The following is a 182,817-nucleotide window of genomic DNA, read 5'->3' as shown; positions in this document are numbered from 1 at the left end:
TTCCAGGGACACGCCACGAAACGCTCCGCCGTCACAGCTGTCCGGCGATGATATCCGCGGGCCAGCGCAGCACCCGCGATATACAACTCACCCGCTACACCGACCGGTACGGGTTGCAGCCGCTGATCCAACACCCATTCTGAGAAGCCGCGAATCGGGCCGCCGATCGTTACCAACTCACCCGCCACCAACGGAGTGCTGTGGTTCGTCATGATCGTGGCCTCGGTCGGACCGTAAGCATTGAAGAACTCACGACCGTCGCCCACCCAGCGTCGCACCAGCTCCGGCGGGCAAGCATCACCGGCAGAAACGACGACTCGCAGGTTGTCGAGCCCGTCCGGATCCACCGAAGTCAACGCTGCCGGCGTGATCACGGCGTGGGTCACCCGCTCGCGGCGCAGCAGCTCAGCCAGCTCCGCGCCGCCGTAGATGCCGGGCGCGACGATCACCATCGTGGCGCCGGAACCCACCGCAAGCAGCAACTCCCAGACCGAGGCATCGAAGCTCGGCGACGCGAAATACAGGGTCCGCGAAACCGCGGTCACCGCATAGCGTTCCCGCTGTTCGGAACCGAGCGCGGCTACCCCGGCATGCGTCACGGTCACGGCCTTCGGCACACCCGTGGAGCCCGAGGTGTAGATCAGGTAGGCCGGATGCTGCGGCCGGAGCGGGGTTGTGCGTTCAAGATCGGAGATCGGCTGGGCACCGAAGTCCTTGTCGAGGTTGTCGGGTGTCAGCCAGTCGATGGTGTCGGGGAGTTGTGCTCGCACGGATGGCACGGTCAGGCCGATGGCGGCTTTGGAATCGGTCGTCATGTGGGTGATGCGTTCGGTGGGGTAGGTCGGGTCGATCGGCAGGAAGGCGGCTCCCGATTTGGTGACTGCCCATATTGCGAGTACGGAGTCGGGGGAGCGTGGAATGCCGATCGCGACAATGTCTTCCGGGCCGATACCTCGCTGGATGAGTAGTCGGGCCAGTCGGTTCGAACGCTCGTCGAGTTCCCGGTAGCTCAGCTGTTGCCCGTCGGAGACGATTGCTGTGGCGTCGGGATTCTGTGCGGCTGCGTTGGTCAGTAGGTCGGCCAGGGTGGTTGGCGCTGCTGTGGGCGCGCCGGAGCGTGTCAGCAGATCGATTCGTTCGGCGGGTTCGAGTACCTGGATCGTGCCGACCGCGACGGTGGGATCGGTGGCAACCGACTCCAACACCCGGATCCACCGGTGCACGAGAGAATCGATGGTCGTCGTGTCGAACAGATCCGTGGCATAGGTGACCGACACCGTCATACCGTCGCTGTCACCGCTGTCCGACAACACGAATGCCAAGTCGAAGCGAGACATCTCGGTGGGCAGGTCGACCACCGACACCACCAGGCCGGGCAGTTCGAGCTCCACTCGTTGCAGATTCTGGAATGCCAGCAGCACCTGGAACAACGGGTGCCGGGACTGGGATCGCTGCACATCGAGTTGATCCACCAACTGCTCGAACGGAACATCGGCGTGTTCGAAGGCGTCCAGGTCGACCTGCCTGACCCGGCTGAGCAGGTCGGTGAACGATTCGTCGAGGTCGATGTCGGTCCGCAGCACCAGGGTGTTGACGAACATGCCGATCACGTCGTCGAGCGCGGCGGCACCGCGCCCGGCGATCGGTGTGCCGATCGGAACATCGGTGCTACCACTCAACCGGGCGAGCAGGACCGCCAGCGCACCGTGAATCACCATGAACAACGATGAACTCTGCTGCCGCGCAAACCTTTCCAACGCCTGAACCAACTCGGCATCCACCGTGTAGCTGGTAGTGGCACCTCGGTGAGACATCACCACCGGCCGCGGCCTGTCGAACGGCAGACAAAGCTCCTCGGGAAGGTCCGCGAGCGTGGCGCGCCAGAACGCGAGGTTCTCGCGGCGGTGCCGGACCCGCGCGCCGTGGCGGACGCTGCCGGGGTGGACCTGCCCGAGATCAGTGCCCGGTGCGGCGGCAGTGAACGCATCGAGGAACTCCACAAATCCGGTGCAATGTGCCGACAATTCGGGGCTGGTATAGAGGTTGGGATTGGCTAAGAAGTAGAGGATCGTCCGCGGCGGGTCTCCGGTCTGATACAGGTCGATCAGCAAATCCTCGACCGGCCCCGAGCTCAGGATATGGAATTCCCCGGTCACCGATCCGAGCTGGATCTTCTGGGGAAAATACATGACATTCACCAACGGTCCCGCGAAACGCCATTGCCCGCTTTGTCCGGTATATCCGGTGGCCGCGCGAATATCGGTGAGGCCGCACCGCTGATGCCGCAGGGTGCCTACCAGATCGGACTGCACCTGCCGCACCAGCGTCGCGACCGTGTCCTCCGGGCCGACCACGATCGGAAGCGGTGTGACGTTGACAAACATCCCCCCGGACCGCCGCAGCACGGCATTTGTGCGACCCGACATGGGGATATTGACCAGGACGTCGTCGCGGCCGGTCATCCGGGCCAGATAACATCCGAATGCGGCGATCACCACCGCGGCCGGACTCGCATCCAATGCTTGCGCACAGTGATCGATCCGCCCCACCGCCGCCGTTGACAGTTCGGCGGTTGCGGTCACACTGTCCGCGCGCGCAGGTGCGTGCCCAGCCGCCAGGCTGGACTCTTCCCCGACGCCAGCCAGTTTGCGCACCCAATATGCCTGGTCGTCGATGAACCGCTTCGACTCCCGATAGCTGCGGTCGGCCTCGTAAAGAGTACGCAGGTCGGCGGCCCGGTTCGGCTCTGCCGGCCGGTCCTGCACCGCCGCCGTGTACAGCGCCGCCATCCGGTTCACGATCATCATCGCGGCATAGCCGTCCAGCGCTACATGGTGGATCTTGCTGTACAACAGATAATGCCGATCCCCGACCTGCACAATCGCCGATGTGACCAACCGGTCCCGGTTCATATCCAACGGCGTGGTGCACTCGCGATGCATCCACTGCAAGCCTGCCGCGACCGGATCCCGTTCACCACGCATGTCGATGACCGGCCCCGCCGACTCCAGCGACGGGTCGTACAACTGGTACGGTTCGCCGTCGATCTCCAGCAGTCGCACATACCCCGACTGGAACTCCTGGCCAGCTTGAATCGTCGTCGCACGCAACAGATCGACGTCCAACTCCCCACGGAACTCGATATACAGTGCCTCGCATACCGGCACGTCCGGACTCAGTTGCTGCGCCAGCCACAGCCCTCGCTGCCCGGCACACAGCGGCACTGTCTGCATCGCTGACATGTCCGGCTCGGCATCTGTACTCAATCCCCGGTCGGGATGAGGTTGCTGTCGTTGAACGGTCATATCTACCCCTGCCCAAACCCCATTGAAGCACAGCGGTTCGTTTGCGTACACCCCGAGCCAATAATCGAACCCAAAGTTGAATGGGCAATGGGTTTTTAGACTTTCTATGGCTGTTGACGGCGTGCTATTCGCCCTTTGAGATACCGCAAGCCAGGCTTATGGTTTATCGATAGCCATCGTGCGGCCGGCCAACGCCGCGTACCGATGTGCGCTGTCGCATTACAGAGGATGGTGTCCATCAGCTCGATGGCAATCAGCGCGGACGGGCCGGTTGCTCCGGACGCGTGTCAACCGAGTCACGTCGGATCGACCGCAGCCACGACTGCCGGAGGTGGGGATCTGTGGTCCTGTGCTTGGTGCGAGCGAACCCGCCAGCCAGGCCCCTGCCTCCTCGATCCGGCGCCGTTGTGCTCAGCGCGCGGGCGAGGGGGCGCACGGCGGTGCTGGCGGGGCCGCGGGACTGCCCCGGCTCGGTTGACTCCCGATCTTAGGAGACTGGTCGGTCTTCTCTGTGAGAGCGTGCGTCACTGTGCATCGCACCGCCGACGAGGGCAAGCTCTCCCTATAAGTGTGTGCTGTGAAGGATCTGTGGTTCAACCGCATCGTCGGCTACAGCATCGACGAGCGGATGACCTCGTCGCTGGCGTGCTCGTCGCTGCGCAACGCGATTCGCCCTGCGCGACCCGGCCGGAACGATTGTGCATTCCGGCCGCGGCAGCCAGCCGGTTCCGGTCGCGGAATTCCTGTAAACTGTTGTCACGCAACAGGTTACGCGGCTCGATGGGCCGCGTCGAGGCGTGTGGCGACAACGCCGCGATGGAGTCCTGGTTTGCACTGCTGCAACGTAACGTGCTCGACCGGAAACGTTGGGCGACATCGTGAACCCCATCAGTCTGTACGCGCTGGTGCGTTCGCGAGCATGGGCGGTGAGGTGGGTCATCAGGGTGGGGGAGGCAGGTTGCCGGCGGTCGATTCCATCCTTCTCGCGGAGGTAGAGCAGGCATTGCGTGGTGTCGAGGTCGTGGGTGCGCATTTTCCCTGGTCACCTCCGTGTGTTCGAGTGCGCTCGAACACACGGCACGCAAACCCGGCAATCCTGCCGGGAATCTGTGCGCGAGAGGGGACTTGAACCCCCGGGTGCGGCAGATTTGCCTGAACCACATATTCGACGACATCTAATATAGGCAATTGCGATGTTCGGTTCAACGCAATCGGTGGAGTGTTTCTACCGTAATAGGCTGCAGCCGAGCGTCTTTCATCTCGACTGCACTGGTAGGTGGCTGTCATGTGTCGTGTCACGGCTTCGAGGGACTCTCTACATCATTTGCGTAGTGACATCATATTGGCGGTTCTTTGAAGAATCACGCGGTGACCACCCTCTACCCGGCTACGACACGCTCAGACATTGCTGGCGTCCGGTCGTACCCCATCCTGCTGGACTCAACCGGCTTGGTCACCGGTGTGAGCAGTAGATCGCTGATGGCTTGTGAGCCAGTCCGACGATCCAATTCTCGCCGCGTTCCGGATACGTTGCCGGGCAACTGGGAAACGCCTGGTCGTCATCGGCATTCGGTCAGCGATCTTGTCGGCCGGCGGAGCGGTTGTGTAGCCTCCCGGAGTGACCGCTGCCCATCCGCAACGATCTGCGGAATTCCCTGACATCGGCGTGTAGGGGCGGGGCGGGTGTGACGGGTTCAGAGTGCGGGCCGACTGCTCGGGCGTAATGCTTGGCTCTCGTTGCGGAGGTGCGCTGGTGGTTTCGGTGTCAAATAATGGAAGAGGCGAGTCGGAGGGGTCGTTCGAGACTACCGACAATGTGTTGCTGCCGGTGTCCGTGATGCGCCATGCTGTCGCCGCCGGGCTCGAACCGGACAGGCTCGCACGCGAATCGGGATTACCCAGCTGGACGATCACAGGCAACGAGGAGTATCGAGTTCACAGTGCACAGTATGTACGCACATGGGAAGTGGTGGAGCGCGGCCTCGATGACGAGAATGTGGCGGTACGGATAGCCGAGCGGTACGTGGTCGGCCAAGTCGGTTTGTACGACTACCTTTTCAAGACCGCGCCCAGCCTCGGCGCGGGCCTGGCACTATCCGGTCCGTTCGTGGGCGCGATCAGCACGAACTTCCGTTTCGAGCCGGGCCCGGAGACCGAGCGGGAGGTCAGTTTCGAAGTTTCGATGATCAACGGTGATGGCCGCGGCCGGGATCTCGCGATGCAGTGGGCGCTGGCGGCCATCTTCACACGCAGCCGGCTGGTTACCGAGGCCCCAGTGAATCCCGTGCGTGTTGCCTTCCGTCAGCGGGCCCCCCGAAACCATGACGGCCTGGTCGAAGTGTTCGGTACGAACGATATCGAATTCGATGCACCTGTGGACCGGATCGCCATCCTCAAGGCCGACCTGGAACTCCCGCTGTCTACCGCTGACGCGCAGCTTGCCGCGATCCTGCAACGCTACGCTGCCACGCAGCCCGTTCCTCCGCCTCGCGCCACGACCTGGTTGGATCATCTGGCTGCTGTCATATCGTCTGCCTTGGACGACGATTCGGCCACGGTCGACCGTGTGGCCGCCCGCATGTTCATGAGTCGTCGCTCACTGCAAAGAAGACTGGCTGAGAACGGTACGAGTTGGCGCACCGAACTCGACCGGGTACGGCGACACCGCTTCGAGGAGGCGGCAGCAGAGCGGCCGCTTACCCGGTTGGAGCAGGCTGGGCTGCTGGGGTATAAAGATCAGCGTTCCGCTCGGAGCGCTGTGCAGCGTTGGGCCAACTGACAGCAAGTCTCCGAAGTTGGCACGTTTTTGCCTTGTGGTAGGCACATTCGATCCTCCTTGTCACGGCGAGCATGCGGTGAAACTGGCGTATGAGTGCGGTTGCCCCGCATCTGGATCGGTGGTGAGTGAGGAACGCGTGGTACAGATAATGCTCCTGGGTGAAGTGGGGATTTCGACGACGGACGGGACTTCGCAGCGGGTAGGCGGTCCGCGTGTTCGGTTGTTGCTGGCCTTGCTCGCGCTGCAACCCAGCCGTCCTGTGCGCTGCGCTACGCTGATCAGCGCGATCTGGGATGGCAGCCCGCCGGCAGAGCCGACGAATGCCTTGCACACATTGGTGAAACGGTTGCGTGCCATGCTGCCGCCGAGTGTGTCGGTCGAGTCGAGCGCCGGAGGCTATCGATTACGGGCCGAGATCGACGACATCGACGTCCATCGGTTCGCCCATTTGGTCGATGAAGGTGTCAGCCAAGCGGCGGCCGGGGAATCTGGTCCTGCTGCGCGGACGCTCGATACCGCCCTCGGCCTTTGGCGGGGCGAAGCATTCGCCGATCTGGCAGATATTCCTGACCTGTGCTGGCACGCGGATCGATGGAATGAGCTGCGGCTCGATGCAGTCGAGGCGCGCGCTGACGCCTATCTTTCGCTGGGCCGCGGGTGCGAACTCGTCGCATCGCTCGCGCGGGAACTGCAAGATCGGCCGTTGCGGGAATCCATGGCGGCCAGATTGATTCAAGCCCTCGCGGCCAGCGGTCAACAGGCCCGTGCCCTCGAGGTGTTCGACACCACGCGGGATCTGCTGCGCACCGAACTTGGGGTGTCGCCGTCGCGGGAGCTGGCGCAGGCTCGGGCCCGAATCGCCAGCGGCGCACACGTTTCCGCTCCACGTTTGCCGGTGCGCATTACCAGCTTCATCGGGCGGGAACCAGATCTGGAAAGGCTCGGTCCGACGTTGGGCTCGATCCGACTGCTGACCTTGACCGGACCCGGCGGAGTCGGAAAGACCAGCCTCGCAGTCGAAGCCGCGAACCGCATGGCGTCACAGTGGTCTGGCGGATGCCGACTGGTCGACCTGGCCGCGGCCGGCCACTCGGAGGTCGCGGGTGAGGCCATCCTGGCCCAGCTCGGAAGCCTGAAATCGACTCGGAGCCGACTTGACCTGCCGGTGGGGACGCGCATCGGGCGTCGAGAGCTGCTGCTGATACTCGATAGCTGCGAGCATGTGCCCGACCTCGCCCCATTGGTCTCGGAGCTGCTCAAACGGTGCCCGAATCTTACGATTCTCGCGACCAGCCGGGAGCCGCTCGGTGTCGACGGGGAAACGCTATTTCCGGTTCAGCCGCTGGCATTGCCGACGCGCGGCTCGACCTCGGCCGCTGTCCTCGAATCGCCTGCGGTTCAACTATTTCTGGACCGCGCGCGAGCGGCGCGATCAGGTTTCGTGCCAACCGGCGCCAACTGTGAAACGGTCGGTGCCATCTGTCGCAGACTCGACGGCATCCCGCTGGCTTTGGAGCTGGCCGCCGCCCGTGTCCGCTCCTTGTCGCCCGAGCAGATCCTCGATCGGCTCTCCGACCGCTTCCGCCTCCTGGTCGGCAACCGGGCCGCCGTGGAACGGCATCGCTCGCTCCATGCCGCTATCATGTGGAGCTGGGAAGCGCTCAATACAGATGAATGTGCAGTGGCACAACAACTTTCGACTATGCCGGAGGGTGCGTCACTGGAGATCCTGGAGGAGATCTGTACCGGCGAGGTGATCGAGCCGTTGACCGCGCTCGTGAACAAGTCACTCGTGGAATTCGATGGTCGGCGCTACCGAATGTTCGAGACTATCAGGGCATTCGCCAGCGAAACCGTCGCTGCCGAGCATCACGTGGCGTAACGGCCACGGTGCATGCCGAGGAACGTTCAACCAGCACGCCTGCCTTCGCGCTCCCCAGGTGACCGCGCTGGCACTATGCTTCCGCGTCCATCGCCCAAGCTGCTGACCGTCTCGCGATCGGTGCGGTGGTAGTCGCCAGTGGATGTGCGACAACGTCGGTGAGCGGGCAGAAATCGTGACCACCCCTGCCGAGCAGCCGCCCGCTGTGGGCGACACCGCGCAGACGACTACGACCGTCCAAGTGGGCACCGGCACCGATCTCGGCAGTGCCTGCATCGCGCGATAGGAAGTCGTCCGATGCCCGGTAAGTGGTGACGCGGCAACGAGATCCGTGTTTGCCGTGCAACACATATCCAGACACATCAGCGAGAACCCATGAATCTCTGTCAGATCATCGTCCTGTACACCCAGCAGGCGTGACCGCGCGGTGGTCTGGCATTCGGCTGCCAGCGGACTGTCAGCGGGGCCGGGCACGCTGTCTGCCGACCCGGCATCCGTGCGAGAGGTCTCGGGTGAGCCACCGTGTCGGATCGTAGGAAAGATCTTGAAGGCGAGTAACCAATGACGTTCGAGGAAGTCCCGCCACGCGCGGGCCGGAAGGAATGGACCGCGCTGGCGGTACTGATCCTGCCGCTGCTACTGGTGTCGATGGATGTGTCGGTGCTCTATTTCGCGGTGCCTTTCATCGTCCGAGACCTGGATCCCAGTGCGACACAACAGCTGTGGATATTCGACATATACGGGTTCGTGCTGGCCGGGCTGCTGCTGACCATGGGCGCGATCGGTGACCGCATCGGCCGGCGGCGACTGCTGCTCGTCGGCGCGGTGGGGTTCAGTGCGGCCTCGTTCGCGGCGGCGTACGCGCCGAATGCGGAGGCGCTCATCGGGGCTCGCGCGGTGCTGGGTGTGGCGGGTGCGACACTCATGCCGTCCACGCTGGCGCTGATACGCAATATCTTCGCCCACGACGCCGACCGCACCAAGGCGATGGCGGTTTGGGCCGGTGTGATGAGTAGCGGTGTGGCTATCGGCCCGGTGCTCAGTGGCGCACTGCTGCAATACTTCTGGTGGGGGTCCGTGTTTCTGATCAACATCCCCGCGATGGCACTGCTATTGGTGCTGGCTCCGATGCTGCTACCGGAATATCGCGGCGTGCGCACCGGCCGGTTCGACGGCATCAGCGCGATCCTGTCGCTCGCGACGGTGATGCCGATCATCTATGGCATCAAAGAATGGGCCGCGAACGGATTCACGATGGCTCGCTTGGCTTCTCTGACCATCGGCCTCCTGATCGGTGCGTTGTTCGTCGTGCGTCAGCGAAGAGTTCCCGATTCGGTGCTCGACGCGAGCTTGTTCACCCACCGCGCCTTCACAGCGTCGGTGGTTGCTCAACTGCTCGGTATGTTCGCCCTCGTCGGCAATGCCGTTTTCGTCACGCAGTATCTGCAGTCGGTGCTCGGTATGAGCCCGTTTGTCTCCGCGGTGTGGAGCCTCGCCCCTGCCGTACTGGTAGGCGGCGCCGCCCCGCTGACTGCCGTGCTGGCCCCGAGAATGGGGGTCTGCCCGGTGGTGACGGCCGGATTCCTCATCGCCGCATCGGGTTTCGTGGTCATGGCACTGATCGGCGTGCACGCACTGGTCCCGGTCCTGATCGGCGCCGCCCTACTGGGGGCGGGATTGGTGATGGTGATGACCCTTGTCACCGATCTTGCCGTCGGTGCGGTGGCCACCGATCGCGCCGGAGCCGCATCCGCGGTGTTGGAGACCGGCGGCGAATTCGGCGGCGCGCTGGGCATCGCAGTTCTCGGCAGCATCGGCGCGGCCGTCTATGAAAGCCGCATCGACACGGCCATCTCCACGGATCTACCCGCGCAGACCGCCCACACCGTCCGTGAAACCCTCGGCGGTGCGGTCGGAGTCGCTGCCCACCTGCCCGCCGCCACCGGTGACCCGCTCCTCGCGGCCGCCCGCGCGGCCTTCACCGACGGCCTCAACATCATGGCTATCGCCGGTGCGGTGGTCATGACCCTCGCCGCCCTCGCGTGCGGCGTCCTGCTGCGGCCGAGCCGACTGGCCGAGTCGGCGGATTGTCCTACCAACCAGCGCTTTTCAGGAGCATCGAAATGAGTATCGTGTCCGGACCGATCTTCCAGGTGGCGTGGGTGGTCCACGACCTCGACTCGGCAGAGAAGGAGTTCGGCGAGTTCTACGGCGTTGAGAGGTGGGCGCGGGTGCCGGGCATCCATTTCGGCCCGGACTCGTGTCGCTACCGCGGCGAGCCCGCCGATTTCACCATCGATTCCTCGCTTGGGTACGCCGGCGGACAGCAGGTGGAACTGATCGTTCCGGTCTCGGGGGAGAGCCTGTATACCGAAGCGCTGGACCGGTCCGGCCCGGGCCTGCATCATATCGCCTGGGTTCCCGACGATTTCGACGCCGCACTGGCCGAGGTCCAGGCGGCCGGATCGCAGATCCTGCAGCATGGCACCTTCGCCGAGATCGGCATGGAGTCCGTCTATTTCTCCGGCGGCCCGCTAGGGTCGTATATCGAGCTCCTGCGGTTGTCGCCGCAGGTGCGCGCGATGTTCGACGACCTGGTTCCCGAGGGGTACCGGAATCCCTGGCAGCCGGTCTGATCCTTATGGGGGGCTGCAGCTCGTTGCCGCCCCCCATTCGCCCATCGCCAACCAGGAATAACCCGCCGCTTCGGCGCCGGACACCAGCAGCCAATATGCTGAACATCAGCGTTTAGTTCAGCTCAACGATTGGCATGCATGATCAACCGTCTCGAACTCGAGGCTTTCCTCATCCTCGCAGAGGAGCGACATTTCGGTCGAACAGCGCAGCGTCTGTACGTGACCACCGGCCGCATCAGCCAGACCATCCGCAACGTCGAACGCGATGTCGGCGCACCGCTTTTCGAGCGGACCAGCCGCAAGGTGCAGCTCACACCGCTCGGTTCGCAGCTGCGCCAACGGCTCCGTCCTGCATGGGATCAGATCGTGGCAGGTCTGGAGGAAGCACGTTCATATGCCCGCGGCTCCTGCGGGGTGCTCCGCGTCGGTTTCGTCAGTTCGGCGGCGGGCCAATTAGCCATCCAGGCGTCCGGCCTGTTCGAACAGCGGCTTCCCGGCTGGCATGCCGAGCCGAAAGAGGTGACTCCGACCGACTGTCTGAAGGTGCTGCGCGAGCGGGACATCGATGTCCTGATCGTGGCCCTGCCACACGATGAGCCCGATATGGTCACCGGCCCCACGCTGTTCCGCGAGAACCGGGTGTTGGCCGTGGCGCGTACCCATCCGTTCGCCGCGCGCCAGGCCGTCAGGCTGAGCGACATCGCCGAGATCGGCCTGCTGCGCATGACATCGACAGGGAATTTTCCGCACGGCTGGCGCGACGATCGTCTGGAGCAGGACGCCGGCGATCGCTTCGATACTGTTTCCGAGGCGCTCGGACTGATCGGAGCCGGCCGTGGCGCGTATATCTTCGGCGCACAGATGTTGCACTTCCACGCCCGTCCCGATGTCCGCTACATCCCAGTTCTCGACGCACCGCCGGTGGTCTGGGTACCGACCTGGCTGGCCGCCCGCGACGGTGACGCCATCCGAGGTTTCGTCGAGGCTTCGGTCGACACTCCGATCATCGATTACGGTTCCGGCCCGCTGCCTGATCGTTGAGCGCCGTTACACGCTCATGTCAAGTATCGTGCTTGTTCCGGTCCTGCGAACGGCCCAAGCTATGAGGGGGCAAACACCGCGCCCTCGGCAGGCACGGTCGCGGCGCCCCGGTGATCAGGTGAGCAAGCGGGGTTTCGATGCAGGTACGACTCTTGGGCACGGTGGGGCTCGTCCCCGACGACGGATCGTTCGTTCCGGTCGGTGGTCCGTTGGTCCGCAAGCTCCTCGCCCTGTTGGCGTGGGAACCCGGCAGGACAATCGGCTACGACCGGCTCGCGGACAGTATCTGGGGTGACCAACCGCCGGCCAATACCGCGAATGCGCTACAAACGCTGGTGAAGCGGCTACGACCGACACTGGCCCCGGAGTATCGGATCGAGGCCGTCGGGCCGGGATACCGGCTCGTCGCGGATCCGGACCACATCGACGCGCACCGGTTCACCCGATTAGCGGCGGAGGGAACATCGTTGTTGTCGGGCGGTCAGCTCAGCTCGGCGGCTACCGCACTGGATGCCGCTCTCATGCTCTGGCAAGGTCCGGCGCTGGCCGATGTGCCCCGCGATCCGGTCCTGGATTTCCGTGTCACCCAACTGAACGAGCAGCGACTCGCCGCGATCGAGGCACGCGCCGACGCCTACCTGGCGCTGGGACGCGGCACCGAACTGGTCGACGCGCTCGTCGCCGAATCGAGCGCGAACCCATCCCGAGAGACGTTGGCCGCCCGCTTGATCGAAGCCTCGGCCGCCGCACAGCGTCAGACGGCTCCGACCCTACCGGTCCGGCTGACCAGCTTCGTCGGCCGCGATGCCGACGTCGACCGAGTGGTCGAACTACTCAGCGAGGCCCGGCTGCTGACTTTGACCGGGCCCGGCGGCTCCGGCAAGACAAGTCTCGCTATCGCCGCCGCGACGGTTGCGTGCTCGCGTCAGGACGGCGGGTGCCATCTGATAGAGCTGGCGTCCATCGCGGATCCCGGCACCGTTGGCGACCACATACTCTCCGAACTGGGCATTCCGATGAACCGCGACGCAGAACGCTGGGATCCGCTGCGACGCCTCGTAATCGGTATCGCCGACCGCCGTCTGCTGCTGATCCTCGGCAACTGTGAACACCTGCGCAGTGTGCCCGAACTGGTAATCGGAATGCTCCAGAGCTGTCCGCGGGTGACCGTACTGGTCACCAGCCGCGAGCCGCTCGGCGCCGCAGGCGAACTGCTCTATTCGGTACCGCCGCTCGAGCTCCCGCCACCGCGGGCGGGACGTGCTGATGCTCTGAGAGCGCCTGCGGTGCAACTGTTTCTGGATCGCGCGCGGGCAGTGCGCGCAGATTTCACCCTGACCGACGAGAACTGCGCCGCCGTCTGCGCCATCTGCCATCGACTCGATGGTATCCCGCTCGCGTTGGAACTCGCGGCGGCGCGAATCCGCGTACTGGCCGTAGGCGCGATTCTCGAGCGCCTCGATGATCGCTTCAGCCTGCTGACGGGTTTTCGCGCTTCGGTGCCACGCCATCGCACCCTGCACGCCGTGGTCGCGTGGAGCTGGGAGCTGTTGTCGGACGCCGAACGGACACTTATTCAGCAACTCTGTGTATTCGCCGGTGGTGTCACACTGGACAGCGCCCAGCAGGTATGTGTCGACGATGTCACCGACCTGCTCATCGCACTGGTCGACAAGTCATTGATCGAGTTCGACGGCCGGCGGTACCGCATGCTCGAAACAATCCGGGCCTTCGCCTACGAATCACTCGCTGCACCGGACCGCATTGCTTTCCAGCGGCGGCACGCCGACCACTACTTGCATCTGGTCGAACTGGCCGAGCCTGCCCTGCGGACGCCTGCCCAGCGCAGCTGGGTGCCGAAACTGGCGATCGAGCACGACAATATCGTCTTCGCTCTCGGGTGGGCTGTCGCGGCACACGACGTCGATCGGGCATTGCGGTTGTGCGGCAATATGATCTGGTACTGGATCCTCTGCGGGTACCGGGCGGAAGCGCTGATCTGGCAGCGCCGGGTGCTGGATCTGGTCGGTGACGAGCCGCCGGTCGGCCTGGCAGCTGTCTACCTTGCGTGCTCCTACGCCGATCGGTTGCCGGAATACTTCGAATTGATCTCTCTGGGGATGGTCCGCGACGACACCGAGCGCTATTGCGCGCTCGTTACCCGAGCCCGCGGCGAGAAGCGACAGCCACACCCCGTCTTCGTCATGCTTCCGGCGTTGCGCGAACTGAGGCGAGGTTGCCCCCAGGAAATCGAGAGCTGCATCGATTCCGGTGACCCGTGGCTGGCGAACAATTCGCTCACCCGGCGCGGGCTGGAACGGCTCGTCACGGGTCAGCCCGCCGCCGGTGCAGCCGATCTCGAGGCCGCCGCCGTACGCAGTCGAGCGACCGGGGAAACCCGGGCGTTGTGCCGTATCCTGCTGACCCTCGCCACCTACCGCGCGGGTGCGTACGGCGCTGCGGCAATTCGACCACTCTTGGACGAGGCGGCCGGGCTGGTGTCCTCCTGGGTCGGTGCAAACGAGGTGGTCGCGGTGCACACCTGGATCGGGCAGTTGCGAGCCTGGACCGGCGATGTCACCGAGGCGCGCACGCATGTCACCGAGGCGCTCGGGCGCATAGATTCGACGGTCCGGGCGGGCACCGTGTGCTGGCTTCGTGTGGTGGAAGCCGACATCGCGCGGCACACAGGCGACCGCGAGGCGGCCCTGTCGCTGTACCGGCAGGCGATCAACGAACTCACGGCCTTGCGACTGGCGGGGCAGCCGTACAGTCACACTGCCAATGGTGCGGAGGTCTGGGGCCGCGCCGGGTACGCGATCACGCTCGCCGAAGCCGGTGAATACACAACAGCCGGTGCCGAGTCCGCCACGGCGAGAGCGCTTTTGGATGGCCCCGGCTACCTCGAGCAGCACGCTCACCTCGGGACCGCTCACGCCGCCATCGCGCTTGCGAGCGGGCATCCTCGCCTCGCACTGACCATCATCGGCGGATGTGACACCCTGCACACGGGACAGCCGAACCAATACCGGGTACCCGACGCACAGCGCATCGTCGACGCAGCACGAGCCACCCTGAGCTCGGACTCGGTTCACCGGGCCATCACCGCCGGACACGACCTTACTCCGGCCCGGTTCGCCATCCTGCAGGGCTGTGCCGAACATCCGGATCCAGCCGATGACCCGCGAAGCCGAATCGCGTCGTAACTCGATCACTCGGATCGCGCCGCAGGCGAGTGCGTTCCACCGTGCGCCCGCGACCCGGGAATCCATACCAGGCCGAAGGCCGCCTGCCGCACTGGCAGTGCTTTGCCAGCGTATTGCCAGTACGGGCGCGGATTCTTGACTGCGCAGGATATGAATTCGTCTCTGGAAGGACCCTCTATCATGGCTGTTCTCTGCACTCTCGATGTACACGGCATCACCACCGAGCAGTACAACGCGGTTGTCGAGCGCATGGGTGTCGAAGGGCACGCGCTGGGCAGCATTTACCTACACCTGGCCGCGGTAACCGAGGACGGGCTGCGGATCATCGAAATCTGGGACGAGAAGCAGGAATTCGAAACGTTCCTCGAAGAGATCCTATTTCCGACCATGAAGGTGCTCGGGATCGAGCAGACCCAGACTGTCACCGTCTCCCCGCTCCATAACGTGTTCACGCCTCGTCTCGAAGAGCTCCCGGGTCTCAGCCGCATGACCCAGGTCCCCTGATAGGTGCTCAGTATGCGTCTCACGCTATTTTCCAAACGCGCCTGCCTTCTGGTGGCCGCGCTGACTGCTGCCACGTCCCTCACTACATCTTGCTCCGAATCCGCGCCCTCCACCTCCACCGTATCGGCAGCTGCTGAGCCGTTGCCCGGGTTCCACGATGGAACAATCGATCACGACGGGATCGCGGTCCACTACATCTCCGGTGGCCATGGCCCGGCGATCGTGCTGCTGCACGGCTGGCCCGAAAACTGGCGAGCCTGGTCGAAGATCGCCCCCAGCCTCGCCCGGGATCACACCGTCTACGCGATCGACTTACGCGGCTACGGCGATTCCGGGTTGGCGAAATCCGATGAGGGTTACCAGGCGCTCGCGGTGACCACCGATATACACGCACTGGCGCAGCAGCTGAACCTGGGTCGCTTCGACCTCGTTGGTCATGATTGGGGCGGCGCGATCGCGCTGGCCTACGCGACCCAATACCGATCCGACATTGCCCATCTGGCCGTTCTCGAAGCACCCCCCAGCAGTGACTATCTCCATCTCGTGCAGACCAAACCCGATGTGTTCTGGTGGGATTGGCTGGCCAAAGGCCCCAAGGGCGAATTGCCCGAGGACCTGATCGCCGGCAAGGAAGCTCTGTTCTACGGCCACTTCTACGATGAAGCCGACGGTGCGATAGACAGCAGCGAACGCAATCAACTGATAGCTGCGCTGAGCAAGCCCGGCCGAACCCACGCCGCGCTCGAATACTTCCGACAACAGGACGTCGGAGAAAGACAGGTCGACGACCTTATCGCTCGCGACGGCAAACTCACCATCCCGGTGCTGGGCGTCGGTGGCGAACACAGTTTGGGTTCGGCCATCGGCAATCTACTCAACCGCGTCGCCGACCACGTCACCACCGACGTCGTGCCCGGGGCCAACCACTGGGTGCTGGAGGAAAACCCCGACTACGTTTCTGGCAGCCTGCGCACATTCCTCACCAGCTGAAAACCTCGGATTCCCGGACCAGCGTGTGGCTGCCGATGCTCGGGTCGGATTCGAGTTCGCAGCGCTGCTCGAGCCACCTCGGCTTCCGCGGTTACCCGCCCTCCCAGCGTGCCGGGAGGGCGGGTAACCAACGCGGAAGTACGCCGGCGAGATCCCGTCGTCCGCCCCGCGGCGACATCTGCGGTGAACAACCCGATTCGATCTCAGCGATGATGTCGCTCAGATACCGCCGAGGGCCAGGTACTTCATCTCGAGAAACTCCTCGATGCCATGGTGTGAGCCTTCCCTTCCCATACCGGACTGCTTCACGCCGCCGAAGGGCACGCTCTCCACCGAGATGAATCCGGTGTTGACGCCGATCATTCCAGCCTCGATGGCCTCGCCCACGCGCCATGCGCGACTGTTGTCCCGGGTGTAGAAGTAGCTGGCCAGGCCGTACTCGGTGCTGTTGACCGCCTCGATCACCTCCGCCTCGGTGCCGAACCGGAACAGCCCGGCGACCGGGCCGAAGGTCTCCTCATGGGAGATCAGCATGTCGGTCGTGACGTCGGCCAGCACCGTGGCCTCGTGGAAGGTGCCCTCCAGGGCGTGGCCGCCGGCCAGCAGCCGGGCTCCGTGCGCGAGGGCGTCGGCTACATGCGCCCGCACCTTCTCGAAACCCTGGGTATCGATAAGCGGGCCCAGGTTCGAGTCCGGATCGGTGTACGGGGCTACCCGCAGCGCGGCTGCGCGTTCGGCGAAGCGGTGGGCGAAGTCCTCGTACACGGCGTCGTGGACGAAGAATCGATTGGCGCCCACGCACGACTGGCCACCATGACGGAACTTGGCGGTGATCGCCCCCTCGACCGCGGCGTCGAGATCAGCGTCCTCGAACACCACAAACGCGGCATTGCCACCCAATTCGAGTGTCATGCGCTTCACCGTTGGCGCGCACTGTGCCGCCAGAATCCGCCCCACCTCGGTCGAGCCGGTGAAGGTCAGCTGCCGCACCAGCGGATTCGCGCACAGTTCACCACCGATGGTCGGAGCTGCCGCGTCGTCACCGGTGACGATATTCAGCACGCCCGCCGGGACACCGGCCTCAACGGCCAGTTCGGCAATGGCCAAGGCGCACAAAGGCGTCTGTTCCGCAGGCTTGAGCACCACAGCGCAGCCCGCCGCGATGGCGGGCGCAGACTTCCGGGTGACCATGGCCGCGGGGAAGTTCCAAGGCGTGATCGCGCCGACCACGCCGACGGGCTGCTTCAACACCAGGATCCGAGTGTCGGTGCGGTGCGCCGGAATGGTCTCGCCGTACACCCGGCGCGCCTCGGCGGCGAAGAAATCGACAAACCCGATGGCATAGGCGACTTCGGCGCGAGAATCGCTGAGCGGCTTGCCGTTCTCGGCCGACAGTAGGACCGCCAACTCTTCGCTCTTCTCGGTGAGCAGCGCCGCCCAGCGATCGAGAATCTTCGAGCGATCCCCGGCCGTCCGCTCCGCCCAGGCGGGTTGCGCCACTTGGGCTGCCTCGATCGCCCGCCGGGTCTCGGCTTCCCCCATCTGGGGGACCTCGGCCAGCACCCGGCCCGTTGCCGGATCGGTCACGGGAAATGTTGCCCCGGAATCGGATCCGACGAACTTACCGTCGATGAGCGCCCGATCCTGCGGCACTACAACAGTGGAGGTCATTTCCACACTTGACATTCGTAACTCAACCTTCTGGGCATGGTGCCCGGACTCATTTCGAACGACGGATGAATCGGTGATGGGCCGCCAGCATTCGTGGGACCACGAGGTACACAGCCAGCGGTACGACCACGGCCGTCAGGGCGAGTGCGCGCAGCACTAGCGGCCAATGACCGACAAACGGAGCCATAACGACCATGCCGATAGCCACCATCGGGAAGATGGCGAGCCAGGTGATCACGGCCCGGATGTGCACCGAAGGCGCCGGGGTGGGTGGGTTTTCCATGGATGTCACGGTCTTTCGAGACGACTGAGTGATCGTCCAAATCATGAACGGTCGTGCTGGCAAAGTGCTGGTACATGTTTGCCAGCGGCGTCTGTCGCCTCGCCCGCCGAAGCGCTCGCCTCCAGGGCCGTAGCAGAGTGCCCCGTGTCCTCATCGATGGTCGATCCTGGCGGATCTGTTAGAAGTTGTCGCAGGTGGGTGCGCATTTTCCCTGGTCACCTCCGTGTGTTCGAGTGCGCTCGAACACACGGCACGCAAACCCGGCAATCCTGCCGGGAATCTGTGCGCGAGAGGGGACTTGAACCCCTACGTCCGTTAAGACACTGGAACCTAAATCCAGCGCGTCTGCCTATTTCGCCACTCGCGCGTGCTTGGTACGACCGTCCAAACTCTACCGGGCGCGATCGCCAGAGCGAAGCTCTGGATGGGTGTTTCGTACTCATGGGTAACCCCACCAGGTATTATAACGATTTGGTTACGGACAATGTGAGGAACCCTCGAGTTCTCGCCTGGAAGCAACCGGCCGGACCAGCGCGTTCAAACGTGAGGGAGGGTCATGTTTGGAGCCGTTCTTGTACGTGCGTACGGAAATACTCGCGGGTAGCGGGAGGGTGCGGAGGAAACGTGAGGATTTCCTCATGATTTTGTGCCATCCTCGGCAGAGATCAGTCCTCAGGGCCGAGGAGTGCCTGTGCACGCCTGGTGGCCCTCTCGCGAGGCGAGCCACCACGAGTAGGAAGTCGAACGTCTTGACGATCAACGAGAGCACCGGAACCGGAGCCAGGGCCAACATGGTTGGGGGAGTTTCGGATACGGGAATCAAGTCGTCGCTGGTGGACCGTCTGCAGGCCGGGCAGCCCTACGTGCTGGCCTTCGGTGGACAGGGGGCGCAGTGGCTGGGTGAACTCGAGGAGATCGGGCGTGACAGCGCCCTCGAGCCCGAGCTCACCGCCCTGGTGAACGAGGCCGCCGCGCTGCTGGCGCCGATTGCCTCGCAGTTGCTGGTGGTCCGGCCGATGGGCTTCGACCCGATCGCGTGGATGCTGGAGGACGAGCTCGCCGATACCGACGCCGGCGAGGTGTCCGCCGCCCCGGCCCCCCAGGTGCTGCGCTCGGCCGCCATCTCCATGCCAGGGGTGTTCCTGAGCCAGGTCGCCGCGCTGCGCGCGCTGCGGCTGCAGGGGCTGGATCCGGCCGAGCACGCGCCGGCCGCGGTGATCGGTCACTCCCAGGGCCTGCTGGCCGCGCGCGCCGCGCAGGCGAACGGCGCCCGCGACGCGGAGCTGCTGGGGCTGGCCCAGTTGATCGGCGCCGCAGCGACGCTGGTGGCCCGGCGACGCGGCCTGATCCCGGTCGGCGAGAAGTCGCCGATGGTGGCCGTCTCGCACGTGGATCCCGAGCAGCTGAAGGCGATCGTCGCCGAGGTCTCCCGGGGCGTCGATCCCGCCGCTGCCGCCGTGGTGTCCATCCGCAACGGCCGTCGCCGCGCGGTGCTCTCGGGCACCGTCGCCCAGCTGGACCGGGTTCGTCAGCGCTGCGCGGAGATCCACGACGAGCAGACCCGCGCCCGCGAGGCCAAGAAGCGCGGCGGCGCGGTGTTCGCGCCCGTCTTCGAGGATGTCGAGGTCGAGGTCGGCTTCCATCACCCCGCGCTGGCCGAGACCGTCGACATGGTGGTCGGCTGGGCCAAGCAGTGCGGCATCGAGGAGCAGCTCGCCGCCGACCTCACCCGGGCCATCCTGGTGGATCCGGTGGACTGGGTCGCGATCGTGGACGAGGCGATTTCCGATGGCGCGCAGTGGATGCTGGACCTGGGTCCCGGCGACCTGCTGAGCCGGCTGACCCAGGGCTCGCTGCGCGGCACCGGGGTCGGGATCGTGGCGGCCTCGACCCGCACGGGCCAGCGCGCCCTGTTCACCCCCGGCGCGGCGCCGGAGGTGTCCCCGGCGTGGGAGGCCTTCGCCCCCAAGCCGATTCGGCTGCCGAACGGGCGCGTGGTCGTCGAGACCGCGTTCACCCGGCTCACCGGCCGCTCCCCGATCCTGCTGGCGGGCATGACCCCCACCACGGTGGATGCGAAAATCGTTGCGGCCGCGGCGAATGCGGGCCACTGGGCCGAGCTGGCCGGCGGCGGGCAGGTCACCGAGCAGATCTTCGCCGATCGCGTCGCCGAGCTGAAGACGCTGCTGCACCCGGGCCGCGAGGTGCAGTTCAACTCGCTGTTCCTGGACCCTTACCTGTGGAAGCTGCAGCTGGGCGGCAAGCGCCTGGTGCAGAAGGCCCGCGCGGCCGGTGCGCCGTTCGACGGCGTGATCGTCACCGCGGGCATCCCCGAGCTCGACGAGGCCGTCGCGCTGATCGAGGAGCTGACCGAGGTCGGTATCGCGCACGTCGCGTTCAAGCCGGGCACGGTGGCGCAGATCCGCGCCGTGCTGCGCATCGCGGACGCGGTGCCGGACTACCCGGTCATCATGCACATCGAGGGCGGCCGCGCGGGTGGTCACCACTCGTGGGAGGACCTGGACGACCTGCTGCTGGACACCTACGCCGAGCTGCGCAACCGCGCCAACGTGGTGGTCTGCGTCGGCGGCGGCATCGGTACCCCCGAGCGCGCCACGGAGTACCTGACCGGCGAATGGGCTGCCGCGCACGGCTATCCGGTGATGCCGCTGGACGGCGTGCTGGTCGGCACCGCCGCGATGGCGACCCTCGAGGCGACCACCGCGCCCGAGGTCAAGCAGCTGCTGGTGGACACCCCCGGACATCCCGAGTGGGTCGGCGCGGGCACCGCCGTGGGCGGAATGGCCTCGGGCCGTAGCCAGCTGGGCGCGGACATTCACGAGATCGACAACGCCGCCTCCCGCACCGGCCGCCTGCTGGACGAGGTCGCGGGCAATGCCGACGCCGTCGCCGAGCGGCGCGAGGAGATCATCGCCGCGCTGAACGTCACGGCCAAGCCGTATTTCGGCGATGTCGCGGCCATGAGCTACCTGGAGTGGCTCGAGCGCTACGTCGAGCTCGCGGTGGGTCTGGATCGCCGCACCGACTTCGACTGCGGCGCGGACTTCTCCGAGGCCATCGCGGATGCCACCCGCTCGGTGTGGCTGGACATCACCTGGCGCGACCGCTTCGCGGAGATGGTGCGCCGCACCGAATCCCGCCTCAACCCGGCCGACCGCGGCGAGATCGCCACGCTTTTCGCCGACGACGCCGCGTTCGAGGCGCCCGTGCAGGCGATCTGCACGCTGAAGGAGCAGTACCCGGCCGCCGCGGACACCGTGCTGCACCCGGCCGACGTGCCGTTCTTCGTCGCGCTGTGCAAGACCCCGGGCAAGCCGGTCAACTTCGTACCCGTCGTCGACGGCGACGTGCGCCGCTGGTGGCGCTCGGATTCGCTGTGGCAGGCCCACGATCCGCGCTACGGCGCCGACCAGGTCTGCATCATCCCGGGCACCGTGGCCGTCGCGGGCATCACCCGCGTCGACGAGCCGGTTGGCGAGCTGCTGGACCGCTTCGAGCAGGACACCGCCCACACCCTCATCCGCGGCGGCGTGACGCCGCTGGCCGTGGATGGCCGCCGCCGCGCCGAGGTCACCGCGGGCGTCATCGACCTGGTGCTGGCCGCCCCCGACGTGCAGTGGGCCGGGCGCACCACCCTGAACCCGGTGCACCGCCTGGGCGATCTGGCCGAGTGGGCCGTGGACGGCCAGGGCGCGCACCACCCGCCGACCGGCGCCACCCTGGTCTCGATCGAGGGTCCCGACACCGACAACGCCTACGTCGAGCTGACCGTTCCGCTGCTGGGCGCCAACGCCGTTCGCATCCGGATCACCGTGCCGGCCTCGGCGTACAACGGTGGCGCGCCGGTCATCTCGCAGGACGACGCCGAGGCCGCCATGTCGGCGCTGCTGGCCGTCGCCGCCGGGAAGTCGCTGCCGGAGGTGAAATCCGGTGTCGCCCATGTGAATTTGGCCTGGAGCCCGGATCTGATCGCCGACCACGCCGGTGTCACCGGCTCGGGCCTGCCCGCGACGCTGAGCACCATCGGCCGCACCGTCCCGGACGTGCTGGTGGGCGCCTGCTGGCCCGCGGTCTTCGCGGTGCTGGGCGCGACCCGCACCGAGGCCGGGCAGCACGTCATCGAGGGCATGCTGGACCTGGTCCACCTGGACCACCGGATCGAGCTGGCCGGTGAGCTGCCCGCCGAGCACGCGGTGCTCGCCGTGCGCGCGGAGGCCGGCGAGGTCGTCGACACCGATATGGGCCGCGTCGCCGAGGTGCGCGTCACCGTCGGCGTGATGCGCGACCACGGCCTGGATACCCCGGCGGTGGCAAAGCTGACCGAGCGCTTCGCGATTCGCGGCCGCAACGGCGGCGGCGAGCTCTCCGACCCGCCACGCGCGGCCGGGACCGTCTCCGAGAATGCCATCGACACCCCGCGCCGCCGTCGTCGCGACGTGGTCGTCACCGCGCCCCGCGCGATGGCCGCGTTCGCCGCGGTGTCCGGTGATCACAACCCGATTCACACCTCCGCCAACGCCGCCAAGCTGGCCGGGCTGGGCAGCCCGATCGTGCACGGCATGTGGCTCTCGGCCGCCGCGCAGCACGCGGTGTCGGCCGTGGACCCCGAATCCGCCCTGCCCCCGCGGACTCTCACCGCCTGGACCACCCGGTTCCTGGGCATGGTCCGCCCGGGCGCGGAGATCGACGTGCGCGTGGAACGTGTTGCGGTGGACCAGGGTTCGGAGATCGTCGAGGTATCCTGCCGGATCGAGGGCGATCTGGTGATGACCGGCACGGGACGGCTGGCTGCGCCGAAGACCGTGTACGCATTCCCGGGCCAGGGCATTCAGACCAAGGGGATGGGTCTGGACGCCCGGGCGCGGTCCAAGGCCGCCAAGACGGTCTGGGAGCGCGCGGACAAGCACACCCGCGAGGCGCTGGGCTTCTCGATCCTGGCCGTCGTGCGGGACAACCCGACCTACCTCAAGGCCCGCGGCGTGGAGTACCGCCACCCGCACGGCGTGCTGCACCTGACCCAGTTCACCCAGGTCGCGATGGCGACCCTGGGCGTGGCGCAGGTGGCCGAGCTGCGCGAGGCCGGCGCCTTCGTCGAGGGCGCGATGCTGGCCGGGCACTCGGTCGGTGAGTACAACGCCCTCGCCGCCGTGGCCGGGGTGCTGCCGCTCGAGGCGGTGCTCGAGGTGGTGTTCCAGCGCGGTTCGGCCATGCACGAGCTGGTGCCCCGGGATGCCAAGGGCCAGAGCGACTATCGGATGGCCGCGATCCGCCCCTCGCAGATCGGGCTGCCCGACGCCGAGGTCACCGACTGGGTCAAGAGCATCGGCGATCGGGCCGGTGAGTTCCTCGAGGTCGTGAACCTGAACCTGCGCGGCGCGCAGTACGCGATCGCCGGCACGGTCAAGGGGCTCGAGGAGCTCGAGGCCGAGATCGAGCGCCGCCGTGCGGAATTCGGCGGCAAGCGGGCGTTCATCCTGGTGCCCGGCATCGACGTGCCGTTCCACTCGACCGTGCTGCGCAAGGGCGTTCCGGAGTTCCGGAACAAGCTCGAGGAGCTGCTGCCCGAGGAGCTGCATCCGGAGGTGCTGATCGGGCGCTACATTCCGAACCTGGTGCCCAAGCCCTTCTCGCTGGACCGCGATTTCGTGCAGGAGATCGCCGATCTGGTTCCCTCCGAACCGCTGTCGAAGGTGCTGGCCGACTTCGAGAACTGGGCGCAGCGCCCGTCCGAGCTGTGCCGCGTGGTGCTGATCGAGCTGCTGGCCTGGCAGTTCGCCAGCCCGGTGCGCTGGATCGAGACCCAGGACCTGCTGTTCGGCGACCCGGCCCAGGGCGGGCTCGGGGTCGAGCGGTTCGTCGAAATCGGCCTGGCCGCAACGCCGACCGTGGCGAACCTGGCCTCCAACACTCTCAAGCTGCCGCAGTTCGCCACCGCCAAGGTGGAGGTGCTGAACATCGAGCGCGAGGCCGGGGTGGTGTACTCCACCGACACCGATCCCGCGCCGGTGGACGAGCCGGAGGAGACCCCGGCCGAGACCGCCACCGCCGCAACGACTCCCGCTGCCGCGGCCCCCGCGGCCCCCGCGGCGGCCCCGGCGGCCCCGTCCGGCGGCCCCCGCCCGGACGACATCTCCTTCACCGCCGCCGATGCCACCCGCGTGCTGATCGCGCTGTGGACCAAGCTGCGGATGGATCAGATCGGACCGGTCGACACCATCGAGGGCCTGTGCGACGGCGTCTCCTCGCGCCGCAACCAGCTGCTGGTCGACCTCGGCTCGGAGCTGTCCCTCGGCGCGATCGACGGCGCGGCCGACGCCGACATGGGCGCGCTCTCCGCGACGGTCGAGCGCCTGGCCCGCACCTACAAGCCGTTCGGCTCGGTGCTCTCCGACGCCATCGGCGACCACCTGCGCAAGGTGTTCGGCCCGTCGGGCAAGCGCCCGGCCGCGATCGCCGAGCGCGTCAAGAAGGTCTGGGAGCTCGGCGACGGCTGGGCGCACCACGTCACCGCCGAGGTCTCGCTCGGCACCCGCGAGGGCGCCAGCATTCGCGGCGGCGACCTGGGCGGGCTGGTGTCCGGCGCGCTGGGCGACGGTGCGGCGGTAGACGCCGCGATCGACGCCGCGGTGCAGGCCGTGGCCGCACGCCGGGGCGTGGCGGTCTCCCTGCCCGCCGCCGGTGGTGGCGGGGGCGCGACCGTGGACGCGGCCGCGCTGGGCGAGTTCACCGAGCAGATCACCGGCCGCGACGGCGTGCTGGCCACCGCGGCCCGGGTTGTGCTCGAGCAGCTGGGCCTGGCCGAGCAGGTGTCCGCGCCCGAGGCGACCACCGACAACCTGGTGAATCTCGTTGCCGCCGAACTGGGTTCGGACTGGCCGCGGCTGGTCGCGCCCGCGTTCGACGCCCGCAAGGCGGTGCTGATCGACGACCGCTGGGCTACCGCCCGCGAGGATCTGGCCCGGCTGTGGCTCGCCGACGACGCCGACGCCGCGCAGGATTCGGTGCAGGGCTTCCTCGGCGCGGGCAAGGCCGTTGCCGCACAGGCGAACTGGTGGCGTCAGCGCGCGATGAGCGAGGCCCGCTCGGTGCTGGCCGGACGGTACGAGCGCATCGCCGAGGCCGCGCTGAGCACCGATAAGGCCGGCGAGTGGTCCAGCGACATCGCCGTGATCACCGGCGCCAGTAAGGGTTCCATCGCCGCCTCGGCCGCCGCGCGGCTGCTCGGCGGCGGCGCGACGGTCATCGTCACCACCTCCACGCTGAACGACGCCCGCCTGGGCTTCTACAAGCAGCTCTACCGCGACAACGCCCGCCGCGGCGCCGCCCTGTGGGTGGTGCCCGCGAACATGGCCTCCTACGCCGATGTGGACGCGCTCATCGAGTGGGTAGGCACCGAGCAGGTCGACAATGCCGGTGGCGCAAAGGTTCTGCTCAAGGAGGCGATGACCCCGACGCTGCTGTTCCCGTTCGCCGCGCCGCGCGTGGCCGGTGACCTCTCCGATGCCGGCGCCCGCGCCGAAATGGAGATGCGGGTGCTGCTCTGGTCGGTGGAGCGGCTCATCGGCGGCCTGTCCGCGATCGGCGCGGACCACGATGTCGACGCGAAACTGCATGTGGTGCTGCCGGGTTCGCCCAACCGCGGCATGTTCGGCGGCGACGGCGCCTACGGCGAGTCCAAGGCCGCCCTGGACGCGGTGGTCGGCAAGTGGCGCGCGGAGAAATCCTGGGCCGCGCGGGTGACCCTGGTGCACGCGCTGATCGGCTGGGTGCGCGGCACCGGCCTGATGGGCGGCAACGACCCGCTGGTCGAGGCCGTGGAGAAGGCCGGGGTGCACACCTGGTCCACCGACGAGATGGCCGATGAGCTGCTGAAGTGGTGCACCGGCCGGGCCCGCCTGGTCTCCGGCACCGGACCGCAGCAGATCGACCTGACCGGCGGCCTGGCCGGGGCGAAGCTGGATCTGCCCGAGCTGGCCAAGCAGGCCCGCGAGCAGGCCGCGGCCGACGACGACGCGCAAGACGTTGCGGCGCCCACGATTGCGGCGCTGCCCGCCCCGCCGACGCTGAGTTCGAAGCTGCCGACCCCCGAATGGGGTTCGGTCACCGCGGATCTCGCCGACATGGTCGTGATCGTCGGCGCGGGCGAGCTGGGCCCGTGGGGTTCGGCGCGCACCCGGTTCGAGTTCGAGGTCGAGGACAAGCTCTCGGCCGCGGGCGTGCTGGAGCTGGCATGGACCACCGGCCTGGTCGCCTGGGAGAACGATCCCAAGCCGGGCTGGTACGACGTCGAATCCGGTGAGTACGTCGAGGAATCCGAGATCGCCGAGCGCTACCACGACACCGTCGTGGAGCGGTGCGGCGTGCGCCGCTACGGCGACGACGGCGCCATGATCGACAACGCCGCGCCGCTGCTCACCTCGGTATTCCTGGACAAGGACCTGACCTTCGTGGTCAGCGACGAGGCGCAGGCCCGCGCGTTCCACGCCGCGAACCCGGAGCAGACCGTCATCACGCCGGTCGAGGGCTCGGGCGACTGGCAGGTGACGCGCAAGGCGGGCACCGAGATTCGCGTGCCGCGCAAGGCCAAGCTCTCGCGCACGGTCGGCGGTCAGATCCCCACCGGCTGGGATCCGACCAAGTGGGGCATCTCCGCCGACATGGCCGCCTCGATCGACCGGGTGGCGCTGTGGAACATCGTGTGCACGGTGGACGCGTTCCTGTCCTCGGGCTTCAGCCCGGCCGAGCTGATGAGCTGGGTGCACCCCTCGCTGGTGGCCAACACCCAGGGCACCGGCATGGGCGGCATGAGCTCGATGCGCTCGCTGTACATCGACAACCTGCTCGGTGAGCCGCGCGCCAACGACATCCTGCAGGAGGCCCTGCCCAACGTCGCCCTGGCGCATGTGGTGCAGTCCTACGTCGGCAGTTACGGCGGGATGATCCATCCGGTCGCGGCGTGCGCGACCGCGGCGGTCTCGGTCGAGGAGGGCGTGGACAAGATCCGCCTCGGCAAGGCCGATGTCGTGGTGGCCGGTGGCTACGACGATCTGGGCATCGAGGGCATCGTCGGCTTCGGTGACATGTCCGCCACCGCGGACTCGGCGGCCATGAGCGCCAAGGGAATCAGCGACCGCTACTTCTCCCGCGCCAACGACCGTCGCCGCGGCGGATTCGTCGAATCCCAGGGCGGTGGCACGGTGCTGCTGGCCCGCGGTGACGTCGCGGCCGAGATGGGCCTGCCGGTGCTGGGCGTGATCGCGTTCGCGCAGTCGTTCGCCGACGGCGTGCACACCTCGATCCCGGCCCCCGGGCTGGGCGCGCTGGGTGCGGGTCGCGGCGGCCGGGAGTCCAAGCTGGCCGCGGCGCTGGGCAAGCTCGGCGTCACCGCGGACGACATCGCGGTGATCTCCAAGCACGACACCTCCACGGGCGCAAACGATCCCAACGAGTCCGAGCTGCACGAGCGGCTCGCCACGGCCATCGGACGCTCCGAGGGCGCGCCGCTGTTCGTGGTGTCGCAGAAGTCGCTCACCGGCCACGCCAAGGGCGGCGCGGCGGCCTTCCAGATGATCGGCCTGTGCCAGGTGCTGGAGCAGGGCGTCATCCCGCCGAACCGCAGCCTGGACTGTGTCGACGAGAAGATGGCCGAGTACCCGCACCTGGTGTGGGCGCGCGAGCCGCTGCGCTTCGGGGACCGGTTCGCGCTCAAGGCCGGCCTGGTCACCTCGCTGGGCTTCGGCCACGTGTCGGGCCTGCTGGCGATCGTGCACCCGCAGGCGTTCCTGGCCGCGATGGACCCCGAGCGGCGCGAGGACTACCAGCGCCGGGCCCAGCAGCGTCAGCTGGACGGGCGGCAGCGGTTCACCGAGGCGATGTGCGGCGGGGCGCCACTGTACGAGCGCCCGGCGGATCGTCGTCTCGGCGGCGAGGGCACCCCGGCCAAGGAGTCCCGTCAGCTCGAGGCGGACGTGCTGCTGTCGGAGCAGGCGCGGCTGGGCTCCGACGGGCTGTACCTGGCTCAGGGCTCCTGCAGCACAGGCGAACTCGCGCAGTAGATGAACACCAGGCGGCGCCGCTCACCAGACAGTGGGCGGCGTCGCCGTGCATGTGTACCGCGGCCCAGCGCCGATCCCGTAGGGTCGGTTACGGGCCGCGGCCGGAACCGACCCGCACAACCCTGTGTTGCTGCACCACCCCCGCATCACACATCCGTACCCAGACAAGGAGCTTGTACGCCTTGACGATCCTCGGTATCGGCCTGGATTTGGTCACCATCTCCGAATTCGCCGAACAGCTCGATCGCGCCGGCACCACCATGCTGCGCGAGAGTTTCACCGCCGGCGAGCGACGCTACTGCCAGAGCAAGGGCACCGACCCCGCGCGCAGCTACGCCGCGCGCTGGGCGGCAAAGGAGGCGGTGCTGAAGGCGTGGGCCACCTCCCGCTTCGCCCGGAGCCCGCAGATCGGCGACAACCCCTATCCGCTGATCGAGGTCGTCAACGACGCCTGGGGCCGGCCCAGCATCAAGCTGCACGGCCTGGCAGCGGACTTCCTCCCGCGCGTTCGCGTCCATCTGTCCCTCACCCATGACGGCGATACCGCCGCCGCCATGGTGGTCCTGGAGGATCCGGGCGAGCTGGCCGACCTGATCCCCTGAGCCCGGCCGGGTGCCCCGTTCAGTCGTGGTCCGGGTCGGACGCGGATGATCCCGCGGCTGCCTCGGCGCACGCGGCCATCGTGATCGGCCGCATCCGCGGGTAGTCATACCCATAGCGCACTGCTTTAGCCGAACAGCACCAGGCCGCTCGGGATGATGACGAGGGTTGTTGTTCCCACTCAGTACACCAGATCGTCCCAGGGGATCCGGATAGGGAAAGGATGGATCGTCTCGATCGCGTCATGGGTCTCGGGTGCCCATTCGTCGACCTGATAGTAGTTGGCAGGATGCAGAAGAGTGACCCCCGCTGGCAACGGGGGAGCGCCTACCGCACGGGTATAAGCGCGGACCTTCTCGATGCGCCGAGGGCCGTGGCCGATGACCACCTCCCAGTACCAGGGGATTCCACCGGCAGCGTAGCGCGCCTTCTTTTCCTCGATCTTGACTTGTGTGTTCGCTGGGGAAAGCACCTCGCCGACGAGGACGACATCCTGCGCGTAGATCCAGTCGAATTCATCATCCAGGCATCGAAAGGCCATGAAATCGGGCGTTACGAAGCTGGATCTGTCCTGGTTGAAGAAGATGTTCGATTCTCCGGTGGCTCGCCAGCATGGCCCCAGTGACTTGGCAGTAATGTGCCGGGTGATCGTACGAAGTGCCTGGACAAAATTATGCGAATAGACCTGGTGCTCATCAGTTGAACGATGCGCGATGATCTCGTCTGCGATCCAGACCGGACGACCATCCTGCAGTTCGATGTATTGCGCAATCTCCTCCGGCAGAGCCTCATAGGCTGTCCAGGTCATCATCTCGGGAAGGTCCGGCGATGCGAGGTGCGGGATCGGCATGGCCTCATGCTAGCGAGCTTCACCGACACCTTCCGCGTGTCAGGCCTGCGGCTCGCGCTGTCCCCCCGACCGGGACTCCTTCTCCGCGACCAGCAGATACGCCACCATCAACCGCTTGAGTTCGCCCACCGCGTCCTCGTGCCGCAGCCCGTCCTGCACGGAGAAATTCAGCATCGAATACACCACGTGCACCAGCACCTGCGCCATCATCGAGCGGCGGCCGCGGGGGGTGCGGGGCATCAGGGGGCGCAGCATCCCCTGGACGACCTCGGCGAATTCCTTCTCGTGGATGGTGCCGGTGGCCCGGGTGGACGGGGTGGACTGCATCGCCAGCCACACCTCGCGCCGGGACGGGTCGGTCATCCACAGGTCGGCCATGTGGTCGACGAATCGGTTCATGTGCCGCAGCCAGTCCATGGACGGGATTTCGCCGTGGAAGTCCGACAGCTCCCTGGTCACCGCGACCAGATCCTGGCGGTTCAGCTCACACACGATCACGTATTTGTTGGCGAAGAACTGGTAGAGCGTGCCGATCGGTACCTCGGCGCGGGCGGCGACCTCCTCGCAGGTGAACGACTCGAATCCGACCTCTACCAACAATTCTCGCGACGACTGGAGCAACGCGTCGAACTTGCGCTTGCTGCGTTCCTGGGTGGGGCGGCGCCGGGGCATGAGTTCCTGCGGATCGTCCTGTAACTCCAACGCGGGGTCCGGACGTCGGTTCGACCTCGTTGCCGCTCGCGCTTCCACCACGACTATCAGGCTAGCGGTAGCGACACGCTGATGACACGCGGCTGCGCCGTCGGATACCGGTTTTGTTGCACCCGGGTACCCATCCGGACCGCAAACCGCGACGAAGACATACCGAGTAGGCGTACCTCTGCGCACATTTCACCAGCACATCGAAAGGCGTGATCTGTGGTTGCTCGATCCGTGGTGTCCTTCGGTGTTTCCACCGAACGCGGCACCGTCCACGCGGTGGCACTATCCGACGACGAGGCCAAGCTGCCGGACCGGCTGGTCATCCAGCGCACATTCCGATTCGGCGGGGGCCGGGCCAACCTACCGCGGGCGGTCGAGGCGGCCCTGGAGGCCCTGGCCGACGAGATCGGCCCGGACCGGGAGATCGCCGGGGCGGCAGTGACATACCGCGATGCCGCCGAGCGCCGCACGATCGTCACGGGCCTGGCCGAGGGCCCGTGGCGGACGGCCTCGCTGGTGTCGGCGAAGTCGTCCCATCTGGCGCTGGCCCGGGCGATGCCGTGGACGGCCGAATTCGATCATCTGCTGATGTGCGAGGCGGTGCCGGGCTATCAGTGCTTCACGCTGATCTCGCCCGAACGCGATCGGGTGGTGGCGGCGATCACGGGGACCGGCTCGATGGTCAGCGAGGAGACGATGCGTCCGGCGGTCACGGCGGCCCTGGATCAGTTCGCGGCGGCCGGCGTGGAGCCCGAGGCCGTGGTGATGATCGGTTCGGCGGCAAGCGATCCGGTGGTTACGGCCGCGCTGATGTCGGGGTTCGGCGTGCCGATCATCCCGAGCAAGGTGGCCTCGGCCGCGGCGGCGGTCGGTGCCGCGCTGATCGTGCAGCCGGCGTCGGTGGATCTGTTCGAGCAGGAGCGCTCGCGGATGTCGCGGGGCGTCGGGGCCCTGGTCACGGCGGCGAGCGTGCTGGTCGGCGGCGCGGTCGCGGGCGGCATCTACGAGGCGACGGCGGGCTCGCATCCGGCCACCGCCCCGGTTGCCGACGCCCGGGCCGCGGCGCAGTCCGACCGGGTGGCGCCGGTGGAGCAGCCCGCGCCGCAGTCCGAATCCGAGGCCGACCAGGGCACACGGATGCGGTCTCCGGCGGCGAAGGCACCGGGTCGGCGGGCGAAGGTCCCAGGCACGAGCGAACCGGCCACCGTGGCGTGGGGGCCGAACGGCCGGCATTCGCACGGGCTCGAGCTGGGCAACGCGGCGTCGGACCAGGCCGCGGGCACGCGGACCTCGGGTGCATCCGGTTTGGTGGTTCCCGATCCGATGAACCCGGTGGGGCCGCTGAATCGGTCGCTGCTGTTCAAGGGCGAGTCCGCGCCGCCGCAGCTCGGCTCGCCGCAGTTCGCCGGGTGGTGGGACAACCACTGGCGGATGATGGTGCTGTGGGCCGCGGAGATGATGCCGCGCGCCTGAGCGGGAGGTGGCCCGGCCCCGTCGAAGGGGCCGGGCCGCACTGCCTTTCGGCTCGGATTACACCGCTACCCCGGCTACACCGACAGGTCGCGGCGCAGCTTGGCGACGTGGCCGGTGGCGCGCACGTTGTATTGGGCGACCGCGATCTTGCCCTCCTCGTCGACGAGGAAGGTGGAGCGGATCACGCCGGTGATCTTCTTGCCGTACATCATCTTCTCGCCGAAGGCGCCCCAGGCAGTGAGCACCTCGCGGTCGGGATCGGACAGCAGCGGGAAGGTGAGCTGCTCGTTGTCCCGGAATTTGGCCAGCTTGGCCGGCTTGTCCGGGGAGATGCCGACGACGTCGATGCCGGCGCCGTCCAGCTCGGCCAGGTTGTCGCGGAAGTCGCACGCCTCCTTCGTGCAGCCGGGGGTGCTGGCCGCGGGGTAGAAGTAGACGATCACCTTGCGGCCGCGGTAGTCGGCCAGGGACACCGGCTTGCCGTCGGCATCGGGGAGGGTGAAGGCGGGCGCGGTATCGCCCGGACTGAGTCGAGAGTTCTCGGTCATGCCCAGCACGGTAGCTCACCGCGCCGACATGATCGGTCAGGGTGCGCCTCGCACCGGCGGGCCCGGAGGAGGCAGCGAAGTGTAACCACGCAGGGCCCTCGGAAGCGGCGCCATCGGACACCGCGGAGGCAGCGGAGCGTAACCACGTAGGCCCCCGATCATGTCGGCATGGGTACGGCCACGGATAGACTCGTCGCCAGCCAAGGCACGCCCTACCGGACGAATTCAGGAGATAACGTGGCGAAGGATACCGAGAGCATCGAGCGGGAGATCGAAGCCGCGCGTAACCGGCTCGCGAACACACTCGACGAGCTCGCGGTTCGGGCCGACCCCCAGCGGATCGCCGACAAGACCAAGCATGCCGTGCTCGCAAAGCTCAACGAGCCCAAGGTGAAGTACAGCCTCATCGGCGCGGGGGCCGTGGTCGTCGGATTGACGCTGTACCGGATCTTCCGCCGCTGACACGGCGCGATGCCGCCTAGCGGAAAACAACGGCCCCGAAACAGCGGCCCGAAAACACAACACCCGGTGTGGCGCAATATCGCCACACCGGGTGTTGTTTGTTCAGGGCCGGATTACCGCGTCGGGCAGGCCATTCCGGTGTTGTTGGGGTCGAGGTACGGCGCGTAGCCGGGCTCGCCCTTGAACAGCGGCGCCTTACCGGCCCTGCGGACCTCGTCGCAGTTCTTGTAGACCGGTCCGCCGACGGATCCGGTCTGAGTCAGGCTCGACGAGCCGAAGGAGCCGATGAGATCGTCGATGCTCGACGATCCGGTACCGGCCGAACCCGAGGGGATATTGGGTGAGGCGGCGAGTGCGGAGGGGGCGAGCGGGGCGGCGATGGCCATCCCCGCGCCCACGGTCACGATGAGCCTGCGAACGTTCATGTATTCCTCGTTGTATTTTTTGTATTTGCTGCGGTTGACGGGGCGGACCAACCGGCACTCCCCACGGTGCTCGGGCCGGAACCACCGAGTCTACTGTTCTGATGGCGTGCCCTGTTGTCAACCGCAGCCTACCGGGGCGGCTATTCTCCCAGCCCTTTCCCAGACAGGTGCACCGCCGGGATCGTGCCCATGCGCCCGGCGTTGAAATCCTCGATGGCCTCGATGATTTCGCTGCGCGTGTTCATCACGAACGGGCCGTACTGGACGACGGGTTCACGGATCGGTTGCCCGCCGAGCAACAGTGTCTCGAATGCGCCGGACGGGGTGTCCTGCCGCTCGTCGGCGGTCACGGTGATCGACTCGCCGGGTCCGAAGACCGCGAGCTGTCCCTCCCGGATCGGCACCCCCTCCGCGCCTGCGGTCCCGCTGCCGGACAGCACGTAGACCATCGCCGAATACGGTTGCGGCCAAGGTGTTTCCAGCCGCCCGCCGGGCGTGATCGAGGCGTGCGCGTACACGATCGGGGTGTGGGTCGAGCCGGGCCCGTCGTGGCCGCCGAGCTCACCGGCGATGATCCGCACCAGCGCGCCGCCGTCGTGCGAGCTGACCAGCGTCAGTTCACTCGCCCGCAGATCCTGGTAGCGCGGCGCCGACATCTTCTGTGCGCGAGGCAGATTCACCCACAGCTGGATGCCGTGGAATTCTCCGCCCGCGATGACGAGGTCCTCGGCGGGCAATTCGTCGTGCAGGATGCCGGACCCGGCGGTCATCCACTGGGTGTCGCCGGGGCCGATGGTCCCGCCGCCGTCGTTGGAGTCGTGGTGGACCATGGTGCCGTCGAGCATGTAGGTGACCGTCTCGAAGCCGCGGTGCGGATGCCACGGCGCGCCCTTGGCCTCGTAGGGCTCGTAGGCGACCGGGCCCATCTGGTCGAGCAGGATGAAGGGATCGGCCGAGCGCAGATCGACGCTCGGGAACGGGCGGCGTACCTCGAAGCCCGCGCCCTCGCGCTGGCGGTGGGCGGTGGTGACGGTGCGTACGGGGCGCTGCCGCGCGGGCTCGGCGGGGCGCGGCAGCCGGGGGAGTACCAGGATATTGTCGACGGTGATGGCTGGCATGGTGCCCTCCTCGGTGCAGTTAGTGTCCATGTCAACCAATTGCTCGCTAGGATAATTCCCATGGTGCGGTGGCTCGACGACGACGAACAGACGACCTGGCAGGCGTACATCCGGCTGCGGCAGCGGATGGACTCCGCGCTCGCGGCCGGACTGGCGGGCGACGGGGTATCGGCGCCGGACTACGAGGTGCTGGTGGCGCTGTCCCAGGCACCGGACGATCGCCTGCGCGCACGGGATCTGGGCGCGGAGATCTGCTGGGACAAGAGCAGGCTGTCCAAGCACCTGGCCCGGATGGCCGCGCGGGGGCTGGTCGAGCGCACCCCCGCCGCCGACGACGCGCGCGGGGTCCTCGTATGCCTGACCGCGCACGGCCGCGAGGTGCTGCAGCGCGCGGCACCCAACCATGTCGAGCTGGTGCGGCGGCTGTTCATCGATGAGATGAGCGATGAGGAGGTCAAGGCGCTGCGTTCACTGGCGGACCGGGTGAGCGCGGCCGCCGAGGAGAGGTCCGAGGTCGACCTCGGATGAATGTCGCGCCCGCGCGCCCGATACCGGCCTCGGCGCGGCGCGTGGATTGCCCGGGATCGCCGGTGGCGCTGAGTGTTACCTCCGCGCCGGGCCGTCGTCGGTCCAGGGTTTGACCGGCGGCTTCACCCACAGGATCTTCTCGTCGGTGTGATCGCGTTGCGCCGCGGGATGATTCGGATTGCGGGCGGCCCAGGCATCCTTCTCGTCCAGCAATTGCGCGGCCGCGGACCAGGTTTCGCCGGTGCTCGGGGGATTGGTGTCCGCGGCCCGGGCCAGCTTGCGCCGGACCGGGTCCGGCATGGCCAGCAGCTCGGCCCCGGTGACGCCGCGCTGCCAGATGTAGGCCGCCAGGCGCCGCGCCTTCTCGGCGCGGCCCTTGGCCGCGAAGTCGGAATGCGCGTAATCGGGCATCTGAGGCCGTATTTCAGGGTTGTGCCAGGCCGTGGCGGTAGGCGTAGCGGACGGCGTCGGCACGGTTGCGCGCGCCGATCTTGGCGAAGACGTTGTTGATGTGCGTCTTGACGGTCGTCTCCGAAATGTAGAGTGCCCCGGCGATTTCGGCGTTGGACAGGCCCTGTCCGATCAGGCCGATCACCTCCGCCTCCCGCGCGGTCAGCCCGTCCGGCCTGGGTGTCCGGGGCTTCGGCGTTGCGGACGAGGGGTTTTCGCCCGCGGATTCGCCGTCGGAGCGGGGACGGTGAGCCGACGGAGCTTGCGGAGTCGGTGGGGTGGGTGGGCTCAGCGCGGCCACCAGCCGCTGCAGGACGGTCGCGTCGAAACTGGACTGCCCGGCGGCCGCGGCCCGGATGGCCGCGGCGATCTCGGTGCGCCCGGCATCCTTGGTGAGATATCCGCGTGCCCCCGCCCGCAGCGCGCCCGCGATGGACGCATCGTCGGAATAGGTGGTCAGCACGATCACCCCGGTGCCCGGATGCTCGGTGGTGATCCGGCGGGTGGCCGCCACCCCGTCCAGCACCGGCATGCGCAGATCCATGAGTACGACCTCGGGGGTCAGCTCGGCCACCGCGCGCACGGCCTCCTCGCCGTTCCCGACCGCGCCGACGACCCGCACGCCGTCGACCAGACCCAGCAGCGCGACCAGGCCCTCGCGCATGACCTGCTGGTCGTCGGCGACGAGCACCCGGATCTCGGTGCCGGGCTGAGTCATTCGGGTACCTCCGCGGTCACCTGCCAATCGCGGCCGTCGCGTCCGAGTCCGGCGGACAGGGTGCCGCCGACCAACGCGATTCGCTCGCGCATTCCGGTCAGACCGTACCCGCCGCCGCCGTTCGCCGCGCGGATTGCCCCCGCGCTACTCGCACCGTCCACGATCGGATTGCGCACCGACAGCCGCACCTTGTCCGGTGCGAAGGTCAGCGCGACCGTCACCGGCGCGCCGGGCGCATGCTTGCCCGCATTGGTCAGCGCCTCGCGCGCGGCCCGCAGCAGCGACACCACCGCCGCGGAGGGCAGCGCCCGCGCCTCGCCGTCGACCAGGCACTCCACGGTCAGCCGGTGGTCGCGGCGGTAGCTCTCGACCAGCCCGCGCACCGCCTCGGGCAGCGGCGGCACATCCTCGCGCAGGGCGGCCACCGCGCCGCGGGCCTCGATCAGGCCGTCCAGCGCCAAGCGGTGCGAGCGGCGCACGTGGGTCAGGGCGGCGGCCACATCGCCCTTCTCGCTGAGCAGGCCCTCGGCGACCTCGAGCTGCACGGTCAGCGCGCCCAGCGAATGCGCCAGCACGTCGTGCATTTCGCGGGCGATGCGGGCGCGCTCGTCCAGTGCGGCGGCGCGCGCGTGTTCCTGCTGGGCCAGGCGGGTCTGCTCGAGCAGGAGCTCGGTCTGGTATGCCCGCAGCCGGTACTGACGGCGGTAGAGCCCGGCCAGCAGGCCGATGGCCCCGGCCCCGACTGCGGTCAGGATGTGGCTCGCCGTCAGCCCGGCGAGCAGGCAGCTGACGATCAGGACCCCGGCGGTCGCGGCGACGATCGAGAGCACCACCTTCGTGCGCACCACGATCTGCTGGGCGAGCAGGCTGACGGCCACCCACAGCTGGATGACCGGGGCGCTGACGTTGGCGGGGTCGGGCCACCTGCCCGTCGAGACGGCCGAGAGCAGCGCGCAGCCGATCAGGGCGCCCGCCGCCAGCCGATGCCAGTTGCCCTCGCACAGTGCGTACAGCAGCCAGCAGGCGAACGCGGCGCCGAAGGTGATCCACAGCCACAGCGGTACCGGGTCACGGTGGTTGTACATCAGGTTGAACGCGAGCAGTACCGTCCCGATCATCCGCAGCAGCGGGCTCGTCTCCGGATCGCTGCCGAGTAGCAGCCGTGCGTTGCGCCGTAGCGTGTGCGTCATCGCGCTCCTCGTGGATGGGTGCGCCCCGTATTCTCGCCGCCGGCCGCCGGGATCGCAGGCATGGAAGGCGGTCGTGCGGTCGGGACGGTGAGCCGATGGAGTTTGCGGAGTCGGTGGGCGGGGGCAGCGCTGGGGCAGGGGCGGGATCGGGTGGACCCGTCGACCCTATGCCGCGCGCGAGGGCGTGGAACCAACCGGCGATGGAAGTCCCGAGGTGGAGATCGGGTGTCTGGACCCCCGGGTGGAGATCGGCGATTCCATCTTCGCGCCGACGCCGCGCGAGCTCGACGGAAATAGCGTTCACGGCATACCTACTTCAGCGTTCAGGGGAGCATCCGATGTCCGAAATCGCAGGCGCCGCAGCAATTCCGGTGGTGCCGCGCACCGCCCGATTGCGGTCGGCGGCGCCCATGGCGGCCAATGTCGCACTGCCGGTGGCGATTTACTACGTGCTCGTCGGGATCGGGTTCAGCAGCTTCGCCGGGTTGCTGTGGTCGACGGTGGTCTCGGCGCTGTGGGTGATCGTGCCCGCCGTGCTGCGCCGCCGGTTCGACGGCCTGTCCGCATTCGTCTTCGCGGTCAACGCCCTCGGGCTGGGGCTGGCGCTGCTGAGCGGCAGTGCGCGCATGATGCTGGCCAAGGATCCGATCATCGATGTCGTTATCAGCGCGCTGCTGCTGGCCAGCTGCGTGTTCGGGCGACCGGCGATGTTCGGCATCTCGCGGCGCCTGCACGCGCCCGGGCCGGATTCCGCGCACAGCTGGGATGCGTTGTGGCGCAACAATGCCCATGTGCGCCGCGTGTTCATGATTTCGACGCTGGTGTGGACCACGGCCTTCGCGCTGGTGGCGGTGCTGCGTTTCCTGGTGATCTTCACGCTGCCGGTCTCGGTGGCGGTCGCGCTGACGAATCCGGTGGAGTACGCGGTGCTGGGGGTCGTGTTCGTCTGGAGCATGCGAAATCGCAAGCGGATGAACATCAGTGGGCTGCTCACGAATCAGTGATTGCCGCATTCCGGGGCCGGGCCGCATGGTCCGGCCCTGCTCGGGTGCTCACTCGGGTATTCACCACGCGGCGGGGCGAACCCTCCCCGGGGTGACGACATGGGCCAGGGCGTTGCGCAGCGCGGTAACGGTTTCCGGGCCGAGCGCTGCGGTCCAGCGTTCCGCGAACGCGGCCAGCGCGGCGTCGGAAGCGCGGGTCGCGGCCCAGCCGCGCTCGGTGAGGGTGATCAGCCGGGCGCGCGCGTCGTGCGGATGCGGATTACGTTGTGCGTAGCCCTTTTTCACCAGTTCCTCGACCAGCTGGCTGGCGGCCTGCTTGGTGACGGCGAGGTGTTCGGCGATCTCGCCGACCGTGGCGCCGTCGGGGGCCATCCGCACGAAGGCGAAACCGTGCGCTGGGCGCAGATCGGTGAAACCGGCCGCATGCACGCCGGCGTTGGCGGCGTCGGTGACCTCTGCGGCGGCCGCCAGGAGCAGCAGTGGCAGGTCCGGGGCGAGCGGGTAGGCGGGCATGGGGTGAATCTTGGCACTTGACAGATTGGTCAACAAGCTTGACTATTATGGTCAAGTAGATTGACCAATTGAAGGAGAGTTTCGATGCCCGTCATTCGTGCCGCCGAGGCCGAGGTCCATCAGATGCACAACGCCCGATTCACCTCCTACGCCCGCCCCGGCACCGGCAGTGCCGAGCTGTGCGTGTGGCGGCTGGATATCGATCCGGAGTCGCAGGGGCAGCCGCACCGCGTGCTGCGCGAGGAGGTGTTCGTCCTGCTCGAGGGTGAGGTGGTGATGACGATCGACGGTGTGGCGAATTCGCTGGGTGCGGGGGATGCCGCCATCGCGCCCGCCGGAGCGGTGATCCGTGTGGACAACCCGGGTGCGGGGCGCGCGGGAGTCCTGGTGACCGTGCCGGTCGGGTTCTGGGGTGAGCTCCCGGACGGCACCCGCATCACACCGCGCTGGGTGAGCTGAGTCCGTCCGGCGGCGGTGCGCCCCGCCGGCGCATCCGTGCGAATATTTCTTTCATTGAAACCCCTTGGGACCATCTTTCTATTTCTTTGAATAATCTCGGTGTTTCAATGAAAGAAATGCGCGATGCAATCAATGAAATCTCGTCCCCATTGTTGGGAAATGTTAAACTTTCGGACACGAATCATTATTCAAATTTCACTGTTCTGAAATATTTGTGCGGCCGAATGAATCGGCAACAATCGGTGCCGCCGTGCCGTCTGTGCGGTGGCACCGTGGGTCAACGAAAGGTTCTAGGTCGTACCTGATGAGGAAATTTACCGCGTGTGCAGTGCTGGCGGTCGCCGCCGTCGGCATCGCCTCCGCGCCCGCATATGCCGCACCGCCCGCACCGCCCGCACCGGCGACGCCGGCCGCCCCGGCCCCGTTCTTCAAGAATATTCCGGCGTCTCAGACTGTCGTCGTCAATGGCGTGCACTATGAGCTCGACCGTGCCGCTGGTTCGGCGGTCCTGAAGGCGGCCGACGGCACCTTCGCGCGCCAGGGTGACAGCCTGACGATCGCCGATGCCAAGGGGCAGGTCGTGGACTCCGTTCCCCTGGTGTACCGCAAGGACAACACCCAATTCCCGATCAACGCGGACATCTCCGCCCATGCGGTGCGTCTGACTCCGCAGACCACGGGCGGCACTCCAGTGGCTCAGCCGATCTCGGCGGATGCGCTTGCCCACCTGAGGCCGGTGTCGCAGGTCAAGCCGAAGGACCTCGACGCGAAGGCCGTCGACGAATCCTTCAGCCCGCGTGACCAGCAGGAGCTTTCGGCGTTCGGTAGCCGCGCGACGATCTCCAGCCTGGTCGGCGCCGTCGTCGGCGCACTGATCGGCGTGACGGTCGGCTGTATCGCCGGCGCCGTCGCTGTCGGCGCCATCTCGGCCGCGGTTTCAGCGCTGCTGGCGGGTCTGCCGGGTGCGATTATCGGTTGCGTCGCGGGTGTCGCCACTGTGGGCAGCGCCGGCGCGCTACTCGGCACCATCCTGGTCGGGGGCCCGATGATGCTGTGGTCGGCGTACCAATACTTCAGCACCATCAACTCGCCGTGCACCACCCCGGGTGGGTTCTGCACGAACCCGCAGTTTCCGCCGGCTCCCGCTCCGAAGCACTGATGCCGCTGTGGTGACGCCGTAACCAGTTGCGGTGACAACGATGGGCGGGCTCCTGGAAGGGGGCCCGCCCATCGCGGTACCCGAGGCCGGACCGCCGGGCTCGCCCGATGAGGTCACTGAAACCGCCACCTGTAACCCCTCTCGCTATCTACTGTTAGGCGTGGTCATGCGCTGGAGGTGGATGCGGAAGGCGGCGGCAGATGGCCGGACGGCCGGAATCCGGCGAGGATCCGCGGGCCCGGGAGCTGCGCTTGGTGGCTGGTGAGACCTACCGGGACTGGGAGTCGATCTACCGCGACAACGCGACCTGGGTGTACGCGTTGATGGTGGGCAAGGTCGGCAACCGCCCGGATGCCGAGGATCTCACCGCGGAGGTGTTCACCGCGGCGCTGCGGCCGCTGCGGGTGCAGGCCAGCGTGCCCGAGGTGCGGGCGTATCTGCGCGCGACCGCGCGGACGGTGCTGGCGGAGTACTGGCGGACCCGGATGGGCCGCGAAATCACCACGATAGACCCCGATTTCGCGCCGGAGCCGCCGCCCGAACCAGCGGAGCAGGAGGGTGTGCGGGCCGCGGTCCGGGCCCGCGCGCTGCTGGACGGGCTGCCCGAGCGCTATCGGCGCATCCTGGAATTACGCTTCCTGCAGGGACTTTCGGTCCGCGATTCGGCGGACGAACTGGGTGTGAGCGTCGCCAACGCGAAGGTGCTGCAGCATCGGGCCCTGCATATGGCGGCGCAGGAGAGTGCGGGAGGTGCACGGTGACCGGTCGAGACATCCGGCGATACGTGGAGGATCTGCTGTCCGGGCGCCGTCCGCGCGGCTTCACGCCCGGCGAGGAAGAGGCCGAGCAGATGCGGGTGGCGATCGCCCTGCGTGCGGCCCGGTTCGGCGCGGATGCCCCGAGCGAGGAGTTCCTGGCCGGACTGCGGCAGCGGCTGGCCGGTGAGTTCGGCGAATCCTCCCGTCCCCCTGAGACTTCCACGCCACCTCCGCGGCGCCGGCAGGTGCTGATCGGCGGTTCGATCGCGGCCGCGGCGGCCACCGTCGGCGGCGTCGTCGACCATGCCCTGACGTCCGGGGGGCACGGGCCCGCGACCCCGTCGCAGGCGCAGCAGACGCTGGTACCCAGGAACGGGGCGTGGCGGCCGGTCGCCGCCGCCGAGGACGTGCCCGAGGGCGCCACCGTCGCCTTCGATGCAGGCACCGTCAGCGGATTCGTGCACCGCCGCAACGGAATCCCCTATGCGCTCTCGGGCATCTGTACCCATCAGGGGTGCAAGCTGTGGCTGGACGGTCCGGCCGACCGCCTGCGGTGCCCCTGTCACTCCACCTCCTTCGGTATCGACGGCGCGGTGCGCACGCATCAGCTCCCCATCGCCCCCGCGCCGCTGCCGCGGCTGGAGATACGTGAAATCAACGGCACGATAGAGGTTTTCGTGCCCGCGGAACCGGCCTGAGTCGCCCCGTGTAACCCGGGCCCGTATCTCCTAGTGACAGCGTTTCGCGACGAGGCGGACGCTCACCGTCGACCGGTGCCCGCAGCGGTGCGGGTGTCTTCGTCCCACGATGGAGAACTCGGATGAGACAATTCGCGAACAACCGGCGGGTCCTGGTGGCCGGCCTCGGCGCGATCGCGCTGGTGGCGGCCCTGGGCGCCTGCGGATCGAGTGCCACCGGCCCCGCCGCGGAATCCACACTGGCCTTCCCGCCGGGCACGGCGACACCGGGCTTCGTGCCGAACGGCAGTGCCGCGCCCCTGCTTCCGGCCTCGGGCATGCCGAGTATGCCGGGAATGCCCACCGCGACAACGGCTTCCGCGCCCGTCAGGGGTACCGCGGTGGCGATCCAGAACTTCGCCTTCGCGCCCGCCACTTTGTCGGTAAAGGTGGGTACGACGGTCACCTGGACCAATCGCGACGAGGAGCCGCATACCGTCAGTGCGCAGAACGGCAGCTTCCACTCGCCCGGAATGGGCACGGGCGCAACCTATTCCTTCACCTTCACCCATGCGGGCAGCGTCGACTACGTGTGCACGATTCATCCGTTCATGCACGGCACCGTGGTGGTGACGCCGTGAACGAGAAGGATCCCCAGACGATGACACGGCGCCAATTGATCAGGCATTCGGCCTGGTTCGGTGCGGCGGTGGGCCTGGCCGTGGTCGGCGGCGAGGTCGTCTCCCAGGTTGCCGGTGCGCCGGAGGCGATCGCGGCCCCGCGCCCGGACCTGCGCTTCGCCCAGATCAGCGACAGCCACATCGGTTTCCAGGGCACGGCCAACGCGGATGTCGCCGCCACCTTCACCGAGGCGATCGGGCAGGTCAATGCGCTGGGCTACCAGCCCGATTTCGTCATCCACACCGGCGATCTCACCCATCTGGCCACGCCCGCGCAGTTCGATCAGGTGTATCAGATGCTGAACGGCCTGCACACTCCGCACGTGTTCACCGTTCCGGGAGAACACGATTCGACCGACGACGCCGGGCAGAAGTATCGCTCGGTCTTCGGCCGGGGTACTCGCGGCGACGGCTGGTACAGCTTCGATATCGCCGGAGTCCATCTGATCGGCCTGGTGAACACGCTGAATCTGCGGAACCTCGGGCATTTGGGCCCGGACCAGCTGGATTTCGTCCGCAAGGATGTGGCCGGCCTGTCCTCGGACACGCCGATCGTGGTATTCAGCCACATCCCGCTGTTCGCCATGTATCCGCAATGGGGCTGGGGCACCGACGATGCCGCGCAGGTGCTGAGCTATCTGCGCCGGTTCTCCTCGGTCACGTGCCTCAACGGCCATGTGCACCAACTGTTCACCAAGACCGACGGCAACATCACCTTCTACAGCGGCACCACCACGGCCTATCCGCTGCCGAATCCCGGCGCCGGACCCGCGCCCAAACCGGTGACGCTCCCGTCCGGGAAACTGCATGCGGCCCTGGGGATTCGGGAGGTGACGTTCCAGCGGGGGCAGCATGCCCTGGCGATCAAGGACGAGCGCCTGGCCTGACCCTTCCCGCCGCCGGTCCATCACCCGGGAACCCGCAAACCGCGGAGGGGGTTACGGCCGTAGCGTACCGCAACGTCCTGGGCTGAGAAGGACAGGCACGAGGGGGCTGGACCGGCATCCGCATGCCCGAGCGAGTCTGGAGGCCGGGTGGCGATGCGACCGTACGCTAGCATCACGCAATAGTTGTTGTTTGCACTGCCGGATCGAGGTGCGGATTCGGAGCGGGCGGCCAGCCGGGTGCGATGCCGCCCGCCGCGAACAGGCAGGATGGTGGTACCCGGTATCGGCGACGAAGGGTTTTGCTATGCAACATAGCGGCGGGGTGGCGGTCGAATCCGCCGACGAGATCACCGATGCCCTGCTGACGGCCTCGCGGCTGCTGGTGGCGCTGTCGGCGCGCTCGCTGGCCCAGGTCGACGAGTCGATCACCATCGCCCAGTTCCGGACGATGATGATCCTGTCCTCCCGCGGCCCGGTCAAGGTCGCCGCGCTGGCCGCGATCCTGAATGTGCAGCCCTCTACCGCGACCCGGATGGTCGACCGCCTGGTGGCCGCCGAGCTGATCGACCGCCGGCCCAACCCGAATTCCCGCCGCGAATTGATCCTCGAGCTGACCGCGCGCGGCCGCGAGATCGTCGACGCGGTCACTGCCCGCCGCCGCGAGGAGATCGCCGCCGTGGTCGCGAAGATGCCCGAGGCCGACCGCCACGGGCTGGTGCATGCCTTGACCGCGTTCACCGCGGCCGGCGGGGAGTTGCCCACCGCTCTCGAGGCCGAGGGATACCAGGTCTAGCGCGGCCCGGGAGCGTCGAGGGGCTACTTCTCGTCCAACTCGATGGCCAGCGCCGGGCACACCCGGGCGGCCTCGCGCACGGAATCATGGAGTGCGACAGGCGGTTCGGCCTGTAGCAGCAGTACGATTCCGTCCTCGTCCCGCTGGTCGAAGATGTCCGGAGCGAGCATGACGCACTGCCCGGATCCGATGCATTTGTGCTGATCCACAACAACTTTCATGGCCGAGCTCCTTACCAGGTGACGGGGAGCGAGTGGACGCCGTACACGACCATCTCGTGTTTGAACGACACGTCTTCGAACGGAATCGCCAGCGCCAGTTCGGGTATCCGCCGGTACAGCGTGCCGTAGACGACGTGCAGTTCCATCCGAGCCAGCGGCTGGCCGAGGCACTGATGCACGCCGTACCCGAAGGCCACATGATGGCGAGCCCGGCGGTGGATGTCGAGGCGGTCCGGATCCGGAAACGCGGTGGCGTCGCGGTTTCCGGCGTCGTTGGCCAGGATGATGCCCTCGCCAGCCCGGATCGTGTGCCCACCGACCTCGACATCTTCGGTGGCTACCCGGCGCCGGCCGGTGTGCACGATGGTGAGATACCGCAGCAGTTCCTCGACCGCGTTGGTGATCAGCGCCGGGTCGTCGGTCTCGCGCAGCTCCGCGAGCTGATCCGGGTGCTGGAGCAGCGCCAGGGTGCCCAGCCCGATCATGTTCGCGGTCGTCTCGTGCCCGGCGACCAGCATCAGCAGCGACATGTCCGCGACCTCGGCGGCGGTCAGCTCGCCGGCCGCGAGCTGCTCGGAGACCAGGTGGCCCATCATGTCGTCGGTCGGCGACTGCCGTTTGGCCGCAACGAGATCCGACAGGTACGAGCGCAGTTGATCGGTGGCCTCGATCGCCTCCTCGACGGGGGTGGTGGTGTCGATGAGCTTGCGGCTGCACGACTGGAAGAATTCGTGGTCGGCGTACGGCACGCCGAGCAGTTCGCAGATCACCAGCGAGGGCACGGGCAGCGCGAATGCGGTGACGAGGTCGGTCGGCCTGGGCCCGGCGAGCATGTCGTCGATCAGTCCGTCGACGATCTGCTGCACCCGCGGGCGCATCGCGGTGATCCGCTTGACCATGAAATTCCGGGTGAGCATCATGCGCAGCCGGGCGTGCTCGGGATCGTCCATCGCGATGAACGAGCGAAAGCTGCGGCGCCGCTGGGCGATCGAGGCGGACTGGAGCGGATATCCCGGCGTGAGCGCGTCGGCGCTGAATCGCGGGTCGGCCAGCACGGCCCGCTGTTCCTCGTAGCCGGTGACCAGCCAGGGCGTGTCGCCGTTCCAGATCCGCACCCGGTCGACCCGGTCGCGTTCGCGCAGCGGCGGGGGCGGATCGAACGGGCACTTCGCGGCCCGGGACATGGGGAAGGTGGGTAGGGATTCGGTCATCGGGGACCCCCAAAAGTTACCAAACGAATGTTTACTAACATTGGTCAGAATAGTCAATCCGGTTCTGTTGAGCAATGATTCGTGACGCGTGCACGATCCCTGGCGGGCCGGACCGGTCAGTCGACGACCAGGGAGACGAGCTCGTCCACGAACGCCATGATCTGCTCGTCCTGGTCCTCGCCGCCGCTGGTGTGCTGCAAGGCGACTCGTCCGTGCACGCCGACGAATACGATCACCGCGGCCCGGCTCGGTGGTACCCGCATCCGGATCCCCTCTCGTTCACCGCGTTCCAGCAGATCGATGATGCTCCGCACGATGTCCGCCAGCGGGCCCGTGGGCCGGGACGGAGTGGGACGGAGCTTGATGATGAGCCGGTAGTGGCCCGGATTCTCCAGTGCGAAAAGGCAGTACGCCTTCATTCGCGCCCGGACCCGATCCAGGATCGCCTCGGGCGGATACTGCGCGTCGGCCTCGGCCATCGCAGCGGCCAGCTGCGCGTAGATATGGGCGATGAGGCCCTGTACCAGCGCGGATTTGTCGCTGAAATGCTGATAGATGCTGGCGGGGGAGATGCCCGCGGCCCGGGCCACCCCGCGGATCGTCAGGCCCTGCTCGCCGTCCAGCTCGGACAGCAGCCGCGCGGCGGCGCGCAGAATCTCCGCTCGCAACCGCTCGCCCTGACCCCAGGGATTGCGTACGCGCGGTGAGGTTTCAGCCACGCGTTGCAGCGTAGCCGCCGGTGCACTGGCCCCGCCCCATACCGGCGTGCGGCCCCGCCCGATGGCGAGGCGAGGCCGCCGACGGATCATTCGAAACCGGGCGGCGGGGTGAATCCGCCGAACTCCTGCTCGATCAGCTCCGCGAACCGCAGCGTGGTGTGGTCCTCGAGGTAGGGGCCGATGATCTGCATGCCGAAGGGCAGGCCCTCGGGAGAGCGCCCGATCGGTGCGGCGGTCGCGGGCAGCCCGAGCAGGGTCGCGATGCTCGGCCAGACCAGGTGATGCCTGTACGGGTGTGCGACGCCGTCGATCTCGATCGTGCGAGTCGCCAAGTCCGAATGGTCGTGGGGGAACGCCGGTGTCGGCGTGATCGGGCACAGAACCACGTCGAATTCGCCGAACAGTCGTCGCCATTCGTCGGCCAGTCCGATGCGGACCCGGTCCGCCCTGATCCAGTCCGCGTGGCTGGCGACGAACGCGCGGGTGGTGACCGCATCCAGGGTGTCGAGGTCCGACGAAAACTCGGTGGCCGCCCAGCGCGCTCGATCGGCGGGGGTCGAGTCCGCGCCGTATTGCGACATCAGAAGTGTCAGATAGGTTTTCGCCGTCAGCGTGAGGTCCGGTAGCAGCTCGCTATGCCGGGCTACCTTGGCGCCCGCGGTTTCCAGTCCGCGCGCGACCCGGTCGATGCCGTCGCGGATCACCGCCGAGGTCGGCATCAGCGGATGACTATCGATGATCAGGATCCGGAAGTCGCCGAGCTTGTTGCCGCGTGGTGGACGCAGCGCCAGCCGGTAGGCGACCGCCTCGACGTCGTCCGGCCCGGCGAGCAGCAGGGTCGCCATCGTCAGATCGGCGGCGCTGCGCGTCATGGGGCCGACCACCGGGAGGTCCTGCGGGGCGGGCAGCGTGGGCGTGCGTGGTGGCGTGTTTCCGCGGCCCGGCAGCAGGGTCCGCGACGGTTTGTGGGCGAAGATGCCGCAGAAGTGGGCCGGTATCCGCAGCGATCCGCCGACGTCGGAGCCGAGCGCGAGCGAGACGTATCCCGCCGCGAGTGCGGCGGACGAACCTCCGGAGGAGCCGCCCGGGGAGCGGGTCAGGTCCCAGGGATTGCGGGTGGTGCCGTAGATGTCGTTGTAGGACTGCCAATCGCGCAGGGTCAGCGGCACATTGGTCTTGCCGACGACGACTCCGCCGGCGGCCTTGACCCGCGCCACCAGCGCCGCATCCTCGGCGGGCTGCCACCCCTCCGCGTCGGGAATCCCCCACGTGGTGGGCAGCCCGGCCACGTTGAACGATTCCTTCACCGCCACCGGAACGCCGAGCAACGGCGCGTCCTCGCCCCGCGCCAGCGCCGCGTCGGCCAGGTGCGCGGCCGCGCGGGCGCGGTCGAAGTCGCGCACCACCACGGCGTTGACCTTGTCGTCGTATTTCTCGATCCGCGCGATGCTCAGCTCGAGCAGTTCGGTGGCCGAGATGGTCTTGGCGCGCAGCGCGGCCACCTGATCGCGCAGGGTCGCAAATTCCGGTCCGGGCATAGGGGCTCCTTGGATTCCGGGCGGGGATGCCGGGTGGGTGGTCGAATCGCTGATGAGGACTCGCCGGGTTGCGAGTGTACATGCGGGCGTATTGAACCGAAAGCTGTTATGGCGCAGCATAATTCGGATGTGGAACGAGCCACGCCGACGCTTTTCTGTCAATGGGCCGCGATGGTGATGGCGCCCACGTCTGCCGCGCCGATCTGGAACATGTTCCTTCCCATGCGTGAAGAACGCGCCACTCATCGATTTCACTGTGAGGCATGCAAGATGGGGCCGACAAGTCGGCACGGCACGGGCCGGCATGGCGGGTCGTCGGCGAGATTGCCGCGGTGGCAGGGGCGTTGATGCTGGTGGCGGGGGTGTCCGCGGCGGCGCCGCCGACCTCCGGACCGGATTTGAGCTCGAACGGGTATCAGGCTCCCGCCGACAATGGCGCCGGCCTGACCGCGCGGCCGGTCATCACGAAAATCGAGCCGATCACCGATCGATGGCTGCGGGTGTTCGTGGCCTCGCCGTCCATGAAGCGGGTGGTGCAGGTCCAGGTGCTGCTGCCCGCGCACCGCGATCGCCCGCGGCCGACGCTGTACATGCTCGACGGGCGTGGCGCCCCGGAGAACGAGAGCAGCTGGACCGAACACGGGCATGTTGTGCAGTTCTTCGCCGACAAGAACGTCAACGTCGTGCTGACCACGGGCGGGCCCGCCAACCTGTACACCGACTGGCAACGCCGCGATCCGGTGCTGGGCACCAACAAATGGGAGACCTTCCTCACGCGCGAGTTACCGCCGCTGATCGATGCCCGTTTCGAGGGCAACGGCCGCGACGCCATCGAGGGGGTGTCGATGGGCGGCGAGGCCACGATGATGCTCGCGGTCCGTAACCCGGGCCGGTATCGGGCGGTCGCCGCGCACAGCGGGTGCTACAGCGTCGCCCCCGGCCCCGGTCAAGATCAGGCCCGCGCGATCGTGGAGACTTACCACGGCAACCCCGACAACATGTTCGGCAAGCCCGGCGACCCCGACTGGCTCGCCCACGACGTCATGACCCATGCCGCCGCGCTGCGGGGCACCGCGGTCTACCTGTCCGCGGGCAGCGGGATCCCCGGCGAGCACGACGTGCCGGGACAGGCCAACCTACCCGACGACATCACAATCGGTGGCCCCCTGGAGGCCGGCGCCTATGCCTGCGCCGCGGCCCTGGGCCATCGGCTCGAGCGACTGGGCATCCCGGCGACGGTGCACCTGCGCTCCACCGGCACCCACTCCTGGCCGTACTGGGCCGAGGAGCTGGCTCGTTCCTGGCCGTTGATCGCCCACGCACTCGACACCGGCAACTGAATGAACAGCTCCAGCCCGCCCGAGTCGCTTTCGGGTTCGGCTGGCGTTCGGTGTTCCTGATCAATGTGCCCGTGCCGACCCTGGCGGCGGGTGCGGCATGGCGGTCACTGCCGTCCGTGTGAGCGCTGCCACGCCTACATTTGTGCACAGGACTCACAGGGGAGGTTGGCCAGGCATGACATTCTCGTCGGTGCGCATCCTGTCGCACCCGCTCTCGGCGCACCGGGTCTCGGTATTTCCCGGCGATCCGCGCCCGTCCGTCGAGACCGTGTGCACACTCGATGAGCACGGCTTCTATCTGCAGGCCGTCGAGGTCGGAGAACACACCGGCACCCATTGGGGAGCCCCCGCACACTTCAACGCCGGGGAGGCCGCGGCCGATGAACTTGACGGCGCGGACTTCATCCTTCCCGGCGTGCGGATCGACATCGCGCACGATGCGGCCCGCGACCCCGATTACGCGGTGACCGTGCGAGACCTGCGGGACTGGCAGGATCGCCACGGGCCGCTGCCCGCACAAGCCGCGGTGCTGCTGCACACCGGCTGGGACAAGTACTGGGGCACAGACGATTTCGTCAATGCGGACGACCATGGAACGCCGCATCACCCGGGCTTCTCGCCCGAATCGGTGCGATGGTTGCTCGACCGCGGTGTCCTGGGCCGCCGCGGCGCCCTGGGCACCGACGCCTTCAGCCCCGACGTCGGGCTGGACGAGACATTCGCCGTCTCGAAAATGCTCTACCGCGAGCACCGCCTGAGCCTGGAAATCCTGGCGAATCTCGGCGAGCTGCCCGCCCGGGATTTCACCGTGGTCGTAGGCGGATTCATCACCGAAAATGGTTCGGGCTCACCGGCATCGATCTATGCCATCACCTGACTCGGGGCATGCGTGTCTTCGACTCGGTGGCGCTAGGCACTGATTCCCGCCGTGAGGATGGCCGCGAGTTCCCGGTAGGCGTCGGCGTCGTCCAGACCCGTGTGGGTGCGTACGGTCCCGCGCTGGATACGAACCATCATCGCGGTGGCCAGGTCCGCGGTGAACGCGGCGTGGACGTCGCGGAATTCGCCGGCCTCGACGCCCTCGTGGATGAGTTCCTGCACGCGTTCGGCCGCGATGCGGGTGTTCCGCTCGTAGATCTCGCGGGCGGGGGCGAACGCGTGCAGGTCGAACATGAACCGGTCGGAGGCGGGGGACAGCGCGGCCCCGACCGCAGAGAGGTAGGCGGCCACGCGCTCCCGGGCGCCGGTGACCAGTGTGATGGCGGCCTCGACATCCTCGGTCGCGCCGCGGAAGAAGTGCACGGTCGCCGCGCGGACCAGCTGTTCCTTACTGCCGGCGAGGGTGTAGAGCGTGGACTTGGAGCAGTGCAGCCGGGCGGCGATCTCGTCGAGGGTCAGCTGCGCGAACCCCTCGGTGAGAAACAGCGCTACCAGGGCGTCGAAGAGTTCGGTGCGTCGGCGGGTGGTGAAGCCGGCGCGGGCGGGCTGGTCCATGCCATCGCATAGTACTGAAGTACCCCTTGCAGTACTATCGGCCTGACAGTACTCTGCAAGGTAATTCAGTACTCTTACTAGTAGTCGAGGTGACGCGTGGCCGTCGAACGCCTGCTGCCCAGTGACGAGGCGCACGACCTGATCCAGCTCACCCGCGAGATCGCCGACAAGGTGCTCGCGGGTCCGGTGGCCGACGAGCACGAGCGTGCGGAGACCTACCCCGAGGGTGTGTTCGCCACGCTGGGCGCGGCGGGGCTGCTGAGCCTGCCGTATCCGGAGCAGTGGGGCGGCGGCGGTCAGCCGTACGAGGTGTACCTGCAGGTGCTCGAGGAGATCGCCGCGCGGTGGGCTGCGGTGGCCGTCGCGGTGAGCGTGCACAGCCTCTCGTGTCATCCGCTGCTGGCATTCGGCACCGAGGAACAGAAGCGGCGGTGGCTGCCGGACATGTTGGGCGGCAGCCAGATCGGCGCCTACAGCCTGTCCGAGGCGCAGGCCGGGTCCGACGCCGCCGCGGTCGCCTGCGCGGCGACCCCGGTCGAGGACGGCTACCGGATCAACGGCACCAAGGCGTGGATCACGCACGGGGGGCGGGCCGATTTCTACAATCTGTTCGCGCGCACCGGCGAAGGGACGCGCGGCATTTCGTGCTTCCTCGTGCCGAAGGACACCGAGGGGCTGAGCTTCGGCAAGCCCGAGCGGAAGATGGGGCTGGCCGCGATCCCGACCACGACCGCCCACTACGACGACGCGTTCCTACCGAGTGAGCGCCGGATCGGCGCGGAGGGCCAGGGCCTGCACATCGCCCTGAGCGCACTGGATTCCGGGCGCCTCGGCATCGCCGCGGTCGCGACCGGTCTCGCGCAGGCGGCCCTGGACGAGGCCGTGGCCTACGCGAAGGAGCGCACGGCGTTCGGCAAGCCGATCGTCGAACACCAGGGCCTGGGATTCCTGCTCGCGGACATGGCGGCGGCGGTCGACTCGGCGCGCGCGACCTACGTGGATGCCGCGCGTCGCCGCGATGCGGGGCTGGAGTACTCACGGCAGGCCAGCGTGGCCAAGCTCGTCGCCACCGATGCCGCGATGCGGGTGACCACCGATGCGGTCCAGGTGTTCGGCGGCTACGGATACACCCGCGATTTCCGGGTCGAGCGCTATATGCGCGAGGCCAAGATCACCCAGATCTTCGAGGGCACCAACCAGATTCAGCGACTGGTCATCGCTCGTTCGCTGGCACGGTGAGGCCGCCTACGCCGAATGCTGAGTGAGCGAGGCGAATTCGGCGATCAGCTCCCCGGTGTCGGCTGCTATCCGGAGGAGACCCTGGGCCTGGCACACTGAAAGTGCCGGTGTCAGAATCGCTTCCGCCTCCTCGCGACGGCCCGCCGACCACAGGCAGTAGTCGTGCAGCAGCCGCGCCTGCAGCAGCGCCCGCGGGCGCTGTAGAACAGCGATAGTTCCGATCGCCGCGGTCGGCAGCTACCTGTTGTGCCGGATGCACGCGGCGCCGTACGGCACGGCAATCGCGGCATCCGTACCTGTGGGCAACCGGCGGGCATCGCGACGGTGGGCATCGGTCGCCCGGACGCGAATGTCAGTGGCTGCGGGCGGTTTTGAGCTCCTCGGCGAGTGCCTCCATCGCCGGCAGTGCCCGCAGCAGCTGTTCGGCCGTCTGTTTGGGGAGGTGTTCGACGCATTCGGACACCGTCTGGGTGCGCAGCGTGCGGATGTGTTCGTTCACCGCGGTGCCGTCGGGGGTGATCTCGACGCGGGCCGCTCGCAGATCGGTCGGGTCGGGGAGCCGGCGAATCAGGCCGTCCTCGTCCAGCTTTCGGACCACCCGCGACACCATGGTCGGGTTGAGGCCCTCCAGTTCGGCGAGTTCGGCCAGTCCGAGCGGTCCGCGGTGGGCGATCAGGCCGAGCACCGAGGCCTGGGTCGGCGTCAGTCCCTCGCCCGTCGCGGTCGCGTTGAACTGCCGGGCCAGCCGGATGATCACCACGCGAAGTCGCGCCATGTCCTCGGAGTCCACTGCTCCCACCTTCGTCGTCTCGGTCCGGGGCGGTGTTCGTGCATACCCCCGCCCACCGCCCCGGTCATTGTGACGCAGGAGCCCCCGGGCGCCGAAAACCCGGGTATTGATTGCCTGCCAGCAAGCAATTAACTTGGTAACAATGGGGTCGCTCGATATCACCGCTTCGGAATCCGTTCTCGCTCGCCCGCTTCCGCGCCGCGGCCTGGTCTTCGGCATCGTGTCGATGGCCCTGCTGATGGCTTCGGTGGATGCGAACATCGTGGCCACGGCGCTGCCGGCCCTCCAGCACGACCTGCGCGCGCCGGTGAACTGGGCCGGGTGGACGATCACCATCTACGCGCTGGGGCAGGCGCTGATCATGCCGATCGCCGGGCGGATCAGCGACCAGTTCGGCCGCAAGAAGGTGTTCGTCGGTGCGGCCGTTCTGTTTACGGTGGCATCGCTGGCCTGCGGTTTCGCCGACAATATCGCGCTGCTGGTGGCGCTGCGGGCGATCCAGTCGGTCGGCGGCGGTGCCTTCATGCCCTCGGCGACCGGGATTGTCGCGGACAACTTCGGCCGCAGGCGGGACCGCGCGCTCGGCATGTTCACCAGCATCCTGCCGATCGGCGGGATCATCGGGCCCATGTTCGGCGGATTTTTCGTCACGTACTGGTCCTGGCGCGGCATCTTCCTGGTCAACGTGCCGATCGGGATCGTGCTGATCGTGCTGGCGGTCGTCTTCCTCCCCGCCGGGGCGCCACGCTCGGCCGAGCGGATCGACGTGCGCGGGGTCGCGCTGCTGGGCGCGATGGTGCTGTCGGGCATGTTCGCGATCGCCTACCTGGGCAGCGGGGAGGTGCCGGTTTACAGCCCGGTCTTCCTGCTCGGCGCGGCGATCGCGGTCGTCGCGGGGGTGGCGTTCGTGCGGCACGCCAAGCACGGCGACAACCCGTTCATCCCGATCGAGCTGCTGCGCGGGCGCGGCTTCGGCGTGATGAACCTGATCAACCTGTGTTTCGGGGCCGCCGCGATCGGTTTCGGCGCCCTGGTCCCGCTCTATGCCGAACAGCGGTTCGGCATCTCGTCACTGCACGCCGGCACCCTGCTCACCGCGCGTGCGGTCGGCTCGATCGGCGTGGCCGCGCTGGCGGTGCTCGCGCTGCGGCGCACCGGGCACCGATTGCCCATGGCGGTCGGATTCACCGTCACCGCGGTGGGTCTCGCGGCGATGTATGCCACGCCGGGCGGTGTGTCCCCCTATGTCTGGATGTCGATCGCGGCCGGCGTCACCGGCGTCGGCATGGGCATGACCGTGCCTGCCACGAACAACGCGAGCCTGCAACTCGCGCCCGACCGCGCGGCGTCGATCGCCGGCCTGCGCGGCATGTTCCGTCAGGGCGGCGCGATCACCGCCATCTCGGTCACCACCGCGATCCTGGCCCGCAGCCACGACGCCGGTGCCGTCCAGGCCGACATCTTCCTGGCCTACGCGATCCTGCTGATCCTGGTACTACCCCTGCTGCTATTGGTCCCCGACCACCACGGAAGCTGGTAGTCGCTGCGGCTCAATCGGTTTCACCGCGGGGCAGCTGTGCCCAGAGTCGCGTGCCGGTGAATCCTTTTCGGGGTCGAGACGCTCTTATGGTGGTGACTATCCAATCGAGACTTCAGGACGGCAGTCGCCCGGTCTTGTACACAGCGCGGCGGGGCGGTGATCGCAGTGCAGAAAGGCTGGGCCGGTGAGCAACTCGTCGAGGCCGCGCAGCGCGGGGACCCCGAGGCGATCGCCGCCATCGTGGACGGCGCCCATCCACACGTGCAGCGATTCGCGCATCACCTGTGCGCGTCGTCCGCGGATGCCGAGGACGCCGCTCAGGAAGCGTTGATCACCCTCTACCGCAAGATCGGGACGCTGCGGACGGCAACGGCCATCGCCTCGTGGATGTTCCGCATCGTCCGCAACGAATGCCTGCGACGCGCACGGCATTCGCTGCATCACATTCCCCGGATCGACTGCGCGGGGGAGGATTTCGTCGCCTCGGCCGAGGACGAGGTGCTGCACAGGTGGGAAAGCGACCAGCTCACCCGGGCGATCGCCGCGCTGCCCGAGCTGCAGCGCCGAGTCCTGATCATGCGCGATGTACTCGGCTATCCGGGGCGCACCACGGCCGAGACGCTCGGTCTGAGCACCGCGGCGATGAAATCCCAGCTGCACCGCGCTCGCGGCGCCGTCCGCCACACCCTCGACGCCGCCCTCTCGGCCGGCGCCTGAGCCACCACACCACCTCGTGTCGAAGGGACATATCGCCATGCTCACCACCGGATCCGCCGCGCCGGATATGCAACTCGAGGACACCGCCGGGAACACCTGGCGTCTGTCCGATCAGCTCGGCACGCACGGCGCCCTGCTGTTCTTCGTGCGCTCGACCTCGTGCCCGATCTGCAACCGGCACGTGCGTGACCTGCTCGCGCAGCGTGGCGGGTTCGAGGCCGACGACGTCCGCCTGTATCTCGCGATCCCCGAGGCCCACGACGCGGGCCGCGCATGGCAGACCGCGCACCGGATCACGGTTCCCGTCCTCGTCGGATCCGCGGAATCCCCTCATCAATCGGTCGGACTGACTCGCAGGCTCTTCGGCTCCATGCAGCAGTCCGGCTCGGTCCTGGTCGACCCCGGCGGCATCGTCCGGCACGCCCACGGCGCCACCATGCCCGTGAACAGCTACGACAAGAAGGGGATCCAGGCCGCCATCCGTGCCATGCGCGGGCCCGCGGGCACATGAGGTCGACCGCTAGTATCGGGTATTGCAGGCTGATCCATCACCTATCCGTGCGGTCGTTGTGGGTCGATGCGGAGGACGAGGGAGTGCGCGTGGCCGACGGTCGAACGGAGCGGTGGGTAGCTCACCGGGCGGAAGTCCGCAGCAAGCTGGTCGATTCCGCCATGCGTGCGATCGATGTGCTGGGTCCGCAGGTCAGCATGCGCGAGATCGCCGCCGAGGCGAAGATCCCGAAGGCGACGTTGTACCGCTTCTTCACCGACAAGTCGGAATTGGCCGCGGCCATCGCGGATCGCGTGCGCGACATGGTCGCCGAGCGCATCACCGTGGGGCCCACCGAAGCGGGTGCGACGCTCGGTGGGTTCCTGCGATCGGGTGTCAGCCGCTTTCTCGAACTGGCCGATGGCCACCCGAACATCTTTCAGTTCGTCATGGTCACGTATTCGGAGACGCCCGAGGAGCCCAGCGCCGATCTGGACCGGGTGTCGGCGCCGTCCCGGGATCTGGCCGCCGTGCTACGCCAAGTCCTGCTGGGCTGCGGAGGCACCGGCACCGATCTGGAGCTGACCGCGTACATGGTGATCGGCAGCATTCTGCATGCTGGTAAATGGTGGCTGGTCCGGGGGCATGAGGACGAGAAGACCCTGGTCGAGGTCATCGACAACGTCGACAACAGCATCCGGGCGCTGGTGCAGACCGCGGCGCACGCCAACGGCGTTCATCTCGACTTCGATGCCCCGATGGCGAACTACTTCGGCAAGACAGGGCTTGTCCGGGCCATGTAGCCCGCACGACCGCTGGTATCGGATATCTCCGCGTCAACTGCGGTCGCAGTGCGACTCTTGACGCCACGACCGGTTGGGTGCACGATATTGACCATCGGTATCTGAGACCGATGGTCCGGGCGTGGAAGACTCGGCCCGCCCCATTGCCTCACCGGAGGTGCAGCCCATGCCGAAGCATGACACTCCCGTGCCCGCCCCGCACGAGACCGTCCCCTGCGCTGGAAAGGATGCCGGGACAACGGGATTCGATGCCGGCATCCGGGAGGCGGTGCCGATGCCACTGGCGGAGGAACCGCCGGCTCGGCTCGGCCCGGACTCGCTGACCTGGAAGTATTTCGGCGACGTCCGGATGCTGCTGGGTGTGCAGCGGCTGGCCGGGACCGAGAATTGCATCGAGCAGCTGGCCAAGGGCGTCCAGGACCACTCGGTGTTCTTCGAGGACACCCTCGCGCGCGGCCGGCGCACCGGTCCGCCGATCGCCAAGACGCTGTATTCGGCAGATCCGTTCTACTGGGGGCGGACCGTCCGGGACTTCCACAAGCCCATCAAGGGGACCATCGACAGCGACGGATCGCGTTATCACGCACTGAATCCCGAGCTGTACTACTGGGCGCACGCCACCTTCGTCGACCAAACCATCTACACCACGGACACGTTCATTCGCCGGCTGTCCTACGCGGAGAAGGCGCAGATCTTCGAGGAGTCGAAGATCTGGTACCGCCTCTACGGGGTCAGCGACCGCAGCCAGCCGCAGACCTATGAGGAGTTTCTGGCGTACTGGGACTCCATGCTGGAACGCTTTGTGCCGACGCCGATCATCCGATACGCGACCGGCTACATCCGCAAGGGCGTGCCGCAGCCGAAGAGATTGCGGCGCTTGCCCGCACCGGCGTGGAGGCTGCTGTCCGCGCCGCTGAACGGCGTCATCCGGACCGTGATCGTCGGAACACTGCCGCAGCAGATGCGCGAGGTGTGCGACCTGGAATGGGATGCGCAGCGGGAGCGGCGATTCCAGCGCTTCGCCGCGGCAATGCGCGCACTCAACCCGCTGCTCAACCGGCTTCCGGTGGATAAGCTCTACACCCCGTGGGCCGCCGAGGCCTGGGAGCGGGAGGGTGTCGATCCGCGAAAGATACTGAACGGCAAGCACTCCGACCGTGCGATCGCGCCGCCTGCGGTAACCCCGCCCGCACCGAAGCCCAAGCACGTCCGCACGCGCGCCCTCGCGGATCCCCCGGCCGGTAGCGGCCTGAAACCGGTCCACGGCCTCGGCCGGCTGTCGGTGCCGGATCTGCTGCTGTACCGTACGGATCCGCAGAAGTTCGTTGCGCAGCAGCGGGCCACCTTCGGCGACATCAGTTTCATGATCGCCCCGACGGGCAAGATGGTCACCCCGCTGACCGCCTCGGGATGTGAGACCGTCGCTCTGAACCGGGACAAATCCTTTGCCGCCGAACCGGCCTGGGGATTCATGATCGGCAGGTTCTTCCGGCGAGGCCTGCTGCTGATGGACTTCGAGGAACATCGCTACCACCGGCTGGTGCTGCAGCAGGCCTTCACCACCGCGCATCTGAAGGACTATCTGCGGCAGATGCAGCCGATGATTCGCGAACGCGTGGCCGCCTTCCCCACCGGGGACGGGGTCCGGATGCTGCACGAGCTGAAGAAGCTGACTCTCGATGTGGCACTGGAGATCTTCCTGGGTTTGCAGCTCTCGCCCGCGGAGGCCGATCGGATCAACAAGGCGTTCATCGACTGTGTAGACGCGGGCCTGGCGTGGGTGCGCTATGACGTGCCGGGCACGAAGTGGTCGCGCGCCGTCGCGGGCCGCACGGTGCTCGAGGAGTTCATGTACCGGCACCTGCCCGCCAAGCGCGCCACCAGGACCCCGGACCTGTTCTCCACGCTGTGCCACATCAGCACCGACGAGGGCCACCGCTTCACCGACGAGGACGTCGTCGATCACATGATCTTCCTGCTGATGGCCGCGCACGACACCTCGACCATCACGATGACGACGATGGCCTACTACCTGGCAAGGAACACCGAGTGGCAGACCAGGGCGCGGGCACAATCCCGGGAACTGCCGGCCGAAATCGATTACGACACACTGCCGAAGTTCACGGTGCTCGACGCGATCATGAAGGAATCCCTGCGCCTGAACGCCCCGGTGCCGGGCCTGCTGCGGCAATCGGTGCGGGACACCGAGATCGACGGCCATTTCATCCCCCGGGGCACGCGGGTGGCCGTCAGCGCCATCGTCCCCCACTACGACCCCGAATTGTGGACGGACCCTTACCGATTCGATCCGGACCGCTTCGCTCCGGAACGTGCTGAGGACAAATCGCACAAGTTCGCGTGGATGCCCTTCGGCGGCGGCGTGCACAAGTGCATCGGGCTCTACTTCGGACAGCTGGAGATCAAGACTGTCATGCACAATCTGCTGCTCACTCACGACTGGACAGTGCCGCAGGGGTACCGGTGGAAGCTCGACTACTCCACGCTGCCGGTGCCGAAGGACGGTTTGCCGGTCCGGCTGAAGAAGCTCGGCTGAGTGGGGCCCGCCGTGACCGAATCGAGTCTGCCGCCCCGGATCGATCGACTGCTGATCGAGCAGTTGCGCGATCAACTGCCCAAGTCCGCCGAAACACGTTCCGCCGCCTCGCCTTTCACCGGTTCCGAGCTGCCGTGGGTACCGCAATCGGACGGCGCCGCGATCGACACCGCCGCGCAGGCCGGTCGAAACGCACAGCGGGACTGGGCGGCCCGTCCGATCCGGGAGCGCGAGCGAATCGTCCTGCGGTACGCCCGATTGCTGCTCGACCACCACGATCAACTGTGCGACCTGATGCAGTGGGAGACGGGAAAGGCCCGGATCCACGCCGCGATCGAGGTGCAGGGCGTGGTGTCGGTGGCTCAGCATTACGGGGCCACATCGCGCCGCTATCTGGCCGAGCGGAAGGTGCGCAGCCTGGGCTGGCCGGTCCGGGCGGCGGTCGGGTACCGCCCCAAGGGGCTGGTCGGGGTGATCGCACCGTGGAACTACCCGCTGTTTCTTGCTGTCGGCGACGTGATTCCGGCGCTGATCGCCGGTAATGCCGTGCTGTCCAAGGCCGATTCGCAGACCCCCTGGACCCTGTTGCTGGCTCGCTATCTCGCGGTCCGGGCGGGAATTCCCGAGGCCGTCTGGCAGGTGGTGGCCGGACCCGGCAGGCGCATCGGGCAGGCGGTGGTCGACGCGGTGGACTACCTGTGCTTCACCGGTTCCACCGAGACCGGCCGAACCATTGCACGGCAGTGTGCGGACCGATTGATCGGGGTGTCACTGGAACTCGGCGGCAAGAATCCGATGATCGTGCGTGCCGACGCGGATCTCGACGCCGCGGCCACCGGGGCCGTGCAGGCGTGCTTCTCGAGCGCGGGCCAGATGTGCATCGGCATCGAGCGAATCTATGTGCACCACAGTGTGTATCAGCGCTTTCTGGATGCACTCGCCGATAAGGTCGCGAAGCTTCGGCTCGGCGCGGAATACGACCTCGCGGTCGACATGGGCTCGCTGACCTCGCAGCGCCAGCTCGTCGCGACCAGCCGTCATATCGTCGACGCCGTCGAGAAGGGGGCGAAGGTCGTGACCGGCGGCAATGCCCGCCCCGACCTCGGGCCGCTGTTCTTCGAGCCGACAGTGCTCACCGGCGTCACACCCGCCATGTCGGTTCACGGCGAGGAAACCTTCGGACCGGTGGTTTCGGTGTATCCGGTGGTCTCCGACGACGAGGCCGTGCGCCTGGCCAACGAGGGCAGCTATGGACTGTCGGCCAGCGTGTGGACCCGAGATCTGGGTCGCGGCAGGGCCATTGCGGCACAGATCGTCGCCGGCGCGGTGATGGTGAACGACGGGTATCTCTCGGCGATCGCGTCGCTGCACGCCCCGATGGGCGGAATGCGGCAGAGCGGGCTCGGGCGGCGCCACGGCCGCGACGGGATCGTGCGTTACACCGAGCCGCAGACCATCACCGTGCAACGCTTTCCCACCCCGTATCCCGATCGCATGCGCGGGCTCGCGCTCACCGCGCTGCGGCGAGTCACCGAACTGCGCCTGCGAATCTCCCAGCGAATCCGATAGGAATCTTGAAGTGAAGGGCATGGATCTGACGGGGCGCGTCGCCGTAGTCACCGGCGGCGCCCGGGGTATCGGCCGCGCGACGGCGGCCGCGTTGCGCGATGCGGGTGCCAGGGTCGCCATCGGGGACATCGATGCCGACGAACTCGCCACGACCGCAGGGCAACTCGGTGTACTGGGCGGATATCTCGATGTCACCGACCCGTATTCGATCGCCGGCTTCCGAGCCGTCGTCGAGGAGCAGATCGGGCCGATCGACGTGTGGGTCAACAACGCCGGCATCATGCCGGTGGGTTCGCTGCTCGAACAGGACCCGCGGGTGATCCGGCGCTCGGTCGAGATCAATCTGCTCGGGGTCGTCGAGTGCTCCCGAATTATCGCGCGTGGCATGGTGACTCGCGGTGGCGGGCGCATCGTCAACATCGCCTCGGTGGCGGGCCGCATCCCCGCCGCCGGGATGGCCGTGTACAGCGGCACCAAGTTCGGCGTCGTCGGATTCGGGGAAGCGCTCGACGCCGAACTCTGTGACAGTGACGTGCGGGTGTCGACCGTCCTGCCGTCCTTCGCCGCGACCGAGCTGATCGACGGGCTGCAACCGGGCCGGGGGATGGATCCCGTTCCGCCGCAGCGGATTGCGGACACCGTGGTCAAGGTGCTGCGTAAGGGCAAGCGATCCGCAGTGGTGCCCAGGCGGCTGTCGGGGGCGTCAGCGCTTTGGCTGCATCTGCCCCGGTCGCTGGCTCGATGGATGAGCCGGCAAGTGGGCCTGGACCATGTCTTTCTCACCGCCGACGAGGGTCGCGCCGCCTACGATCGCCGGATCGCCAAGCGCCCCACCTCATGAAAGTTACTGTCGACCACGATGAATGCACCGGTCCTCGGCGTGGCACGGCCGACGAATATTACTGTGCCGGAGTCGACTTCGTCGACGTGTGGTCGCATCGCCCGGGAAATCGTTGCCGGGGTCGGGCCGGGCATGCCGAGAAGGATGCTGTGCCGGCCCGGCTCAGGGCACGGTGAACGGCAGGCAAGGCGTGAAGGTGACCGGCAGCGTCGTCAGAGCGCGGTGGAAAGGACCAGGCCGCCAGGGCGGTTCGCCGGCCGGCAGGGCCAGCTGCATTTCGGGTAGCGCATCCAGCAATTGATCAACGGCATCCTGCGCGATCAGATAGGCCATCGGTTGCGCGGGACAGCGATGCGGTCCGGCGCCCCACGCCAGGTGCGAGCGATTGCCGACCAGATCATCCGTGCGGATCGCGGGATCGTTGTTACACGCGGCCATGCTGATCACCACCGGTTGATGCGCGGGCAGCCAGATCCCGTCGACGAGGATCGGATGCCGGGGATAGCTTATGAGGTGGTTCGCCAGCGGGGGATCGTTGAACAGGACCTCGTCGAGAGCGTCCCTGGTGGACAGGCTACCGCTGAGGACCCCGTCGCCGATGCCGGCGCTCGTCAGGATCAACAGCAGGGTGTTGGCGATCAAGTTCTGCTGCAATTCCAACGCGGCGGCATGGAAGTTCAGGACCTGGTGGAGTATCTCCATCTCGTCCAGCCGGGACGGGTGTTGCAGCAGCCGGGTGGTGACATCGTCGCCCGGCGCGGCGCGTTTGAGCGCGATAAGCTCCATCATCGCCTCGGCGAACACCTGGTTGCCCAGCTCGGCGTCGACACCCTCGAACATCGCGGCCAGTGCCGGTGCGGCTCGCTGCCCGATTTCCCGTGTGCTGCCGAGCATGTCGGCCACGACCTCGAAAGCGAGCGGCATCGCGTACTGCTTGAGCAGGTCACCGGCGCCGGTCGTGCAGAAACTGTTGATCAGCGGAATGGCAATCCGTTCTACAGTGCTGTGCAGTGCATGCAGGTCGACCCCGTCGATGCTGGCGGTCATGGAACGCCGGTAACGCAGGAACTCCGCGCCCGCGCATCTACTGGCGATGGGACGCGACTGCATGACGGGCAGTACCGGGCAGTCGGCGGGAATGCTCTGTTCCCAGACGCGTGGGTCGGCCGGGAAGTGGTCGGGGTCGTTGAGGATCCGTACCGCCGTGGTGTAGCCGATCACCAACGTGGCCGGTACGCCCGGCGCCAACTCTACGGGCGCGAGGGAACCGTACCGCTGGCGCAGATCGCGATAGACGAGATGCGGATCCGCTGTGAAGTCCGATCCGTACAGCGGCACTCGCGGGCCGGAGAGATCGTTCGGCGAGTCGTACCCGGCCCAGCGCGGCCGGTCATGCGTCTCAGGCTGTGGGCTGGTCACTGGTGGGCACTCCAGACGGGTGATAACGCGCAGGTGCCGGGCCGAGTGTGGAAACATCCGGCCGATAAAGGCATCCGGCGCACAGTATGCCATCGGTCCCGACTTCAGGAGAGATGTCGAGTCCCCATAGATGACAAGTCAAATGACGCCACACGACCGTCCGCAGGCACGCTTGGACCGGGTCCGGCGCAGTTGGGCGTGCGTCTCTGCGCGAATCTCCACTTGTGGCCGCAGTGTGTGCCGGAATCACGTGAGTGCGTCCGTATTCGGCACGGGGGCAACGGATTTCGGAGACCCGGGACGGTCTGCGCCGGGGGCGGCCGTCAGATACTTCTCATCGCCGCGACGCTCAGCGTTCCGTCGGGCATCGGATGCACGGTGGCGTCGACCTGGTACACCTCCCGCAGCATCGCTTCGGTGATCGTCTCCGCCGGCGTGCCCGCCGAATGGACGGCGCCCTTGTGCAGCACGACGATCCGATCGGCGAACCGCGCGGCCAGGGCGAGGTCGTGCACGGTGATGACGACCGCGGCGGGCTGCGACAGTGCCAGTTGCCGGATCACCGCGAGGATCTGTAGCTGATTGCGCAGGTCGAGATTGCTGGTCGGTTCGTCGAGCAGCAGCACCGTGGGCCGGCGGACCACCGCCTGGGCCAGACTGACCAATTGCCGTTGTCCGCCCGACAGATCCGAGATCGGTCGGGAGGACAGCTCGTCGAGGTCGAGCTGGGTGAGAATCTCACCGATCCGATCCAGGACCGCGGCGTCGGCGCGGCCTCGCAACCGGTCTCGGCGAGCCAGCAGCACCGCCTCGAACACCGTGATCGAGCTGGGCGGCGGGGTTTCCTGCGGGGTGTACAGGATCTGATCGTGCGCGGTCCCCGACCGCGTGAGCCGGCGCATCGTCCGTTTCGCGGGGCGCGTATCGACGGCCCGCTCACCGTCGAGGCGGATAGTTCCGGTCGCGCGGTGCAGACCGGCGATGCACCGCAACAGTGTCGACTTGCCGGTGGCATTCGGGCCGACCAGCGCCGTCACCGTCCCGGATCGCACCACGGGCAGTGTGATTCCCCGCAGGATCGGGGTGTCGCCGTATCCGAAGGTGAGTCCCTCGACCGCCAGTTCTACGTCCACAGCTGCCGCCTCTTGGTGAGGATGAGCAGCAGGAAGACCGGCACACCGACGATCGAGGTGATGATGCCCACCGGGACGATCACGCCGGGGACCAGCAGTTTGCTGGCGATCGAGGCCCCGCACAGGAGGATCGCGCCGCACAGCGCGGACGCGGGCAGCAGGTGCCGCTGGTTCTCACCGACCAGCATGCGGGCCGCGTGCGGCCCGACCAATCCCACGAATCCGATCGAGCCGGCGATGGCGACCGCGGTTGCGGCCAGCACCGACACCCCGAGCAGCACCCACATCCTGGTGCGTTCGACGGACACGCCGAGTGCCCGCGCCCGGTCGTCACCGAGCCGCAGCGCGGTCAGCGTCCAGGCCGAGCGGCGGAACAGGGGTGTGATCACGCAGCAGACCACCGCGAGCAACGCGACCTGTGGCCAGTCGGCGCGCCCGAGGCTGCCCATGGTCCAGAACACCACCTGCTGTAGTTGCGCGTCCGAGGCTACGTACTGCATCAGCGACAGCAGGGCGGTGAACAGGAAGACCATCGCGATCCCCAGCAGGATCATGGTCTCGGTGCTCGCGCCGCGGACCAGGCTGAAACCGAGGATGACCGCGCAGGCGATCATCGCGAAGATCCAGGCGGTGCCGGCCATGCTCAGCATCGGCCCGACCAGCGGGATCACCGTGACCCCGAGCACCACGTTCAGCGCGGCGCCGAACCCGGCCGCCGCCGAGATCCCCAACGTGTAGGGCTCGGCCAGCGGATTGTTCAGGATGGTCTGCATCTGCACGCCCGCGACCGCGAGCGCGGCGCCGACCAGCAGCCCCGCGACCGACATCGGCATCCGGATGTTCCACACGATCTGGCGCACGATTTCGGGCGCGTCCCACGGCGTGAACACCCCTCGCAGCAGCTCGGATAGGCGCAGACCGCTCCCGCCGACCCCCACGTCCGCGACGAACAGCACCACGGTCAGCACGAGCAGGCTCGCCACGAGCAGCCCCCGCCGGCGGACGATTCCTCGATACTCCCGTGTGGTCCGGGCGGCTCGCAGCGCCGGTGAGACCTCCGGGCGCCGCTCGGCGGCGGCATCGGGCGACTTCGTCGGCACGTCCTGGGTGGTCATGACAGATCCGCCCAGAACGCTCCGCCGATCGGGACCGGGAGGAACTTCTCGTGCAGCGCCCGCAAACCCGCATCGGGATCGACGTCGGTGAACAGGTCGGGATGCAGCCACTTTGCGAACCACTGGATGGCCAGGAAGTTGTACGGCGAATCGTAGAAGTGGTGCCAGACCACGTAGGTGCGTTTCTGCTGCACCGCCTGCAACTGGGAGAAGCCCGCCTGCCGATCGATGATCGCCCGCAGTTGAGCCTTTGCCCGATCCGGCGACTGGTCGTAGCCCAGCGGAACGAACGAACCCGGCTTGGCCGGGGTGTCCGGCGCCCAGTTGGCGCCCGTGGCGATCACGACCTGCGGATTGCGCGACAGGACGGTCTCGGGCGAGATGCTGCCCTGCTGTCCCGGTAGCAGATCGTCCGCCAGATTCGCCCCGCCGGCATAGTTCACGATCGCGGCCAGATTGGAACGGGCGAACGAGGAACAGCAATCGAAGTAGCCCGGAGCGCGCCACAGGAACGTCGGGGTGGCCGGTTGCTTCGCGGCATCCAGACGTGACCGGACGCCGTCCACGACCGCTCGGTAATACGCGACGAAGTTCGCGGCCTCGGTGTTGCGGTCCAGCAGTTTGCCCATGAGCTCGACGCTGGGCACGGTGTGCTCGAGCGGGTCGACGAAGTAGTCGATGAACACCGTCGGGATGCCGACCTTCGCGAGGCGGTCGATGATCCCGGCATCCTGGGCCGACTTGTACGACGAGGCGCTGGCCACGAACACGTCCGGGCGCAGCGCGATCGCCTGCTCCACCGAGAACGACCCGTCGTACAGCTCACCGATCGTGGGTATGCCGGCTAGCTGGGGAAACTGCCGCAGATACGTCTGGTAGGTACCGGGGTCGTTGTCCTGCAGGTCTTTTGGCCAGCCGACGATCCGCCGGACCGGATTCTGCTTGTCCAGCAGCGCCGTCGTGTAGAGCAGGCGCGAACCGTCGACGAGGATGCGGGCAGACGGCGCTTTCACGGTGACGTGCCGCCCCAGCACATCGGTGATCTCGACCGCAGGTCCGCTCTGTTCGCCCGACGAGCCGGTCTTCGAGGCGCCGGTACAGCCGGCCGCGACCGCGACCAGACTCAGCACCATCAGGAGGATCACCCGCGAGAAACGGCGTGTGTGCCGGAGCGAAGGGCGGCGCCGCACCGCTGGCCCCGATCCGCGGCCACGCCGATCGTGCTGGTCAGAACTGATCATGAAGACCTCATTCAGTGCTCGAAACGCCATGCTCGCTCGGAGCCTGGCAGGCCAACGACTTAGGCAACCCTTGCCTAATAAGATGCTCATACTTCTTCGGAAGAATCAACCCGGGGCTCGGAGACTCTGAAAGTGGGCGGCTCGTGACGGCGATGCTTGCCCCGGGTGTCGAGGCCGCGATGATGTTGTGGCGCAGGATCTTCGACGATAGTGAGCGCTGCGCTCGACCGCCGGATCGATCGTCGGGAGTAGTACTCGCAGGTCCGCAATGCTCGGCGGGTCGACATTCCGGCTCGGCGAGGATGGATGGGCCGAGGAAGGTGTTGCAAAATAATTTAGGTAAGGCTAACTTCACTTCTTGCGTTTCTGCCTCGCCCTCGGAGCACCAAGATCGGACCGGAATTCATGCACATCCTCACCCGCAGCGATCTCGCCGACCTGCGCATACCGCCCAGCGATGTAATCAGCGCCGTCGAGGACGGCTATCTGGCCCTCGCCGGCGGCCAGTCCCGATGCCCCACCAAGTTGATGATGCCGCTGCCAGACGAGGCCCGGGACTCGGTGTCGTACGCGATGCTCGGCTACGACGGAGTCCTCGAGCACCTCGGCTTCAAGACCTCGTATCGTCAGGGCAGCCAGACGAGCGAGAAGTACTACACCACAATCAGTTTGTACGACGATTCGACCGGCCGGCCCTTCGCGCTGATGGATTGCCAGCGCGTCGGAGCGTCGCGTACCCCGGCGACGACGGCGTTGATCGCCCGCGTCTGCGCGAAACCGGGTGCGAAATCCGCGCTCATGATCGGCACCGGCGTGCAGGGCGTGAACACCCTCCCGTACCTGTTCACCGCGCTGCCCGAGCTGGAGCGGCTGCGGCTGTTCGGTACCCATCCGGACGGTATCGCCTTGTCGCGCAAGATATTCGCTGAATACTTCCCGGACCGCGAGATCGAGCTGGTCGAGGATGTGCCCGCGGCCGTGGCCGCCTCCGACATCGTGGTGGTGGCCTCGGGCCGGGCCGCGCATCCGCCCGTGCAGACCGGCTGGCTGCCACCCGGCGGCCTGCTGATCTCGGTGGCCAGCAAGGGCGTGGCCTCCGGAGCCCTGCGCGATGCCGACTACACCGTGACCACCAGCGTCGGCCAATTGGGCGTCACCGGAACGCGATTGGCCGGAGAGGACGGCGCCGCGCACATCGACGCCGTGGTTCCCGATATCCTGGCCGGTCGCGCACCAGGCCGGCGCACCCCCGACGATCGGGTATTCGCCTTCTCCAGCGGCATGATCATCACCGACATCCCCGTGGCGCACGCGCTCGCCACCCGCGCCATCGCGGCCGGGCGCGGACAGCGAGTGGAGCTGTGGCAGTGAGTGTTACCACCGCACCGACGCCTTCGGCACCCACCGCATCGAGCGTCGGTCCCGCACTCCCGGCCCTGCAAGCGGATTGGGCGCTGCGGGCCCAGTCCGACCCGGTGCTGCTGGGTGACATCGCCCGGGCGGTGCGCGGGCCGTTCCATGTGATCAACCCGGACCGGTTCGGAACGAATCTGGAAGCGTTCCAGGCCGTCCTGCGCTCCGCCGGGGTGGATGGGCAGATCTATTTCGGCAAGAAGGCAAACAAGGCCGGCGGCTGGCTGGACGAATGTGCCGCTCGCGACGGCGGTGTCGACGTGGCCAGTGCGCCGGAACTCGTTCACGCTCTGGCGCACGGCATTCGGGGCTGCGACATCGTCGTCACCGGGGCGGCGAAGGCCGATGAGCTGCTGTGGCTGGCCGCCAGGCACGGCTGTCTGATCGCCGTCGACAACCTCGACGAACTCGATCGCCTGATCGGGCTGGACTGCTCGGCGCGAATCCTGTTGCGGGTTTTGCCGGAAGTGAATCCCGACAGTCGATTCGGGCTCGACGCAACGCAATGGAGCCGGGCGCTCGACCGTTGCGTGCAGGCGGTGGCGGCGATCACGATGGAGGGCTTCTCGTTCCATCTCGACGGCTACCGGGTGGAGCCCCGTGTCGAGCTCGCCGATCGGCTCGTCGACGCCTGCCTGGCGGCTCGTGCTCGCGGACTCGCGGCCACATCGGTCTCCATCGGCGGCGGATTCGCCTGCAGCTACGTCGATTCCGCCGAATGGCAGCGATTCCAGGAGGGCTACCGAGACGAATGGTTCCACGCCCGCAAGAAATTCGCGAAGTTCTATCCGTATCACCAGGCGCCGACCGGCGCGGACATGCTCGGCGCCATTGTGCAGCGGGTCGGGCGCCGATTCGCGGAGACCGGCACCCGGCTCTACTGCGAACCCGGCCGGGCGCTGCTGGACCAGGGCGGATTCTCGGTCTTCCCGGTGCAGGGCTACAAGGAACGCGGCGACCACGGCGTGGTAGCGGTCGGTGGCCTGAGCATGAGCGTCTCGGAGCAATGGAAGGGTAGTGAGTTCCTCCCCGAACCCATTCTGTGGCAGGAGGATTCGGCCGAGTCCACCGGGCCGGTCGAGGCGTTCATCGGCGGCGCCAGCTGTATGGAGTACGACGTGCTCACCTGGCGCAAGATCAACTTCCCGCGCCGCCCGAGCTACGGCGACCTGATCATCTATCCCAATACCGCCGGCTATCAGATGGACAAGAACGAGAGCGAGTTCCACCAGCTCCCGTTGCCGCCCAAGATCCGTGTCGAACACCGCGACGGGCGACATACCTGGGGCTACGACGCATCGTGACCAGATTCCCACTACCCGAAGGACTTTCGCCACAATGCTGACCACCCTCGATCGGCCGGCCGCGGTGGTGCCCGAGCGGGCCTCCGACCTGATCGGCAATACGCCCCTGCTCGAACTCGCCCGCACCGGAACCGGTACCCGGCTGGTGCTCAAGCTCGAGCAGTTCAATCCCACCGGGTCGGGTAAGGTCCGGATGGCCCGTCGGATGATCGACGATGCCGAGCGATCCGGCGCCTTGCGGCCCGGTGGCCACATCGTCGAACCCACCTCCGGCAATACCGGTCTCGGTCTGGCGCTGGTCGCGCTGGAACGGGGCTACCGGTTCACCGCCGTGGTCGACGGCCATGCCAGCAAGGACAAACTCCGCGCCATGGCCGCCACCGGCGCCGAGCTGGTGTTCGTCGATTCGTCCGGCACGGGCGGGCCCAGCACCGTCGAGCGCCGCCGGGTGGCGGACGAGATCGCCAGGCGCACCGGGGCTTTCCGTCCCGATCAGCACAACAATCCCGGAAACTGCGCCGGCTATGCCGAGCTGGCGCGGGAGTTGCTCGATGCCCTGCCGGGCATCGATCATCTCGTCGGCGCGGTCGGTACCGGGGGCTCGCTGTGCGGGACGACCAGGGAACTGCGTCGCCTCGGCGCCCCGGTCACCACGATCGGGGTCGAGCCCGCCGGTTCGATCATTTTCGGCGGCCCCGGCGGTCCGTACTGGCAGACCGGGGCCGGTAGCCCGCCGGGCTTCACCATCGGCGCCAATGTCGACTACACCTGCATCGATGAGGGGATACAGGTCAGCGATATCGACGCCTTCACCAGCGCGCGGGTCGTGGCCCGCCGCACCGGGCTGCTGGTCGGCGGCACCGCCGGGGCCGCGGTGCATGTCGCGCTGCGCCGCCTGGCCGTGCTGCCGGCCGGCAGCACCGTCGTCGTGCTCGTGTGCGACGCCGGGGAGAAGTACCTCGACACCATCTACGACGACGAGTGGCTGCGCGCGCGCCAACTCCTCAACGAGGCTGCGCACCAACGCCTTTACCGGCTACTCATCGCCTACGCCGATTCGGTCCGGATCGCCGCCGGCGATCGGCTGCAACGGGTGAGCGCATGAGCGGAGCGCAGCGGAGCGAACCATCGACACAGTGCGCACCGCGCATGCCGGAGCCGAGCGCCAGCGAGGTGCAGGCATGAGCGGTCTGGCCACCGTGGTACGCGATTACCGTCCGGTGATCGCCCTGTCCCTGCCGATCGCCGGCATCCAGCTCGCCCAGGTCGCGCTGACCACGGTCGATCTGGCGATGATGGGCCTGATCGGCGTGCTGGCGGTCGCGGCGGGCGGCCTGGCCGTGCTGCTGTACAACCAGCTGCGCACCATGTGCGTGGGCATGGTCACCGGTGTCGGCAATCAGGTCGCCGCGGCCGTCGGCCGGGCGGAGAAGCGAACCGGCAGTGCGGAATTGGACGATCAGGCGCGCGCCGAGATCCGGGAGCTGGTGCGGTCGGCCTTCCTGGTCGCGACCGGTATCGCGATCGCCGGGGCGGCCGTCCTGATCGGACTCGGTTTCGCGCTGCCGTGGTTCGGGCAACGGCACGACATCGTGGACCGGGCCCGGCCGATGATGATCGCGCTGGCGCCCGGGCTGCTGCCGATGCTGTGGCTGAATGTGTTGCGGCAGTTCACCGTCGGCATGCGCAGGCCCGGATCGCTGCTGCGGGTGACGATCGTATCGATCGGGGTCAACGCGTTGCTCGATGCCGTGTTCATCTACGGCTGGCTGGGCGTGCCGACCCTGGGCCTGACCGGTGTCGGCTTGTCCACCAGCTGCGTTCAGGTCTTCACGCTCGCGGTGTTCTACCAGCGGGTGCGCCGCGACACCGAACTCACCGGCCTGCTCGCCCTGGACTGGTGGCGCTTCGATCCCGCGGTGGCGCGCCGGATCGTGAGGATGGGGACGCCGATCGCGTTCACCTACGGTTCGGAGGCCGCGATCACCTCGGTCGCCACGGTGCTCATGGGCGCCTTCGGGCCGGCGATGCTGGCGGCGAGCAATGTCGTCAATCAGCTCGCCTACATCGTGTATCAGCTGAATATCGGCCTCTCCCAAGGCTCCTCGATTCTGGTGAGCCGGGAGGTGGCGCGGGGCGAGCGATCCGCGGCGCGTGCGATCGCCCGGCGCGCGCTCACCATCAGCATGGTGGCGATGACCGTGTTCGGGGTGATCTACATCGCCGCACCCACCGTGGTGCTCGCCCCGTTCCTACATGCGGGCGCGGGACCGGAGATCGTGGCGACCGCGAGCACGCTGCTATGGTTCGCCATTGCCCACCAGTACTGCAAGGGCGCCCAGAACGTCTGCGTGGGCCTGCTGCGCGGGCTGGGCAACACCAAGGCCGGACTGCGCAGCACCCTGATCGGTTACTGGGCCATCGGCATTCCGGCGATGGCACTGTTCGCCTACGGCCTGCACTGGCGCGGTTACGGCGTGTGGCTGGGCCTGTGTATCGGATTCGGCGCCACCGCGATCCTGTTGCTGCGGCAGTTCCGGCAGTCCGTGACAGCTACCTCCGAACACGAATTACCCACTCCGGCAAGGACTACTGCGCGGTGAGGTGCCGGGTCACGAAATCGGCCGCCGACAGCACCGGCCGGCACGACTTCAGCTCGGGCACAGTGGCATCGAAGCCGTGGCCCGCCTCGGGAACATCGATCACCTCGACGGCCGCGCCGACCTGCTCGGCGTGGGCGAGGAAGCGGTCCACGGTCGCCTGGATTTCGGGGCGCTCCCGGCCGACTCGGGTGAGGACGATCGGGCGGCCCGGGCGCACCAGATCGCTCGGGGCGGGGGCGGTCGAATCCGGAGTTTGATCGGCCAGGACCGGATACGTCAGGGCCAGGCAGCGCAGCCACGAGGGCGACTCGGCCAGCCAGGAACCGGTGAGCATGCCGCCACCGGAGAATGCCCAGATCGCTATCCGGCCGGAATCGATACCCGGCTGCTCGCGGATCCCATCCACCACTGCCGCCAGCCATTTCGCGGTGCCGCTCCAGTCGACGTCCGGCGGCCACATCGTGTTCGGCGGCCAGTCGTCGAGGCCCTGATACCGCACGTCCGGGACCACCGCGGCCAGGCCTCGTCCGGCCAGCAGCCTGCCGTAGCCCGCGAAGAACGGCGATTCGCGCGGTCGCCTGCCGGCGGGGGCGGGTCCGTGCACGAATATCACCGCGGGCAGCGAACCTTCGCGGTCCGCCGGTCGATAGATGTCGAAGTCGTCCTGTCGTTGGACCTGGATGTCATCCGATTCGCTCATGCGATTGGTCACTCCGTTCCCATGGTTCCCGCCGATTCTACGAAGCCGGATTCGTAGGCGAAGATCACCGCCTGGGTGCGGTCCCGCACGCCCAGTTTGGCCAAGACCGCGCTGACATGGGTCTTGATCGTCTCGGCGCCGAGGTACATCCGGGCCCGCGATCTCGGTATTCGACAGCCCCCGGGGCAGATACCGCAGCACGGTCTGCTCGCGCTCGGTGAGGGCGGCCCGTTCCAGGGTCGCCCGGGCAGCGGCATCGGCCCGGCCCGCCGCGTGCGCGCGCACGGCCGCCGGCCATTCGGGAGAGAGGGCCGAGATCGCCGCTGCCACAGCGGACATCGGTGCGGCAGCGATCGGGCGGCAAGCGCCACGGGATTCAGGTGCGAGGGGCGAGACCTGCCGCCAGGGCGCGGGCGGTGTCCAGGGCGGCCTGTTGAACCGCCCTGAGGCACAAGAAGTTCAGGTATCCGTGCGGCAGGCTGGAGTGCCTGCGCCGCGTGGCAGCGACTCCGGCCGCCGCCAGCTTCTCGGCGTAGCTTTCGCCCTCATCGCGCAGCGGGTCGAAACCCGCGGTGGCGATGTGCGCGGGCGCGACGCCGGTGACGTCGCCGCGCAGCGGTGAGAGCCGAGGGTTCGCGGGGTCGGCGCCGGCGGGGATGTATGTCTTGCGGCCCCACTGGAGGTCCTCCCCGGTGAGGAGGAAGCCCGTGGCGAACAGGCTGCGCGAGGCGTTCTCCGCCTCGAAGTCCGTTGCGGGATAGATGAGTAGCTGGAATGCCGGCGCCGGTCCGCCCGCGTGCGCCGTGTGCTGCGCGACGACGGCCGCCAGGTTGCCCCCGGCGCTGTCGCCGCCGACGGCGATGCGGCCGGGGTCGGCGCCCAGCTCGGCGGCGTGGGCGTGCGCATAGCCGAAGGCCGTCACCGCATCTTCTACCGCGGCCGGGAACGGATTCTCCGGTGCGAGACGGTATTCGATCGACAGCACCCGGACATCGGCGTGCGCGGCCAGGAAGCGCGCGATCGGCTCATGGCTGCGGCGTGACCCGATGCTCCAGCCGCCGCCGTGATAGAACACGAGCAGCCCCGAGCCGACCGGTACGTCGGCGGGGGAGTACAGGGTCGCCGGAATGTCGTGATCGCCCGCCGGGATGGTGATCTCCCCGATGGACATGCCGGGCCCGGCCGGGACGCCGCCGACGAGCCTGCCACCCTCATCGGTATCGATCCGCGCCCGGTCGATCGGGTCGGAGAACAACCTCATGCCCGCGAGGTGCATGAGGCGAACCAGGAGCTGGGCGTCGAGGTCCTGTTCCTGACCGTCGATGCGCGCGGCCGGTCCCGCGATCGCCCGCCGGATCGGGCGGGGGAGGCTCAGAACCGTCTGCAGCACAGCTCTTTTCAGCGGCAGCGGGATGTTGTCGAGAAGTACCTGCTCGAAATTGGACACTCGTGGCTCCCAAGGGGTGCGTGGCGACTCTGCTGTCCGGGCCCACTCAGTCTGCCCGGGGTTCATCGATCTCGCGCTCTGGTTGATACCGTACGGCTATATTGCGCGATCGCTTCGATGATGTGCCCGAGGAACCGGGGTTGCCGCGGAGAGGTCGTGACGGCCGATACGGGGTACGGTGGACTGGTTCCGAATGTCGCTGGGACACAGCACCGCATGGCGCGAATGTTCAATCCCGATGGCGCTGTGATTCACGCGCCCGCTGCGGCAGTCTTCCTAGGCTCTACACAGCCCGATCGGATGTTTGTCGCGTCGGCAGCCGGGGACGGGCGTTTGTCATGCGAGATACGGAGTTTCCATGAATTGGTCTACTGTGCGTCGCGGCCTCGTCGTCGTGGGGTTCGCCGGGGCGGCCGTGACCGGCGGGCTGGCAGTTCCGGCGCTGGCCACTGCCACGTCGGTGTCCGTCGTTTCGAGCAACGTGCGGCTTGCGCATCTGGACAACCCGGGCGACCCGAACACGGGCCAGGGCGGTCTGGGCAACCCGGGTACGCCGGGATCGGATCCGGGCAATCCTGGTACGCCGGGAACTTCCGGGTAGCAAGCGGTTCCGGGGGCGCACCCGGGGGTCGTTGGCGGCGGGGGGTTTCCGTCGCATCGCCAACGGCCGCATGGCATTTCACGGCGTCGACACCACGTCGCCAGCGCAACCCCTCCGTCGGCCGGTCCCGATGCCGTGATCAAGTCGAATATCAGCCTGTCTTATAACGTGATTCAGGTCGATAGGAAGGCGGAGGGTCATGGCAGAGCCGGACAAGTCGGAATCCGGCGGGAATACATTCGTCGGGAAGGCCGCGCCCGCGACCGGTCGTGCGGCAGAGGGCTTCGGCAGCTTCTGGCGCGGGTGGGGAGCACAGTTGGGCAGGAAGCAGCCGCCGCGACTCTTCACGCCGGGCAAGACCGGGGATTTCCGGCTCAGCGTGCGTGCCGTCACCGCGCACGACACCGTGGTCGCCAATGTCCGCAGCGAGTCGGCTGTAGGAACCCACGCCACCCCACCCGGCAACAGCGACGACCAGGTGATGCTGATGCACGTGGTCCGGCAGAACAAGTGGCGATTCGCCCGGGAGGACGAGGGCGACCACGTCGTCCCCGCCGGGAATTTCATGCTGCAGCGCAATGGTCCACCGACCTTCGAGGACGCGCGGCGTACCTCGGCGTCGGTCCTGATCGTGCCCGCATCGCCGCTGGCCCGTCTGGTGCAGGACCGGCTGATCACGGGACCGGCTTCGTCGGCCGAGATGCGGCTGCTGCTGGGGCAGATGCGGTTGGTCGAGCAGAATGCCCCCGACCTGAGCCCGGCCGGCGCCCTGGCGGCCCGCAACTCGCTGCTCGAGCTCCTCGCGGGGGTGCTGCGGCAGCGCGCGGACAACACCGAGCCGCACTTCGGCCCCGCGCTGGCCCAGGCGGCGAAGGACCTCGCGGACCGCCTGCTCGCCGAACCGGACCTGTCGCCCTCGCTGCTGGCCGAGGAACTCAGCGTCTCCGTGCGCACACTGCAACGAGCATTCGCGGCGGCCGACGACAGCGTCGCGGGTTACATCCGCCGCCGCAGGCTCGAGCAGGCCCGGCTCGAACTCCTCAGCGCGATCGGCCGGCCCAGCAACTCGGAGCTGGCCGCCCACTGGCAGTTCGCCGACAGCAGCCATTTCGTCCGTGCCTTCAAGAGCCGATACGGCCTTACTCCCACCGAGTTCGCCCGGTCGGCGACCGCTGACGATCTGGACCTGTCCGAAAGGCAGACAGTCAAATCCTGATCTCTGACGCAAATGTTCCAGCCGAATGCCGCTGTGGTTCACCGCGGTTCGCTGCCCGACTTCCTAAGCTTCGACGTGGTACCTCGATCAGGCGGCTTCGCGCGAGGTATCTGAGCGACCCGATGACGCTGTAGGTCAACGACTTCCACGGTTGACCCGATGCCGGTCGGGCTTAGGTGAGGGATTCGTTTGGCTATGTGGCAGGGCTCGGATATTCACGAGATGCAGTCCGGCATACTTCGTTTGAGTATGTTGGGGCCGGTCGAGGTGTGGATGGGAGGACGCCGCCTGGACATCACCGCGCCGCAGACGCTGGCAATGCTGGCCATTCTCGCGGCCGAGCCCGGGCGTACCCTGTCGACGACGCAACTGGCCGCACGCCTATGGACGGATCAGCCGCCGTCCTCGGCGGCGAACGTCCTGCGCAATCATGTGCACGGCATGCGCCGGCAGTTCGATGCCTGTGCCCATGCCGGCGCCGGGGCGCAGTGGCTCGGCTCGACCCTCGGCGGCTACCGGCTCGGTCTTCCGGTGGAGTCCGATGTGGCCGAGGTCGAGAGGCTGATCGCGGCTGCCGAAGCCGACCGCAGCTCGGGCGCGGCCGAGGAGGCGAACGATAAACTGGTTGCGGCGCAGCAACTGTGGCGCGGTGATCCGCTGATCGGTTTGCCGGGGCCGTGGGCGGAGAAGGAGCGGGCGCGCCTGGACGGGCTGCGGGCGGCCCTCGGCGAGGCCACGATAGCCGTCGCGCTGGACCTCGGCCGGTATTCGGCCGCCGTCGCGGAGCTGGAGGCGCTGGTCAGGGCCGAACCGCACGGTGAACGGTGGCACGAGTTGCTGATGCTCGCGCTGCACCGCGCGGGACGACGGGTCGAGGCGCTCGAGGCCTACCGGCACGCGCGCCGGGTGCTGGCCGACGAACTCGGCCTGGAGCCGGGACCGCGGCTGACCCGGCTGCACCAGCAGATCCTGTCGGCCGAACCGCCGGTCGTGACGAGCGAATCACATTCTCCCGAACCGGATTTCCACTTGCCGCGCGTCCCGGCGCAATTGCCGCCGGACATCGCCGATTTCGTCGGACGGGATGATCTGCTCGAGGAGCTGACCGAGGCGCTGGGCGCGGACTCCGGCCGTCGCGCGGTGGTCGCGATCACCGGGATGGGCGGCATCGGAAAGACCACGCTCGCAGTGCATCTCGCGCATCGCGTCCGCCGGTCCTATCCGGACGGACTGTTGTATCTCGACCTCGGCGGCACGGACGAGGACCCGCGCTCGACCGATGTGCTGGTCGAGGCCGCATCGCGCTCGCTCGGTGTCGAGCTCAGCGAGCTGTCGCTGGACCCCGCGGAACGAACGGGCCTGTGGCGCGACATAATTGCGAACAAGCGCGTGCTGCTGGTGCTCGACAACGCGCGCAACGTGGACCAGCTCGCCCCGCTGTTGCCGAGTACGGGGGCCGCGGGCGTATTGGTCACCAGCCGCTCGAGTCTGGCGGAATTGTTCGATGCGCGGCTGGTCCCGCTGGATGTCCTCGCCCCGAACGAGTCCTGGATGTTGCTGGAGCGCATGGTGTCCGCACGGCGCTTGTCGGAGGAACCCGATGCGGCGCAGGAGATTCTGCGCATGTGCGGTGACCTTCCGCTGCCGCTGCGCATCGTCGGGGCGCGGTTGGCGAGCCGGCCGAGCTGGACGCTGGGCGCGGTCGCCGAGCGCCTGGCCGACGAGCGGGACCGGCTCGCCGAACTCGCGGTCGGCAGCACGCGCATGGAACAGGTATTCCAGACCTCCTACCGCAGGCTCGATTCCGAGCTGTCGCGCGCATTCGTGCTCATCGCGTGCTGTGACGCACGCGATCTGTCCGTCGCCGCCGTCGCCGCCCTGCTCGACCGGGGCCGGAGAGAGGCCGAGCGGATCTGTGAGGCGCTAGTGGACCTGGGCATGCTGCAGACATCGGAGCTGGGTCGCTACCGCCATCACGATCTGTTGCGGCTGTTCGCCCGCGGGGTGGCGGATGCGGAGCAGCGGCGGGAATGGCCGCAGGCGCTGCACCGGCTGGCCGATTTCTACCTATCGGTAAAAGATGGCGCCGGCCGCGGGAAAATACCGCCGCGCGCCATCGGGTTGGGCGGCCGGAGCGGCGACCGGTTCGCAGCACGACCGGCGTAGAAGTAAAGGGCGGCATGGAGAACTGAAGCGGTCCCCGATCGCGAGCCAACTCCGGAATAGAGCCGGGTGATTTCGTTCCGTGTTCAGTTGGTCCCGCAGGCCATCGGATAGTGGGTGTGGGTGCAGGCCGCAGCGTCGACAACTCATTTGCCCTGATGGACAACGGGTTCGATCGAACTCGAACCGGCGGCCGGGCGTTCGGGCACCGCGATATCGGGGACCTCGAGACCTAGCCGCCGACTGAGCGCCATCACTTTGTCCAGAATCGGCTCGGCCTCCTCGGCCCTGTCCACCGCGCTCAGGGCACACCCGTACACCTGCATCGCCCGCAAGCGCCGCACTGTCGCCGAAACCTCGGTCAATGCCCGCACCGCCTCCGCCGCGATCGGCACCGCGCCGTCGGCATCCCCACCGCACAGGACCACCTCAGCCAGCCGGGCCAGCGCCCACCCTTCCTGATGCCTCCGCCCGTCGCGGCGCGCCGCATCTAGCGACCGCTCGCACAGCTCGCGGGCCGCCGCCACATCCCCGCCCTGCAATGTCGCGAAACCCAACTCGTGCAACGCCATCGACTCCACCCGTAGGCTGCCGACCTGCCGTGCGCAGGACAACGCCTGCCGCGCGGCCTCGATCGCCTCCGACCACAGCCGCGCCTCGCAGTACGCGCGCGCGATCGTCGCCCAGATGATGCCCTGGCTCTCGGCCCGGTCCGCGCTGGCCAATTCGATGGCCTGCCGGAAATGTTCCACGGCGGCATCGGCATGGCCCTGATAGCTCATCGCCGTGCCGAGCATGATTTCGGCGACGGTGGCGGCGGGCAGGTCGCCCAGCTCCCGCAAAACGGCACCCGCGTGGCGGATTTTCCCGATGGCGCCCACGTCCCCCATGCCGACCAACCGGGCCATCGCGGCGGCTAGTTCGGCCCGAGCCATGGTCCGGCGATCGCCGTCGGTCTCGGCGGTCCGGCACAACACCTCGAGCGCCTCGGCCACCTGGGGCTGGTGCTCACCCACGTCGCCGCCGATCGCGAGCGACAGCGCGAGATCCACCGCGAGCGTGCGGGTCCCGGCATCCGGGCGCGCGGCGACCTGCCAGTACAGCGCAACCAGCCCGAAGCGTTCCGTCATCGCCCACGTGGTGCGCCGGCGTTCGTCGGTGAACAGCTGCCCGACCGCGCTGGTGTCCGCGTAATAGTCTGTGCCTATGCCCGGATCCCGCAGTCCCACAATGTTTTTCGCGCTGGCGCGATAGAAGTCGACCAGCCGGTGCAGGGCCTGCGGCCATTCCCGGTGGTGCTCCGGCGTCGCCACCTGGCGGGCGAACAACCGCAGCAGATCGTGATACCGGTAGCGCCCGATTTCCGGCGTCTGCAACATGCCCAGATCCACCAGGGTTTCGCAGAGCCGCTCGGCCTCTGCCCCGCCGCGGTCGAGCAGGGCGGCAATGGCGGCGGCCGACAGGTGCGGCGCGTCGGACAAGGCGATGAGCACGAACGCACGCGCCAGCTCCGGATCCAGTCGCCGGTAACTGGCCAGGAACACCAGCTCCACGCTGGTGTTCCCGACCGCCAGCTCGGTCAGTCGGCTCCGCTCGTCAGCCACGCGCTCGGCCACCGCCGCCAGGCGCCAATTGGGCCGGGTCGCGAGCCGAGCCCCGGCGATGCGCAGCGAGAGCGGTAGATGCCCGCAGGCGCGCAGGATTTCGCGGGCCGCCTCGGGCTCGCGGGTCATCCGCGGCGCGGATACCATGCGCTCCAGCAACGTCCACGCCTCGTCCGTAGTCAGCACATCCAGCGGGACCAACCGCGCCCCGAACAACTCCGCCAGGCTGGAACGACTGGTGACCAGCACCCCGGCCGCGCCCGTGCCAGGCAGCAGAGGCGCGACGTGTGCGACGTCGCGGGCGTTGTCCAGCACCAGCAGCACGCGCTTACCCGCAACGAGGTTGCGCCACAATGCCGTTCGCTCCGACGGGTCCGTGGGCAGCTCACCGGGGTGCACACCGATTCCGCGAAATGCGACGGCGAGTAGCAGATCCGCCGAGTGCGGCTGCTCGTCCATGCCGCCCTGATCGAGATACACCACGCCGTCGGGATAGTGCTCGCGCACCCGATGGGCGAGATGCACTGCGAGCGTGGTCTTCCCGACGCCACCCATGCCGGTGATCGCCACCAACGGCCGCCGGTCGGAGTCCGCGGACAGCAGCTCGGCCAATTCCCGGACCAGTTCCTCGCGGGAAATCCTGCGCCAGTGCGGTTATCTTCCGGTGTCGCTGCGAACCATCGGGGCGCGGTTGGCGAGCCGGCCCACCTGGACGCTTGCCGCGGTCACCGAGCGCCTCGCCGACGGGCGGGACCGGCTGGCTGAACTCGCGGTCGGCAACACCTGCGTGGAGAAGGTATTCCAGACCTCGTACCGCCGACTCGATCCCGAGCTGTCGCGCGCGTTCGTTCTCACCGGGTTATGTGACTGCGTCCGAGAGATCGACGGCGGGTGGATGCGCTGGTGCCGACTGCGCCGGTGGCGAGGATTTCGCGACGGATTTGCTCACGCGAGCACGCCGGCACCGGTCGGTGGCGGCGTGGCCGCGTGAGGTCGCCCTGTCCCACGCTGGACTCGACAGGCGCCCGGGGATTCGGGGCTCAGTCCAGACGGCGCGAGGAGGTTGGTCACTGGGCGACGGGCACGTTCATCGACGGGGTCGTGTGTGTTCTCCGCGTGGAGGTGCCGGGTGCCCAGGGGCCCTCGTGGTCGTCGAAGAAGGCGAGCGGATCATCGGTCGCCACGGGTACCTGGCCGAGAAGTTCCTCGGGCACGGTGAAAGCCGACGTGAGTGTATCGATATGTGGGAGGAGACGGGTGAGGGCCGCGTCGACGGCCGCGGGGATCTGCTCGATGGAGTCGGCGGAGACGTAGCCGCATCGCAACAGATCAGCGAGATAGGGCATCAGGCCGCGGAGGGTATGGAGTCGGTAGAGATCGCCGAACAACGCGCCGGTGGGGCTGTCCTCGGACAGGTGCTGCAGCTGGAGAAACATGGCCTGGGCCGCGATTCGCCCAGCACAGGCGCGAACCGCCTGCAAAGCGGGGTCGATCAGCGCATTCTGGTAGGCCAGTGGATTGTCGGCTGCCGCTCGCTGCGTGGCCTCGCGTGCTCGATCCAACCAGATGTTCTCGGCGGCGGCGAACAACAGCACGAGGTGGGCGGGGTCGGTGATCGTGTACTCGTGGCCGGGCTCCGGCCGCGGATCGGCTGCGGCCGGATGTGCGCGGACCATGTGCGCGGCGGCCTTGACCCAGATGGCCTGGTTGTCGCCTTCGGCGGTGATCGGCAGTTCGGCGCAGGCCATGTACTCGGCGAGGCGGTTGGTGGGAAACAGGCCCTGCGAGCCGCAGCGCTCGCGACAGTCGGCCAGAATTTCCCTGGCGCGCCAAGTGATCCAGCCCTTTCCGACGGCGAGCAGCCATTCGGTCCGGTCGTAGGCGGTGTCTCGGTGGGACGACCACTGCCCGACGAGGTACCGGTGCAGCACCGTCATGGCGTAGGCATCGGCGATCCCGCTCAGCAGCGGGCCATGGTGACTGCGCAAGGCCAGCACCGAAATGCGTCCGACCGGTCCCGTCCCGCTGATCCAGCGCTGTTTGCCGTGCCGCACCGCAATCGCCAACCCGGCGCGGGTGATACCGAGTGAGACCGCGTTCATGGAGAGTTTGCCGGGGGTGACCCGCCGGATCGACCGGAGCACGCGCCTGGCCGGATTCGCGATTTCGCTGATGAATGTTCCGTCCGCAGCGAACCTTCCATGCGGCCCGGCCAGCAGTGCGTCCCGGGACACGAAAACATCGTCGAACGAGGTCAGGGAATGGTCCACAGGCGGGCCGGACCGGAACGGCAGTACCCGGACACGCACTCCCGGAATACATTCGGTGGTCGTGGTCAACGGGACACGGAACAAGAACACCCCCTGATCCGTGCCGTCGACGATCAGTCTCGCGGCTACGACCGCGACCTTCGGGCCGCCGACTGGGCTGGTGTTCGGCATGAACTTCTGGGCGCCGGCGCACGGCGTGCGCACAATGAATCCATCGCGTGCGCGGTCGTACGTCGCGACCGTCTCGAGTGCCGACACGTCGTTGCCGTGGTCCAGTTCGGTGACCAGGAATGTCCCGACGGCGCCGTCCCGGCCGCCCACACCGGTCACGTCCGCGCCGTGATCGACGAGGCTTCCGAGAAACAGGTTGTAATGGATTCCGGCGATGATCGCCAGTGTGGGGGCGATCGGCATCAGCCACTCGTGCAGATTGGCGATCTGCGCCGAATTATCGGTCAGGGCAGTGAAATTCGGGGTGCCGTCGAGGTCGCGCAGACGCGAATAGGCGTGCATCACCGCCTCGTCCGGGTTCAGGTCGTGCCAGCGGTGTGCGCACTCCTGCGCTGCCAGCCGACGCCACGGGCCATGGGCCCGCTCGTGGTCGTCACCGAACAATATGGTCGTCAAACACTCTGCCATCGGCACATCGGCGCCCGGCCATAATGTCGGTGTGATCGGTGCTGCTACAGATTGTCCCACAGAGATTCCTACCATTGTCTGCCCGTACTGCCCGGACGGTGTACCCGGTGGGTAGATGCCACCGGTAGCGGTGAGATTAGCTAGGCAACAACAGGTTTCGGTGACAGCATTGTAAACTGGGTGCGAATAGATCCGATGTGATCACGTGGTCACGGGCGGATAACCCGATCCGTAGCCTGGCTCCATCGCAGGGGAGATCAACTGCCGCGGTGGCAGCAGCGGACCCCCTTTCTTCGTCAGATCACCACATCGGCGTAGGCCCTTGTCTGTCTCTGTTTGTAGCGCTGTTCGAATCCTGAGAAGTAGAGCGATGGCGCGGTTGACGAGGAGGACTGTTCGATGACTCCGTCGTCGGCGATGTAGAAGATCGCGCGGCCGATGGCGATCTCGCCGGGGTCGGTGGGCACGAATACCATCCAGCCGACCTCGAGGCGTTCGGCGACGAGCTGGTCGAGCGGATAGCCGGTGGTATCGACGCCGAGGCCGAGGATGTGTGCGCGCACCAGCGCGATCGCCTGGTGCCGCGGCAGGGGCTCGGGGACCGTCGCGGTGAGGCCGGCCAGGGACAGCTGATAGAGGGCGCCGTCGATATCGTCGGTGAGCTCGTCGAACACCGCGGCCAGCGTGTCCCGGGTGACCACCCCGGCCTCGGCGGCGGCGACCAGCGTGGCGGCGGCCTGTTGCTGTTGCTCGGTCGGATCGCTGCCGAGCACGCCGCAGACGATGTCGGCCACGGTCTGTGTCGACCACACCCCGGGAACTGCCGCGCTGAGCTGATCGGCCCCCGGGGATTCGCCGCGGTGCCAGCTGCCGTGGGCCCACCAGTAACAGAACGACAGTATGCCTTGGGCCGCACGGGGATTGAGCACCTGATTGGCCACCCAGTCCGGTGCGCCTGCATACAGGTCCGGTAGCTCGTCGCCGTCGTTGTAGGCGGCGTCGAGTTCGGCGGCGTCCCACACGCCGCCCGAGAGCACCGCGCGGCCGCCGGGCAGCACGAAAAGTGTTGAGCCGCTGCGTGCAGCGCCCTCGAAGATGCCGAGCGCGGGCCGGATTCGCGGTCCCAGCTCGGAACCGACGGCGACGAACGCCGCCGCGATCGTCGCCCAGCGTGCCCACAGCACGGGCAGCGGGGGGAAGTCGTCGTGCGAGAGCTCCGAGACGATGCCCGCATCGCGGTCGGCGCGGGCCTGGGTGGCGGCCTCCTGGGGCGAACGCCACTGACGCTCGTCGTGGAAGACGTAGGCGGCCAGCCAGACCGGGATCCGTTCTCGCGGAAACGTTTCCAGGTCGGCTCGATAGGCGTCGGGAGTCAGCAGCTGATCGTCGGGAAAGGGTTCGTCGCCGTAGTCGTAGTCGACCTCTACCTCGCCGGTGATCTCGAGCTGGATCAGCATGCGCCACCAGGGGCCGTCGCCGAGTTGCGCGGAGATCTCGCGGTGCAAGCGGACGAGTTCGCCCACCTCCGCCGACGGCTCGGCCCGGGCGACCTGGTCGGTGTCGTCGTAGTACAGCACGTGGGCCACGCCCCCGGCGACGCTGAGCGAGAAGGCCGCCTCCAGCCATTGCCAGCCCTCCGGACCGGCGACGCCGAGTTCGCGTGCGATGCGGTGGGCGAGGTCGCTCGCCTGCTCCTCGGTCGCCTGCACGGCGATGTCGGCGTTCTCTTGGGGCGAGGGTGAATCGGTTGGTTCGGGGTCGGTTGGCGCCGAAGGGGTTGGCGCTGAACCGGCTGGCGCGGAGTCGGTTTCGTGCAGGTCGGCCGGCCGCGCGTCGGTGTCACCGAATGGCTGTCCGTCGGCGTGGATGGTTGTCTGTGCGGCAGCGTCATCGGATGGCTGTGCGTTGGCGTCGCTGGATGGCCGGGTGGCGGCGGCGCTGGATGGCTGTGCGGCAGCGTCACCGGACGGCTGTGCGTGGGCATCGCCGGATGGCTGGATGGCGGCGTCACCGGATTGCTGTGCGGCGCGCGCGGCTCCGTTGCTCAGATTGAAGCCGACGTCGGGAGCGCCGCCGTTTCGGGCCGGGTCCCGAGGCTGGGGGTCGTTCATATGAGGAAGTCCTTCTCGCGCTTCGGTTCGGGTGCGATCGGCGAGGCCGCGGATACCGCACCGACTGTCGGTTCGATTCGCTTTCTCACATGCGGTGGCGGTGGCGCGTCGGCAGGGAACGGGCACATTGAATGATCGGTATTCAATACGATGGCCGATAAGTTTCGAGTAAATTCCGCGTAATAGGGCGTCATATACGAGTAAGAATGGCATGACAAATGCATCATGACGGGATTTCGGGGTATTTCGGCGTGGTACGTTCGCGAAGTAATTGATGTGAAGTCGCGCAGGCGGATTCATATCTCTTCGCGCAGCAGGAGAATCGATATGCACAACGACCGGACCAAGGGCGACCTCGCCGACATGCTCGATACGGTCAGTCTGCATATGCGCTCGATCGCCGAGGTGCAGCAGCAGCGCGTCGAACTCACCGCCACCGCCACCGCGGGCGAGGGCCGGGTTCGCATCACCGTCAACGCCGACGGCGTCGTGATCGAGACCGAATTCGCCGACGACATCGACGAATTGGACTACGACGAGATCGCCGACGCCGTCACCGACGCCACCCAGGAGGCCGCCGCCGAGGTCGCTCGCCGGGCGGCGGAGATGCTCGCGCCGATCCGCAAGTCCCGGTCCCGGCTGCCGAGCCTGTCCTCGATGGTCGAGGGATTTCCCGACCTGCGCACGAAAACGCCGGAGCTGCAACGGGCGTCGTTCGATTCGCCCGCCGCACGTGCGCGGCGCGAGTCCGGTGACGCGCAGGTCCGGCCGTGGTCGGTCACCGACCGCGAGTGATCGGTGACTGGTCGGCGTCCATGGTGAAGCCTTACCCGCGGCCGATGCCCGCCAGTCGCGCAGTGCTCGGCGAATTCGGCGCCGGAAGTCCTGATCGATGAGCATCGAGATGCCTGGTGGGCTGCAGTGGCTCGCCTACCTGGCGGGTACCGCGTGGCCGAAAGGCGACGAGGACAAGATGTTCGGGATCGGCGAGGACTTCCAGACGGCGGCGAATACGCTGAACGGCCTCATCGATCTCCTGCACGACGCGTGTAACACCGCGACCGACAGCTATGCCGGTGACGGCGCGGACAAGATGAAAACCCAGTTCGCCCAGTTCTTCTCGGGAGATCAGTCGATCCCGAATCTGGTCGGCACGCTGAAACAGCTGGGCGGTTCGGCCCACGACATGGGCGCCGAGATCGAGCACACCAAGCTGCAGATCATCATCACCCTGGCACTGCTGGCCGCCGAGATCGCCTACGCGCTGACCACGTGGTTCGGGGCGGCAGTGGTACCAGCGCTGGAGCTCGAAGCCGAAGGCGTCATGGCGGGGATGGGCCGCGCGCTGCTCATGCGGCTGGAAGCGCACGCCGCCAAGGTCGCGGCGATGCCGATGTGGAAGCTCGCCGCCATCAGTGGTTTGACGCAGGGGGCCATGGGCCTGTTCACCGAGCTCACGGTGGAGGGAATCCAGAAGGCCAAGGGGCATATCAGCGACTTCGATCTGAAGCGGATATTCGTCGCGGGAGCCGTGGGTGCGGTGTCCGGCGCGGTCGCGGCGCCCGTTGCCAGCGTCATCGGGAAGGGCCTGGGCAACTGGGTCGGCAAGGATTCGATGACGTGGTGGAAGTCGGGCGGCATCGCGATCGGCTCCGGTGTGCCCGGAGGCATGGCGGGGGCCGGCGCGGGATTCATCACCGGTGGTGTACTGACGGGGGAGTGGGACTTCGATCCGGCGATGATCGCCGGAGCCGTGGGCGGCGGGCTGCTCGGTGGGGTGCACGGCGCGATCGGTCACTCGCGGGGGACACTGCTGGCCGAGAAGTCGGCGGCCACCTCCGCCATCGATCTGCCGAAACCCGATGGTAGTTCAGGACATGCGGTGTCGGAGAAGTCCGACGGTGCGGGTGGCGGCGGAGCCGTGGGCGACCATGCGGTGTCGGAGAAGTCCGACGGCGCGGGTGGCGCCGGAGCCGTGGCCGACCATACGGTGTCGGAGAAGAACGACGATGCGGGTGCCCGCGGGATCGCGGCCGGCCGTACGGACGATACCGCGAGCGCGGGTCAGCAGACTCGGCCGGCGTCGTCGCCCGCCGCACTCGCCGGCAACGAACAATCGACGGCTGCAACGGGATCCACGCGGGCGGCCGGCGGAACCGAGCACACCGTGTCCGGGACCGATTCGGTGTCGCGCTCCGCCTCACCCTCGGTGCGCAACGGCAACGAGACCGGATCGGCACCCGCACGCACCGGCAGCATCGCGGCAACGAGCCTGACGCGATCCTCACGCTCGAGTTCGGTCAGCACCACCACCGGCAGCGACGGGTCCATCTCGCGCGCTTCGTCGCGCGCCTCGGTGTCGTCGGCATCGACCGGAATGCAACAGTCTGCCAGTGCGCCGCCACCGGTCACCCGAGGGTCTCATTCCGCGTCGGAATCGTTGTCCGGGTCGTCGTCGCCGGAGCCGCAGGGGTCGCGCGACTTCCGGCCTGCTGCCGAGGTGCCGGAGAAGAGTTCGGTCGGTCCCGAGGGCCTTTCGCCGCGCGCGTCCGTATCCGCACCCTCGAATGGGGAATCGACTCCGGTCGCATCGCACACTTCCAACGAGGTCGAGTCGCGCGGTCCGGCCGAGCACGGGTCGGCGCCCGGCCAGGCGGAGACGCGATCGGCATCGGATTCGCCGGTCCGGGCTCCGGCCGCCGCGGCGAACGACTCGGCAGGCTTGCCGGGCACTGCACGGCCTCCGGCCGAAGTGTCAGGGAACGGCAGGAACGGCGGCCCCGAAATCCCCTCTCGGCCAGGCACTCCGGACGCCGAGCCGGTGTCCCGCCGATCGGAGGCCACCCCCTCCTCGGCGGCATCGGAGGGTGGCTCGCAGGCCCGCATCACTGCCGCACGCAGCGAGTCCGGCCCGGCGGGCCCGGCCGGGCAGCGGGCAGGCCGGGAAGATCAGCTGTCGGCGCCGGGTTCATCGTCCCGGGCGACGTCCGCGGGGCCGGAGCGCCCGGTCCGGCCCACCACCGTGCGGCCGGGGGACGACGAACGTACGGCCGAGCACAGCGCGTCCGACTCGGAAGGTTCGGCCGGGCAGCAACGGACGACCTCGCGCAATCCGCGGGACGAAGTCGGTTCAAATCCGGAAAGTGTTGTGCCGGAACGGGAATCCGGTACCAGACGGGTTACCGGCGAATCCGATGACCAGGAGATCCGGCGTCCCAGGGCGAGCCTGCCGGAAAAGATCGATAGCCGGGGTCTTTCGGAGCAGCACAATACGTTTCGTTCCGAGACCCCCGGCGGTCATCACGAACCCGGCCCGCAGCATGAGAGCTCCCACCTCGAGCAGGCCCGAGCCGAGGAGACGATGAAACAGACGTGGGAGCGCATCAATGAGACGGAAAGCCGTGCCGCCCAGGAACGCCGGGAGCAGACCGATCTGATCGCGGCGTCCAAGCAACGGGTCGAGGACGCGCGGCAGGGGCTGGACCACGCCGCCGACCGGGAGGCCGCCGAGGCCGTGTATGCGCAGGCGATGGCCGAGCACGAGGAGACGGTGGGCCGGGCGCTGGACACGCTCGTCGAGGCCTCGCGGTCGGCCGGCGGGGAACGGTGGCAGGCGTTCGTGGACGGGAAGATCGGCAAGGAGGAGACCTTCGAACAGGTCGCACACGAGCGGGTGGAGGCGGCGTCGGCCGCGGCAGGGGCGCGGCAGGAGTATTACGAGACGCAGGCGGGTGCCGGGCCGCCGAAGGAGAAGTCGGGCCCGCTGACCAAGCTCAGTAATGCGGAGCTGGACGACCGGATCGTGAACGGCTCGGAAAGGGATGCCGACGCGGCGCTCAACGAGCTGAATCGGCGGGTCACGGGCAAGGTGAAGCGGCCCACTCAGGACACGGCGGATCTGCTGATGGAGCACGGTCTGGTCGAGATGGACACCGGTGAGGGCAAGGAGATGCTGGTCATCCTGCGGACGGTGCGCAGCGCCCTGAACGAGGGCACGGCCCACGTGGTGACCAGTAGCGATCCGCTGGTGAAACACATGCAGCAGGAGCTGTTGAATGTGGTGTCCGAGCGCAGCTTCGGGGTGAAGGTCTATCACCTGGACTCCGATCAGCCGTTCCCGGCGCGCGAGCCGGGCGACCGCGTGATCGTCGTCGGTACCTCGCAGGATTATGGATTCCGGGCGGTCAAGGAAGCGCAGTCGATGATCGACGACATGAAGAAGGCGGGCCTGTCGCCTACGGATCTGAAGTCGCTGCAGCAGGCATTGGAGAAGGCGCCGAATTTCCGGGAGTACAAGGAGTTGCTCGACGCGGCGGCCGAGGCCACGGGTGTGGATAGGCGTTTCGAGCCGTTCCCGGGTGGCAGGATGACGATCGACGAGATCGACGCCCAGCTGATTGACGAAGATTCCCACTATGTGTTGTCGCCCGGCGCAGGCAAGCGGGCGAGCCCGGAGTTCGTGGCGGCGACCAAGGAGATCTGGAACAACCTGCAGCGGGCCAAGGACGAGGGAGTGCTGGAGCCGGCCGATTTCGGTAAGAACCCGGAGATACCGGGAATGTTCGATTCCGAGCTCACCGGTGCCGGTCGGGACAAGCTGCAAGAGTTTCTGGGGAGGGATATCACCGATGCGGAGGTGGAGGAATACGCGCACGCCGCGCAGGCGGAGTGGGGGCCGCGTGAGAATTCCGATTACCTCGTCAGCGGTGACCGCGACATCAAGATCAAGATCATCAGGTCGAAGACGACCGATGAGATCATGGACGATCCGGAGAAGCAGAGTTCCAGCCGGTGGAACGGGTTCGCGAAGTATCTGGAGGTGAAGCACGGCCATGGTATCGACAGTAATATCACCGCCGATCCGGAATATTCGATCAGTATTACGAACAAGCAATTGTTCACCGGTGGGCATTTTGAGATCAAGGGTACCTCGGGTACTTTGCTGACCAAGACGGACAGTACTCCTCGCGGTGTGGAAGATATTATGCACGAGGAATACGGGACCGGGCCGATCTCCAGGGTGGAGCGATTCTTCGACTCCAACATGACTCGGTTGCCCGATCAGCATTTCGCTGATCGTGGCGCCAAACACGAGGCGATGGCCAAGGCGATCTTCGACGGAGAGTTGAAGGAGAATCCGGAGACCGGGGAGATGGAACGCACTCGCGGCGCGTTCGTCCGGAACCCGGAGACCGGGCAGCTGGAACAGACCGGCTCGCCCCACCTGATCGTAGCGATGGACAACGCCGATGTCGCCCGGATCGCGCAGGCGCTGCGTGCCGAAGCCCAGGCGCGGGGTATCGATGTCACATTCGACATCATCGATGCCGCGAAGATGGACTCCTTCGGAAGTAAACAAGCGGCCCACGACTATTTGGAGGGGATCATTGCCGACGGCGGGAAGGGGAGGATCAAACTCGGTCAAAAATTGTTGGGCCGCGGTATCGATATCACTCCGGTCGCAGAGGCCATCACCCGAGGCCAAAGCGATGAGGGCGGTCTCAAGCTGAAGGTCAGTGGCGGCCCCGCCTATTCGCCCCGGGTGAATCATCAGGTCGATGCGCGCGTCGCACGCAGTGGGGACCCGACGCTGGGCCGCAAGGAAGGCGGCACTCCCGGCGAGGTCAAGCATTACATCTCGCCCGAGGACTACCTGAGTAGTGCGCCGCATCCTCGGGTGAAAACCCTTGTCGTGCAATACCAGAACGCCGCGAAGGCACACGCCGAGGCCGAAGAGGCACACAACCAGGCCACCAATGAGAACCGCCCGGATCTCGACAAGACGGGCGAGGCGCTGCAACAAGCCAGGGACGAGCTGGAACACGCCACCGCCCAGTTGCCGGAGGCCACCGAGCTGCAAAAGGCAGCCGTGGAACAGCAGTTGATCGATTCCCGGCGCACCCAGACCTATGACGCGCACGCCCCGCCGGGCATGGACCGCGCGCTCCCCAAGCCCCCTGCGCGTCCTCCAGAGCAGACCGCCACACAGCTGCGGCCGGGTGAGCAGGACGACTACGACAGTGACTCGACCGCCTCGCGGAACTCGTTTTCGGATGAGTCGGTATTCGACGACTCGGAGGATTCTACTTCGACGCGCAGCAGCGAGACCGATACTTCGAGTCACAGCGACCATGTCGGCGATCGGCATTCCAAGTCGGACCTGCCCGAAAACGATGATGGCTCAGTTGTTTCCGAGCGGCATACGCGTCCCGACATCCCCGTTGGCCAGCAGCGAACCGATCCCCAGCAGCGGCCGACCGGCAGTGACGAGCCGATGGATCGGCGTCAGGTGGAGCTGCGAAATGGGTTGCGGGAGACGGTCGGCGACACCCCGACCGTTACCGAAGCCAGGGAACGGCTACATGCCGCGGCGACCGAATTCGAGACCAGCCGCCGACTGGTCGAACATGATCAGACGCCGAAGGCGGGACCGGCCGCCGCCGCCCTCCGAGAGATGCACGAGGACAACAGGTCTCGGCTGGAGGAGGCGCGTGCCGCGCACGACACCGCGGTCGAGCATGCGGTCGACGAGCAGTACACGCAGTTGCAGGACAATGCGATCCACGACATCGAGCTGGCCGATCAGGAAGTCGCCGGCGTCCATGCCGACACCGACGCCCGTCTGCAAGAGGCGCAAGACGGTTTGCACGACGCGCGGCAGCAGTGGGAGACCAGCCGGGATGCCCACAACTCGGCCGTCGCCAATCACGAAGCGCGAGTGGAGCATCGGCTGGTTGACAGCATCGCGAAAGCGCAGCAGCGGGTGCAGGAAGCCGGCGATGGGTTGCTGGCGGCCCGCATCGCGCACGACGACGAGATCTCCGAATCCGAGCCGCGCACAGAGTATCTCGAGTGGACCCGGGGGATCATCGACGAACGTGCTGCCGGTCTGCGCGCGGAACTGATCGAGCGTGAGGCACTGCTCCGCGCCGCTCCGGGGAACAACGAGGCCGCGCTTGCTGCCGCCAGGGCCGAGCGCGCGGAGCTGGAACGCACCGAAAAGCCCGGCGGCGCAGCGAGATTCCTGCGCTGGTTCCGGTCGGAGCCGAGCACTGCCGGGAAGGTGATCCCGGACCCCGGCCGGTTCGAGGCCGACGTCGAGACGCGGGTGCAGTCGCTGCGACAGGAGCTCGCGAATTCCGAGCCGGACGCACACACCGATTCGGTTGTCGCGAATCTGAAGCAGCAGCTGGACACCGACGAGGCCGCCTATCGCGCGGCGCGTGACGAGCTTGCGGCGGTGGGACAGCAGGTGATCGGCGAACGGGTCGCGATGCTGCGGAAGGCTGGGGCGGCGGACAAGGCAGCGTTCGACGCTGGGCTGGCCAAACGGCGTCCGGCGTTCGATGCGATCGTGACCAAGCAGATGGCCGCGGCGCGCGCGGTTCTGGACGCGGTGTCGGCCTACGACCACGAGTTGCTGTCGCCGGGACGTCCGGACGATCCGGTGACGGTGCCCCCGTCCGGAGAGCAACTGCGGACGATCATCGCAGAAGGTACGCCGCAGCAGCGGCTGGCGCACCTGTCTGCGTTCGTGAAGCTGACTCATCCGAAGGGTTTCGCGCCGCGGGAGACGCAGATGCTGGGGTATCTGCTGCGGCTCGGAAACATGGGCACCGGTCAGGGCAAAGAGATGCTGATGGCGATGCGGTTGTTCACCGACGCTATCGAGCACGGCACCGCCTACGGGACCACCAGCAGCGACAATCTGGTCTCGTCGATGGTGGATCTGGTGCAGGCGTTCACCCGTTCCCAGTTCGGGGACCTTCCGGTCGCGGTGCGGCGGATGAAAGACGACGAGCCGATCCCCGCGGGTGGGGTGATCATCGGGACGAAGGAGAACTTCCAGTTCGCGGCGTTGCGGGCGGCGCAGGGGGTGCTGGATCGGCTCGCCGCGGCCGGGGCATCCGAGGCGAAGGTGACCGAGCTGCGGAACTGGCTAAACAACGACCGGCCGAAGCTCGACGACATGAAGGAAAAGCTGGACTCCGTCCTGGAGGAGTACGGCGTCGCCGAGAAGTTCGAGCCCTTCCCGAAGGGCATCTACACCGGTGACGAGTTCGACGCCGCCATGTTCGACGGACAGGAGGCCGTGCTGTCGCCCGGTGGCGCGCAGGACGAGGACCCCGCGCTGGCGAAGAACATTGAGCGGGTGGTGTATCGGGTGCTGGCGGCGGAGAAGCTGCACGGCCTGACGGCCGCGGACTTCGACAGGCCGCAGTTCACGCGCGGGATGTGGCGGGCCAGGTTGACCGACGCCGCGATCGAGAAGCTGAATCTGCTTCCCGGCGAGCCGGTGAGAGCCGATGAGGCCGAGATGTATCAGGATGCGGCACTTGCCTATTGGGGGCAGCGCCGCAATACCGACTGGATCAAGTCGTTCGATCCGGAGGATCCGAGCGCTGCGCCGCGGACGGGGTTGCTGGCGTCGAATACCAATGACAAGTTGATGGTGGATCGGACCAAGGGGACCGGCGAGGTCCGGGAGAACCGGCTGCAACGGGTCGGCCAGTACCTGGATGTGCTCGCCGGTGTGGCGGTGCGGGCCAATCATCCCGAGGGTTCGATGTATATGGGATTCGGGCAGCTCGTCGGTAGTAGTTTCCTGCATTCGCCGTCCGGGGTGTCGGGGACGTTGACCCATGTGGAGGATGCGCTCTACGACCAGCACGGGATCGGCCCGGTCCCGCGCATCCCGGACTTCTATGCCGACAAGATCGAGGACATTCCGGATGCGTTCTTCGAGACGCGGGAGCTGAAACTCGAGGCGATGGGTCAGTCGATCGTCGACGACCTGCTCAAACCGGACGGGCAGCTCGAGCTGATCACCGACGACAACGGTGTGGTCGTCGGTGTGAAACAGCGGGGTCGCCCGCACTGGGTGCCGATGACCGACAACCGCGATATCGCCGGTGATGACGTGCGGATCATGCGGGGCGACGACGGCCGCGTCGTCGAGGAGATCCCGTTGCACTCCTGGAAGGACAAGGAGTCGGAGGAGTTCGGCGTCGTCGACTGGGTCGACAAGATCACCGAGGCGGAGGTGCGTGCCGCCGCAGCGGCTGCCGGGCTGCCGGTGGCCGAGGAGATCAAGCTCGACTACACCCTGCGCGACGCGAAGTGGTACGACCGGCACGGCAACGGCGACGCGGCCGAACAGTTGGCGAACCAGCAGACCAAGCAGTGGGGTGCGCCCGGCAGCCTGCATTTCGGGCACAAGGCCGACACCCGCGGCGCCAGCCCGGAACCCGACGAGGCCTCGATCGAGCTGGGCGGGACCATGGTCAAGTCCGGCGGCGGAGCAGCGCTGGGGGTGCGCAACCACGTCCAGACCCGGGGCCGGGGGCAGCGCGGCGGCAGGGGAACAGATCGGGAGAACGGTGGTCTCCCAGGTAGCTTCCAGCGCTTCCAGTCGCCGGAGGACTTCCACAGTGCGGTGACCGATCACGGTGTGGTCGAACAGGTCGTGCAATACCAGAGCGCGGCCAAAGCACATCGGGAAGCGGCCACCGAACACCAGGCTCACGACACCCCCGACACCCGTGCCCGAGTGGACGACGCCGACAAGGGCGTGCGTCAGGCCGAACAGATTTTGCGCGACAAGACGGTGCCCGCACTGGAACGCGCGGTGGAAGATCATGTCCTGTCGGGTGGGCGTCCCGCGGCACCTCGCGCCAATGCCCCTCCGCCGGCCGAGACACCGGCACCTTCTCTGGAGACGGCCGGTGCTCGGTCGGATGGCGCCGCTCGCGGTCCGCGTCCGAACGCGTCGTTCGACGGATCGTCGGATGCATTGCTGCGCAACGGATCCGGGCGCACCGCCCCGATGTTCGAGCCGCCGGTCGGCGAGACCTATTTCGGCCCGGCTCTGGACAAGATCTTCGACGCCGCCGACTCCCATTCGGCCGGGCACCTGGATGATCCGAAGCCGGTCATCCGGACTTTCGGAACTTCACTGGACGGCCTGGAGGACGTACCCGCGCCGCCGGAACCGGCACGCGATCCGCACCTCGAAGAGCTACACGTCGGCCTCGGCCCCGAACTCGACGACACTCCGGCGACCGACCACATCCAGGTCTTCCAGCACCCCAGCGAACTCCTCGACCAGGGCGTGGGGGAGACGGGCGGCGAATTCCTCATCCATCCACCAGGCACCGAGATCCACATCGAGGACACCCACGGAGTGCTGCGGCTCGTCGTCACCGGCCCCGACGAGATCACCCAGCAGTATCGCAGCAACGCCAACCCGGGTATCCCCCTCCACAGACCTGCCTTGCACGGCAACGAAATTCGTGCCTTCCTCGACAGCCACATCCATCACCAAGGCCGCATTTTCACCTCCGTAACCGTCCACCGAGCCCTGGCAGACTCCACCGGATCCACCAGTCTTGCCGACCTCACCTACCACCTCGAGCACAACACCCTGCTCGCCGGCACCCGAGTCGACCTGCCCGACAACACCACCGCCACCCTCCACACCAACGGCAAGCTCGAACTCCGGACCCCGGCAGGGTCGGAAACCCACAACCCGGCCCGATTCGTCAGCCACCTCCACACCATCGGCGCGCCCGGCGTCACCGTCCACGCGCCTGCTCCCACGCAGTGGAGCGACGACTACTCCGACCCGATCACCGCCCTCGCCGACGCTCTCGGCCGCGACCCCCAGCAACTCCGCAACGGTCTCGCGGAATACCTGGATACCCATCGCGACAATTACACTCACGGCATCACCACCCCGGCTATCGAACGAGCCGGTGAGAATGATTGGCACCGAACCGATTTCCAGGACTTCGCCGCCACCGAACGTGCCCGCGCACTGGACAACGAGATTTCCGCGCTTCGCAACGGGCAGACCACCGACTACCGTTCGGCCGCACATGTCGGCCTGCCCTTCCGTCTCGCCGCGGTCGCCGACTACACCGGCAGCAACCTCGTCTACACCCACTCCGGCGGCATCCGGCACACCCTCGTCACCGACCCCGCCCCCGGCCGGGAAGTTCATCACCTGCGGCAACATCCGGACAACCACACCTACCAGCACGTAACCATCGACACCGCAATTCCCGGCAACTCGCTGGTGCCCGAACAGCAGACCGTCCTGCACCACATCATCAAGGGTCACACGAACCGGCAGATCGCCGAGCATTTCGGCATCAGTTATAAAAAGCTCGAACTGATCCTCATCACCGCGGCCCACGACCTCAACCTCACCCGCCGAGCGAGTCCGTTCCTCCATCGCACCGAAATCGCCATCGCAGCTCTCCGGCTGAACCGGCTCGATCGCAACGCCATCAACGAAATACCCAACCTTCCGTTCTCCGACATCTCTGTGAGCAGGTCGCTGGATCCGCTGGAGAAGGAGATAATCCAGTACTTCGCCGCCGGCTTCAAGACGAGCGAAGACATTGCCGGCCACCGCGGGCCTGGTACCACTGCGGGGCAGATAGACAACGCAGTGCGCGAACTTTACAAGATATTCGGTATCGAAACCGGCCTGGGCGGCAGCAAAGGCGGCAGAGCCGATCGGATCGAGAACCGTGCGGCGACCGTGGCCCTCGCTCACGACTGGGGACTGGTCGAGCCGGAAATCATCGAAGCGCTTGCTGAAGAAGCACCCGCGCCACAGTGGTCCCAGGGGAGCAAGGTGCTCCAGTGCTTTGCGGCCAAAGTCATCACGACCCCGCGCATCCTGGCTCACTTGAAGGTCGCCGAGCCTACGCTGACCGAAAAAGCGCTGAGCCGGGCGCGGGACCGTCTGTTCGATCGCCTCGGAATCAAACGTGCGGGTCATTCCGCCATCGTCAATGCGCAGCGAGCGGTGGACGAAGCCCACAAACAGACCAGAAGCGGCGACCTCGATGAGGAAACCTTCGCCGCAATCACAACACCCCTGCCCATACGACGGGCCGCAGCGACCGACGGCAGCAGTTCACACCAGCGCCCGACCGATTCGGCGGCCGGGCCCAGTTCTGCTATCGGTGAGTATCCCACTGGGATGACAACTGTTGCGGGGCAGCAGGATTCGAACTACATCAATGTGTGCTTGGATCTCACGCTCGAGGATATCGACCAACTCACCCACAGCCCGCACATCACCCTGTTCGCCCAGCCCGCCGGCCTTAGTGGGCGCTCCTTCCGAGAGGCCGAAGACCACGCCGGTGCACCGCTGGATCGCTACGGCAACTATGACCAGATTTTCGATCACCTCCGTGCCCATGCCCCCGCTGTCGCCCTCGTCATCGACGAATACAAGGGTCCCTCCGATAAGAATGGCATCGGTGCTCACGCCTACTATCTGGTTGCTCGCCTGGATGGCAGTGTCACCGTTGTCGACCGCGCGTTCAACGAATCACATCCCTTCCCGCCGCGGCCCCGGCGTGAACTTCGTGCCAGCTATGTCGTCGTCTACTCCATGACGGATGGCCGAATAATCCCGCCGCCGCCACGTGCCGGTCCGCTGGGCGGCCGGAAGCGTCCGGGCGGCGCCGTCCTCGGCCGGGTACGCGCGGCCAAGCAACGCCGCACCGGGAAAAAGCTCGTCGGCCTCGGCCCCGAACACGACCAGATGTACGGCGACGACACCGATGAACTGGGGTTCGCTCCGAATTACGATCCCGCGAATCAGGGCCAGGTCATCAATGGTGTGCGCATGTTCGATACCGATGCCGCTGGGGCCAGCTTCGGCTTTCATCAAATGCGGAATTGGGACGAACTGACGGGTGGGCAGCGTCAGACGGTGTTCGCGCATGAGGAATCGGTCATCGCCAACTTCGCATTGCGGTTCTATCCGTCGGCCCATGATCGTGCCGGGTGGTTGACCCGGATCGAGCAGAACGTCGCGCTCGAGAACGTGGTCGCCTATACCAACGGTGCCGAGGCAGATCTCGCGACGCTCGGCAATCGCCTGTACGCGCTGCAGAACCAAGGCGGCCTAACCGGCCTCGAAACACAGGAAATGCAGGTACTTTTCAATATCCTGAGCAACGCGGACCCCGCCGCGCTCTGGGAGCAGATCCAAATCGATGGCCGCGACTATCGCACACTCGAGTACCTTTCTCAGGAGCATTTCGAAGGTCGGCTCACACCGCGTGCGGTGCTCGAGCGGATGGTCGAGGACCTCCACGCGGCGACCCGCAGGCCACTACCGCTGGCCGAACCGATTCGAGTGCTCCGCTCACTCGAGGACATCGATTTCCTGCTCGACCGGCAGGGCCAACCGCTCGCCGGGCGGACGGATCTGAGCCTGCTGCTGAACGCGCCGCAGGTCGATCTCGGCCACATGTCCACCTCGCTCACTGCCGAGACGGTCGACTTGTACGGGGAGCATCCTTATCTATTGATTCTCGAGGTCAAGCCCGGGGTGCGCGGGGTCTACATCGGCCACGATGCCGCCCTGCCGTGGCAGAACGAACTCATCCTGGCGCGAAACCCCCGCTACGCAATCACCGGATATGACCAAGCCGGTGACGTTATCAGGCTGTACGGCTACGTCGAACCCCACTCCGAGCCGGCTATCGGCCTCGGCCCCGAATATGACTACCGGGCCGATTCCGATGCGCTCGTTCCGTCCTACGGCGTTGCGAGCCAGGGCCGCCTCGTCAACGGTGTGCGGGTATTCGACACCGACGAGGAAGGCGCCGGTTACGGCCTCCAATGGCTACGCCAATGGGACGACTTCCTGGCCGAGCAGCAGGACATGCTGCACGCATACGAGGATTCGCAGCTCGTCAGCGATGTGCTGCGGCAGTTCTCGGAGGCAACGTTCATCCGATGGTCCGAACTGGCCCGGACGCAAGCCGGGATCGAAGAACTGGTGACCCGGTCGCACGACCCGGACACGGATATCAATATCAGCGACCTCGTCAATCGCTGGACAGCCCTGAGCGCCGGACAGGATCTCACTGCGGAAGAAGGTCAGGAACTGCTGGCATTGAACGGCATTCTGACCAACGACCGTCCGGACCGTCCGGACGCCTACTGGGAGGAGATCCAGACCAACGCCGCGAGCTACCGCGAAAACGACGAGCACTGCCGGGAGTTCTTCGGTGTTCCGTTCACGGCCGACGTCATACTAAACGCAATCGGGCTGCTCCATCAGGTGACCTACCGGCCGCTGCCGCTGTTCGAACCGATCCGTGTCGTCCGGTCGCTCCTGGACATCGACTTCCTGCTGGCTCGGGATGGCAGCACATTGAATGGGCGGACGGACCTCGATCTGCTGCTGAATGTCCCCCAGCAGGAAACCGGCTTCATGTCGACTTCGCTTGCGGGCGAGGCCATCCACCGCAACCTCGATCACCATTTCCGCCTGGAGCTCGTGGTCCCGCCCGGAGCGCGCGGAGCCTACATCGGCTCGGACGGCCATTATCCACATCAAAACGAGCTGGTGCTCGCCCGCGGCACCCGCTATGTAATCACCGGATACGACCTGTCCAACCCCGGCGTCACCGTGCTGTACGGCTACGTCGAGCTCACCCCCGAAAGACACATCGGTCTCGGCCCCGAACACGACGACATGTCTGCACAACCTGTGCAGCCGGCGTTGCCGGATCGTTCGGTGCGTAGCGGGGGCCCCATCGTTTTGATTCCGTCCGCGGTTGTGCCCGATATTCTTTTGAATGCGGGTCCGAAGGATCGGGTGGATGTGTTCGGTTGGGGGGTGTTCAAGGATAAGTTTGCGGGGGTTGATTTCCCGGTAGGAACGAAGCTGGAGTTCACCGACGGTGCCGCTGGGGCCGGGTATGTGGGATCGGTGGAGGAGTCGGCGGGGACTCGGTCGGTGCGGATCGTGAGTTCGGGAGATACCGATGCCGCCGCCGGTCAGGTGGTGAGTGCCGAGGAGTTTCGGAAGGGTTTGACCCAGGGGCGGCCCGAGTTGAATGCCGGGAGCCTCGTGCACGTGGTGCAGCCGGAGGCGGCTGCCGGGGTCGGCCGGGTATGGGAGACGGGCCGATTCCTGCATGTGCTGGGCAATGGCGGTTTCGGTGCGGGAACCCGGGTGTCGTGGCGTGAGGAATCGCAGGATGGGGAGCGTACGGTGTCCGCGGACTTGCGCCGCGAGGGCGGGTTCGATATTTCGGGCTCGCCCGCGGTCCTGCCCGCGGACGGTATGGGCGAGCGTTTGCGTGATGTGGGAGCGGTGGAGGTCGTAGCCGTCGGGCGAGTTCTGCCTGATCTTGATCGGCAGCCCTCGGACATCGAACTACAGGTGTTCCGGTCGGTTGCGCAAGGAAAACGCCAAAAGGACATCGGTAAAGACCTCCGAGTCAGCGGTTCTCGAGCCGGTGGCCACTGGAGGAGCGCACTCGACATATTGAAGCCGCAGGGCACCTATTCTGATGAGTCTATTGTGGTGCCAATGGGGCGGGAGCGGGGGTGGCTGCGGCCGGATCCGATGCCCGGTGATGTGGATTTTGTGTATTTCGGGCGGGACCCGGAGTCGGATAAGCTGAAGTCGTTCACGCTGGCTCAGGCCGACTACCTTTACGCGCTGGCGCGGTACGAACCGAGTTGGGGTAGGAACTATCAAGAGGTCATAGCCAGCGATATCGGTGGCACTCTGGGGATGGTAATAAAGCGCTCCCAGGAGATATACGATAAATTCAATCTGGCGGGTAAGGATCGCAATTTCCGGAATTCGGTGCGGGTGGCTCGTAAGTGGGGCTTGCTGCCTCGCAATCCCGAGCCGGGCGATCTGGACTATTCCGATGTGCCGCCGTCCGGGGGAAGCGCTGCTCGGGCGCAGGCATCCTCGTCGGCTGATAGGGGCGCGACGTCGACCTCGGCTCCGCCGCCCGGCCCCAGCCGGACCGATACGCCGCCGCCCGCCGTTGCGCCCGTCGCCGACTCGAATGCGGAGCGGATCGACGAGTTCGGCTGGCAGGAGTTCCAGGACAATTTCACGGGGAATGCCTTCCCCGCAGGGACACGGTTGGAGTTCAGCGTCGGTGGCAACGTCGTGCTGACGGCGTCGGTGGAGCCCGGGGGCGTGCGGATGGTCGGGGCTCGGTACGGTCTGGTCCGGGTGATCTCCGCGGTCGCATTCCGGCAGGCGGTCGGGCGAGGGTCCTCGGTTCTGGGCGCCGAGGGCATGGTCAGAATCGTGCACCCCGCCGCGGATTACGAGCCAACCCACGCACCCGCCGATAGCAGCACGAACCCTGCCGACGGCGACCCGGCACCCCAACCCGGCCCCTCCCTTGCTAACGACATCACCAGCCACATGCAGGAATTCGAAAGCCCCGACCTGCTGCTGGCAGACCTCACCATCGCCATCGGGTTGGGCCTCAACAACACCTACCCGCCCGGAGTCCACATCCGCCTCCGTGACCAGCACGGAACGCTCCAGCTCATCGTCACCGACAACCATGGCATACAACCGAAATACTTCCCCAGCACCAACTCCGGCCAATCCACCTTCGCCGGTAACAACCAACCCGTCCGCACCGGCAACAGCGCCTTGGAATTCATACGCAACCATATCGACGAGCCCGGACGTTCCATCAACGCAACAAGCATCGAACACCCCATTACAACCACCGAACTTGCGCACCGTATCCGCAACAACACCCTCCCCGCCGACACCCGAATCCATCTCCCCGACGGCACCGCCGCCATCACCAACGCCAACGGAAAAACCGAACTCGACACCCCTGCGGGAACACAATCCCTCAACCGCACCAAGTTCCTCGAACATCTCCCCCCGGGCGCCGCGAAAGTCACCATCTATACGCCCACACCGTCCCGCTGGAGCCGCACGGAACCGCCTGTCGCGGCCGTTGCCTACGCTCTCGGGGGCGAGATGAAAACCCCCTCGGAGCTGCGTGAGTTCCGCGGCAAAATCGCCGACTACCTCGCCGCCAACCGTAGTAAATACCACGACCAAATCATCGCCGACCACCTCGATGCCGAACAAGCGCTCGACCACGAAATCAACGCAATTCGTCAAGGGGAAACTACCGGCAACCTATCCGCCAAGTACCCCGGCGTCCCCCTTGTGGTGCATGCCGCGATCGACCTGGCCCAGGCCAACGTCATAATCTACCAACGGGGCACCACCTACACCATTATCAACAACCCGGCCGTCGGCGCTGCCATCCACTTCCTCCGGCAAGCCCGCGACAGTTTCACCTATCAGCACGGCAGAGACCCGCACAGCCGCCGAAGCTCCCCAGCAGCACTCCCCGGCCCCAAACTCGCTCGCGTGGAAAAAGCGATCCTCGAGGTCTATGGGCCGGACTGCACAACACCCGCCGAAATCACCGCACGTCTCCAGGGCGAGTTTCCTGGAATCAAGCGGGAACGTGTAAAAAAATTGGTGAAAAGCATATACGACCGACTTGGGTACGCCAACCTCGATCTTGCCAAGAAAGAGGACCAGTCGTGGCAATCGCTCGGCAAGGAAGCACCTGTGCCCGGACAACCGGCCTCGACAGCGATTGACGGCAGCGTTACCCACGGAACTCCGGCCGGGTCCCGGGTGCGCGGCGCGCTCGTATCCCCGCAGGTCCCGGTGCAGGCTTCGGAGCCAGGATCGTTCGACTATCTGTCGAAAAGGATGCAAAAGGTACTCGCCTACACCAGCGCCAACTACATCCGTCGGCGGACCGCGCTAGCTCTGGAAATACCTCTCAGTGCTGTGGATGAAGATCTCAGAAATTCATCGATAGGATTGCGTGTCGCAAACGTTGGCGAGGCAATGGAGAAGGTTCGTTTCGATCCGGAATTCAATAGGATCAAGGGGGAGGTGCCGCATCCTTCCAGCTCGTTGACAGTGGAAGAGGAATCAGTTCTCCGATATGTTGCCAAAGGTTATCGCCCCGAGCATATCAGTGAAATTTTGGACGTTAATCTGCGTTCGTGCAGGGAGCTGATTTGGGAGCTCGGTCGGGTATTCGACGTTCAGGAAAGGTTCGCTGATTGGGAAAGGTTCACTGATCCGGGAGGGTTCGCCTCCGCTCTGCGAGAGCAGGCTATCGTACGCGGAGCGCTGACCCTCGACGAGCTGGGGAAGATGGAACCGGCACCCTCGCTGTTGCCCCAGGAGCGAAATATCCTCGAATGCCTCGAGGCCGGCTGCTCGATCGAGCAAATTGAGGCGGACTGCAACCTTACTCGCAGCAGCGTATTCAGGATTGTGCGCGCTGCATGCATCCGCGAGGGTGTTCAAGTCGGCAGCAGGGTGCGCCAGGAAGACGTGAATCAGCTTCTGGAGATGGTTGGGTCCGAGTTGCGGGATGACCGGATCGAAAGGTTGCGGACGCGGCGCGATGGTGATTCTTCGGCGTCGACCACCGTCGCCGGGCAACCGGCCCCGGCTGCTCCCGAACCTGGTGACCGGGATTACGAACATTTCGGGATTAATCCGGCAAATGGTGCGCGGGTGAAGTTCGAATCCGGTCAGGTGGATTTGCTTTCCCGGATTTCGGTGCGTAAACCGAACATGGAGCGCAAACAAAATAAGGATCTAGCCGGAGAGCTCGAGGCGGCGGCGGGAGCTGAGATCCCTGACGTATCGAGTAAAATTAAAGATCGCTTCAAGCCGATCTATAACAAATTGTTGTTGACGGGCACTGACCGTTCTCATCTGGGCGCAGTGCGGGCGGCCCGTGTCTGGGGTCTGTTGGAGCGGGAGCCGATGCCGGGTGACCTGGATTTCGAATATCACGGTTTCGATCCGGAGTCGGATGCTCATGTGTCATTTATGGATGATGAAATTAGCGTGCTCCACCGGATCATACGTGATGGATATATTAATATAGCAGCACTGGAACATGCCCTCGGAATTTCGGAAAAGCCGGTCAGGGCACGCGTGCGGAAATTGTTCGAAGGGTTGCGGTTGGGAGACCGTGAGGATGTTGCGGAGTTGGAGCGGGTGGCGCGTGAGTGGACGTTGCTGCCACCGGTGACGGGAAGCGACGTTGCAGCGCCTACCTCCGACCCTATATCCGATCGCGCGAGCACGTCATTCGGCCGACAGCAGCCCCTCAGGGGCGGTGCCGCTCAGCACGTCGCCGACCCCGTGCTTCGCTCGCATATCAACGGTATTCCCGCACCCGAGAGCGGGTTTTGGGAGTCGCAGCGGGGTGACGGTAACTGCATGTTCCACGCTTTGGCTCGTGTGCTCGGTATGTACGATCCCAATGTGCGGGACGATTCCGATGTGCGTGACGATTCGGGCATGCGGAAGGGTCGTGCCCCGCGGAATGATCCGTATGCCCATTTGGATTTACGTGCCAGTGCTGTGGAGGTCGCGTATCGGGACCGAGCCGGTATCGTCGACGGCTTCGTGCCGTCCGCGGTGCCGGATTATTTCATGCCGGGAGGTCCGCCTGCGGATTTCCTGCCCGGCAGTTCCGGTGCCGAGCGTCATGATGCGTATCAGCGATATCGTTTCGACACGTATGCGGGGTTGCACGACGGTACTCTCGGTGATCTCGCGAGCCTTCTGATCGAGGGCGAATACGCCGATCCGGCTGCCGAGTTCCTGCTTCCTGCAGCAGCACGGGCTTTCGGTCTCAATCTTGATATCCGGCACCTCGACGGTACTGTGCATCGCTTCCGTCATGGTGGTCGCGGGACTCCTGTTTACACGCTCTTGCGTGATAACGCTGGTGGTGGTCATTACCACGTCGCTATCTCCGTCGATCGCCAACCCGTCACCACCCGCGACATCACCCCACTCACTGCCGGCCAATCCACCCAACCACTCCGCGGCGGCGTCGACACACCCGGCGGTGTCCGCGCACCGCCACCATCGACCGTTTTCGAACAGTCCTCTTCCGCTGGCGGGCAATTCGCCGGTCCCGGTCACGAGATCCCCGGCCATATCCAAGTGGTGGGCTATCCCACCTCGTGGCTGGAAAGCCTGCACCGGGAAGCGGCGCGGGGCTACCCGAACTACCCACCCGGTACTCGCATCTACATCAGCGATGATCGGGAGAGGCTGCGGCTGATCGTGGCCCCCGTCGGCCGGTTCGTCCCGCAGTTCCGCCCCGTTGCCGCCGCGCACCTCCGCCGTGACGAGTCCGACTGGAGCAGCCGTGACGTCCTCGGCAAGCTCCGCGACCATCTCGAGGACCGCGCCGTCATCTCGGTAGTCGTCGTTCGTCCGGCACCGGACACCTCCGGGCCGGCGCGCATCAGTGTCGGCGAACTGGGGGACCGGCTGAACCGCAACAGCCTGGTGACCGGCACCGGATTCCGGCTCCCCGACGGCACCCGCGCCACCCTGCGCGCCGCCGGCGGCATCGCTCTCGAGCCGACCCGAGGGGCACCGAGGATCGTCGATCAGACGGCATTCGTCGCCGATCTGCACGTCCAGTACCCCGGCATCGAAGATCAACCCGTCGAACTCGTGCCGCCCACCCCACCTCGGTGGCGCCGCGTCCACAATGACGACGAAGACCCGCTCACGACGACACTCGCCCATATCCTCGGGTACCAGGAAAACCCACAGCAATTGCGCGATGAAATCGCCCGGTATCTCGACGAAAACAGTGACCGTTACCTCGACCGGATCACTACGGATTTCCTCGACGCCGAACAGCTCAACGAGAACGCACAATCCGTCGGCAACCCCGAATTCGTCGCTCCGGGCTCGACCCAGGCCGAACAAGCCGCCGAGTTCCGTGACCAGATGAACCTCGAACGCCGCCTGCTGCTCGATCACACGATCGCGGAATTGCGTGCCGGGCGCAGCACCGACAGTCTCACCGGCAAACACTCGAACCTCAACGTCATAATCGAAGCCGCCGCGGAAAAGTACGGCATCAACATCGTCGATATCGCCCCCGGCGTCCATCGGCACACCCTCGTCAACGCACCCACCCCCGGCCGGCCCGTCTACTTCCTGCAACAGGACCCAGAAGACGGCTACCTGCTGGGAGCCACGGACGTCCTCGAGAACTACACCACTACGATCAACGGCCATCTGTCTCCGCTGCAGCAGGCGGTGCTCCACTACTGCGCCGCCCAAGAAGGCAGGGACGGCTACACCAGACGGCAAATCGCTGACCAACTACGGGGCAACGGATTTCCACAGGTCAACGAGAGACACGTGGAGGCGGCGCTGGGCGAGGCATACCAGGACCTGCTTATTCATGAACAGGCCGGCGAGACATGGTATCTGCGCCGCGCCCGACTCGTGGCAAAGGCCCGCGAAATGGGCATGCTCGACGAGGCCGCCATCGCCGCGATCCCGGCAGTACCCAGGATCGAACGCGAACGGGAACCCGAACGCGATGTCGAATTCTCAGACGCGCAGCGGGCGGTGTTCCGCTATCTTTACGACAATTTCGAAGACGAAGGCCGAAAACACACGACCGTCAGCATCGCCGCCGACCTCGGGCGGCAAGGGCATTCGACGATTTCCCCGCTTCGGGTGCGAGATTCGCTCGTAGCGATACTCCACAAACTCGGGATTACCGACGATCATCCCCTGACCGTCCGTAGCCGGAACGGCAAGCAGCAGAGTCGGATACCCACGATCGCTGCGGTAGCCCGTGCCGTCGGGGGCAACCTCGACGACACCCGCGCTATCGCCGCACTGCGGGCATCGACCGGCAGTGCCGCCGCTGCCGCGCCGCTCGAGCCCGAAGACGGCGACACTTATTTCGGCCGCCACCTGTTCCGCAGCCTCGAAGCCGAACTGCCGGTCGACGCCCACGGGGGCGAGTGGCCCAGCACCACGCAACCGTCGCGAACCCGGTACGACCGGACCGGACTTCAGCCACCCACGGCCGCCCAGCATCGCGAGTACCTGAAGACTCTTACTCCCCGACGGCATGAGCGTTTGTACGGGCCGATCGCGGTCCCGATCTTCGCCGGTCGCAACGAGCGTCCCCGCGACACCCTCACCCTCGTGAGTCTCGCCGGCGATGTGCTGCGACTGCCGACCGCGGGCCGCGTGACCGGGAAGTTCGTCACCGAGTCGGACGGCGGTCCGCACTTCGATCTGGTGGACCCGAACGGAAAGAACTACATCATCCCCGAGGCCATGGCGAAAGGCTTCACACCCGCGAGCGACGGCACTGTGACGTGGAATGTGGCAAGCGAGATTCGCATTCTCGGCCGCGACCACCTCGGCCGGATGGATGTGCTGCACATTCCTTACGGATCCAAACTCGTCGCCAAGACGCTGCCCCAAGGCGATGTGCGGGCGATCAAACGTCCGGGGGAAACGAAATGGCTGGCCGTCAGCGCCCCGCACGAGATCGTGCCCGAATTGCCGAGACTTGCCAACCGCGGCGCAGAGCAGTTGTTCGGCCCCAGCGGAATGCCACAACCACAGGACGCCAGACAGGGGCGAACCGGTGATTGCGCCCTGATCGCCCCGCTCAAGGCCCTCGCTCACCGCGATCCGCAGTCGATCAAGGACATGCTGCACATTCCCGAGGACGCCGCCGAGGACGGCATCGTCTACGTCCGGCTCGACATCAACGGCACCATCGAGTGGGAGCCGGTCCACATGTACATCCCGGTCACACCAAGGACCGAGAGCGGGCACTTCGCCGGGCACGAACCCGGACAACCGTTGTGGCCGGCCATCATCGAGAAGGCCTTCGCGCAACGCCTGGGTGGGGACGAGGGCTACCTGGGGATCACCGCCACACACTTGAATCAGCTGAATGCCGCCCTGACGCTTCTCGGCACGGGCTTCTACCGGCCCGGGGACGGCTGGTTGCGGCAACCCGTCAGCTTCGTCCGCGATCCGGTTTTCTGGCACCCGCTCCGCCTCGACTCCGACACCCTCGAGAGACTTGTCGGCGGCGACCCCGAATTCCGCCGACTCGTCACCGAGACCGAGTACTTCGACCACCTAATCGCTCAGACGTGGGCTCGGCGTGCTGCCGCCTCGCGTCGCATACGCGCCGCGCACTCCACGGACGCTGCCCGCAACGCCGCGCGTGACCGGTTCATGAGTACCGAGGACCTCGAATCGCCCGACGGCTTCCGCAGCTACCTCGACGAAACGTTCCCTGGGCAGTGGGAATCCGAGAAGAACGCCCTGACGGACTACGTCCGCGCCATGAACAGCGGTCCGTTCGAGAAACGCCGGGTCCCCGACGAATACCTGTTTGCCGCCCGGGCCATCGCGAACCGCATGGCGTGGGCATTGCGGCGCCGCGGCACCACCGTCCTCCTCGGTTCACGGCCGTTCGGACAACGCCGCACGCCACGGGGTTTGGTCCCCAACCACACGTATGCGCTCCTCGATGTCGTAGGCGACCCGGAGTCGGGCGAACCGAAATGGCTCCTGCTGGAAAATCCGCACGACCGCAACGGCACTTACCCCAGGCCGGTGAAGGGCATCGAATACCGCCTCGCCCCAGGCGGATCCGGCTACACCGAACTGGACGACGGCACCCGCGTCCGCGTGGACGTGCACCCGGACGGGACCGAGACCACGTACAAAATTCATCCCGGCGGAGGCGAATCCCGCCAGGATCCGGACGGAACCGTCTACCGCATCGGCCCCGACGGGTACCGCCATGTTCGGCACCCGGACGGCTCACAGCAATGGGTCTCCAGCGTCGGTACTATCTGGCAAACGGTCGACGGACACCAACTCCGGACCGAACCGAACGGCGTCAAAACCCGGAAGGCTCCGGGCAGCGAGATATGGGAGCGCGACGTCCGCGCAGACCCGCCCGACACCAGCATCCCCCGCAGGGGCGGCATCATCGCGGTTGGTGTGGAACACGTGTCGAAGTTCTGGACCATGGGGATGGGCGGCCCAGGCGCACACGGCCTCTACGGACTCGAGACCTCCCTCCATACGAAGCCCGTCACCGTTCCCGTAGCCCGGGCCGGACCCGGACAGCGCGGCCCCGCCGCCACGTCCTCGATCACAGAACCGCCGCAAGCCACCGGTTTCGAGTCGAATTTCGGCCTCGGCCCCGACCACGACGACACACCGGCAGACCATCAGGCTGTCGTCGCTGCACCCACGCTGGCGTTCGCACCCGAAAGCGGCGACACCCAGCTCGGTGACCAACTGTTCCGTGGCCTCGGCGGTCCCGGCTATTTCACCGGCTCGGGCTTCACCGAGGCGGAATGGGAGTTGTTCGATGACGAGCAGTGGTTGGAGAAGTGGTCAGGTGCCGAACCGTATGAGAATCGGCAGAGATTCTCCTCGACGGTGCCCGACGACCTGACGCTCCGTCATATCAGCACGATCCAGCCCACGCAGCACACCGTGCTGATCGGCACGGACGGCCGGGCCGTGGTGATCGGGCCGACGGACGGGGTGGTGCTGGACCAGGTGCCGGGCACCGGCGGTCCGGGGGCCGGGTATTCGATCCGGCTGGCTTCGGATCCGGCCGGCGTGCGATATCCGGTGAACGACTGGCTGATGCGCTTCTTCAGCTGGGGCCCGGAGACGAATGGTGTGCGTGCCGGCGTACTCATGCGGGACCAGCACGGTCAGCCCCCGACCTGGTTGCTGTTCGCGACGCCCGGCGGGGCGCCAGGAATATTGGGCTCCCCCGGTCTGGTGCCGACTCGGCCGGCGGACGCCGGCGGCCTGAGTTTCGAGTGGCAGGGCTCGACCGTCGCGCTCCCGGCGCCCGCGGTGCGGGCGCTGGGTATGGACGGGCCCTCGGGGATGAGAATGCATGTGGGCCCGCTGTTTTCGCGTGCGGGTCCGCGTCGGTCCGATGCTCGCGTAGGAACTTCGTCGGATTTCGAGGCGATGCTGGATACCTTGGGTGAGATGGCCGAGCGGGATCCGCAGGCGCTTTTGGACATGTTCCACGAATACAAGGACGGCAGTATTGGGGTGCGGTACTTCGTCAACGGCGAGCCGCGCTGGGTGAAGGTCGACCGGGCTTTGCGGCACGACCAGTCGGGGTTGCCGTTGTATGTGGCTCATGTCGATGGTGAGCCGATGTGGGCGGCGTTGGCGCAGAAGGCGTATTCGCTGTTGCCGTTCGAGATCGTGCCCGGTGCGACGGTGTCGGTGCGGCCGTTCGGCATACCGTTGAATCCGGATTTGGTGCCGCTCGCCCCCATGCCGCGGACGAATATCGACGCGCCGTCGGACCGGTTGAGCATCGTGGACCACAACGGCGAACTGCTGAGTGTGCGGCCCGGCCAGTGGCTGCACGCCGCCGCGCACCCGGGCAACCCGCAACTCCTCTATGTGCGCGCCGGTAACGATGTGGCAGACCCGGTGCACGAGGTGCGGCGGCGGCTCGTGCCCGAGATGTTCTCGTCCGGCCGCGGCCATGACGGTCTATATCACTGGCAGGTCTCCGAACAGGATGTCATGGGTTTGCGGTGGATGCGCGACGACGACCCGTCATACCTTCTACCTGGTAAATCAACGCCTCTGGGGCTGGACTCGCAGGGCAACGGCGTGTTGGACGGGCCTACCCCGGTGTCCAAGGAGGCGATGCGTCAACTGGGGCGCACGATCAAGCGCGCGGACGGTCCGGTGTTCCGCTCATCTCCCGAGGGAAAGCCACAGCCGGTGTCGCGGGATGCGGCCCAGGGCAAGCTCGGAAATTGCTTCCTGGTCGGGCCGTTGCAGGATATGGCCGATTACAATACCGGGGCAACCGTGGATATGATTTACGAATGTCGTGACGGCACCGTACTCGTGCGACTCTTCGACACGGAGGAAATTCCGCGCTGGGTGCGAATCACCAGGGAACTGTGGGCTGATGCCGACGGGCGGATAATCTATGCGGCCTACGACGCGGATCATGCGCCGTGGGTGGCGCTGACCGAGAAGGGGTTTGCGGCGCCCGGTGGCGACTACCTGAAGGTTCAGAACAGCCAGGGGATATTCGCGATGAGCGCTTTGCTGCCGCCGTACGAGGTAGGTGGCTTCGGTTCCGTACATCAGCCGATTCGTAGAGTCGCGCTGCGGACGTTCCTGCATCCGATGCGGTTCGGTGTCGATACCCTGCACGACCTGGTCTCCGAGCAGCTGGGTAGGGAAGCGGACCCGGCGTTCGCGCGACGTCTTCTCGGGATGAAGGCGGAATCCGACGCCGGGTCGAAGGCGGAATCGCTCGTCGGGTTGGAGAAGGAATGGCAGAACGAGTGGCCCGCTACCAAGGAAGTTCCCGAGTCCGAGAAGTTCGAGGAGTTTCTCGAGGCGCACCTGAACGAGGACGAGCGAGACCAATGGTCGGCTGAAATACGTGCAGTGCTGGGTTACTTGGCGGAAGCCTATGACCCCGGCACACCCTTTACCAGTAAGGTTGCCGGGAGGCATATTGCCGATTTTATCCGGTTCCTCCGTGATCGCGGTGATACGATCATTCTCGCTACTCCCTCATTCGGGAAGAATTTGGAACTCACCAAGTATCCAGGGCTTATCGGTAGCCATGGATATTCGAAGCTGGATGTGCTGTCCGGCGACGACGGCCGAATCATCCTGCGGTTGGCGAACCCGTGGGGTGCCAATCCGGTCGTGCAGCAGGCCATCGACGGCGTCACCTACGGCGAGGGCGGCGAGCTGAGCCTCGACATCGGGCAGCTGAGCATATTCTCCAACATTCAGGTCCACGGCACCGGTGTGCGATTCGCCATCGGAGATGGGGATCCGACGCGGTCGGAGCAATGGAACCTGATACGGACGGAACCGCCGACGGCTACCGATTCCGGTCATGAGCAGGCCCTGAATGATGGCGCACTCGTATTGCCGGTGGATGGGGGCGTTGCACCCGCCACCCGGCATCAGCCCCTGAGCGGTGGCGCCACCCAGCACACGACCGGCCGCGGACTCCGACCCCACATCAACGGCATTTTCGCACCCGATGGTGGGGTGTGGGAGTCGCAGCAAGGGGATGGGAACTGTATGTTCCATGCGGTCGCTCGGATACTCGGCATGGACGACTCCGGTGCGCGCAGTGACTCCGATGAACTCGGCGTTCCTGAAGCGCATCTGGATCTTCGCGCCCATGCGGTGGAAGCCGTCTACCTCGACCGGGCCGGTAGCCTCGACGAGTTCATGCCTCCGACCGCCCCCAGTCATTTCATGCCTGGGAACCCACCTGCCGATTTCCTGCCGGGTGGCTCCGCCGCCGAACGCCGCGACGTATATCAGCAGCACCGCCAGGACACCTACGAGCGGCTCCGCAGGGACACTTTCGCCGGTCAGCTCGAGAATCTGCTTCTCGATGCCCAGTACGCCGACCCTGCCGCCGAATTCCTGCTCCCCACGACAGCGCGCACGCTCGGGCTCAACCTCGACATCCGCCACTCCGACGGCACCGTCCATCACCTTCATCACGGCGCTCCCGGAACTCCCGTTTACACCCTGTTCCGTGACAACACCGGTGGTGGCCACTACTACATCGCCATCTACACCACCGGTCAACCCGTCACCACTGACACCGCCTCACCTACCACGAGTCAGTCCACCCAGCCGCTCCGTGCCGGCGTCGACATGCCCGGCGGTGTCCGCGCACCGCCAGAAACGACCGTTTCCGAACAGCCGGCCATCGGTGGGCCTGCCGACGCCGAAATGTCCCTCGACCGCAGCGCCCGCACCCGGGTGTTCGACGAGCCCCACATGCTGCTCGCGGACCCCGCCCTCGCCCTCACCCTGGACTCCGACCGCACCGACGGCTACCCGCCGGGCACCCTGATCTTCTTCGGCCAGGGTCACCGAGCAACACGGTTCGTCGTCACCGGCAACCACGGCCTGCAGCGGCGAGACCCTTCCAGCACCTATAACGGGACCGTTGCCATCGGCAACGACGCCCTCGATCTGATCCGCGACTTCATCATCACACCCGACCGGCCCATCACCAAAACAATCGTCCAATTCCCTGTCATCGCCACCGCCACAGTCGCCGATCTCACCGACCAACTCCGCCGGAACACCCTGACGACCGACACCCGAATCAGTCTCCCCGGCAATGCCACCGCCGCCCTCCTCGGCAACGGCATGGTCGAACTCCGCACCGGCACACGATCGGAAAACCTCAGACGCACCGAATTCGCCAACCACCTCGGCTCCCTGGGCGCCACCGGCGCTGTCACCATCCACACGCCGACGTCACCCGGCTGGAGCACCGAGAGCTCACCCCTCATGGCCCTCGCCGGCACGCTCGGTACAGGCGTCGACGCACAATTCCGCACCGGCGTCGCCCGCTATCTCGGCACCCATCGCGACAAATACCGCGACTACATCACCAACGACGACGTCGCCAGCCACGAAATCGAAGCGGAACAGGCCGAAGAAAGGGTATTTCGGCACGGGTTCGGCAACAATGACGCCTACCTGGATATCGACTCCGAACTGTCCCGCGCCGAGCAGCTCCGCAGCACCATCGCTCTCGGGCAGGACGAAGCACTCGAACGCGAAATCGCCGCAATTCTCCGCGGCGAATCCACCGGAAACCGCTCCACCAAATACCCTGGCGTCCCCCTCTCACTCGTCGCTGCCATCGACCATGTCGAAGCCAACGTCATCATCCACCAGCACGACGCCACCCACACCATCATCAACAACCCGACCCCCGGCGCCAGGGTCCACTACCTCCGCCAACAACCCGGTAGCAGCGTCTACCAATACGGACGAATACCCCTCCAGCACCGCTACATCACCACGATCCCCGGGCCCACGCTCACGCAACTGCAGAAGGCGTTCCTCGAGCACCGCGCTGCCGGGTACAAGAGATATTCCGCGATCGCCGCCAGTCTCCGGAAACGTGATGAATACGCGAATATCAAAGAAAAGTCGATAACCAATGCGGTAAGCGGGAAGGGTGGAGTAGATAAAGGAATTTACGGCAAACTCGGTGTTTCCGATCCTGACACCGCCGTTGCCGAAGCTCTCTGGTGGCACCTTCTGGACGAGGAGGCCATCGCCGAAGCCCGTCGACTGCGTGAATTCGGCGAAGCCGAGCGCCGGCCCGAACCTCAGAGCACCATCACCACCACTGCCCACCGCCCTCCATCAAGCCCCTCGGGACTCACCCCTCTCACCGACCTCACTGAGCAGCTCGATCGCAACGCCCGGCTCACCGACAACCGAAATCAGCGGTCCGACACCACCGTTGCCGACGGCATGCCGTGGTCTCCCTCGTTCGGCAATCTGACGGATCCGCAGCAAGCGGCGCTCGCCCATGCCGGCAAGCGCTACAGCATCTCCCGGGCTGCGAAAAGCCTGGGAATTGACGTTTCGACTGTGAACCGAAGGCTCCAGAATGCCCGTGAAATGATTGGCGCGAGAACTACTGTCGAGGCATTGGAGAAGGTTGGCGACGACCCGAAATTTGTCGACGCGATGGTGAAGGTGCCACATCCGTCCGAGCATTTGTCCGGCGATGAGAGGATCATCCTCCCGCGTATTGTCAAAGGTTACAGTGTCGGGCAGATCGGTGATCTTTTCGGAAAAGGCGGGCGCTGGAGCTGGGGGCAAATCAAAGAGTTGGGCCGGGTATTCGGAGTCGACTTCGACATCGCGACCGACTGGGATACGTCCGCCGCGACTCTGAAAGAACGCGCCTTGGAGCTGGGGGTGCTGACCGCTACGGCTCTGGACGCGATAGCACCGCCGCCCGCACCGGCCTCTGATGAGCCGAGCGCCCGTGGGAACCGCACAACCAGCGGTCCCGACCCCAGGGCCGCCGACGCCGCTGGTGTCGCGTCGTCGTTCAGTCGGCTGGCGAAGCCGGTAAAGCAGGCACTCGCCTATGCCGGCAAGCGTTACAGCAGGTCGCGGACCATGAGGGCACTGGCGCCGATCGGCGATTGGGCTGTGAAGGACAGGCTCAGAAGGGCACGAGAAGGGCTTGGGGCAGAGACCACTGCCGACGCATTGAAAAAGGTCGGTACCAACTCGGAGTTTATCGACGAGCTGGCACAGGTGCCGCATCCGTCCGAACATTTGTCCGAGGATGAGAGGATCATTCTCCCGTATCTCGTCAGCGGTTACAGCGTCGAGCAGATCGATGCTATTTTCAGGCAGGGTAATCGCTGGTCGTGGCCGCATATCAAAGAATTAGGTGCGATATTCGAGGTTGCCTTCGGCGCCGATGCCGACTGGAAGACGTCCGCCGCGGCTCTGAAGGAACGCGTCCTGGGACTCGGGGTGCTGACCGCCGCCGCGTTGGACGCGATAGCGCCGCCACCGTCACTGTCGTCCTCGCTGTCGGTGTCGGTGTCGGTGAATCAGCGAAATATCTTCGAGCACTACGCCGCTGGTTACACACGTCCAGAGATCGCAGCGGAACTCGGGTTCAAGCCGAAGGCCGTGTCCAGGAATCTGCTTTCTGTCGGCGAACAGTTCGATATTGCGATCGACAGCTTCCGAGTGGACCCGCAGGAGGCGGAGCGGCTCCTGGCGCCGGTCATGCCATTCTTGCGGGCCGACCAAATCGCGCGGTTGCGGAGACAGCGCGATGGTGGTGATGGGGTTTCGGTCGGCTCCTCGGCGGAACCGGCCCGGCCCGCCGCCGCCAGCGGTCAACGCCAACTCCGGGGTGGTGCCACCCAGCACACCGCTGCGGCCGCACTTCCCTCTCGCATCGGTGGCATTCCGGCCCCCGATGGCGGGGTGTGGGAATCGCAGGTGGGTGACGGGAACTGCATGTTCCATGCCATCGCCCGGGTCCTCGGAATGAACGACGCCGACGCGCATCTGGATCTACGCGCCCACGCTGTGGAAGCCGCGTACCGCAACCGGGCCGGCACGATCGACGAACTTATGCCTCCCGGCCCACCGGGTCATTTCCTGCCCGGGGACCCGCCCGCCGACTTCTTGCCCGGTAGCCCGATCTCCGAGCGTCACGACGCATACCAGCAGTACCGGTATGCCTCCTATCAGGAGCTTCGTGACGCCGCCTTCACCGGCCAACTCGAAAACCTGTTGCTCGACGGTCGGTATGCCGATCCTGCCGCCGAGTTCCTGCTTCCCGCAGCAGCTCGCGCCCTCGGACTCAACCTCGACATCCGCCACCCCGACGGCACCGTCCATCGCCTTCATCACGGCGCTCCCGGGATGCCCGTCTATACCCTGCTCCGCGACAACACCGGCGGCGGTCACTACCACGTCGCCATCCACACCAATGGGGAACCCGTCACCACCGGCACCAGCGCCCCATCCGCCCTCAGCAAATCCACTCAACCACTCCGCGCGGGCGCCGAGCCGCAGGTCGCGCTCGAACTCACCGACCTGAGTCGCCCGCAGCCGCAGCCGGCCGAGGTGACTCCTGCGGGCGACAGCGCGCCGGCGATAGTGCCCGAGGAGTCCGCGCACACCGCGGCGGTGTCCGGGTCGGAGGAGAACGCCCAGCACGAACCACGCCCCGCCGTCCCCGACATCGTGATCACACCGCCGGAGCCGAATTACATTGTCCGGGAACTCGGTTCGAGGCATGACGGCCTCCAACCGGATGTCGAGGTCATGTCGATTCCGGAAGAGACGGCGCAGCGGCTGGTCGAGCAGGGCTACCGATATGTCATGGACAAAGCGGGCCGCGAAAACAGGTCCGCAATGGATCGGATGAACCGGCTGGGCAGGCAGGCATACGCGTATGTGGCGGGATCCGATAGTCCGGAGGCGAAACTCCGAGCCGAGATCGAGCAGGTGCTGACCTCGCGCTTCGTGAGAGCCGAGTATTCCCGTCTGTTCACTGCGTCGGGGCTGCCGCTGAGCTTCACTTACGATGGCCACGACTACCCGATCTCGCTACGCCTGAGTCTGCACGATGCTCAGCCAGTGGAGCAACCCGTGCCCGTGGGCGACGACGGCGAACCGCAAAGCGGCCCGGCCGCGGCCTATTTCCGCTATTCGCGCGGTTTGGCCCAGATCGGCAATCATGCCAGCGAGCACAACCTGCGTTCCCTCGCGGGGTCCTATGGATTTAAAAGGCCGAAGAACGTAAGTGGACTGCGCAGCCTGGATGGAACACCGCAGGGCTCGACCATATACGGCCAATCGTCCACGAATGTCGCAGCATTTATCGCGCTCGAGGCATCCTATAAAAAGTCGAGCAAGGGTCCGTCGGTGCTGTTCCATTATGGAATGCGGTGGGAGATCAGCGACAACGACAGCCCGGATGGCCTGCCGTCGGTGCATCCGGCGGACAAGATCTGGCACGCTCTCGAGGAGGAGGTGTCCGAACGGCTTCCGGTTATGATTCCGAAATTCTTGGCCGACAGCACCGGAACGCCGCGGATCGACCCGAATAATCCCGCCACCATCCCCGCGCCGTTCCCGCGGGTCGACCCGCGGGAACGCGCCACCATCCCCCCGTCGTCCCGTCCCGATGCGAATGGCGAGCGCCCCTCCCTGCAGCAGCATCCTCAATACGCCCCGCTGAGCATTCCGAACCACGACCAAATTCTCCTCGATGTCGTAGCCGGATTCCGGAATCGTCTCGCCGGTATCTCCGCGGGTTCCGCCCGCAAGCTGGTGGAATTCTTCAAGGAAGAAAATATCCTCGGCAACATCCCGCTCGCGCGGGACGGCGGCGCGATCATCTATCCAGCCTGGAAAGATGATTCGAACAAATCACTCGGCTTCTTCCTGATGCGGGTGCGCTTCGAGGGCGGTGACGAGCTCACCGGTCCCATACACGAGAAATTCGGACTGGAAACCTATACGAAACGGGAATTGGGCGTGCAAGGGAGGTCCCGGATCACCGATGAACTCGGTTTTCACCCCGCGTTCAGCTTCACCTTCGGCGCCGGCGACGCGTTCGAGGAGACCGGGTATCCGCGTATAGGCGGCCAGATCACCGGCCACGGCAGAGCATCGCATCGGACCACGCAGTCCCTGGGCTACGGCAGAAAATCCCACACGGGGCGGTCAATGCGCCTACATGACGACCTGCTGCACACCACACCCCGGATGAAGATCGATATCGTTCTGGTCCGCGACGGTGAACACTTCGGGCCGGAGGAGGGTACGCCGCTGGCCGACGAGGAGACGTCTTATCCGGTCAATATGCTGGTGCCGTCGTTGGCTGCCCTCGGCTTCAAACCGAATCTGGAACAGATTCGATACCTGCCCACGAACGTCCTGCGTCTGCGGCAACTCGGCCTCGACACCACCCCGATCGGGGTCACCGGCACCGCCCCGCTGTTCGATTATGCCGCAAAGTTCCTGGAGGCCCGCGGTTTCTTCTCGAGTAAACACGATGATCCGGGCCTGCTGGACATGATCGACCGCCAGCAGGAACTCGAGGACGCGCGCGATAACAATATCGCCGCATTCGAGCGGATGCGTTCGGAGTTCGTCTTGTGTTCGGCGCTACAGGAAATGATCGACGGCGAAGTAGACAAGACGACGAGGAAGATCGAAGGAGGTACTATCACCTGGTTCGAAAGGCCCATACGGTTCGATACCGAGAAGATTTCGATCCAGCTCGTCGCGAAACGGCACTACGATTCGGAGGACGATCCGCACGAGGGCGTTACGCACGAATGGACGTTCCCCATAGGCCAGACCCAGAATGTGACGGGCACCGTCCTGTCCGGCGGTACGCAGTCCGGCACGACTTCGGTGCTGGTCAATCCGAGTGGCGGTGGCAATGTCGCGGGCACCAACCTGTTCGACGTGCCGGGCAGCGAAATAATCGCGGGCGTTACCCCGAGCTACGTTCGTTCTTATCACCGCGAGGCGGACAAATCATTCGGTTTCGAGACCGGCGGAACCAATATGATCATCAGCCCCGCCGGCGAAGGGACGCAGGACCACTCCCTTCCTGTCACCTATTGGATGAAGATCACCTATAGTCACGGCGACGATCCGGAGCCGAAGAGCACCGCGGGTTTCGCCCGGCTGAATCTCCCCGGCTATCGCACGCTGGCCGAGAAGCCCGCCGACTCGACCGAGCCGCCGGCTGCCACCATCCGCCAACTCACGCCCGAGGACCTCGAGCAGCTCAACGACCCGGAATGGGTAATTCCCGAGCAGGCCGTCGTTGTCGACGGCGGATCCAGCACGAGGGTCCGCCGGGCCATCGTCGCGCTCATCGACGGAACCGCGTCCGACCTCACGAATCCCGGTGCAGGGGCCGAGGGCTCTCGCCCTGACGGCGAGGGTTCTCGGGCAGAGGCAGAGGGTTCTCGGTCGGAAGGGGACCGCGTGGGGGCGGAAGGTTCTCGGTCGGAGGCGGAGGGTACTCGGTCGGAGGCGGAAGGGGCTCGCACAGAGGCCGAGGATTCCCGCCCGGAGACAGAGGATGCTCGGCCGGACGCCGACACTACGATGCCCGGCGCATTTCCCGCCGAGGAACCCGTGCTGCCGCGCTGGAACACACCTCCGGCAGCGCCGCCGCAGCAGACGGAGCCGCAGCAGACGGAGCCGCAGCAGACCGAGCCGCAGGCGTCCGATACGCCGATTCCGGATCCACCCACCCTGGTAGTGACGGATCCGTCCGGTGTGCTGCACAGTGCACAAATCGATACCGAATTCGACACCACACCCCATCCTCGGACGATGCCCGGCGAATTCCCCGCAGACCCCGAGGAGCAGGAGCAGGAGCAGGAGCCGGTGCCGACCCGGCCGATCCTCCCGCGCCGGACGGATACGTCGGCTTCCGACGCCCCCACCCTCGTCGTGACGGATCCGTCCGGTGTGCTGCACGATGCGCCCGCCGACCCCGCGCCAGGCCCTGAACCCGAGATCGGCTGGGTCGAGTGGGGGCTGGACAAACTCACGGCCGGCGGCACGTGGTTGTGGGAACATTCCTTCGGGGAGCCGGTGACGACCCCGGAGTCGTTGTCCTATCAAGTCATTCACACCGCCGTATCGACGCACGCCATGGTGGCTTCGCTGGTGCAGACTTCCCGGCAATCCGACAATATCGAGGGCATCGGCACCGCGGGTGTCATAGCCGGCACCGATTTCGATGTCCGTATCGATTCCTATTTCCGGAAAGTGAACGTGCTGCCGGTAACGGCGAATATCAACTCCGAGAACTGGCTCCCCTCCAATAACAACGCGGCCCAGAGCAGTGCCACTCAGCACAGCGATCTGCTCGGCATCAGCTTCACCCACCGCCTGGGCGACAAGGCCGACTTCAGTTACATCCCCGGTGAGACCTTCCAGCACACCTATTCCAGGTCGCAAGGCTCCAGTTCGGTCGAGACGATCGGCAGCAATCGGGTCACCACGAACTCGGGAACCCCTGCCTATGAGTTCACCGCGGACGTGGTTCGTGTCGTCACTGTCGAGAGCGGCACCCAAAACCTTGTCATCAGTGTGGCGAAACAACTCACCACGAGTGCGGCGAATGAACTTACCGCGTTGGTGAAGCGCCTCGGCGGCAAAGTGCTGGGACGACCCGACGGGGAGCTGGGTGTATTCGACGGGCTGCCGGAACAATTCGGCGAGACGCAGGCTGAATCCAACAGTGGCAACAACCTCCTCGTCATCAGGATGGCCAAGGAACTCACGGCGAGCGCGGGGAAGGAACTTTCCGCGCTGGTGCAGCGCATCGGCGGCAAGGTGCTGGGTGAACCCGGCAAGGTGGCGGGGGAACCCCACAGTGGTAGCAGCCTCGTCGTCGAGGAATCCGGTGTGGTGCGATTCCTGCTGTACGACAAGGATTTACACCTGCATCCAAAACTGGCCCGCCTCGTCGAGGCCGCCGGGCACAAGATCCCCAAGCGGAAGAAGGCCAACCTGCTTCCGCCCAGTGCTTTCGTCCAGAGCGGCGGCGCTATTCCCCTCGGCACCGTGCTCGCCGCAAACCTCGAGGGCGGTCGCAATGGTTTCCGGAAGCAGGTCAAGGATCACGTGGAGTCGGTGTCGCGCGGCATCGCGACTCCCGGGTCGCCCAACCTTTACCGCGGGGTGCTGCACCAGATCAATGCGAACACTTCCACTTTCGGCGCGCGTACCCTGCCCAATGCCGGTCCGAGCGGCATAGAATTCCATTACGTCGACTGGTCGCCCTTGCTCGGTCCACGTCTGGTCACAGTGACACTCAGCGCGATTCCCCATCCCAGGGCGAATATCGGCGGGATATATGGCTGGCAGGCCCCCAAGGGCGTCGCTATCGAGAACACCTTCCTGCACACCTCAGCGGACGGCAACGCGCACGGTGGCCGCGCCACCGCGGTGAGCACGAGTCGCGCTGGAGCCGACGGGGGGAGCTTCAACCCCAGCTTCCAGATCAACGGGGTACGCCCCACGGTCAGCCTCGCTAGGCAGGGTGCCGGTACCGCCACCGAAACCCACGACTCCCAACGCGATCAGGACACGTGGATGCGCGGCGATGACACCTCGATCGTCGGGCTTCCGTACCTGTACAGGTCCAGGGTCAGTTGGCGGCGCTTGAGCAGGTCGCAGGCGACGTACCTGTTGAACCTCGCCCGCTACACGGGTGGGGTCCTGGTGGGATCCGTGGTGGGAGCCCTGCTGGGACGGGACATCTCAGAGTTGTGGCGGCAGTCCTACACCGAATCGAGGACCCTGAACTCCAAGAACTTCATCCAGTTCCACACCGCGGACATGAGAACCGCCGCTGATAACGCCGCCGCCACCCGTGTCGCGCCCTTCGTCTACAGGTCCGATCCGTCGGTCCCGCGCCCGCCCCCGCCCGCGGGCAGCGTGGCCATCGAGATGGAGATACCCACCACCGTTCGCGAGCTGCTGGCGGAGCCCTGGGTGCCGACCAGGCCGATCCAGGTCTACTGGTTCGATGGTTTCGAGCGCCTCGGCCGGGCGTTGCGTGCGGTCGCGCCGGGCATCGAGGCGAGCGGCCGGACGCATTCCTTCGAGACCATGCTCCTGGCCCTGAACACGCTGGCTCAGCGCAAGCGACCGATGGTTCTCGGCCCGGCGTCCATGGCGGCGTTCCTCAACAGCGTCGACGCGTCGACCGGTAGCCTGCCGACGCCGGTGCCGCACACCGGCGGCCGGAAGGTCACCGGCGTCACGGCCGAGGTGACCCTCCACTCGTACGAGATCGAAAACACCACCGGCACACTCGCTATCGATGGCATGGTGGTTTCGGCAGACAATTTCAAGGTCAACGCCGACCACACCGTCACCTTCACGCCCACCCTCGGCGTGAGCATCCCGACCGTCTCGGACGCCAGTAACCGTGGCGCACCCTCCGGCTGGCCCCTCGGCGGCGGAGCCGGGGGCTACGGGTCGGACCGGAGTGTGGGCAGCCAGCGCCGCAACCTCATGCGTTACGGCCCGGGCGCGGACAACCATCGCGTCTGGACCATCATGCTGATCAAGCTGATCGGGCCGAAGGGCATGCTCTGGGTGCTCGGCAACGCCCTCGCACGCACCACCGATTCGCTGGTGAAACCCATTGTCGTCAGCACGGATTCAGCAGTCACCGACAAGACCGCACCCGAACCGCAGCCGGGCACCAAGAAGCCTCGGCGGAAGCGGCCTACCAAGAAGTCTCAGCCGAAGCAGGGCACGGAGGAAGCTCAGCAGGAGCGGGGTACGGAAGAGCCCCAGCCGAAAGAGAGCGGCGAGGAATCTCAGCCGAAGAAGAGCACGGAGGAGTCCCAGCCGAAGAAGAGCGGCAAGGAGTCCCAGCCCAAGGACAGCGTAGAGGAGCCTCAGCCGAAGGCGAGTACAGAGGAGTCCCAGCCGGAAGAGAGCACCGACGAGCGTCAGCTGGAGCAGGGTGACGAGGGGGCTGAAGCGGAGCGGAGCACGGAGGGAGCTGAGCCGGAGCGGGGCAGGGAGAAGGCTCAGCAGGAACCGGGCATCGAGGAATCGCAGCCGACGCAGGGTACCGAGTGGACTCAGCCGGAGCGCGCTGCCGATGCCGACACCGATCATGATGTCGCACTGGATAACTCGGTCGAGCGGACACAGCAGGCAGTGCGGGATGAGACGTCTGCCGGCGACCAGCGCACCCCGGAAGAAGCACTCGCCGAGCCCGAGCGACAGGTCCCGGCGACACTCGAGCCGATCACCGAACTCGATGCGGCACTTTACTATTGGATGATTCGAGCCGACGAACTCAGGATCGGGCCCGGATACAACACGCAGTCCGACAGGCGGACCATCAAGGACTACTCCGAGTACGGGGCGCCGTTCACCGAAGCCCCGCTCCGAACGGGCCGTCCGGACATCGACGACCGGACGTGGCAGTCCGCGCCTCGCGACCACGACTGCATGTTCCATATCCTGCACGCCATTCTGTTCCCCGGCCGGGACTACGCGGGCGCGGAATTGGCTCGCAGAATTCAGGGACTCCGGATCGGGATCACCGACAGAATGCGCGAGCAATTCGACACCATGTCGGCCCTGGACGTAACGAGCGAGGACATCGACGGCCTCCGAAACCTCGGAGCATACGAACGCAACTCGGCGGCGGACTTTGTAATGTACGTAGCCGCAACGCTTTTCGACCGGCCACTCACGGTGTATTCCATAACACGTACGGGGATTGCTGAATCCGAGTTCAATGCGGTTACCGACCGCCATCCGCCCACGGCGGTCCTTGTCGTCGGCGAGCACTACTACCTGGCGGTCGATACCGAGACGGTCGAGGCGCCGGGCACGCCGGAGCCGTCGCTCGAGAATGCCTCCACCTCGGACCGGAACGAACCACTGCGGGACGCTCCGTCCGAGGACGGCCTGAGTGATCCCCCTCCGCTGCTTCGCGATGACTCTTCCGACGATGGTCTGAGTGAACCCCGCCCGTTGCTGCGGGATGACTCTTCCGACGACGATCTCGGCGATATCGGTCCGGTGGCGCGGGGCGATTCCTCCGACGGCGGCCGGGCAGAGCAGGAAATGCTCGATGCCCTGGTGCGGGAGCAGCAGGCACCGCCGTCCGAACAGGAACCGGGCGGCATCACCGAAACCGGAGAGCATGGCGATGCCCGTGGCATCGATCCCGACCAGGTGCACCCGAACCTGTCCGTCCCCTCGGCATACGACCAGCCGTCGGGTGCCGAACCCGCCATGCCGGATGCGCAACAACAGACCCGCGACGAGCAGCAGTCCGCGGACCTCGGCGAACAACTCCGTCAACTGCGGGAGGAACCGGACGACGCCGACCGGGTGGGGGAGTCCGGCAACCTCGCTCGGGTGGAGGAATGGCGGCGAAGAATGCTCGAGGCCCTGACCGAGGAGGAGCAGCTCGGCGAGACATCGCAGGACGACCTGGCACAGCAGCTCGATCAGGTGGACGCACCCCGGGGTCCGCCGGAGGGTACCGTCCGGCCCTCCTCACCGACGGGCACCGTCGAGTCCACCGGCACCGTCCGGTACGCACCGCTGCCCGAGGAACCGGTCGGCACTACAGCGACCGAGCAGCAGGAATCGTCTACGTCACCAGGGTCGCAGACACCGACCGACGTGGACTTCATACAGCACCAGCGCGATGCCGAGCAGCTGTCCGACCTCTTCAGCCCGCTCGATATCCGCAGGCCCGCTTCGCTTCCCGACCGTTTCCCGTCGTCACCTTACTTCGACGGGTCGGTCGACAGTATCGACGCGGACCACTCCGCACGATCCCACCAGCCACGCCTGCACGAACCTGAGCAGGCCGAAGCCGAGCGCACCTCGTCAACCGGTCCGGGGAGGCCGCTGCGGCTGGGGGACATTCGGTCCGCACTGCGTATCGATGACGACTCGGTGCACGGCAGTGACGTTGAGTCGGATCGTGGCGCTGACATCGCTGAGTCGGATCGTGGCGCTGACATCGCTGAGTCGGATCGTGGCGCTGACATCGCTGAGTCGGATCGTGGCGCTTACACCGACGATTCGGTTCACAGCACTGACGACGACGTGTCGGTCCACAGCACTGATGCGGACCACACCGCGCGACCCCACGAATCCGCCTTGCGCGAATCCGAGCAGATCGAGGACGGACGGATCTCCCCGATCGACCCGGCCATCCGCCCGATCGAGGACACCGTGCCGGAGGATTCCGGGGCGCTCGAGGGCACGCGGAAGTCCGGGACCGAACCGCGGAACCGGCCTCATGGTGCGTTCGTTCCGTTCGTGATTTCGCCCCGAACCAGCTCGCAACGGCCTGCGCGGGAGGCCGAGACCTCTGGAGGGGCTCCGCACGCCCGAACCAGTTCGCCACGGTCCGCGAAGGAGGCTGAGGACTCTGGGCGGGCTCCACGTGCCCAAGAGTTCATCGTTGATATCCCAGGCCGGAACAAGTCCATACCGGACCAGCGGTGGCGGGACGATCCCTTCCGGCAGAACCGGTTTCCCGTCAGAGGCATTCACGGCACGGATGGAAAAGTCGTGCGCTCCGGACTACCCGATACGTTCGATCTGTCGGTATCGACCCCGGAAACGCAACAATTCCGGCCGAAGCAGCCGTCCAGCAGCCAGGAAACGCTGGTGCCGCCACGCGATGTACGTCGGCGGGCGACAACGCCGGACTCCCGGACGCAGCAGGAGCAGGGCGAAACATCGCAGGCGGGGGCCGGTTTGGGCCCGTTCGAGATGACCAGTCCCTACGACACGGCTCGCAACCACGGAGAGTCCGGGCTGCTCGAGGACTTCCCCGACCATGTCTACGATGCGCCGGGTACCGAAGCGGCGGTACGCGACGACCGCATCGACGACACACAACCGGCCGGTGACGGCGGCCAGTCCCGCGACGGCACAACAACATCCGCAACCGCTGGCCGGAAGGTCGCTGCTCCGGGAACCGACGGCAGCACACCCGTCCGCGACACGCAGCCGGTTAGTGGTGGCGGCCGGTCTCGTGACGTCACAACAACAGTCGACACCGACGGTCGGATCATCTACATCGGAGCCGACGGCGAACAACATTTCCCCACTCTCGGCCCTCCGCGTGCGCAACCCTCACCCGGATCCCGCACGGTGCAACGGCTTCGGGGCTTCATCTCCCGTCTCGGCAGTCGTGGTGCATCGAGCGAGGCGACGACACCGCCTGCGGCACAGCACACTTCATCGGATGAGCGCACTCGACACCGGCGCGTCCGATCCCTCTTCCAGCGCTGGAGCCGGACAGCCAGCGGCACAACAACTCCCACCGCACGCACGGTTGCCGTCCCGATCAGCGGTGGCGGCGCCAGCACCCGCACGGCCATCGCCTCCAACCGTGGTGACGGCACCGGCGCCCGCACGGCCATCGCCTCCGCCCGCGGTGACGGCACCAGCATGCACACGGCCGTCATCAGCCGACCGTATGCCACTGCTCGCAGTGCCGAGTTCGACGACAACCAGTGCCTCGTCCGCGCGCTCACCGGCATCGGTAACGGATTCGCCCGACGCGGCATCACCAGCAGCGCAATCAGACTCCGTGCGATCACGGGCACCGAATCCGGCGGCAACATCAGAAGCTGGCTGCGGCGCGGGCGGGCAGCGCTGCCGGGTTATTCGAAGCGGCAAGCTGAGAAGGCCGCCGGCGGGAAGCTCCGCGGATATGCCGGCGAGGCCGAGATCGGCAGGCAGTTGCAACTTCTCGGCCCGGGCGCGCAGGCACTGGTCGTTCGCGAGCACTCCGAGGTCAATCTGAACGGCATTGGCGCGCATGCCTACCGGATGGTCAACGAGGACGGCGCAATCTTTGTCCGCGACTACGTTCCGGACGCCACCGGCCGGACCAGCAGACCACCCGCGCGCCGCGACTCGGCCAGTCGGTTCGCCGTTCTCTACACCCCGACCGGCACCACGGCCCGCCCGATTCGCCTGGGCAGCGACCCGATTCGCCCGCTTCTCCAGCGCGGTGCGAGACGCCCGGCGTTCCCACGAGACATCCGCATCGGTGCGCCATCCGACGACCATGCGACCGGCCACACCGATCCCGGCTACCCCGCCGCCGACGCCACCGATCCGACCACCCGCGACGACCTCGCACGCCGTATCCACCAGAACGCCCTCCCTACCGGCACCGAGATCGAGCTCCCCGGCAACACGACCGCCACCATCCTGGCCAACGGCACGATCGGACTCCACACTGCGGCAGAACCGTCGGACACCGTCTACACGCACCAATTCCTCGCCCAGCTGAACGCTCTCGACGTCTCCGACGTCACTGTCCACACCCCCATCCCCGGTCACTGGAGCGACGACTTTCATTCGCCTGTCGCAGCCCTCGTCCATGCACTCGGTAAAGACCAGAAGCTGTACGACGACCTAGCCGATCATCTCGAACGACACAGTGACTACTACGGCCGGCATATCACCAGCGATCAGCTCGAGGCCGATCAAGCTCACGAAGACGCGCGTCACGACCAATTCCTGACCGACTACGATAACGGCCTCTTCGGATCCGAGGCGCTCCGCGATGAAGAAGTCCGTGTCGAGCAGTTCCGCGTCGAGCTCACCCGCGGACGCGCCCTCGAGCTGGATCAGGAAATCCGTGAGCTCCGTGCAGGCCGCACCACAGGCAGCCGTTCCATTAAATACCCCGGCCTTCCCCTCGCGTTCCACGCCGCTGTCGATCACATAAATCCCAATCTGGTCATCGTTCAACCCGGTGCCACCCGATACACCTTCATCAATAGCCCCACGGTCGGCGCAGCGGTCCATTATCTCCGCCAACACTCCGATAGCGACACCTATGAAATTGGGCGTACGTCCACCGACACCCCGTACACGACAACGATCCCCGGCCCCAAACTCACCGCCATGCAGAAAACTGTTCTGGAGCACCTCGCCGCCGGGTATAAAACCCACGGTGCTATCGCCCGTCAAATACAACAAAGCAGCAGCGAGAAGTCGATAAAAGATGCGATGAGCGGCGGAAAGAACGGCGTATTCTTCAAGCTCGGAGTTTCCGACCGCGAGTCCGCCCTGGCCGAAGTCGGCCGGCTGCGCCTGATCGACGAGGATGCCGTAGCCGCGGCCCGTCAACAGCTTCTACTCGCCGAAGCCGACGCTGCCGCACACCCGGCACCTGCGGCTGTCCGGTTGAATGATACCGAGCGAAAGGTGCTCTTGGCTTTTCGGGCAGGCCGCACCACTAATGATGAGGTTATCCGCCATCTCGGCGAGCACGGATCTGCGCCCAGCCTGCCTTCAGTAAAGAAAACAAGGCTCCTGCTGTTCAAGAAATTCGGAATCGCACCTGTTCGCGGTGTGTCTCCGAAAACCAGGTGCGCGAACGTGGTAGCCAAGGCCCTCGAACTGGCCGACCAGGGCCTGCTCGACCAGGAAACCGCCGCCGCACTCACAGCAGCGGCAGGGCGGGCCACCGGCGACGGCAGCGGGCACACTCACGCAACCGGTTCGGTCGGTACCGCGGGTGCGCGTGCCTCGCAGTGTGCGCCCGGTGCCATGCGTTATGTCGCCGCCGGCCTCCCCGCCGCTCCGATCACTCCGCCGGCGGAGAATGCTGTCGGCCTCGGCGGGATGAGGGCCGAGGAGTTCAACCGCCATGCCGGTTTCGAGCTGCGAACCTTCTCCAGTCACGCCGAGATCGCGGACGCCCTCGGTCGGTCCGGGGCTTTCGCCTTGGTTGTCGATGCCTACAGCGGTCCGGTTGACGAACATGGAATCGGCGCGCATACCTCGGTTTTCGAGATCCACAACGGCGTTGTTCGCGGATACGACCCGGAGACCGGACGCCACTATCCGCTCGCGGAACATCCCACCGACGGTCTCCGTGCGATCACCGCCATCATCTATGCCGCGGACGGCTCCGAGCTCATCACCACCGATGGTGACGCCGACGGTGCCGAGGCTCTCGGCGATGTCGGAATCGGCGCGGATCGCCGGAGTGACGTCGACAGCTCCGGCTCGCCTGTGCGCCCGCCCGCCGGGCTCGGCACGTCGGACACCTGGTGGAACGATGCCGGTGAAACCTGGTGGAACAACCTGCATTTCGACGACCTCTCGGATGCCGAACAGCTCCGTCTACTGACCGAATTCCCCGCTCTGCGCAACAACCTCCCGTTCGGGATGGAACCTCCGCTCAGAAGGAGACTCATCGAACTCGAGCTGGACCGTCTCGGAAAGCTCGCCGACGACAGCGGCGAGCTCCCACCGGATGTGGTGCGGCAGCTGTATGAGCTGGATTCGCCCTACACCTACCCGGGGACCGGCCGGACCTGGTGGGACAACTTGCTCGTCGACGACTGGATGAACCACGAGGTGCTCCGGCTGCTCGACAAGTTCCCGGCGCTGCGCAACAGCGACGGTGTCCCCGCCCCGATCCGGCATATCCGCAACATTCAGCACCTCGTCATCACGAGGGACTGGTTCCAAGAGCACGATGACTTCGACGACGGGCTGCCACCGGACCTGCAGGAACGGTGGAACAACCTGGACATACCCCGCAACTATCTGCGAGCCGCGGTAACGAACGCCGGGGTGGCCGCCGACCGTTCCGGCGGCACGGCACCGGCTGTGCACCTGCTGTCCTTCGTCGAGGAGGACCTGGGCCGGGGTGGCCGCATGGCCATCGGCTTCGGGCCCGTGGACACCGCGTCGACGGTGCACTGGTACGCCTACTCCGCCGTCTCGGCCGATTCGATGTACGGCATGCCCGGCCGCGTTGCGGGACTGCACGCCGACACGGTCCGCACGCACCCCGGCGATGCCAGTGTCGCCTGGATCGACTACGGCTCAGCGACATCCGGTGATCCCGCCGACCGGCTGGGCACGGCGATCGCCCGATTCATCGCCCATCATCCGGCCGCACAGCAGATCCACTTGCACGCACCCGCAGCGCTCGCTACCTCGCTGCCGCACACCGGTTCGTCAGCGGTGACGACACATCCCTCGGCCTCCGACGCCTCGGCCACCGAGCTGCCCACGAGCGGTGTGCGCATATTCACCAGCGACCGGGACGGAGCCGACTTCGGCCACGACGTCCTCCGTACCTGGCCCCAGCAGCCACTCGACGTACGCAAAGCGCTGATGACCTACCAGCAATCATCGTCACTCACCAACAAGCTGTTGCGAACGCTGCGTGGCGCGAGCGAGGGTTTCGAGGAATTGTTCGGTCGGTTCCAGCGCTATGCCGCGATCGCGGACCTCCTCATGGAAGGCTTCCGGACGCCCGATCTCAGCGGGCTGGTCGAGTCGAGAAAAGACCTGCGGGACAGTCTGGTAAGCAGGAGTACCGCAGCCGAAGGGCAGGAGCTGCGGCTACTTCTGGATAAGAAGGCCGGCGATCTCACCGACTCCGACCGTGACACACTGCGCAGACTGGAGAGCGCGTACCTCGACGATTCCGAAATGCGCATGCTGCACGCGCTCAACGAGATTCTGCAGCACGCCCGCCCGGAAGCTTACTGGGAAGAGATCCGTATCGACGCGGGACTCTACCGCCGGCTCGACAAGGCTTATCGAGAAAATTTCGGTGCCGAGCCCACAGTGGAAAATGTCCGCCGGTATCTCGAACTGCTCGACCGGGGAACCAGCCGACCGCTACCGGCGACCGAACCGTTCCTCGTCATCCGCGCGGTCGGCGACATCGACTTCCTGGTCACCGCGGATGGCACCGCAGTCGCCGGACGCAAAGACCTCAGCCTCATTCTCAATGTCCTCCAGCGGGAACACGGCCTCTTTTCTACCTCACTGACCACCGAATTGGTGCCGACCAGCACCAGACCGAACTTCCGCATCGAACTCGTCGTACCACCCGGACTACGTGCGGCCTATCTCGGCCGCGACGGCCGCGCGCACAACGTACGCGAGAACGAGCTCCTGTTCGCGCGTAATACCGGCTTCCGGATCACCGGAATCGGGACGGATCCCTTCAAGTCCTTCTACAGCCCCGACTTCGTCGTGCTGCGCGGACATTTGGAGCTACCGACCGGGCCCGCTATGCATACTTCCGGTCGCGGGCAGGGGAATCGGCCGCTGCTGGAGGGGCCTGAGTACTATGTGCTGAACGGGCTCGAGCCGAGTGTGCCGCAGCCGGATGTGGGCTTCGAGCCTGATCCCGGCGAGACCTATTTCGGTGACGCTCTGCTCGATACGTTCGAATCCGAGCCGGACCCAGACATTGCAGACTCGCGGACCGCGCCGGATCCCGAGACGCATGAGCAGGACGGCAGCACCTCGCCGTCAGGGGCGCATCTGGGCGCGTTCGAAATGACTCGCCCCTCCGAGATGTCCCGCGCGACCCGAGATCTCGGGCAGTTCGAGAACGTCGCAGACCTTGTCCACGATGCGCCCGGTACCTCGTCGGCCACAGGTGCCCGACGCCGTGGCATCCGAGCCTTCTTTCGCCGGCTAGCGCACCGAACCGGAAGCAGCGCAACAACTTCCACGGGCCGCCGGGCCGTTGCACCCGCCCACGGTGACGGCACCTCCGCGCACGGCCGCGGCACGACATCCCACCCGGGCGAGGACACCCTGGAGGCGCAGCGCGACGATGCGGGCCTCTCGACCGCGTCGCCGCGGAAGGAGGCACCGCGGGAACAGCCTCAGGAACCCGAGCCCGGTCCGTTCCCGGCGGCACTGGCGCCGGCGGAACGGCGCGAGCGTCCCGGCACTTCCAGGTCCGGGATAAGCCGACTGTTCCAGGCGATCACGCCCAGGACCCCGGCGGTGATGGTCGACGGCCGCCGGCGAAATGTGCTGACCGAGCCGTGGCACGAGCTCTCGACCATGAGCAATCCCTATCTGCAATTGACCGCCCATGGCAGCAGCTGGGACCCGTGGATCCGCCCGGTGCACCGGGTGCACAGGGTCCCCGGTCATGTGCTGGGCCGGTTCGGTGGCTGGCTGGCGTTGAATTGGCTGCTCTACAGGTCTTCCGGGAGCAGGCGATTCGACTACACCACGCTTACCGCGGCGCAGCGTCAGGACGCGGTCGACGTGATCGTCGGCCTGTATGGCGGCAGCGCGGAAGAGACCTCGGCCCGCTGGGTCCGGTGGGCTCAGCTGAGTCTGGGCGACGGCGCCGTACACAGGTTCCGGGACCTCATCGATGTCCCGAACCTGCCGGCCGATGCGTTGGTTTGGATGACCAATTCCCAGAATATGGTCGACCGCCACGACTTCCGCGCGATGGCGGTGCGGCGCATCGGCGATACGGATGAATTTCTCGTCTACGATCCCGATCTCGGCGGTGTGACCGGGCGAGATCATGTGGCGACGTTGACGGCGCGGATGGCCCGGCGCGGCATCACGGACATGGTGATCCTCGACCCCGCGCGTCAGTCGGCGGTGATACAGCGGATGACGATGGCTCGGGCGGTCGATTCCGCACACGAGCCGCTGCTACCGGTCTACACGGCGGCACCGGACCATTCGGTGGCGTCGCCGAATGGACCACCCGCATACGACAATCCGCCCGGCTATCCGGAGTCGGACGACAGTTCCGCCACCGGCGACCGTGCGGACGAGTCATCGTCCGCCGACGAGTCCGAGGGCTTTCCCGAGGACGCCGGGCCGGGATCCGGGTACCTCGAAGACCCCGAACCCGAGTCCTCCGCATCGACCGCGAATGAACTGCGCGGGTTGTTCGAAGCCGAGCCTGCGCCGACCGGGAGCGCGGTCGATGCTTATGCCAACCGCAGGGCGTACTCCTCGGCGGCGGCGCCGCGGAATCTCGCGGTGCAGCAGGCGGACACGATCGGGGATACCGGGAACACGGTGCTGATCGCCCGCAACGGGCAGGCCGTGGTGATCGGGCCTGCGGACAGCGTCCTGTGGGACGGGCAGGACGTGCGAGGTAATGCACGGATCCGGTTGAGTTCGGACCCGGGGGTGGCGTATCGGGTGCACACCGACCTGCTTCGCACTCTCGATTGGGTCGCGGATTCGGATGACGGGTGGCGGGGCACGCCGAGGCGTGGCCAATCCTCGGGGCAGTTGCTGTTCTACGACAGGAGGGTGGTGCAGCTGGGATCCGGCGAGTTGCTGGCGACTCAGCCGGAGGCGGCCGGTGCGGTCCGGATCGAATCGCTGAGTGCGCGGGTCGTACTTCCCGAGAATGCCGTGCAGGCGCTGGGTATGGGTGGGCCGGCGGCCGCCGCCGCAATGGTTGTGCACACAGGTCCGCTGTTCGCGACGGTGAATTCGCGGCCGGTGCCCCGGGAGTCGGATGCGCGGGTGGGGACGTGGGGGGACTACGGGGTGCTGATGCGCAACCTCGGCCGGCTCGCCACGCGGGATCCGGACGGCCTGGTGGACATGTTCTACGAATACCCCGACGGGACGGTGGGGGTGCGGTTCTTCGTCGATGGTCAGCCGCGCTGGGTGGGGGTGGATCGGCGGCTGCTGCACGATTCGTCGGGGCTGCCGATGCATGCAGGGCATATCGCTGGTGAGCCGCTGTGGGCGGCGTTGGCGCAGAAGGCATACGAGCTGTTGCGACCCGATATCCATGCCGATACGACGGTGTCGGTGCGGCCGTTCGGTGAGCCGGTCCATCCGCCGCCGCTCCAGCCGATGCCGAGCACGACGATCCCCGCACCGGCGGACCGGTTGACCATCGTGGACCAGCACGGTGAATTGCTGACCGTCCGGCCCGGCGAGGAGTTGCACGGCGTCGACGACCCGCAGAATCCGGACCTGCTCACGGTATGGATCGGTGACGACCAGGCGGCCCCAATGTATGCGGTGCATCGGAACCTGCTGGGCGAGTTGACCGTGTTCGGTCGGGGTGATGACGGTGCGTACCACTGGGAGACACCGGCCTCCTGGTCGTCGCCGGCTGCGGCACGGATGTTCGTGGGGCTGCGGCGGTTGTCGCCGGACCCCGCCGGGACGCATATTCCGGGCGGCACGTCGATAACCCTGGATGTCGGGTCCGGGGGTGAGTTGCTGCTGGATGAGAATACCCGGGTTTCGGAGCAGGCGCTGCGAGACCTCGGGCGCACGATTCGGCGGGCCGAGGGCCCGGTATTCGGTGCGGCGGGACCCGTGCCGGGGGATGCGGCTCAGGGCCGGGTCGGGGACTGCTATCTGATCGGGCCACTGATCGTTATTCCCGCCGGTGCCCCTCGGCCGATTCTGGATATGATCTCCGAATATCCCGACGGCACCGTTGCCGTGCGATTCTTCACGAAACAGGGCGTGCCGCGGTGGAAAGTGGTCAACAGGTATTTCTACGCCGATGAACACGGGCGGATGATTTATGCGGCCCAGGACGCGGATCGGGCGTTGTGGCCGGCGCTGGTGGAGAAGGCGTATATGGTGCACCAGGGTGGCACGGTCCAATCGATCGAGGGCGGGTTCGCCGGTCGGGCGATGATGGAGTTGCTGCCGCCGTACGAGGTGGGTGGCGGCGGGGCCGTGGATCAGCCGGTGCGTGGTATCGATCTGCCCGATTTCCTGCATCCGATGCGGTTCGGTGTCGATGCGCTGTACGACCTGCTCACCGAGCAGATCGGTGCTGATGCCGAGGCGGAGTCGGTGTTCGAGTTCGCGCAACGGCTCGGTGGGCTGGAGCCGGTCTGGAATATCAATAGGGAAGACTCGGTCGAACGATTCCGAAATTTCCTGAACTATCACCTGGAGCCGGGCGAGCGGGCACAGTGGGGAACCGAGATCGCTGCGGTGCTCGATTATCTCGGCCCGGTCGGCGATCCCCGGAGGGCTGTGACCAGTGTCGTTGCCCGCCGGCACGTGGCGGATCTGGTCCGGTTCCTGCGTAGTCGTGGCGACAAGATCCTGCTGAGCACTGGGAGTTTCGGCGAGGATCTGGAGAACACCACCGAATACCCGGGTTTGGTGGGGCCGCATGTGTATTCGGTAGAGGATGTGCGCGACGACGGCGGCATCGTGCTCGTGTTGAAGAATCCGTGGGAATACAACCCGGAGGTGGCACAGCCCATCGACGGACTCACCTACGGCCCGCGCGGCACCCTCACCCTCGACGCAACCCAGCTGACCAAATTCGCGTTCCTGTCGGTCCACGGCACCGGCACCCGCTTCGCCTTCGGCGACTCGACCGCACCGCCCTCGGACGACCGGCTCCAACCCGCCGCCAGCCCGCCCCCCGCCCCCCGCGCACTCGCTCGCGAGCCGGAACCCGGTGATCTGGACCATGGAATCGACGAGTCGGTATCGCTCGGGTCCGGGCAGGTGGATCTGCTCCGCCGGACTTCGCGTCGTAAACCCAACATGGATCTTAAACAGTACAAAGATGTAGCCATAGAAATGGGGGAGCCCGATCTCAGCAAAACTACATTCGGGAATCGCTGGCAACCGATTTACGATGCATTTCGGTTGAAGGGTAAGGACCGCACTCATCTGAATGCGGTGCGGGCGGCCCGCGTCCGAGGGGTTTTGGCTTCCGTGCCGGTCCCGGGCGATCTGGACTACGAGTACCACGGGTTCGATCCTCAGTCGGGTGCTTTTACGTCGTTCCTCGATGATGAGATGATTGTGCTCATCCGATACGCGCGGGGAGAACGGCAAAGTGCGATCGCCGACGCGCTCGGGATTTCTCCGAGTACCGTCAAGAAGCGGCTGGATCGGATCTGCTCGAAGTTGGGGCTGAACAGTCCCCCGGATGCTGTGCAGCTGATGCGGGTGGCGCGCGCGTGGGGTTTGCCGGTGCCGGTGGAGGCGGGTGACGGTTCCGCTGTGTTCGAGGGTGGTGGTTCGGGTTCCGCGGGTTTGGTGTATGGCTGGAATCTATGTGGGCCGCGTGCTTTGGGGAGATTGGGTCTGCGCACCGGAAATTTGGGCGTCGGTGTTCTCGATGAGCGGGCGATTGGCCTCGGCGGGGTGTCGGAGGAGAATTTCAAGCGGGCGGTGCCGGGTGATTTCCTGCGGTTCCGGGATCGTGCGGCCATCGCGGAAGAGCTTCGTCTGCTGGGCCCGGGTTCGACGGCGTTGCTGTTGAACGAGTTCGACGTCGATGGTAATGGCGTCGGTGCGCATGCGTATTTGCTGACAAACGACGACGGTGTGGTGTGGGTTGATGACGAGGTGTTGGGGGCCGACGGTGCGTGGGTTTCTTCCCGGTATGAGTTCCGACCGGGCCTGTTGCCGGAGGCTCAGCATATTCCCGCTGTTCTTTTCAGGTCCGCCCGGGAAGGGGGCGGTGAGGTTGCTCCGCAGTTGGGACTGGACCAGCCGTTGCTGGGCCGTTTGGTGCGCAGCGGCGGAACCATCGGACTCACCTCGCCTGCCGGTGCTCAGCCCGAGCCGAGCCTCGAGACTTCCGGATCTGCGCTTGATGTTGTTCCCGATGTGGAGTGGGGAGATCGGGTCGACGAGTTCGGTTGGCGGGTCTTCCGGGACAAGTTCGCGGCGGTCGAATTTCCGGTGGGAACGAGGTTGGAGTTCACCGATGGTGAGGGCGAAGTGTTCCGGGCCGCGGTGGAGCAGTCGGAGGAAGGCCTTCGCGTACGGGTCGGGGGTGGTGCCGACGGTCATGTAATGAGCATGACGATGTTCCGGCACGGTGTGCGGAATGGATTGCCGAGATTGAGTGGCGCAGGTGTAGTGCGGATTGTGCAGCCGGCGGTGGGTGTCGGCGTGGGGCGAGCATGGGAGACCAGCCGGTTCTTGGATAGGTCGGCTGCCGGCGTTTTCGGTGTGGGCACGGTGGTGTCGTGGCGGGAGGTGACGCCCGAAAGTGGGGAGCGGACGGTGTGGGCCGAGCTGCGGGACGGGGGCGAATTCGAGATTTATGACGGTGGTGCGGTCTCGCCGGCGGATTTCCGGATGCGCCTGCGGGATGTCGGGGCGCTGGAAGTGGCGGCTGTTGCGGCGCAGCCGCCCGTTGCCGGCTCGCCTTCGGAAAGGCAGCGGCGCGGGCTGCAGATGGTCGCACAAGGCAAAAGCTATGCGGAGATGGGTGATGCCTTCGGGATCACCGCCACCGCGGCCAGCACCTTCCTGGGACGGGTGTTCAACAAGCTGAAGTTGAAGGGTGCCGATCGTAACCGGCGGACCGCGTTGCGACTGGGCCGGGAGCGTGGGTGGTTGCGTCCGGACCCGTTGCCCGGTGAGATCGATTATGTGTACTTCGGGCGGAGTCCGGAATCCGGGGAACCAAAGGAGTTCGGGGCCGATGAGGTGGACGTGGTTTCCTGGTTGTCGCTGCGTAAACCCGATCTGGGGCGCAGAAGTTCAGAAGAGATAGCCGAGGAAATAAGCGCGGTCAGGCCTACTCGAATGACCGTGGATATGGTCGAAACGCGACTTCGTGCGCTGTACGACAAGCTTGATCTGACCGGTAACGACCGTAAGCCGCTCAACCTGGTGCTGGCGGCTCGCGTGTGGGGGTTGCTGGCTCGACTGCCGGAGTCCGGTGACCTGGATCATGATCTTGGCCCAAGTATGCCTTCGGCATCGGATAATGATGTGGCAGTTCTTTCGGCACTGTCCCGGCGTAAAGCGAATATGGACAGCAAGACTTATGGCGACATCAAAGAAGAGTTGATCGCGGCCGGGCATACCCATATAGGACCCAGCTCGGTCAAAAAGTGTATCTCGAGATTGTACGGAAAATTTGAGTTGGTGGGGGATAACGGTACTCAGCTGGACTTGGTGCGGAAGGCTCGTACGCTGGGTTGGTTGGCGGCTGCGCCGGTGCCGGGCGATCTGGATTACGAGTATTACGGTGTCGATCCGGTATCGGGCGCCACGGTCTCACTTTTCGACGACGAAATGAGTGTGCTCGTAAGGCTCGCGCGCCAGGATTCTCAGGCAGCGATAGCCAATGAGCTCGGAATCGGTTTGGCTACTGCGGAGCGACGGATACGCGCCATGTACGTGCGGTTGGGCTTGCGGTTGCCGGCGGAGATGGGGCTGCGGGCTGCGGAGTTGGTCCGGGCCGCTCTTACATTCGGCCTGCTGCGTCCATCGGCGCAGGGTGTGGTTTCCGCGATCGGTGGTGTAACCACAACGGTCGACGGCAGCGGCCCGCATCACCGTCCCACCGAGCCCGCGACCGGGTCAGGGCTCGGTATCGGTGAATCCCCCGGCGGCGCTGTGACCGTTGCGCAGCAACAGGTTCCGGTCGTCGTCAGCATCTGCGTCGACCTCACACTGGCCGCCATCGAACGGATCACCGGCCGCCGCATGATCCCGTTCACCCGCCCGGCGGGCCTGCGCGGCCGTACCCGTAGCGAAATCGAATTCCATTCCCGCGCAAAACTGCACCCCTACGACAGCCACGCCCACATCGCGGACCACCTGCGCGCGCACGCACCCGCCATCGCCCACGTCGTCGACGAATACAAGGACCCCGCCGACAAGAACGGCGTCGGGGGACATTCCTACTACCTTGTCGCCCATGCGGACGGCACGATCACCGTCGTAGACCCCGCGTTCAAGGAGTCTTACCCGTTCCCGCCGAAATATCGACGCGAAATCGATATCAGCTACGCCAGTTTCTTCACCATGACCGGCGAAGATATCCCGCCGCCGTTCCGCGCCAACCCGCCGGTCGAACCCAAGCAGTCGAAGAGAAAGCTCTTCGGCCTGGGTTCCGGGGCGCCGGAAGATTGGCAGTATCACGCCGGGGTTCCGGAGATCGTCGTGTCCGGCGAGACCACCGACCCGGCGGTCGCGCCCGAGCCGTCCGGCCCGTTCAACGGCGTGCGCGTATTCGACACCGATTTCGCCGGCGCCGCCTTCGGCGCCATCCGGCTCCGCGTCTTGCACGACTTGCCGGAAGAGCTGCGGGACGTGGTGCGCTCGTATCAGGAGTGGCCGCTCGCGAACAACAAGCTGCGGATCTACCCGGACGAGGCGTCTTTCGACCGCTCCTGCGAGAAAATTCGGCGGAACGCCGAACTCGCGGCCCAGGTCACCCACTCGAGCCACACCGCGCTGGATGTTGCGGCGCTGCTGAATCGCCGCGACATAGTGCAGAACAATTTTGGTGGCAGTCTCGACGAGACGCTGGAGCTGGACGCGCTGAACACCATCCTGGCGGACTTCCGGCCGGACGCTTACTGGGAAGACATCCGGACCGACGCCGAAATCTGCCGCAACTTCGACGATTTCTGTCAGCGGCATTTCGATCTGCCGTTCCACGCCGACGTCATCCGCCTGCAGATCGAGCTGCTGGATCAGGCGACCGACCGGCCGGTGCCGCTGGCCGAGCCGATCCGGGTCGTCCGCTCGGTCCAGGACATCGACTTCCTGGTCGACCGGCACGGCAACCCTATGAATGGGCAGTCGGACCTCTCCCTGCTACTCGATGTCCCGCAGCAGGAACCGGCGTTCCTGTCGACCTCGGTGGGAGCCGACCTCACGGATCTCATGCACGACACCAACTTCCGCTTGGAGCTCGTGGTGCCGCCGGGCGCCCGCGGCCTGTATATCGGCCAGGACGGTGACCCGAACTACGCCCACCAGAACGAACTGCTGCTGGCGCGTGGCACACGCTATGTGATCACGGGATATGACGATTCCGACCCCAATGTCACCGTGCTCTACGGCCACGTCGTGCCGGACACGTTCCCCGAACGCGGTATCGGGCTCAACCCTGATCAGCATCGACCGGGTGACGCCGGACTTCCGGAGATCGTGCTGTCCGGCGACGCCACCCTCCCGCAGATCACGGTGTCCGGGGATGACACGGACCCGGCGTTCGCCCCCGAGCCGTCCGGCCCGTTCGACGGCGTGCGGGTATTCGACACCGACTACGCCGGCGCCGTCTACGCCTACTTGCGGCTACGCATTTGGCCGTACCTGCCGGTCGAGCAGCAGGCCGCGCTGTGTTCATACCAGGAGTGGCCGATCGTCAACAACAAACTGCGGCTCTACGCGGATGAAGAGTCCTTCGACCGACTGTGCGAAGACATTCGGGGGAAGGCTTCCATCGCGGACCGGGTGACAAAGGCATACGAATTCGTTCCGAACCTCACGACGCTGCGGCAGCGCCACGACATTCTGATCGGCTCGCCCGGTCGCAGTTATGACGAAACGCTGGAGCTGGAGGCGCTGCAGACCATTCTGTCGAGTCACCGCCCGGAGGCGCACTGGGAAGAGATCCGGACCAATGCCGAACTCGCGCGCATCTTCGACGAATACAGTCAGCGGCATTTCGACAGGCCTTTCGGAGCCGGCGTCATCCGTGCGCAAATCGAGCAAATGGACCTGGCCACCGGGCAGCCCCTGCCGCTGACAGAACCGATCCGAGTGATCCGCTCGCTGCAAGATATCGACTTCCTCACGATCGACCAGCAGGGCACCACGATGCAAGGGCAGTCGGATCTCTCCCTGCTACTCAACGTCCCGCAGCAGGAACTCGGCTTCATGTCCACCTCGGTGGCGGCCGAACCGGCCGATCTCACCAATGCCACGAACTTCCGCCTGGAGCTCGTGGTGCCGCCGGGCGCGCGGGGGGTATACATCGGCGAGGACGGTATCGAAAGATTCGCCGACCAGAACGAACTGCTGCTGGCCCGCGGCACGCGCTATGTGATCACGGGATATGACGATTCCGACCCCAACGTCACCGCGCTCTACGGCTATGTCGTGCCGGATACGTTCCCCGAACGCGGCATCGGTCTCACCCCCGATCCAGCTCCGGCGGACAACCCGGTGCGTCCCGCGCCGTTCGAACCCGAGGGCGATGAGACCTACTTCGGCGACCATTTGGAGGAGAACGCCGGGACGATCCCGGTTGTACCAACGCCGCGTCGCTACAACCCCGTGCCGCGTGGCCACAATGCCTCACCACCCGGTGAGGCCGAGCTGTCCTCGACTGCCGATCGCGCTTCGAGCGTGGACCGGGTCGACGAGTTCGGCTGGCGGGTGTTCCGGGACAAGTTCGCTCGGGCCGGCTTCGCGATCGGGACGCGATTGGAGTTCCGGGCCGGCGACCGTGTCGCGCTGACGGCGACGATGGAGCCGGCGGGGGTGCGGGTGATCGGTGCCGGGCGGGGCCTGGGGACGATGCTGAGTACGGACGCGTTCTGGCAGAGTGTGGGCCGGGGATCCTCGACGCTGGACGACATGTCCGTGGTGCGGATCGTGCAACCCGCGATCGGTGACGCGGTGCCGAGTCATGTGTGGGAGGCAGGCCGGTTCCTGTACTACTCGGGCCGTGCCGGATTCGGGCCGGGCACGCGGGTGATGTGGGCCGATGCCGAATCCGGGATCGAGATGACGGCGGAGCGGCCTGCGGTGGGCGGGTTTGTCCTCTCCGATACCGGTGCGGCGGCGGATTTGCGGACACTTTTGCGACGGGTCGAAACGGTTCGGCTGGGGCCGGTGCGGGAACGGGGGTTGTTGCGGCGGGGTCCGCTGCCCGGTGACGAGGACTACCTGTATTTCGGCCGGAACCCGGAATCGGGTGAGCCGGTGTCGTTCACGGCGAGTCAGGTGGATCTGCTGGCCCGGATATCGCGGCGTAAAGCGAATATGGATCCCAGGACGCGCGGTGAAATAGCCAAGGAGATCGACCCGTCCGGGAAAACCACCGCAAACGCGATCGGACAGCGCGTCGCCGGACTGTCCAAGAAGCTTTTGGTCCCGAGGGGCGACGGCGGTCTTCTCCCGGCGGTGCGGGCGGCCCGCAGGTGGGGGTTGCTGGCCCGGGATCCCGAGCCGGGTGATCTGGATTACGAGCGACATCGTGACTACCGGGGATCCCGGGTGTCGACCGCAGGTGCGATCGCCGGGCCGTCCGAAGGTGGTGGCCCGAGTGCGCCGGTCGCCGCCACCGTGGCACCGGCACCGACCGATGCTGCCGGTGCCGAAGGCCCGCGACCCGCCCCGGACGAGGGTTCCGATCGCCCCGAGGTCTTCCCGAACCCCGAATTGTTCCCGGCAGAATTCGAATTGAACGCGTTCGGGCGTCTCTACCCGCCTGGCACCAGCATCGATATCGTCTATGACACCGGGAAACTCCGGATGATCGTGACCGGCAACCATCAGTTCACGCTGCACTATCATCGCGGCGACGGCACCGAGGTTCCCCTGGGCGGGCCACCGCTGCGTGACCGCGACGCGCTGGCTCTGATAAATGAACGAATCGGCATGGCCACCGCCGTGGAAGTCCGTCGGCCGGCACCCGACACGATCGGGCCGCTGGACCCTTTCGAAGAAGAGATACTCCTCTGCAGCGCCAAACGCTACACGCAATCGGAAATGCTCGACCACCTCGAGCGCAAGCGGTTCCGTGGCGTCAGCCGGGCAAAACTGCGGCAGGGTATCGACTCGCTACGGGAAAAATTCGATGTACCCGGTGCGGGATACAGCAGATACAATACCGCCGCACTCGATAAGATCGTGGAAAAGGCGCGGTCCCGGCACAAGATCCATCAGAGCAAGCTCGACGCAATCCCGGCCAATCTCGATCCCGCACAGAAAACTATATTCACCCACTTGTTCGAGAACCCCGGCGACGGTTATTCTTCGACCTCCTACGCGGACTTCGCAAGACTTCTCGAAGTCAAGAGATCTTTCAAAATCACCGCGGCGGCGGCAAGAAGTGCAACCGAGGGTCTGCTCGACAAGCTCGGGATCGCCAGAAGCGAGTGGATCAGCGGGACGCTGAATGTCAATTCGAGGGCTACGGCCGCGGCCCTCGCCGGTGCCCTGCGGGGGAGTGCCACCCGCGCGGCCATTGCTGATTTCCGGAAAGCCGGCGGGCCCGCGGTATTCTTCCCCGCGCAGCCGACTCGGTCCGAGCGTCTACAGCGGCAGGTATTCGAATACCTCTATGAGAATTGTAAGGACGGCCCCCGGGATATCACTATCGCACAGATCGTCGTCGCGCTCCGGGGTCAAGGATTCCAGAATGTCGCCAAAGAGACGATGTTCAGTGCGATTCTAGCGCTACTCGACGAGTTCCGAATTCCCAGAGGCGAGGGGGTCCGGTATACGGTCGGGCAGCTGAAAGACATGTTCGTGGCAGCGGCCGAAACCTTGTCTCCCGACGATGTCGTCGCGTACCGGGTAGTCGGTAGAGTTGGGGCGGCGTCGACCCGCGCCCCCGCACCGTCGACCCGTCCCGCCGCCGCGCACGTGCCCGCCGCGGGCCCGGCTCCGACCGAACCGCTGTCGGCCGCCCGCACCGAACAGCAGATCGGACGGCACCGGGAACCGCATCGAATCCATGTATTCCAACACCCTGCTGTCATGTTCCCGGCACACTTCGGGTTGGATGCGGCGGCCGGTGACTACCTGCCCGGCACCCGAATTCATCTCTTCGACGGCGGCGGACAACTGCGGCTCACGGTCACCAGCGACGGCCTGATCACCTCCCGGCACTACCTCGTCGGCGATGCGGACACCTATTCCGAAGGGCCCGCTCGCGACCTCCACGACACGCTCGATCAACTGCGCGCACACATCGACGAATACCACCCCGCCCGGATAGAAATTCACTATCCGATACCCCGCGCGCCAGCGCCGTCCCATATCGGTGCCGCCGATAGCGTCCACACCACCCATGCCGGCCCGGCCCCGCATGGCGCCCCGGCTCCCATCGCCGGGTTGGAGCCCCTGGACCAGGCGATCGTCCACGGGATCGTCAAGGGCTACACAAAAAGGGAAATATTCAATATGATTCGGGGCAACGAATTTCCTGGCCTGCCCCGGTCGGTAGCGGAAGATCTTACCGAGTGGGTTGTAAACAATCATGTGAACTTGCTGTACGGCAAATTCGGAATTCCCGAATATTCCGGCGGCGCCGGCCGGTATATTGTCTCCGGCAGGTTCACGGAGATGGCCCGCGCGCAGCATTGGATAAATCAGCAGACCCTCGATGCACTTCCACTGAAGCTCCAATCGTTGGAGCGGGCGGTGTTCAAATATGTGCAAGACCGTTCCGGTAATGATGGGGCGATTTTCAGTCAGACGCAAATTGCTGCCGAACTCAGCAACAAAGAATTCGAAGGAGAAGAACTCGGTGATATCTCCCCAGATATGGTCAGAACTGCCATTATGGAGATTCTCATAAGAGTGGGAATTCCGAGAGATAAGTGGATCAGGACTCCTCTGGCCGACCAGGTCGATCTCACCGCCACGATCGCGGTGCTGGCCCGCAACATCCGGGGTCCGCTCGACCCCGCCGCGGTATCCAATTTCCGGAAGTCCGGCGGTATCGCACTGTGGCCGACCCGGCTGGTTATGAAAGACGAGATATTCGACTATCTTTTCCGCAATCGTGACGTCCCCGGCATCCAGATGGCGGATATCAATGCGCACCTCGCGGCCAAAGGACTTCCCGCAGTCCTCACGGGTCAGATCAGGACCGCGATCAACGGGATACTCGATGACATCGAGATCCCCGGGAACGCGCGGGCGGAGGGACTCAGGGGCGGGAACGCGATCGCCAGATTCGCAAGTCTGGCCCGACAGCATTCCGAGGCGTTCGTCGCATATCGGCTGTCTCGCATCCGCGCCTCGGCCACGGGGCCTGCCGACGGCAGCAGTTCGCATGCATACACGGCCGGCGCCGCACCTCCGGCGCATTCCGGCAGCAGCCCGCATCCTGGCTCGGCTACCGAGCACGGCACCTTTCGGCTCGCCGATGACTCTGTGCCGCAGGCATTGCGCCGAGCACTGGCGCTGAACCCGCGCATCCATCTCCGGTCGTTCGAGCAGTCCGGCGGGCGATCCTACTGGCGTGCCGCGCAATTCGAAGCCGCTACCGGCGTTCCACTGCAGCGCATCTGCGCATCCGTCGACGACCGCCACACCGTCGTCGCCGACGAACTGTCCGACTTGGGGCCCAACTCACTGGCTTTCGTCATCGACACCTACATCGGCCCCAAGGAGAGTCGTGCCGGTGCGCGCATCGTCATCCTGTACAACCGGGACCGGCAGATCCGGGTTTACGACCCCGCCGGCGGGGAGGATCGTCGTTTCGACAAGCAGCACTTCCCGCCCAGTCGTGTGACCACCGCCACCGTGTACACCTCCGCCGGTGGATCACATACGATTCCGGGCCATTCCAAGAACGGCGCGCGTGTCCTGGGCGCAGCCCTCATCGGTGCACTACCTGCGGGCCTCCTGCCATCCCCCGACACCGGCGCGGGGACGGACCGCAGCGGGGCCATCGGGTACACCCCCGACAGCCGGACCCCTGCGGGCGGGCTCTACGACTGCGGCCCCCGCACGATCACCCTCTTTGCCCGGCTCACCGGCAACCCCGGCATCGACACCCGAGAACGCCCGCCCACCGGCCTCGCGGGCATGACCCATCAGCAATTCCAGAGCCGCATTCCGCACGCCGAGCTGTACACCGTGCGCGACGCCCACGCCAGTATCGCCCGGGTCCTGAACGATCCCGAGTCCCTCGTTGCATATGCCCTCATCGTTCCCAACTACGTCGCCGCGAACGGCCGCGGAATCGGGGCGCACGCCCTGCTCGCCGTCAACACCGCCAAGACTCGCGACAACCCGGTCACGCCCGACCTCACCGCGTACGGCCCCCTCGCCGTCTTCGACCTCCTGTACGACCCCACCCTGCGAACACCGCACGCCTACCCACCACAGCACCCGTACGACACCGCCACCATCGAGGTCATCTACACCGACTACAACGGCAACGTCGTCAAACCTCCGGCCCTCGATCACAAGCCGACCGGCGACCCGGAGGACCCCGCCGGCTTCCGTGCAACCAGCCTCGCCGAATACCCTGGCGATACCCGAGTGCTGGAGGATCCCGGCCCGGCGCTGGAAGAACTGACCCGTGCGGTGCGGACGGGAACAGGGGGCTACGAACCCGGCGCCCGGATCTACCTCGCCGATCCCGAGGCAACACTGCTGATCACGGTCACCGGCAGACACGAGCTGCACCTCCGCTACCTGTCGCTCACCGATTCCGGCCCCGCCTTCGAGGCATCCGCCACCGGCGAGGACGCTCTGCGGCTCGTCGAGGACCACATCGAGGAGCCCGGCCGATCGATCTTCACCACGGTCGTCCAGCGCCCGGCCCGCCACACCTCGACCCCCGTCACCCACATCAGCGTCGCCGACCTCGCCCGCCGGATCCACCACAACACTCTGCTCACCGGCGCCCGAATCGAATTTCCCGATCACAGCACCGCCACCGTCCAGCGCGACGGCGCCATCGAACTCCACGACACCGCGAATCCGGCAGGCCCGAGCCGGTTCACGTACTCGCGACAATTCCTTGCCCATCTCGCCGACGCGTTCACCACTCCCGCGGACACCTACGCCACGGTTCACACCCCCGGCCCCTGGAACCACGAGTACCACGCGCCTGTCTCGGCCGTCGCGCACGCACTCGGCCGCGATGCCGACCGGCTACGCGACGAGCTCGCCGACCACATCGACTCCCACCGCGACGAATACCTCTCCTTTCTCACCACGGACCACATCGATATTCAGCAAGCCCAGGACGATGCGTTCCAGCACGACCTGGACGCCGATCCCACGCTTCGCGGCGGGTTCGGCGAAGATTACCGCGCCGAATCCTTCCGGGAAAACATCGCCCGGGAGAAGGAGAGCACGCTGGACCAGGAAATCAGCGCGCTGCGCGAAGGCCGGGTCTCCGGCGGCTTCTCCGCTGTGTACCCCGGTATCCCCTTCATCGTTCATGCTCTCGCCAAATACACCGGCGGCAATTTCGTCGTCACCCGGGGCGACGTCCAGCACACCCTTGTCACCAGCGCCGACCGGAAGGTCCACTATCTCTACCAGCACTCCGGCGATGGCACCTATCGGTACGCGCAGAAATCTGACGGCACGCCTTTCAGCGGCACGATCCCAGGCCCGGCGCTCGACAAACTGCCGGTAGCAGTTCTCGAGGAATATGCTGCCGGCCACACGAAAAATGGCGTCATCGCCCAACGGCTCAGGCAGAGCGGTCGATTCCCCCGGACCAACGAGCGTTCGGTGTCGAACGCGATAACTGGGGATAAGGGCCTATTCGGAAAACTCGGAGTTTCCAGCCGCGACGCGATTCTGGTCGAAGCCCGTCGCTGGGGCCTCCTGGTCACGGACCCGGCACCCGGACGGGTACGGGTCTTCGCCGAACCCGGTATGCTGCTGGCCGACCCCACGCTCGCCCTCACCCTCGACCCGGATCACCCGGGCGGCTACCCACCCGGCACCCGGATCTACCTCGGCAATGACGAAGGCACGCTGCTGATCACGGTCACCGGGTGGCACGGCTTGCGGCACCGCTACTACTCCGCCAGCGATCCGGACCCCGACGGGCCGGCCCGCACCGGGGACGACGCCCTGCGATTCCTCCGGGATCACATCGAGAACCCCGGCCGTTCCATCACCACGACGGTCGTCCAGTATCCGACCGGCAACACCTCGACGCCGACCGCCCGCAGCATGCTGGCCGACCTCATCGGTCGCATCGATCGCAACGGCCTCCTCGCCGGTACCCGAATCGAGCTGTCCGACGGGACCGCCGCTGTCATTCGGCCGGACGGGGCCATCGAAGTCCGCGATCCCGGGGATCCGGCAGCTACGCAACAGTTCACCCACCCGCGAGAATTCATCGCCTACCTGGGCGAGACCTTCGCCGATCCCGAAACCACCGACGTCGTTATCCACGCACCCAGCCCCTGGGACCACGAACAACATGCACCGCTGCGGGCGGTCGCCCACGCACTGGGCCGTGCCGCCGACGAGCTCCGCGCCGAGCTCGCCGACCATATCGCGACCCACCGCGACGAATACCTGCCCTTCCTGACCGCCGAGCACATCGATATTCAACAAGCCCGGGAACTCGGAATCCGGTGGGACCTCCAGCCTTCGGACGAACCGGTCCACCAGGACGCCAGTGGGGTGGTCGACCCCATGCTGCTGGATGTCGAGAACCTCCGAGAATTGGTCCGCCGCACCATTATCCGCGATCGCGAGGACGCGCTGGACCGCGAAATCGCCGCGCTCCGCGCAGACCACGCCACGGACAATTTCTCCGCGACATATCCGGGTGTTCCCTTCGTCGTGCACGCTCTGGCCAAATTCACCGGCGGCAATTTCGTGATCACCCACGGTGGCATCGAGCACGCCCTCATCACCGACCCGGTCCCCGGTCGCCAGGTCCACTATCTCCACCAGCACCCCGGCACCCGCACCTACCAGTACGGGCAAAAACCCGGTGGCAGCCCCTACACCACCACGATCCCCGGACCCAAGCTCACGAATCTGCAGAAGACGGCCCTCGAGCATCGTATCGCCGGCCATCGGAAAGTCGCCGACGTCATCGGCCTTCTCCGACAGGGCACAGAATTTTCCGATGCCGACGACCACAAGGTGAGACAGGCGATCAGCGGGAAGGGCGGTGGCGACAAAGGCGTATACGGAAAGTTCGGAGTCAAAGACTTCCATTTCGCCGCAACCGACGCCCGCCGATTCCGTTCGCTGGACGACACAACGATCGCCGCGATTCCGCCCGCAGACACCACCGCCGTCGCGCAGCGATCGAGGCTCCGGCCAGGCGTCGTGCTGGGGACTTGGGAGCGGAACATACTCCTGTCCTGGCAGTCGGGCGTCCACGCTACCGTCGAGATCGCCAGGCGCTACTACGATCCCGCAATGCACAAAAGCCTCGACAGTGTTCGTGGCATCGTGCGGAGCAGGCGGCACGCACTGCTGAAGAAGTTCGAAATCAAACCCAATCCCGGCGAATCGGTGCAGGCCGCGAACGAGAGAGCGGTGCTTAAGGCAGCCGAGCTGGCCGCCCGCAATCTGATCGATACCGTTACCGCACTCGCGGTCACACAACCGGCCCCCGCCATCGCTCCGGCCACAGCAGGCCCCGCCCCCGCTGCTTTCGATGGCAGCGGTACGCACCCCGCCGGCGGCTCGGCCCCGCGCCCCGAGATCCATACCCACCGCAGCGGCGCCATCGGCTACACGCCGTCGCCGACGGACGAGAGCCGACCGCAAACAAGCCCCGGCCATTCCAGGCGAGGTACCCAGGAACTGGGCGAGGTGCTCATCGGCGCTGAGCCTCCGCCCGCATCCGCTGCCGATCAACAGGAAGCGAGTGACTACGCACACCGGGACACACCGGGGCAGGGGAGCCAGGCCCGCACCATGCCGACCCAATGGCAATCGGTCGAGGACTCGCACGACCCGCTGTTCGCCGCGCTGGCGCGGGCGTGGCGGTTGCCTTCGTCGGAATACATGCGCCAGCAGCTGCGCGACAGTTTGCACCGGGCCGAGCAGCGGGAACGCGAGCTGGACGGCGAGATCGACGATCAGCGGTGGCAGCGCCGGATCAATGCGGCGCAATGGTTCCGGCACCGTCGGCGACAGCAGAAGTTCTGGCCGTGGATGGAGAAATCGCGGCGACTGATGTCGTCCTACGACCTCACCGCCGAGTTGGACTCGACGGAATCCGGCGTCGCCGCGGCGCCGCTGCAACTGGCCGCGGATCTCTTCGGGTCGAATGTGGTTCTCGCACATCCGGATGGCCGGATATCCGAGGTCGTCGGTGATCCGTCGCGGGAGACGGTTTTCGTACGCCGTGGATCCGACGGTCGGTACGAGGTCGGTGTGAACGCAGAGGGCGCCGTCTTCACCGCGCCGACTGGACCGATCCCGGCACCCAGGACCTATTCCGCCGACGAATGGGTCCCGCCGGACGATATTCCGGACCGGTTGCGCCGCATGCTCGCGTCACCGCAGTTGCCGCTGCTGCACGGCGTGGCGGTGGGGGACGATCGGATCGGTGAGCAGGTCGACTACCTGTCGCCCGAGGAACTCGACGAGCTGCGGCTGTTCGTCGGTCCCGGTGGGCGACTGTTCCGGGTTGCTGACGGCCTGCCGTTCGACACCGAAATCGCCGGGCGCACGGCATCATTCGTCATGGATGAGTTCGGCAACCTGTATGCCGGGTTCCAGAACATCGATATCGAGTTCCACTCGTCGTTCCTCGGCGGGCGCATCGTCACCGCGGCCGGCGGGCTCCGCGCGGTCGACGGCCGCGTCACCTGGTGGAGCGATGCCGGCGGGGATTACCTGCCGAGTCCGGCAGTCAACGATTGCGCGCTGCAGTGGCTGCTGCAGCAGGGCCTGGCGGTCGCCGACGACTTCGTGCGCGCCGACTACGCCGGCGCGCCGCAGGAACGATTCGGTGAGCTGGACCGCGAACGCGCCGAGGTGGGGTATAGGCAGATCCTGGTCGATGCCGCGCGGGAGGCGTTGGTGCAGCTGGACGTCGCGCTGACGGACACGTCGCACGACAACGCGGCGCACGAGGTCGTCCGGACCACCTACGACGAGCTGGCGGAACGGCAGTCCGAACTCGACCACTGGCGGGAGGGCTTGGCCGCCGGTCGCATTCAGCCGGAACTGCGGGACCGGCTCGTCGTGCGGCCGGCGCCGACGGGACCGCACGACCGCATGACCATCCCGCGGGCGCCCCAGGGCTTCGACGACGCGGACTTCCCGGCGCGGGATCGGGCGGCATGGTGGCACGAGCACGGCCGCGAGTGGTGGGAGGCGGTGCGTTTCGAGGAGCTGTCGCCGGGCTTCCAGTCCAGCCTGCTCACCGGCCATCCCGGTCTCCGCAATGGTGAGGGTATCCCCGAATCGGTGCGAAACACCTTGAACCGCAGGTACATTCAGCTCGAGATCGCCCGGTTCGGTACGTTGTCCGCCGAGCAGCGGACGGTGGAGGAGATCCGCAGGCTCGGGAATCTGAAGACGGTCCTGGCAGATCTGCACACCGCGGAGCTCGAGGCCGCGGTCGCCGCCGCGCGGGCCGGGGTCGGTGCAGCGGCGGTGCGGCTGCTCACGTTCGAGCAGGACTCGTCGGGTCGTCGTCCCGGCGTGAGCATCGCGTTCGGCCAGGTCGATACGGCAGCGACGGTGCACTGGTACGCCTCGGTGAACGCGTCGATCGACGCTGTGTATCAGATGGTCGGCCCGGCTGCGGAGCGGCACGCGGAAACCGCTGGTGCACAACCGGATCACGCGACTGTGGTGTGGATCGATCAGGAGCCGCGGGAGCCGTCGCCGCGCCGGCCGCTCCTGGGTAACGGCCCCGACCGGCTGAGCGCGGCGGTGTCGGCCTTCGCCGCCGCGCACCGTGCCGGGACCGGCGACGGCGCGCTGTCCCGGATTCACCTGTTCACACCGGAATCGGCAGCGAAATCCGCTGCACCGCACCTGGATTCAACCATCGTCACGATCCATGACGATGTCCCGGCGCGGTGGCGGGTTCCGGGGCAGCGCCCGGTCGACGCGCCGGACGGCACGTACTTCGGCAGGCACCTCATCGAAACCATCGAGCGCGAAACCGAGGAATTCGAGCGGACCGGCACCACCGAACCCGCGGGTCGCCGCCGATACAAGCGCGCCGACCTCAGCAAACCCACACCGGCCGAACACCGTGAGCATCTGAAAAACCTCACACCCGAACAGCAGGCGAAATTGGTCGCGCCGGTCCCGGTTCCGGTCCGAGCCGGTAGCGTCCCCCTCCCCGATGGCCGTCGCGGCGTTCTCACCTTCGTCAACGACCTCGGCCACGTCGCCCGGTTGCCGATGGTCGGCCGCGTGGCGGCAGATCGCGTTGTCCCGCCGCCCGGTTCCCCCGGACACGGCCGCGCCTACTACCACCTGCGGATCTCGGACGACAATCACATCGCGCTTCCCGAGGTGCTGGCGAAAGGATTCGACTTCGATAATTCGCGCGGCATCCTGAGCTGGCGCATCGAGGAGGAAGTCCGCTTTCTCCACCGCGACTCCGACGGCAAGGACCATCTCATCCAGGTGCCGCCCGGCACCGACCTCGTCGTCCGGGAGAACCCCGGGCAATCGTGGCATTGGATGCGGAAGGCCGGAGACAAGCGGTGGGTTGTCGCACCGGACACTGTCCTGCCCGAACTGCCGACGCTGGTCAGCCGGCGCACGGAGAAACTGTTCGGACCCACCGGGCGCCCACGACCGCAGGACGTGTGGCAGGGCGCCGTATCCGATTGCGCCCTGATCGCCTGGCTCAAGGCGAAAGCTCATCACGAACCGCAGTTGATCGAGGACATGCTGGTCGACAACGAGGACGGCACCGTCTATGTCCGTCTTACCCTCGACGACGACAGCGTGGTGTGGGACCTCATCACCAAAGACCTTCCCGTGACCCCCGGCACGGAAGTTGCGCATTTCGCCGGCCACAAGCCGGGACAACCACTCTGGGTCGCCATGATCGAGAAAGCCATGGCGATCCGGTTCGGTGGGGGGGACGGCTACGCCGGGATACAGCGCATCATCGCTACCGGTCGCCTCGACGCGGCCTTCTACCACCCCGAGCGCGGTGGACTGCCACAACCCTCGCGCGTCGTCGCCGACTACACCTTCCTGCATCCACTCCACCTCGATGCCGACACCCTCCAGCGACTCCTTGGTGTCAAGCCGGAACTCGGCCCCGGTGACCCCGAATTCCGCCGTGCCGTCGCCGAACTCCTCGACAATCCGCTACAGCAGCTGCATGACCCGCAGCAGGGCCTCTGGACACCGGCCGGTTTCCGGAAATATCTGGACGACCAGTTCCCCGGGCGGTGGACCTCCGAGAAGAACGCCTTGGAGGCATACCTCCGTGCGATGTACGGCGGGTCCGCCGAGCAGCGGCTCGTGCCCCGCGAATATCTGTTCGCCGCCGAATGGATCGGCGAGCGGTTCGACCGCGCGCTGCGGGGCGGTACCACGGTCATCCTCGGGACCGGTCTGTTCGACGAAGATGAGGACGATTTCGGCCTGGTCCGTGGCCACGCGTACGCGCTCCTCGGCATCACACGCGACCAGAGCGGCACCCCGGACGGACTCCTGTTGGAAGCCCCGCACATCAACAAATACGGCTATCCGGCTCCGGCGGCGGGCATCGAATATCGCCTTTCCCCGGGCGGACCCCGCCACACGACCGCCCCGTACCACACCGAACGCCGCGAGGACCCGGACGGCACCAGGTACCGCATCGAACATTACGAAGAGCTGGACCACACCGCACACCGCGAGAATCCGGACGGTACCGGCGCGGAGCCGGATCGCACCGTACACCGCATCGAATACCGCACCGACCCGGACGAGACCGAACACCGCACCGATCATCGCGAAGACCCGGACGGCATCAAATACCGCACCGAATACCGTTGGATCCCCAGCGACGCCAAGTTCCGCATTCAATCGCAATCACGCGAGGATCCGGACGGGACCACCTACCGCATGTCGCCCACCGGAGAATACCGGCACGTCCGCTACCGTAACGGCTCGGAGCAGTGGGTTACGGCCGAGGCCAGAATCTGGCAAACGCCCGAGGGGCACCAACTCTGGACCTTCCCGGACCGCAGGCAACTGTGGAAAACCGCAGACGGTACGGAATTGGATGCACCCGACAACACCCGCACCCCGCCCGATGCCACCATTCCCGAACGCGGCGGCATCATCTTCGTGGGCATCGAACACCTCCCGAAGTTCGACTCCCTCTGGGTCGCCGGCCCCGGCGCACACGCCCTCTACGGACCCGGACCCTCCACCGCGACCAGGTCGTTCGTTCTCGGCGCACCGCTGCCAGGCGCTGATGCGGGTACCGGAACGGGTGCTGCCACACGGCATCCAGTGGGTTTCCAGACATTCGAGTTGACACCGGAGCTTTTCAGAGCGCCCAATGATCCCGGGCTCGCCGGTCTGCCTCGCACCTCGAGCATCGATCTGCTCGACAGCGACGGACGGGTGCGGGTGACCGTTGCCGACGGCGGGTTCACCGTGCACTACCGGCCTGCGGGTGGCGCGGAGGTTCGTCTGCCCGGCTCGCCGCTCGGCAGTGACGATGCCCTGCAACTGATTCGCGATCGCTTCCGCACGAATACGGTCACCGGAGTACAAGGGCACCGCCCCTTGCCGCCCACGGGTGGTGAGCAACGTGTGGAGCCGAGTGGAGAAATCCCTCGTCGTGTCGAGATGTTCCGCGGTCCTGCCGATATGTTCCCGGCATATTTCGGATCGAATGCGGTGGCCGGAGACTACCCACCGGGCACTCGCGTCTATCTGCGCGACAGCAGCGGGAGACTGCGGCTCACCGTCATCGGCGACGGCCTGCTCACTCCTCATTACCAGCTCGCCGACAACTCGAGCACCCGCCCCGAAGGACCCGCCCGCAACATTCACGACACCGCCGGCCTGCTCGCCACGCATATCCAGCGATTCGGGCCGGCCGTCATCGAAATCCATCACCCCGCACCCGGTACCTCCGGGATACTGCGAGTGGCCGGCGGGGCCTTGGTCTTCGAAGACGCGATATTGCACTGCGTCGCCAAAGGGTACGGTGACGAAGAAATCTTCGGCTACCTTCGAAGCGGCGGGTTCGGCGACCTTACCTATTTGAAAGTAAAAGAGCAGGCAGTGTCTCTGGCCAACGCATTCGATGTCACCTTGAATTCCGGCAGTGGCTACAGCAAGGCCATTCAAGTCTCGGACTTCACGGAGCGGGCCCGAAGTTCGGGCCGGATCAATCAGGAAATTCTCGACGCGCTTCCGTTGAGATTGAAGCCGCTGCACAGAGCGGTGTTCGGATACATTTACAACAATTCCCATGACGATGATATAGTAGGCGAAGCATACTGGAAGGCTCTCGCCGCGGCCCTCGAAGGTGTGACGTTCGAGGGGAAAGTGTTCCATCGTCTCACCTGGAGCATGGCCAGGAATGCGGCTCTGGATATACTCACGCGAGTCGGTGTTCCCAAAGGCGAATGGATCCGCGGCCGCCGCAACGGTACGGATCCGGCGGGCACGATCGAATCCCTGGCCCGGAGCATAGCGAGTCCGCACCTCGACGAGGATGCCGTCTCCGTATTCCGGAAATCCGGTGGTGCAGCACAATGGCAGAGACGGCCGGAGCTGGAAGACGAGGTGTTCCACTATCTTTACGAAAACCGCAACAGCACGGGTATTGAATTCACGGATATCATCGACTATCTCAGCAGTAGAAATCTCCCCGGTTTTCCAGCGCAGCAGAGGATGGCGGCGACGGGCCAAATAAAACGTGCGATTATCCGGATATTCGGCAGCCTCGAGCTCCCCGCGGGCGCGTTGGCCGTGCACAACCGGTTCGAGTCGGTGATCGACAGGTTCCTCAGGATTGCCGCCAAGTACCCGGAGGTCGTCGCTGCTTACCGGGCGGCCAAGAGCGGCGCCGCCGGGATGCGGCAGCGGGCCGCCGGTAGCAGCTCGCATGTGCTCGCCACCGGTGCCGCCCCGCGCGCGCCCACCGGCACCGCCCCGCACCCCGGACCGCCGGTAGCCCGGCCCGATCGTAATGCCGCCCGGCCCAGGAACGATTGCGCGCCACAGGGTTTCCGCTACGCCGAGCGCTTGAACCCGAACCTCGTTTTCCAGCCGCTCGGGCCCACTGCCGGGTTGTCGGGTTGGCATGCCCCGCAGTTCGAGTTCGCTGCCGGGGCGGCATTGCAGCACATCACCCCGCGCGTCGTGGACGGCCATGTCATCGACAGTCACAGCATCGTGGCCAACGAACTGTCCGGCTTGGGGCCCGGCTCGCTGGCTTTCGTCATCGACGAACACCTCAGCCATGACGAGCGGGGAATCGGTGCACACACCGTCGTCATGCACAACAAGGAGGGGTGGATCCGGGTTTACGACCCGGCTACCGGAAAGGATCGCCCGTTCGAGGAACACGACTTCCCGCCCAGCCTCGCGACCACCGCCATCATCTACAACCCCGAGGGCGAACCGGATTCCATTCCGGACCAGTCCGACGACGGTGCCGAGATCCTCGGTGACACCCTTATCGGCGCACCGCCGGCCGACCACGCCGACACCGACATGCCCGATGCCGGCCCCGCCCCCCACGCCGAACCGCATCACGCACCATCGGAACGTTTGGAAGACGAGATACTGCACTGCGCCGCAAAGGGCTACTCGGAAAACGAAATTCTCGCCCGGCTCGAGTCGATAGGAATTCCGGCCTCCAGGCGACAACTTCGGGATGGTGTTAGTTCGCTATGGAGCAAGTTTGATATCCCTGCCGACTCGTACCGGGAGGTCGGGTTCACCAGGCTGGTGGAGAAGGCGCGGGCGCAGCAACGGATCGTTCAGCAGAGGATCGACGAACTCCCCGCCAATCTCAATCCTCTGCACAAAGCCGTGTACGCCCATGCGTTCGAAAATCTGGGAGACGAACATATCGTCGTCTCCTACGAAGATGCTGCCGCTGCCCTTCGTGTCAGAGAATTCGAAGGTAAAGACTCCACGGAGATCACCGCAGCGCGAGTAAGGATTGCCTCCGAAGGGGTCCTCAACAGGCTCGGGATATCCAGAGACGACTGGGTCCGAGATATGCAGGGTCGCGGCGATGCGCGTGTCACGGTCGCAGAGCTGGCCCGGGCCCTGGCGGGCCGGACCGATCCCGATGCCATCGCCGAATTCCGGAGAGACGGCGGGCCGGCGGCATTCTGGTCCAGACGGCCGCGGCAGCAGGAGAAGCTGCACAAGGCGATATTCAACTACATTTACGAAAACTGCAAGGACGGGTATCGGAAGATTCCGTACAACGAGATTATCGGTGCCGTCCAGGGGCCAGAAATTCCCAATGTCACCAAGATGATGATAATTATCGCGATTCGGGAGATACTTCGTGATCTCCGTGTTCCCGACAACCGGTGGCTCCACGACGGCAGCGGCCGCGAGCGTACGAAAGACACGCTCGCCGACGTGGCCCGCAGCTTGACTGCCGCCGACGTCGCCGTGTACCGAGCGACCGGCAAAGTCGGCCGTACCAGCGGGCTCTCCGATGGCAGTGGCTCCCGTACCGTTCCGGATCAGCCAGCCGCCGGCGCCCCCGACACTGGCGAGACCCACAGTGCCGCACCGATATCCGCCGGCAACGTGGCTGCCACAGCTCCCCGGTCCGCCACACCGGTGGCTGCCCGGCCGCAACGTGCTCGAGGTTTCGCCAACCCCGGCCTGCTGCCGGCGGAACTCGTGCGGTACTTGACGACAGGCGTGGGTGACTACCCGCCCGGCACCCACATCTACTTGACCGGCGTGGACATCTACCTCAACGAAACCCACCGGCTGCGCCTGACGGTCACACCCGGCAGCGGATTGATCGCGCAGCGCTACAACAGCTCTGTCATCAGTCACGAAGAACCCCTGCGCTATGGCATCGAAGTTCTGGAATTCCTCCACGACCAGCTCGAAACCAGTACCGCAGCGACAGTCCACGTATATCGCCCCGGACCCGACACCTCTGGACCGGCCGCACACATCGGCATCACCGAACTCGCCGACCGATTGAACCAGCTCACGCTACTGACCGACACAAAACTGGTCCTTCCCGACGGCACCATTGCCACCCTGCAACCCAACGGTGATTTCGAACTCCGCAACCCGACCACCTCGCAGGTCCTCGACAAAACCCAATTCGTGCCCCATCTGGGTGCCCACCTCAACGCCCCGTTCCCTCCACAGGCCACTATCGACACCCCCACCCCACCTCACTGGATCTCGATCCACCGCGACCCGTTCGTCGCCTTCGCCCGCACCCACGGCCTCGACCCCCAGCGACTGCGCGACGATATCGCAAACCATCTCGACGTCAACCGTGCGCACTACATTCACCAGATCACCTCTGACCACCTCGACGCCGAGCAAATCCACGAGGACGCGCACAATCACGAATTCTTCGGTAATCCCGCCTTCCGCGGTGACACCCCGATCGAAACCGAAGAGGCCCGCGCCGCGGAATTCCGCGACCGTATGCACCGCGAGTGTGGGCGACTACTCCAACGCGAAATCGACGCACTGCGCGCCGGTGACGCCACCGACAATCGCTCCGCCGCTCACCCTGGACTCCCGTTCCGGCTGCACATCGCCGCCGAGGTCACGCATGCCAACCTGGTTGTCATCCAACCCGGGAGCACCCGGCATCCGGTCGTTACCACACCCGTTCCCGGCTGGCCCGTCGCCTTCTTCCGGCACCACCCCGAGCACGGCTACCAGCTGGGAATCGCATCCACCGGTGGCGCTTTCGCGGCTCCGGTGCCCGGAATCGCACTGACGGATCATCAGCAGGCGCTCCTGAACTATGTCGCACAAGGTTACAAAAATAAGGACATCGAGGACCGCCTGCGCGCGGACGGATTCTCCGGCACTCGGAACGATCTGGTGGAGGGCGCCCTGAAAAATCTCTACAAGCAGTTCGGGCTTGCCGGCTTCGCTAACCCACGTAAAGAGGTCGTGACCAAAGCCCGAAGGCTGGGGCTGCTCGACAGGGCCACCGAACCACCCCCGATGCCCCCGGCTGCCATGCTGCCGCCGCTGCAAAACAAGGTGCTCGAATACTATGCCGCAGCCGCCGCCATGAATCGAGATTTCGAGCCCCTGTTCATATTCGACCGTTTACAGGAAAACGGATTTACCGGTAACAAAGCACAGATAAACCGGGTGGTAGGCCTGTTGTTCGAGAGGCTAAGGGTGGAAAGCCGCCCCGGGGACTCCGCGGCCGACAGGCGTAGGCGGGCCGTCGGCGTAGCCCGCAGCGAGCATCCGGGAATGCTGGACGAGACTGCCGTCACCGAACTTGTGGCAAGTCTGACCACATTCGAGGAGCCCGCCGTACCCCTGCCCGGCCTCAGACTGGCGCCCCTGCAGAACCGGTTGCTCGAATACTATGCCGCAGCCGTCACCTTGAATCGTGACTTCTCCGTGCCCTTCATAGCCGACCACCTCCGCGATGAGGGACTTATCGGCAACGAATCGATAGACCAGCCAGTGTCCCGATTGTTCGAGAAGCTCAGGGTGGAAAGGCGTCCCGGCGAGTCCCCGGCCGACAGGCGCAGGCGGGCCGTCACCGCAGCCCGCAGTCGTCCGGGTCTGCTCAACGAGGCCGCGGTCGCCGAGCTCGCGGAGCGCCTGGCCACCGGCTCGGTGCGGTGATCATGGCGTACGTGAATGCCCGGGCCCCCCAACCGACAATGCCCAACCTCACTCCGGAGCGCCGATGACAAGTACCTCGATTACTTTCAGCCGCTGGACCCGCCGCCCGCTGAGCTACCTGCCCGTGCACCGGGACGGTCAGCTGATCGGGTACCTGTGGGCTTCCACCGATCACCACGCGGCGGGCTTCGAACGCCAACTCGCCACTGCCGGAGACGATCTCGACTGCCTGCTGGTCTGGGAGCGGCGCCTCGACGACGCGGCCCGGCGCGGGTCGGCGCCGGTCGCGGCCATTCAGGAGTGGATCGGTGCGCCCGACGACACGGTTGCCGGCGCTGTTCCGCCCTGGATCCGGCTCGGCAGCGCGCCGAGCCTGGCGGAGTTGTGGGAGCGGCTCAACCCGGACGGCCCGCCCCTGGGTGAGGGGCCGCTGGTACAGGACGGCGCCTATCCCGATGGGACTCCCGCCGACCGCCGCGACGGGTGGGGTCCGTTGCACAGCGTCCCGTTACGGGCTTGCGCCGAGGAAACCACCACCGAAGGAGGAGCACGATGAACGAGCCCATCAAGGTCGAGCCGGACGGATTGCGCCGCTCCGCAACCAATTTCGACGATCTCGCCGAGAAGACCAAGCAGCTGCTGGACACGCTGAAGTCGAGCCTGGGCAGCAAAGGCGACGCATGGGGCGACGACAAGATCGGCAGCAAGTTCGCCGACGGCGACAAGGGGTTCAAGAAGAACCGCGACAATACCTTCGATTCCCTGTCCAAGGTCGCCGACGTCTTCCAGCAGAACGCGAAGAACCTCCGGGACTCGGCGACCATGTACGAGAAGAACGAGCAGCAGGGGGTCATGATCAGGCGGCGACAGGATCGCAGCCCGTCGGTGGGCACGAGCGACACCACCCGCGAGGTCGCGCGCAACGACGTGGCCCGGCCGGACAACCCGCGCCACGACGTGGCCCGAGACGACCAGGTGGCTCCGGAGGAATCCGGGTATGCGGTGCAGAGATCGGCGGCGTCGCAACAGAGTTCGATACCCGGGACGGATCCGGTGAATCCGGGAGGCACCGGGATCACCGGGTCCACGGAGGGTACGCCGATGGCGCTGCGTCATACCCAGGGCGCGGTCGTCGATCGGCAGACGACTCCGGAGGGCTCCGAGCTTCCGAGGCAGACGCCGCTGGCGGCGCGGCGGCCCGAGAGTTCGATACCCGGGACGGATCCGGTGCAGTCGGGAGGTACTGGGATCACCGGGTCCACGGAGGGTACGCCGATGGCGCTGCGTCATACCCAGGGCGCGGTCGTCGATCGGCAGACGACTCCGGAGGGCTCCGAGCTTCCGAGGCAGACGCCGCTGGCGGCGCGGCGGCCCGAGAGTTCGATACCCGGTATGGGTCCGGTGCAGTCGGGAGGTACTGGGATCACCGGGTCTTCGACGGGTGCAACGATGGCGGGGCGTCTGACCGAGGGGCCGATTCTCGACGGGCAGAGGGCGACTCCGGTCGGTTCCGAGCTTCCGAGGCAGACGCCGCTGGCGCCACAGCGGACGGAGAGTTCGATGCCCGGTACGGATCCCGCGAATCCGAAAGGTGTCGAGTTCCCCAGGTCTGCGGTGCGTGCGCCGATGGCGATGTCTCATGCCGAGGGCTCGATCCTCAACGCAGACACGGTGACTCCGGAGGGGTACGAGCATCCGGTGGATGCGACGATGGCGGGGCGTCAGACCGAGGAGCCGATCCTCTACGGGCAGAAGGTGACTCCGGTGGGTTCTGAGCATCCGGTGGATACAACGATGACGGGACACCACACCGAGGGCCCGATCCTCAACGCGCAGAAGGTGACTCCGCAGATCTCCGAGCACGCGCTGCACCCGGCGGTGAAGGTGAGCCGGACCGGAGCATCGACCCCCACCGAGGCTCACGTGAACCCGGAAGATGACCAGCCCCCCGGGCGCGAAGTACGCGAATTCGATTCAGCCCCAACCGAATCGCAACAGAACACCCGCTTTCCGCGAATGCAGGCCCCGGCGCGGGACCTCCAATACATGTCGGAGCCCAACCGGCCTGCAGGGAAGGAACCGAACCGCTGAACAATCCAACCCGGGCCGGCGTTCATTCGGTGTCGGATGCCGGTGCCGGCGCGGGCCGGGTGAGGTTGTTCGTGAGCAGGCCGAGGGTGAACTCGAACCGGTCGTGTCCGGTGCCGGAGGTCAGCTCGGCGGCATAGCGCCGGGTCTGCGGAAACGTGTCGGCCGGCAGCGCGGCGAACCGCTGGATCAGCTCCTCGCGGTCGACGACCCATTCCTGATCCTCGCGTGTGCGCCGCCGCTGGACCAGCGACTGCTCGAGGGCGTAGGAGCTGACATAGAGCGACAGCGCGTCGAGCGCCCAGGCGGCGGTCTGCGGTTCGATTCCGCCTGCGAGCAGAATCGCCAGGAGCCCCTCCCGGACCCGTAGCGTGGCGAGATTGGTGGGGACCGTGCCCAGCGCGGCGCGCGAGACTCCCGGGTATTTCAGGTACTGGTCGCGGATCTGGGCGTACACGTCGAGGATCTGCTTGCGCCAGGCGGCCGGGTCCGGTTTGGGCAGAACGACTTCGGAGCAGAGCCTGCCGATGAGCAGATCGTCGATGTCCTCCTTGTTGACGATGTGCGCGTACAGCGAGGACGGCCCGGTGCCGAGCACCGCGGCGACCCGGCGGATGGTCAGCGCCTCATAGCCCTCGGTGGCCACGACCTGCAGGGCGGCGTCGGTGATCCGGTCGACCGTGATGGGTCGCTTGGCCGGTGACGCTGCGGCGGACTTCTCCGCGGGCTGGGCGTGGCGGGCTGCTCGGTGATGTCGGGGGTCGGACGGCATGCAGGCCACTATAGCTTGACACGAACTAAGTTCGTGAAGTAGAACTTAGTTCGTTAATAACGAACTAAGTTCGTGCCCGTTCCCGCTGCTCAGGTGCCTGACCACCGTCCGGAGTGGGTCCGATCAGGAGGTGTGTGATGCGAGTTTCCGTTATCGGAGCCGGTCTGGGCGGTCTGTGCCTGGCCCAGGGGCTGCGTGGCGCCGGGATCGAGGCCGAGGTGTACGAGCGAGACCCGGCGATCACCGCGCGGTTCCAGGGCTATCGGCTCATGCTGAACCCGGTCGGGTTCGAGGCGCTGCGCGGCTGCCTGCCGCCGCGCTGGCACCCGCTGCTGGACGCGATCGTCGGCGACGCCTACGCCGAACGGTCGATCCTGGACCCGCAGCTGAACCGGATCGGCGAGCTCGGCCCCGCCAGAAGCGGGATCGCGGTCGATCGGCACGTGCTGCGGCACCTGCTGCTGACCGGACTGACCGTGCACACCGGCGCCGAGCTGACCGGATACGACGTGCGGAACGACGGCGGGGTCGAGGCCCGATTCGCGCACCGCAACCCGGTCACCGCCGACCTGCTCGTCGGGGCGGACGGGATCGGCTCCGCGGTCCGCGCCGTGCTCTCCCCTCAGACCACCCCGACCGACACCGGCGCCCGGTTCGTCATCGGGCGCACGCCCCTGACCGAGCGCTTCGCCGGACTGTCGCCGGCCTTCGGCTCGAAGATCGCCGGGAACGGTACGAGTCTGCTGCTCGCGGCGATGCGCTTCCGCACCCCGCCGAAGGCGGCGGCCGAGGCACTGGCCCCCGAGGTGACGCTCCCCGATATCGGCGACTACGTGCGCTGGGCCATGCTCCTGCCGCCGAGCGCACTCCGCGACGCGACCCCGCAGGAGGCCGCGCTGTCCAGGATTCAGGGCTGGCATCCGGACGTGCGGGCGCTCATCGAGCAGTCCGACCCGGACAACAGCGCCCTGCTGTCCATCCGGGTGGTCCACCCCGGCGAACGCTGGACGCCCGGTCCCGTCACCCTGCTCGGCGACGCCATCCACGCCACCTCCCCGACCGGCGGCAACGGCGCGAACACCGCCCTGCGCGACGCCGACCTGCTGCGCCGCAACCTGATCGACGCCGCGCAGGGCCGCCGAGACCTGCGCGGCGCGGTCGGTGACTACGAGCAGCGGATGTTCGAGTACGGCGGCGAGGCCGTACGCGACAGCATCGCCGCGTTACCGGCCTACGTCCCGGAACCGGAACCGGAACAAGCCTGACCGTGCTTCGTCGTTGTGCGCGGCGAATTATCGTGCCGCGCAAAGAAATGTGAATTCTCGACACGGGACATCGCAGCGTTCGGCGTGCGCACATGCCTCGCCGAACTGCCTGTAACAACGGCAATGACGCATTTGTCACCTCGTTCTTACCGTCCGGCGATGCGCTGTTATGCCGCTATTACTCGAAACTGATCGTCCCCGTGTTGAATTCTGGTCAGCGGCAAAGGTTTTCAGTGCGACATCGCAATGCGGATCGACCTACGATGCGGAGGCTCCTGGTGGCGAACGAATGGCTGCGGGCCGATGCCGAGATGATGATGGAAGCGTTCACGGAACAAATGCAGGGCCTGGCGCAGATTCACCGTGACCGCTCTCGGCTCACCGCCACCGCCACCGCCTGCGATAAGCGAATCAGCGTGACCGTCAATGCCGACGGCATCCTCATCGAGACCCGATTCGCCGACGATATCGGCGATCTGTCCTATGCCGAGATCTCGGCCGCGATGACCCAGGCCGTGCAGGGGGCCGCCCGGAAGGTGAGCGAGCGGAGTCGTCAGCTCATGGAACCGTTGCGGGAGCGCAAAGCCCGGTTGCCGCGCCTGTCGGATCTCGTCGAGGGCGTGCCGGACCTGCGGTCCATGATTCCGGTGGCGCCGCCCGTGTCGACCGCGCCGCCGAACTCGCCGGAACGCCGATACGACGACGAGGGCCCGCGTTTCGTCGATGCGGAGCCGCTCGAACGCCGGTCGGTGGTCAGCGACCTCGACGCGTGAGGTCGCTGCGCGATGAGTCTGTATCTGCCGCCGGAGCTGCGCTGGCTGGGGTGGATCGCGGGTGGTACGTGGCCGGACGGTGACGAGGACAAGGCCTGGAATGTTTCGAACGCCTATCGGGACACCGCCGAGGCGCTGCGGAAACTGATTCCGGAAATCGAAGACGTCAAACGCACCGCGGTCTCCGCCTATCCCGAGGGCGACGGCGGCGACAAGATCGGCGCGCTGTTCGATCAGATGCTGACCGGTGACCAGTCGATGGAGTCGCTCGCGCATTTCATGGACCAGATCTCCGACGCTACCAACGATTTCGGTGTGTCGATCCAGGCCGCGAAACTGATGACCATCGTCTCGCTGATCGCGCTGGCGATCGAAATCGCCTGGGCGTGGGCTTTCCCGCCGACCGCACCGGCCGTCGAGGCGGCCGAGGAGGCGACCACCCAGTTCATCATGCGACGCCTGGAACAGCAGATTCAGGAACGGATTCTGGCGAAGGTCCTGTCGGTATTCGGTGATAAATTCGCCAACCTCAGCAAGGGCTGGATCATGAAGATCCTGGAGGGCGCGCTCATTTCCGGCACGCTCGATGCGGCCGTGCAGGTCGGTCAGATGGCCGGTGGGCATCGGAAGAGTTTCGACTGGAACGAGTTCGGGGGCGCGTTGGCCGCGGGCTTCGGTGCACCCTTCGGCCGGGCGGCGGCGAACTCGATCAACAAATTCACGACGAAGCTCCTCGGGGACAAGCTCAGCAATCCGTGGATCCGGGCCGGGAACGGCATGCTCGTGGGCATCGGTTCCAGCCCGGTGTTCACCGGGATCGGCGGGCTCGGTGGCGCCATGATCACCGGTGACTGGGCCGGGACGCTCGGCAACCCGGCCGGCTGGGTCGGCGGCGCGGCCCACGGCGGGATCGTCGGCGGCGTCCGGGGATATTTCGGCCACAACAAGTTCGACAACAAGAGCTTCGAGGTCGACTGGAAGGCGCCCGGCGACGGGGCGGTGCACATTCCGGTCCGGGCCGGGGGCGCGTTCGATGCGGGCGGACTCGGACCGCGCGGCGTCCGGAGCGGTTTCGACGGCGATCACATCGCGACCCAGAACCAGCCGGGCGGATCGAACGAACCGCGGGGCGGCAACCGAAACTTCACCGTCGATGACTCCTCCGAGTCCGACGGTAAATCGGGACCGCAAGGCACCGAGCAGAATCCGCCGCGGTCGACCATTCCGGCCTCGTCGAACGACGCCTATGGCACGGGCGAGTCGCCGAATCGCGCTCCCGATGAAGTCTCGCACCGTAATTCGGGCAGCAACGACGATTCGAGTACGAACAACTCGGGTACGAGCAAGCAACCGCCGTCGGTCATGCCGAGCAACAACGGCGGCCGGTCGGGAGATTCGTCGGATTCCGGACAGCGCGACACGCCCTCGCCCGATCGGTCGAAAGCCGGTGCTACGTATAATGGCTCGGGCTCGTCGGGTTCGTCGTCGAACCGGTCGTCGGACTCCGGGGGAGGCCGGAGTGAGTCCCCGGCATCGGCAAATTCCGCAGGGAGCGAGGGACGTTCGTCCACCTCGGGCGGCGAGTCGCCGGTGCGCACGTCGTCCGCGAATCCGTCCGGAGACGGCCGCAATTCGTCGGCGATCGGCGGAACGACCGGCCGGTCCGCGGGCGACGCCGGCGATGGTCGCGGCGGCCCGCCCGCCGCGCGTCCGGCCCCCGGAAGCGATGGTTCGGCGCCGTCGGATCGATCTGCGATATCGCAGGCGCCGAAGGGCGGTGGCCAGACGCCCGGATCGAATATCACTGCGGGACAATCGTCTCCGCGCCCGGCGTCGGGCCCGGGGGCGAGCGCGAATGGTTCGGTCCAGCCGCCGCGTTCGTCCGCCGTGTCCGAGGTGAGTTCGAACGGTTCGAGCGGGCCGCCGCGTTCGTCCGCCGTATCCGAGGTGAGTTCCAACGGTTCGGCGCAGCCACGGCGGCCCCTGGATGTGAACACCGGTGGAGCGCCGCCGCAGCGTCCGCCCGCGTCGGATCAGGGTTCGGACAGCGGGAGGTCGCCAGGGGCCTCGGATTCCGGCTCCGGCAGCCAGAATTCGCCGGGACGGCGCGCATCGATGCCCGAGCCGGATGCGGGCGGCACCTTCCCGACGCGGCAGCGGCCGCCGGAGTCGAACCCCGGTGGGCTCGCACCGCAGCGACAGCAGCCCGAGGGAGATCAGCCGTCGGCGCGGGCATCCGTTCCGCAGGAACAGCATTCGGATCCGGGCGGGCAGCGGGGGCACGACGCCGAGCCGGACGGCCCCGGCGGCTGGACCCTCGAGGGCGGCCAGGAGCATCCCAACTGGGAGCGCGTCGACTCGGGCGGGGTACGGATCACCTCGCCCGACGGCACCGAGCACTGGGTGGACAAGCGGCAGAACATTTTCATCGGGCGTCCCGGCGACGAGACGTGGGTGATGATCCGGCTGGATCGCTCGGTCGAATTCGTGCCCAACGACGGCGGTGCCCCGGTGGCGCCGTCCGGTCCGCGGGCCGGCGGATCGGGGCGGGGCCAGGAATTCGGCTTCGGCCGGGGGGACGGCACCCGGTACAAGGTGTTGTCCGACAACTCGGTACAGACCACGTCCCTGGACAACTGGACGACGATCGTCAAGCGAAACGGCGGAGCGGAGCTCCGTTCGCCGTGGGACGAGCGGACGCAATTCGAGCCGGACGGCACCACCATCCACACCAGACCGGGCGATCCGGCGATAGTGACCACCCCCGACAACACCGTGCACATCGTGCCGAACGACAAGGCCGGGCGGGAGCGCAATGCGGACGGCAATCTCGTCGTCACCTCCCCGGACGGCACCGAGCACGTGATCGGCGAGGACGGGACCATACTGGTGGGCCGTCCCGGCGACCCGCAGCTCATGAAGGTCGAGTCCGACCATTCGATCGCGTTCGTCGGCCCGGACGGCGCCGGTCCGTCGGACCATCCCGAGACAACCGTGGGCAAGGGCACGGGTGTGCAGTCGCCGACGTTCACCAGGGCGGATCGCGTCTCGCACACGGTGCTTGACGACGGCTCGGTGCGCACGAAGTCCCCGGACGACTGGACCACGACCGTAAGATCCAACCGGGCAACGGAATTCATCTCACCCACCGGCGACAGGATCGTGTTCAAGGCGGACGACACCGTGGTCGAGTCGGGGCCGGGCAGGCCCACCGTGACCATCGGGCCCGACCGGACCACACAGACCACCGAGCCGAATGGCGCTGTCACCGTAGAGGATCCCGACGGCACCAAGCATGTGGTGTTCGACTCGACCGATACGCAAGGCGGCGGGCGGACCGAGCACCCGGACCACACGGTGATCCACTACGATCTGAGCGACACCGCGAAGTCCGGGTCCGGTGGTCGGCTGGGCGGCCTCGGCCCGGACGGGCCGCGCAGGCCCGGCGTCGTCCAGATGGATCGGCCCGACGGGATCGGCTTCGAGTCGTCGCCCAACGGCATCAAGGTATTCGACGGCGACGGCACCACCTATGAGCGGGGTTCGGGCGGGTCCGTGCGCATCACGGAGCCGAACGGGCACACCGAGACCCGGCCGATGACCGAGCCGATCGAGCTGTCCAACGGTGCGCAGCTGGAGAAGGCGCCCGGGGGATTCCGGGTCGTGCACGAGGACGATTCGGTCTCCGAGATCGGCCCGCGCGGAGCGCGTTTCACCGATACCGAGGGCGTGATTCGCGGGACGCGCACGAACGGAACGGCCTTCGTCGAACGCCCGGACGGCAGCCTGCGCGAGGTCCGGGGCGATGGCGCCGTGCGCGTCACCGAGTCGGACGGAACCGCCTGGGGCAGTAGGGGGGACGGCACCACCTGGAACGTCGACGACGAGAACAAGGTGCACGTCTCCGATTCCGACGGGACCGTCGCACCTCCGGCCGATCCCAAGAGTCCGTATGTCGACGGTGCCCGCCTGACCGCCACGAACAAGCCGCGCCACCGAAACGTCAATGATCCGCTGACCGGCGGTTACGAGGCGCCGATCGCGCCCGATACCGAGGAGTGGATTCCACCGGGAGACGAGAACGGTCCGCCGGATCAGAACGAGTCGGGTCCGCCCGATCAGGACCAGTGGGGTCCGCCGGATCAGAATCAGTGGGGCCCGGATCAGAACGAGTGGGGTCCGCCGGATCCGGGTTACTGGGGTCCGCCGAATTCTGGTCCGGACAACGGGGATTCGTCGAATAGCGATTCGTACGACCACAATCAGGATTCCCAGGGGCCGGGAGGGAACGGCAACGGTCAAGACACCAGCGGTTCCGGTCAGGGAGGTAACTCCGGCGGTTCCGGTCGCGGTGGTGACTCGGGCGGTATCGATCGTGGCGACAACTCCGGTCCCGGTGGTAACCCCGGCGGGGCCGGTCGTGACGGCAGCCCGGGCGGTGCCGGTCATGGCGGTAACTCCGGTCGTGACGGCAGTTCGGGCGGTGCCGATCGCGGTGGTAACTCCGGTGGTCACGATGGCAGCCCCGGTCGCTCCGGTCACGCTGGCGGTAACTCCGGCGATTCCGGTAACCGGGGCGGCTCCGGCGGTGCTCACGGCTCACCGGGCAACGACCGGCAGGCGCCGCCCGAGCACCGGCAGTCACCGCCACCTCCGCGACTGGATCCGGCCGCGCTGTCGAGGATGCTCCAGAACCTGCATTCCGCGGACGGGATGGCCCCGCCGGCGGACACGGGCGGTTCGTCGTCACCCAACGGGGGAGTCGGTGGCGGTGGGACGAACGGCCTAGGCGCCTCGTCGCCGGACTACTGGCGCCTGGGCTCCGGTAACGGTCTGTCGTCGTCTACGCCGGAGACCGGAGGCGGCTCGGGATCGGCTGTGCCGAACGGTGTTTCGAGCCCGTCGCAGCGGTCCGCAACGGGCGGCGGAAATGGATCCGCCGAGCCCGACCTGTCCGCGCTGCGCGGCGCCCTCGATCGTGTGGGAGCGCAGGGATCCGACGATCTCGGGCAGGGAGCCTCCGATCAGGCCGGTTCCCCGAACCACCCCGGTACCGGGAGTTCGCTGAATTCCTCGCAGGATCCGGCCGCGCAGGGCGGTCAGGATTCTGCCTCGCAGGATGGGATGGGTAATCAGGATCAACCCGGAACGCCCGGCCATGCGGGTGATTCGGCTCGTCCAGGTGCACCGCAGAACTCGGACGGTCAGCAGTTGCCGGGCCGGCAGACGGATCCGAATGCTACTGGTGGCCAGAATAATTCGAGTTCAGCGGCGTCGGGAGGTCAGCCGGGAACGGACACCCACACCGGTACTCCGGGATCCGGGGACCGCCCGGGTGCACCGGATTCCGCGAATCCTTCGGATGGTACCGGCGCCGGAGACCACTCGGGTACAGCAGGTTCCGGAGACCGCTCGGGCGCAGCAGGTTCCGGAGACCAGGATGCGGCACCGGGGACCGGAAGCCATCCGGGGACCACGCAGCATCCGGGCGCGACGCGGAACCCGGATCATTCGCCGGATCATTCGAGAGTTCCGGAACAGCAAGGGAATTCCGGATCGAACGCGGACGGAACCGACCCGTCCATGCCGGGAAGAATGCCGGCGTCGCCTATGCAGGACGGGCACCAACCCCCCGGGTCGGCTTCGCCCGGTGGCGCGCCGTCGTCTGCAGGAGCTCCGCCGTCCGCCGATGCCGCCGAGGGGAAGAAGAAGCAGTCGCGCCGTCCCCGCAAGAAATCCGACAAGCCGCGTAAGAAGCCGAAAGTCGTGCTGACCTTTTCGCCGTTCGAGACGCCCGAGCATCGCGCCGGAGTAGACGACTCCACCGATGTTCCCTTCACGTTGGGAGCTTCGGCCTCCGCAACCGAACCGGTCATCGAGAAGCGACCCACCACGAAGACCACGAGGAGTACCACAGATGGCTGACGATATTCGCGGCGACTGGAAAGACCTCCGCTCCGCGGCGGACAAGCAAACGCTGAAATTCGACGGTGTGAAATTCAATTCTGACGTCATCGTCAAGTGTGTGCAGCAGTGTCACGATATGATCGGTAAGCTGCAGGGGTATCAGAAGTTCATCACCGATAATCGTATGAATAAATTGAAGGATTGGGGCTGGGAGCACGGCGGAGTCACGCTCACCGGACTCGTCAACCGAAAGGGTACCGAAGTCGTCGATGATCTGGACAAGCTGCGGTGGACCATGGAGGACATGGGGGACACCTTCAAGAGTGCGGCCGGAAACTACCTGCGATCCGAGGAGAAGTCGACAGCAGACTTCGATAAGGTCGGCGACCTGCAGACCGTGACTCCGGTTGGGCCGGGAGACCCTCCGAAGAACGGTAATATCAGTCCCACGGGCGATGTGCCGGATGTGCCGAAACCTACTAAGGCCGATGGTAGCCCGGCCATCGTGCCCGAGTCTGCCGACGGCTGGCCCTACAATAAATTTGTTGACTTCCGCAATGCATTGGACGGCCGTGCCCAGGCCGCATACGACACGGGTTGCCTGTATCAGTGGTTGGCCACCAAACTCGCCGCAGACTTTGCGATTCTGAATGAAGCACTGCATGGTGTCACGAAAGAAATGTGGGCTGGTAACGGTGCGGACCAGGCTATGAATGCGGTGAATCGCTTCACCGACAACACGGTCCCCTTTACGAACGGTTTGACCGAACTCGGCAATGATTTAACATATTGTGCGCAGTGGCTGGGGGATACGTATAATATGATGCCCGGTTCGTATTTCGATGACAAGCCCTGGAGCTACGACCAGCTTGCGTACGATTTGAGTATGTACCGTGGAGTATACAACAAGTATTATGTTGCCGGTATCAATGGTGCCGTAGGTGCGATGCCTGCAATACCGATCGCCGGTAAGCCGAATCCGGCACCGCCGCCGCCCACTACCAACAAAGATCGCAAAGACGGTAACAATAATAACAACAAGGGGAACAACAATGGCAACAATAATAATGGGAACGGCAACGGGAACAACAATGAGAACAACAGCGGAAATATAGATAAGAACAGTCCCGATTACAAGGCTGGTTATCAGGATGGCTACAACAAGGGCTTGAGTGACGGCGGCGGTAAGAACGGCGGTAACCAAGGCGGCGGAAACCAAGGCGGCGGCAACCAGGGTGGCGGTAACCAGGGTGGGAGTAACCAAGGTGGCGGTAGTAATCAGGGTGGGGGCTATCAAGGCGGCGGTGGCAGCCAAGGTGGGGGCTATCAAGGCGGCGGCGGCAGCCAAGGGGGCGGACCCCAGGGCGTCGGCAATCAAGGCGGCGGCCCCCAGGGCGGCGGAAACCAGGGCGGCGGTGGCGACCAGAGTGGCGGTAGCCAAGGCAGCGGAAACGGCCAAAACGGCGGCGGAAACCAGGTCAACAGCGGCATCGACAAGAACAGCCCCAACTACCAAGCCGGCTACCAGGACGGCTACAACAAGGGCGTCAGCGCGGCCGGCAACAGCGGCAGTGGCAGCGGAAATGGCGGCGGCAGCGGTAGTGGAAGTGGCGGCGGCAGCGGCAGCGACGGCAATGGCAGCAACGGCGGGAATCAGGGTAATGGCCAGAACCCGTACAACAACACCAATTCGCAAATTCCCAACCGGCCGGTCAATACCCTGCCGACGAACAACCCCAAGCCGGTCCTCAACACCCCGAAGTCCCCGCAGGATCTGCTGAATCAGCTGCTGCAGGGCAAGAATCCGTTCCAGAACCTGACTCCGGACCAACTGCAGAAGATCGGGTCGGATCTGCTCGGCGACGTGAGCCCGGACTTGCTGAAGCAGATGAGCCCGGAGGCGTTGCAGAAACTGGGCTCCGACTTCGTGCAGCATCTGACCCCGCAGGACCTGCAGAAGTTCGGTTCGGACATCATGAACGGCCTCGGGCCCGACAGCCTGAAGGATCTGAGCCCGCAGACGCTGCAGAACCTGAGCCCGCAGACGCTGCAGAACCTGGGAAACACCCTGTCACAGACGACGGGCGGCACGGATCTGTTCACTACCCTGGCCAACGGATTCAAGACGGTGACCGGGGCCCTCGGGGATGTCGTCAAGACCGGCACCGACGCGCTCGCCGGTCTGGTGAATTCCGGCTTGGTCGGCATTCCGGGTATGGGCGGTGCGCAACACATTCCGGGCCTGGCCGACAGCGCGATCCCGAACGATTTCGCGGCCTCGTTCGGCGGTGGGCATGCGGGCGTCGCCGGCGGGGGTGGCGACGGCGGCGGCGGAGTGCACTCACCGGTCACCGCCGCCTATCCGGCCGACGCCAAGTTGTTCCCGCGGGCGAGCGTGCCGAGCAATCTCGACGGGAGCCAGGTGCCGACCATACCGGCCTCGGCCGGTCCGACGGAGGGTACGACGATGGGCGGTATGCCGATGGGCGGCATGGGAAGTGGCATGAACGGCGGGCAAAACGCCGCGAAGGAACACAAGCGCGCAAAGTTCCTCGACACGGTGGACAATTTCGATGAGGCCGTCGGGCCCGAGATCGAGCGGGTGCGGCCGGTGATCGACGCATGACGCTCCAATGGCAGCTCACCGCAATCGAATTCATCGTCCTGTGCGACCACTACTGCGGAGGTTCACTGCCGCGGCCGTTCCTGTTCGAGACCGACGAGGTGGTCATGGTCGATGAGCTGGAGCGTCGCAAACGCGCGGCGTGGGAGGAACTTCAGCACCGGCTGGACGGCTCGTTCGACGGCGTGATCGAGGTGCTGCGGGCGCCCGAACTGTACGTGCTGGCACACACCTGGGACGAGCAGGACGGGAGAAACACCGAAAAGCAGCTCCACCTGCACGCCGCGCGGTCGGGTGCGCTGGGGTACCTGTTCCTCCAGCCGCCGGGAAAACTCACCTACGACTCGCCGATGCTCACCATTACCGAATGCGATCCGCGCCAACTGGCCGCCATGGTGGTGCGGTCCCTTCCGTACGTGGAAGCCGGTCGGCTACCGGACATTCCGATTGTGACCCGCTCCGCCGACGACGATTCGCCGAGCTGGCGTGCCAGCCACATCCGGGACGACCTCGAGAACGAACCGGTGTATCGCACCGAGCAGTTCTTCCGGCAACGCGCCGATTGCACCGGCGTGATCACCGTCGTGCAGGGCCGGTCGAAGTTCGGCCCGCGAGGTATTCACGAGACCGGGTTGATGTTGCGGGACGTCGTCGGCGACGGACGGTATGTGATGTCGCGAGGCGAGTCGCCCATCGCCGTCGGCACCAGCCGGCTGCAGCTGGCCGAGCGGATACACCGGGATATCAACGAGCTGATGGCACGCCTCGAAACACATTGGGAATGGGGACGTCCCGAGGACCGGTACTGAATTCGGATCAGGAAAGCAGGAGGGTGACATGACTGGAGAACGCCGGGTTCGCGTGGACACCACGCGATTGCGGCAGGCCGCGGGCCAGATGGACGATCTCGGGCGCAAGACGGGCGAGATCCTCGGCACACTGAAGAGCACGATTCAGGCCCAGGGCTATCCGTGGGGCCACGATGATTATGGCGACAAGTTCGTCAACGGCGATCAGGGCTACGGGAATTCCGAGAAGAACCTGCTGGCCGGCGGCGACAATATGGTCGGCTCGGAGGGCAAGTTCAGCAAGGGCATGGGTGATGCCGCGACCAAGATGGACAAGATGGACGACCGCACATCATGATCTCGAACAGTGCTGACGTGGCGTCATCGGATGGGCTTGCGACAAATGCGGACTCGTCTGCTTGTGAAGCGAATGTGCCTGGTCCGGAGGTGGATTCGGTCGTCTCCGTGCCGTCGGTCGGGCAGCGGGCCGCGGTATGGATCCGCGCCGACGGGGATGCCGGCGCGGTGCCGGCGGGAGACGACTTTCCGGTGCTGTCGGCGTTGTGTGCGCGGTGGGCGGTGATCGCGGTGGCGTTCACGGCGGTGGGTTCGCAGTGGGGTCCGCGGATCCTGGCGGCCTTGGGCATGTTCGAGGGTGCGGCACGTTGCGGTGCCACGGTGGCGGTGCGGCCAGGCGGGCGGGCGGTGCTGTCGGGTGAGGTGTGGAACGCGCCGGAGTTGGACGGGGGCCGCAATGAGGACATCCCGATGCTGGATGTGTATGCGGACGCGCCGGGGTGGGTGGCCGATCGGGTGCTCGATCCGTGGGAGGGACACGGCCTGCTGTCGTTCTGCCATTGGTGGGAGGGCGGTGAGTCACCGGCCGGGGAACGGCTGGGCTCGGCGGTGCCGGGGGTGTGGACCGCGGGGACTGTGATCGATGTGGTGTGTGGAGTGCTCAGCAGCGATCCGGCTGAGGAATTGCGTTCCGCGGTAGCGACTTTGGTGGCTGCCGCGGAGGCGGGTGTAGTAACCCGGGAAACCCTGGCCGCGGTCTTCACCGATCCGGGCGATGTCGATGACGCGCTGCAGCAGTTGTCACTGGCGGGTCTCGTGATCACGGTTCCCGGGCAACTGCCGCGCGACCGCGCGATCATGCTGGTCCGCGAGTATATCGAGGCTCTGATCATCGATGCCACGAACTATCGGCTGGACGAGTTGGCGGCCGAGCGTCTGGGTGTCGGCTGGGTGGTGACCCTCCCGACCCAGCCCGGCGTGAGCTCCCTCGGTCGCGCCCTCTTCTACATCGCCGACGACGGAGTGATCGAACAGTCCTTGTCCTCGGTCGCGCCATCGCTCTACATCGAGGGGTTCGAACGGCGATTCCAGCAGCGCCGGGCGGGCGCTATGGCGGACCTATCGATCCGATGAGGGATACCGTGGTGATCGAGATGATGCCTGGTGAGGTGACCCCGGGTCAGCGTTGGACGAAGCGTGCCAGCGCGGCCAGAGTCTGTTCCATCGTCTACCGGTTGCGCACCGAACGGCGCCCCAAACCGGTGGTGACCACCGAGGTCACCTTGTAGAACAGGTCGCGCCGGTCGACGTACCGCTCGACGACCTCGCACCCACTCGGTTGCGCGGTGATCTCGAACTCCCAGGTCGACACCGGGCGACCTGCGGCGTGCACGGCGAAGGCGAAACGCTTTCCGGGATCTGCCGCCGTGACCGTGCAGATCGTGCTCCACTTCACCCACGGGCGCCGGTTGTCCCCGCGGAACGTCGATCCGACGGCGGCGGGCTCGTCGGCGAGCCACTCGCCGCCCGCCGACTCGGGACTCCACCGGTCCATCCGGGTCACGTCGGCGATCAGTTCGTACACGGTTTCGGGGGTGCCGGCCATCACGTGCCGGACCTCGACTGTGGTCATGGGAAACTACCTCGCGCCTCGCCGGGAAACCTGGATGCGGCCGAAATTCTCTTGCTTCGCAGTCCTTCTCGCGCTTTCGCCGGAGTCGGACACCGCTCGATACAGTTCAACTGTATGTACGAGAGTGCGGCATGCCCTTGAACAACCGCGCCACGTGGACGGAACATTTGCGCCACGGCCGTGCGGTGTGCCGGCTCTCGTGCTTCGGTGAGATTTTACCCCCAACCCATGATGACAGGCAGTAGTCGCAGTGACAGCTTCTTACCAGGATCGTCCCAGAGCCCGGCGCCGCGAAACGAATTCGGCTGCGCCGCAAGAGGAGTTCTTCATGGACTCCACGCCCGTGGCCGCCGCGCCGCGCGGATTCGACGCTTACCGGCGTGGATGGGAGGAACAGTTCCCCGATGGACGGGCCCTTCCCAGCTTCACCCCGGATACGGTCGGTGACTTCCGGATTCGGGCGCACGCCGTCCGGATGCGTGAGCTGACCATGGTGGACATCCACGGCGCATCGCCGATCCGGACGACGCGTCCGGTCAGCGATGTCGAGGGGCAGATCCAGCTGCACGTGGTGTCGCGCGGCGCCTGGACACTGGACGGCCGGTCCGGTCGCGGCGAGCACACCGTGCGGGCCGGGCAGTTCCTGCTCCAGAACATGGGGAAGCCAACGCAGTTCGCAACGGCGCCGCACACGACGGCGAAGGTCATCACCGTCATGCCGCCGACCCCGCTCGAACCGCTGCTCCGGAACCGCGTGGTCATGGGACCGCAAGACGCGACCGAGGTCCGGCTGCTGGTGGCCTACGCGGACATGATCCGCGCAACGATGCCGGATCTCGGCCCGGCTGGCACGCACGCCGCCCACAGCGCCCTGCTCGAGCTGGTCAAGGGGGTGGCCCTGGGCCGGTTCGACGACGCGGAACCCGAGCTCGCCCGGCGCTCGCCCGGGCGGCGAAGGACCTCGCGGACCGCCGGCTCGCCGACCCCGAGCTGACCCCGGTGCTACTGGCACGCGAGCTCAACGTCTCGATCCGCACCCTGCAGCGCGCGTTCGCCTCGGAGGGCGAGTCGGTGAACGCCTACATCCGGCGCCGGCGGCTGGAAGCGGCGAAACTCGCCCTGACGGCGTCGCCCGACCGCCTGACCATCTCGGAACTGGCCGCCTATTGGCAATTCTCGGACAGCAGCCAGGGCCTTGCGAACCCGGGGCGGGGTGGACAGGCTGCCGCCGTACAGGCGCTGGGCGTCGGCGCCCTTGTCGCGGGCGTGGCCGGTGTTGGCATTGCCGAACGCGGCGAAGCCGCCACTTCATCCGGACCTTCAAGAAGGCCTACGGCCTCACGCCCGCCGACTACGCCGCGGCATATGCCCGAGTGAGCGGGCAGATCGTAACGGCCGATACAGGGTACGGTTGACTGGTTCCGAATGTTGCTGGGACACAGAACCGCTGGGGGCCTTCATGTCGGCGCTGGGACGACCGGGCTGGATGCTCTCCGGCCGCTACCGGTTGATCGAAAAGCTGGGCAGTGGTGGGTTCGGGACCGTGTGGAGAGCGCGCGACGAGCAGGCGCAGGTCGAGGTCGCGGTGAAGGAAGTGCTGCTCCCGCAGGCCGAATCGAGCATGGAGCACGCCGAGCGAGTCGCGCGCGCCGAACGGGAGGCCCGCAATGCCGCTCGGCTGAGCGATCATCCGAATATCGTCGGCGTCGTCGATGTCGTCACCGACGGCGTGACGCCCTGGATCGTCATGCCCCTGGTGTCCGGCCGATCGCTGAAGCAGCGACTCGACGGCGACGGGCGGATGGCCGTCGCGGAAGTCACCACCGTCGCCGCCGCCATGTTGCAGGCCCTGCGGGCCGCGCACGATGCCGGCGTGGTCCACCGCGATGTCAAGCCGGGCAATATCCTGCTCGCCACCGGTGGCGAGGTGCTGCTCACGGATTTCGGGACCGCCCGCCACCATTCCGATCACACGCTGACCGCCAAGGAGACGATTATCGGTTCGTTCGAGTACATGCCCCCCGAACGCATCGACGGCGAAGGCACACCGGCTGGTGACCTGTACTCCCTCGGTGTCACGCTTTACCACGCGGTGGAAGGGGTCTCCCCGTTCCGCCGCGACACCATTCACGGAACGATGAAAGCGGTGATGTTCGGTACGGCTGACCCGCCCGCCCGTGCCGGACGACTCCTCCCGCTCATCACGCGGCTGATGGACAAACAGCCGGAGCTACGTCCCTCCATCCCCCAGGCGTTGACACTGCTCGAGTCCCGGACGCCTCCGGATCTCGCACCGAAACAGGAAATCCCCAAGAGAAATTCACGATCATCGGGAGCCCGCCGTAGGCGTGGCGAGGTCGGCCAGCTGCTGGCCCGTGCCCGCGATCATCAGAAGCGCGGCGATATAGGTGAAGCCGAACGGCTGCTCCGCCAGGCCGCGGCGATGAACGACGCCGTCGCCATATCCTTCCTGGCTCGACTCCTCGAAAAGCGAGGCGCCCGAGCCGAAGCCGAACGCTGGCACCGGCAGGCCGCCGAGAGCGGCGAAACGCTCTCGATGCTCACCCTGGGCCACATGTGCATGAAGGCGGGTGATCTCAGCCAGGCCGCCTACTGGTACCGACGCTACGTCGACCACGGCCACATCCTCGGAAAGGTCCATCTGGCAACGGTTCACGAGGCGCGGGGCGAGGACGACCGCGCCGAGCACCTCTACCGCGAGGTGGAACAGGACGGCGACATGGTCGCCCTGAAAGCCCTGGGCGACCAATGGAAATCCCTGGGGCGCACGGACGCCGCCGAACGCGTGTACCGCAAATCCGCTCGAGCCGGCTACGCCCCCGCGCAGGCGGCCCTGGAAAGCCTGCCCCGGCGCTAGCCCACCCGCCCTCGTGATCGCTGAGTCGTTGCTGTCTGGATCATCCCTTTCTGTTATGGCACGCCGGACGACTCGCCAGCGGGTTAGCGGAATTGGGTGGACGATGGGTAGCGTGGCGTTCACCGTCGCGAGATCGGGTGGAAGACATACGAGTTGGCCCGCGACGGTGGCGGCCTCGTCCGGTTGCTCCCTCAGCACGCACGCGCTGAGGGGACCGGCGGGGCCGCCGGACGGGCGGGGCGCGGTCCACACGAGAGCAATTCGGATTGCCAGGTAAACGAAAGGATCCTGATGGCGCGGGACGCGGCGGCGTCGTTGCTGGTGGCAACGATCCAGGCTCGGTACGGCTCACTGGATGCGTTCTGCGCGCGCCTACGAGGCAGCGTCGCGAATCCGACCGACGAACTACGACGTTTTACCGGGGACTGGAGCCGGGCAGGGGCGGCCGGGGACGGCGGCAGACATCGACAGCGGCCACGATCGGATGGTCTTGCACCTGTGACGTTGCTGCGCGCGGATACCCGCTAGGCCTCCGGCCACGGCGCCGACCAGCATCTCGGTGAGAAGGACGGGAGCGTGCAGCGCACTCGGTTGCCCGTTTCACCACAGTCGGATCGAGGTGAGTGGGATGCTGAGCAGTAGTTATACCCAGGCCGGTCATTCGGTTCGACATCCCGTTCGTGAGACGACTCGCAGGAAGGGTGAGGGCAATGAAGGATGAAGGTCAGGGACGCGGTGAAGCCGCGAGGATCGACCCTCTTTCCAGGCGCACCTACGGTCGATACATGGGGGATCGCAACCGACGTGCCGGTAGCTTCATAGTCACCGATTTCCTGCCGGATTCAGCGTCCTACGGCCATGCGAAACTATTGGTGCTGCCGCGGGTCGTTTCCCTCACGCCTCTTGTCTCCCCCGGCGATGCTCCGGCCCGGATCTTGGCGTACGTACCAGCGAACTTCAACAAGCCGCTGCGCGTAGGGGATTTGGTCATGACCCGCGCCTCCAAACACGGCGCACACAAGGGGCTGCCAGGAGTCGGACTTCGTGTCGCGAAAAGGGCGCGGCGGCCGAAGCCTGGGTAATGCGGAAAACGCGAGCCGATCCGTGCTGGATCGGCTCGCGTTTTCCGCTACCTACGGCCAGGCCGCCGGGCGATGATTTCAGGCCTCCGCGGCGCGCTGTTCACGCCGAGCCGGCTGCACACCGGCCGCCTCGCTGTGATTGTGCAAGGCGCGGTAGGCGAGGAAGTACACGCACAGTTGGGTTCCCCAGGTGGCCAGTGCCTGCTCGACCACGGACACCGGGCTGTCAGTCGCTGACAGTGCCGTCTCAGCGGGTGCGGCCATCCTTGATCCCGCCCATCCGGATGGAAGCCACGAGTCTCGAGCGGCAGCCCGTGTCCGGGCCGCCATCGCTCCGGCCACGTCCGATCGTCCGTTCGCTACTAAGGGTGCGAGAATCATGCGTGTATTGCTCGCCGGGGCTACCGGCTATCTGGGTTCCGTTGTCGCGGAACGACTGTCGAATGCGGGGCACGACGTCGTGGCTCTGGTGCGGCCCGGCCGCGCGGCGCCGGCCCACGGCTACGAACAGCGGACCGGCGATCTCAGCGACCCGGACTCCCTCGCCACAGCGGTGACACCCGACATCGGCGCGGTGATCCACGCGGGTGTGCCGACCGGGGATGCCGCCGTGGATGCCACGGCCGTCGATGCTTTGAGTGAGCCGCTGCACGGAACCGGGCGGCCCTTCGTCTACACCAGCGGCGTCTGGGTATTGGGTGCCACGGGGCACGAGACTGCGGACGAACACTTCCCGGTCAACCCGATCCCGATCGTGGGCTATCGGCCCGGGATCGAGCAACGAGTGCTCGACCTCGCCGCGGCGGGCGTGCGCTCGACGGTGATCCGGCCCGGCATCATCCACGGCCGGGGCGGGGGAATCCCCGCGCTGCTGATCGACCTGGCCCGCAAACACGGTGCGCCGCTGATGATCGGGGACGCGACCGTGAGGTGGCCGATGGTCCACATCGAGGATCTCGGGGATCTGTTCCGCGAGGTTGTCGAGCATGCACCGGCCGGAACGATGTGGCACGGTGTCACCCAGTCCGCGGTTCCCGTCCGGGAATTGACCGCAGCGGCGGGCGCAGCGGCGGGCGTGCTGACCGCGCCGACGGTCTGGCCGTTGAACGAGGCCAGGGCCGAACTGGGCGGGGCGTTCGCCGACGCGCTGGCCCTGGACCAATCGGTCAGCGGTGAGGCGGCGCGCGAGCGATTCGCCTGGCGGCCCCACGGCCTCGACGCCATTACCGATCTGCGCAGCGGCTCCTACCGCTGACACGTCCACGCCTTACCGGCAAGTGCCCCCCGCGCGGATCGGTCGACGGCCCGCCGGTCCGTGACGGATCAAACCGTTGGGGCGGCGGGTACAGCGGCATCGGACAGCGGTCGGAGCCACCATGGCCAAGTCGAACGATCGGCTTGCGGGCCGGGTGGCCGCAAGCCGATCACTGTCGGTGAGTGTTGCCGCAGCTAGGCGGCGTGGCCGCCGGAGATCAGTGCGGGGTCGTCGGGGAGCCAGTTGCCGTGGAATCCGGCGGGCACGCGCCGCGGCAGGTGGATCTCGGCGACCGGACCCGCCGCGATGTCGTCGGCGTCCAGGATGACCAGGTCGCTGCGGTCGGTTGCCGCGTCGTACACGTAGGTGAGCAACCAACCGGGTCCGCCGGGGTTGTCGTCGGCGGGGGCGAAGGCGGCCTCTCCTGGGTTCCGCCCCTGCGGGAACACGTAACTGGTCGCGGTGTCCGAGTGCAGGTCGTAGCGGTGCAGGGCGCCCGCCCTGGCGTGTTCGCCGGACACCGCTCCGCTGGTGGTGTGTCCGTGCCGGGCGGGCAGGCCGGCGAGCCGGTCGTCGATGCGGGGGAATTCGGTGGGGCGATCGTCGATTTGGTGTTCGGTGACCGTGCCGGCGGCGAGATCGATGTTCCAGCGCCATAGTTCGCCTCGCCCGCCCAGGGCGACGCCGTCGCCGAGGTGGTCGTAGCGCACCACGTGCAGGGTCAGGATCTGTCCGGTGGGGTCTTCGTGTGCGTTGAGGCTGTGGAATACGTAGCAGGGTTCGATGTCGAACCACCGCACCGGGGTTTCGGGGTGCGCGCGGTCCAGGACGCCGAGGCGTGCGCCGTAGTCGGGGTTCCAGCTGAAGGGCATTCCCGGTGATTGCGCCCGCACCGGGTCGAACACCATCGGGAGGTCCATGAAGACGACATGCCGGGAGGTGAGGTGGAAGTCGTGCATCATCGTCGGGGCTGTGACCTCGATTGGCCTGCTGTACACGAGATTGCCGGTGGCGTCGGCGCGGTGGTAGGTCAGGTAGGGGCGTTGGTGTGCACCGTATCCGAAGAAGTGCAGCTCGCCGGTGCGGGGGCAGACCTTGGGGTGGGCCGTCATCGCGGTGTGCAAGCGGCCGTCGAAGTCGTAGGCGCCGAGGGTGTCGAGTTCACGGCCGGCCCGCATGTCGAGTTCGTACGGTAGCGCCGATTCCACGAGTGCGAAGGTGTGTCCGGCGTGCCGCACGACGTGGGTGTTGGCGACCCCGGCGGTCAGGTCGGGGGAGTCGATGCCGTTGTCGCCCAGTATTTCTCCGGTGAATCTGGTGGTCCGGACCCACCGGTTGCGGTAGGCCACGGCGCGGCCGGCTTCGAGCCGGACGCCGTGGACCATGCCGTCGCCGACGAACCAGTGTGCCGAGCTTCCGGTGCGCGGGTTGGGGCCGTTGCGCAGGTACCAGCCGGTCAATTCGGGTGGGATGGCGCCGGTGACCGGCAGTTCGGTCGCGCTGATCTCGGTGGGAACGGGGGCGAAGTTGCCGAGTAGATGGGGAACCGGGGTGTTCATGACGGGCACGTCCTTGATCTGAGTGTGTATGCGGCGCAGGGCAATTCGGGTTGGATGGTGCGGCCGGCGCGGGCGGTGCGAACGGCCGGGCCTAGGCGGCGGACGGGTTCGTGCGCCGCGCCACGGCCTGCATGTGCGCGCTGTAGCGGACGGTGAAGGTGGCCGGGATCGCGAACGCGGCGACCTGGACCGCGATCCGCGGCCCGTCGGAGTGTGCCAGCACCGCCAGCGCGAGGCACCCGATGGTGAAGCTGGCGGTCCACACGGCGGTGATGAGGTAGTTGGCGCGCAGGAATCCCGGGTTCGACCACAGCTCCGGCGGCGTCGACTGCTTGGCGATCGGCAGGGTGAACGGCATGCGCAGGGCCATCGAGGTCCCGGCGACCAGCATCAGGACACCGCTGGAGATCGCCGGCGAGTACGGATGCAACGGCGTGTTCGGGTCCGCGAACCCAACGATCGTCAGCGCGATGAAGAACACGCCCGTGCCCAGGTCGATGACCATTCCGACGATACCCCGGCCGGCCCGGACCAGACGGGTGATCTCGATCAGCGACAGGCACGTGCCGATCAGTGCGGCCCACTTCCAGTAGTGGTCCGGCACGACCGCGTACACGATCCAGGGGGCGAAGGTGCGCAGGTAGGACATGACGAGCTGACTCCTAGATATTCCAACATGGACATGTTGTTCACGGATATTCCGGTACCGGACTGTGAGTTCATCATGATACTTCGGCTACGACATGTCAACACCGCAATGTAGGGTGATGGCCATGAACGGAGCGCGGCGGAGCGGACCATCAACACAGCGCGCCAGGCGCACGACGGAGCCGAGCGCCGGCGAGGTGGAGTCGTGAGCCTCAGGCATGCCCTGCTGGGCCTGCTGGCCGACCAACCGGCCAGCGGCTACGACCTGCTGCAGCGGTTCGCCCGCTCGCTCGACAACGTGTGGTCGGCCTCGCAGACCCAGGTGTACACGGAGCTGACGAAGCTGGCCGGGGAAGGTTTGATCACCGCGTCCGAGGAGGGGCCGCGCCGCCGCAAGGAGTACGCACTCACTCCGGCGGGCGACGCCGAGCTCAGAAACTGGCTCGGCACGACCGAATCGAAAACACCCACGCGGAACGAGATGCTGCTGCGGATCTTCTTCCTCGGCATCCTTCCCCAGCAGCAGGCCCTGGACCACATGGCCACCGTCCAAGAACGCTCACGCGCCGGAGGGCAAGCACTTGCCGCACTGGAGCAAACCACCGAATGGGACGACGACGACTTCTCCGAATACGGACACATCGCCCTCGAGTGGGGCAAACGGTACTGCGCGATGACCGAGGAGTGGGCCCAGTGGGCCCAGGAGCAGATCATCGCACGCCGACCGAGAGAATCCGGGAGAGAAACAACGGGCTGAAACGGTCGCTGCTTGCCCCGTGACAATCACCGCGCTCATGCCGCCAGGGCTACGCCGATCCCTCGGCATTCCCGGCGGCCCATACCGTCGACGGAATATCGGTGATCACCGGGGCTGCAAACGGCAATAACACTTGCGGATTACGGTAGGCGTCACAGGTATGCCCCGCACGCCGGCCACGCACCGCGGCCGTGGGTGGCCAGGACATTCTCGGCGATACGGATTTGTTCGGCGCGGCTGGCTTGTGCGGGTGACCCGCTGCCGCCGGCGGCTGCCCAAGTGCCTTGGGTGAACTGCAGGCCACCGTAGTAGCCGTTGCCGGTGTCGGCGCTCCAGTTCCCGCCGCTTTCGCACGCGGCGACCGCGTCCCAATCGTGGCCATCGGGCCGGGCATGAGCAGCAGGCCCGCTCATCACCGAGATAGCGGTGATCGCGGCGGTGGCACTGAGAAAACGGATGTTCACAATGCGC

Annotated in this window: 89 protein-coding genes, 1 tRNA gene and 2 pseudogenes; 57 read left to right on the top strand and 35 right to left on the bottom strand. The window is 66.5% G+C overall.

Translation table 11 applies throughout. From position 1 onward, the window contains the following. Positions 1-3,305 (bottom strand): condensation domain-containing protein (locus ABH933_RS25425; RefSeq protein ID WP_429420894.1); only part of this gene is annotated, 3,305 nt, incomplete at its 3' end. A 517-nt stretch (positions 3,306-3,822) separates the two neighbouring features. Here ABH933_RS25425 and ABH933_RS25420 point away from each other — a divergent pair. The 9 genes and pseudogenes from ABH933_RS25420 to ABH933_RS25380 all read left to right on the top strand — a co-directional run. After that, positions 3,823-4,181 (top strand): annotated as a pseudogene (locus ABH933_RS25420) (IS3 family transposase); the annotation flags it as partial. Positions 4,182-5,058: 877 nt separating this feature from the next. Continuing rightward, positions 5,059-6,084, top strand: a complete 1,026-nt coding sequence (locus tag ABH933_RS25415) for an AraC family transcriptional regulator ligand-binding domain-containing protein (RefSeq protein ID WP_429420896.1) — start codon at positions 5,059-5,061, stop codon at positions 6,082-6,084. Positions 6,085-6,205: 121 nt separating this feature from the next. Further along, positions 6,206-7,966, top strand: coding sequence for an ATP-binding protein (locus ABH933_RS25410; protein WP_429420898.1), 1,761 nt, complete (start codon positions 6,206-6,208; stop codon positions 7,964-7,966). Between the two features lie 561 nt (positions 7,967-8,527). After that, positions 8,528-10,093, top strand: coding sequence for an MFS transporter (locus ABH933_RS25405; protein ID WP_429420900.1), 1,566 nt, complete (start codon positions 8,528-8,530; stop codon positions 10,091-10,093). Continuing rightward, positions 10,090-10,602, top strand: a complete 513-nt coding sequence (locus tag ABH933_RS25400) for a VOC family protein (protein ID WP_429420902.1) — start codon at positions 10,090-10,092, stop codon at positions 10,600-10,602. The genes ABH933_RS25405 and ABH933_RS25400 overlap by 4 nt, the downstream gene beginning before the upstream one ends. Before the next feature lie 138 nt (positions 10,603-10,740). After that, complete coding sequence (locus ABH933_RS25395; RefSeq protein ID WP_429420904.1) at positions 10,741-11,643, top strand: LysR family transcriptional regulator; 903 nt, start codon at positions 10,741-10,743, stop codon at positions 11,641-11,643. A gap of 137 nt (positions 11,644-11,780) precedes the next feature. Next, positions 11,781-14,849, top strand: a complete 3,069-nt coding sequence (locus ABH933_RS25390) for a BTAD domain-containing putative transcriptional regulator (protein ID WP_429420906.1) — start codon at positions 11,781-11,783, stop codon at positions 14,847-14,849. 180 nt (positions 14,850-15,029) lie between these two features. After that, positions 15,030-15,353 carry a hypothetical protein gene (locus ABH933_RS25385; RefSeq protein ID WP_215917399.1) on the top strand — a complete coding sequence of 108 codons (324 nt, stop codon included), beginning with the start codon at positions 15,030-15,032 and terminating at the stop codon, positions 15,351-15,353. A gap of 12 nt (positions 15,354-15,365) precedes the next feature. Beyond that, the gene (locus tag ABH933_RS25380; protein ID WP_429420908.1) at positions 15,366-16,343 is read left to right on the top strand and encodes an alpha/beta fold hydrolase; all 978 of its coding nucleotides are present in this window, start codon (positions 15,366-15,368) and stop codon (positions 16,341-16,343) included. A gap of 219 nt (positions 16,344-16,562) precedes the next feature. Here ABH933_RS25380 and ABH933_RS25375 read toward each other — a convergent pair whose 3' ends face one another. From ABH933_RS25375 to ABH933_RS25365, 3 genes are all read right to left on the bottom strand, one after another. Beyond that, a complete protein-coding gene (locus ABH933_RS25375; protein WP_429455101.1) occupies positions 16,563-18,014 on the bottom strand; it encodes an NAD-dependent succinate-semialdehyde dehydrogenase in 1,452 nt (483 codons plus the stop codon). Positions 18,015-18,063: 49 nt separating this feature from the next. Then, the gene (locus ABH933_RS25370) at positions 18,064-18,297 is read right to left on the bottom strand and encodes a hypothetical protein (RefSeq protein WP_429455099.1); all 234 of its coding nucleotides are present in this window, start codon (positions 18,295-18,297) and stop codon (positions 18,064-18,066) included. Positions 18,298-18,580: 283 nt separating this feature from the next. After that, a tRNA-Leu gene (locus ABH933_RS25365) sits at positions 18,581-18,664 on the bottom strand. Positions 18,665-19,046: 382 nt separating this feature from the next. Between ABH933_RS25365 and ABH933_RS25360 the strand changes: the two genes are divergently transcribed. Next, on the top strand, positions 19,047-28,373 hold the full coding sequence (locus ABH933_RS25360) for a fatty acid synthase subunit beta domain-containing protein (protein WP_429420914.1): 9,327 nt from the start codon (positions 19,047-19,049) through the stop codon (positions 28,371-28,373). Between the two features lie 182 nt (positions 28,374-28,555). Then, positions 28,556-28,975: a holo-ACP synthase AcpS gene (acpS, locus tag ABH933_RS25355; RefSeq protein ID WP_215917404.1), complete on the top strand. Its 420-nt coding sequence runs from the start codon at positions 28,556-28,558 to the stop codon at positions 28,973-28,975. Positions 28,976-29,154: 179 nt separating this feature from the next. Here acpS and ABH933_RS25350 read toward each other — a convergent pair whose 3' ends face one another. Continuing rightward, positions 29,155-29,823: a Uma2 family endonuclease gene (locus ABH933_RS25350; RefSeq protein WP_429420916.1), complete on the bottom strand. Its 669-nt coding sequence runs from the start codon at positions 29,821-29,823 to the stop codon at positions 29,155-29,157. A gap of 39 nt (positions 29,824-29,862) precedes the next feature. Continuing rightward, positions 29,863-30,495, bottom strand: a complete 633-nt coding sequence (locus ABH933_RS25345) for a TetR family transcriptional regulator (protein WP_429421376.1) — start codon at positions 30,493-30,495, stop codon at positions 29,863-29,865. 246 nt (positions 30,496-30,741) lie between these two features. Between ABH933_RS25345 and ABH933_RS25340 the strand changes: the two genes are divergently transcribed. Next, the gene (locus tag ABH933_RS25340) at positions 30,742-31,998 is read left to right on the top strand and encodes a hypothetical protein (RefSeq protein ID WP_429420918.1); all 1,257 of its coding nucleotides are present in this window, start codon (positions 30,742-30,744) and stop codon (positions 31,996-31,998) included. A 74-nt stretch (positions 31,999-32,072) separates the two neighbouring features. Here ABH933_RS25340 and bcp read toward each other — a convergent pair whose 3' ends face one another. Next, the gene (gene bcp / locus ABH933_RS25335; protein WP_429420920.1) at positions 32,073-32,546 is read right to left on the bottom strand and encodes a thioredoxin-dependent thiol peroxidase; all 474 of its coding nucleotides are present in this window, start codon (positions 32,544-32,546) and stop codon (positions 32,073-32,075) included. Positions 32,547-32,783: 237 nt separating this feature from the next. Here bcp and ABH933_RS25330 point away from each other — a divergent pair, with 237 nt between their 5' ends. After that, on the top strand, positions 32,784-33,008 hold the full coding sequence (locus ABH933_RS25330; protein WP_215917408.1) for a DUF3618 domain-containing protein: 225 nt from the start codon (positions 32,784-32,786) through the stop codon (positions 33,006-33,008). A gap of 113 nt (positions 33,009-33,121) precedes the next feature. Here ABH933_RS25330 and ABH933_RS25325 read toward each other — a convergent pair whose 3' ends face one another. Both ABH933_RS25325 and ABH933_RS25320 read right to left on the bottom strand, forming a co-directional pair. Continuing rightward, on the bottom strand, positions 33,122-33,433 hold the full coding sequence (locus ABH933_RS25325; RefSeq protein ID WP_215917409.1) for an excalibur calcium-binding domain-containing protein: 312 nt from the start codon (positions 33,431-33,433) through the stop codon (positions 33,122-33,124). 140 nt (positions 33,434-33,573) lie between these two features. Then, complete coding sequence (locus ABH933_RS25320) at positions 33,574-34,551, bottom strand: pirin family protein (RefSeq protein WP_429420923.1); 978 nt, start codon at positions 34,549-34,551, stop codon at positions 33,574-33,576. A 60-nt stretch (positions 34,552-34,611) separates the two neighbouring features. Between ABH933_RS25320 and ABH933_RS25315 the strand changes: the two genes are divergently transcribed. Beyond that, positions 34,612-35,079 (top strand): MarR family winged helix-turn-helix transcriptional regulator, encoded by a 468-nt coding sequence (locus ABH933_RS25315; RefSeq protein WP_215917411.1) that lies wholly within the window; start codon positions 34,612-34,614, stop codon positions 35,077-35,079. Between the two features lie 75 nt (positions 35,080-35,154). Here the strand turns inward: ABH933_RS25315 and ABH933_RS25310 are convergent, their stop codons facing one another. The 3 genes from ABH933_RS25310 to ABH933_RS25300 are packed head-to-tail and all read right to left on the bottom strand — an operon-like array spanning position 35,155 to position 37,437. Then, entirely contained in the window at positions 35,155-35,490 is a 336-nt protein-coding gene (locus ABH933_RS25310; protein WP_429420925.1) for a hypothetical protein, read from the bottom strand. Between the two features lie 13 nt (positions 35,491-35,503). Next, positions 35,504-36,247: a response regulator gene (locus ABH933_RS25305; protein ID WP_429420927.1), complete on the bottom strand. Its 744-nt coding sequence runs from the start codon at positions 36,245-36,247 to the stop codon at positions 35,504-35,506. Beyond that, positions 36,244-37,437 carry a sensor histidine kinase gene (locus ABH933_RS25300; protein WP_429420929.1) on the bottom strand — a complete coding sequence of 398 codons (1,194 nt, stop codon included), beginning with the start codon at positions 37,435-37,437 and terminating at the stop codon, positions 36,244-36,246. The genes ABH933_RS25305 and ABH933_RS25300 overlap by 4 nt, the downstream gene beginning before the upstream one ends. Positions 37,438-37,775: 338 nt before the next feature. On the opposite strand from ABH933_RS25300, the gene ABH933_RS25295 reads away from it, so the two are divergent. Further along, positions 37,776-38,441, top strand: coding sequence for a VC0807 family protein (locus ABH933_RS25295; protein ID WP_429420931.1), 666 nt, complete (start codon positions 37,776-37,778; stop codon positions 38,439-38,441). Positions 38,442-38,501: 60 nt separating this feature from the next. On the opposite strand, the gene ABH933_RS25290 is transcribed toward ABH933_RS25295, so the two are convergent. After that, on the bottom strand, positions 38,502-38,954 hold the full coding sequence (locus ABH933_RS25290) for a MarR family winged helix-turn-helix transcriptional regulator (protein ID WP_429420933.1): 453 nt from the start codon (positions 38,952-38,954) through the stop codon (positions 38,502-38,504). 84 nt (positions 38,955-39,038) lie between these two features. Between ABH933_RS25290 and ABH933_RS25285 the strand changes: the two genes are divergently transcribed. The 7 genes from ABH933_RS25285 (at position 39,039) to ABH933_RS25255 (ending at position 44,367) form a co-directional block, all read left to right on the top strand. Beyond that, positions 39,039-39,413, top strand: coding sequence for a cupin domain-containing protein (locus ABH933_RS25285; protein ID WP_429420935.1), 375 nt, complete (start codon positions 39,039-39,041; stop codon positions 39,411-39,413). A gap of 304 nt (positions 39,414-39,717) precedes the next feature. Then, positions 39,718-40,572 (top strand): hypothetical protein, encoded by an 855-nt coding sequence (locus tag ABH933_RS25280; protein ID WP_429420937.1) that lies wholly within the window; start codon positions 39,718-39,720, stop codon positions 40,570-40,572. A 200-nt stretch (positions 40,573-40,772) separates the two neighbouring features. Continuing rightward, entirely contained in the window at positions 40,773-41,333 is a 561-nt protein-coding gene (locus ABH933_RS25275) for an RNA polymerase sigma factor (protein ID WP_429420939.1), read from the top strand. Continuing rightward, positions 41,330-42,028, top strand: coding sequence for a Rieske (2Fe-2S) protein (locus ABH933_RS25270; protein WP_429420940.1), 699 nt, complete (start codon positions 41,330-41,332; stop codon positions 42,026-42,028). Before ABH933_RS25275 ends, ABH933_RS25270 begins: the two co-directional genes overlap by 4 nt. Positions 42,029-42,150: 122 nt before the next feature. After that, complete coding sequence (locus ABH933_RS25265; protein WP_429420942.1) at positions 42,151-42,648, top strand: plastocyanin/azurin family copper-binding protein; 498 nt, start codon at positions 42,151-42,153, stop codon at positions 42,646-42,648. A gap of 20 nt (positions 42,649-42,668) precedes the next feature. Continuing rightward, complete coding sequence (locus ABH933_RS25260; protein WP_429420944.1) at positions 42,669-43,574, top strand: metallophosphoesterase family protein; 906 nt, start codon at positions 42,669-42,671, stop codon at positions 43,572-43,574. 304 nt (positions 43,575-43,878) lie between these two features. Continuing rightward, complete coding sequence (locus tag ABH933_RS25255; protein WP_429420946.1) at positions 43,879-44,367, top strand: MarR family winged helix-turn-helix transcriptional regulator; 489 nt, start codon at positions 43,879-43,881, stop codon at positions 44,365-44,367. 23 nt (positions 44,368-44,390) lie between these two features. Here the strand turns inward: ABH933_RS25255 and ABH933_RS25250 are convergent, their stop codons facing one another. The 4 genes from ABH933_RS25250 to ABH933_RS25235 form a co-directional block, all read right to left on the bottom strand. After that, complete coding sequence (locus tag ABH933_RS25250) at positions 44,391-44,588, bottom strand: ferredoxin (RefSeq protein ID WP_429420948.1); 198 nt, start codon at positions 44,586-44,588, stop codon at positions 44,391-44,393. 11 nt (positions 44,589-44,599) lie between these two features. Next, on the bottom strand, positions 44,600-45,799 hold the full coding sequence (locus ABH933_RS25245; RefSeq protein ID WP_429420950.1) for a cytochrome P450: 1,200 nt from the start codon (positions 45,797-45,799) through the stop codon (positions 44,600-44,602). 116 nt (positions 45,800-45,915) lie between these two features. Continuing rightward, positions 45,916-46,518, bottom strand: coding sequence for a TetR/AcrR family transcriptional regulator (locus tag ABH933_RS25240; RefSeq protein ID WP_215917425.1), 603 nt, complete (start codon positions 46,516-46,518; stop codon positions 45,916-45,918). Positions 46,519-46,604: 86 nt separating this feature from the next. Continuing rightward, complete coding sequence (locus ABH933_RS25235) at positions 46,605-48,056, bottom strand: amidase (protein ID WP_429420952.1); 1,452 nt, start codon at positions 48,054-48,056, stop codon at positions 46,605-46,607. 263 nt (positions 48,057-48,319) lie between these two features. Between ABH933_RS25235 and ABH933_RS25230 the strand changes: the two genes are divergently transcribed. Then, positions 48,320-49,396, top strand: coding sequence for an alpha/beta hydrolase (locus ABH933_RS25230; protein ID WP_429420954.1), 1,077 nt, complete (start codon positions 48,320-48,322; stop codon positions 49,394-49,396). Positions 49,397-49,571: 175 nt separating this feature from the next. Then, positions 49,572-50,273 carry a cyclase family protein gene (locus ABH933_RS25225; protein ID WP_429420956.1) on the top strand — a complete coding sequence of 234 codons (702 nt, stop codon included), beginning with the start codon at positions 49,572-49,574 and terminating at the stop codon, positions 50,271-50,273. Between the two features lie 32 nt (positions 50,274-50,305). Here ABH933_RS25225 and ABH933_RS25220 read toward each other — a convergent pair whose 3' ends face one another. Then, complete coding sequence (locus tag ABH933_RS25220; RefSeq protein WP_429420958.1) at positions 50,306-50,890, bottom strand: TetR/AcrR family transcriptional regulator; 585 nt, start codon at positions 50,888-50,890, stop codon at positions 50,306-50,308. 96 nt (positions 50,891-50,986) lie between these two features. Between ABH933_RS25220 and ABH933_RS25215 the strand changes: the two genes are divergently transcribed. Next, the gene (locus ABH933_RS25215; RefSeq protein ID WP_429420960.1) at positions 50,987-52,129 is read left to right on the top strand and encodes an acyl-CoA dehydrogenase family protein; all 1,143 of its coding nucleotides are present in this window, start codon (positions 50,987-50,989) and stop codon (positions 52,127-52,129) included. A 352-nt stretch (positions 52,130-52,481) separates the two neighbouring features. Here the strand turns inward: ABH933_RS25215 and ABH933_RS25210 are convergent, their stop codons facing one another. After that, a complete protein-coding gene (locus tag ABH933_RS25210; RefSeq protein ID WP_429420962.1) occupies positions 52,482-52,919 on the bottom strand; it encodes a MarR family winged helix-turn-helix transcriptional regulator in 438 nt (145 codons plus the stop codon). Between the two features lie 142 nt (positions 52,920-53,061). Between ABH933_RS25210 and ABH933_RS25205 the strand changes: the two genes are divergently transcribed. From ABH933_RS25205 to ABH933_RS25170, 8 genes and pseudogenes are all read left to right on the top strand, one after another. Continuing rightward, positions 53,062-54,459, top strand: a complete 1,398-nt coding sequence (locus ABH933_RS25205; protein WP_429420963.1) for an MFS transporter — start codon at positions 53,062-53,064, stop codon at positions 54,457-54,459. A 156-nt stretch (positions 54,460-54,615) separates the two neighbouring features. Continuing rightward, positions 54,616-55,176 carry an RNA polymerase sigma factor gene (locus ABH933_RS25200; protein WP_308166583.1) on the top strand — a complete coding sequence of 187 codons (561 nt, stop codon included), beginning with the start codon at positions 54,616-54,618 and terminating at the stop codon, positions 55,174-55,176. Positions 55,177-55,192: 16 nt separating this feature from the next. Then, on the top strand, positions 55,193-55,687 hold the full coding sequence (locus tag ABH933_RS25195) for a redoxin domain-containing protein (RefSeq protein ID WP_429420966.1): 495 nt from the start codon (positions 55,193-55,195) through the stop codon (positions 55,685-55,687). Positions 55,688-55,776: 89 nt separating this feature from the next. Beyond that, on the top strand, positions 55,777-56,469 hold the full coding sequence (locus tag ABH933_RS25190) for a TetR/AcrR family transcriptional regulator (protein WP_429420968.1): 693 nt from the start codon (positions 55,777-55,779) through the stop codon (positions 56,467-56,469). 274 nt (positions 56,470-56,743) lie between these two features. Further along, a pseudogene (locus ABH933_RS25185) lies at positions 56,744-57,610 on the top strand (oxygenase MpaB family protein); the annotation flags it as partial. Positions 57,611-57,631: 21 nt separating this feature from the next. Beyond that, positions 57,632-59,023, top strand: a complete 1,392-nt coding sequence (locus ABH933_RS25180; RefSeq protein ID WP_429421378.1) for a cytochrome P450 — start codon at positions 57,632-57,634, stop codon at positions 59,021-59,023. Between the two features lie 12 nt (positions 59,024-59,035). Further along, positions 59,036-60,592 carry a succinic semialdehyde dehydrogenase gene (locus ABH933_RS25175; protein WP_429420970.1) on the top strand — a complete coding sequence of 519 codons (1,557 nt, stop codon included), beginning with the start codon at positions 59,036-59,038 and terminating at the stop codon, positions 60,590-60,592. Between the two features lie 19 nt (positions 60,593-60,611). After that, positions 60,612-61,433: an SDR family oxidoreductase gene (locus ABH933_RS25170; RefSeq protein WP_429421380.1), complete on the top strand. Its 822-nt coding sequence runs from the start codon at positions 60,612-60,614 to the stop codon at positions 61,431-61,433. A gap of 162 nt (positions 61,434-61,595) precedes the next feature. Here ABH933_RS25170 and ABH933_RS25165 read toward each other — a convergent pair whose 3' ends face one another. The 4 genes from ABH933_RS25165 to ABH933_RS25150 form a co-directional block, all read right to left on the bottom strand. Next, the gene (locus ABH933_RS25165; protein WP_429420972.1) at positions 61,596-62,852 is read right to left on the bottom strand and encodes a cytochrome P450; all 1,257 of its coding nucleotides are present in this window, start codon (positions 62,850-62,852) and stop codon (positions 61,596-61,598) included. Between the two features lie 323 nt (positions 62,853-63,175). Continuing rightward, a complete protein-coding gene (locus ABH933_RS25160) occupies positions 63,176-63,985 on the bottom strand; it encodes an ABC transporter ATP-binding protein (protein WP_429420974.1) in 810 nt (269 codons plus the stop codon). Next, a complete protein-coding gene (locus ABH933_RS25155) occupies positions 63,976-65,100 on the bottom strand; it encodes a FecCD family ABC transporter permease (protein WP_429420976.1) in 1,125 nt (374 codons plus the stop codon). Before ABH933_RS25155 ends, ABH933_RS25160 begins: the two co-directional genes overlap by 10 nt. After that, positions 65,097-66,233 (bottom strand): ABC transporter substrate-binding protein, encoded by a 1,137-nt coding sequence (locus tag ABH933_RS25150; protein ID WP_429420978.1) that lies wholly within the window; start codon positions 66,231-66,233, stop codon positions 65,097-65,099. Before ABH933_RS25150 ends, ABH933_RS25155 begins: the two co-directional genes overlap by 4 nt. A 513-nt stretch (positions 66,234-66,746) precedes the next feature. Between ABH933_RS25150 and ABH933_RS25145 the strand changes: the two genes are divergently transcribed. The 4 genes from ABH933_RS25145 to ABH933_RS25130 all read left to right on the top strand — a co-directional run bounded on the left by ABH933_RS25145 (position 66,747) and on the right by ABH933_RS25130 (position 71,661). Continuing rightward, positions 66,747-67,712 carry an ornithine cyclodeaminase gene (locus ABH933_RS25145; RefSeq protein ID WP_429420980.1) on the top strand — a complete coding sequence of 322 codons (966 nt, stop codon included), beginning with the start codon at positions 66,747-66,749 and terminating at the stop codon, positions 67,710-67,712. Next, positions 67,709-69,058 carry a Y4yA family PLP-dependent enzyme gene (locus ABH933_RS25140; RefSeq protein ID WP_429420981.1) on the top strand — a complete coding sequence of 450 codons (1,350 nt, stop codon included), beginning with the start codon at positions 67,709-67,711 and terminating at the stop codon, positions 69,056-69,058. The genes ABH933_RS25145 and ABH933_RS25140 overlap by 4 nt, the downstream gene beginning before the upstream one ends. A 34-nt stretch (positions 69,059-69,092) precedes the next feature. After that, entirely contained in the window at positions 69,093-70,163 is a 1,071-nt protein-coding gene (locus ABH933_RS25135; protein ID WP_429420983.1) for a PLP-dependent cysteine synthase family protein, read from the top strand. Positions 70,164-70,239: 76 nt separating this feature from the next. Next, positions 70,240-71,661, top strand: a complete 1,422-nt coding sequence (locus tag ABH933_RS25130; RefSeq protein ID WP_429420985.1) for an MATE family efflux transporter — start codon at positions 70,240-70,242, stop codon at positions 71,659-71,661. On the opposite strand, the gene ABH933_RS25125 is transcribed toward ABH933_RS25130, so the two are convergent. The 3 genes from ABH933_RS25125 to ABH933_RS25115 form a co-directional block, all read right to left on the bottom strand. Then, the gene (locus ABH933_RS25125) at positions 71,648-72,361 is read right to left on the bottom strand and encodes a dienelactone hydrolase family protein (protein WP_429420987.1); all 714 of its coding nucleotides are present in this window, start codon (positions 72,359-72,361) and stop codon (positions 71,648-71,650) included. The two genes, ABH933_RS25130 and ABH933_RS25125, sit on opposite strands and share 14 nt — an antisense overlap. 8 nt (positions 72,362-72,369) lie before the next feature. After that, positions 72,370-72,510: a response regulator transcription factor gene (locus ABH933_RS25120; RefSeq protein WP_429420988.1), complete on the bottom strand. Its 141-nt coding sequence runs from the start codon at positions 72,508-72,510 to the stop codon at positions 72,370-72,372. Between the two features lie 227 nt (positions 72,511-72,737). Then, positions 72,738-73,808 (bottom strand): alpha/beta hydrolase, encoded by a 1,071-nt coding sequence (locus tag ABH933_RS25115; protein ID WP_429420989.1) that lies wholly within the window; start codon positions 73,806-73,808, stop codon positions 72,738-72,740. Positions 73,809-74,166: 358 nt separating this feature from the next. Between ABH933_RS25115 and ABH933_RS25110 the strand changes: the two genes are divergently transcribed. The 3 genes from ABH933_RS25110 (at position 74,167) to ABH933_RS25100 (ending at position 77,791) form a co-directional block, all read left to right on the top strand. Continuing rightward, positions 74,167-74,409, top strand: a complete 243-nt coding sequence (locus ABH933_RS25110) for a hypothetical protein (protein ID WP_429420991.1) — start codon at positions 74,167-74,169, stop codon at positions 74,407-74,409. A 199-nt stretch (positions 74,410-74,608) separates the two neighbouring features. After that, positions 74,609-75,625, top strand: coding sequence for a helix-turn-helix domain-containing protein (locus tag ABH933_RS25105; protein ID WP_429420993.1), 1,017 nt, complete (start codon positions 74,609-74,611; stop codon positions 75,623-75,625). Positions 75,626-75,898: 273 nt separating this feature from the next. Then, positions 75,899-77,791 (top strand): BTAD domain-containing putative transcriptional regulator, encoded by a 1,893-nt coding sequence (locus tag ABH933_RS25100; protein WP_429420994.1) that lies wholly within the window; start codon positions 75,899-75,901, stop codon positions 77,789-77,791. A gap of 143 nt (positions 77,792-77,934) precedes the next feature. Here the strand turns inward: ABH933_RS25100 and ABH933_RS25095 are convergent, their stop codons facing one another. After that, the gene (locus tag ABH933_RS25095) at positions 77,935-80,016 is read right to left on the bottom strand and encodes an NB-ARC domain-containing protein (RefSeq protein ID WP_429455107.1); all 2,082 of its coding nucleotides are present in this window, start codon (positions 80,014-80,016) and stop codon (positions 77,935-77,937) included. Between the two features lie 40 nt (positions 80,017-80,056). Here ABH933_RS25095 and ABH933_RS25090 point away from each other — a divergent pair, with 40 nt between their 5' ends. Further along, positions 80,057-80,383 carry a hypothetical protein gene (locus ABH933_RS25090; RefSeq protein WP_429420995.1) on the top strand — a complete coding sequence of 109 codons (327 nt, stop codon included), beginning with the start codon at positions 80,057-80,059 and terminating at the stop codon, positions 80,381-80,383. 76 nt (positions 80,384-80,459) lie between these two features. Here the strand turns inward: ABH933_RS25090 and ABH933_RS25085 are convergent, their stop codons facing one another. Then, on the bottom strand, positions 80,460-82,289 hold the full coding sequence (locus ABH933_RS25085; protein WP_429420997.1) for an acyl-CoA dehydrogenase: 1,830 nt from the start codon (positions 82,287-82,289) through the stop codon (positions 80,460-80,462). 308 nt (positions 82,290-82,597) lie between these two features. Then, positions 82,598-84,412, bottom strand: a complete 1,815-nt coding sequence (locus ABH933_RS25080) for a hypothetical protein (RefSeq protein ID WP_429420998.1) — start codon at positions 84,410-84,412, stop codon at positions 82,598-82,600. A gap of 327 nt (positions 84,413-84,739) precedes the next feature. Here ABH933_RS25080 and ABH933_RS25075 point away from each other — a divergent pair, with 327 nt between their 5' ends. From ABH933_RS25075 to ABH933_RS25060, 4 genes are all read left to right on the top strand, one after another. Continuing rightward, positions 84,740-85,207, top strand: coding sequence for a YbaB/EbfC family nucleoid-associated protein (locus tag ABH933_RS25075; RefSeq protein WP_429421000.1), 468 nt, complete (start codon positions 84,740-84,742; stop codon positions 85,205-85,207). Between the two features lie 97 nt (positions 85,208-85,304). Beyond that, on the top strand, positions 85,305-158,021 hold the full coding sequence (locus ABH933_RS25070) for an ADP-ribosyltransferase (RefSeq protein ID WP_429421002.1): 72,717 nt from the start codon (positions 85,305-85,307) through the stop codon (positions 158,019-158,021). Positions 158,022-158,085: 64 nt separating this feature from the next. Beyond that, positions 158,086-158,577: a hypothetical protein gene (locus ABH933_RS25065; protein WP_429421004.1), complete on the top strand. Its 492-nt coding sequence runs from the start codon at positions 158,086-158,088 to the stop codon at positions 158,575-158,577. After that, the gene (locus ABH933_RS25060) at positions 158,574-160,112 is read left to right on the top strand and encodes a WXG100 family type VII secretion target (RefSeq protein WP_429421006.1); all 1,539 of its coding nucleotides are present in this window, start codon (positions 158,574-158,576) and stop codon (positions 160,110-160,112) included. The genes ABH933_RS25065 and ABH933_RS25060 overlap by 4 nt, the downstream gene beginning before the upstream one ends. A gap of 22 nt (positions 160,113-160,134) precedes the next feature. On the opposite strand, the gene ABH933_RS25055 is transcribed toward ABH933_RS25060, so the two are convergent. After that, positions 160,135-160,881 (bottom strand): TetR/AcrR family transcriptional regulator, encoded by a 747-nt coding sequence (locus tag ABH933_RS25055; RefSeq protein WP_429421007.1) that lies wholly within the window; start codon positions 160,879-160,881, stop codon positions 160,135-160,137. 137 nt (positions 160,882-161,018) lie between these two features. Between ABH933_RS25055 and ABH933_RS25050 the strand changes: the two genes are divergently transcribed. The 7 genes from ABH933_RS25050 to ABH933_RS25020 all read left to right on the top strand — a co-directional run bounded on the left by ABH933_RS25050 (position 161,019) and on the right by ABH933_RS25020 (position 173,668). Further along, entirely contained in the window at positions 161,019-162,146 is a 1,128-nt protein-coding gene (locus ABH933_RS25050) for an FAD-dependent oxidoreductase (protein WP_429421009.1), read from the top strand. 278 nt (positions 162,147-162,424) lie between these two features. Beyond that, positions 162,425-162,919: a YbaB/EbfC family nucleoid-associated protein gene (locus ABH933_RS25045; protein ID WP_429421011.1), complete on the top strand. Its 495-nt coding sequence runs from the start codon at positions 162,425-162,427 to the stop codon at positions 162,917-162,919. 12 nt (positions 162,920-162,931) lie between these two features. Beyond that, positions 162,932-168,844 carry a hypothetical protein gene (locus ABH933_RS25040; protein WP_429421013.1) on the top strand — a complete coding sequence of 1,971 codons (5,913 nt, stop codon included), beginning with the start codon at positions 162,932-162,934 and terminating at the stop codon, positions 168,842-168,844. Next, a complete protein-coding gene (locus tag ABH933_RS25035; protein WP_429421015.1) occupies positions 168,837-171,452 on the top strand; it encodes a hypothetical protein in 2,616 nt (871 codons plus the stop codon). The genes ABH933_RS25040 and ABH933_RS25035 overlap by 8 nt, the downstream gene beginning before the upstream one ends. Further along, a complete protein-coding gene (locus ABH933_RS25030) occupies positions 171,449-172,258 on the top strand; it encodes an ESX secretion-associated protein EspG (protein WP_429421017.1) in 810 nt (269 codons plus the stop codon). The genes ABH933_RS25035 and ABH933_RS25030 overlap by 4 nt, the downstream gene beginning before the upstream one ends. A gap of 28 nt (positions 172,259-172,286) precedes the next feature. Beyond that, complete coding sequence (locus tag ABH933_RS25025; protein ID WP_429421019.1) at positions 172,287-172,595, top strand: hypothetical protein; 309 nt, start codon at positions 172,287-172,289, stop codon at positions 172,593-172,595. Positions 172,596-172,669: 74 nt separating this feature from the next. Beyond that, positions 172,670-173,668 carry a hypothetical protein gene (locus tag ABH933_RS25020; RefSeq protein ID WP_429421021.1) on the top strand — a complete coding sequence of 333 codons (999 nt, stop codon included), beginning with the start codon at positions 172,670-172,672 and terminating at the stop codon, positions 173,666-173,668. Positions 173,669-173,762: 94 nt separating this feature from the next. On the opposite strand, the gene ABH933_RS25015 is transcribed toward ABH933_RS25020, so the two are convergent. Further along, positions 173,763-174,167 (bottom strand): SRPBCC family protein, encoded by a 405-nt coding sequence (locus tag ABH933_RS25015; RefSeq protein ID WP_429421023.1) that lies wholly within the window; start codon positions 174,165-174,167, stop codon positions 173,763-173,765. 328 nt (positions 174,168-174,495) lie between these two features. On the opposite strand from ABH933_RS25015, the gene ABH933_RS25010 reads away from it, so the two are divergent. The 3 genes from ABH933_RS25010 to ABH933_RS25000 all read left to right on the top strand — a co-directional run bounded on the left by ABH933_RS25010 (position 174,496) and on the right by ABH933_RS25000 (position 177,045). Further along, entirely contained in the window at positions 174,496-175,161 is a 666-nt protein-coding gene (locus ABH933_RS25010) for a hypothetical protein (protein WP_429421025.1), read from the top strand. Positions 175,162-175,166: 5 nt separating this feature from the next. Next, a complete protein-coding gene (locus ABH933_RS25005) occupies positions 175,167-175,544 on the top strand; it encodes a helix-turn-helix domain-containing protein (RefSeq protein WP_429421027.1) in 378 nt (125 codons plus the stop codon). 82 nt (positions 175,545-175,626) lie between these two features. Beyond that, a complete protein-coding gene (locus ABH933_RS25000; RefSeq protein WP_429421029.1) occupies positions 175,627-177,045 on the top strand; it encodes a serine/threonine-protein kinase in 1,419 nt (472 codons plus the stop codon). 1,160 nt (positions 177,046-178,205) lie between these two features. Here ABH933_RS25000 and ABH933_RS24995 read toward each other — a convergent pair. Continuing rightward, positions 178,206-178,391 carry a hypothetical protein gene (locus ABH933_RS24995; protein WP_429421031.1) on the bottom strand — a complete coding sequence of 62 codons (186 nt, stop codon included), beginning with the start codon at positions 178,389-178,391 and terminating at the stop codon, positions 178,206-178,208. 115 nt (positions 178,392-178,506) lie between these two features. Between ABH933_RS24995 and ABH933_RS24990 the strand changes: the two genes are divergently transcribed. Beyond that, positions 178,507-179,382, top strand: coding sequence for an NAD-dependent epimerase/dehydratase family protein (locus ABH933_RS24990; RefSeq protein ID WP_429421033.1), 876 nt, complete (start codon positions 178,507-178,509; stop codon positions 179,380-179,382). Between the two features lie 194 nt (positions 179,383-179,576). Here the strand turns inward: ABH933_RS24990 and ABH933_RS24985 are convergent, their stop codons facing one another. Together ABH933_RS24985 and ABH933_RS24980 are read right to left on the bottom strand one after the other, a co-directional pair. Continuing rightward, positions 179,577-180,941 (bottom strand): carotenoid oxygenase family protein, encoded by a 1,365-nt coding sequence (locus ABH933_RS24985; RefSeq protein WP_429421035.1) that lies wholly within the window; start codon positions 180,939-180,941, stop codon positions 179,577-179,579. Positions 180,942-181,032: 91 nt separating this feature from the next. Beyond that, positions 181,033-181,590 carry a hypothetical protein gene (locus ABH933_RS24980; RefSeq protein WP_429421037.1) on the bottom strand — a complete coding sequence of 186 codons (558 nt, stop codon included), beginning with the start codon at positions 181,588-181,590 and terminating at the stop codon, positions 181,033-181,035. A gap of 204 nt (positions 181,591-181,794) precedes the next feature. Between ABH933_RS24980 and ABH933_RS24975 the strand changes: the two genes are divergently transcribed. After that, complete coding sequence (locus ABH933_RS24975; protein WP_215917449.1) at positions 181,795-182,346, top strand: PadR family transcriptional regulator; 552 nt, start codon at positions 181,795-181,797, stop codon at positions 182,344-182,346. 152 nt (positions 182,347-182,498) lie between these two features. Here the strand turns inward: ABH933_RS24975 and ABH933_RS24970 are convergent, their stop codons facing one another. Beyond that, positions 182,499-182,759 (bottom strand): transglycosylase family protein, encoded by a 261-nt coding sequence (locus tag ABH933_RS24970; protein ID WP_429421384.1) that lies wholly within the window; start codon positions 182,757-182,759, stop codon positions 182,499-182,501. Positions 182,760-182,817: the final 58 nt, after the last annotated feature.

Source organism: Nocardia sp. GP40 (genome assembly GCF_050434125.1).
Lineage (GTDB): Bacteria > Actinomycetota > Actinomycetes > Mycobacteriales > Mycobacteriaceae > Nocardia > Nocardia albiluteola.
This window is presented reverse-complemented; position numbering and strand designations above follow the sequence as displayed.

Excerpts from the sequence above, each read along its gene's own strand:
- ABH933_RS25405 (WP_429420900.1), top strand. The coding sequence starts at position 8,528 with ATGACGTTCGAGGAAGTCCCGCCACGCGCGGGCCGGAAGGAATGGACC.
- ABH933_RS25400 (WP_429420902.1), top strand. The coding sequence starts at position 10,090 with ATGAGTATCGTGTCCGGACCGATCTTCCAGGTGGCGTGGGTGGTCCAC.
- ABH933_RS25395 (WP_429420904.1), top strand. The coding sequence starts at position 10,741 with ATGATCAACCGTCTCGAACTCGAGGCTTTCCTCATCCTCGCAGAGGAG.
- ABH933_RS25390 (WP_429420906.1), top strand. The coding sequence starts at position 11,781 with ATGCAGGTACGACTCTTGGGCACGGTGGGGCTCGTCCCCGACGACGGA.
- ABH933_RS25385 (WP_215917399.1), top strand. The coding sequence starts at position 15,030 with ATGGCTGTTCTCTGCACTCTCGATGTACACGGCATCACCACCGAGCAG.
- ABH933_RS25380 (WP_429420908.1), top strand. The coding sequence starts at position 15,366 with ATGCGTCTCACGCTATTTTCCAAACGCGCCTGCCTTCTGGTGGCCGCG.
- ABH933_RS25375 (WP_429455101.1), bottom strand. The coding sequence starts at position 18,014 with ATGACCTCCACTGTTGTAGTGCCGCAGGATCGGGCGCTCATCGACGGT.
- ABH933_RS25370 (WP_429455099.1), bottom strand. The coding sequence starts at position 18,297 with ATGGAAAACCCACCCACCCCGGCGCCTTCGGTGCACATCCGGGCCGTG.
- ABH933_RS25350 (WP_429420916.1), bottom strand. The coding sequence starts at position 29,823 with ATGCCGATCCCGCACCTCGCATCGCCGGACCTTCCCGAGATGATGACC.
- ABH933_RS25345 (WP_429421376.1), bottom strand. The coding sequence starts at position 30,495 with ATGCCCCGGCGCCGCCCCACCCAGGAACGCAGCAAGCGCAAGTTCGAC.
- bcp (WP_429420920.1), bottom strand. The coding sequence starts at position 32,546 with ATGACCGAGAACTCTCGACTCAGTCCGGGCGATACCGCGCCCGCCTTC.
- ABH933_RS25325 (WP_215917409.1), bottom strand. The coding sequence starts at position 33,433 with ATGAACGTTCGCAGGCTCATCGTGACCGTGGGCGCGGGGATGGCCATC.
- ABH933_RS25320 (WP_429420923.1), bottom strand. The coding sequence starts at position 34,551 with ATGCCAGCCATCACCGTCGACAATATCCTGGTACTCCCCCGGCTGCCG.
- ABH933_RS25315 (WP_215917411.1), top strand. The coding sequence starts at position 34,612 with ATGGTGCGGTGGCTCGACGACGACGAACAGACGACCTGGCAGGCGTAC.
- ABH933_RS25310 (WP_429420925.1), bottom strand. The coding sequence starts at position 35,490 with ATGCCCGATTACGCGCATTCCGACTTCGCGGCCAAGGGCCGCGCCGAG.
- ABH933_RS25305 (WP_429420927.1), bottom strand. The coding sequence starts at position 36,247 with ATGACTCAGCCCGGCACCGAGATCCGGGTGCTCGTCGCCGACGACCAG.
- ABH933_RS25300 (WP_429420929.1), bottom strand. The coding sequence starts at position 37,437 with ATGACGCACACGCTACGGCGCAACGCACGGCTGCTACTCGGCAGCGAT.
- ABH933_RS25295 (WP_429420931.1), top strand. The coding sequence starts at position 37,776 with ATGTCCGAAATCGCAGGCGCCGCAGCAATTCCGGTGGTGCCGCGCACC.
- ABH933_RS25290 (WP_429420933.1), bottom strand. The coding sequence starts at position 38,954 with ATGCCCGCCTACCCGCTCGCCCCGGACCTGCCACTGCTGCTCCTGGCG.
- ABH933_RS25285 (WP_429420935.1), top strand. The coding sequence starts at position 39,039 with ATGCCCGTCATTCGTGCCGCCGAGGCCGAGGTCCATCAGATGCACAAC.
- ABH933_RS25280 (WP_429420937.1), top strand. The coding sequence starts at position 39,718 with ATGAGGAAATTTACCGCGTGTGCAGTGCTGGCGGTCGCCGCCGTCGGC.
- ABH933_RS25275 (WP_429420939.1), top strand. The coding sequence starts at position 40,773 with ATGGCCGGACGGCCGGAATCCGGCGAGGATCCGCGGGCCCGGGAGCTG.
- ABH933_RS25265 (WP_429420942.1), top strand. The coding sequence starts at position 42,151 with ATGAGACAATTCGCGAACAACCGGCGGGTCCTGGTGGCCGGCCTCGGC.
- ABH933_RS25260 (WP_429420944.1), top strand. The coding sequence starts at position 42,669 with ATGACACGGCGCCAATTGATCAGGCATTCGGCCTGGTTCGGTGCGGCG.
- ABH933_RS25255 (WP_429420946.1), top strand. The coding sequence starts at position 43,879 with ATGCAACATAGCGGCGGGGTGGCGGTCGAATCCGCCGACGAGATCACC.
- ABH933_RS25250 (WP_429420948.1), bottom strand. The coding sequence starts at position 44,588 with ATGAAAGTTGTTGTGGATCAGCACAAATGCATCGGATCCGGGCAGTGC.
- ABH933_RS25245 (WP_429420950.1), bottom strand. The coding sequence starts at position 45,799 with ATGACCGAATCCCTACCCACCTTCCCCATGTCCCGGGCCGCGAAGTGC.
- ABH933_RS25235 (WP_429420952.1), bottom strand. The coding sequence starts at position 48,056 with ATGCCCGGACCGGAATTTGCGACCCTGCGCGATCAGGTGGCCGCGCTG.
- ABH933_RS25230 (WP_429420954.1), top strand. The coding sequence starts at position 48,320 with ATGCAAGATGGGGCCGACAAGTCGGCACGGCACGGGCCGGCATGGCGG.
- ABH933_RS25225 (WP_429420956.1), top strand. The coding sequence starts at position 49,572 with ATGACATTCTCGTCGGTGCGCATCCTGTCGCACCCGCTCTCGGCGCAC.
- ABH933_RS25220 (WP_429420958.1), bottom strand. The coding sequence starts at position 50,890 with ATGGACCAGCCCGCCCGCGCCGGCTTCACCACCCGCCGACGCACCGAA.
- ABH933_RS25205 (WP_429420963.1), top strand. The coding sequence starts at position 53,062 with ATGGGGTCGCTCGATATCACCGCTTCGGAATCCGTTCTCGCTCGCCCG.
- ABH933_RS25170 (WP_429421380.1), top strand. The coding sequence starts at position 60,612 with ATGGATCTGACGGGGCGCGTCGCCGTAGTCACCGGCGGCGCCCGGGGT.
- ABH933_RS25155 (WP_429420976.1), bottom strand. The coding sequence starts at position 65,100 with ATGACCACCCAGGACGTGCCGACGAAGTCGCCCGATGCCGCCGCCGAG.
- ABH933_RS25150 (WP_429420978.1), bottom strand. The coding sequence starts at position 66,233 with ATGGTGCTGAGTCTGGTCGCGGTCGCGGCCGGCTGTACCGGCGCCTCG.
- ABH933_RS25145 (WP_429420980.1), top strand. The coding sequence starts at position 66,747 with ATGCACATCCTCACCCGCAGCGATCTCGCCGACCTGCGCATACCGCCC.
- ABH933_RS25135 (WP_429420983.1), top strand. The coding sequence starts at position 69,093 with ATGCTGACCACCCTCGATCGGCCGGCCGCGGTGGTGCCCGAGCGGGCC.
- ABH933_RS25130 (WP_429420985.1), top strand. The coding sequence starts at position 70,240 with ATGAGCGGTCTGGCCACCGTGGTACGCGATTACCGTCCGGTGATCGCC.
- ABH933_RS25125 (WP_429420987.1), bottom strand. The coding sequence starts at position 72,361 with ATGAGCGAATCGGATGACATCCAGGTCCAACGACAGGACGACTTCGAC.
- ABH933_RS25120 (WP_429420988.1), bottom strand. The coding sequence starts at position 72,510 with ATGTACCTCGGCGCCGAGACGATCAAGACCCATGTCAGCGCGGTCTTG.
- ABH933_RS25110 (WP_429420991.1), top strand. The coding sequence starts at position 74,167 with ATGAATTGGTCTACTGTGCGTCGCGGCCTCGTCGTCGTGGGGTTCGCC.
- ABH933_RS25105 (WP_429420993.1), top strand. The coding sequence starts at position 74,609 with ATGGCAGAGCCGGACAAGTCGGAATCCGGCGGGAATACATTCGTCGGG.
- ABH933_RS25100 (WP_429420994.1), top strand. The coding sequence starts at position 75,899 with ATGGGAGGACGCCGCCTGGACATCACCGCGCCGCAGACGCTGGCAATG.
- ABH933_RS25080 (WP_429420998.1), bottom strand. The coding sequence starts at position 84,412 with ATGAACGACCCCCAGCCTCGGGACCCGGCCCGAAACGGCGGCGCTCCC.
- ABH933_RS25075 (WP_429421000.1), top strand. The coding sequence starts at position 84,740 with ATGCACAACGACCGGACCAAGGGCGACCTCGCCGACATGCTCGATACG.
- ABH933_RS25070 (WP_429421002.1), top strand. The coding sequence starts at position 85,305 with ATGAGCATCGAGATGCCTGGTGGGCTGCAGTGGCTCGCCTACCTGGCG.
- ABH933_RS25065 (WP_429421004.1), top strand. The coding sequence starts at position 158,086 with ATGACAAGTACCTCGATTACTTTCAGCCGCTGGACCCGCCGCCCGCTG.
- ABH933_RS25060 (WP_429421006.1), top strand. The coding sequence starts at position 158,574 with ATGAACGAGCCCATCAAGGTCGAGCCGGACGGATTGCGCCGCTCCGCA.
- ABH933_RS25055 (WP_429421007.1), bottom strand. The coding sequence starts at position 160,881 with ATGCCGTCCGACCCCCGACATCACCGAGCAGCCCGCCACGCCCAGCCC.
- ABH933_RS25050 (WP_429421009.1), top strand. The coding sequence starts at position 161,019 with ATGCGAGTTTCCGTTATCGGAGCCGGTCTGGGCGGTCTGTGCCTGGCC.
- ABH933_RS25040 (WP_429421013.1), top strand. The coding sequence starts at position 162,932 with ATGAGTCTGTATCTGCCGCCGGAGCTGCGCTGGCTGGGGTGGATCGCG.
- ABH933_RS25035 (WP_429421015.1), top strand. The coding sequence starts at position 168,837 with ATGGCTGACGATATTCGCGGCGACTGGAAAGACCTCCGCTCCGCGGCG.
- ABH933_RS25030 (WP_429421017.1), top strand. The coding sequence starts at position 171,449 with ATGACGCTCCAATGGCAGCTCACCGCAATCGAATTCATCGTCCTGTGC.
- ABH933_RS25025 (WP_429421019.1), top strand. The coding sequence starts at position 172,287 with ATGACTGGAGAACGCCGGGTTCGCGTGGACACCACGCGATTGCGGCAG.
- ABH933_RS25015 (WP_429421023.1), bottom strand. The coding sequence starts at position 174,167 with ATGACCACAGTCGAGGTCCGGCACGTGATGGCCGGCACCCCCGAAACC.
- ABH933_RS25010 (WP_429421025.1), top strand. The coding sequence starts at position 174,496 with ATGGACTCCACGCCCGTGGCCGCCGCGCCGCGCGGATTCGACGCTTAC.
- ABH933_RS25000 (WP_429421029.1), top strand. The coding sequence starts at position 175,627 with ATGTCGGCGCTGGGACGACCGGGCTGGATGCTCTCCGGCCGCTACCGG.
- ABH933_RS24995 (WP_429421031.1), bottom strand. The coding sequence starts at position 178,391 with ATGGCCGCACCCGCTGAGACGGCACTGTCAGCGACTGACAGCCCGGTG.
- ABH933_RS24990 (WP_429421033.1), top strand. The coding sequence starts at position 178,507 with ATGCGTGTATTGCTCGCCGGGGCTACCGGCTATCTGGGTTCCGTTGTC.
- ABH933_RS24985 (WP_429421035.1), bottom strand. The coding sequence starts at position 180,941 with ATGAACACCCCGGTTCCCCATCTACTCGGCAACTTCGCCCCCGTTCCC.
- ABH933_RS24980 (WP_429421037.1), bottom strand. The coding sequence starts at position 181,590 with ATGTCCTACCTGCGCACCTTCGCCCCCTGGATCGTGTACGCGGTCGTG.
- ABH933_RS24970 (WP_429421384.1), bottom strand. The coding sequence starts at position 182,759 with ATGAGCGGGCCTGCTGCTCATGCCCGGCCCGATGGCCACGATTGGGAC.